The following is a 230,686-nucleotide window of genomic DNA, read 5'->3' on the forward strand; positions in this document are numbered from 1 at the left end:
AGTCGCTCCCGGCTGACTCGCCACCGGTCGTCGGCGGTCGTACCGCCGTCCGGGAGCGTGAACTCCGCGTCCGCGTCGGGCACCTCGTCGAGGTCAACGCGCTCGTTCGAGTCGACTCCCTGTGTGACGCTGTCGACGTAGACGATGAACCCGAGCGTCGCCAGCGGGATACCGAGGTAGACGATGACCCGAAGCAGCGGGAGCGTGTCCTCCAACACCAGCCCGATGACGACGAGGATGGTGATGAGAAACAGCGGTCCGGCGACGAGCGCGGTGACGTACGCCTCCGCGAACGTCGAGAGCAGTTCGAGGTACTGCTCCTGTTTGGCCTCCGCCTCCTCCTGATAGCGCTCGTACTGGTCCTCCAAGAACGCCGAGAGCGACTGCCCGGAGCCGAGCACGGATGCGAGGTTCTCGGCGAACTCCGAGAGGTCCTCGCTCGGCGTTCGCTGTGCGGTGCGCTGGAGCGCCGTCAGCGCGTCCGTCCCGAACGTGTTCATGTCGCGGACGGCGACGGAGAGCTCGGCGGCCGCCTCGCCATACACCTCCTGGTTCCGGGCGAGCGTGTTCATCACCTGGGGGAACGCCATTCCGGACCGCGAGAGGGCGTAGATGAACGCCACCGTCCGTGGAAGCGTGGTGTCGATGGCCGACGCCCGCGCGACCGAACGCTGGTTGAGCACTTCCCACCGGGCGTAGTAGGTGGCAAGCCCCAGGCCGGCGCCGACGGTTGCCGAGGAGAACGCGAGCAGAGCGAACAGCTCGGCGAATCCGACCTCCGAGAGCCGTGCCAGATTCGAGAGAAAGTTCAGCTGTGGGGGGAGGATGTTTGCGAGCGCCTCCGTGCTCACCGCCAACAGCGTCAGCACGCCCGCGGCCAGGTAGACGCCGACGATGCTGCCGACCACGCCGAGCACGCCGGCGTACAGCAGCGTTCGTGACGCGTACACTCGATGTGTGCCGCCGGTGTGGGCCGCCCGCATCAGGTCCCGCTGATCCTGCTTTCGCGGGCTCCGGTCCGCGACGTAGTCGCCGAAGAGCGCAAGCGCGACGCGCGAGACGAGCAGGTCGACGCGGCGGCTCACCGCGGGCGCGAGCAGGGCACCGACGAGCACGACGGCGCCGACAAACGGCAGGTACCGGATCATGACCCGGCGGCTTCGTCCTCCAGCCGGTCCATCACGCGGTCGGGATCAGCGTAGTACTCGTTGACGAGTGCAGTGAAGCGTCGGTAGCCGGTGACGCCGAGCTCGGAGAGGATCTCGAGGAACCGCTCGCGTTGTTGCATCTCCGAGAGCAGCGCCGACCGTTTCCAGCCGCGCTCCTCCTGGATCTCCGAGAGCAGCTCCGAGTCGTTCCGCTGGAAGGTGTCGCTCTCGGGGTCCCAGTTGAACGCCGAGGAGTAGTCGAGCTCGCCGGTTCGCTGGTCGATGCCGCCGATCTCGCCGATCACCTTCGCCCGGCGCACGCGCTGGTCGCCGAATCGGGAGAGCGTCTGGATCGAGAGCATGTCCAGCGACTGGACCATCGCACGGGGGACGTTGATCGGCTCGTTCTCCAGCCGGTTGATCACCGTCTCGATGGAGTCGGCGTGCATCGTCGAGAAGGTGGTGTGGCCCGTGTTCATCGCCTGGAACAGGGTGACGGCCTCCTCGCCGCGCACCTCCCCGACCACGATGTACTCGGGGCGGTGGCGGAGCGCCGAGCGCAGCAGGTCGTACATGTCGATGTCGGTGCCCTCGTGGAGCCGCTCGCGGGTGACCGAGGAGAGCCAGTTGTCGTGGTATAAGGAGAGCTCGCGGGTGTCCTCGATGGTGAGCACCTTCGCGCGCGGCGGGATGAACATCGACACCGCGTTCATCGACGTGGTCTTCCCGGACGCGGTCCCGCCGGCGAAGATGAGGCTCTTGTTGTGCTCGATACAGAGCCAGAAGTACGCCATCTGCTCGATGGAGAAGGTGCCGTAGTCGATCAGGTCGATGGGGGTGAACGGCTCGTCGGCGTACTGGCGGATGGTGAACGCGGACCCCCGCGGGGTGACCTCCTCGCCGAGCGCGAGCTCGGCGCGCGACCCGTCCGGCAGGGTGGTCTCGACGATGGGGTCGCCGACGGAGATGTGGCGGCCGGACTGCTGGGCCAGCCGGATGACGTAGTTGTCGAGCTCCTCCTGTTTGAACGAGACGTTGGTCTCGATGTCGGTGTACTCGTCGTGGTAGACGAAGATGGGGAGCTCGTAGCCGTCACACGAGACGTCCTCGATATGCCGGTCGTGAAGCAGGGGGTCGATCTTTCCGAACCCGCGGAAGTCGCGGTAGAGGTAGTAGAGCAGGGTGTGAAACGTGTCCATCCCGGCTTCGACGCCATACTGCTCCAAGAGGTTCTCAAGCTCGTCCCGGAGCGTCTCCTCGTCGGCGTGGCCGACGCCATCGCGGTAGAGCAACGGGTCGCGGATGTCGTTGACGATCCGGCGGAGCAGCGTCCGCTCGAAGTCGTCCAGGTCGGGCTCGACGGCGTAGTACTGGTGTTCGCTTGCCGCATCGTCGTAGGTGACGACGACGTACGCGTACGGGGCGTTCACCCAGTAGCGGTCCACCTCGCGCTCGCCGTCGGGCACGACGAACGACGAGAGGGCACCGTCCACTCCCGGGCGAAACGGCCGCACCTCGATGTCCGACCCCTGTAGCATCTCCCAGGTGCGCTTGAGGCGACGCCGAAGCTGGTCGACCCGACTCTCGGCGCCCGACTCCAATACGTCACCCGACATCCTCGAACTATCTTCGTTAAGGGGTCGTCGTCACTTAAAACCGCTTCCGTCGGGCGAGTTTCGCTATCAGACCCCACATCACCGAGGCGACCGTTATCAAGGTCGTGGGCGTTACTCGCTGGTCTCGCCGTTCTCGACGCTCTCGCCCGTCTCCTCGCCGACGCGCTCGGCGCCGAGGAGCACGCCGCCGAGCACGAGCAGGACCACGGTGCCGATCGGGATCGGGATTCCGGGGATGCCGCGCGTGACGACGAGGTAGGTGGCGACGAGGAAGGCGATGCCGGCGCCGACGAGCAACACGCCCATCGTCGTTACCGGGTCGACGGGGCCGTTCTCGACGCGCTCCTCGCGGAGGTAGTAGGCGACCGAGAGGAGGACGGCGGCGCCGACCAGCGCCGCGCCCGCGACCCACGCGAAGTAGGCGACCGCCACATCCTGTCCGAGCTGTTGGGAGACGGCCCGGTGGATCGAGAGGAGCTCGAAGCTCCGTCCACCGACCTCGACCCCCCGGAAGTAGACGAACTCGGCAAAGACGAACCTGACGTAGAGGAGTCCGCCCAGCCCTTCGCCGGTGGTGTACGTGACGTTCCAGGGGAGCAGCGCCGCCAGCCACGCCGAGACGACGGCGAGCTCGCCGGCGTACTCGGAGCGAACCCAGACCATACGCCATCCTCGGCGGGTGGGCTTAAAAGGACGGCGAGCGCCGGGGCGCGTCGCACCGTGCGTTAGGCGCCACCACCGTGCGTTACGTTCATACGCCCCCGCACCGAACTGTTAGCTAGCCAATGCGGCGCGACTACTTCGACCTGACCGTCGAGGGCGTCGGAGACGACGCCGACGAGCCGGCAAAGCCGCTGGTCCGGATCGACTTTCACGGGCCCGCGGGACTGCTCCGAGAGCGGTTGACGGGAGCCGACGGCGAGCTTCTCACGGACGAGGAGACCGACGTGGCGTTCCGGCTCCGGGAGCCGTTATCCGACGACGCCGCCGGCGTCGTCGGCGTCACCAACCGCGTCACCGGCGACTTCGTCCTGGAGCTGAACGAGACCGCCGACGACGTGTTACCCTTCATCCGCGCCGTCCGCGAGTACGGCGACGCCACCGACACGGACGCCCGGTACCGCGTCGAGATCGACGTGGACGGCGAGCGGCTCGTCAGCTACGAGAAGTCGACGTTTCTCGTGTACGACCACGAGGGGAACCTGCTGCGCGGCGAGAGTCTGATCCCCTCCGGCGTCGAGCTGTGAGTGTCGGCGCCGGCGAACGCCGTTGCGCGGGTCGTCATCTTGAAACCCTCCGCCCGTGACGGACGAGTATGGACGCCGAGCGCGAGGTACTCGACGTGTTGGCGCGCAACGCCCGCGAAGATGTGACGGATATCGCCGCCCAGACCGGCCTGGACGAAGCGGCAGTCGAGGAGGCGATCGCCGCGCTCGAACGCGACGGGGTGGTTCACGGCTATCAGGCGGTCGTCGACTGGGACGCCGTCGCGGACGATGAGGGGAAGATCCGCGCCATCGCCGAGATCAACGTCGAGCTCGACCGCGAGACGGGGTACGAGCAGGTGGCCGACCGGATCGCGAAGTTCCCGGCGGTGGACGCGCTCCATCTGGTCTCGGGCGACTACGACTTCGCCGTCGAGGTGCTCGGCGACTCGATGCACGACGTCTCCGCGTTCATCTCCGAGCAGGTCGCGCCCATGCCGGAGGTGACCCAGACGGTCACCCACTACATCATGGAGACGTACAAGGACGGCGGGATCCGCTTCGAGGACGACGGCGACGACGACCGGCTCTCCGTCTCTCCATGAAGCTCTCGGACCGTGCCCGCGAGCTCCCCGAGTCGGGGATCCGCAAGTTCTTCGAGCTGGCGGAGGCGCGCGACGACGTGATCTCGCTGGGGGTCGGCGAGCCGGACTTCTCGGCACCGTGGGCCGCGCGCACGGCCGCCATCGACTCGCTTGAGCGCGGGAAGACCTCCTACACGTCGAACCGCGGGATGGCAGAGCTTCGTGAGGCGATCGCCACCCACCACCACCGCTACGACCAGGAGTACGATCCCGAACGCGAGGTGCTCGTCACGACGGGGGCCAGCGAGGCGGTCGACCTCGCGCTCCGCGCGCTCGTGGACCCCGGCGACACCGTCGCCGTCCACGAGCCGACGTACATCTCCTACGGTCCCGGCATCGACCTCGCCGGCGGCGAGCAGCTTGCGGTTCCCACCCGGCCCGCCGACGACTTCGCGCTCACCCGCGAGCGACTCGAAGCCGCCGGCGCCGCGGACGCTGACCTTCTGGTTCTCTGTTATCCCAACAACCCCACGGGCGCGACGATGAGCGAGGAGCAACTGGCCGAGGTGGCCGCCTTCTGCCGGGAAAACGACCTCCGAGTGGTTGCCGACGAGATCTACGCCGCGCTCACTTACGGCGAGGACCACGCGTCGATCGCCACCCAGCCCGGGATGCGGTCCCGGACGGTCGTCATCAACGGCTTCTCGAAGGCGTACGCGATGACGGGGCTCCGACTCGGCTACGCGCTCGGTCCCGAGAAGGCAATCAACGCGATGAACCGCATCCACCAGTACACGATGCTGTCGGCGCCCACGACGGCCCAACACGCCGCGCTTGAGGCGCTGCAGTCGTGTGACGACGAGGTCGATGCGATGGTCGAGGAGTACAACCGCCGGCGGCAGCTCGTCGTCTCCCGGTTCAACGAGATGGGCCTCGACACGTTCGAGCCCCGCGGGGCGTTCTACGCGTTCCCCAACTGCGGCGGCGACGACGAGGCGTTCGCGGAGGAACTGCTGGAAGAACAGGGCGTCGCCGTCGTCCCGGGATCCGTCTTCGGCGCCGGCGGAGAGGGCCATCTCCGCGTCTCCTATGCCACCTCGATGCGAGAGTTGAAGGAGGCGACCGACCGGATCGCCGCGTTCGTCGCGGACCGGTAGCGGGAAACTTCCAACGCCTCAGCCGTTTCTTGCTGTCCCCGCCGACCCCGGCATCGGGCTCTGCATCTCCAGCGCCGGCTTCAGTGCGGAGGCGATCATGGAGTTCGGCACGGAAGACCAGAAGGAGCGGATCCTCCCCGACGTCACCGCCGGCGACGCCGTAATGGGGTCGGCCATCTCGGAGCCGCAGGCGGGCTCGGACGTGACCTCGGTGGCGACACGCGCGACCAAAGACGGCGACGAGTGGGTGATCAACGGCTCGAAGATGTGGATCACCAACGGGACGGTCGCCGACTACTTCGTGGTCGTCTGTGAGACGGACCCGGAGGTAGACGACCGGTATTCCGGCTACTCGCAGATCCTCGTCGAGGCCGACCGAGACGGCCTCACTCGGTAGAAGATCACCGGCAAGCTCGGCATCCGCGCGAGGGAAACCGTCGAGCTGGTGTTCGACGACGTGCGCGTCCCCGAGGAGAACCTCATCGGCCAGCGAGGGATGGGCTTTCTCCAGTTGATGCAGTTCTTCGACGAGACGCGCACGGCGGTCGCCGCCCAGGGCGTCGGGATCGCGCGCGGCGCCGCCGAGCGCGCGCTGGAGTACGCCGAGGAGCGCGAGCAGTTCGGCCGGCCCATCTCGGATTTCCAGGCGATCAAACACAAACTGGCGGAGATGCACACCAACGTCGAGGCCGCCCGGTGGCTCACCTACCGGTCGGCGTGGGCGGTCGACAACGAGGCCGGCGATCTCACCGCGCTCGCGTCGATGGCCAAGGAGTTCGCCTCCCGTGTCGCCGTCGAGAACGCCGACGAGGCCGTGCAGGTCCACGGCGGCGCCGGGTTCGTCAACGACCACGACGTGGAACGACTCTACCGTGACGCGAAGATCACCCAGATCTACGAGGGGACGACGGAGATACAAAAGAACATCATCGCCCGCGAGCTGCTTGACGAAGGGTTCTAATCCGGCCGCCCCGCACGCCCGAGCATGTCACTCGCAGCCGACACCCGCGAGGCGGTCCGCGAGCGCCTGTTCCTGCTCGATGCGATCCGGGCCGGCCTCGTCAACTACAGCGCCGCCGCCGCGTGGCTGGTCGACGACGCCGGCCTGTCCGGCGATCCCGAGGCGGTCGCCACCGCGCTCCGACGTTTTGCGGACGACCTCGATGATTGGGCCGTGAAATCCCGCCAGGCCAGCGTCTCGATGCGGAGCGGGGTCGGGGTCGTCGAGGACCCAGAGGTGGAAGATGGCGACGACCCACTTCTTCTTGTTGGCGGGGCCGCCGTCGTTCCGGACGGTCGGGAGACCGCCATTCTCGCGACGGGTGCGGTCAACGCCCGCGCGCTCGCCGCAGTGATCCGGCGGCTCACGACGGCTGACGTGTCGGTGGCGGCCGCCGGCGTGGCCGGCGAGTCGCTGGTCGTCGTCGTCCCTCGTCGGGAGGGAGCGACCGCCGTGCGAGAGGTGGAGGCCGCACTGGAGCGCGTGCCGGAGACCTAGGCTGCAGACGAAACTCGACAGTCGCCGCCCCGGCTCTGTTGAAATCCTCTTCTTCAAATACAAAATAGCGTGAAATAGCAGGTCGATGAGACTTGCTTGTTGATCGAGATCGGGAGTAGGTGGATCATGAGGTCGGGTGTGGCGTTTATAAGTGGTGCGTGGGTGGGGGTGTTAGTGGTTTATAAGTGGTTGATGCAGTGAGCACGACGGCCGACACCTCCAAAGCCCCAGCCGGCTCCGGTCGAGGGGCTCGCTGCGCTCCTCGCTCTCAGCACCGCCCGCTGCGGTGCTTGTGTCGCCCATCTTCCCGGAGCCGGCTGCCCCTTTGAGTCCCACCCCGCACAGCACCGCACAGCAGCCTCAGCCCTCCCCAGCCTCGGTCGAGGGCGGCCGCGGGACCGCTCCGCGGCCCCCCTCGACCTCCCTCGCGCGCGTTTCTCGCGCGCGCCGACCGCAACCTGGTTTATAAGATAGCAGCGAAACCGCTCACGACCATTTATAATCGATTCCCGATGCCGTCAGCTGCAATACCCACTCCCGGCATCGATCAACAAGTGCTCTGTACTAACCCGACTCCGGCCAGAATTTGTCTCCTGCTGAGGGTTTCAACAGAGCCCGCCGCCCCCAAACCCCGACCCTTATGAACGATCACGGAGAACCGGCCGAGCATGCCTGCCGTCACTATTGCCGATATCGAAGCCGCCGCCGAGCGGGCGGCGGACGCCGCCATCGTCCAGCGGACGCCCGTCGAGCGAAGTCGGTCGCTCTCGGAGCGCTGCGGCGCGGAGGTGATGCTGAAGATGGAGCACCTCCAGCGGACGGGGTCGTTCAAAACGCGCGGCGCGCACAACGCCGTCGCACGGATCGTCGAGGCGCGCGAGGACCCCGACCACGACGGACCGCCCGTCGAGCGCGTCGTCGCCGCGAGCGCCGGCAACCATGCGCAGGGCGTCGCGCTCGCCGCCTCCAACGCCGGCATTGCCTCGACGATCGTGATGCCCGAGTCCGCCCCGCAGGCGAAGATCGAGGCGACGCGCAACTACGGCGCTGACGTAGTCCTGCACGGCAACACCTTCCCGGAGGCGATGGCACACGCCCGGACGCTCGCGGACGACCCGACCACGCGCTTCATCCACGCCTTCGACGACCCGGACATCGTCGCCGGACAGGGAACGCTCGGGCTGGAACTCGTGGAGCAGGTTCCGGACCTCGACACCGTCATCGTCCCCGTCGGCGGCGGTGGGCTGATCGGCGGCGTCGCGACGGCGATCAAGGCTCGGCGTCCCGACGTGCGCATCGTGGGCGTGCAAACGGAGGGCGCCTCGACCATCGCTGACAGTCTCGCGAAGGGGGAGCCGGTGACGCTCGACGACCTCGACACCATCGCCGACGGGATCGCGACCGGCGGCGTGAGCGAGCTTACGTTCGGGCTGATCGAGGAACACGTCGACGAAGTGGCAGTCGTCTCCGACGACGACGTGGCCGCCGCGATCCTCCTCATTTTAGAGCGCGCAAAGCAGATGGTGGAGGGCGCCGGCGCCGTGGGCGCCGCCGCGCTCCTGAACGACGACGTGGTTGCGGAACTCGACATCGAAGGGGAGACCGTCGTTCCCCTGCTGTGTGGCGGCAACATCGACATCACGTCGCTCCAGGAGGTGTTGACCCACGCGCTCGTCGACCGCCACCAGCTGGTCGAGCTCGCCGTCCGGATCGACGACAAACCCGGGAAGATGGGCGAGATCTCGACGATCATCGGCGGCCAGCGCGCCAACATCCGCACGGTCCGCCACGAGCGGAGCCGGCCGGACCTCCCGGTGGGCGACGCCGACCTCGTCTTCGAGGTGGAGACCAACGGCCCGACGCACATGAACCGCGTCACCGACGCGCTCCGTGACGCCGGCTACGAGGTCGAGTGTACGACGGGGATCACTGGGTCCGGCGGAAACGGCGGGAACGGCGGGGGCGGCGAAAACGGCACACCTCGCTGAGCTCCGGGCTCTTTTAACTCGACTCCGCGCGCTCGACGAGCGAAGCGTCGTCGTGCGCCGGCGAGTTGACACGCGACGACACCGGGTACGCTTCCATCGCGGCGTCCGGATACGGGTCACAGAGCGCGACGGCCTCCTCGGGGTCGCCGTGGAGCCACGTCTCCTCCTCGTCGGGGTCGAGGATCACGGCCATTCGATGGTGGAGGTCCGCGATCAGGTCGTTTGGGTCGGACGTGAGGACCGTGAACGTTTCGACGACGCCGTCGTCGCCGGAACCGGCCCCGGAATCGCCGCCGCCCTCCGCCGCCCCGCCGCCGAACGCCCCGAGCCCCGTCTGCGTCGTTTCCGATTCGGGGGGTTCCCACCGTTCGTAGAGGCCGGCCATCGCGAACGGGCGGTCATCCTCGAAGGCGACCCGATAGGGGGTCTTGCCACCACTTCCGCCGGAACCGTCCTCCACCCACTCATAAAACCCGTCCGCGGGCACCAGACAGCGCCGGCGCTCGAACGCGTCCGCGAAGCTCCGCTTCTCGCGGACGGTCTCCGCGCGGGCGTTGATGAGGCCGAACTCCTCGTCGGCCCAACTCGGCGTCAGTCCCCACTCCATGCGGGTTGCGGCCGTCGGCTCCTCGCCAGGGATGACGGGGAGGTCCTGACCGGGCGCACAGTTGTAGCTGGGCTCGACGCCGGCGAAATTGGCGTCGAACCGCTCGGCAAGCTCGGCGCCGGGCGTAAAGAGGGTGTAGCGGCCGCACATCGTTGGTCGGTGTTGGCGTCGGGCGCACTTAAGCAGGGCGTGGATGGACGCGCCGCCCCCAACCCCGCTGGGTTTTTGCCTGCGCGTCGCCGGAGTCAGCGTATGCGCATCGAGAACAGCTTCATCCCCGTGGAGGGGGTGGGCGAGACGACGGAACGCCGCCTGTGGGAGCGCGGCGCCACGTCGTGGGACGAGTTCGACGCCGGGCTCGACGTGCGGGGCGTGGGGACGACGACCGCCGACCGCATCGAGACGTTCATCGCGGAGGCGGCAGAGCACCTCGACGACGGCGACTCGGCCTACTTCGACCGGACGTTCCCCAGCAACGAGCGCTGGCGCCTGTACGAGAACTTCCGCGAGGAGACCTGCTTTTTCGACATCGAGACGACCGGGCTGGACGAGCACCGCGACCAAGTGACCACGGTGAGCTTCCACCAGGGCGGGGAGACGACGACGCTCGTCGCCGGCGAGGACCTTACCGCGGAGGCGCTCCGCGAGCAGTTCCGCGACGCCAGCCTGCTGGCGACGTTCAACGGCGCGCGCTTCGACGTGCCGTTCCTGGAGACCTCCTTCGACGTGGACGTGACGACGCCGCATCTCGACTTGATGTACCCCTGCAAGCGACTCGGGCTCTCCGGCGGGCTGAAGCCGATCGAGAAACAGCTCGGCATCGAGCGCGACCGCCCCGACATCTCCGGACGCGACGCCGTCCGCCTGTGGCACGAGTACGAGCGCGGCGACGAGTCATCGCTGGAGACGCTCGTCTCGTACAACCGTGAGGACACGGTGAACCTGCAGGCGCTCGCGGACACGGTGGCCGGGAGCCTCCACGACGACGTGTTCGAGCCGGCGGTCGGCGGCCAGCGGTAAGCCCCGGAAAACCCTCTCCTTACTCCGCTTCGCTGTCGTCGGCCGACCGGACCAGCTTCATCTCGCCCCGAGCGCGGAGCGTGCCGTCGATCTCCGCGCCCTCGTGGACGACGAGGTCGCCGGCGGAGACGTTGCCGAGAATGCGCGCGCCGGCCTCGACGGTGACGGTGCCGCCGCGGGTCGTCACGTCGCCGTGGATCTTCGTGCCGGCGCCGACGGTGATCTCCTCGCGAGCGCGCAGCGAGCCGAACACGTTGTTGTTCTCGCCGACGACGACCGACTCCGCGCGGACGTTGCCGTGGATGCGACAGTCGTCACCGATCGTTGCGGGGGTGGAGACGCGCCACGCGTCGTCGGAGACGTCGGCGCCGCGCGGGATCAGCAGTGGGTCGCGCACGTCCTCGCCGTCCGCGAGGGCGGTCGCCAGCTCGTCCGCGGCGTCGGTCTCGCCGGCGCGGAGCAGCTGTGAGAGGATGATGAAGTAGAAGACGATGGTGGGGACGGGATTGCGGATCACGATCCAGCCGTTCGCCTCGAACCCCTCCTCGATCGTCACGTCGTCGCCGATGTCGAGGTCGCCGGACACCATCAGCCGGCCGTTGACGGTGACGCGCTCGCCGAGGTAGGCGTCCTCGCCGACGAGCACGTTGCCGTCGACGGTACACCAGGTATCGAGCCGGCAGTCGCCGTCCGCCTCGATGTCGTCGTCGACGGTGACGCGCTCGCCGAGCGCGACGTTGCGGCCGCGGATCCCGAACTCCACGTCGGACTGCCCGCCGACGAGCACGTCCCCGTCCGTGACGAGATCGTGCTCCTCGACGGTCGTTCCCGACGGAACCGAGAGCTCGTCGATCGGACCGCCACCGCTCAATGACACACTCACGAACACTCGCCGGGCGCCTATAAACCGTGCGGGGACGCATGACGGGCGTCACACGCCGGGGGAGAGAGGTACTCGAATTCACCGGAGTCCATGTGCCGGACTCCCGTAGCGCCGTTCGGCCACGACCCTTTTGAGTGCGGGCCGGAAACCTCATGTATGGGCTTCGGATCGTACGACGAGAGCGAGCAGAAGGACCAGGACGTGGACACCGACGACGACGCCGCCGTCAACGTCCACGAGAACGACCACGATGGCGACGTTTCCTTCGAGACGGAGATGTCCACCGACGACCTCGTCGGCCAGCTGCAGGAGATGAAAGACGACGAGGACGGGGACGAGGAGTAGGCCGCGGGTCCTCGCCGGCGCGGCTCCCGCTCCCGCGCCGTGCCACGCCCCTTTTAAGCAGTCACCGTCTATCCGGAGCCATGAGCACGGAACTCGACTTTCAGGAGGACGGCGTCGACGTGGTGTACCAGGGCACCGAGTTCTCCCTGGAGAAGGACCTGATCGAGGAGGCGACCGGCAAGGGGTACCGCGACGTGACCGACCACGAGGTGCTCCAGATCGTCGCGGAAGAGCCCGATCTGTCGGGCGAGCCGGTGCGGATCGGCGACGTGCTGTAGCGGCTGCGGAAGCCCTTTAAACGGAGCCGGCATCCGCCGGCGACCGCCGTCCATGCGCACCGACCACCGGCTCCGCACGACAACCGCCGCCGATGGCCCCGGACCGAAAGCGGCTTTTCCCGACGCTCTGAGGTGACGGTATGATCACGGTCGCGCTGGCGGGCAAGCCCAACGCCGGCAAGTCCACCTTTTATACTGCGTCGACGATGGCCGAAGTCGACGTGGCGAACTACCCGTTCACGACGATCGACGCCAACCGCGGCGTCACCCACGTCCGGACGGAGTGCCCCTGTCTCGCGCGCGACGAGCGCTGCGGCAACGAGAACTGCCACGACGGGAAGCGCTACGTCCCGATCGAACTGCTCGACGTGGCCGGTCTCGTCCCCGGCGCTCACGAGGGGAAGGGGCTCGGCAACCAGTTCCTCGACGAGTTGACGAACGCCGACGCCATCCTCAACGTCGTCGACGCCTCCGGCGGGACGAACGCCGAGGGCGAGCCCGTCGAGGTGGGGAGCCACGACCCCGTCGAGGACGTGAACTTCATCGAGGAGGAGATGGACCTCTGGCTGGCGGGCATCGTCGCGGACAACTTCGAGGCCGTCGAGCGCAAGTCCCGATCGCCCGACTTCGACCTCGACGAGGCGCTCGCCGACATGCTCACCGGGTTCGGCGCGACGGAGGCCGACGTGGCCGCCGTGCTCCGCGGGCTGGACTACCCCGAGGACCCCAAACGGTGGACCGACGAGCATCGCGAGGCCCTCGCGCGTGACCTTCGAGCACACACCCTCCCGCTCGTGGTCGTCGCGAACAAAGCCGACATCGCGCCCGACGAGAACCTCGCGCGGCTCCGCGAGGAGACGGACAAACCCGTCATTCCGGCCACCGCCGACGGCGAGCTCGCGCTCCGGCGCGCCGCGGAGGCCGGCGTCGTCGACTACGACCCCGGCGACGAGGCGTTCGCGATCCTCGGCAACCTCTCCGACCAGCAGGAGGCCGGGTTGGAGTCGATCCGCGACGTGATGGACGAGTTCGGTGGAACCGGCGTCCAGAGCGCGCTGAACCACGCCGTCTACGACCTGCTCGACCGGATCACGGTGTATCCCGTGCAGGACGCCTCGAAGTGGACCGACGGCACGGGGAACGTGCTTCCCGACGCCTTTCTGCTCCCCGCGGGCGCGACGCCGCCGGATCTCGCGTACGCCGTCCACACGGACATCGGCGAGGGGTACGTCCACGCGGTCGACGCGCGCTCCAGCCGCCGGATCGGCGAGAGCCACGAGTTGAGCGAAGGTGACGTGATCAAGATCGTCTCCACGGCCGGGCCCTGACTCCGGGACTGTCTCGATTTCGAAACCGAGTTTCACGCTCTCTGCGGGACGCTCGGTATAACCACCGGCAACAAGTTCTGGTATCGGGCACGGACGGATTTCATCGAAATTCGGACTCCATTTGGAGTGATATCCCCAATTCGTGTGTGATGGTCCCTCTACCGACGGATCACTCCCTGTTTCCAGTTCACATGGGCGTTGGTTTATTACCATAGGACATCATAGGCAGAGCTGAATATTCTTCCTAGCCATACCTGTTTAAGAGTGGGTGTGGTATGAACGAGTGAACAATGAAGCGACGACAGTTCCTGCGTGGAGCCGGCGCAGGGGTCGCCGGCGCCACGCTCGCCGGCTGTGTCGGTGACGACGTGCAGAGCCTGACGGTCGACTACGCCTACTACAACCCGGTGAGTCTCGTGATCCGCGAGCACGGCTGGCTGGAGGAGGCGTTCGAGGGGACGGACACCGAGGTCGAGTGGCTGTTGAGTCTCGGCAGCAACGAGGCGAACGAGTACTCCCAGACGGGCGACGCACACGTCGCCTCGACGGCGGGCGTCGCGGCGCTGATGGCGCGGTCGAACGGGGTCCCGATTCGGACGCCGTACATCTACTCCGAGCCGGAGTGGACCGCCCTCGTGACGCTTGAAGAGAACGGGATCAGCAGCGTCGAGGACCTCGAAGGGTCCCAGGTCGCGGCCACGCGCGGCACCGACCCCTACTTCTTCCTCCTGCAGGCGCTCGACGGGGTCGGCCTGAGCGAGGACGACGTGGAGGTCGTCGACCTCCAGCATCCGGAAGGCCAGTCCTCGCTCGTGCGGGGCGACGTGGACGCGTGGGCGGGACTCGACCCGCACATGGCTGAGCTCGAACTGGAGGAGGACGGCGCGGAGCTGTTCTTCCGTGAGACGAACTACAACACGTACGGCTTCCTCAACTTCCTCGAGGAGTTCCTCGAGGACCGTCCCGAGGACGCACGGACCGTCATCGAGACGTACGAGCGCGGCCGCGAGTGGGCCATCGACAACCCGGAGGAGACCGCCGGCATCCTCGCCGCGGAGTCGGACATGTCCGAGCCGGTCGCCGAGCGCGTGTTCACGCAGCGCAACGACCTCTCCCAGCCGGTTCCCGGCGACGACCACCGCGACCTGCTCGGTGACCTCGCGCCCATCCTGGAGCGCGAGGGACTCGTCGCGGGCGACGCGGATCCGCACGGCGCGGTCGACGAGCTGATCGACGACGGGTTCGCCTCCGAGGTGGTGTGACGTGGCGACGACGGGGGAATCGTACACGGTCGGCGGCGTCGGCCTCCCATCGGCCAACCGCTTCCGGTGGCTGCTCGGACTGGTCGTCCCCGCGCTCCTCGTGGTCGTCTGGCACCTGCTCGTGGCGACCGGCGTGTTCGCACCACACCAGCTTCCAGAGCCCGCCCGCGTCGTCGGCACCCTGTACGGGATGGCGGTCACCGGCGAGCTGTGGGGTCACATCGCGATCACGCTTCAGCGCGTGTTCCTCGGCGTGGTCGTCGGGGTCGCCGTCGGCATCGTCTTCGGCACGCTCGCGGGCTACTTCCGGCTGGCGAGCGACCTGGTCGACCCGCTGTTCCAGTCGATGAAGAACATCCCGTCGCTGGCGTGGGTGCCGCTGTTCCTGCTGTGGTTCGGCATCGGCGAGAGCGCGAAGGTGCTGTTGATCGCCGTCGGCGCGTTCTTCCCGGTCTACCTCAACCTCTCGACAGGCATCGCCGGCATCGATGAGGACCTGCTGGAGGTGGCTGAGGTGTACGACCTGAATCGGGTGGAGGAGCTCCGTCGCATCGTGCTTCCCGCCGCGCTCCCGAGTCTGCTCGTGGGAATCCGTGGCGGCGTCGGGCTGGCGTGGATGTTCGTGGTCGCCGCCGAGCTGATCGCCGCCAGCCAGGGGATCGGGTTCCTGATGAGCGACGGGCGCACGCTGGCGCGGCCGGACATCATCATCGGCTCGATCCTGCTGTTCGCGTTCCTCGGCAACCTGTCGGACCTCGCGGTCAAGGAGGTGGAGAGTCGTGTCGTCGGCTGGTGAGGGGACTGACGGCGGGGTCCACGACGGCGCCCCCGCGCTCTCCGTCTCGGGGCTGACGAAGCGCTACGGCGACACCGTGGCGCTGTCCGAGGTCGACCTCTCCGTGGCGGACGGCGAGTTCGTCACCGTGGTCGGTCCCTCCGGCTGCGGGAAGTCCACGCTGCTCCGCGTGGTGACCGGATTGGAGGAGACGTTCGAGGGACGCGCGGAGGTCGGCGGCGAGGACGTTCGCGATGCAGGGAGCGACGGCGTCGGCATGGTGTTTCAGGAGCCGCGGCTGCTCCCGTGGGCCGACGTGCGCGAGAACGTCGCCGTCGGACTCCCCGCGGGCGTCGACCGCGACGATCCCGACGCGGCCGAACGGATCGACGACCTGATCGAGACGGTCGGACTGGCGGGCTTCGAGGAGCACCGGCCCGGCGGGCTCTCGGGCGGGATGGCCCAGCGCGTCTCGCTGGCCCGCGGCCTCGCCTACGAGCCGGAGCTGCTCCTGCTCGACGAGCCGTTCTCCGCGCTCGACCAGCTCACGAAGTACGAACAGCAGGACAACTTACTCGACGTGTGGGACGCACAGGGCGCGACCGTGATGCTCGTCACCCACGACGTGGAGGAGGCGGCGTACCTCTCGGACCGCGTCGTGGTGCTCGGCGGCCAGCCCGGCACCGTTGCGGAAGTGATCGATGTTGATGTCGATCGTCCGCGTGAGCGCACCGACGAGGCGCTCGTCGAGATTCGCGAGCGGATCACGGACGCGCTCGGCGTCTGAGCGCGGGCGCGGGATCGTGCGGGAGCGACCCGGCCCGAACGACTTTTTAACAGCCGGGCAACGTGGAGGTATGGTCGAGATCCGAACGCGCGACGACGTCGAACTGGAGGCGCCGGTGCTCGTCGAGGGGCTGCCGGGCGTCGGGCTGGCGGGGAAGATCGCCGCCGACCACCTGATCGAGGAGCTGGAGATGGTCGAGTACGGCGAGATCGTCAACGAGGGACTGCCGCCCGTCACCGTCTTCGAGGACGACGACCGCGGGGTCAAATCGCCGATCCGGCTGTTCGCCGCGCCGGACGCGAACCTGCTCGTCCTTCAGAGCGCCGTGCCCATCGAGGCGATGGAGGCCACGCCCTTGGTCGAGACGTTCACGGAGTGGATCGCGGACCACGGCGTGACGCCCGTCTACCTCGCCGGTGTCGCCGAGGAGCGTGAGCCCGGCGTCGTCCCGGACGTGTATGGCATCGCCACCGGTGACGCCGGCGCGCGCCTCGACGAGGCCGAAATCCCGCCGCCGCACCTCACGGGGATGATACAGGGACCGGGCGGCGCGTTCCTCAACGAGGCGAAGGAGCGTGAGATCGACGCCGTCGGCCTCCTCGTGGAGTCGGATCCGCGCTTCCCGGACCCGCAGGGGGCCCGCCAGCTGATCGACGAGGGGATCGCCCCGCTCGCCGGCGTCGACGTGGACACGAGCCGGCTGGACGAGGAGGCCGAGGAGATCGTCGACCAGCGCGAGGAGCTGATGGCCCAGCTCCAGCGGGCCGCCGAGGAGGGCCAGCAGGTGTCCACCCGCGGGATGTTCCAGTAGGGGACGGAGAGGGGGCACGCCGGTGCGACGCCCCTTTAGGCGCGGCCGGCGGATGAGGAGTGTGGCCCCAACTCCCGAGGACGTACGCGCGGCGTGGGCGGACCGGTCCGGCGAGTACTCGCCGGCGTACTACGCCCACCGCGGTCCCGACGCAACCAGCGACGCGATCCGTCGCCGGTGTGAGCGCGTGGTCGGGACTGACGCGCGCGTGCTCGAACTGGGCTGTTCGTCCGGGCGACACCTCGCACACCTCCACAACGGGGGGTTTCGCCGCCTCGAAGGCGTCGAGGTGAACCCGGACGCCGTCGACGTGATGGGCGAGGTGTATCCGGCGCTCGCCGAGACGGCGATCATCCACGAGACGACGATGGAGGCAGCGCTTCCCGAGTTCGCGGACGACGCGTTCGACGCGGTGTACTCGGTCGAGACGCTCCAGCACGTCCATCCGGACACGGCGTGGGTGTTCGACGAGGTGGCGCGCGTGACCGACGACCTCCTCATCACGGCGGAGATAGAAAACGAGGGCGACGGCGCGCTCGGCGTGCCGCCGGAGGTGAACGCCGAGGAGGAGGCCGCCGGCATCGACCCCGACCCCGCCGTCGCGGACGCCGGCTCCGGCGTGAACCACGTCGCGGAGGACCTGCCGCTGTACTACCGGAACTGGAAGCAGGTGTTTGTCCCGCGCGGCTTCGAGCAGGTCGGCGTCGAGACGACACGCCGTGACACCGTCCGCGCGTTCCGGCCGACGGACCGCTGATTCTCACGCCGCAACCGGAACTCTCGGTGTCAAACGATGTAGGACGGGTCCTCGCCGTCACACGACTCCTCGTGTGACTCCGCCTCCTCGCGGTCGCTGAACAGGAGCCCGCAGACCTCACAGGCGAACCAGGTCATGTCGTCTCGCTGGGTCGTTTCCACCATGCGTACAAGTGACATCCACGCGCTCCGTGAAAACGGTTGCCGCCGCAGCGTCGGCGTTCCACGCCAGCCGCCGGTTTCGGAGGTGGACGGATCGGGCGATCCGACCGTGCCGGACAACCCTAAAGAGCCGCCGGCGAGAACGGGGGCGTATGAACGCCTCCACGGGCGTGACGCTCACGGTCCGCGCCGCCGAGAAGCGCGACGCCGGCCGGGGCATCGCCCGACTGCCAGAGGGAGCCCGACAGCGACTCGGCCTCCTCAGCGGCGACACCGTCCGAATCGAGGGCGACCGCGCGGCGGTCGCGAAAGTGTGGCCCGGCGGGGCCGACGCCAGCGAGGGCTCCGTGCTGATCGACGCCGACACGCGGGCGAACGCCGGCGTGAAAGTGGGTGACACGGTTCGGGTCTCACCCGTCGACGTGGCGGACGCCGACCGGGTCACGCTCGCGGCACCAGCCGAGCTCGCCACCGTCGACGTGAGCCAGGACGCCGTCGAGCGCGCGCTCGCCCGCGACCTCCGCGACCGGCCCCTCGCCGAGGGGGAGGCCGTCCACGTCGAGCGCCTGGGTGGGATCCGGTTCGTCGTCACCACCACGGAGCCGTCCGGAACCGTCCGCGTCACCGACGCCACCGACGTGGGGGTCGTCTATGGCGGGGGCGGGTCGAACGGCGACGCGACCGCCGTCGGGAACACGGTCGAGGACGCGGGGTCGGGGGGGAGAGACGGTCGAACCGGACCGAGGGAAAGTGGCGCCTCGGGCGGCCGGACCACTCCCGGAACCGACAGCCGGCCGAAATCCGCCGAGGACGGCGACCACCCCACGCCGCCGGAGGACCACGCCGCGGGCGCCACCTACGAGGACATCGGCGGGCTTGACGAGGAGCTCGAACTGGTGCGTGAGACGATCGAGCTCCCGCTCTCCGAGCCGGAGGTGTTCACCCGGCTCGGCATCGACCCGCCGAAGGGCGTCCTGCTGTACGGGCCGCCGGGAACCGGAAAGACGCTGATCGCGCGCGCCGTCGCCAACGAGGTGGACGCGACGTTCCTCACGGTCGATGGCCCGGAGATCATGTCGAAGTACAAAGGCGAGTCCGAAGAGCGGCTGCGCGAGGTGTTCGAGCGCGCGGCCGAGGAGTCACCGGCGATCATCTTCTTCGACGAGATCGACTCCATCGCGGGCAAGCGTGACGACGGCGGCGACGTGGAGAACCGCGTCGTCGGCCAGCTGCTCTCGCTGATGGACGGGCTCGACGCCCGCGGCGACGTGATCGTCATCGGCGCCACCAACCGCGTCGACTCGCTCGACCCGGCGCTCCGCCGTGGCGGGCGATTCGACCGCGAGATCGAGATCGGCGTCCCCGGCGAGGCGGGTCGTCGGCAGATCCTCGACGTGCACACCCGCCGGATGCCGCTGGCAGAGGACGTGGACTTGGACCGGATCGCGAGCCGGACCCACGGCTTCGTCGGCGCCGACATCGAGGGGCTCGCACAGGAGGCGGCGCTTACGGCGCTTCGGCGGGCCCGTGAGAGCGACGCCCGCGCGCTCGCCGACGTGACGGTGACGCGGGCGGACTTCGAGGCGGCCCACGCCGCCGTCGAGCCGAGCGCGATGCGCGAGTACGTCGCCGAGCAGCCGACCACCGATTACGACGACGTGGGCGGGCTCCCGGAGGCGAAGGAGAAGCTGGAGCGCGCCGTCACCTGGCCGCTGTCGTACGGCCCGCTGTTCGACGCCGCGGACGCGGACCCCCCGACTGGCGTGCTGTTGCACGGCCCCCCCGGGACCGGGAAGACGCTGCTGGCGCGCGCCATCGCCGGCGAGAGCGGCGTCAACTTCATCCAGGTGGCCGGCCCGGAGCTGCTCGACCGGTACGTCGGGGAGTCCGAGAAGGCTGTCAGAGAGTTGTTCGACCGCGCCCGACAGGCGGCGCCCGTCATCGTCTTCTTCGACGAGATCGACGCGGTCGCGACCGACCGGGACGCCGCGGGCGCGGGCGATTCCGGCGTCGGCGAACGGGTGGTCTCACAGCTGCTCACCGAGCTGGACCGTGCGAGCGACAACCCGAACCTGGTGGTGCTCGCGGCGACGAACCGGCGGGACGCGCTCGACCCCGCGCTCCTCCGTCCGGGCCGGCTGGAGACCCACGTCGAGGTGCCGGAGCCGGACCGCGACGCCCGACTGAAGATCCTCGAAGTCCACACCCGGGGCAAGCCGCTCACGGACGATGTGGACCTCGACGCGCTGGGCGACGAGACGGAGGGCTTCTCGGGGGCGGAGATCGCTGCCGTGACTCGGGAAGCCGCCCTCACCGCCATCGAACGGGTTGCCGACGAACACGGCGAGGCCGCCAACGACCACGCCGACGAGGTTGGGCTGTCCCACGCCGACTTCGAGGCCGCCGTCGAAACGGTGGCCAGCTCGAAGCGCTGAGGCGGTCGGGGCGTGGTGGGTGGATGCCCCTCGACGACGGGGAACCGGCCACATCGACTTTTAGGCGGGCGGACGTGACTCGTGGCAATGACCGAGCGGATCGTCATCATGGGCGCCGCGGGACGGGACTTCCACGACTTCAACGTCGCCTTCCGCGGACGGGACGACGTTCGGGTGGTCGCGTTCACCCGCGCCCCGGGCCAGAACCTCGGGGAGGCCGACGGCGAGGGGCTCCGGCGGTATCCCGCCGCGCTGGCGGGTGACGAGTATCCCGACGGGATCCCGATCGTGCCGGAGGTCGAGCTGGCGGCCGTGGTTCGCGGCGACCACGAGGCGGGCGGCGAGGCAGGTGGCGAGGCGGGCGCCGACCGCGTCGTCTTCTCGTACTCCGACGTGTCTCACGAACACGTCATGCACGCCGGATCCAGGGCAATGGCGGCCGGGGCGGATTTCGGCGTCATCGGCCCGGACCGGATGCAGCTCGCCGCGGACGTGCCGGTGGTGGCGGTCAACGCCGTCCGGACCGGCTGCGGGAAGTCGGCGCTCGCCCGCGATCTCGCGGACGCGCTCGGCGACCGCGGTTGCGACGTGGCGGTGATCCGCGAGCCGATGCCGTACGGTGACCTCGCCGAGAAACGCGTCCAGCGCTTCGCCACGATGGACGACATCGACGACGCGGATCTCACGCTGGAGGAACGCGAGGAGTTCGAGTGGCACGTCGAGGCGGGCCACGCGGTGTACGCCGGCGTGGACTACGCCGACGTGCTCGCGGCAGCCACCGAGAACGCCGATATCGTGGTGTGGGACGGTGGCAACAACGAGCTGGCGTTCGTGGAGCCGGACGTTCACCTCGTAATCGCCGATCCGACTCGACCGGGACACGAACACCGGTATCATCCCGGAGAAACCAACCTCCGGCGGGCTGACGCGGTGCGGCTAACGAAGGTCGACGCCGCCGACCCCGACGACGTGGCCGCCGTCCGCGAACGGGTCCACGAGCTCTCGCCGCCCGAGACGCCGGTCCACCGCGCCGCGGCCGTCGTCACGGTACCGGACCCGGAGGTCGTCGCCGGCAATCGGGTGCTCGCACTGGAGGACGGGCCCACCGTGACGCACGGCGGCGCCGACCACGGGGCGGCGACGGTCGCGGCACACCGCTACGGCGCTTCCGAGCGCGTCGACCCACGCCCCCACGCTGTCGGCTCCGTCGCGGAGACGCTTGCGGAACACGACCACCTCGACCGCGTGCTCCCGGCGATGGGGTACACGGACGAGCAGGTCGCCGAACTGGAGGCAACGATCACGGCCTGTGATCCGGACCTCGTACTCGCGGGGACGCCCTGTGACGTGTCGCGGGTGCTCGACGTGGACGTGCCCGTCGTGGACGTGCAGTACCGGTTCGAGCCGCTGGACTGGTCCGTCGAGGCGTTCCTCGACGACCATGCGGGAACGCTCGGCCTCGACTGACGTGGTGGCGGGCCGCCCCTGCGCCGTCGCCGAACCCGGCAGTGCACCGTCGCCGAACCCGGCAGTGCACCGTCGTCGCACGACCGGTTGACATGGAGTGTGACGTGGGCGCCCGCGTGCGCGTGCGTCGCCTTTTTAAGCGGTCACTGTGTACGGTCGGTAAGTTCTATGCCAGAGGAGAGTGAATACGGAGCAGGCCAGATCCAGGTTCTGGAGGGTCTGCAGGCCGTACGCAAACGCCCGGCGATGTACATCGGGTCCACGGACGACCGTGGGCTCCACCATCTCGTCTATGAAGTCGTCGACAACTCCATTGACGAGGCGCTCGCCGGCCACTGTTCGGCGATCGAGGTGCGTATCCACGACGACGGCTCCGTCTCCGTGAGCGACGACGGACGCGGCATCCCCGTCGACACCCACGAGGAGTACGACCGACCCGCCCTCGAAGTGATCATGACCGTCCTCCACGCGGGCGGCAAGTTCGATTCAAAGTCCTACCAGGTGTCGGGCGGACTCCACGGCGTCGGGGTCAGCGTCGTCAACGCCCTCTCGGAAACCCTGAAGGTCGAGGTCAAACGCGACGGCGGCGTCTACCGCCACCAGTTCGACCGCGGGGAGCCCGTCGAGGACGCCTTCGAGCGCGTCCGCGACATGGAGCCCGACGAGTCGACGGGCACCCACATTCGCTTTTGGCCCGACGAGGAGATCTTCGAGACCACCGACTTCGCCTTCTCGACGCTGGCGAACCGCCTGCGCGAGCTGGCGTTTCTCAACTCCGGGGTCAAAGTCGAGCTCGTCGACGAGCGCCCCGAGGAGAAGGAGTCCGAGACGTTCCGCTACGACGGCGGCATCAAGGAGTTCGTCGAGTACCTCAACGAGACGCGCACGCCGATCCACGACGAGGTCATCTACTTCGAGGACGAGCAGGACGACATCCACGTGGAGGTCGCCATGCAGGCGACCGAGGAGCTGCAGGGCTCCGTCCACGCGTTCGCCAACAATATCAACACCCGCGAGGGCGGCACGCACCTCACCGGGTTTAAAACGGCGCTGACCCGGACGGTCAACGACTACGCCAACTCACACGACCTGATCAGCGACCTCGACGCCAATCTTAAAGGCGAGGACGTGCGCGAGGGGCTGACGGCGGTCATCTCCGTCAAACACCCCGATCCGCAGTTCGAGGGGCAGACGAAGACGAAGCTCGGCAACTCGGAGGTGCGCGGCATCGTCGAGTCCGCCACCCACGAGAAGCTCGGCACGTTCTTCGAGGAGAACCCGGAGACGGCCCGGAAGGTCGTCCACAAGGCGGCCGAGGCCGCCCGCGCCCGCAAGGCGGCCAAGAAGGCCGAGGAGCTCACCCGCCGGAAGTCCGCGCTGGAGTCGACGGCGCTGCCCGGCAAGCTGGCCGACTGTCAGACGCGCGACCCTGACGAGGCGGAGCTGTTCGTGGTGGAGGGCGATTCCGCCGGCGGCTCCGCAAAGCAGGGCCGCGACCGACACAACCAGGCGATCCTCCCGCTCAAGGGGAAGATCCTCAACGTGGAGAAACACCGTCTGGACCGCATCCTCGAGAACGACGAGATCCGCGCGCTGATCACGGCGATCGGCGCCGGGATCGGCGAGGAGTTCGACATCGACGAGGTGCGCTACCACAAGATCATCCTGATGACCGATGCCGACGTGGACGGCGCACACATCCGGACCCTCCTGTTGACGCTCCTCTACCGCCACATGAAGCCGCTCATCGAGTCGGGCTACGTGTACGCGGCCCAGCCGCCGCTGTACCGCGTCCGCTACAAGGGCGAGACGTACGACGCGATGACGGAAGCGGAACGCGACCGCATCGTCGAGGAGAAGTGCGACGGCAATCCCGACCAGGTCCAGCGGTTCAAAGGACTTGGCGAGATGAACCCCGACCAGCTGTGGGAGACGACGATGGACCCGGAGAACCGCATTCTCAAGCAGATCACGATCGAGGACGCGGCGGCCGCCGACCGCATGTTCAACGTGCTGATGGGTGACGCCGTCGAGCCGCGCAAGCAGTTCATCAAAGAGCACGCGACCGAAGCCGAGTGGGTGGACATCTGATGAGCAGCGACCAACCGAATCCGAACGACGCACCGGCCGCACAGGTGAAGACCGCGCGCATCGAAGACGAGATGGAGCAGTCGTACATCGACTACGCGATGTCCGTCATCGCGGGTCGTGCGCTGCCCGACGTGCGCGACGGGCTCAAACCCGTCCACCGCCGGATCCTCTATGCGATGCAGGAGGCCGGCGTGACGAGCAACGCCAGCCACCGCAAGTCCTCCTCCATCGTGGGCGAGACGATGGGTGATTACCACCCGCACGGCGACAGCGCCATCTACGACGCCTTAGCGCGCATGTCCCAGGACTTCTCGATGCGCTACCCGCTCGTCGACGGGCAGGGGAACTTCGGCTCCGTCGACGGCGACCCGCCGGCGGCGATGCGGTACACGGAGGCGCGCATGGCGCCCATCGCCGAGGAGCTCATGGCCGACATCGAGCGCGACACGGTCGACTTCCAGTCCAACTACGACGACCGGCTCGAGGAGCCCGAGGTGCTGCCGTCGGCGTTCCCGAACCTGCTCGTCAACGGCTCGTCGGGGATCGCCGTCGGGATGTCGACGAACATCCCGCCGCACAACCTCGGCGAGGTGATCGACGCGACCGTCGAGCTGATCGAGAACCCGAACTGCGAGATCGCCGACCTGATGGAGCACGTCAAGGGGCCGGACTTCCCGACGGGCGCCAACATCGTCGGCCGCAACGCGGTCCACAAGGCGTACAAGACCGGCCGCGGTCGGGTCCGCGTCCGCGCGGAGTTCGAGGTCGACGAGGAGGAGGGCCGGATCGTCATCTCGGAGCTCCCCTACCAGCAGAACAAGTCTCGGCTCGTCGAGCGTATTGCCGACGACGTGAACGAGGGGAAGATCGAGGGGATTCGCGACCTCCGTGACGAGTCCGACCGCGACGGGATCCGCGTCGTCGTCGAGCTCAAACGCGACGCGATGGCGGAGGTCGTCAAGAACCAGCTGCTGGAGAGCCACTTGGAGCGCACCTTCGGCGTGATCAACCTCGCGCTCGTCGACGGCGCACCGCAGGTGCTCGACCTCAAGGAGACGCTCGAACACTACGTCGAGCACCGACGTGAGGTCGTGCGCCGGCGCTCGGAACACGAGCTCGGCGAGAAGGAGGACCGCGCGCACATCCTCGAAGGGCGCCTGAAGGCGCTCGAACAGGTGGACGACGTGGTCGAGACCATCCAGGACTCCGAGGACCGCGACGCCGCGCGCGCGGCGCTGCAGGCGGAGTACGAGTTCAGCGAGGCACAGGCCGAGCACATCGTCCGGATGCAGCTCGGGTCGCTCACCTCCCTGGAGACCCAGGAGATCGAGTCGGAGTACGAGTCGGTCACCGACCGCATCGAGCGGCTGGAGACGATTCTCGACGACACCGACGAGCTCGACGCCGTCATCGTCGAGGAGCTGCAAGAGATCAAAGCGGAGTACGGCGACGAGCGCCGTACCTCCTTCATCGAGGACACCGGAACCGTCACCCACGAGGACCTGATTCCGGAGGAGGAGTGTGTCGTCGTCATGAGCGAGGACGACTACATCAAGCGGATGTCGCTGGACACGTTCCGCGCACAGAACCGCGGCGGAAAGGGGATCATCGGGACGGATCTGAAGGAGGGCGACCGGGTGTCGTCGGTGTTCGCGGCGAACTCCCACGACTACCTGCTCGTGTTCACCAACGAGGGGCAGATCTACGAGCTGAAGACGTACGAGATCCCGGAGATGTCCCGGACGGCTCGCGGGAAGTCGGCCGTCAACCTGCTCGACCTGTCCGACGACGAGGAGATCGAGGCGGTCGTCAACACCGAGGATCTCGGCGACGACGCCTACCTCACGATGGTCACCCGCGACGGCTACATCAAGCGGACCGCCTTTGCGGAGTTCGGAAACATCATGTCGACCGGGATCCGCGCGATCCGCCTGAACGACGGCGACCAGCTCGTCGACGTGGAGGTGACCGACGGCGAGACGGAGATCGTCATCGGGAGCCGCGACGGGATGGCGATCCGGTTCGACGAGGACGAGGTGCGGCCGATGGGCCGGACCGCCCGCGGGGTCTACGGCATCGACCTGCGGGAGGGCGACGCGGTCGCCGGCGTGGCGGCCATCGACACGGACCGTCACAACTGGGTGCTCACCGTCACCGAGAACGGCTACGGGAAGCGCTCGGACCTCGACGAGTACCGGCCGCAGTCCCGCAACGGGATGGGGCTCGTCGACATCAAAACCGGCGACCGCAACAGCGAGGTCGTCGCCATCGAGGCGGTCACGCACGGCGACCACCTGCTGGCGATGAGCGCCGGCGGCCAGATCATGCGCACCCCCGTCGAGGGGATCTCGACGGTCGGGCGCAACACGATGGGCGTCATCGTGATGGACCTGGAGGGCCGCGACGAGGTCGCCTCCGTCGACATCGTGCCGGAGGCGGCCACGGGAGACGGTGAGGACGCGAGCGAGCTCGGCGAGGTCGCGGCCGAACGCGACGACGCACCCGGGACGAGCGACAACACAGCCGACGACGCGTCGGAGTAGCGGCTTCGGTCGACCGCGGGCGTCCGCCGGCGGCGCTCCGTCACCGACACGCCGGCGTCATCCCGGCGTCGGCGATTCCACCCTCGCCGAACGTTTCAGTATTCTTTTATTCTCTGCCAAACAGGTGGCGGAAACTTCTTTCACCGACACCATCGTCCCGTCCGACGAGATGGTATCCGATCGGATCACACGACGGCAGGCGCTGGCGGGAACCGGCGCGGTTCTCGGCGGCGGCGTGCTCGCGGCAGGTGTCACGGCCAGCTCGACCGACGCGCTGTCGTTCGGCGGCGACTGGCACGAGGCGGAGACGCCGACGACCGAGCAGCTTCACGACGTGGTACACGCCGAGGCGGGCGCAGTCGCCGCCGGCGAGGAGGGCGTCGTGCTCCGCCGTGAGGGCGGCGAGTGGCGGACCGTGACCGAGGAAGGCCCTTCGGGCGACGGCAACGACCTGTTCGCGGCCGGCGTCAGCGACGACGGCGAGCGCGTGTGGGTGGCCGGCGCCTCGGGAGCGGTCGGCGCCTACGACGGCTCCGGGGCTGGCGAGAACTACTCCGAGTTCGAGGACTACACTGGCAACGTCAACGCGGTCGCGGTGGCGGGTGACGCCGGCGCGGAGACGGTGCTGCTCGTCGACGACGCCGGCGTCGCCCACCGCAGCGAGGACGGCGGCGAGACGTGGTCGTCGACGACGCCCGGCTCGGGGTCGACGCTCCCGGCGGTCGACTTCCACGAGGGCACCGACGGTCACGCCGTCGACACCGACCAGACGGCCTTCGCGGTGCACGAGGGAACGTTCGAGACGATCGGGATCGAGGACGAGGACGACGCCTTCTACGGCGTCTCCTCGAACGCGCCCGACGACGCGTGGGTCGTCGGCGAGCGCGGCTTCGCGGGGCGGTACGACGGCGACAGCTGGACGGTCGACGACCTCGGCGATGTCGAACTCCGGGACGTGGATGCCGCCGACGAGGGGTACGCCGTCGGCTCGGGCGGCACCGTGTTCGCCTACGACGGAACGTGGCACGAGGGCGATTCGCCGACCGACGAGGACCTCTACGCGGTGGCGACCGGTGACGGTGGAGTGTTGGGAATCGGCGCGGACGCCGAGCTCGCCGTCGGGGACAGCGGGACCGTGATCGAGCGGGACTGACGGCGGAGCCTGCGAGGGCGGTGGGTGAGGGTGCGCGGCGTCCCGCGCGGATGACCGGCGAGCGACCGCCACCACTCTCCCACGATCGTTCGAGAAAGTTACTTACGGTCTCCGCCAAAATCCCCGGGCGAAATGGACGCACACGAGGGGATCGACGAGGTCGTCCACGAGCCGAGCCAGGCGTTCGTCGAGTCGACGAACGTCCGGCAGTTCATGGAGACGTACGGGATCGACGACTACGAGTCGCTGATCGAGCGCACGACGACCGAGCTGCCTGACGAGCCGGAATCGGGCGTCGACTGGTTCTGGGACGAGGTCGTCGACTACCTCGACATCGACTTCTACACCGACTACGACACCGTGCGCAACGACAGCGAGGGCCCCCAGTTCACCGACTGGTATCCGGGCGGCGAGCTCAACATCGCGCACAACGTGGTCGACCGCCACGCCGCCGTCGACTCGCCGAACCGCAATCGGGTGGCGCTGGTGTGGGAGGGCGAACCCGGCGACGTGCGCGAGCTCACCTACCACGAGCTCGCCCGCGAGAGCAACCGCGTCGCCAACTATCTGGAGTCCGCGGGAGTGGAGACGGGCGACACCGTCGGGCTCTACCTCCCGATGGTGCCCGAGGTCGTCCCGATCCTCTACGGCTGTCTGAAGGTCGGGGCGATCGCCGTCCCCATCTTCTCCGGATTCGGCACCGAGGCGACAGCAACGCGCATCGACGACGCGGAGTGCTCGGTGCTGTTCACGGGTGACGGCTTCTACCGCCGCGGCGGCGAGATCCGACTGAAAAGCGACGCCGACGACGCGATCGCCGAGGCGGGCCACGTCGAGGAGGTCGTCGTCTACGACCGGCTCGGGGCGACGCCCGATTCGGATCCCGACCCCGGCGAGGCGGTTCCGTGGGACGCCGAGCGCGACACGACGTACGCCTCGGCCGTCGGCACGCAGTCGCCCGACTATCGGACGAAGCGCGTGCCGGCCGACCAGGAGTCGATGCTGCTCTACTCCTCCGGGACGACCGGGAAGCCGAAGGGGATCGTCCACACCCACGCCGGCGTGCAGGTGCAGTGTGCCAAGGAGATCCACTTCGGCTTCGACCAGAAGCCCCACGACCGGTTCTTCTGGGTGTCCGACATCGGCTGGATGATGGGGCCGTGGACGCTCATCGGGAACCACACCTTCGGCGGCACCGTCTTCATGTACGAGGGCGCGCCCGACCACCCGGAGCCCGACCGCTTCTGGGAGATGATCGACCGCCACAACCTCACCGTCTTCGGCATCTCGCCGACGGCGATCCGCGCGCTCCGCAAGCACGGCGACGAGTGGCTGGAGGGGCACGACCTCTCCAGTCTCCGGATCCTGGGGTCGACGGGTGAGCCGTGGGATCCCAAATCCTGGCTGTGGTTCTACGAGCACGTCGGCGCCGGCGAGTGTCCCATCATCAACATCTCCGGCGGCACGGAGATCTGTGGCTGTTTCCTGATGCCGATGCCCTCGGAGCCGCTCAAACCCTGCACCCTCGGCGGCCCTGGGCTCGGGATGGACATCGACATCGTCGACGAGGCAGGGGACTCCGTGAAGGAGGCCGGCGAGCGCGGCTTCCTCGTCGCGCGCGACTCCTGCCCGTCGATGACCAAGAGCCTCTGGTCGGGCGACGAACGCTACCTGAACGAGTACTGGTCCACCTTCGAGGACCTGTGGGACCACGGCGACTTCGCCCAGAAGGACGACGACGGCTTCTGGTTCCTCCACGGCCGCGCGGACGACGCCTTAAATGTCGCCGGCCGGAAGGTCGGCCCGGCCGAGATCGAGGGCGTCCTCATCGACCACGACGCCGTCAACCAGGCGGCCGTCATCGGCGTCCCGGACGACACGACGGGGACCGCCGTCGTCGCCTACGTCGTGTTGGAGCCCGGCGTCGAGCCGAGCGACGAGCTCCGCGAGGAGCTCCGTGCGCTCGTCGGCGAGGAACACGGCAAGCCGTTCCGCCCCCGAGAGCTGCTGTTCGTCGAGGAGTTCCCGAAGACCCAGTCCGGGAAGATCATCCGGCGGGCGCTGGAGGCGGTGTATCAGGGCGAGGACCCCGGCGACCTCTCCTCGATGGAGAACCCCGAGGCGCTGGAGAAGCTGAAGAACGCCTCTTAAAAGGAGTGTAGTGGAGTGGGGCGTTGCGGTGGTGTCTCCGGCGCTCCTTTTTAAGGGGTTGGCGTCGTGAGCAGCCGGCGAACGCCTGCAAAGTCCCTGTCGGCTCCTTATAAGTGGTTAGTGGTGTGAGTGCGACGGCGACCACGGAGAACACGACCGCCAAAGCCCCAGCCGGCTCCGGTCGAGGGTTCCGGAAGACGATCCGGCTCGCTGCTCACGGCTTCGCCGTTCGCTATCGAGAGCTCCCTCCGGTCGCTCTCGCATTGCTCGCGGGCTGCGACTTCCGTCGTCCCGCTCGCAGGCTCGCGGGACGCTCGCTGTCGTCCGAAAATCGGAGATTTTCGTGATGACGAGAGAGCTGCGCTCTCTCGAACCACGCGCTCAAAAGGCCTCTCCACACCGCCCGGCTTTTTGAGTGCTTGCGTCGCCCGTCGTCCCGGACCACGGGCGAGACGGTCCGAGGGACCGACTCGCTGTTTCCCGCCTGCGGCGGGAACGGCTGCCCCTTTGAGTCCACCCCGCAGCGCACAGCGACCGTACCTCACGCCTCCCCAGCCTCGGCAGACAGGCGCCGGCGGGAAACCGCTCCGCCGGCGCCTGCTGCCTCCCTCGCGCGCCGACGAGCGCCCGCTGGGCGCTCGCCGGGCGCCTCGCGTCGGCTTCGCCGCCGCGGCCCGCCGGCGCGGGGCGCCGGCGACGCCACCGCAACCGCAATCTGTGTAAATCGCCGTATAAGGAGTTCTCACCGGCCCTCTCCACTTATAAGCCGTCACCCGTCACTCCACCAGTCGGCCGGCGAGCGCCACGCAGCCGGCGCCGGCGACGCCCGACAGGCCGAGTCCGAGGAACGCAAGGTCGTAGCTGCCGGCGGTCTCGAAGACGTAGCCCGCAAGGGGCGGCGAGAGGAGCCCGCTGACCGCGAAGGAGACGGACATCACGGCAAAGAGGGTGTTGAGGTGGGCGTCGCCGAACAGGTCCGCGACCTGCGGGCCAAGGAGGCCGCCGGACCCCCCGTATCCCACGCCGAAGACGACGGCGAGCGCGAGCAGCGCGGTGCCCCCGGGTACGGCGGGGATGCCGGCGACGGCGGCGCCCATCGCGACCGCGGAGACGACGAACGTCCGGGTGCGGCCGAGTCTGTCCGAGAGCGCGCCAATGCCGAGTCGGGACGCCGTGGTCGTGATCCCGACGACGGTGATGACCAGCACGCCCGTCGAGCGCCCGATCCCGGACTCCGCGGCGTGGACGACGATGTGGCTCATCAAGGCGTACATCGGCGCGAACGCCAACGTCCACCCCAGAAACACCAGCACGAACGGCAGCGACCGCACGATCTCGCGCGGCGAGCGTTCGGGAGCGGTCGTCGCGGGCTCGCCGTCGTCGGGCTGCGAGTCGCCATCCGCCTCGCTCTCCCCGCTCTCCTCGCGTTCCCCGAACTCCACCGACGTGTCGGCGCCCACGTCGCTCGGGTCGTCGGCGAACAACAGGGCCACCACCCCCGCGAGCAATCCGACGCCACCGGCGACCGCGAGCATCGCCGTGCGCCACCCCATCGCGTCGATCAGGAGGTCGGCGCCCGGCGGGACCACGACGAGCCCGACGCCGAGGCCGGCGGAGGCGAACCCGGCGGCGGTCCCGCGTCGTCGCTCGAACCAGAGCGGTACGGTGGCGTAGCCCACGACGTACAGCCCCGCCATGCCGAGTGCCGCCACCACGCCGAACGCGACGAGCAGTTCGGGAAACGAGCGCGCCGCCGCCGACCACGCCAACCCGCCCGCGAGCAGCACCGCCGAGAGAGCCGCCACGCGGCGTCCGCCGATCCGGTCGACGAGCCGGCCCGCGGCCACGCCGCCGAGGTAGATGAGCGCGGTCTGGAGGCCGAACGCCGTCGCGACGGCCGTGCGGCTCACCGCGAACTCGTCGATGAACGCGTCGTAGAACACGCCGAAGGCGTACGTCGTCCCGAACACCGCCATCGACGCCAGCAGGCAGGCGAACGCGACCACCCACCCGTAGTAGATGCGGTTGGCCAGCGCGCGACGAAGCACCATCGCCTACAGTGGGACCTCCGACGGCCGTAGCCGTTGGGGTTCCGGAACGCTGGCCGGGGTTCCCCCCTGCTCGCCGCGGTCGTCGACCACCGCGAGGTCGCCGCGCCTCTCGTCGTCGGGGTTGGGAGGCGCTGCCCCCGCGAGCACGCTGGCGCCGCCGACCGAAAGCGGGGCGACAACGCCCGCGACGACCGCCCGCGGATCGGCGAACGTCGTTCGGAGGACGACCCGGCTCTCGGGGCCGATATCGTACTCCGCCGCAACATTCCCGGCGGCGTCGAGAACCGCGCCGTGTGCGTGTTCGGTCCCGTCCGCTCCCACGAGCGCCGGGTCGTCCGGTGTGGTGCCCGCCGGCGGCATCCCGGGGTTCTCGCTCCACAGTTCCTGTTCCCAGTGGGTCGTCTCCGCCTGTTCGGGCGGTCCCCCAAAAACCGCGAGATTGGTGCCCGGCGGCGGGGAGAGCGCGGGCTCGTCGGCAACCGGTGCGACCACCAGTCGGTCGCCCGCCTCGATGCCCGTAGCGGGATCGAAGCGCACATGGGCGCCGAGTCCGGCCGCCCCTAAAAAGGCGAGAAGGGGATGTAAGCCGGGAACCGGCACCACGGCGACGGTCGCGCCCGCGCGCACCCCCAGATGCCGGCAGACGTTCGCGGCCTTGTAGGCGTTCGTGATCAGCTGGTGGTAGCTCCGCTCGCGACCGTCGGCAGTCTCGACGGCGATGTCGCGCGTCCGCCGATCGCGCGCGAGCAGGTCGCCCAGCACGTCCATGTCCGCCACTCCGGGCGAACGCGGCTTAAAAAGTCCGGAGTCGGTGAGTCCCGGACCGCGTCAGGGCGCGCCGACGGCGACCAGCAGCGAGTCGTCCGCCTCGAAGGAGAGTTCGCGGGAGTCCTCGGCGTCGACGCGCACGGCGTCGCCCGCCGACAGCGACAGCGTGTCGTCCTCGACGGTGAGCGTCGCCTCGCCGTCGATCAGGAGGTACACCTCCTCCTGGCCGTCCTCGGAGTGGTCGTGTTCGAGGCCGTCCCAGCCGGCGTCCGCCTCGATCACGGTGACGCCGGCGTTCTCGCAGTCGAGCGCGTCACGGAGGAAGTGCATGCCCGGCGCGCGCGGCTCTACGTCGGTGTAGGTGACCTCGTCGTAACCCATACGGGAACGGTGGACCGCCGGCCTCCTAAATCCGGTGGCGGCGAACCCGTCGGTGCGACGGGAGCGCCGGTGGTCGCTGAATCACCGATGCCACGGACGCGCTGCTAATTCGGGACGCGGGAGAATACCTCGCTGTGCCGGTAGCAGACCCGGAAAGCACTAAAACGAGCTCTTCAGCTTCTCGAAGAAGCCGCCGCCCACGTCGATCTCCTCGCCGCCGGCCTCCGCGAACGCCTCCAGCGCCTCCCGCTGTTCGTCGTTGAGCTTCTCGGGGACCACAACGGCCACCTGCACGTAGAGGTCACCGTGCCCGCGCCGCTGGAGCCGCGGCATCCCCTTGTCTTTCAGCCGGAACGTCTCGCCACTTTGGGTGCCGGCGGGCACGTCCATCTCGACGGTGCCGTCGAGCGTGTCGACCTCGATGGTGTCCCCGAAGACCGCCTGCGGGAAGGAGACGGCCTCGTTCACGTGGAGGTCGTCGCCGTCGCGCTCGAACCGGTCGCCGACGTCCACGTCGACCTCGATGAGGAGGTCGCCGTTGGGGCCGCCGTTCTCGCCGGGTGCGCCCTCGCCCCCCATCCGGAGGCTCTGTCCCGACCGGATGCCGGCGGGAACCTCCACGGAGAGCGTCGCCTCCTCGCGAACGGTGCCGTCGCCGCCACAGGACGCACAGTCCTCGCTGTACGTCTCGCCGGTGCCCTCACACCGCGGACACGTCGACGTCTGCTGGACCCGTCCGAGCGGCGTCTGCTGGACCTGGCGAACCTGTCCCTGCCCGTTACACTGCCGGCAGGTGTTCACGTCGGCGTCCGGCGGGTGCCCCGCGCCGTCACACTCCTCACAGGTCGTCGGCCGGGTAAGCGTCACCTCCTTGGTCGTCCCCTCGTACGCCTCCGAGAGGTCGACGCTGAGAGCCGTTCGGAGGTCGCGGCCCTTCTGTGGCCGGTTGCCCCCGCCCCGACCGCCGCCACCGCCGCCGAAGAACTGGTTGAAGATGTCCTCGAAGCCGCCGGCGCCCCCGGCGCCCCCGAAGGGGCCGCCCGCGCCGCCGGGTCCACCCCCGCCGGTGCCGCCGCGCTTGTCCGCCTCGGTGAAGCGGTCGTGACCCAGCTGGTCGTACTGCTGGCGCTTCTGCTCGTCGGTCAACACCGACTTCGCCTTCTGGATCTTCTTGAACTTCTCCTCGGCGTCGGGCTCGTCGCTGACGTCGGGGTGGTATTTGGCGGCCTTCTTGCGGTACGCCTGCTGTATTTCGTCCTCGTCGGCGTCCCGCGAAACCCCAAGGACATCGTAGAAGTCTTCGCTCATGCGTTACGTGCTGTTGTATCGTCGTTTGTCGGTCGATTCTTTAAAAAGTGGTCGGCGTCGACGGGTTACTTCTCGTCGCTTTCGCCGTCGCCGCCGTCGCCGCCGTCGCCGCCGTCCTCGACGTCCTCGAAGTCGGCGTCGACGTACTCCTCGTCGTCGCCGTCCGCGCCCGTGGCGCCTGCACCGGGACCGCCGGCGCCGCCCATACCGCCCATGCCACCGGGACCTGCACCACCGGGGCCTGCGCCGCCGGCACCGCCGGGACCGGCCTGTGCGGCCTGCTCCTGGTACATCTGCTTGCCGATCTCCTGCAGCTGCTCCGTGAGCGCCTCGGTGACGGACTCCAGCTCCTCGGTTTCGGCATCCTCGTCCTCAAGCGTCTCCTCGACGTCCTCGATGGCCGACTCGATGTCGGCAACGAGGTCGTCGTCAACGTTCTCCTCGTTCTCCTCAAGGAGGGTCTCGGCGCGCTGGATCGCCGTCTCGGCCTCGTTTCGGGCCTCGATCCGCTCGCGGCGTGCCTCGTCCTCCTCTTTGTGCTGTTCGGCCTCCTCCTGCATCTCCTCGATCTCCTCGTCGGAGAGGCCGACGCCACCCTCGATGGTGATCGACTCGGCGTTGCCCGAGCCCTGGTCCTCGGCCTCGACGTTGACGATGCCGTTCTCGTCGATGTTGAACGACACCTCGATCTGCGGGGTGCCCGCGGGCGCCGGCGGGATGCCGGTGAGCTGGAACGCGCCGAGCAGCTCGTTCTCCTCGGCAATCTCGCGTTCACCCTGGAAGACGCGAACGTTGACGGACGTCTGGTTGTCCGCCGCCGTCGTGAACACCTTCGACTCCTCCGTCGGAATCGTGGTGTTCTTGTCGATGAGCCGCTCGAACAGCCCACCCTTCACCTCGATACCGAGCGAGAGCGGGGTCACGTCGAGCAGCACGATGTCGTCGACGTCGCCGGAGAGCACGCCGCCCTGCACGGCCGCGCCGAGCGCGACCGCCTCGTCCGGGTTGACGTTCTTCTTCGGCTCCTGACCGACGAGATCCTCGACCTTCTCCTGAACCTGCGGCATCCGCGTGGAGCCGCCGACGAGGATGACCTCGTCGATGTCGGATTTCGCGTAGTCGGCGTCGTCGAGCGCCTGCTCGGTCGGCTCGACCGTCCGCTCGATAAGGTCCTTGGTGAGCTTTTCGAAGGTCGCTCGCGTGATCGACTGTTCGAGGTGGACCGGACCGGAGTCGGTCGCCGTAATAAACGGGAGGTTGACCGTGGTCTCCTTCTTGTTGGAGAGCTCGATCTTCGCCTCCTCGGCGGCGTCCTTCAGCCGCTGGAGCGCCTGCCGGTCCTCACGGAGGTCGATGCCGTGGTTGTTCTCGAACTCCTCGGCCAGGTGGTCGATGAGCGCCTCGTCCCAGTCGTCGCCGCCGAGGTCGTTGTCCCCGTTCGTGGCGACGACCTCGTAGACGCCGCCGCCCAGGTCGAGCACGCTCACGTCGAACGTGCCGCCACCGAGGTCGTAGACGAGCACCGTCTGGTTCGACTCGTCGTCGAGCCCGTACGCCATGGAGGCCGCCGTCGGCTCGTTGACGATGCGCTCGACCTCGAAGCCGGCGATCTCGCCGGCGTCCTTCGTCGCCTGTCGCTGTTTGTCGTTGAAGTAGGCGGGGACCGTGATGACCGCCTTCTCCACGTCGTCGCCGAGGTACTCCTCGGCGTCGCGTTTGATCTTCTGGAGGATCATCGCCGAGATCTGCTCGGGCGTGTACTCCTCGTCGTCGACCTCCACCGTGTAGCCGTCCTCACCCATGTGCCGCTTGATCGACTGGATCGTGCGGTCGGGGTTCTGGACGGCCTGGTTCTTCGCCGGCTTGCCAACGAGGCGCTCGCCGTCGTCGGAGAACGCGACGACGGAGGGCGTCGTCCGGTCGCCTTCGGCATTGGCGATGATCTCGGGCTCGTCGCCCTCCATCACCGCGAACGCGGAGTTGGTGGTACCGAGGTCGATACCGAGGATCTTGTTGCTCGCCATCTTACCCAAACGTACCGGCTTGTGTCGGTTAAAGGTTACTAGATAGGCCGTCACATGCCATCTGCTTATCGGGCCGCAGTCATGCGATTTTCTCGATCCTGAAAGGGGTGTCGGTCGGAGTATTTATACCGATCCGCTATCTCAGTCGGGAGCCGGCGTCTTGCGGATTGCGCCGGCGACCGGCTCAGTCCGCTTCCCCACCGACCACGGGCACGGCGACCGTCAGGGGGGGGTCCGTGTTCGCGGTCGAAAGACTGCAGGTCATTGAAACGGTCCGTCAAAAAACGAAGTCGGCGATACGGTCGCGGTTGCTCGCCAGCTACTCCAGGTCGAAGCGGTCGAGCCGCATGACCTTCGTCCAGGCGTCGACGAAGTCCTCGACGAACTTCTCCTCGCTCTCGTCGGCGCCGTACACTTCGGAGACGGCGCGGAGCCGCGAGTTCGAGCCGAACAGCAGGTCGAAGCGGGTCGCCTCGTACTCGACCTCGCCGGTGTCGCGGTCGACTCCCTCGAAGACGAGCTCGTCGTCCGAGACCGGCTCCCACTCGTGGTCCATCGTCAGCAGGTTGCTGAAGAAGTCGTTGGTGAGCGCGCCGGGCTCGTCCGTGAAGACGCCGCGGTCGGTGTCCTCGTAGGTGGCGCCGAGCGCGCGCATCCCGCCGACGAGCACCGTCATCTCGTCGACCGTCAGGCTCAGCAGCTCGGACTTGTCGACGAGCCGCTCCTCGGGGAGCATGTCGTCGTTTGCGGGGTCGCCGAGGTAGTTGCGGAAGCCGTCCGCCTTCGGCTCCAGCACCTCGAACGACTCCACGTCGGTCTGCTCCTGACTGGCGTCGGTGCGACCGGGCTCGAACGGCACGGTCACGTCGTAGCCGGCGTCCGCCGCCGCCTCCTCGATGGCGGCCGCGCCGCCGAGCACGATGAGGTCGGCAAGCGAGATCTGCACGTCGTCGTCACGCGAGTCGTTGAACTCGGCCTGGATCTCCTCCAGCGTGTCGAGGATCGCGGCGAGCTCCTCCGGCTCGTTCGCCTCCCACTCGCGGTGCGGGCGCAGTCGGATGCGGGCGCCGTTGGCGCCGCCGCGCTTGTCGCTGTCGCGGTACGTGGACGCGGACGCCCACGCGGTCTTCACGAGCTGGGCGCGGGAGAGCTCCGAGTCGAGCAGCTCCGACTTGAGCTCGGCGACCTCCGCGTCGCCGACGAACTCGTAGTCGGCGTCCGGGACCGGGTCCTGCCACTCCAGCTCCTCCTCGGGAACCTCGGGGCCGAGGAGTCGCTCCTTGGGGCCCATGTCGCGGTGGATCAGCTTGTACCAGGCACGCGCGAACGCCTCCTGGAACTCGTCGGGGTTCTCCTGGAAGTTCTCGATGATCGCCCGGAACTCGTCGTCTCGCTTGAGCGCGACGTCCGTGGTGAGCATCATGGGGTCGACGCGCTCGCTCGGGTCGTGGGCGTCCGGCACGGACTCCTGGATCTCCTCGTCGACCGGCGTCCACTGCCAGGCGCCGCCGGGCCCTTTCTCGGGCTCCCACTCGTACTCCAGCAGGTTGTCGAGGAAGGAGGTGTCCCACATCGTCGGCGTCTGCGTCCAGGGCCCCTCGATGCCGCTGGTGATCGCGTCGGGGCCCTTCCCCTCGCCGAACTCGTTCTCCCAGCCGAGGTCCTGCGCGTCGATCGGGGCCTCCGCCGGCGGCTTGCCGAGGTTGTCGCCGGAGTCGGCGCCGTGCGCCTTCCCGAACGTGTGGCCGCCGGCGATGAGCGCGGCGGTCTCCTCCTCGTCCATCGCCATCCGGCTGAACGTCTGTCGGATGCGGTCGGCCGACCACTCGGGGTCCGGCTCACCCTCGGGGCCTTCGGGGTTGACGTAGATGAGCCCCATCACGCTGGCGCCGAGCGGCTCGAACAGCTGGTCGTCCTCGTCGAAGCGGTCCCACGACTCCATCTCCGTCTCGGGACCCCAGTCGATCGCCTTGTCACGCGTGTAGCCGTCCACGCGACCGCCGCCGAACCCGTACGTCTCGAACCCCATCGACTCGAGCGCGACGTTGCCGGTGAGCACGAACAGGTCGCCCCACGAGAGCTTGTTGCCGTACTTCTCCTTGACGGGCCACAGCAGGCGTCGCGCCTTGTCGAGGTTGGCGTTGTCGGGCCAGCTGTTGGTCGGCGCCAGCCGCTGGGCGCCCTCGGAGGCGCCGCCGCGACCGTCGACCGTGCGGTAGGTGCCGGCGGCGTGCCACGCCATCCGGATGAACAGCGGACCGTAGTGGCCGTAGTCGGCGGGCCACCACTCCTTCGAGTCCGTCATCACGTCCTCGATGTCAGCCTTCACCTCGTCGAGGTCGAGCGTTTGGAACGCCGCCGCGTAATCAAACTCCTCGCCCATCGGGTCGTCAGGGCGGGCGTTATAGTCCAGGGCTTCCAGGTTGAGTTCGTCGGGCCAGAACTCGTAGTCGGAACCAGGCATCATCGAACGATTGTGTCGTTCGGATATTAAAATTGCCTACTTGAGGAAGGAACTCTCGCGGCATCCCAAGAAATCTGTCGTGGTCGTGAAACTCGACTTCTTCCCGGGACGGCTGCGACCGTCAGTACGGCGGGGCCACCCCGCTGACGTGGATCCCGTGGTCATCGACGCGGACGATCGGAACCGGGTTCGCTGGCGTCCGAGACGCGGCGGTCATCCGATCACCGACGCAGGTGACCGATAACACAAGCGTATTGGGAGAAGGGACGAACGTTCGACCAACTCGGTTTTCCGAGGACCACAATCATGACTCTCACCCCCTCCCGTTTCCACCGATGAAGGACGCGCTCGGCGTCAACCCGCAGGTGCTGGCGCTCGCACTCGCCCGCATGTCCGAGTCCGTCGGAAACTCGTTTCTGGTCGTCGTGCTCCCGCTGTTCATCGCCTCGGAGTTCGTCACTGGCGCGACGTTCGGGCTCACGGAGGTTTTCATCACCGGCGTCATCCTCTCGATCTTCGGCTTCGTCAACAGTCCGCTCCAGCCGTTCACGGGGCGGCTCTCCGACCGGACGGGGAAGCGTAAGGTGTTCGTGCTGTTCGGGCTGACGCTGATCGCGGCCGCCGGCGTCGGCTACGCGTTCGCCGCCACCTACTGGCACCTGATCGGGCTGCGCGTCCTGCAGGGGGTCGCCGGCGCGTTCATCATCCCGACCACCGTCGCGCTCGTCAACGACCTCGCCACCGACGAGAACCGCGGCGGCAACATGGGGACGTACAACACGTTCCGACTGGTCGGTTTCGGCGTCGGCCCCATCGCCGCGGGCGCCGTCGTCGCCGCGGGCCCCTTCTCGATCCCCCTCGGCGTGACGACCGTCGAGCTCACCGGCTTCGACGCCGCGTTCTACTTCGCGGCCAGCACCGCGGTGCTCGCGTTCCTGCTCGTCGTGACGCTGATCCGCGATCCGGACGTGGAGCCGACCGAGAACCGCCAGACGTTCCTCGAATCGCTGGCGGTGCGAGACCGCTCGGGGAAGCAGCTGCTCGACCCCGTGTTCGCGCTCGGCGTCGTCTCCTTTTTCATGGCGGTCGGACTCGCGGTGTTCGCCACGCTGGGCGACATCGTCAACACCGAGCTGGACCAGGGTGCCGACATGTTCGGGCTTCAGTTCGCTGCCTTCGTCCTCGCGCAGATCTTCCTGCAGGCCCCGATCGGCCGTGCAACCGACTTCTACGGCCGGAAGGTGTTTATCCTCGCCGGCACGATCCTGCTCGTTCCCACGACGCTCGTGCAGGGACTGATCCCGGACTACTCGCTGGCGTTCGGGTTGATCTCCGACCCCTGGCTAATGTTCCACGCCCGGTTCCTGCAGGGGGTCGCCGGCGCGATGGTGTTCGCCCCCGCGCTCGCGCTCGCCGGGGACGTGGCGCCCGACGGCGAGTCCGGCTCGACGCTCTCCGTGCTCACGATGGCGTTCGGCTTCGGGGTCGCCGCCGGGCCGCTGCTCTCCGGCTTCCTCGTGGCGTGGGGCTTCGTCGTCCCGTTCGCGCTCGCGGCGGCGCTCGCCGCGCTCGGCGTCGTGGTCGTCGCCACGCAGGTGTCGGAGGTCAACACGCCCAGACGGCCGGTACCGCTGCTCGGCTACGTGACGTGAGGGCGGACGCGAGCCCGTCACCCTGCCGCGCCAGGTGCTCCTCACCACCATTTTGATGTGCGTTCCCTATGACCCTCCGTCATGACCGTCGACCCGTTCAATCGATGGAAGCATCACGCGGCCGTCGTCGTGGGGAGCCTCCTGCTTGCGGGCCTCCTCTTGCTGGCCGGCTACGGACCCTCTCGAACGATCGCCGCCGTCCCGTGGTTCCTCCTGTTCGCCGTGATGCTCATCGGCCCGGCGACGAAGCTCAAGCCGTCGATCCGTGACTGGTATCCGGGGAACTTCCCGTTGAACTGGCGCTCCGAACTCGGGATCTGGTTCGTCGTCTGGGCGATCGCACACATCGTCTACGTGTTTCAGGCGTTCGGCTGGACGCTCGTCGGCTTCGTCACCGGCATGAGCCCGTGGGCGGCGGCCGCCACGGTCGGGACGATCATCGCGGTGATCCTCGCGATCACCTCAAACAACACGGCGTACCAGTTCTTCGGCCCGAAAGCGTGGAAGTGGCACCAGAGCCACGGCACGTACGTCATGTTCTGGCTGCTCTCCGTTCACGTGTACGACCAGACGTTCGTCCGCGGGGCGCCGTTTCAGGATCCGCTCCACTTCGCGTACGTCGCGACGATCGTCATCGTCGTCGGGCTCCACATCGCCGCGTTCCTCAAAGTGGTCTCACACTACCGCGAACACGGAAAGTACCCGGGCGGCGTATGACATCCTCCTCGCGCTTCACAGTAGTTGCCGAACCTAGCTGAGACTCTTCACGCTGGGCGACGTTGGTTGAAAGATGGTCCAGACAGCTGAGGCGAAACAAGCCTGTCGTGCCGCTTCGACGCTGCTGTATCCGCAATTAGCGTTCGGTGTCAAACCGTGCGGGAAGTACACGAGTGAGGATTTTGAGGGCAGCGACGAGGCGTTTACGAATGTCGCTCCGCCGAACGCGCCCGGTGTCGACCCACTGGCGTACTACCGGGTCGATCCCGCGGACACGGACGAGATCGAGGTGGAGGACGAGGAGCTGATTCCGGTGTGGGAGACGACCGTCACCGTCGAGGTCGACGTGGAGAACGTCGGCTCAACCGCCGGCGACGAGACGGTGACATTGCTGGCCGACAACGAGCCCGTAACTGAGTCCACGATCGATGCCGACCCCGGCGAGTCCGCGACTGTGACGGGAACAGTTGCGTTTGACAATCCGGGTGAGCACGCAGTGGTAGTTTCGGGTGACGCGGTGGTCGACAAGAACGCGCTGACGACTGTTGAGGTTGTCGAGGAGGGCGTGGCGTCCGGCTCGCCGGCGGAACGGGATTCCGACGCCGGTCGCGTGGAAATCGACGGAGAGTCACCAGTAGATGAGCTCGGAGGCACTACGATCGGGCAGATAATCGGCGGCTTCGCCCTCCTCGCTATCGTCCTCACGACACTGCTGCTCGCGTGGTGAATGCCCCGATAATATCCCAATCCAGCGGTGCGGTGCCGTAGGATTCCGTCGTCTTTAGGCGCGGGAGGATGTCAATCTTCGAGGTGCTGGAGCAATTGTATGCCGTACGGACTGTTTTCTCAGCTTCGATGAGAACTGATCGCAGTAATTAGCTTCCGAGCCTGTTTGTGAGTCATGTGCCCGCTGCGGTAGTCGCAGATGAGGCGGAGGGTTGGAACGATACGCGGTCCATCGAGCACGGCATGAATCAGCGGAAAGTTCATTCCACCGAACTCGTCGGTTAGAAAGCCGTCAACGGCGAGCGCGTTCGCGAGGAAGATCCCATCAGTTTCTCCATCATCAAGGCCAAACATGGGCCGTCCCTCGGGGGTGTCATCACGCATAATGGTTTCAGCACATGCACAGAGCTTGCACATCATCTCCTCAAAGCATCCGATCTCAAAGCAAGGTGGAAGCCGCCACTAGGACGGCGAACAGCACGATAACGATCCCGACGGCTGCTTCCTTTCTGGCACTCTGTCGGAGTTGCTCCGCCTTCTCTTCGAGATCTCCGATGGTGACGAGCATCGGAACTGCTTCAGTACCACGAAGCACCGGTTCGTCGCCCGATTCGTCAAGCTCGCCACGGACGAGCAACTCATCGCCGTCGCGGACGATCGTCGCCTGATACCGATCCGGACTCATCGTTTTTCGGCCGCTACTGATCGTGAACTCGAACCCACTGAGGATGCCGTCCTTGCCGGTGAGCCCCCATTTCCGTAGTCGTTTGTTGATCGGATCCAGCTCACCAAGCAAGACGTCTTCCCCCGGCTCGCCGAGATAACAGTTCGGTGCCTCGAATGGGTCAGCGTTACCACCAAGGACACCAACATCGGGATCAACAAACGTGTCGGCATCGACAACGATGTCTTCCCACTCTTGAGAGATCGAGAACTCACCAACTGCAAGCCCGCTGTCAGCTGTTCGCCATTTCGTACCGCTGCGATTGCCGCTACGTTTCACTTTCTCACGGACGCGCCACGCCCGGAGCGCGGGGTCACCGTCGTTTGTGTCGGCGTCCGCAGGCGGCGTGCGGTCGGGGAGTCCTGGTTTCGAGACGGAAACCGGTCCATGTACGGTCGTTCCCGCTCCGTCGTCATGAAGCCGATCGGCGTGACTCCAGACCTCTTCAGCGGTTCGTGCACGCTCGCGGGTGCTGCGCGCGTCGTTGACCGCCAGCATGCCGAACAAGGCAATGATGCCAGCGATGATCAGTGCTACTTCAGGCATATTTCGTGGATCTCTTCAGGCTGATTGGGAGAGGGCATTTGCGCATCAGATGGGGCTACGGGTACTTCAACTAGTTGTACTGCATAGCCCACTCGTTTGAACTGGGCTCGGAGACGCGAACGACTTTCACGTCGGCTCCGCGCCAGCGTTTGGGAACGATATCGTGGGCACTGTTGCCTGACGGTTTTACGGTTCCGTTGAGGGCTTCTGGTCTTTATTCTAAATACTTCTATTAATAACGCACATTCTATAGATCTACATAAAAATAGCGGTGGGCCTGTGGGTCGCGTTAAGTTAGAGAATGAGGCGGACGATGTCTGGCCGGTGTCGCTTTCCGTCATCGGTCGCGTTGATTCTCCCACGGCGTGTTCACGACGGCGCCGACGCCCTCACTGGGGTGGAACCGGAACGACGGCTTGAGACGAGCTTGGCCGACGACGGCGTCCGCCTCCACGAGCGGACGGCGGCGAGCGGGACCCTCGAACGGAGCAAACGTTTTCAATTCGGATGTGAAATGGGCTGACGGATGCCCTCCCCACAACCCGCTACGAACGGGAAGCTTCCGACGAGCATTGGCGTCGGCGCCGCCATCCTGAACGGCGTGATGTTCACCGTAATCGGCGTTATCGCTCTTGACGATGTCGTGTACGGCGGCGTCATGGGCGTGTTGACGGCGGTCGGCGCGTTCCTGTTTCTCCCGTGGTTTCTGGGAATCTCCGCGGCACAGGAGCAGTCGGACGGCGGGCTTTCGTTTCGGGAGGCCGCCGAGCGCGTCACGCCGAGCGTCGGTCGCGGAACCTTCGGGCTCGGCCTCGAAGCCGGCGCGATCGTGATGCTCGCGGTCGCCTTCTGGCAGAACGGCGCGCCGCTCGTCGCCGGGACAGCCGTCGCGCTCACCGTCGCGCTCGCCGTGTACCTGGTCGGGTCGGTGCTGCTGACCCGATGACCACGAACAGCGTCTGGACGATCCGCACGACCGACGGCACCTTGTACGTCGGTCCGAGTGAGCTTTGCATCCGCCGAACCGTCGGTGGATGGGTCGCCGGCGTCCGCTCCGCACTTCGCGGTGGCGAGTCACCTTTCGACTGGACCACGACGCTCTCCGGGGTGGGGATGTTCCTCCTGCTCGTTTTCGGGATGGTCCTTTCGGGACTCCCGTTCGGGAGCCTGCTGGCCGGAACGCTGATCGTTGCTGTAGGGGTGGTGAGCCTCTTCCAATCGCTCGGAGTGCGGTTCGGTCGGGACCGAACGGTGACCGTTCCTGCGACGGAGATCGACCACGTGGAGTTTCACGACGGGCGCCTCACCGTCTCCGGAACGGACGGCAACAGTTGGGACGTGACGCCGGCGACCGACGCGGAGCGAGCGGACGCCGCCGTCGCGCTCCGGCTCCGCGGGTTTGAGCTTCGCGGCGCCGAGGAAGACGATGCCGTTTCTCGAACCGTCATCGACGCGCCGCCGACCGAGCTCGTACGGTGACTGGCATCCCGTCGATCACGTTTTATCCCCTGGTAATTCAGTTTCTGCTGGAATCCTTTGTAGATGACAATTCTGACTACTTCTCGGTCTATACAGACTATACACTGACGGAACGTTCCGCTCAAATGCCGAGGCTATTTTTGATTGCCGAGTCGATTTTCGCCATATCTGATGACGGGACAGATCCACTGTTCTTTTTTACACGTTCGGCGATGTCGACAACACGGATTTGACTGAGATCTGCCACTGAATCGTGATCGAGGGCAGTATCCGAAGCCAGTACTTCCACCTCAAACGGATACGTGTCTCCAGACGTGTACTGCGTTGTGAACGGAGCGATGATGGTTGTTGGTGAGTACTGATTCCCAACATCGTTCTGGATGACAACACAGGGCCGGCCCTTTCCTTGCTGTTCACTCCCTTTCGTGGGATTCAGTTCAACGATGACAATGTCGCCACGGCGTACCTGCACACTTGACTCCAGAATTCACTCGCTCCAGCCGGGCGCGTCACCGAGATGCTCGGTTGCTTCTGCGGATACTTCTTCCATTTCTTCCGCCAACTCACGAGACCGCTCGGCTCTCTTTCGATATCCTTCAGCAAGCCGTTCCTCATCTGTCGGCGGTTTGAGTATGATCTCGTCATTCACTTCAACGAATTCAACTTCGTCACCTCCTTCGATGCCACGGCGGTCCCGCAGCTCCTTCGGAATCGTCACTTGCCCCCGCTCTCCGACTTTCCGTTTGTGTTCTGGCATACCTATTCATACTTTTTTCATACTAATATAGATGTCGGTGGTATGGTCACTCAATTCGCAGTGTTCATCGACCAGATACTTCGCTTGATGGTATATCTGAAGAATAAGGTTTCAGTAGGTTTATTTCCACAAATAAACACACTGATTATTGAGAGTGTTTGAGTGTAGAACATATGGCAGAACAGAGTACCGTAGGATTCCTCGAAAAATGGCAAACGGGGGCTTTTCTGGTCGTCTCCTCCGTTCTGGGTGGTGTGATCGCATTGTACGGGTTTGGTCACGTCGTCCCGATATCACTGATTACTGGCGTTGGTGTGTTCGTTCTCGGGACGATCGTCGCCTTCGTTGCGTTGTCATTTCTCATCTACGGTCGGTGAAATTCTCCATCGGACACTGGACCGTTCGCCAGCGTCTCCGGCGTCCGTCATCCCGACACCATCCGCACCGCACGATGAGCCGCTGAACACCCCCCGCACTCTCTCGACGGTGAGGCAGCGAAAGGTTCAGGTGTTCGTTGTGTGAGGTGTGGACAATGCCGTTACGTCGCGCGTTTTCCGAGTCGACCCCCGCTCGCGGCCGAACCGCGGCGCTCCGGTGGGCCGGAGAACGGTCGTCGGGCGTCCCACGCTCCGTGTTGTACCTCCAACCGCCGGCGGTGACCGACGAGACTGTCGTCGACGCGTGGGAGCCACACGGATCGCGCGTCGAGCTCCGCCTCGACGGGTTCCGGACGCTCGTCGACGACCTGTACGAGGCGGACACCTACGAGGGCTCGTCGACGTTCATCACGGATGCGGAGCGCCGGTGGATCGTTGAGGAAGCGCTCGCCCGCATCGACGACCCAGCACATCCGCTGTACAGTCCCGACGATCCGGCGGTTGGGCTCATCGAGCAGGCCGAGGAGCTGCTGTCGCTGCTGGAGTTCGCCGGCGCAATCACGTCGACTGAAGTCGAACGACGCCTCGCCGAGGAGGGGCTTCCAGATCTCGGTCGGGACCTGTCCCGGTTCGTCACACACGTACACGATGCACGGGCGGACGGGTTCACGGACACGGCGGAGGACGGGTTCGATGACCCGACGAAGACGTTCCGGAGCGAGCGGTTCCGACACGTGCTCGATGCGGGCCCGTCGCTCGTGAGCGCCGAGCTCGACGCGACGGACGCGGTCGTCGTCGGCTCGTTTCGCGTGCTCTCGCCGCTGGAGCGCGACGTGGTCGACCTCCTCGCGAACGCGTTCGACACCGGCGTCGTGCTGACGCGGGTGACCGATGGCGCCGCACTCGGGGACGACTCGCCGGCCGGCGAGCCGACCGAAGCCCTCGGCGGCGCCGACGACGCCATCCGCCGGATCCACGAGTGGTACGCCAAGCTGGGATTCACGCCGGCGCCTCAGTCGGGGTCGGCAGCTCGATCGGCCCGGGACGCTGCAGCGGCGTCCCTCTACCGGCAGACCAGCGGGATCGACGGTGCCGACGGCCCGCACACGCTCGGACCCGACGTGTCGGTGGAGAGGCACGCGACGGTCCACCGTGAGGTACGCGCGGTCGCGCGGGAGGTTCGGTCGCTGATCGGCGCCGGCGTGGACCCCGAGGCGGTCGCCGTCGCTCCCTTCGACGAGGGGACGTACGGCGAACGGCTCGCCGACGCGCTCCACGAGGCGGACGTGCCGGTGTCGTTCTCGTCGTCACGGCCGTTTTTCGCGACGACCACCGGGAAGCTGTTCGAGGCGGCGATCAACCTCGGGACGGGGCCGGACCGACAGGCGCCGCTCGTCCGTCTGCTGTCGAACCCGCTCGTGTATCCTGACCGGGAGGAAACGACGCGTGAGGTGCTCCGGATCGCGGAGCTGCTGGAGTCCACGCGCGCGTTCACGCTCGCCGACCACGTGGCGGGGACGGACGGCGGTGCGGGTACGGGCGACGGCTCGGACCCGGACGCCGACGTGCGCACGGACGACACGAATGACGCCGAGAGTCTGGTCCGCGGGGCCGTCACCGCGTGTGAGCGGTTCGTCAACGCCGTCGACCTCGACGCCGCCCGCCGGGAGCTGTTCGACGCGCTCGGCGTTCCCGTCGACGACGGAACCGGGGTCACGGACGCGGTCGGGTTCTCCCGGCTGGTTCGCGAACGCGAGCGCCGTGCGCTCCAGGACGCGGCCGAGGTGTGTGCGTCACTAACCGCGCTTCGGCCGTCGAGTCGAGGCCGGGTCGTCGACGAGGAGGGCGCCGGTACTGACGTCGAGGACCTGCGCCGCGCGCTCGAACAGGTCTCGGTCGACACCACGGTGGGGCGCGAGTCGGACAGCGTTCGGGTATGTTCGCCGGCGGAAGCGGCTGCGAACCCGGCCGATCACGTGTTCGTCCCGGGGTTGACGACAGAGCATACGCCGTCGCCGCCGCGGCGTCTGGCGTTCGCCCGTCCGCTCAACGAGGCGCATCCGGAGTTCAAGGCGGCGGATCCGGTGGCGGGGACGCGGTACGCGTTCGCGCAGCTGCTCGCTTCCGACGCAGCGGTGACGTTCTCGGCGCCCGAGCGGAATCCGAACGGCGACCCCTACGTGCTCGCCGACCCGTTGCTGGAACTTGAACGAGTTACGGGGATGTCGGTGACTGACAGTCCACCCGCTACACCGACCCCCGCGAGGGCGGGACCGGCGACGGTCACTGACGTGCACCGGTCGCTCGCCGCCGCCATCGACTCGGACGCCACCACGCCCGAGGAGGTCGCGGCGAACGCCGGCGCGTACGACGTGGACGTTCCGGGCGCAAACGCGCCGGCTCGTCTCGCGAGCGGCGTGCGGGTCGCCGCAGCCAGAGCAACCGACGAGGTCGGCGAGTACGACGGGCACGTGGAGCCCGCGGTCGTCGACGAGCTGCGTGACGACGACCACGCGTACAGCCCGAGTCGCTTAGAGGCCTACGCCGACTGCGGGTTCAAGTACTATCTCCAGAACCTCCTCGACATCGATCCGGATGAGGAGATCACTCTCGAGTTGAACGCGCTCGATGCCGGCACGTACGTCCACGACGTGCTCGAGCGCTTCTATCGGGAGTGGCACGAGGCGGGCCACAAGGGCGTCACTGAGGCGACGCTCGGTGAGGCTGAGACAGCACTGTACACGGTTGCAGACGAACGACTTGGGGAAGTGGACGCGCGCGAAACCGTGTTTCACGACACGTGGGTCGCCGCGCTGTTCGACGGGTTGGACGTTCCGAAAAACGCGTACGGAGATGCGGACGCTGCAGCCGGCCTGTTCAAGCGGTTCCTCCGTTCGGAGGTCGAGCTCGCACCGCGTAACGCGACGCCGACGTACTTCGAGGCACACGTCGGGGTCAGACCACACGAGTCCGAGACAGGTAACCCCGGTCCCGAGGTGATCGCCGACGACCCAGTCCCGGTCCCCGGAACGGACGTAACGCTCCGTGGGAAGATCGACCGGCTCGACATCACCGACGACGGCGGGCTCGTCGGTCTAGACTACAAGACTGGAAACACGCCGAGCGAGCGCGACACGATCGACGGGCACGCGTTCCAGCTGCCCGCGTACCTCCTGATGGCCGAGAACGCGCTCGGCGGCGAGCCGATCGGTGCGTCGTACTATCAGGTCAAGCCGACCAGCTCGATCTCCCCACACGCCGGCACGATCGGTGGCGACGAAGACGCTGCACACGCACGCTGGGGCACGGATGATCCGGAGCCGTTGCGACGGTACCGGTCGCTGGAGTTCGACACCCGCGCCGAATTCCGCGAGTTCCTCCACGACACCGTCCCCGACCGGATCGACCGGATCGCGACCGCCGTCGACGACGGGTCGTTCCATCCTACGGTGCTTGACCCCGGGACGGCCGGATGCGAATACTGCTCGTACCGCGACGCGTGTGACGTTCGTCATCACCGGAGACACGCCATTCATGGAGCGCTCACCGACGCGAACATCCCGCAGTATGCGCCCGGACTCGACACGGAGGGATCACGATGACCGACGACGAGCTCTCCCTCACCCGCGCTCAGCAACGCGCCGCCCGGACGATCGACCGGAACGTCACCGTGGAGGCGGGCGCCGGGACCGGCAAAACAACGACGCTCACCGAGCGGTACCTCACGATCCTCCGCGCCCACCTCGACGAACCGGAGTGTCTTGACGCCGGCGAGGACGAACCGCCCTATCAGGTCCCGGACGACATCGACCGGATCACCGATCCGGCTGCAGCCCGCCGGCTCCCCGAGCGCATCGTCGTGACGACGTTCACCGACCGCGCCGCGGAGGACCTGAAACGCTCCATCCGTGAGAAGATCCGCGAGCGACTGGCGGAGATCGACGATCCGGATCGGTGGGCCGTCTGGCGAGCCGCCGCCGACGGGGTCGAGGCGGGCTACATCGACACAACGCACGGGTTCTGTAGCCGCATCCTCGAGGAGTACGCCATCACGCACCCCGAGGTCGACCCCGACTTCGAGGTGATGGAAGACGACGACACCGCACGGGTCCGCCGGACGGTCGCCACCGAGCTCGTCGAATCCGAGCCGCCGGAGACGCGCGGGCTCGCCACTGTGTTCGACCGACGAAAGCTCGTGGACGTGCTCGTCGGGCTCATCTCGGAGGCCGACATGACCGAGGCGTGGATCGACGAGATCCGTGACCTAGAAGACCCGGACGCGTACGAGGCTCACCTCGTCGAGCTGCATCCACTGGATGCCGACCCGAAGCGGCTCCTTGACGACATTGCCGACGATCTCGACACGCTGCGCGAGCTGTACGGTGACGAGGCAGTGGCTGACAAACTGGGGGCGAACCCGATGAATCGCGTGGGCAATGACGTCCTCGCGCTCTACGAGGAGCTCACCGGCGTCGACATCGGGGCGGCGTCTCCCATCGAACGGCTTTCGCTGTGTCTTCGGCTCTGTGACGCGCTGACGAACAGCGACGGCGACCAGTACGGGGACGGCACCTACTACGGCAACAAGGCGTTCCGGGAGAGCGACGATCCGACGGCCACGCGTTTCCGCGCGGCGATGGACGGCGTCCTCGACGCCCTCGAACCCGAAACACGGCCGACGGACGCCTCACTCGACCCGGACCGCGATGCACACGAGCTGCTCGTCGCGCTCGCTGACCTCGCAGAGACGGCACTCGAGGAGTACGCCGACCGCAAACGCCAACGGGGCGTACTCGACTACAACGACCTCATCAGCCACACGCTCACGTTCCTCGCCGGCGAGAACGCTCTGACCGAACCGGACGAGTCCGAGCACGCCGGCACCAACGGGGACGCAGTCACCGAGCTTCGCGAGAACCTCCGGTACGTCATGGTCGACGAGTTCCAGGACACGAACACGCGCCAGTGGCAGCTCGTACAGGCGCTCACGAGCGGTGGAGACCCGTTCGACGCGGACAACGTGTGCGTGGTCGGCGACGTAAAACAGAGCATCTACCGCTTCCGCGACGCCGACGTCACCGTCTTCGGCGACGCCGCCGACACGATACACGCCGCGAACGCGGCAAACGACCTCGGCGAATGCGGCCCCGCGCTCGACACCAACTTCCGCACGCTCCCCGAGACGCTCCACGCGATCAACGGCTTGTTCGACCACGTACTCGGGTATGGCGACGACGAGCCGTACGAGGCCGTCAGCGGTCCTTTATCCGCCGGGCGCAACACCCCCGAGGGCCTCGATCCGGTCGTCGAGTATCTCCCTGTCCCGGTCGAGACCGACCTGCGCGAGCGGTATCTCGGTGCGGACCACGACCTCACCGCGCTTCCGGAGTCCGAACCGGCCGACATCGAGGCCGCCGTGATCGCCAACCGCATCGCCGGACTGCTCAACGCGGGGACGCCCGTCACCGGCCATTCGGATGCTGACGATTCGGAACCTGTCGACGCCGACCTCGATTCGGGCACCAATACTCGCACTCGCTCCGTCGAACCCGAGGATGTCGCCGTCCTCATCCGCTCTCGCAGCGACCTGAAGGATTACGAACGTGGGCTTCGCGCCGCGAACGTCCCGTACACCGTGATCAAGGGGGAGGGGTTCTTCGAGACCCCCGAGATCCGCGCGCTCGTCGCTCTCCTGAACGCGCTCGCCGATCCCACCGACGATATCGCGCTGTACGCCACCGCCCGCTCCCCGCTGTGCGGGCTCACCGACACGCAGCTTGCGGCGGCTGCGGCTGCTGCTGCTGGTCTGCACGACCGCGACGATTCGGCGGACGCTGCACCGCTCTGGAACGCGCTCCAAGCGAGCGACGACCCGGAGGTCGCCTCCGCCGTTGCGGACCTTCAACGGTGGCGAGAGTACGCCGGCGTCGCCGACGCGCCCGGTGTGAACGTCGATGGGTGGGTCGCGCTACTCGACCGGATCCTCGCCGAGACCGGATATCTCGCGGCGATCGCTGCTGACGAGCGCGGGATCGCGGCGCTCGCGAACGTCGACAAGCTCCGGGACAAACTCCGCGAGTTCGACACCAGCGGTGTTCCGAGCCTCGACCGCGTCACGGCCCGACTCACCGATCAGGCCGAGCAGGGCCGAAGCGAGGCGGAGGCCAACGACGCCGCCGACGCCAGCGGTGTGCGGATCATGACCGTTCACGAGGCGAAAGGCCAGGAGTACCCCGTCGTCGTCGTGCCCGGCCTCGGCAAGGGGTTCAACGACCGTGCCCGTCTCAGCAACGGCAGCATCGAGTACGAGCGCGTGCCGGTCGCGGGTGAGCGCCGTCCGCTGCTGGGACTGAACGTTCCCACGGCCGACCGTACGGACGCCGACGCGACGCTCATGCGCCACGTCGCCCGTGACCGCCGGCGAGCAGAGGAGCATGCCGAGGAGAAGCGCATCCTCTACGTCGCCGCCACCCGTGCCGAGGACCATCTCGTCCTCACCGGGCGGCACCCGGCCGACGACGACCACGAAACTGGCGTCGACCAGCCGGACCCGGAGGAGCCGTCCTCGTACCGGGACTGGCTCCAACCCGCACTGTTCGGAGCCGAGGAGGAAGCAGCCGCCGCGAACTGGGAGGCGCTCGAAGACGAGGGGTCGTTCACCGCTACGCTCCCGTATGCGCTCGACGGCGAGACGAAAACCGGAGCGGTGACCGTGAGGCTTCCTCCCGAAACCGAGCGCTACGACCACGATCCCGACCCCATTCCGGCGTCGACGACGCGGACGGCGTACGCGTACGACCAGCCTTGGGAGTTCCAACTCTCCGCCTCCGACCTCAGCCGCATTCCAGCGGGGAGTGCTGAGATTCGGGTCCACGACGACACCCGGCGGGTCACGGCCGGCGCCACGGAGTACGACGGCGAGGCACCTGGGGACGACCAGTACGAGGACGACTATCCGACCGCGGAGGACTACGCCACCTCCGAGGACGCTCCGACCGGTGACGACTCCCCTTCCACTGACGACTCCGCCACCGCCGGCAGCCGCGCCGGCGACATCCCGGCGGCCATCTACGGCCACGCCGTTCACCGGCTCTGTGAAACCCGGCCGCCGGCCGAGAAGCGTCGGCACGTGATCGACCAGGCGATCCGGGAGCAACACGACCGCAGGGTAGGCGGCTCCGACGCCACGTATCCGGATTCGGCGTACGACGCCATTGAGGCCGACTCGGACGCCGCCATCGCGTACCTTGACGAGTTACACGGGGAACTCGGCGTTCAGCACACTCACGACGAGTACTACATCGAACTGGACCTCGACGACGGCACCGTCAGCGGGTTCATCGACCACCTCGTCGTCACGCCGACGGTGTTCCACATCGTCGACTACAAAACCGACCGGAAATCTCCGGGACAGTCGACCGACGAGTTCCTGGCCGAGCAGGCCACACACCACCGCCCGCAGCTGGTGGCGTACGCCGCCGCGCTCGCCCAGCAGGATCCGACGCGTGGCGTGGCTGCGACGCTCTACTTCACGGACGTGGACGAGCCGTTCACGTGGGAACCGGCGGAGCTCGACGACCCGATACGAGACGCCACCGACCAACTCCGGTCGATCCTCGGCGACACGCCCGTTGGGGTTGGAGACGAGTAGCCGGCGGTCGCTCCCGCGTTGACGAGGGATTCGGAGCGCTTAGTGCTGACCCGACTCCGGGCTATACAGACTCCTTGTTGAGTGGTATCGGGAGTCAGTATTGCAATTCGTCATCGGCGGTAGAGTATACGCTCTTGTGTAGCACATTGTTGATGGAGAGCCCTCTTGCGATTCTGTTGTGAGCTGGACGGAGCAAGAACTGGCGCTGCAGCGGCTCTAACGGCCAGCTACTGAGTGGCGTCTGCAACGAGAGGGTGTATCAACAATCTCCTACGGAAGAGCGAGAGTATATAAACCGTCGAGAGTGGCGGTGACGCTCTCCTTATAAATGGGGTGCGGTGGCGCGCCCGGCGAGCGCCCGCGGGCGCTCGCCGGCGTGCGAGGGAGTCGTCGCCGCAGGCGACGACGAGGCTGGGGAGGCGTGAGGTGCGGTTGCTGTGCTGTGCGGGGCGGGACTCAAAGGGGCAGCCAGCTCCGGGACGACGGGCGACGTAAGCACCACAGCGGGCGGTGCTGAGAGCGAGGAGCGCAGCAAGCCCCTCGACCGGAGCCGGCTGGGGCTTTGCAGGCGGTCCTCACCGGCGAACTCCCGGCGACTCACCGATCATTCACGCCTTATAAACGAAGTACGACACCATCTACGACCTACTTATAAATACCGCACCCACTCACGTAATACACCCACTCCCGAAGTCGATCAGCAAGCAGTCGCCTTCGACCGGCTGTTTCAGTCACGATTGCGTCTGAAGGGGGGTTTCAACGGAGCCACAGAGCCGTATTCTCAGCGCTTTCGGATCGTCCGGAGGACGTGGTGGTTCCCGTGGTCCGCCTCGTCGGGCCAACGGGTCGGGGTGGGGTCTCCCGCCGGCGTCGGGGGGCGAGAGGCTAGGGCTGGCCGACGTCGCCGACGACGGTGCGGGTCTGCTGGCGCATGAACTGCTGGAGGTACCACGGACCGCCGGCGAACTTGCCGGTCGTTCCGGAGTACTTCCAGCCGCCGAACGGCTGCGCTTCGACGAGCGCTCCCGTCGTCGCGCTCTGCTCGCGGTTCACGTAGCACATCCCGGCCTCGATCCGGTCGAACCAGGCATCGACCTCCGCTTTGTCCTCGGTGAAGAGCCCGGCACAGAGCGCGTAGTCGCTGTCGTTGGACTTGGTGATCGCCTCGTCGAGGTCCGAGACGGGGTGGATGGTGACGAACGGGAGGAAGTGTTCGTCGGTCGCGAGCGCGTGGTCGTGTGAAAGGCCCGTGACGACGGTGGGCTCCACGTAGCGTCCCTCGGGGAGATCCGAGCGCTCGACGTGGCTTCCACCGCACTCGATCGTCCCATCGGCGGCGGCCGACTCACAGATGTCGTCGTATCGCTCGATGGCGCCCTCGTCGATCAGCGGCGAGACGACGGTCTCCTGGTTTTCGGGCTGGCCGACGGCGAGCGCTTTCGTCTCCTCGATCAGCTGCTCGGTGAACTCCTCGGCGACGTCCTCGTGAACGTACACGCGAGACGTTGCGGAGCACTTCTGTCCGCTGAACGAGAACGCGCCGTACTTCACGCCGGAGACGGCCTTCGAGACGTCCGCGCTGTCGGAGACGATGACGGGGTTCTTGCCGCCGAGCTCGGCGATGACGGGGCCGTGCTTGCCCATCTCGTCGAACGTCCGCTGGATCTCCATCCCGACCTTGCGGGATCCGGTGAACGCGAACCCGGCGACGTCCTCGTGTTCGATCATCGGCTGGCCGACGTCGCGACCGCCGCCGGTGACCAGGTTCGCGACGCCGTCCGGAATGCCGGCCTCCTCCAGGATCTCGAAGAACGTGTGCGCCACCAGCGGGGTGGTGCTCGCCGGCTTGACCACCGCCGTGTTGCCGGTGATCAGCGCGCCGGTGGTCATCCCGACGAGGATCGCGAACGGGAAGTTGAAGGGCGCGACGACGCCGATTACGCCGTACGGCTGGAGGTCGCTCACACAGCGCTGGCCGGGAGTTGGCTCCCGTTCCTCCGCGTTGTACCCCTCGTTCTTCTCGAGTTCGTGGCTATAGTATCGGAGGAAGTCGATCGCCTCGTCGACCTCGGCGATCGCCTCGTTACGGGTCTTCCCGTTCTCGTAGGCCATCAACGCCGTGACCTCGAACTTCCGGTCCTGGATGATGTCCGCGGCCTCGCGGAAGATCTTCGCTCGCTCCTCCCAGGAGGTCTCCTTCCACTCGTCGAACGCGGCGCTCGCCGCCGCGACGGCGTCGTCCACGTGCGTCTCGTCGCCGGCGGCAAACTCCCCGAGCACCTGGTCGGTGTCGCCGGGATTCGTGACGGTGAACGTCTCGTCGGTCTCGACGGCCTCCCCGTCGATCCGGAGCGGGTAGCTCGCGCCAAAGTCGACGCGAACGTCGTCGACGGCGGCCTCGTAGGCCGCGTGGAACTCGTCCATCGTCTCCGCCTCCGTGTGCTTTTGAACCGTGAGCTCGTTCTCGAACTGACTGGGTGCCATTACGTGGTGTTCACTCCTGCGCGGGGCTTGAATGTGCCGAACAGGTTCAGTGCCCGGTGATCTCGCGGCACCGTCCGGATCGGGTTGGCCATCGAGTCTGTTTTCCCCGAACGAGGCTGGATCCCGAAGAGTATCCTTCCGGCGTTACGAGGGGAGCTCGAAGGAGCCTACTGCAGCAGATATTTCGATGATCCCTCACTCCGCTGCAGCGAGGTCACGTCACGTATCGAGTTTCTTGAGTTCCTCCAATCCGCCGTTCGCCAACGTCACTACAGTGTAGGAACGTTTCTGCGTGTCCGAACACAGGTTACTCGATCGTCGGATCGAACCACTTGGAACTCGCCGTCGTGCTCCGCGGTGAGCCACTCTCACATTCAGCGCTCGTAGCGGACCCACTTAAAAGGGGAACCGTCGAGCCCGCCGGTGGCCCCTCGACAGTGTAGTGAACGGAGACATCGTCGGATCATACGCGAGGCCTACCCGATACAACCACGTCACAACCAGTCAAACCGGAGATCAACATATCAACACTGAATTCGTCACACGGAATGTCTGGGCGGTACGTTGGCCGGGATTCGGCGATGTCCCATTCGATGCTCACATTGTACACACGCCAAGGTCTATGTATCTTGGCTCACAATGTACACATATGAGTAGCGATAAAAAGCGTGTCCAGTTTCGGGCACCTCACCGCCTCATCGATCGCACCGATGCTCTCGCAGACGTGCTCGGAGAGGATCGGACGGACATCCTCGTCACGGCGCTCCGGGAATATCTTCAGGAGGCTGCTCACGATGATGCACTCATTCAGGAGATTGCCGCCGCGTACTACGACGATGAAATCACCTTTGAACAGCTTAAAGCGCTTGTCGGTGCAGAAGAAGCCGCAAATATTCGAGCGTTGAAACAGCAGTTGAACGAGGATTTCGTCGACGAGGTCGCCGACGTATAGATGTCGTGGCTCGTCGCGGACACCTCTGCTCTTGTTAGTCTCGGAACCGTCGCTGATGCCGACGCGAACCCACTCTCGATCTGTCTCGAACGTTACGAAGTGGTTCTTCCGACGGCGGTCGTTGAGGAACTCGAAGAGGTCGCGTCCTACGGTGACATCCACGGCCGGGCGGCGTCCGCCGTGCTCAACCGACGTGACGCGTTCGAGACCCGGTCCGTCGATCTCGACGCCGAATTTCCGCTGGATGACGGTGAAAACGCCGCGGTTACGCTGGCAAACGAACTCGACGTTGCACTCCTGTTATGTGACGAGTTCAACCAGCTCGGTTTGGTCCACGCGTCGCTCGCTGATACCCGGCTCGTCACGACGCCGACATTGCTGTCCGTACTCGTTCGAACAGAACAGCTCTCCGGTGCCGAAGCGCGAGAGATTCTCGACGGTATCAGCAACGCTCGCAGCTGGGACGCGAACAGCTACATCCTTCGGGCCCGATCGATGCTTGAGAAAAGCTGAATGCCTGTATCTCGAAGCCGCACCGCTTGAGCCCAAAGAGGTGGACGAACACTTTTGGTTGAAAGACCAGAACAATCGCCAATGACCGACTATCTGGAGCCGACCGAGGAGTACGACGGGCGAATACGAGTCACCCTCCTCGCCGACGGCTCCGGAAAACGAGTGCGTCCGTGTTCGTCCTACTCCCGTGCTATTGAACTCGTCAAACAGCACCAGCACGATGTCACGGTCGCAAAGATCGTCGACCGCGACGGCGACGTGGTGTTCACCTCCGCCGACATGGACATCGACGTCTGGGAGTCGGTCTGGGAGAACGAGAAGCGCCGGCAGTCGGTGAACGTTGGAGAACGCGACTGTCCGTACGACAGCATCTCCTGTTTCTTCGACGACCGCTGTGTGCAGTGTAAGATGGACAAGCTCCAAGGGCAGCGCTGATCGGTCTCCCCCTCATTCCACCTTCGACCCCAACACGCCAGCCTGCCGAGCGTTTAAGCCCACCCTTGCTGAACGATCGCCATGAACGAGGCGGCGGTGTTCGGGCACGTCGTCGACGAGCTCCGCGACCGCGACTACGACCCGCTCGTGCACGTACCCGACGCGCACAGCGAGACGTACCGTGACGTGTTGGACCGCTGTCGGTCCCACGAGATCACGATCCGGGGTCGGTACCCCGACGTACTCGGGTTCACGAACACGAACCGCGTGTTCGCCGTCGAGGTGAAAGGGTCGAGCAACGTCCTCCGCGGCATCGGGCAGGCGCTCACCTACCAGCAGGGCGCACACGTCTCGTATCTCGCCGGCCACGAGCCCACCGTCGCCTCACACACGTCGTTGCTTCAGTCCAAGGGTGTCGGCGTCATCGGCGTGCACGATGACGGCGTGGACACGTGGAGCGCGCCGCCGAGCGCCGAGTCGACCGCGGAGGTCGCCGACATCGAGGGCCAGCTCTCGCTTCGCCTCCGAGGCAACGAGTTCGGCGGCGACATCACGACGCTCAGTCTCGCACAGCCGCTGAACTACCTCGCGCCGGTCGTCGCCCTCGACCGGTACGGCCCCCTGGCGCGCGACGAACTCGTCGACGTGCTCGCCGACGAGTACAGCTTCGGCGCCGGCGACTCCGCGGCCACGAGCGCGCACACGCTCGGACTGCTCACCACTGGTACGACACACGAGTTAACCGACCAAGGCGAGCTGTCGGCGACCGTCCTCCGCGGCTACGGCGTCGAGGCGCTCGACGACCTCCGTCTGCTCAAGGAGGACGTTCGGGGAAGCACCGTCGTCGACACCCACCCGCCGCTCGCGACGCTGCTCCGCAACGCGTTCGCCAGCCACCCCGAGTTCGGTCTGCTTCTCGACGCCCTTCGCAAGGAGGGACCGCGCGTCCACTTTCTCGACCTCGTGGGGCGCCTCGTCCACGAGTACCCGAACGTGTTCCTGAGCGCGTTCTGCACCACCCGCGGGACGGGCCGCGCCCGCGAACTCATCGAGCGCGGCGAGACCGCCCGGCTCTACACCGACCGCTCCGTCTGGACGGACGTGGTTCGCAACAACGTGCTGTTCAACTTCGTCCAGCAGCTCAAACACGTCGGCATTCTCACCGCCGACACACGGAGTCACAGCGGCGCGATCAGCGAGTACGACCCCGACGAGAAGCCGTGGCTGGTGCGCAACGTGGCGTAGGCCCCCGTGGGTCGGAACGCCAGTTGGTGGGAAGGCGATTCCCGCTCTCACCGCTGTTCCACTCGTCACGTCTCCAACATCTTCATTACCGCTCCCGGTGTTCTCGGCGGCGTGTGCCTCCACACTCCCGACGAGGTCGACCGCGAGCGCGCCCACCACCAGGCCGTCATCCAGGGAGCGGACAACATCGACGCCAAGCGCGCCGGCAATCTCGGCGAACTCGCCTTCGAATCGTTCTGCCGGGAGTATCTGCCCGTCGAGCTCTGGGACTGGCTCAACGAGGAGGCGATCCGGCGGTGCAACCCCGAGAGCTTCTCCGGGCACGACTTCGAGGTGTTCGGCTACGAAGTCGACGTGAAAACCTCTCGTGACGTGTCCGCGTTTCGTCCGGCGACGCTTCTCGAGAACGACCCCGACGACGATATCGTCGTCATGGTCTGGCATCGCGACAAGGAGGACGCGCTCATCCTCCTCGGCTGGGAGCGCACGGAGACCCTTCGCTCGAAAGTCGAGTCCCAGGACGCCTACTCGGGAGACGAGCCGGCGAAACTGGCACACCTCGCGGCTCGCCCGATGAACGAGCTCCACGAGCTCGGCCCGAACACGGCGCACATGAACCAGACGCCGGACAACCCCTTTGCGCCCGGCGACCGCGTGCGCAAGGCGGACGACGCCGACGCGTCGGTCGCCGTCGTCGTCGAAGTCCTCCCGCCGGAGACGGACGTGAGCCTGTACGGGCAGCCCATGGACGGCGAAGCCGTCAGCGTCGCCTTCCCGAACGCGCTGGATGACGGGCCCGGCGACTGGCGGACCATTCATCCAGCCAAGCTCGCCTCCTACTGTGCCGACCAGGAGATCGGCCTGTACACCTACAAGCACACCAACCTCGAATATGCCGACAATCCGTTCGTCCCCGGCGACTACGTCATCAAGCCGGACTACGAGGACCCCGACCTCGCCGTCGTCACGGCCGTCGACGACGGCGAGGTCAGCGTCGCGTTCCGCAACCAGTTCGAGCCCGACGACGAGTACGTCCATCCCTCGGAGATAGCGGAGTACTGCGCGCGGAACGGGATTCAGGAGTACTCCTACACCCACGAGGCGCTGGAGCACTCGGCAGTAGACTGGTGATATCTGGTGTATCCCCGATCAATTCCAAAGAAACTCCGCGGTGATGTCTCAAAAGAGATACCAGCGGGAACGGGAATCCGGACGACATCGACGAGAGCGGTCGGTTCGGATCGACCGCGTCGCCCCGGACGCCGTTCGACGGCGTGCTCGCCGACACGTAGTCGTCTACAGCCGGATCGGCGAACGCTTGGCGCGTCGGTCGAGCGCGGCGAGCGACCCGTTGGCTGGAACCCGGCTCACCCCTCGACGGCGACCGGCTCGGCTTCGTCGTACTTGTCACGGAACTCGCCGATAAGCTGGCCCATCTGGGCGTACCAGTCGTTGAGCATCCGCTGCATGTCGTCGGCGATCTCGTCGGGGTCGGTCGGCTTGTACACGTGGTAGTAGCCGCCCTGTTCGTAGTTGATCTGCTCCTTCCGGATGAACCCGGTCTGGAGCAGTCGCTGGATCGAGCGGTACGCCGTCGAGCGCTCGCGGTCGACCGCCTCGGCGATCTCGTCGACCGTCAACGGCTCCTCGCTTTCGACGAGCACGCTGAAGCACTCCTTATCGAGCTCCGTGAGGCCGTGGAAACACTCCAGTAACCCCTCACACTCCATGTCCTCACGGAGCATCTCACTCATTGACCGGCTCATTATGCTTCCCAATAGGTCGTCCGCGAGTAAAAGTATTTGCAAGAATTGCACAATACCGCCCCGAGCGTGTCGCATCGACCGGCGAGGCTCCGAAAATGCGTGCAGTCTGGCGGTTGGTATGTACAACGGTGTCGTTGCCGTTGATCACGTGGCGAGGGGATGCGGTCTCGTCCCGACGGTGAGACGTGGGTCGCCGTCACGGAACGAGCCGGCCGCCGGGCGCTCCCCCGACAGATCAGTGACTCCCGTCCGGAAGCGGCTCGGCCCCGCCCGTGGTTCGCGTCGCGTGGAACGCCTTGTACAGGACCAGCAGCGCGACGACGAACGACGACCCGACGAGCAGGAGCACGCTGACGAGGTCGAGCGCTCCCGTTCCCAGCCAGTTTGCGAGTTCGCTGAGCGCGATGCCGACGCTCGCGAACACCATCAGCAGGCCGAAGGAGACGATCACGTCGTGCTCCTCGACCATCGTGGTCGCCGCGGAGCCGAGCCGCGCGCCGAGCGCGCTCCCTACGAGGAGGAGTCCGACGACCGTGAGGTCGACGCTCCCGGACATCCCGTAGGTGAACGTGCCGAAGGCTCCCGAAAAGAGCCCGGCGAAGAGACTGGTTCCGACGGCGGCGGTGAGCGGCGTGCCGATGACGTAGTGGATCGTCGGCATGCGGATGAACCCGCCACCGACGCCGATGAGCCCGGAGACGACGCCGACGATCCCGCCGGAGCCCCCGATCGTCCACAGGGAGGCACGCCCCCCCGAGGACAGCGAAATCATTGGGGGGACGTCGTGCGACTGAATCCGCTGTGCAACAGGGGGGATCTCCTCGTTGCCGACTTCCTCGTCCTCGACGCCCCTTCCTTCGCCGCCGGCGTCCGCATCGACAACGTCCTCGTCGGCACGGTTGTACGCGCGTCGCAGGAACAGCGCGCCGATCCCGCCGAGCAGGAGCACGTAGGCGACGCCGGTCACGAGCCCGGCGACGCCGAGCGCCTCCAGCCCGAACACGAGCCGGCTCCCGAGCTCAATCCCGATCGAGAGCACGACGAACAGAACGGCGCCGAGCTTGTAGTCAACCTCCCCGACGTCGGAGTGTTTCAACACGGCGATCACGGACGTGCCGAAGTAGAACGCCAGCCCGCTCCCGATCGCCACCGACGCGGGGTAGTCCAAGAGGAGCAACGTCGGTGTGACGAGAAACGACCCACCCATCCCGAAGAAGCCGAACAGCACACCCACCATGAAGCCGAAGCTGACGAACAGGACGAGCAGCCCGAGGCTCAGTCCCAACAGCTCCATCGATTACGCTTCCGTGACTGCTTCGATGACCGGCGTTATCGCACGTTCCAGGACCGCGTATCCGACGTACAGTGCGACTGCGATGGCGAGGATTGTACCGACGAACGTGGCCCCTTGAGTTGCGCCGGGCTGGACCACCGACTCGATCATCGCGCTTCCTCCACGGGAGAGTGTAGTAGTGTGTCCATCATGCGATTCTACGTAGCCACATCTACTCATGGGGTGTGTATAATGCTTATGGGCAGATAATACAATACTATTGAGCACTATCCGATGGAAAAGCAATGCGGATATACACATAACGTATAGAAATGCAACACATACTCACGGCGGTTTACACGACTGTGAGGCGATCGGCAGTACCCCGCTCGGAATGAATGGCTGGTCTCATGATATGCGGTCGACTGAAGACGAGGTTGTTCCAGAGTTTATATTGTTCTAATTACACAATATCATGTTGATGGCTCGGATGGTGGTTATGAAAGCCGTACTCGCCACGGACCTCTCGGCAGCCAGCGAGGCGACCATCGAAAACGAAACCCGTCTCGAGCGTCCGGGGCGCATCGGCGTCCCGTGTTGGGGAGGTGGCCGGGTTCGTGAAGGGACCATCGTGTCGAGAGACACGCCGATTCACGGAAGCGAACCGACGCGGTGGGGTGGTGGTGGATGGTCAGGCCCGGTGTCACTGCGGAGGCCAGTCAGCGTGGTGGGGAGAACGCTCTATGACTCGCTCACCGCGGCCACGTCGAACGTGACGCCGGCGAGCGCTTCGCTCAGCTCCCAGAGGCGCTCGGCAGCCTCGGGGTCGTGTGAAGCGTCGCTGGAGGACTGTTTCTCCGGCGCGCCACGAAGGCTCATGAGCCCGCCCGGGCCGTAGTAGGCGCCGCCTTCGAGGCCGGGAGCGGTCGCCGCGTACAACAGCGGGCGGGCGCCGGACTCGGCCGACTGCCCGAGGACGGCGTTCGCGACGCGCATGGCCGCGTAACCGAGCCGCGACCCGGTCTCGCGTGGCCCACGGAACTGGAGGTCTGTGTCGGCGTAGCCGGGGTGACAGGCGACGCTCAGCGTGTCCTCGACGCCGGCGGCGTCCAGCCGGCGCTGGAGCTCGTAGGCGAACAGGAGGTTCGCCAGCTTGCTTCGTCCGTAGGCGGACCACTTCCCGTACGACTCCGCGTCGTCGAGCGCGTCGAAATTCGGCTCGCCGGTTCGGTGCGCTTCGCTGGCGTGGGTGACGACCCGCGTCTCGCCGTCGGTCGCCACGATCCGGTCGAGCAGGTGTGCGGTCAGCGCGAAGTGGCCGAGATGGTTGACGCCGAACTGTTTTTCGACGCCGTCGTCGGTTTCCTGGTAGGGGATCGCCATCACGCCGGCGTTGTTGCAGAGCACGTGCAGCTCGTCGTACGCCTCACGGACGCCGTCGGCGAACGCCCGCACGGACTCAAGCGACGCGAGGTCACACTGGCGTACGTCGAGCGTCGCCCCCGTGCCGTCCGGGAGGCGGTCGCGTATCTCGCGGGCCGCCGTCGCGCCGCGGTCGAGACTCCGGCACGCCATCACGACCGTCGCCCCCTTCCGGGCGAACGCCGTCGTCGCCTCGTACCCGAGTCCGGCGTTCGCGCCCGTCACGACGACCGTCTTTCCCGAACAGTCCGGCATCCGCTCGGCCGTCCACGAGGTTCCCATCGTGTCAACCGTGGTGGCCCACCACCTTAGGGGCACCGTCGGGTTGGCACGCAAAAACGCGGTGCCGTTATCTCTGAAATCTGTTATAAATTCCAGACCCACAATATAATGATATTTCTGGATCTAGCCTTCTGAATCACGCCGTCAACACAAATTAGTAGCTATAAACAGCTTATAGGGAGTATATACAGAGAGATAGCCTATTGAATGACTGACGATACCCCGGTAAACGACAACCGGGGAATCGTCGATCGTTCTTCGTCTCTGTAATCAGAAATCACGAAACAGTTGCGCTATAGTGGCTGAAATCAGCTGATGGCTATTACTGTTGCATTGATTAGGTCACTGTATGATGAGTGTGACGCCGTCCAAACAGTTCAAATATGTACATATGTACGATATTTATCTATTGTCGGTTCATCCGCTAGCGACCCCCGATTATCTCGGGGGGTCCGCAGAGAGGGACGATCGAAAAATGGGGGAACCGTGCGCGGCTACTCGGCGTCGTTCGCCGCCTCGTCGAGCAGCATGATGGCGCCGCCGAGCAGCGCGGCGTTTTTGAGGAAGTTGATCTTGTTCGCGTGCCGCTCTTTCCCCTCCATGTTCCAGAAGTCGTGGATGCCCGGAGAGGTGCCGAGGAAGAACACGATGAGCGCGCCGGCGGACGCCCGCGGGAACTTCCAGAGCAGGATCCCGAGGTTTGCGACGAACAGCATCCCCGTGACGAACGGGACGAGTACGTCCGGCATCGGGACGCCCTTCTGCTCTGCAACCTCGACGCGCTTGTCGTTGTTCTTGAACCCGTCGACGGCCATGTACGCGAGGACGCCGCTGTACAGCAGGCGACCGAGTGCCGAGGGCGGCCCGCCGGAGTCGGAGTCCCCCATCAGACCACCTCGATCCGGCTGACGTTCGCGGATATCCGGCCGACGGTCTCGTACTCGCCGTCGTTCGTCCGGCGCATGATCCGGCCTTCCACGTCGTCGCGCTGCTCCGGCACGTCGAACAGTCCGGACCCGCAGATCACGTCGTCGTTGTACACCGCCCACGTCTCGATGATCTCGTGTGGCTCGCCGGGGAAGGGCACGCGCTCTAGGTCGCGACAGAAGTTGGTGGACTCGAACAGCGCCACCTCGTGGTCGTCGTTCACCCACGCCGGCGGCGCCTCCTCCCCGCCGCTGAAGAAGACGGTGCCGTCGTGGACGAACACCCGCCGGATGTACGAGAGGTCGTTCCCCTCGTCGACGCGGGTCCAGGAGTCGCCGGCGTCGGTCGTCCGCCAGAGCCCGCCCTCGCCGACCGCGTGCCCGAGCCCGAGGTTTTCGAGGTTGTGGTCGAGGTAGCCGGTCGTCGCGAGCCACACGTCCTCCGAGATGGGGAGGATCTGGTGAATGTCGTCGACGATGGTGTCGCGACGGTCGACCCACGTTTGGCCGCCGTCCTCGCTGAGGTGAATGCCGCCGGCCTCGACGCCGGCGATCAGCTGCTCCGGTCGCCCGGGGACGGTTTCGAGCGCGCGGAGGCGTGCGTAGTGCGGGTCGATGGGGGACTCCCAGTGACCGCGCGAGGGAAGGTCGCGAAAGCCCTTGCACTCGCTCCACGTTTCGCCGCCGTCGACGGAGCGGAAGATGTATGGGTCGTTCGTACCGGCGTACAGCGCGCCGTCGGCGGTCGCGAGAATCGACCACACCTCGCTCGTTCCTGCGTGCCAGAAGCGGTCGCCGAGCGGTACCTCGAGATCCTTCCAGGTGTGCCCGCCGTCGAGCGAGCGATACGCGCCCGACGTGGACGCCACGAACACGCCTTCCGTGTGGTCCCAGGACTTGACTGCCGTGACGACCTCACAGTCGAGCACCTGCTCCGGGTCGTCGCGCTCGAACGGCACCTCCTCGACACGGTACAGACCATCGTCTGTGCCGATCAACAGTGGCATATGGTGTGTGTCGTCGTGACGCATGATAAAACTTTACTACCCTGTACGGCGGACTCTCAAGACGACACCGGTGCCCGGATCCCCGACACTCCGACGCGAGGCGTTGGCGGAGGCGGAGCCGGCCCCACACATCACGATGACCTCACCACACCCAACGAAACGACCGACGGACGCGGCGTACATGGACGAGCCGGAGCCCGACTATCCGACGGAGCTGTTGAATCTCCCCTGGATCGACGCGCACAACCACGCGCACACGCTGTCGTGGGACGACCGCGAGCGCTACGCGCTCGCCGGCTGTCGCTCGATGGTGATGGTCGCGTCCGGCTACCACTGGACCCCCTATAAGCCCGTGCAGGCCGACGATGTCCGGTTCCTCTGGGACGACGCGATCAACCGGCGCGCGGCGATCGAGCGGAACCACTTTTTCGAAGCCAAGCTCGGCCTCGGCGTCCACACGGGCGTCCGGATCGAGAACCCCGACGAACTCCTTGAGGCGATGGAGGAGTACGTGGCACTTGACGAGGTCGTCGCCGTCGGCGAAACGGGCGTCACCCCGACCCAACACGCCGCAAGCTGGGAGCTCAAGGAGCAGCGGGCGGTCGTGGAGGCACAGATGGCGCTCGCGGACGATCACGACCTGCCGGTGATCCTCCACACGCCGAACCAGTCCGGCGGATCGGGTCGCTCCTACCGAGACGATGTCGGCATTCCGGGCTACGAGAAGAACACGGGGCTCGGACAGGATTCCGTCATCGACGCGGAGAATCCCGCGCTCGAAGCGGTCCGGATCGACGTTGAGGCCGCCAACGACGCCGGCCTCGACGAGGAGCGCGTCGTCGCCTCCCACGCTGACAGCAACAACACGGCGTACCTGATGGAGGAGACGGACTGCTATCTGAGCTACACCATCGGCCACTCGTGGCTGATCGGCGTCGACGCCGCCGACGTGGCTGACGCCATTGACGAGTACGGCGCCGACCGGATCCTCGTCGACACGGACTGTGCGAACGTGCTCCGAACCGACCCCTACGCGCTCAAGCGGGAGATCTTCGAGCTCTACCGCTACGGCATCGATGTCGACGATATCCGGACGGTCGTGTACGAGAACCCGAAGAAGATCTTCGGGCTGGCAGAATAGTTCGTCGACGGCGGACCGCCCGCCGTCGCTGTTTTATCTCCGGTTTCAGTCGTCGGAGTCGAACGCGAACTCGTTGGTGAGCTCGCCGACGCCCTCCACGCCGATCGTGACGCTGTCGCCGTCCTCCAGCAGCACGGGCGGCTCGCGGTAGACGCCGACTCCCGGCGGCGTGCCGGTGAACAGCAGGTCACCGGGGTTCAGCGTGAACGCCTGACTGCAGAAGGAGACCAGGTCGTCGATGCCGAAGATCAGGTTGTCGGTCGACGACTCCTGGAGTCGTTCACCGTTGATCTCCGCCCAGATCTCGAGGTCGTGAGGGTCGGGAACCTCGTCAGTCGTCACCAGCTCCGGTCCGGTTGGCGCGAACGAGTCGAGGCTCTTGCCTCGCACCCACTGACCGTCACCGTGCTGCAGGTCACGCGCCGACACGTCGTTCCCGACGGTGAAGCCGGCGACATGGTCCATCGCGTCCTCGGGATCCACCCGACGGGCCTCCTCGCCGATGACGGCGACCAGCTCCGCCTCGTAGTCCACTTTCTCCGTGAGATTCGGGTCCCACGAGACGGTGTCCTCCGGGCCGGCCACCGATGTGGGGAACTTCGAGAACAGCACCGGCTCGTCCGGGATCGGGTTGTCACCCTCCTCCGCGTGGTCGCGGTAGTTGAGCCCGACACAGACGACCTTCTGGGGGGTCGATACGGGGGCGTGTCGCTGCAAGTCGTCGGCGTCGCGGAGGCCGACGCCGGTCTCGGTCGCGTACTCGACGGCGAGCTCCGCCTTCCGGCGCCACTCCCAATCGTCGAGCAGGTCGACCGTGGACGGGCCAATATCGACGCCGGCGGCCTCGCCGGCGGTCGGCAGGTCGACCACGTCGCCGTTCTCGGTCCGGACGCCGCACCAGGCCGACTCCTCGTCGTCGCCGCTGAATTGTCCAATGCGCATGTGTGAGTTCGTGTGAAATTGTGTGTGGGTGTTGGTTAAAAGGGCTGGTTGCGGCAGCTAGAGCTCGATGCCGGATTCCTCGACCAGTCGCTCGCCGGACGCGACGAAGCGGTCGAACTCCTCGGTGACCTTGTCGGTGGTGAGCTCGCCGTCGCGCTTCTTCGGCTCGCCGTCGACGAGGACGGTGTCGATGTGCGAGGAGTCGGCCTGGAACACGACCGTCTGGATGGGCGAGTGGGAGGGGGCGGTCGTGAAGTGCGTGGCGTCGATGGTGATGATGTCGGCGCGCTTGCCGGGGGTGAGGGTGCCGATCTCGTCTTCCATGCCGAGCGCCTTCGCACCCTCGATCGTCGCCATCTCCAGCGTGTCGCGGGCGGTGATGCCGATATCCGTGACCTCCTCGTCGTTTTCGAGGATCCGCTGATTGTCGAACATCCGCTGGACCTGCAGGCCGATCCGCATCTGGCTGCGCATGTCGCCGCTGATGTCCGAACAGACGTCGACGCCCCACGCGGGGCGGCCGCCGGCCTCCAGCACCTTTCCGGTGACGGGAATGCCGTGGCCCATCTGCATCTCGACTTCCGGCGTCGACGAGAAGGAGACGCCCTGTTCGACGGCGTAGTCGACGTCCTCCTGGGAGAAGTGGTTCCCGTGAGCGACGTTGATGTCAGGACCGAGTTCGTCGCGGAGACAGCCGAATCCTTGGTACTCGTCACCGTACACTGACGAGGGCCACACCGTCGCGCCCATGTGGATGGTTGCGAGGGCGTCCATCTCTCGAGCCAGCTCCAGGTCGCTCAGGGCAGTCTCGTTGGTACAGAAATCCGGTCCCCGGAGGCCGATCGCCAGACTGAGCAGGTCGTCGTCGCTGATTTTCTCCTCGTGGAGTTCGCGGATGTTCGCTTCCGGGAGCCCGACATCGCTGTTGTACCACCACTTCGCCGAGTCGTCGCCCGGCGGGCCGTACGTGTACACGGCGCGCAGGCCGGCGTCCTGCAGCGCGTCGACGGCGCGCTCGCCGTGTTCGAGCGTGTTCGGGTACGACCAGTCCAGGGCGGTCGTCGTCCCCGTGTAGAGCTTTTCGAGGGCGCCGAAGAGCCCGCCGAGGTACATGTCCTCTGGCTGGTAGAGCCCGGTGATGTTGCCGAGCATGTGGTCGAAGTACTCGTTCATCAGCGACCAGTCCCCGGCGATCCCCCTGACCTGGGTCTGTGCGAGGTGGATGTGCGAATCGACGAAGCCAGGGAGGACGATCTGTCCTTCCGCGTCGATGACCTCCGCGTTCGATGCCGAGAGCCCGTGGCCAACTTCCAAGATTTCGCCGTCCTCGATCAGCACGTCGGCGTCCTCCAACGTCCCGATGTCGGGATCGAGGGAGATGACTGTCCCATTCTGGATGATCGTCCGTGTCATGTTCGTTGGTACCGTTCGGCTAAGAGGTTAAAAGTTTACTGCATGGTAAAGAGGTAATCCGTCCTATATGTAGGGATCGGCTTAAGGCGGTCGTGTACCCAGAACCAGTATGACCGGGTCCGACGAAACGGCCGACACGCGGGAGGTGATCATGGAGGCGACGTTCCGCGCGTTGAGCAAACAGGGCTACACGGACCTTCGACTGCGTGACATCGGCGAGGAGATGGACCTGACTCGACAGGTGATCCACTACCACTTCGACGGCAAGTACGACCTGATGTCCGCGTTCCTCGACCACGTCATCGACCAGTACGAGGGGAGCGTCGTCGTCGACGACGACGCCGGCCCGCGCGCCGAGCTCGACGCCAGAATCGACCAGTGTCTGTTCGGCCCCGAGTTCGAGGAGTTCGGGCACTGGGACCGGATGCGGGTGTACCACGAGCTGTACACGTACGCCGGCGCCGACGAGGACCACCGCGAGACGTTCAACGACCACTACGACCGCATCCGCGACGGGATCGTCCAGGTCGTCGAGCGGGGCATCGAGACCGGCGAGTTCCGCGAGGTCGACGCCGAGCGCTTCGGCCAGCTTGTCACCGACATCATCCACGCAGCTCGCGGGCGGCGACTCGCGCTCGGCCACGAGGACGCTCCCACCGAGGCCCGCCGCGCGATCGACGAGTTCGTCCTTGAATCGCTGTACGCGGACCCCGACGACGCGACAGTCGGCGAACCGGACTCCGACGGTGCGCTCGACGGCGCGCGCTAATGAGTGGCTACTCGTCGTCGGCAGGCACCAACCGCGGCGATGGCTGCCCGTCCGCGCGCAGCTGGTGGCTGCCCCCGAAGGTGACTCTGTCACCGACGGCCACTTCCTCATCACCTACCTGTCCGACCAGCGACACCTCCCCGAACCGCACAATCGCCAGCGGGTTCGGCGACCGCACGTCCGGTGGCGTCGTTCGGACGGTCGTCGTCGACACCACTTCGCCGCTGCCGAGTGCGTACGTCGTCGCGTCCGTCCCAGCACAGTCCGGGCAGTGATGTCGCGTGTAGTACCACTGCGCCTCACAGTCGTCGCAGGCGAAGGCGTGGTCGATCGGGACTTCCGACCTGCGGCCGGACGCCTCCGCAGCGTCTGCGGCGTCCGCGTCACCAGACGAATCCGTGTCGCTCATGCACGCAACACCGTACAGACGCCGTTGTTTCCGAACCCGGCCACGTTGATCGCGATGCCGGTCGAGGCGTTCTCGACCCGTCGCTTTGGCGGGGCATCCCCGCGAAGCTGCCAGACCAACTCGACGATCTGTGAGACGCCCGTGGCGGCAATCGGATGGCCTCGTGCCTTCAGTCCGCCGCCGGGGTTCACTGTGAGCGTGCCGTCGAGTTCGGTCTCGCCGTCGAGCGTCGCCTGCCACGCCGTCCCGCGGTCGTAGAAGCCGAGCTCCTCCAACTCGAGAAGCTCCAGCACGGTGAACGCGTCGTGGATGCAGGCCACATCGATGTCGTCGGGCGTCGTCGACGCGTCATCGAAGGCCCGCTCGCCGGCGAGCCGCACGCTTTTGAGGTCGAGCGGATCGTCCCTCGCGGCCACCGCGTGCGTGCCAGTCGCGCTCCCCGTTCCGGCAACCTGCACGCCGCCCTCCATGTTCTCCCGGGACAACACGATGGCGGCCGCACCGTCAGTCATCGGACAGCAGTCGTACAGCCGAAGCGGGTCCGCGACCGGCGGCGACGCAAGCGCTTCGTCGACGGTGACCTCTTTCCGAAACTGGGCGAACTCGTTTCGGGCGCCGTTCGCGTGGTTCTTGACGGCAACCGCCGCCAGCGCCTCCCGTGGCGCCTCGTATCGGTCGAGGTACGTGCTGGCGGCGAGCCCGCCGAACGCGGGCAGGGTCACGCCCTGTTCGTACTCGCGGTCGTGAACGAGCCGGCTGATCGCGTCCGTGACGGTGCGCGTGTCGGCAGCCGACATCTTCTCGACCCCGACGACGACTGCCACGTCGGAGTCACCGCTCGCCACCGCCTGGATGCCGCGATGACACGCGCTCGCACCGCTTGCACTCGTGTTCTCGATACGGTCGGTCGCGGCTCCCTCCACGCCGGCGGTCGATGCGAGGGCGTTCGCGATGCCCGTTCGACCGCCGAGCGCATCGCCGAGGGCGTTCGCCACGTGTAACGAGGTGACCGCCTCGCGCCCGTGTGGCGAGTCCGTGAGCGCGCGGTCGACGGCCGCCGTTGCGAGGTCGAGCACTGACCCGTCCGCTTCGCTCTCGAAGGGCGTCATCCCGACGCCAGAAATCTGAACCCCGGTCATCGGGTCAGACCTCGTCGTCGCCGAAGACGCCCAGCCGCTCCAGTTCGTCGATCTCCGACTCGGAGTAGCCGTGTTCACGGAACACGTCGCGATTGTGCTCGCCGAGCAGCGGCGGGGCCATCTCGAACCCGCTGTCCGCGTTCTCGAATTTCAGCGGGTGTTCGATGACGGGAACCGATCCGAGCTCCGGGTGGTCGATCTCCGAGATGGTGCCGCGGGCGTCGATCTGCGGGTTATCGAGCGCCTCGTCCACGTCGTACACGGGCCCCGCGGGCACGCCGGCGTCCTCGGCGATCACGGAGATCCACGTCTCCGTCGTCTCCTGCGTGAGCGTCGACTCGATCTCCGCTTCCAGTTCGTCGAGGTGGTCCACCCGGTTCGCGTTCTTGGCGAACCGCGGATCGTCGACCAGGTCCTCGCGGTCGATCGCCGTACACAGCTCTCCCCACAGCTTCTCGTTGAGGATGCAGACGTTGATGTAGCCGTCCTTGGTCTCGAACGTCTGATACGGGGCCAGTACGGGGTCTTTCGTCCCCATCCGCTTCGTCTCCTCGCCGGCGAACACCATCCCCGCCTGTTTGGTGAGCCACGGCAGGGTAGCCTCCAGCATGCCGAGGTCGATGTACTCGCCCTCACCGGTTTGTTCGCGGCGATACAGCGCCGTCGTGGCACCGAACGCTGCCCACATCGCGGTGATCAGGTCCGTCATCGGGAGCCCGACCTTCGCCGGCTGGCGCCCCTCTTCACCGGTGACGCTCATGATGCCGCTCATTCCCTGAATGAGCAGGTCGTACCCCGAGCGTTCCGCCCACGGCCCGGTCTGGCCGAACGCGGAGATGGCGAGGTAGATGAGGTCGTCGTTGTGCTCCGAAAGCGTCTCGTAGTCGACATCGAGGCGCTCGGCGGTGCCGGGCCGGAAGTTCTGGATGAAGATGTCCGTCTCCTCGACGAGCTCGTAGAGCGCCTCCTTGGCGTCCGGGTTCTTCAGATCGAGCTCTATGCTCTTCTTCCCGTAGTTGAGCGTCCAGTAGTACGGCGACTCTCCCTGAATGAACGGCGGGCCGGAGTGTCGGATCGCGTCCCCGTATCCCGGCTGTTCGATTTTGACGACCTCGGCTCCCTGATTCGCCAGCATCGCTGAACAGAATCCTCCCGTGACGAACGTCGAGAGATCGAGCACCGTCACGCCCTCAAGGATCTTGCCGCCCGTCTGCTCGGTTCCGTCCTCGTTCATGCAGCTCCCCCACCGTCCTGCGTCCATGCTGTGTCTTGGCGTATCATAGTTCGGTCGCGGCACGGCAAGTCAGCCGACTCTTCGGATGACTCGCTGTCCGCTGGCTTCCGTGCGAAAACGTGGTCGTGTCATGTAGTAAAACTACCGCCGGTCCGACCGTCCCGGTCCGGTGGCGTCGTCGGGCGTCGACGGGCGTCGACGAGCGCCGACGAGCGCCGCCGAGCGCCGCCGAGCGCCGGCGGCGTCGGTTGCGGACTGGGGACCCGTCCCCCCTTACGTGTGTTCGATGTGGAGCTCCAGCTCGTTGACGGCGGCGAGGACGGCGTCCGGAAGCTCGTCTTCCAGCCGGTCTCTGCGGAGTCTGGTCGCCGGCCCGGAGACGCTAAGCGCGCCGATCACCTCGTCATCGTGGCCGCGGATGCACGTGCCGATCGCGTGGACGCCCTTCGTCGACTCCTCGAGGTTCAACCCGTAGCCGCGCTCCCGGATGGCCGCCAGATCCTCCCGGAGCGCGCCGGCGTCGGTGACCGTGTTCGGCCCCATGGACTCGAACTCGAAGTCGTCGATGAGTGCGTCGAGCACGTCGTCATCGAGATGTGCGAGGATCGCCTTGCCCGCCGCGCTCGAATACAACGGCCCGCGGCGCCCCATGTGCGCACCCGTCTGGACGCGACTCTCTCCCGTCTCGGTGTACACGTACACCCGCTCGTCGCCCTCGCGGACGATGAACTGCGCACGCTCGCCGGTCTCCTCGGCGAGCTCGTCGGTCTTCGACTTGATCATCTGGTACGCAGGGATCGCGCGCTGGAGATTGCCGCCGATCGTGAGAAACTTGAGACTCAGCCCGTACCGCTCGCCGTCCTTGACGACGTAGCCGCGCTCCTGAAGCGTGAGCAGGTGGCGATGGGCGGTGCTGCGGGCTAACCCGAGTTTGGCCTGTACCGCTTCAGGAGGCATCGGGCCCTCCTCGAACAGGAGATCGACCACGTCGAGGCTCGTCTCCGTCGTCTTCACCGTCGAGGCCGGCGTGTCTGTCATGTGCTGTTTTATGACTCAATACTTATAAGCGTCTCGTATATTCGGATCTGAAACAATAATCAGCTGATAAGGACACGACGAGATCGCGTGTATTTGTGAAATTCATCCCGGATACGTAGAAATATCTCTATCCAAGGAGGACTATCAGAATAAAACGGGTTCAGGGGGTACCGAAAGTAGTCGCACGGCGGTCATGACTATTTGCCAATCTGTTACAAAACTACATACGTAATGAAACCCGTCGCGTAGCAGAATCACGCCCGTGACGTACCGTGACTGGGACGATCGAACCAGCGGTTGGCTCGATCGACGGCGGTCGCGGGATCGTCGATCCCGCTTACAGATCGCTATTCTAATATCTCCGAGTCCGGAAACTACTGGTAACATGTTATAAGGGGCTCGAAACTCTCGATCGAGATGAGTCCCACTATCTGGGATATCTTCAACGATCCGGCATGGCTCTCGCCTCGTAGCGGGAATCAGGAGGCTCGAACGCTGCCTTCCGAGACCTCCACGAGCGCTGTGCGCCAACCGGCGAGGAAAACGGAATGTAGGGGCGCAGAACGGGTACACCGGGATGGCCGGAAGGACTACCCCAACATGAACATTTATGTAGGTTCATTATTATTGGTTCACTATGTCACATCGTGGCAAGAGCAGTAGGCGGACCATCCTCAGACGGGCGGGAACTGGTGTATTGGGCGTGACCTCGGCATCCGTGCTGGCCGGCTGTGCGGACGACGAGAACGGCGATAACGGCACCAATGGTGGTGACGAGGGAAGCGGCGCCGACACCATCGGCGCCGATACGGACGACGACGCCGTCGGGATCGGGTTCCTCATCCCCCAGACGGGCGTGTTCGCGGCACAGGGCGAGGCGATGGAACGCGGCGCCGAAACGACCCTCCACCACATCAACGAGGAGCTCGGCGGCATTCTCGACCGGGATGTCGAGGGCTTCATCGCGGACACCGAGGGGGATCCGGGTCAAGGCCGCGACATGGCTCGCCGGCACGTCGAGACGAACGAGGTCGACGTGCTCATCGGCGCAGTGTCGGGTGCGGTCAACCTCTCCATCGCGGACTACGCGCACGACGCCGGCGTCCCGTACTTCGCGTACGGCGGCCCCGAGGAAGTCACCGGCTCCGAGTGCCGTCCGACGACGTTCCGCTACCAGTACTCCGACAGCCAGATCGCCCGCACCGGCGCACAGTGGGCGCTGGAGAATCTGGGTGAGAACGTGTGGATCCACATCGCGGACTACGCGTTCGGCCAGTCGATCAGCCGTGAGTGGCAGCAGGCCTTTGAGGACACCGAACTGGACTACAACATCGTCAACGAGACGCAGACGCCGCTCGGACACGACGACTTCTCCGCGACGCTCTCGGAGATCCAGACATCCGACGCCGATTGGGTGTTGCAGGGGTTCAGCGGGTCCGATGCCGTCAACTTCCTGAGTCAGGCGGAGCAGTTCGGGCTTGAGCAGGACATCATGAGTACGACGAACACCTACCAGCCGCTGCGGGAAGGTGCCGGCAACTCGGCGGTCGGGACGTACACGACCGTCCGGTACGAGCCGTCCTACGAGAGCGAGGAGAACGAGCGACTGATTTCGTTACACGAGGAGCTTCACGGGCGTCCGCCGACGGACTTCGGCCAGGTTATCTGGAGCAGCTTGAATCGGTACGCCGAAGCCGCGGAATCCGCCGGAGAGATCGACACGTCGTCGGTGATCGACGCGCTGGAGGGGCTCGAAAGCGAGGAGCCGATGGGGTCCGCAACCATGCGCGAATGCGACCACCAGGCGCTACGCGATGGGTACGTTGGCCGGATCACGGAGACTGACGAGCACGACTGGCCCGGCCAAGAAATCGTCGCCCAGCTCCCTGCAGCGGACGTGACGAGGGACTGTGCGGAAACCGGCTGTGAGATGCCTGACCGCTGATGGAGGCTGCCACGACGCTCGCGGGGATGGACCCAGTGCTCGCGTTCACCAGCGCCGAACAGCTGACGTTCCTGTTGTTGAACGGGCTGGCGCTCGGGATGTTGTACATCCTGATCGCCTCGGGGTTCGCCGTCATCTTCGGGATCACCGACGTGCTCAACTTCGCGCACGGGGCCTTCTACATGCTCGGCGCGTACCTGACGCTCGCGGCAGTCGATCTCACCGGCAGTTTCTTCGTTGCCCTGATCCTCGGTCCGCTGTTCGTCGCCGGTCTCGGCGTCGTCACTGAGCGGCTCACCCTGTCGAACATCTACGACCGGTCGCCGCTGTATCACGTCCTCATCACGTTCGGCGTGCTGCTCGTGTTGACCGAGCTCGTCGAGATCGTCTGGGGAACGGGGACGCAGTTCTTCGAGACCCCGGAGCTGCTCGCCGGCGCGACGCAGGTCGGGCCGGTGTTCTACCCGCAGTACCGGCTGTTCACGATCGTGGCGGGTGCCGCCATCGCGCTCATTACGTGGTTGTTGATCCGGTACACGACGTTCGGGTTGATCCTTCGTGCCGGCGCGCAGGACCAGCGGACGACCCGTTTAATGGGTGTGAACATCAAGACGTACTACACCGCCACCTTCGCGCTCGGCACGTTCCTCGCGGCGATCGCCGGCGGGCTGGCGGCCCCCTTCCTGAGCGTCAACCCCGAGATGGGCAACGGCGCGCTCATCATCGCGTTCGTCGTCGTGGCGATCGGCGGGCTCGGGAGCTTCGCCGGCGCGATCGTCGCCGGCCTCCTCGTCGGCTTCACGCAGGCGGCGGTGGACACGTTCATCCCCCAGCTGTCCGGGTTCGTGTTCTACCTCCTCCTACTGGGCGCGCTGCTGCTCAAACCGGAGGGAATCCTCGGCGACTACGAGATCCGCGAACACGCCGCGAAGCTGTCGTACGACGAGCGGATCCCGCCCGTGCCCCTCACCGACCGCCGCGTGCTCGCGCTGCTCGCCGGTCTCCTGTTATTGCCGGTCGTCGGGCTCAACACGTTCATGAGCTCGTACGGCATCGGGCTGGTCGCCCTGATGTTCGTCTGGGGCATCCTCGCTCTCAGTCTCGACACGGTCACTGGCTACACCGGGCTGATCTCGTTCGGCCACGCCGCGTTCTACGGCGTCGGCAGCTACGCGGTGGCGCTGACGACGCTACATGTCACCAACTCGTTCCTGCTCGCGACGGCGACGGCGATCGTCGTCGCGGGCGCCATCGCGTGGGTCGTCGGTGCCATCTCCGCGCGGCTCTCCGGGCTCTACTTCGCGGTCATCACGTTCGCCATCGGACAGCTCCTCTACGAGCTCTCGGTGACGTGGTCCGGGCTCACCGGCGGGAGCAACGGGCTCCCGATAGACCGTGTACAGCTGCTCGGCGTGGTGGACGTCTCCGAGACGGTGACGTTCTACTACGTCGCGCTGGTGATGCTCGTCGGCTCGTACTACGTCGCAAAGCGGGTGATGGACTCGCCGTTCGGTCTCCAGCTGCACGCGGTCCGGGAGAGCGAGCGGCGCGCGGCGTTCCTCGGCTACGACACGAACAAGGCGAAGCGACGGATCTTCGCGCTCTCCGGTGCGATCGCCGGCGTCGCCGGCGGGCTCTTCGTGACGCTCCAGACGTTCACGAGTCCCGAAACGCTGTACTGGGTCGTCTCCGGTGACGCGCTGTTCGCCATGATCCTCGGCGGCGTCGGCACGTTGTACGGACCGATCATCGGCGGTGCCGTGCTCGTCGGGCTCGACCAGGTGCTCACCATCCACTTCGACCACTGGCGGATGCTGCTCGGACTCGTGTTGATCCTCATCGTGCTGTTCGCCCCGCGCGGACTGGTGAGCTTCTACGGAATCGCTCGAGACCTCGTCGGCGATTCTGAGACGCCGCCGGGCTCGGAGGCGAGTGCATCCGGTGTGGACGACGAGGGAGGGAACTGACGATGTTGGAAACACGCAACCTCACGAAGAAGTTCGGCGAACTGACCGCGGTGAGCGATGTCAACTTGTCCATCGACCGCGAGGGAATCCACTCGATCATCGGCCCAAACGGCGCCGGCAAATCGACGCTGTTCCACCTGCTCACCGGCTATCTTGAGCCGACGACCGGGGACGTTCGCTTCCAGGGTGAGAACATCGAGGGACTTCCACCGCGGAAGGTCGTCAAGCGAGGAATCAGCCGGTCGTTCCAGATCTCGGACCTGTTTGACGGGCTCACCGTCACCGAGAATCTGCAGATAGCGACGCAAGCACTCGACGATGGGCGCAACTCTCCATGGCGGAACGCAAACTCGCTTCCGTCGACGGAGCGGGCAGACGAACTTCTTCGCGAGCTCGACTTGGCGTCGGTCGCCGACAACCGGGCCGACGCACTCAGCCACGGCGAACGCCGGAAGCTGGAGGTCGGCCTGGCGATCGCCGTCGAACCCGACCTCATGCTTCTGGACGAACCGACCGCGGGCATGGGGAAGGAGGGCTCGGTCCAAATGGTCGAGACCATCCAGCGGATCGCAACCGAACGTGATATCAAACTAATTATGATCGAACACGACATCGAGATCGTGATGGACATCTCCGACCGCATCACCGTCCTCAATCAAGGGGCCGTCCTCACCGAGGGCGTCCCCTCGGACATTCGGTCGAATGAGGCGGTCCAGGAGGCGTACATCGGCACGGGGGATGACGCATGACCGATGAGGCTCTCGGGGGTGGGGATCCGGTCCTCGCCGTCGACGGCGTGTACGCCTCGTACGGTTCGGGGTACGTGCTCCGGGACGTGTCGCTTGATGTTGGCGATGGCGAAGTCGTCGGTCTCCTCGGACGAAACGGCGCCGGCAAAACGACGACACTCAGAGCGATAACCGGGGTCAACCCTCCGAGTGACGGGTCGATCACGTTCAAGGGTGAAGAGATCTCAACTACTCCGGACTACGGGATCAGTCGACGTGGAATAAGCTACGTTCCCGAGAGCCGGGACGTGTTCCCCGATCTCACCGTGCTCGAAAACCTTCGGATGGGGGGCGTCTCCGATGGGGACGGGATCATGACCGTCGAGGAGGTGCTCGACTGGATGCCGAGACTCGAGGAGCGGGCGTCGCTCAAAGCCTCGAAGCTGAGCGGTGGTGAACAGCAGATGCTTGCCATCGCCCGCGCGCTCATGGGCCCAACCGAGCTCCTGCTGCTCGACGAGCCGACGGAGGGGCTCGCTCCCAAGATCATTCAGGACGTGGTCGACGTGATGGAGACGCTGAAAGAACGGGGGATCACGATTCTGCTGGTCGAGCAGAATCTCAACACCGTGCTCGAAGTGGTCGATCGCGTCTACGTTCTCGACCAGGGTCGCAACGTCTATGATGGCACCATCGAGGAGCTCGAAGCCGACGACCACGTGCAGCGCGAGTACCTCGGTGTCGGCTCGGATACCACAATGTGATGAGTGGACTGCCTCGGGGTCAAGCCCGAGGAAATCGCCTTGCTCATCTGTAGACCGAACGAGATATGGGTGTCTATCTCGATATATCTTTCGTTATGTCTGAAACCAATTACATCTTCTACCGCTTTTCACTGCGTCCATTGAGGGCTTGGTATGTCGTTCCGTTGATGCCAATTCGCGATAGGAGATAGATTTAACACCGAATCCCCCCGATCCACGGGTATGTCTACTGAGCAAGTCTCGCTGCCAAGTGCTACCGTGGACGTTCGGAACATTGGGGGGATCGACGAGGCGTCGGTTACCCTGCCGCCGGGCGTCTCCGTGCTGACCGGTCGGAATGCGACGAATCGGACATCGTTCCTGCAGGCGCTCATGGCCGGTCTCGGCAGCGAGCGAAGTTCTCTCAAGGGTGATGCCGACGAGGGTGAGGTGACGCTCGAACTCGACGGCGAGACGTACACGCGCACGCTGACGCGCAGCGGCGATTCGGTGATGTTCGGCGGCGACCCCTATCTCGATGACCCGACTCTCGCGGATCTGTTCGCGTTCCTGCTGGAAAACAACGAGGCGCGCCGTGCCGTCGCGCGCGGCGACGACCTTCGGGAGATCATCATGCGGCCCATCGACACCGAGCGCATCGAGTCCGAGATCGAGTCGTGCAAGCGGGAGCGTGACGAGCTCGAACAGCAGATCGAGAAGTTGGACGAACTCGAGCGTGAGCTTCCCGAGCTGGAGACGAAGCGTCGCGAGAAACAGGAGGAGTTGGAGGACGCCCGCGAGCGCCTTGAGGAGACGCGTGAAGCGCTCGACGAGCTCGATACGGGCGTCGAGGAGAGTCGCTCGAAAAAGCGCGAGCTGGAGGACGCCTTCGACAAGGTCAAAGAAGCCCGGTCGGAGCTGGAAGACCTCGAATTCGACCTCGAGACGGAGCGCTCGACGCTCGCCGAGCTCCGGTCGGAGCGGGAGGAACTGACGGAGACGCTCGAATCGACCGAGGAGGTGGACCGCGAACCCGACCGTCTGGCGGGGCGCGTCGACGAGCTGCGTCGACGCCGGCGCTCGCTCGACGAGACGATCAACGAGCTCGGGAGCGTGATCAACTTCAACGAGGAGATGCTTGAGGAGGAGGGGTTCGAGCTCGGCGAGAGCGAGGACCCCACCGACGCGCTCGTCTCCGACGAGCAGACGGTCTGTTGGACGTGCGGGTCCGAAGTCGACACCGACCAGATCGAGGACACGCTCGACCGGCTGCGGGAGCTCCGATCGGACAAGCTCGAGGAGCGCAACGAGGTGCGCTCGGAGATCGACGAGCTCTCCGCGGAGCAGTCGACGCTCAAGGAACGGCAACGGGAGCGCCAACGGACCGAGCGGCGTCTCGAGGATGTCGAATCGGAGATCGAGACTGCCGAGGGGCGGATCGAGGATCTGGTGTCGCAGATCGAAGACCAGGAAGAGCGGGTCGCCGAGCTCGAGGACGCGGCGGAGGAGGTCGACGTGGAGGGGCACGACGAGGCGCTGGAGCTCCACCGGGAGGCCAGTGGGATCGAACTCCGGATCGAGAGTCTGGAGTCCGACCTGGAGGACGTGAACGCGGAAATCGAGGAGTACGAGGAGCGGATCGAGGAGCGGGAAACGCTCCAAGACGAGCGTGAGGAGCTCGCCGACCGGCTCACGGAGCTTCGGACTCGCGTCGACCGCATCGAGCAGGAGGCCGTCGACGCGTTCAACGACCACATGGACACGGTCCTGGAGATCCTCGAATACGAGAACCTCGACCGGATCTGGATCGAACGCCGCGAAGCCGAGGTACGCGAGGGCCGCCGAAAGGTGACGCGCACTCGATTCGACCTTCACATCGTCCGCTCGGCAGCTGATGGAACCGCCTACGAGGACACGGTCGACCACCTCTCCGAGAGTGAGCGCGAGGTGACCGGACTCGTGTTCGCGCTCGCCGGCTACCTTGTCCACGACGTGGCGGAGACCGTCCCGTTCATCGTGCTGGACTCGCTGGAGGCGATCGACGCCGACCGCATCGCTCGCGTCGTCGACTACTTCCGGGAGCACGCCGACTTCCTCGTCGCCGCGCTCCTGCCGGAGGACGCTGCGGCGCTCTCCGACGAATACACGTACGTCCAGCAGATCGACTGATCGAGACTCCGTCTTCCGATTTCTTCTTTTTTGCTATCCCCTGCGTTACACCGTTAATTTTGTAATGCTTCGGTCGGTAGGAGTGGTATGCCCGGAGGTCGTCGAACGAAGGTGGCGCGTGTGATTGACGAGTACGAGCTGGACGGGCTCGGTGACCGACTGGAGGCACTCTGGACGGGAGAGCCCGGCGAGCGCACGAGCCTCCGCGATCTCGCCGACGAGTTCAACGAAGCGGTGTTGGAGGCGGCGATTCGGGAAGCCGGCGGGTCCCCTCTGGAGTTCGAGGTGTCGGGCACGTACGAGATGCTGTCGTCCGGCTCGGGACCGGATGCGACACGCGCTCGCCGTCGATTGGAGCGTGAGGGTATCGACGTGGACACGCTTGAGAGCGACTTCGTCACCCATCAAGCCGTCCACACGTACCTCACCAAGCATCGTGATGCGAGCCTCCCGGAAGACGACTCGAGTCGCGTCGAACGGAAGATCGAGACGATCGAGAAGCTGCAGGGCCGTGTAACCGCCGTTACGGAGTCCGCCGTCGAATCGCTCGCCGCGGGCGAGGAACTCGACCGTGGCGACTACGACGTGCTCGTCGACGTGCGTACTGTATGCCCAGCGTGTGGAGCCGACCGCCCCGTCGGTGAACTGCTGAGAATGGGAGGCTGTGACTGCACTGCGGAGTAAACATATCGGGATTTAGTATTGTAGAGAATTCTGATATAATGGGTGTGGCAGATACTGAGTAGTTCCCACCGACACGTGGCATACCGACATCTCGCGGTTCCAGTAACGTCATGTCGGTTCCGGGGTGACGCTTGTGCATGGACGAAGCGACGCATGGCGTCTCGCTGCATAACGTGGCCGAGACGATACCGGCGGAGTGGGTGGCTGGAGGCGAACGGCTGTGTCGCGTCCCGGCAACGGTGGGTGAACGGTTGAACAATCGAGCGACGGATCGAGTGCGCGATCCGACGGGATGTGAAGTCCGATTCGTGCCTGCGAGTGACGATGAGTCCGTAGAGGTCACTCTCTCAGCGGCGAGCGAGACGCGAGTACGCGCTTTCTGGGGAGTGTATCATCCGTGGGAGCCGACGGTCATCGGGCCGGAGCCCACGACGCTCTCGCTTCGCGTCCCGGAGCAGTTGCGTGAACTCCCTTCGGACGCCGCTTCCGACCGGTTCGACCAGCGCGTCTGTCGGCTGGTGTTTGAGCGATCTCCGGGCGTCGCGCTCCACGACGTGACGGGTGAGTGCCGGCCGCCGTCGTCCTCGGAGCTTCCGGAGCGACGCTATCTCGCGTACGGCACCTCGATCACGGAGGGTGCCGCCGCGTCGGCGCCGCATCTGAACTACGTGACGCACGTCGCCAGAAATCGCGGGTATGACGCTCTCAACCTCGGCTGTTCCGGGTCCGCCTACTGCGAGGCGGCGATGGCCGACCACATCGCGGGCCGCGATGACTGGGATGTTGCGACGCTGGCGATGTCGGTGAACATGGCGAACGCCGAGTTCTCGCCGGCGACCTTTCGCGAGCGTGCCGCGCGGTTCGTCGACGCCGTCGCGGGGGAGAACCCCGAGCGCCTCGTGGTGTGTGTCACGCTGTTCCCCTACTTTGCGGACGTGACGAACTCCGGGGATTCGGCGCGTGCGACGGCGTTCCGCGATGCGCTCCGGGAGGTCGTCGAGCGCTCGCCACACGGCAACCTCTCGCTCGTCGACGGGCGGGAGCTGCTCGACACCTCCGGATTGACTGCCGACCTCCTACACCCGTCGGACTACGGAATGGAGACGATCGGCGACCGGCTGGGTCAGCGTTTGGCGGAGATCGACGCGTAGAGCGCGCCGTCGGTCCGCTCGTTCTCCGATCCTGAACGTCGTTCTGCCGTTTCGGCAAGCCGGTCGCAATCGCTGCTACTCCAGGAGACCCTTGATGTAGCCGATGGCGAACAGACGCCCCATGTCGGTGTAGCCGGCCATCTCCGCCTCGCGGTCCTCCTCACCGGTCATGCGGGGCACGTGGTCGGGGCGGATCGGACCGTCGAATCCTGCCTCTTGATACGCCTTGATTGCGGCGTTCATGTCGGTCGGTCCCTCGTCGTGCCACGTCTCCACGAACTCGCGCTCGTCGCCGTCCACGTCCCGGAAGTGGACGAAGTAGATGCGGTCGCCGAACTCCCGAATCGCGTCGATCGTGTCGCCTTCCATGGCCGAAAAGTTCCCCTGACAGAACGTCACGCCGTGATTAGGCGAGTCGTGGAGATCGAGGATCCGCCGGTAGTCGTCGACGGACGTGACGATCCGTGGCACGCCGCGCACGGGGGATGTCGGTGGGTCGTCGGGGTGGAGGGCGAGGTTGACGCCGTACTCCTCGGCGACTGGGACGACTTCGTCGAGGAAGTACTCCAGATTTTCCCACAACTCCGCTTCGGTGATGTCGGCGGCCTCGTGGTCGGGGGCACGCTCGGTCCAGTCGTGGTTGTAGCCGATCAGCTCGGATCCGCCACGACCCGGCAGCGAATCCGACGTGCGAACCACGCCGACGGGATTCTCCGTCCACACCCAGCAGTAGGTGTCGATGCCCAGCCGGCCCATGTTCTCGATCAGCGTTTTGACCGTCTCGATCTCCTCGTCGCGACCCTCGGTGCCGAGAACGACGTTCTCCATTGGTGGACGGTCCTCCACCACGTCGAGCGAGAAGCCGTGGTCGGCAAACCGGGTTGTCGTCTGCTGGAGGGTGTCGTACTCCCACCACTCGTCGACGCCCCAAAAGCGCACGACTGCCGTGTCGAGACCGAGCTGTTTCGCGATGGTCCAGCGTCTGTCCGGTCGTGGGGGCAACATCACTGTCGGGTCCATGTGAATCGGGTTTCTACCGGACCAGTAAAATCGTTCCGGGGTCAGGCGTCCGCGTCGGCGGCCCACGCCACGCCGCGCGACAGGAGTGTGCGGACGGGCTCGGCGGTCAGCGCGGGCACGTCGTGCCCGAGCGAGCAGTAGAACACGCGACCCTCGTCGTAGGGCTTCACCCAGACGGCGGGGGTATCACCCTGCGTGGGGTGGTCCAGCCGAGCGAGCACGCGTGCGTCGTCTCCGAGGGAGATCCCGTACGGCTCGTCGAACACCTCGAACCGCGAGAGTCCGGCCGTCACGGGGTGATGTGTGTCGACGACTGCGACGCCGAACGTGGTTTGCTCCGGATGGCCGGTGAAGTGCCCGCCGATCAGGTCACGAAGCTGGGGCTCCGGATCGTCGCGTACGCCGTCGACGGTGGTGGTAAGGTCGCTTGCACAGTGGACGCCGGCGTAGCCGCCCCCTGCTGCCACGAACGAGCAGAGCCCGTCGCGCGCGGCGTCCGTCATCGTGCTGTCCGTGCGGTAGTCGAGCACGGCGTCGTAGTCGGCGTTGTCGAGGTCGGCGAGACGTCCGGCGTCCGTCGTGAGGGTCACGTCGGTGTGGGAGCCGGCGACGGCGTCCGCGATGACCGGACCGAGCTTCTCGAACCGGTGAAACGGAAACGCGTCGTCCCCGACAGCGAGTACGGAAGTGTGCATGCGACCGACCGTCGTCGCCCGGCCTCTTAACTCTCCTCCCGGCGCAAGGATTTATGGCGCTCCCGATGGTGGCGGTTGTATGGACCGTGGATTGGTTATCATCGACGAAACCGACGCTCATCGCGAGATACTCGCCGAAGCGGGACGATTTGCCCGCGGGTCGGACGCGGAACTGGTGTTGTTCTCGTATTTGACCGAGGCGGAATACGAGTCGAACCTCGAAACGATGGAACAGGTGGGCTCGACTGAACACAAACAGTACCGGCCCGACGTTGCCGTCCGACCGGCCGAACAGCTGGCGAAGGATATGGCGGACGAAGCGCTTGAGGACGCTGATGTTCCCTACGAGGTCGTGACTCACGTGATAGACGAGGGCGAACTCGCCCGGGAGATCCTCACCGTCGCCGACGAGGAGGCGTGTGACCACGTGTTTCTGGTCGGCAAACAGCGGTCGCCGACGGGGAAAGCCGTCTTCGGCGACGTGACCCAGCGGATAATTCTCGATTTCCCGGGTCGCGTCACCTCGGACCTCTCGTAATCAGCTCCCGGGGGTGTGTATATTACTCCAACCAACAGGTTGATTAGTGTCTCCCAGTAGCTCCAAAACGGGCCTGTCACCACTATCATCGATCATCGACCAACCATCGCGACGACCGTCTGACACGGTGTCGTCGCTTGCGACCGGCCGGGTGGCCCAGCGGCGTGTTCGCCTCGGTCCCATATCGTGGCGCGCGCCGCCGGCCGGTTGTCGAAACCGCAAAACCTGTATGGGTGGCTGCAGCACGTTTGGTTGTGACGACAGTCCATACCAACTACATTGGCGGAGAGTGGACCGAATCCGAATCGGGAGAGACGTTTGACACGGTGAACCCGGCGGATCCGTCCGAGACGGTTGCGACGTACCAGCAGTCGACCGAGGCGGACGCCGAGGACGCCGTCGAAGCCGCTACCGAAGCGGCGGACGAGTGGGCGGCGACGCCGGCGCCGGAGCGCGGAGCGATCCTCCGTCAGGCGGCGGCCAACCTCGAAGCTCGCAAGGAGGAGCTTACGGAGCTGCTCACGACCGAGGAGGGGAAGACGCACGCCGAGGCCGGCGGCGAGGTACAGCGCGCCATCGACATCTTCTACTACTACGCGGAGAAGACCCGCGACCTTGGCGGGACGGTCAAATCCTCGAGTGCGCAACGGTCGAACCTGTACACCGTCGAGGAGCCCGTCGGTGTCACGGGGCTCATCACGCCGTGGAACTACCCGATCGCCATCCCAGCATGGAAGATCGCGCCGGCGCTCGCCGCCGGCAACACCGTCGTGATCAAGCCGGCGTCGGTCGCCGCCGGAACCGCGCTCGCCATCTTCGAGGCGCTCGACGATGCGGGACTCCCCGACGGCGTCGGCAACATCGTCACCGGCCCCGGCAGTACCGTCGGAAACACCTTCGTCACCCACGACAAGGTGGATGCGGTGTCGTTCACCGGCAGCAGCCAGGTCGGGCAGATGGTGTACGACCAGGCCACGGATGACGGCAAGCGCGTGCAGGCGGAGATGGGCGGGAAGAACCCGACCGTCGTCACTGACAGTGCTGACGTGGACGAGGCGGCTGACATCGTGTCTGCCGGTGCGTTCGGCGTGACTGGACAGGCGTGTACTGCGTGTTCCCGCGCCATCGTGCACACCGACGTGTACGACGAGTTCGTCGAAGCGGTTGCCGAGCGCGCGGCGGCCATCGAGATCGGCCCGGGAGATGTGGCGGAGATGGGCCCACAGGTGACCGCCGACGAGCGCGACGGCACGCTGTCGTACATCGACACTGCCCGCGAAGAAGGTGGCAACCTCGTCGCCGGCGGCGGCGTTCCCGAGGACCTTGACGAGGGCTACTACGTGGAGCCGACCGTGTTCGTCGATGTCGACCCCGAGGACACCGTCGCCTGTGAGGAAGTGTTCGGCCCCGTGCTGGCCGTCATCGAAGTCGAGGACTTCGAGGAGGGGCTTCACGTGGCAAACGACGTGGAGTACGGCCTCTCGGCCAGCATCGTCACGGACGACCACACGGAGGCACAGCGGTTCGTCTCGGAGGTCGAGGCGGGCGTCGCCAAGGTGAACGACAAGACGACCGGACTCGAGCTGCACGTCCCGTTCGGCGGCTTCAAGGACTCCTCCACGGAGACCTGGAGAGAACAGGGAGACGCCGGGCTCGACTTCTACACCATCGAGAAGACGGTGTACGACAACTTCTAGTCCGGCTCGCTGCGTCGATTCTGTTTTTTAGTGGCTCTCAGACCACGCTCATTGGGTACCAGCGACTGTGTTCAATCGTTGGGGAACGACTGCGGAATCGGCGATGGTTGGGTCGGGCTCGACGCCACCTCGACCGTCTCCTCGCGCTCGGCGGACTCCCTCACGCCAGCCATCGTCTCCAGGACGTGCGCGCCGAGCGCGACGCTCGTTCGATGCTCCCAGTCACTTGAAATGGCCCGAGCGAGGTCGGCGACGCCTGCACCGCGTCCGCTGTCGTAGGTGTGGGATTTGGACACTGTCGACCGCTCATTGTCTCGAACCACGACCACCTCCCCGTCGAAGTGGTTCGGGTCCGGCACGCGAAGCGTCCCCTCGGTGCCGTAGATCTCGAACGCCGGCGCGGGCAGCGAGCTTCCCTGCACGTCGAAGCTCGCGGTAACGCTGGCGACGGCGCCGGATTCGAACGTGAGCGTCCCGGTCTCGTGAGTGGGGACGGACACGGGGATCGACTCGCCCTCTCGGGGGCCGTTTCCGATCGTTCGTTCGTCCTTCGCTTGCGTTACCGCTCCGGTCACGTTGTGAACCGGTCCGAGGAGGAACACGAGCGCAGTGAGGTAGTACGGTCCCACGTCGAACAGCGGGCCGCCGCCGCGTTCGTAGAACAGGTCCGGATTCGGGTGCCAGCTCTCGTGACCCGAGGACGTCCACACCACCGTCGCACCGTGGGGCGTCCCGATCCGTCCCTCATCGATGACGGTCCGGCACGTCTGGAGCGCGCGCCCGAGGAACGTGTCGGGTGCGACGCCGACCCGGAGCCCACGCTCGGCGGCGAGTTCCCGGATCTCCTCGGCGTCCGACACCGTCGTCGCAAGTGGCTTTTCGCTGTACACGTGGTTCCCTGCGCGCAGCGCCCGGCGTGTCACGGACGCGTGAACGGTCGGCGGCGTGAGGTTGACGACGGCGTCGATGCGGTCGTCGGTGAGTAGTTCATCGACGCCCAATGATTCGACATCGTGTGCGGCCGCCGCCCGCTCGGCGGTCTCCGCCGACCGGTCCGCACACGCCACGACCTCGAACGCGTCGTGCTGTGCGTCCGCGTCGAAATACGCTCCGCTGATGTTACCACAACCGATGATCCCGACTCGCAGTGGAGTCATACCCGAGCATGCGCAGGTTCCCACTTAACTCATCGGTCGGGACCGAACTGCAACGCCGCTTTGACCCAACCACCGTAATTTAATACGATGACCACGATACGCCGTATCATGCACGCTGACGATGTCCAGTCGTATCTCGGATCGTTTACACGACGCGACTGGCAGGACGCAGACGCCGATGACGGCCCGGTTCGGTTCGCCGTCGTCGGACTGGGATGGTGGACGCGTGATGAGGCGATCCCGGCGATCAACGACTCGACGTTCTGTGACGTGTCGGTCGTCGTCAGTGGAAGCGCCGAGAAAGCCGACTCGGTCGCCGAGACGCACGACACCGTCGACCGGGCGATCACGTACGAGGAGTTCCACGACGGCGCGGCGGCGGCGGCGTACGACGCCGTCTACGTCTGCACCCCGAACGCACGGCACCTCTCGTTCGTCGACAGCGCTGCTGCCCACGGCAAAGCCGTCCTCTGTGAGAAGCCGATGGAGGCGTCGGTCGAGCGCTCGGAGGCGATCGTTGACGCCTGTGCGGACGCCGACGTGACGGCGATGATCGCGTATCGGATGCACACCGAGCCCGTCGTTAGGCGGGCACGCGAACTGGTTGACGCCGGCGCCATCGGCGACCCGGTCCACGTTCACGGCAACATGTCACAGGGGATCATCGACTGGGGTTCCGACCAGTGGCGGCTCGATCCGGAGATGGCCGGCTACGGGGCGAGTGTGACCGACCTCGGCATCTACCCGATGAACACGACGCGGTTCATCCTTGACCGTGACCCGATTGCCGTTCAGTCGATGATGCACAGCGACCACGAGTACTTCTCCGACGTTCCCGACGAGGTGGCCGCGTTCACCGTCGAGTTTGCGGGCGGGGTCTACGCGACGTGTACGGCCTCCCAGAACGCCGCGTTGTCGAGTCACCTGGAAATCGTGGGAACCGAGGGATCGCTGCGGATCGAGCCGGCGTTCCACCTTGAGAGCGGATTGGAGATCACCGTCGGGGGGACCACCATCGAGGTTGACTGTGAACAGGTCGACCAGATGGAAGAGGAGTTCGACTACTTCGCGGACCGCGTGTTGACCGGTCGCGATCCCGTTGCGACGCCGGAACACGGGCTGGTCGACGTCCGAACGATCGCGGCGATTCACGAGGCCGCCGAGCGCGGAGAGACGGTCGACGTACCGGCTCCCTAGCGCGTCGAGTAGTTGTACTCGAGCTCGATGACGTTGGCCGTGCTCAACACGGTATCCGGCAGCTCCTCGTAGAAGCGCTCGTCGCTGATCCGGTGGACCGGACAGGAGACGCTTATCGCGCCAATGCTCCGGTCCTGGTCGTCGGTGATGGGGGCGGCGATACAGCAGAGCCCGGCGAGTCGCTCCTCGTGGTCGACGGCGTAGTTGTTCTCGCGGATCTGGTCCAGCTCGTCGAAGAACTCGTCACGGTCGGTGACGGTATGTTCGGTGATCTCGGGCATTCCGTGCTCGTCGAGGATCGCCTCCACTTCCTCGTTCGGACGGTGCGCGAGGATCGCCTTGCCGAGCCCGGTGGCGTGGAGGTACACTCGCTTTCCGGGGTAGGTGTCGAGCTGGACGGAGTTGTCCCCTTTCGCCTGATAGAGGTAGATCCCGCGACCGTTGCGCTCCACCATGAGGTTGACCAGGTCACCCGTCTCGTCGGCGAGCGCGTCGACCTCCGAGCGCGCAGTCTCGTAGATCTCCATCCGGTTGCGGGCGTACGCACCGAGCCCGAGGAACGGCAATCCGATGTGGTACTCGTCACCCTCCTTGTTGAGATACTCCATGTTCACCAGCGTGGTGAGGTGGTTGTGGACGGCGCTTTTTCCGATGTCGACGTGGTCGGCGATCTCGGAGACGCCGGCGCCGTTGAGATCCTGGATGATCTCGACGATCTCGATGGCGCGTTCGACCGTGCGGACCGGGTGTTTCGGTTCTGGCATACTGTTCAGTTAACGTCCGTGTACAAATAGCTTGTTCTGCTATGAACAACACCACTACCTCCGAGAAGAACGTCAATCTACTCTGAGCCTACTGTCGATCGGTCCCTTGGAACATCCAGTGGGTTGCGGTTTCGATGGCGATATCCAGTCGGGTAATTCGGGGACGGAAGCGAAGAAGGGGAAAGCGACCACAGTGCCGACGCTCACTGCGGCGACGCGGGACGACCGACGGCGACCGCAGATCCGCCGGCGGCGGACGCTGCTGCCGGTGGATGCGCGGTGGCAGTCATGACCGCCGGCGGGGACGGCGTCGGGGCTGTCGTTGCGGCGTGGATCAGACTGTTGTCACGGAGTTCGTGAGCGTCCCGATCTCCTCGACCGAGATGTCAACCACGTCGCCCTCCTTGAGCGTGAACCCCTCATCGGGGACGAGCGACGTTCCCGTGAGAAGCACGGAGAGTTCGGGGAGAGAGTTGTGTTTGTTGTAGTAGTCCGTGAGCTCCTCGACGGACCGGACCATCTTCCCGGTGTTCGTGGACTCCTCGTAGAGCACCTCGCCGTCCCGGGTGATCCGCATCTCCATTTCGAGGTCGTGGGGGTCGTCGAGCGAGTCGGCCGACCGAACACAGGGTCCGATCGAACAACAGCGGTCGTACACCTTCGCCTGCGGAAGGTACAACGGGTTCTCTCCCTCGATCGACCGACTGCTCATGTCGTTCCCGACGGTGTAGCCGACGATGTTCCCTCGATAGAGGATGATGCCGAGCTCGGGCTCGGGAACGTCCCATTCGGAGTCCCGCCGGATGCCGACGGGTTCGTGGGGACCGACGAGGCGATTCGGCGTCGCCTTGAAGAAGATCTCCGGACGTTCGTTGTTGTAGACGTCCATGTACATGTCCGGCATGCTACTTTCGGATTCGCGGGCCTCCTCACTGATCTGGTAGGTGACGCCGGCGGCCCACACCTCCTCGGGAACCAGCGGCAGCGACGCGGTTTCCGACTGGTGCCCGCCGTCGGCCGCCGGCGCCTCGTCGAACAGCCGCCGGGCGATATCGTCCATCGGCCGGTCCATGACCGTCGAAACCTGAAGCAGGTCGCCGAACGACTGCAGACCGGGTTTCACTGCGGTCAGGTCGTACCTCGCTCCCTCATGTTCGGCGAATAGCCGACGGTCTCCCTCAGCTGGGAGCTGATAGTAGCGCATAGCCACCAATTAGTCTAATCGCTCATATACCTTTTGTGCCTCCCAATCGGTTCCGGTTGTTGTCGACCAACGATTGACGGGTTCTCTGTATGTCAGTGTTGTTCACTCTTATTTCACTTTAGATAGCTAATTGTTCTGTGTTCTAGAACACAGATTGTGTTCTGGCAGACGATTATCCAGATCTTCTGGCCAATATAGGCTCTCTACATCCATGATTCCAAGGATAGGTGAGGGCATTACAAGCATACTCCTGTAATTTCTCCTCTCCTGAACAATATTCTTCATTAGAGAAATTTATTTCCTCATGAGTGCCATACCGTCTGGTCAAAGCGGGCCGGATACCTTCCCTACGTTGACACCGTCCTTCCGATCACAAGAACTAATCCCTGGACCGCCAACCGTTCTCACATGAGCAAACAAGCCAACAGCTACGTTAACGTGGGGAATCGGTCGGCGGTCGTGATCGGCGGAACGAGCGGGATCGGGCGGGCCATCGCACTCGCGTTCGCGGAGGACGGCGCCGACGTGGTCGCAACGAGCCGCGACGAGGATCGTGTCGCTGAGACCGCCGCCGAACTCCGCGAGTTGGGGGCGGCGACGACCGAAGTGACGTGTGACGTACGCGACGACGACTCCATCGAACGGCTGTATGACGCCGCCGAGGAGGCGATGGGTGAGGTGGACGTGCTCGTCAACTCCGCCGGTGCGGTCGCGCGGGCGGCAGTCAGCGAGATGTCGGACGAACAGTGGGAGACCGACATCGACGTCGGGCTCACCGGCGTCTTCCGTGCCTGCCGGGAATTCGGGCGGCGGATGGACGAGGGGGCGATCGTCAACATCTCCTCGATGTCCGCCGGGCAGGCCCGTGAGGACCGACCCGCCTACTGTGCCGCGAAGAGCGGCGTGAACGGTCTCACTCGCGCGGCGGCGGCCGACCTCGCCCCGGAAATCCGCGTGAACGCCATCGAGCCGGGGTTCGTCAAGACGCCGATGGCTGCCGGCGCATTCGACGAGGGGACCGAGATCCGAGAGAGTATCGACGAGCGAACGCCGATGGAGCGGGTGGCGACGCCGGACGAGATCGCCGGCGCAGCCGTCTACCTCGCCAGCGAGGCAGCCTCCTTCACGACGGGGGAGATGATCAAGGTCGACGGCGCCTACGACGACAGCGCCTTCTGACGCCCGGCGAAACGCTTGTAACCCTCGCGTCACAGGTAGAAACCATGACCGACCCAACACGGCAACACCGGTTCGCCAAGCGGGCGTGGCAAGCGACCGCGGTGATCGGCCTCGGGGCGCTCGCCTTTTTTGTCGCACGAGGTGAACCCGTTACCGGCGTTGTCCTTGGCGCGCTGCTCGCGGTGGGGGGATACTTCGAGTACCGTCGCCGGCTGACGGACCTCGAGATGATGAACGGTGACGAGGAGGAAGACCCGTTCGAGCGCCGGGAGCGGTACCGGTGATGCTGATGCACGGATTGCAGATTTGGGGGTGGACGTAACGTGAGCCGTCCACCGGCGAGCCAGAGCCACCAACTGTGGCTCATGCTGTTTGCGGGCTCAGTTGCGATGTTGGTCCTGCTCGGATGGTCGTTCCTCTATCTGGAACCGGGCACGGCCTCGTACGTGATCGGTCAAGTAAGCGCCGGCGTGCTGTTAGTGACGATCATCGGCTCCGCGACCGCATTGTTCTCCGGCTGGGAACCGTTCTAACCGGACCGCCGCGACCCTCGCTTTTTTGTGGGCAGGTGGCAATCTTCAGTCGATGACGGACGATTCACCAGCCACCACGCTCAGCGAGGTGGCCGACGATCGAGGATTCGACATTGGCGCGGCGGTCGCCGCCGATCCGCTCCGAAACGACCGCGGCTACCGCCGGCTGCTGATGGAGGAGTTCAACACGGTCACCGCGGAGAACGCGATGAAGATGGGGCCGATGCGACCGGAACCCGGCGTGTACGACTTCACCGACGCGGACGCCGTCGTCGAGTTCGCGGAAGCGCACGACAAGACGCTTCGCGGCCACACGCTCGTCTGGCACAACCAGACGCCGGAGTGGTTCGAGCCGTGGACCTACACCGATGCGGGGCTCCAGTCGTTCCTCGAAGACCACGTCCGCACGGTTGCCGGGCGATACAGCGGTCGCGTGGACGAGTGGGACGTGGTGAACGAGGCGGTCGACGACGACGGCACGATGCGTGAGACCGTCTGGTACGACGCCATGGGCGAGGAGTATCTCGACTTGGCGTTCGAGTGGGCGAACGCCGTCGCACCAGACGCGGACCTCTACTACAACGACTACGGTGCTGACGAGATCAACGTGAAGTCGGACGCGATCTACGACCTCGTCGAGCGCATGCTCGACCGTGGCGTTCCCATCGACGGCGTCGGACTCCAGCTGCACGCGCTCGGCGAGCACCCCGATCCGGACTCGATCGCGGAGAATATTCGCCGATTCCAGGAGCTCGGACTCGACGTGGCGATCACGGAGATGGACGTTGCGTTCCCGGTTGATGACGTGCCGGCCGACCCGCTTGAGGCGCAGGCCGACTACTACCGTGCGGTCGTGGAGACCTGCTTGGAAGTCGGCGTGGAGACGCTCGTCGTGTGGGGAGTGAACGACGCCACCTCGTGGATTCGGGCCTTCAAGGACTTCGGCGACCGCTACACGGGCGACCCGCTCCTGTTCGACGATCGCAACGGAAAGAAGCCGGCATATCACGCGGTACGGGACACGCTGGAGTCCGCGTAGCGCCGCCGTTCGATTCCACGCGGAGTTCCTTTCGCACCACCTTCGCCGCTATTTCAACTCACACTACTCGGTCTCGTCTCCCGCTACTCGGCCACATATCCCCCTACTCGGTCTCGTCACCCGACCGGCCGGCGAGCGCGTACGCCGCCGCACCGCCGAGCGCGGCAAGCCCCGGCAGGACGCCGAATCCTGGTGCGTCACCCTCCGTCTCCTCGTCTTCGGGGGTCTCATCGCCGTCGCCATCCGACGGGTCTTCGGGCTCCGTCTCCGTGGCCGGCGCTCCTGCGGCGTCCACGTTTAGCTCCAAGGTCGTCTCATCGGTCACTGCAACCGTCTCTGCGACCGTCTCGCCGTCCACGTCGACGCGTACCTCGTGGGTGCCGTGGAACGCCTGTACGGACGCCTCACCCGCGTCGTCCGCCTCGAGTTCCTCGTCGGTCCACCACTCGTCGAACACGAGGTCGGTGTACACCTCGTGTGAGGGTTTCGGCGTCCAGTCGTCCTCGAACAGCGGCGCGTCATCGCGCCAGTGGTCGGCGTCGCGGAAGCCCCACATCACGAAGTCGGTCGTCGCCGGATGGCTGTACACCTGCTTGAGGAACGCGTGGAAGAAGTCGGCTTTGTCCGCCTCATCCCACCCCTCATCGGCCATGTCGAACTCCGTGATCCGAATCTCGGCGTCGTACGCCGCGTACTGCTCAAGGCCCTCCCACACGTCCTCCGGCCCGAGCGCTTCGCCCTGACTGAAGTGGCACTGGAGGCCGATTCCGTCGAGATCCACGTCGTCGTGCTCGGTCAGGAACTCGGCCTGCTGCTCGTAGTCGCTCCGGACCGACCCGTACGGTCCCTCAAGCGTGTTGTAGTCGTTCATGTCCAGTTCGACGCCGTCGGGAGCCACCTCGCCGGCGTGCTCGTACCACTCCGCGAGCACGGGCGCCTCGACGGGCTCGTCGGCGTCGTCGCCGTCGATCGCCTCGATCAGCTCCGGCTCGTGGATCACCTCGTTTACCACGTCCCACTGGTCGATGACGCTGCCGTGGCCGCGGAAGTCGGCGTAGTGGCTGATGATCTCCTCGACGTGGTCGAACGAGCGCTCGCGGAGATACTCCGGATCGAGCTCGGGGTCGGTCGCGCCGCCGTCCTCCCACTCCTCGCCCATCGCCTCGACGACATCCGGCGGGACCGCCCAGGAGTCGACAGCGGCCCACAGACAGGCGTGTCCCCGCATCGAGAGCCCGTGGTCGACCAGCCACTCCGTGGCGTCGTCGGCCGTCTCCGGACTGTCCTCGTAGAACCGCCACTTGTGGTGGTTCTCCAACACGGCCGTGTTGAACAGGTCGGTGACGGTCTCGCGATACTCGTCATCGGCGTCCGCATCGAGCAGCGTCGGAGCGTCCACGGCCGTGCCGAACCCGTAGTCGTGTTCGGTCATCTCCACGTGGAGGTCGGCGCCCGGGAGCGGCTCGCCGTCGCCGTTGACGACCGTGATGTCGAGGGTGTCCGTCCGATGGTCGTCGATCCGCTCGTCGGCGGCCGCCTCCCACTCGCCGTCGTCAGTTTCGTCCTCCTCGTCCTCCGTGTCGCCCCACGATGGGAGCGTGTCGACGTCGGCGTCGGTCCCGAACGTCAGGAGAGCGAGCCCGCCGATCTCGACGGTTTGCTCGCCGTAGCCGAGCCAGAACTCCGTGCGCGGCGTCTCCGACTCGGGGTCTCCCTCGGCGGCGAACTCTATCGGGAAGTAGTAGCGCTCCCATTCGGCGCCAACACCTGGCTGGGGGTCTCTCACGTAGTTGCTGGCGTCATCCACCTCTTTGGCGACGTACTGGACGCTCGCCTCCTGTTCGTCTGGCGTCCGCATGTACGCCACGCCGAGGAGCACTTCGCCCTCCTCGACGATGTCGTCCGACAGGTTTCCGCGGAAGCCGGCTGCCCACGGGTCGTTCGCCTCGTCGGACACGGCAATTCTGATCGCCTCCAAGAACGGGAGATCGTCGTCGACGTCGAACGACTCTCCCTCGGCGCCGTCGCCGGCGACCTCGAACTGCTCGAAGGTGGCGGCCTCCTCGTCGGCGTATCGGAACGCACCGGCCGGAAGATCACGTTCGGAGAGGTCCTCGACTATCGTCTCGTAGTACGGGTCGTCCACGTCCGGCCACTCGTCCTCGCCGGCGACCGTGCCGGCGCCTGCCAGCCCGCTTGCTGCCCCGGCAGCCGCGCCGAGTGACAACAGGAACGGTCGACGGTGGAGACGCCTCTTGCTTCCGCTATCGGATGTCCCAGGTGTTCGCATGGGTCGGGTTGACACTATTGGTCAATCATTATATTCGTTCCGGTGGGTCGGAGTCGAAACTACTCGTTGGTATTCGGGAATATTCCTCGCATTGAACGACCGGGGGCGACGATGGGGTGGGCTGACGGTATGGGGCGACCGGCAGCATTTTGACACACCACGGTAACGCTTGGCGTATGCCTGTCACGGATTACGACGATTGCTGGTTGCGGTACGACCGCGTTCGGGACGACGATCGGCGCGCAGCGTATCGCCGGCTGTGTACGCACGTGTACGCCTCGGACCGCGCCCCCGAGCTCGGCGCCGCTCGCGAGGAGCTTCGCAACGGGCTCTCGGGGCTGCTCGACCGCGAACCACACCTCTGGCAGCACCCGCCCCGTTCCGTCGAGGGGTTCCTCGTGATGGGTCACCCCGACGAGCTTCGCGTCATCGACGAGACCGTCGACCGTGATCGCGTCGAGTCGCTTGACGACGACGGCTACCTGCTCAAAACAGCCACCTGGGAGGGCACGGACGTTCTCGTGGTGACGGCGCCGACCGACGCCGGCGTGCTCCGCGGCGTGTTCCACCTGCTCCGGCTGCTGTCGATGGAGCAGCCGATCACCGACCTCGACGTGGCCGAAGAGCCCGCGAACGCCGAGCGGGTGATCAACCACTGGGACAACCCGTTCCGCGGGTCGATCGAGCGGGGATACGGCGGCCGGTCGATCTTCGACTGGGAGCGGCTCCCGGACCTGCGTGAGCGCTACTTCGATTACGCCCGGCTACTCGCGTCCGTCGGCATCAACGGTATCGTGCTCAACAACGTGAACACCGGCATCCCCTCACGACCCGGGGAGAACGAGGCGACCGCCGGCCGCCACGGGTGGCAGCTGCTCGCCTCCGAGAACCTCTCGAAGGTGGAGGCGCTCGCGACGGTGTTCCGCCGATACGGGATCACGACGTATCTCTCGGTCAACTACGCCGCGCCGATGCGGCTCGGCGGGCTCGACACCGCCGACCCGCTCGATGAGGACGTGGAGCAATGGTGGGCCGAGAAGGCCGACGAGGTGTACGACGTGGTCCCCGACTTCGGCGGCTTCCTCGTGAAGGCGGACTCGGAGGGCCAACCCGGCCCCTACGACTACGACCGAAATCACGCGGAGGGAGCGAACGTCATTGCCCGCGCGCTGGCGCCACACGGCGGTCGCGTGTGGTGGCGGGCGTTCGTCTACGCCGACCACGACGACCGCGCCGTCGAGGCGTACGAGACGTTCGAGCCCCTCGACGGGGAGTTCGCGGAGAACGTCACCGTCCAGATCAAGAACGGTCCCATCGACTTCCAGCCGCGCGAGCCCGTCTCGACGCTGTTCGGCTCGATGGACGACACCGCCGTGGGCTGTGAGCTCCAGATCACCCAGGAGTACACGGGACAGGGCGTCTTCACCTGCTATCTCGTCCCGCAGTGGAAGGAGGTGCTGGAGTTCGACACCCACGCCGACGGCCCCGGAACGCCCGTCAAGGACGTGCTTGGCGACAGCCCCGGCGAGGGGATCGCCGGCGTCGGCGGTCCCGGAGAGGACCGCAACTGGACCGGCCACTACCTCTCACAGGCGAACCTCTACGGGTTCGGGCGGCTGGTGTGGAACCCGGACCTCGACACGGAGACGATCACCGACGAGTGGGTGCGGCTCACCTTCGGCACCGATCCCACGACGGTCGAGGCCGTCACCGACATCCTTCACGACTCCTGGGACGCGGTGATCGACTTCGAGACGGGTGGTATTGGGCTGATGCACATGATGTACAACGGCAACGACGTGCTGGAGAATCACTACGACCCGTCGCCGCGCGAGTGGCCCGAGTACACCGGCATTGCCGAGGACGGCATCGGCGTCGACCGCACCGCCACGGGCAGCGATTACGTGAGCCAGTACGCCGACCCGGTTGCTGAGCGCTACGCCGACCCGGACACCTGTCCTGAGGAGCTGCTGCTGTTCTTCCACCACCTTCCGTGGGACCACGAGCTGTCGGACGGGGCGACCGTCATCCAGCGGCTCTACGACCGGTGTTTCGCCGGCGTCGAGCAGAGCCGAGACCTTCGGGGTCGGTGGGCGGCGCTCGACGACCGGATCGACGAGGAGCGCCACCGTCACGTGGCCGAGCGGCTCGACGAACAGGTCGAACAGTCGAAGCGCTGGCGGGACACGCTGGTCGACTACTTCTACGAGTACGCGGGCATTCCCGACGAGAAGGGTCGCGTGCCGGCCGACGAGTAGTCGCAGGTGCCGACGCGGCGGTCGCCGTCACCTCGGCCGTCTCCGTTTCTGCTGGGACGTGCTAGACGCTGTACGCGTCCGACTCGGCGAGAATCTCCGACTCGGAGAGGTTCCACTCCTCCAGATACGACTCCTCGGCGGCGACCAGTTCGGCGAACAGCTCGCGGGCGTCCTCCGGGCTTAGCATGCGGATCTGCGGGTCGATGAAGAACCCCTCGTACGCGAGGTCCACATCGCCGTCACGTGAGGCCTCGATAACCGTCTCCTGCGTGTCGACGTGCCGCTGGACGAGACTCCGAACGGGGCGCGGGAAGCCGCCCGCGACCACCGGCTTCACCTCGCCGGCGCGCACGACCGCGTTCGTCTCGACGACGGCACCGTTCTCGATGTCGTCGATCTGTCCCGTGTTCGGGAGGTTGACGTTCGTCACGTACGGACCGTCACCGAGGAGGGCGCCGAGGATGTCGAGGAACGTCTCGTTCGATTCCGTGAGCTCAAACTCCCGGTCCCCGTTCATCCACGCCTCCACGTCCGTCGTCTGGTCGGAGTCCTCGGGGTTCCAGTGCTTGGAGCGGTAGTCGCTCCCCGTCCGCTTGACGCCCCAGCGGTTCAGCTCCGACTGTCCTCCCTGGATGAACCACGTGGCGTACTCGATCAGGTGACGGTCGCCGGCAGCTGGCAGGATCCCGAACCGCCGGTACAGCTCCCAGGTCACCTGCCAGTTGTCGTCGAACACGCTGGCGTCCTCGAGATCCTCGTAGGTGAACTCCTGATGGGCCAACTCGCGTTCGGAGAGGTCATCGATGAGCGGCCAGAGGTCGACTCCCTTACACCGCGCCTCGTCGACCCAGGTGAAGTGGTTGATCCCCTTGACGTTCACCGACACGTCGTCGCGCTCGGCGTCCATGTCGAGGTACTCCTCGGCGTAATGGGCCAGCCGGTGGCGGGTGCCGAGCACCTCGTGACAGAGCCCGAGCGCGTTGATCTCGGGATACTCGTCGTACATCGCCCGCGTAACGAACGTGACCGGGTTGGTGTAATTAAACACCCACGCGTCGGGACAGTTCTCGCGGATCTTCGCCGCAAACTGCCGATACAGCGGGATCGTCCGCATCGCCCGGAACACGCCGCCGGGGCCGATGGTCGCCGCGACGGCGCCGTAGATCCCGTACTCTTTCGGAATGTCGAGGTCGTGGACGAACGTTTCAGCGGGGTCGTACTGGGTCGACGTGATCACCACGTCGGCGCCGTCGAGCGCCTCGTCGAGATCGCCGGTCGCCGAGTAGGACCAGTCGGCGACCGCGCCCGACTGCTCTTGGACCCAGTTGCCGAAATCGGCGTTTCGCTCGGCGCTCTCCGGGTAGGCGTCGTACAGTCGGACTTCTCCGTCGATCTCCGACTGCGCGAGGTCCTGAATCAGGTTCGGCGCCCACTGACGACTGCCACCGCCGATGTAGGCGATGGTCAGGTCCGTGGCGTCGAGGCCGCTGGCGGTGCTGCTGTCCCCACTCGTGGCCGAGAGGCTCCGTGGCATTCGACAACACAGTTGTGAGGATCCGATAAATAGGTGTGGGTGGCGGTGTCTCACGGGGTAGTGCTGGTCACCCGTTCACGCGGGGTCGAGCGGTTCCTCGCCGTCGACGAGTCGCTCGGCGACCGCGGCCTCGTCTAATTGGACGCCGAGCCCCGGGGCGTCGGGCAGGACGATGTGCCCGTCCTCCAGCGGGGACTCCTCGATCAGCGACCCCCATTCGGGATCGTCACGTGCGTGGTACTCCAGCGCCAGAAAGTTCGAGACTGACGCGGCGACGTGCGCGCTTGCCATGGTCCCAAGCGGCGAGGCAACGTTGTGGAGCGCGACCGGCACCGCGTACGCCTTCGCGAGGTCGGCGACCTTCTTCGTCTCGTACATCCCGCCGGTTTTGGGCACGTCGGGATGGAACACGTCGACGCCGCCGTTCTCGATCAACCGGCGAGCGCCCTCGATCCGGTAGGCGTTCTCGCCGGCGGCGACCGTCACGTCGACATCCGTGGCCACGTCGATCTGGAGGTCGTGGTTCTCCGGCGGCACGGGGTCTTCCAGCCACCACACGTCGTAGTCGGCTATCGCTCTGGAGAGCCGGCGCACGGAGTCGCTCGTCCAGCTCCAGTGGCAGTCGAACGCCACGTCGGCGCGGTCGCCGACACGCTCGGTGACCGCCTCGACGATCTCGGCTTTGTGGTCGATCGCGTTCGCATTGAGATGCCGATTTCGCCGGTCACCGTCGTGAGGCGTCGGACCGTCGAGGTCGAACTTCACCGCATCGAACCCCTCCGCAATCACTTCCTCCGCAGCGTCGGCATACGCCGCCGGCGTGTAGTCGTCGTCCCCCTCGGCGTCGTACAGGTGGTCACCGGCGTGACAGTCACAGTAGACGCGAACTGCGTCGCGATGACTGCCACCAAGCAGTTGGTGTGCAGGGACGCCGAGCAGCTTCCCTGCGAGATCGTGGAGGGCGATGTCGATCGCCGACACCGCGGCGACGCCCACGCCGCTCATCGCGCCGACGTGCGCGTGCCCGTCGAACAAGCGGGTGAGGATGGCGTCGATCTGCAGCGGATTTTGTCCCACGAGACGGTCACGGAAATGCTCCACGTAGGCGGCCGCGCCCGGTGCGAGCACGGCCTCGCCGGTCCCCGCGACGCCGGCGTCGGTGTACACACGCACGAGCGTCCACTCGAACTCGGAATCGAGTCTGGCGGTCTGTACGTCAGTGATCGTCACGTCTCGGTCGGCGGGCTCCGTCGTCATGGACGGGTGTTCACAGTCGGATACAATAAGGTTACACCGCGAATGGAGGGAGGTCCGAAGCGAGGAATGGAGGGAAGTCGGAGTGTGATGACCCCGATGTGGTCAGGGTGACTCGTCGTCGCTAACGGACTTGGCGTGGCGCGCGCGGAGACGCGGATTGCTGATCCGGTCGAGCGCCTGTGCGAGCAGGATCAGGCCCATCGAGAGCGCGATGATGAATATCATCGGCGCGATGATGAAGTGGACCTCTCCGACCGCGAACAGCGCACCGGCCTCCTCCGCGTTACTGAGGACGACGCCCCAGTTCTGGGTACTCACCGGCAGGAACCCGAGGTAGTAGAGCGCCACGGAGGCGAAGATGATACCGCGGGCACGGTTGGCGAGATTGATCAGGACGTATGGCCAGATGTTCGGGAGGATGTCCTTCAGGATGATCGGCGCGGTGCCGACCCCCATCGCGCGGGAGGCTTCGACGTACTCCTGATTGCGGACTTTGAGGACTTCCGAGCGGATCGACCGTCCCAGTCCTCCCCACGCAGCAACCGAGAGCACGAGTCCGACGACCGCGGGGTGACGCGGCTCGAGGATCGCCGCGATGACGATGATCAACGGGAGTCCCGGGATCGACACGACGATGTCACAGATCGTCATCAGTATCTGGTCCGTTCGTCCGCCGCGGAACCCGGCGACTGTCCCGAGCCCGACCCCGGCGACGATGGTCGCGATGGCACCGGTGATGATCATGATCAGGACCGGCGTCGTTCCGTGAACCATCAACGAGAGGATGTCTATCCCGGTGTTGGTCGTTCCCAGCGGATGTAAGAGGACTCCGTCCAACGGCGAGATCCACGATTCGAACGTCCGCGTCGGGCTGTACACGAACCGTGGCCCGATGAACCCGATGACGAAGAACGACGCGACGACGGTCATCCCGAACGCGCCACGCCAGTCGCCGAGTACGATCCGCAGCGGCGCGATGAGTGACCGATCGAGTTTCCGTCTGAGTACCTCCCCTCGGCTCACCTCGCGTGACACCTCGGGAACCAGGAACTCCGAGTCGGCATCGCTACGGGGGTTTCCACCGTCGCTGACGGCGGCTCCACCCTCGTGACGACCCGTGAGGCGCTTCACGTACCGTTTGACCTGTGTCCGGAGCGGAACCCCCGTAGAGCTCCCGTACACCTGCGTGTTGCCGCCGCCGCCGGTCGCCCGCGGGTCGATCCGGCTGTAGGTGAGGTCGGCGATGAACATCGTGATGACGACCGTGATGACGATCACCATGAACCCACCCATCATCAGCGGGTAGTCACGGTTGTTCACGCCCTCGAACATGTACCATCCCATACCGCGGTACATGAAGATCTCCTCGAGGATGATCGACCCGCCGATCATGAACCCGATCGTGAGAAGCAGGCCAGTGTACAGCGGCAACAGCGCGTTCCGCATCACGTACCGTAGCGCGATCCGGGTCGGGGGCAGTCCGCGGAGCCGTGCTACGCGGATGTGATCGGCGCCGAGCACGCTGATCGAGTTCCCCCGCATTCCGAGTGACGCGGCAGCCCCCGTCACGATGAGCGAGATGATCGGTAGCGACGCGTGATGGAGCGCGCCGAGGATGAACTCGGGATTCATTCCCACGTCGACGCCGCCGGGATATCGTGCTCCGGTCGGGAACCAGCCGAGCTGGTAGGCGAAGACGAACGAGAGCAGCAGCGCGGCGACGTAGTACGGCGTCGAACTCTCGATGACGGCGACGGCGGTCATCACCGAGTCGAAGGACGACCCCTCGTAGTAGGCCATGATCGCTCCCAGACAGATACTGGTGACGAAGGTGACGACCATCGCGATCGACATATAAAACAGAGTCCACGGAACCGCCTGCGCGAGGACCGACGCGACGGGCTCGCTCTGCGACATGGAGTATCCGAGATCACCCTGAAAAAGCGCCGTCATATACTCGATGTACTGGACGTACAGGGGTTGCTCCGGGTTCATGTTCAGGTGGAGCTGGACGATCTGTCGAGCCGTCGCCGGATCGCCCGGATACTGTTCGAGCATCTGTGCCAACATCGCGTCGAAGGGGTTCCCCGGCATGAACCGGATCAAAGCGAATGTGAGGTGGAAGACGACGAATACGGTAAGCACCGCTTGCCCGATTCGCCTGACGAGCCAGTTAACCATGATAGTTCTGTATGATTTGGCCTTATTAAATATTATGTATGCGTCATCGCTGACAGGACGTTAGAAGGCGAGCCGAACGGCGAAACCGATCCCGACGGAACGCCGTTACGCCTCGGAGTCGCGGACGCGCCAGCGGTGTATCGCGTCCGTGCTGAATTTCATCGTGTAGAGTGCGAAGTATCCCAGCGAACAGATGATGAGTAGAACCGCCATGAACAGGCCGAAGAACCCGGCCACTAGGTCCGCTCCCTCGATCACTGTGACCATCCCAGCGACGAACAGTATCTCGACGAGCATCCCACAGACGAACAGGAGTCCCGCAAGGGGAACCAGCGACAACAGGTACGGATGCTCGAAACGCTCCATGTAGACATCTAGCATGATTCAGGGATGGCGGTCTTCCTATATTAATGATGTGGTTGAAAACCCGTCCACCGACTTCGTTAGTTGGACGGGTCTGCCGTCGGCGGCTCCGCGTCGAGGTCCTCGTCGTCGAGTTCCCGGCTGTTCCAGTACTCGTGTGTCTCGTTCTCCCGGTAACACTTGGTGAGGTGGGCGTCGTCGGGCGCGGTGGTGTAGAGCTCGGGCGTCTCCTCTCGACAGACCTCGCGCGCTTCGGGACACCGCGTGTGGAAACGGCACCCTGACGGGGGATTGGTCGCGTCGGGAATGTCGATCTTCCGAACGGGCGGTGACTCCCGCATCGCCTGTTGGGCACGATCCGGGTCGAGCTCCGGCGTCGCCCACTGGAGCACCTTCGTGTAGGGATGCTGTGGATCGTTGATGATCTCGTCCGCGGTGCCGATCTCGACGATCTCGCCCAGATACATCACGGCGATCCGCCCTCCGGATTTCCCGGCGAGATAGCGTGCGTTCGCGAGATCGTGACTGATGAACACGAACGACGTGTCGAAGAGGTCCTGCATCTCCAGGAACAGGTCCATGACGCCGATCCGCAACGAGACGTCGAGCGCGCTCACCGCCTCGTCCGCGAGGATGACGTCGGGTTCGACGAGCAGCGAGCGGATCAGTGCGACCCGCTGTTGTTCCCCCCCCGACAGCTGGTGAATGTACCGTTTCGAGTAGTCCTCCGGCGGGCTGATCCCGGTCCGCTCCAACATACCGAGGATCCGACTCCGCCGCTCCTCGTGGTTGAGCTGTGGTTGCCATCGCTTGAGGGGAACGGCGAGGTTCTCCAGCACCGTCCGGTACGGGTTCAGTGCCGCACCGGGGTCCTGATGAATGATCTGTAGCGCTCGACGGATCTCCTCGAACGTGATGTCAGCATCCGAGTTCCCTTCACGGACGTCCCACACGTCGTGGCCGCGGTACTTTATCGAGCCGCCCGTGGGTCGCTGGAGCCCGACCAGCGCCTTTCCGAGCGTCGTCTTCCCGCAGCCCGACTCACCGACGAGCGCAATCACGTCGTTCGAGCCGAGATCGAGATCGATGCCGTCGACCGCTCGAACCGGCGGATCGGCGGTGACGCCCAGACGCTTGCTGATCCACTCCGGGATCATCGAATCGGCGACCGAGCTGTCCTCGAAGTGTACCTCGAGGTCGGTTGCCGAGATGACCGGGTCGGAGCGCTTACTCATCGGAATCACCCCTGAACACGAGTTCGACGGCCTCGTCGGCGTCCTCCCAGTAGTGACATCGCACCGCGTGCTCGTCGGAGACGTCGTAGTAGTGCGGGTCCTTCTCCTCACAGACCTCGTCGCTGATCGGACAGCGAGGATGGTACGAACAGCCGGAGAGGTGGCTCACGGGATCGGGACTCTCTCCCTCGATGGCACGCATCTCGTCGAGCGGCGTGTCGAGGTTCGGCGTCGATTTCAACAGCGCCCGAGAATACGGGTGTGAGGCGTTACCAAGAAGCTCTCGGGCCGGACCGATCTCCGCGAACTCGAAGGCGTACATGACGGCGAGCCGGTCGGCGAACCCGGAGACGATCGGGAGGTCGTGGCTGATGAACACCAGCGTGAGGTCGTATTTGTCCTTGATATCGTACAGCAGGTTGAGGATCGACCGCTGCATCAGCAGATCGAGCGCCGCTGTCGGCTCGTCCATGACCAGTACCTCCGGTTCTAGGATCAGGCTGAGCGCGATGAGCGCCCGCTGTTTCTGCCCGCCGGAGAGCTCGTGTGGGTACGAATTCAGCATTCGCTCCGGTTCGAGATGGAGGTCCACGAAGAGCTCGTGTGCGCGTTCGAGTCCCTCCTCTTTGTCCCAGCCGTGCGCGTCCAGCGTTTCCTCGAAGTGTTCTCCGATGTCCATCGTCGGATTGAACGCGCTCATCGCGCCCTGGAACACCATCGAGATCTTCTCCCACCGGAGCTCGCGGAGCTCCCACGGTTTGAGATCCAGTACGTTCACCGGCTCGCCATCGGGGGGGTGATACGTGATCTCTCCCGAGAGGATCCCCGGGTCGACGACGGCGTCGAGCAGGGAGTCCGCGAACATCGACTTCCCGCTCCCGCTCTCGCCGACCACGCCGAGCGTCTCCCCGCGTTCGATCTCCACATTGAGGTCTTTGAGAACGTGAGAGGTACCCTTATCCATCTCGAAACGGACGTTCGCGTCCCGAACGGTTATCACCGGATCGCCGGAGCTGGCGCGGTCCGTGTGAGCGCTATCGCGTGAGTAACTGGACATGGAACTCACGTCCGGTCGGGTGCCGCCGAACAGTCGAGCGTCTCTGGACCGATCGGTCTCAATACACTTGCCATACACACCCAATATCGGTTTTTCATTATAAATGTTCTTCCATCGGAGCTCCTGACGCGCTCGCGTGCCACCTTGAGGGAGGCCCCTTTCGGCTCCGGTGTTCGTGGCGCCGGCAGAGGATGAGATGATGATCCGTACGCGCCAGCCCCGGATGACGGAAATAATATTAAAATAGTTACATTTCCCGGAGGATTTATCATGTATGATTCGCACATTAAGATGATGCCAGACAATACCGATCCGCAGAGGTACATTTCACGAAGACAGGCGATCGCACTGACCGGCGCGACCGGAGTCGGCTCCCTCGCGGGCTGTCTCGGCGATGACGGTGATGACGGCGTCCCTGACGCGCTCGAGGACGGAACGGCCGAGGTGGATGCCGACTATGCGGAGGACTACGAGGAGACGATGAATGAGCTCGTCCCCGGCGGGTCGGCCAATCCGTTCGGTGCCGAGTACATCTTCAACCCGTATCACACCCAGTGGAACGCGGGCGACCTCCAGGAGTTCAGCTTCGAGTACCTCGCCGTCTATCACACCGGCGAGGGGGAGTTCATTCCTCGCGTCGCCGACGACTGGGAAGTCAACCGGGACACCGGGATCACCCGGGTCGAGATCAGCGACGAGTACGGGTGGTCGGACGGGAGCGACATCACGGCCCAGGACTTCGTCACGACGATGAAGCTCAACAGCTACATGGGGCTGGGGCTTCAGGACTACGTCGACATCGAGACCGGGATCCGTACCGACGGGGAGTACGCGTTCGAGATCGAACTGGTCGACGAGCTTCAGGACCTCGAAGAGGACCTGTGGATGAACGCGTGGGCGGAGACGCTGCTTCACGTCAGCCACGAGCAGTACGGCGGGTTCGTCGAGCGGTTCGACGAGGCGGAGACCGATGACGAGATCGAGGCCGTCCAGCGCGACGTGGTTGACTTCGCGCCGGAGTGGAACGAAGTGCTCTACTCGGGACCGCTGATGTTCGCCGAGGCGAACGAGCAGTTCGCGGACCAGGTTCCGAACCAGAACCACCCGGCGGCGGCGGAGTGGGACTTCTACCTCCGTCACGGCGAGTACGAGGAAGAACCTGGGCTCCGGGCTGAAGAGGTAACGTGGCGGCACAACGACCCGACGCTTCAGGATCTCCCCGAAAGGTACGACGAGCCGCCGGTGTCGTTCTCCGGGCAGTCGTTCGCGATCCTCTTCGGAGCTGAGGACGAGTACATCCGCGACTACCCCGAGGTCCGGAAGGCAATCTCGTACGCCGTCGACTTCGAGAACATCGTCAACGTCACCGCGCCCGGGACGCCCGTGGACACGCTCTCGGCCGGCATCGACTTCGGCTACGCCGAGCACTTCATCCAGGACGACGTGATGGACGAGATGGCGAACTACGCGCCCCGGGACCTCGACCGCGCGACGGAACTGCTCGAGGACGCCGGGTTCACGCAGGAGGACGGCGAATGGCTCACCCCGGACGGGGACGAGTGGGAGCTCAACTTCCCGGTCGGCGACTGGTTCGCGGACCACTCGGAGATCGTCGCCAACAACCTCAACGAGTTCGGCATCACCGTCGAACACTACATCGACGAGATGCCGACCTGGCAGTCCGAGGTCGAAGCGGACAACGATTTCGACCTCACGGTCCAACTCAACTACGGGATGGCGCGTGACTACCACGCGTACTCGGATCTCGACGAGGAGCTCAACAATCCCGACCGCGGGATCCTCACCGAGCGTCCGCTGTTCGACTCCGTCGTCGAGGTGCCGGAGATCGGGAACCCCGACGGCAGCACCGTCGAGATCGACCTCGAGGAGGAACTCGCTGGGGTCCGGACCGCCGCGAACGACGAGGAGCTGGTCGAGCACTCGACCGCGCTGGCGTGGGCGCACAACCAACTGCTCCCCGGTGCGATGGTCTTCCCGTGGAGTGAGCACTACTGGGTCGACGCGGGCGGCTACGACTTCGACTTGGAGTCCGACGACTGGCTCACCTCGAACCGGATCGCCCACTACCTGATCGAGAACGGTCTCCAGCCCGAGTAACTCGGACCAGCAGACGCACCACGACCAGAACGACCGCAGTTCGAGCTGTCAGTCGTCGTCGTTGACGACTCCATCGTACCCGCCATTTTTGAACAGTACAACTGTACGACCGCGAGGGTTCCCGCTAGCAGTTGGACGGAAAAACGGAGTCGCGCCGCACCGGCTCGCAGCGAGCCGACGCTCGCCAGCGTTACTCGTCGACGGCGGTCGCGGTGTAGTACCGTCGGCCGGTTCGCGGCACCGGCTTCGTCTCGGAGACGGTCAGCGTCACGGCGTCCTCAATCCGGTCTGCAGCGCGGCCGACGCGGAGCTCGTAGTCGCCGTCCTCCACGACGAGGTCGACGTTGCGGTCGTGGAACGCGAGCTGGGTTGCGCTCACCTCAAACGTGACGGTGCGGCGCTCGCCGGCGTCAAGCGAGACGCGATCGAACCCCAGCAGTTCCTGTACTGGGCGCGCGAGACTCGGCGTTTCGGCATGTGAGTACAGCTGGACCACTTCGTCGACGGCTCGGTCGCCGGCGTTCGTCACGGGGACGGAGACGGTGACGGTGTCCATCGGGTCGATCGTCTCGGCACTGACCTCGACCTCACCGTACTCGACCGTCGAGTAGGTGAGGCCGTGGCCGAACGCGTACAGCGGGTTGGCGTCGGTGTAGACGTACTCCTTGGCCGCAGTGTTGGGCTTGCGGTTGTAGTACACCGGCAGTTGCCCGACGGATTTTGGCACGGAGACGGGAAGCCGGCCGCCCGGCGAGATGTCGCCAAACAGCGCGTCGACGATCGCCGGGCCACCCTGGTCGCCGGGGAGCCAGGCGTGGAGTATCGCCGGCGCTTTCTCGTCGATCGCCTCGATCGAGTGCGGTTTTCCGCTGACGATAACGACCACGACGGGCGTGTCCGTCTCGGTCAGCCGGAGGACGAGGTCCTCCTGGACGCCGGGAAGATCGAGGTCCGTCACGTCACAGCCTTCGCCGCTCGTCGGGACGCTGGAGCGCTCGCGTTTGGCGTCCTCGACTTCGGAGAAGTCGACGGCCGAGCGGGCGCCGACGAACGCGACCGCAACGTCGGCGTCGGCTGCTGCCGCCGTGGCTTCATCGAACTGGTCAGTCTCCGGGCCGGTCGTGGTACAGCCGGGTGCGTGCGTGATGTCGAGTCCCTCTTCCTCAGCGCGCTCGCTGAGTGCAGAAAGCGGCGTCACGGCGTCCGAGGCGTACTCCTCTTGGGGATAGTGGGCCGCGTAGGCGTAATCGCCGAGCAGCTCCATTTTGTCGTCGGCTTTCGGCCCGACGACGGCCACGGAGTCGGCGTCCGTTAGCGGCAACAGGTCGTCCTCGTTTTTCAGCAGGACGAGCGACTCCTCGGCCGCCGTTCTGGCGAGGTCGACGGAGGCGTCCGTCTGGAACGCGTCGGCGGCCGTCTCGGGATCGACGCTCCACTCGTCGACGACGCCCTTCTCGAACTTCATGCGGAGCACACGGCGGACCGACTCGTCGAGGGTTTCCTCGGCGAGTTCGCCGCGCTCGACCGCTTCAACGAGGTGGTCGCCGTAGCAGTCGGTGTACGGGAGCTCGACGTCTATCCCTGCCTCAAGTGCAGCGACGCCGGAGTCGCGATCGGTCGCCGTGACACCGTGCTCCTCACGGAGGAGATCAATGCTGTAGTAGTCCGACACGACGGTGCCGTCGAAGTCGAACTCTCCGCGAAGCACGTCCGTCAGGAGCCACTCGGAGCTCGCACAGGGGACGCCGTCGATGTCGTGGTACGCGTTCATCACGGATTCGGCGTCCGTGGCGTCGATGGTCGCCTCGTACGGGAACAGGTGGAGCTCGCGAAGCTCCCGTGGTCCGGTGGCGAGCGACGAGCGGTTCTTCCCGCCGTCGGTCGCGCCGTGGCCGGCGAAGTGTTTGAGCGTCGCGGAGATGCCGTCGTGGATGCCGTCGCCCTGTAGCCCGTCGACGTAGCTGCGAGCCATCTCGGCGACGAGGTAGGGGTCCTCGCCGAACGTCTCCTCGACGCGCCCCCACCGGAGATCGCGGGCGAGGTCAAGTACGGGAGAGAGCGCGTGTACCGTGCCGATCGCCTGAAGCTCGCCACGGATCGCCGTCGTAACGGACTCCAACAGGTCCGGATTCCAGGTGCTCGCCATCCCGATCATCTGCGGGAAGGTGGTCGCCTCCGGACCCATATACCCGCTCAGACACTCCTCGTGGGGAATGGCGGGGACGCCGAGTCGCGTCTCCTCGATGAGGTACTCCTGTAACTGCTCGGTGACGCGGGCGGCGGGTTCCGGATCGAGGCTCCCCTCGCCCCCGATCCGGGTGAGATGACCGATCCCGTCACCGAGATGGTCGTCGACCGCGTTCCAGTCGATCTCGCCGTCCTCGGTGAGGATCCGGTCCGCATTGACCGACCCGAGCTGGGCCGCCTTCTCGGCGACCGTCATCCGGTCGAGTAGGTCGTCGATGCGCGCGTCGGTCGGTGCGTCGTCGTCCAGATACGTGGGAGTGGCCGATTCGGTTGTCACGAGTGGTCACTCAGCATGATCCCTCTTAGTAGTTCGGTCTCGTGTTCCCCTCTGCGTGTTCGGGCAGCCGTTGGTGCCCCGGCGAGCCATCCCCTCCTCTCCATAGATTTAAGCGCGTGATGTCCAACATCCAGCCAAGCCATGGACTTTCTCGGTGAGGAGTATCTGCTGGAGACGGAGAGTGCGAAAACGCTGTACGACGCCATCCGCGACCGCCCGATCGTTGATCCACACAGCCACGCTGACGTGGCGGAGATCGCCGCCAATGAGGGGTGGAGCGACGTGTGGGAAGTCGAGGGAGCGACCGACCACTACGTGTGGGCCTTGATGCGGAACTTCGGCGTCTCGGAGGACCTGATCACGGGCGACGCCAGCAACCGCGAGAAGTGGAACGCGCTCGCCGAGGTGTTCCCGAAGATCGCCGGCAATCCGACCTACGAGTGGGTACATCTCGATCTCAAGCGTCGCTTCGGCATCGACGAGCGGATCTCGCCGGCGACCGCCGACGACATCTGGGTGGAGACGCGTGACCAACTGGCTCGCGACGAGATGCGCCCGCAGGAGCTGCTTCGCGAGATGAACGTCGAGGTCGTCTGCAGCACCGACGATCCGACGGATTCGCTCGGGGACCACGCCCACATCGCTGACGCCGTCGACGGCGTCGACGTTCGCCCTACATGGCGTGCCGACCGAGTGCTCGGCGTTGACGACCCCGAGTGGCCGACGGTCGCCGACGAACTGGCCGACACGACTGGCATCGGAACCGCCGACCTCGACGGGTACATCGCTGCACTGAAAACGACTCACGACCGCTTTGCAGAGCACGGCTGTCGGGCGTCGGACCTCGGCGTCCAGGCGCCGGTCTCGCGGCCGGTTACTGCGGATCGTGCCAAGGAGGTGTTCGATCGGCTTCGTGCTGGCGAGTCCGTGGATGAGGAGGCCGCCGGCGACCTGCAGGCGTACCTGCTCGAACGTCTCGGCGAGTGGAACGCCGAGAAGGGGTGGGTGACCCAGTTCCACCTCGGACCGGTGCGCAACTACCGGGAGGACCTCTACGAGTCGCTTGGGCCGGCGGCCGGCGGCGACGTTTCCACGCAGCACGTGGACATCGAGCAAAACCTCCGCCACTTCCTCAACGCCTTCGACGGCGAGCTCGACGTGGTGCTCTACTGTTTGGACCCGTCCCACTACCCGACGGTCGCGACGCTGGCGCGCGTGTTCCCGAACGTTAGCGTCGGCCCGGCCTGGTGGTTCAACGACAGCGCACACGGCATCGAAGAGCAGCTGGAGTACGTCGGCACCGTCGACACGCTGTGGACGCACGCCGGGATGGTCAGCGACTCCCGCAAGCTGCTCTCGTACGGCTCGCGGTTCGAGGTGTTCCGCCGGTCGCTGGCGAATGCCGTCGGGCGCGGCGTTGAACGGGGCCAGATCCCCATGGACCGTGCCCGCGAGTTGGTCGAGCACGTCGCGTACGACCGGCCGGTCGAGCTGTACGACTTCTGAGCGGGCTCGGCGGGCCGTCGTCCCCATTTTCGGGTCGGAGTTGGGGACGTAGGTGCGAAGAGTGTGCACATGGCAACTGTAATGTACCCGGACGATAATTGCGGATCGTATGCCCGACTATCGGAAGTTACACGACCCGAATGCGGAGTACACGATGCGCGACCTCTCCTCGGAGACGATGGACCTGACGGCGGACCGCGGCGCCGCGCGCGACGTCGAGATCACCGACGTACAGACCACGATGGTCGACGGGAACTACCCATGGATCCTCGTTCGCGTGTACACCGACGCCGGGCTCGTGGGGACGGGTGAAGCGTACTGGGGCGGCGGCGACGACGCCATCATCGAGCGGATGGCACCGTTCATCATCGGGGAGAACCCGCTCGACATCGACCGCCTCTACGAGCATCTCGTCCAGAAGATGTCCGGCGAAGGGTCGATCTCCGGCAAGGTGATCTCGGCCATCTCCGGCATCGAGATCGCGTTACATGACGTGGCCGGCAAGATCCTCGACGTGCCCGCCTACCAGCTGGTCGGCGGCAAGTACCGCGACGAGGTCCGCGTGTACTGTGACCTCCACACGGAGAACGAGGCCGACCCCGTCGCCTGTGCGGACGAGGGTGAACGCGTCGTCGAGGAGCTCGGTTACGACGCCATCAAGTTCGACCTGGACGTTCCCTCCGGCCACGAGAAGGACCGTGCGAACCGCCACCTGCGGAACCCCGAGATCGACCACAAAGTCGAGATCGTCGAGGCGGTCACCGAGCGCGTCGGCGACCGTGCCGACGTGGCGTTCGACTGCCACTGGTCGTTCACCGCCGGCTCGGCAAAGCGGCTCGCCAGCGAGCTCGAGGAGTACGACGTGTGGTGGTTGGAAGACCCCGTTCCGCCGGAGAACCACGACGTCCAACAGCAGGTGACGCAGTCGACGACGACGCCCATCGCGGTGGGCGAGAACGTCTACCGTCGCTTCGGCCAGCGCACGCTGCTGGAGCCGCAGGCCGTCGACATCGTCGCTCCCGACCTGCCGCGCGTCGGCGGGATGCGCGAGACGCGAAAGATCGCGGACATCGCCGAGATGTACTACATCCCGGTTGCGATGCACAACGTCTCCTCGCCCATCGGCACGATGGCGTCCGCGCAGGTCGCCGCCGCCATCCCCAACTCGCTTGCCGTCGAGTACCACTCCTACCAGCTCGACTGGTGGGAGGACCTCGTCGAGGAGGACAACCTCATCGAGGAGGGGCGCATGGAAGTGCCCGAAAAGCCCGGGCTCGGCCTGACGCTGAACCTCGACGCCGTCGAGGAGCATATGGTCGAGGGTGAGACGTTGTTCGACGAGGCGTAAGGCTCGTCGTGCTCGGCCGACGCAGTCGGCCGGCGTTCGATCCGGCGTAAGCCTCACCGAGCCGGCGCACGCCGGCACACCCTCTCATCACCCTTACTCGTCGGCGCGACGCCGGTCGCGTCGGCATGGCAATCTGCGGCCCGCGGGCGACCTCGTCAGTCGTCCGCCGACGCGGCTTCGCGATACTCGAAGCGCTCGAACGACGCCTCGTTTTCAGACTCCTCGCCGTGACCAGTCGCATAGACGCCGAGATACGCCCCGGTGAACCCGCCGGCGACCTCCGTCGCGAGGTACTTCGAGCGGGCGGTTCCGAGCGGTTCCGAGTCCGGTGATCCGACGCCGAAGCGGTAGCGTTCGGTCGACGCGTCGACCCACAGCGTAACGGGCCCATCCTCGATCGGCTGGCTCGTGACGACCTCACTGGCGTCACCGATTCGGAGACGGAGCTGGACCTGGCGGTCGCCGTCGACCTCCCGAACGCCGAGGTCGAAGTGGTGATCCTCGTCGTACAGTGCCGTGATCCCGGCTTCCGCGCCTGAACCGTCCGACGGATCGAACTGCATCCGTGCGTCGACACGACAGTCGAACGCTCGCTGGCGCACGCCGACGAACGTCGGGCGCCGGTCGTCGAGCGTTCGGGGACTGCCGGTCAGTGAGAGCGTTCCCGCATCGAAGGTGTAGCGTTCGGACTCCGGCTGAAACCGGTGATTCCACGCCGGCGGTAGCGTCTCCGCGTCGAGCAGGTCTCCCTCACGCGTTGGCGGGTCGTCAACGCGTTCGAGGTCGGTGTCCGGAACGTCCATCTCCGTGTCGACGGGCTCGCCGCCGTTGACCACGGGCCAACCGTCCTCCCACGTCACCGGTGCGAGGTACGTCTCGCGGCCGAGATGATGCCAGCCGGGGTGGCCGCCGTGCTGGCGGATGCCGAGAAACACCATCCACCAGGACCCGTCGTGCGCCTGCACGAGGTCGCCGTGGCCGGCAGCCTGAATCGGGTGGAACATCCCGCTCTCGTTGCGATGCGTGAGGATCGGGTTCGACGGACACGGTTCGAACGGGCCCGTGGGGGACTCCGCGCGGGCGACGGAGACCATGTGGCGCTTGTGGGTGCCGCCCTCCGCAACCACGAGATAGTACATGCCATCGACCTCATAGAGGTGCGGTGCCTCGGTGAACGGGCCTGCAAGGCGATTTACGAGTTCGCGTCGCTCCCCGAGCTCACCGGTGTCGAGGTCGATAGGTGCCTGGACGATCCCCTCCTCGCCGGCGCGATACGTGAAGTACGCCTGTCCGTCGTCCCAGAACAGGTCCGGGTCGATCCCCGGCGCGTCGATCCACGTCGGATCGGACCACTCGCCGGTCGCCTCGTCCGCCCAGATGTGGAAGTGCCCGCCGTCGGAGACGTTCGTCGTGACGATGTGGAACCGGCCGTCGTGGTGACGGATGGTTGGCGCGAAGATCCCCTTCGAGGACTCCGCGTTCTCCAACGGAAGCTGTTCGGGACGCGTGAGCGCGTGGCCGACGTGCTCCCAGTCGACCAAGTTCTCGCTCCGATACAGCGGAAGGCCGGGCACGTACTCGAACGAGCTCGTCACGAGATAGTACTCCTCTCCGACGCGACACACTGACGGATCCGGATCAAGTCCGGGACGGACCGGGTTCTCAAAACGCATATCGGCCCGTCTCACTGGAACATTAAGAACGTTCCCTTGGTGCCATCCGCGGAGCGTCAGAATGCACTATCCGCAAACCCGCCATCAACGGTGAGCACCTCGCCGGTCACGTACGAGGACGCGTCGCTCGCGAGGTAGATCGCTGCCCCGACGATCTCCTCACGGTCGGCGACTCGGCCGAGCAGGGCGCGGTCGTCGATGGCCGTCCGCTTTTCAGTCCCTTCGGCGTACGTCTCCTCGTTCTGTGGGGTGATGACGAACCCCGGCGCGATCGCGTTGACACGGATCTCGGGCGCGAGCTCCTTCGCCGCCGCGCGCGTGAACGCCTCCACGCCACCCTTCGCCGCGGTGTAGGCGGGCAGGTCGGCCATCGCGAGGCGAGCGGCGAGCGAGGAGATATTCACGATGGAGCCACCGTCGTCCATTGCGGGTGCCATCGTCTGCGTGATCCGTCGGACACCACCCAGGGCGACATCAGTGACGAAATCCCACTCTTCGTCACTGATCGACGTGACCGCTTCTCGGGAGATCGCCCCCTGTGACGCGACGACGATGTCGATCCCGCCGAAGGTGTCTTCCGCGGTTTCACGCACCGATTCCAGGGTTTCCGGCTCGGTCACGTCGCACGTGACGCGAGCGGTATTCGCTCCTCGTTTTTCGATCGCGCTCGCCGTCTCCTCGACAGCGCTTTCGGTCCGGCTGGTCGCAATCACGTCTGCTCCTTCAGCGGCGAATCCAAGCGCGATAGCCTGACCGATACCGCTCGTCCCACCGATGACGACCGCACGTTTTCCGCTGACTGTCACCGGCGTATGCTCATAGGCAACCATATCGCTACTGTCCGTCGTTGTCCGTATTATTGTTCTGGAACCACGCGGGGTGACCACTACCAGTTGGATTTAAACGGGCGGATGACGAGGCTCAGGTATGCGTGGATTAGCCAAGGTCAGCCCTGGCCACGGTGCAATGGAGCTCATCGACCGGTCAAAACCAACGATCGCGGCCAACGAGGCCCTTATCGAGGTGGACTATGCCGGGCTTTGCGGAAGCGACGCCGGCATCTACGAGTACGAGTCGGCGTTCGAGCGGATGGAACTCCCGACGGTCATCGGTCACGAGTACTCCGGACGCGTGGTCGAGGTTGGTGACGATGTCACGAAGTTCGAGATCGGAGATCGCGTCGTCGAGCGCCCCATTCGTGGGTGTGGAGACTGCTATCAGTGCGAGATCGGTGAGCCGAACGTCTGTCAAAACGCCGTTATCACCGGTGTCGACCACGACGGCGCCTACGAACCATACCTTGCCGTTCCCGAACATGCCCTGCATCCGGTTCCGGACAGCGTTGACCAACGTCATGCCGCGATGGTCGAGCCGACGAGCATCGGCACTCGGGCCGTTATCCACAACTCGCGGGTTCGTGCCGGCACACGCGTGCTCGTAGAGGGGCCGGGGCCGATCGGTCTGCTCACCGCACAGGTCGCTCGAGCGCAGGGTGGAGAGGTCGTCGTCTCCGGGGTTGGACAGGATTCGGCGTATCGTCTTCCCCTTGCTGAGGAGCTCGGATTCGAGACGATCAACGTGGCCGAAGCCGATGTCGACGCACGTAATGAGGAACTTACGGGCGGAGTGGGCTACGATGTCGTCTTCGATACAACTGGCCACCCGTCCGGACTCACGTCCGCTGTTGAACAGGTGCGAAAGGGCGGTCAGATCGTCCTTATCGGCCAGACCGGTGAGACGACGATGCCGTACTCTCCGCTGGTGCGTGCAGAAATCGACTTACAATGCTCGTACGCGTCGACGTACCGGGATTTCGAGAACGCACTGCGACTGATCGATTCTGGTGATGTCGACGCTGAGGCGTTCCTGGACGACCGGTTCTCCATCCTTGATGCGAACGAAGCGTTCGAGACGTTCGTCAGTGGAGGGACCTGTAAGCCGGTCTTTGACGTGTCCAAGCTTCGTGACTGACGAGTGACTCCATGCCGACGGAAATTCCGTTGGGCGAGATGACGCTGCTGCAAAACGGTTGAACAGCGATCCCCCGGACGCTTAAGTCGAACCCGGACGAGAGACATAGATATGGAACGTTACGAACCAGTCATCCGAAACGGTGTTCTCCACCTCGAAACGGAAACGGAGAGCGTCACGATCGGTGAGCTGGAATCCGTTGTCTCTGCCGTTGGTACGGAAACGTACACCGTGGAGTACGACGACCGCCAGCAAACGGTTGCCTGGCTCAACACGGATGAGGGCGGCCGTCTCTCGTTCGATGTCGCCGAGACGGTGACCGACATGACGTACGACGAAGAGTTCCTGGACAACTTGCGCTCCGTCGATGCGGACGCCGTCGATGAGGATGGTCGACCACTCCGTGCGTCGGTGTTCGCTGATATGCTCACGGCCATCTGGGACGCGAAGGGGGACCTCTAGTGGCACGGTGGGTCGGTAGCCTGGAGTGGTGAAACATGGGCCAACTATAGCACTTTCAAATTCTCCAGTAGGGAATTAGACTCAGATATAGAGAATAGTTTGGGCAATACGATCTGTATATCGAGTAGTATGTTCTCTATGAGTGGGCATAATAATCCAAAGGAGAATATAGTTCTCTGTAGAAGAATTTGTTGTCATTCCTCTGAATATTACGGATGTAGGTATGTAATGGAGTAGCGGGAGACCGTCTGCCCCCATGTCACCTTTTCGCTCCGGAATCGGTCTGCGTATCTCGTTTTTCTCTGTTGGGCTGTTCTCGGGAGGGGAACGGACAGGACCGTTTGTGGAACGCAGAGCCTGCCGCTTGAATGCTCCCGGACTTCCTCACGCGGGCGACGAAAACTGGCCGACGAGCTCGGCGGTCGCTTCCCGCCACGCCGTGATGAACGCGTCGTCGGGCGCGCTGTCCGCGGGCTCGACGCCATCGTGCCTGTCGATGTCGGCAACCGTCCGTCGGATCCCCTCCTCGAACCCGACCGTGTGCTCGAATCCGAGATCGCGGCGCGCCTTCGTGTTGTCGAACAGCGTCGAGTACTGGAAGTGCGCGTCCAGCATCTCCGTCCGCTCGGGAAACGCCTGCCGAAGCACGTCGGTCGGCACGTGGACCAGCTCCGGCTCCGGCGCATCGAGCGCGGCGGCGACCCCTCGATGGTAGTCGTTCCACGTCATCGTCTCCTCACTCGTGACGTGATACGCCTCGCCGTAGGCGTCCGTGTTCCCGACGGCGCCGACGAACGCGCCGGCAACGTCGTCTCGGTGGCACGGCCCCCATAGCGAAGTGCCGTCCCCATGGACGACGATCGGCAGCCCCGAGCGGATGCGGTCGATGTAGTAGCTCCCGGTGCCGAACGTGTGGAGCACCGGGCCGCCCTCGCCGTACGTGCTCCAGGGTCGGATGATCGTCGTCGCGAAGGCGTCGCCGTGCGCCTCCTGAAACACGTCCTCCGCGTCCGCTTTGTTTGCGGCGTACTCGCTTACTGGCGGCTCGTCCGTTTCCGACTCGCGGAGCGCGTCCTCGGTTGTCGGGAACGACGACACGGGTCGGCGGTACACGTCCACGGTCGAACAGAAGACGTACTGCTCGACGGCGCCCCCGAAGACGTCGATCGCCGTCCGCGCCTGCTCCGGCGTGAAACACACCATGTCGATGACGCAGTCGGGATCGGCCGTATCCCGAGCACGGCGCAACGCACTCTCGTCGTTCCGGTCGCCGTGGACGAACGACACTGCCTCCGGAACCGTCGCGTCCGTTTCACCACGAGTGAACGCGGTGACCTCGTGGCCGGCGGCGACCAAGCCGCGCGTGATCCCCGTGCTGATGACCCCCGTCCCGCCAAGTATGAGCGTGTCCATGCCGGGTTCTCACACGCGTCCATCGTAAACCCCTGCCCTCTGGACAGTTGTTCCCCTACCAGCGATGGTGAACGTGGTCGCGGACGTGCTCGTCGTACACCTCGCGCACGGCGTCGTGCGTCGATTCGGAAAGCGGCTCGGCGTCGCTGACGGCGGCGTTCGCCCGAATGTGGTCGGGCGTTGTCGACCCCGGAATCACCGTGGTCACTGCATCGTGGTCGAGGATCCAGCGCAGCGACAGCGACGCGAGGGTGTGCTCTGTCGGGACGTGTTCCGATAACGCGTCGACGGCGTCGAGCCCGGCCTCGAACGGGACGCCGGCGAACGTCTCCCCTCGATCGAACGCCTCCCCGTCGCGATTGTAGTTCCGGTGGTCCGAGTCGGGGAACTCCGTCTCACGGGAGATTGTGCCCGTCAGCAGCCCCGATGCGAGCGGCACGCGAACGATGACGCCCACGCCAGCATCGGCGGCAGCGTCGAGGAAGTACTCCGCCGGTCGCTGCCGAAACGGGTTGAAGATGATCTGGACGCTCTCGACGCCCGGGTACTCGATCGCCTTTCGCCCCTCCTCGACGCGCTCGACGCTCACACCGTAAGCGTCGATCAGACCGTCGTCGACGAGCTCGTCGAGCGCTTCGAACGTTGAGGGCTGGTAGTACACGTCCGTCGGCGGACAGTGAAGCTGGAGCAGATCGAGCGTCTCCATGCCCAGGTTCTCGCGTGAGCGGTTCACGAACCGGCGGAGCTGCTCCTCGTTGTATCCGTACGGTTCGTGTGGGTCGAGCCGTCGCCCAGCCTTGGTGGCGACGGTTACCTCGTCCGCGCGGATCGCGTCCGCGAGAGTGTCTCCGACTATCTGCTCGGAGCGGCCGTCCCCGTACACGTCAGCCGTGTCGAAGAAGTCGACGCCGGCGTCGTGTGCGGCCTCGACGGCGGCGACCGCCGTCGACTCGCTCACGTCTCCCCAGTCCCCGCCGATCTGCCATGCGCCATACCCGACCTCGCTCACTGATCCGACCGACCCGAGCGTGCGTGTGTCCATGATACGTGTCTCGTGGGCCGCATGCAAAACCGCACCGATGGCGGCGACGCCGAGGTGTTCGTGATGGCCCCGTCTACGCTTCCCAGCTACCGTGTGGGAAACTCATCTGTCCTATAATAAAATATTTGTAGTATATATCTATATCTGGTAGGAATATGTCTCTTTGAATTGAATTCCTCTGTCTCATGCTGTCGATTCTCTCATCTCTAATCAGGGAACGTACCGTTTCCCTCTGTTTTACGATATATTTACACTTTTAAAATTTGCACGTCGGTTATAAAAATCACCTTATTATTCAATCTATAATTGATGTTATAGGTGTTTTCTCACTTTTTACTGTAAGATATTAATTTCGATCCGTCTTTTTTGAGGGTATCTTGTGGCTTTCGTTACTTCAGGAATTCTCACGCGCCTTCCGCTCTCAAATATCAACATATTGCTCTATATGACATATTAAAATGGTATATTGTAGGCTAACTCTATTATATTTGATATATAGAGTGTGTGAATCACAGTGGTCGCTCCGTCTGTTTGTTGCTATACTATCCGAGATGAGTATCAGTTCCTCAGGGACGCACTTCATAAGATCCGATATTCACAGCTCCCGGACTCGGTGAACTTTTCACGATACGTGGTGCACGTCGGAACAATGTCCCTGCTTCGCCGGCGTCCGTACGCGGCCGCCATGGTCCTCCTCGTCGTCGGAATCACCTTCGCCTTGTCGTTCAACATGGTCGGCGCCTCCATGAGCTCGCAGTCGTACGTCGCCGAGGAAGTCGATCCCGGCGAGGATCTCGATGCGCTCGTTGTGTCATCCGACGTGGCTGAGTACCACGCGGCGTCACATCCGGATGCTCACGTGACTGCCGTCGAAACTGCTGTCGAGGAGGGGTCGTCCCGGGCGACGATCGACCAACGACCGGAGCAGTTTGTCGACGTGCCCTACGAGTATCTCGTCGTTGACGGAACGGTGTACGCGTACGAAGCGTCTCTGGATGGCGACGTTGTCGAGCTCTCGTTGACTCCCGCGGACCAGCGACAAGTTGCGGAAGACGTTGCGACACCCGTCGATGAGGCGCCACCGTTCGTCTCCGAGGCCGTTGCCACCGGTGAGGCCGAGGGTGAGTCGCCCGCCGGCGCCGATCTCGTCCGGGATGGGGACACGTACTATCAGATCCAACCCGCAAATCCCGGGGCGTTCGTCGCACAGCTCGTCATTGCGCCGATCAGCATCCTGCTCACGTCCGTCGGCGCTGCCTTTATCGCCGCCGGGGGCTGGCTCTTCGCCTCGCAGTACCGCGGTCGCCGGCGTGCGCTCACCCCAAAACGCGCTGGCCTTGTGGCGCTTGCTGCAGCGCCCGTCGCGCTGGTGGTGATTCTGCTGTTCCGGTCCGGAGGGAGCCCGTCGATGAGCGTCCTGACAGTTCTGCTGTCGGTGGCTGCTGGGTCACTCCTGCTCGTCGGTGTGCTCATCAGCCGAGAGTCGTACAGTCACCTCGCCGGCGTGCTCGCTGGGGCCCCCTTCCTCGTTCTCCTCGGGACCGTGCCGGAGATTCTGATCAGTGGTGGGGTCGGGTTCATTTTCACTGGCGTTCTTGCGCTCGTCGGGCTCCTGTTCGTGGGGGTCGTCGGATCGCCGCTCGTGGTGTACGGCTACCGGTTTGCCGCGCCCGTCGAGACGGGCGGCGACTGTGGAGCGGTCGACGGCTGACCGGCGGTCGTGGTCGCGTCGTTCACGAGCCGGACTCCGCACGCTGCTTCCCTCAAAAACGGCCGTGGGGTGAGTTCGCCGGCGGACTCGGTGGGCAGAACGACCTACGCCCCGGCCGTCGAGGACCACTGGTGCCCGTTTTAGCTCGCTGCGCACTCAAAAGGGCGTCTCCCCCGCGGTGGCCTCACCACGGCCAACTCCACCACTGTCCTTGTGCGTTCGCTCCCGCACAGCGCCACAATCCTGCCTCGCTCCTCCTCAACCTCGGTCGACGGCGGCCGCGGGACCGCACCGCCGCGGCCGCCGTCGCCCTCCCTCGCACTCCGTTCGCGCCTTATAAGGCGCGAACGGAGTGCGACAACTCACCAGCCCCTCCACCCACGACCTTGTCCGTGAGCCCCTCCACCCACGACCTTGTCCGTGAGCCCCTCCACCCACGACTTCGAGGGTGACCGTCGACCGGTGGAAACTGGCGTTCGAGGCCGGTTCGTCCGCACCTCACAGAAATCCCCGTCATTTGCCACGGGGCTCACATATTAACCCGGTGACCATCAGGTAGTAGTATGCGCGACGACTACGACAGGCGGACGTTTCTCACAGCGACTGGCGCGGCGACTGCAGTGGCGCTCGCCGGCTGTTCCGACGAGGACCCCGTCGGTGACGGGGAGCCCGGCGACGATTCGGGAGCGGACGAGGGTGGCGACGACGATGACGCCGGCGCCGACGAGGACCTCGACGACGACGTGCTCCAGATGATGCAGATCGCCCAGCAGACGCTGGACCCCATCGGGATCAACGGGCCGGGATCGGCGCGGGCGAACTGGCAGACGCACGAGCAGCTGTTCACCTACGAGGACGGGACCCCGCCGGCGACGGGCCAGCTGGCGACGGACTACGAGGTGTCGGAGGACTACCTCACGTACACCTTCTACCTGAAGGAGGGCGTGCAGTTCCACAACGGCGAGGAGCTGACCGCGGACGACGTGGTGTACTCCTGGCGCCGGCTTGCAGAATCGGAGAACAACCGCGGGCACGCCGACGTGATCGTCGGCGGCACGATGTCCATCGCACACGAGCGTGACGACGATGACGAGCTCGTTCCGGACTCGCTCGAGCTGGAGGCGGCCGACGACTATACGGTCGAGATGACGCTGGAATCGCCGTTCCACGGCACGCTCGGCACGCTCGCTGATCCCCGATTCTCCGTCATTCCCGAGGGGATCGTCGGTGACATCGAGGGCTACGACGGCGAGATGGAGTACGAGGAGTTCGCGGACGCCAACATTCCCGGGACCGGACCGTTCGAGTTCACGGAGTGGGACCGCGGGAACGCGATTCACGTCGAACGCTTCGACGACTACCACGGCGACGTGGCCGAGCTCGACGGGATCCGCTGGCAGATCATCGAGGACCCCAACGCGGAGTACAACCGAGCGATGAACCGGAACGCGGATCTGTTCGAGCTGCCGCGGTCGCAGTTCGATCCCGGACTGCTGGAGATCGACCGGGAACTTGAGGGCGACCGTCGGCTCGGCACGTACGGCCCGGTGTCGAACGACGAGACGCTCAACTACGGCGAGGCGACGCTGCTCCGGACGCAGTACCTCATCCTGAACACGCAGACGGTAGAGAAGCCAGCTCGACAGGCGATCGCGTACCTCATCAACCAGGACGACATCGCCGACCGGGCGGTACGAGGACAGGGCACGCCGGCGTACTTCATCACGCCGCCGGCCGCGTTCCCCGGTGGGGCCGAGGAGTACCACGAGATGGCGGAATCGGAGTACCCCTACGGCTACGGCACCTCGGACATCGAGAGCGCACGCGAGGTCATGGAGGAGGCGGGCTACGGCCCTGACAACATGTACGAGACGACGATGCAGCACCCCTCGGATTCGCAGGCGTCCGAGTGGGGGGAAATCGCAAGCGAGCTCCGTGACCGTGCCCAGAGCGCACACATCGACCTCTCGATCGAGGGCGCACCGGCGACGACGCTGACGAACCGCGCCATCGACGGCGACATCGACGTGTTCGGCACGTGGAACGCCCTGGAGTGGCCCGAGGCCGACGCCGTGCTCCAGTACGCACATCCGACGCCGTTCGCGTGGAGTAACTGGGGACAGGGTGACGGCGAAATGAGCGAGGCGGCCCAGGAGGCCGCCGACGCGTGGGCGCGGTACGAGCAGCACCGCACGCCCGACGAGGAGGCACAGTCCATCCGCAACGACGTCTACCGGACGCTGGAGCGCAAAAACTGGGAGGACATGACGATGCTCCCGCTGTACCACCCGATCGAGGAGCACTACTGGTACGACTGGGTGGAGAACTACGAGATCTACGGCTCGCAGTACAGCCACTCGTTCAACGAGGTCTCGCTCGGCGAGCGTCCCTGACTGACGCTCGGCGACCGACTTCGACGACTTCTCCGGCGGCCCGTTGCGGTGGAGTGTTCGACAGTAGAGCGTTCGCCGGCGCGGCTACGTTTGACGATCCGCGTTGACGCTTTCCGTCGACTCCGCCGACTCGGGATCGGCGTACGCCTCTCGATGCCGGTGACAGCGACTCACACTGCCCGCCTCCGTGGCGTGGAGCGATGGTGCCTCTTTCTCACAGACGCCGGCAAATACTGCTGAGAGCTCGGTTGTTGCGTCGGACGGGTTCCCCTCGGCGACCAGGTTCGTGGCGGTGTCGATCGTTGCAGCTGCGGACTCGGGAAGCTCCTCGTCGGCGAAGAGCTCGTCGGCCACCTCTTCGATGGGGGTGAACCGCGTCTCGAAGCCGAGTACCCCCTTGATCCGCTCGATGGGCGAGGGGTCGGTGGTTGCTCGGTCACGGACGACCTCGCGGAACTCGTCGACGCGCTCCCATGCCGCATCGTCGAGGTCTGGACCACCCTCGGGCCGGATCACGACCGGACATCGCGTCGAGAACACGCATCCCGAGGGAGGATTCCGCGGACTGGGCGGCGTCCCATGGAGCGAGACGCGTCCGTGGTCGGCGTCCGGATCGGGTTGGGGGATCGCCGAGAGGAGCGCCCGCGTGTAGGGGTTCTGCGGTGCTTTGAACAGCTGTGCAGTCGGCGCTTGTTCCATCACCTTCCCGAGGTACATCACCGCGACTCGGTCACAGACGTGCCGCACCACCGAGAGGTCGTGGGCGATGAGCAGGTACGTCAGGTCGTACTCGTTTTGCAGTCGCTTGAGGAGGTTGAGGATCTTCGCTTGCACGCTCACGTCGAGCGCGGAGACCGGTTCGTCGAGCACGATGAAGTCCGGCTCGAGCGCGAGCGCACGGGCGATCCCCACGCGCTGACGCTGGCCGCCGGAGAACTGGTGCGGGTAGCGGTAGTAGTGCTCCTCCTTCAGCCCGACCACGTCGAGGAGTTCGAGGACGTGCTCGCGTCGTTCGTCCGGCTCCAGCTTGTCGTGCGCGTCGAGCGGCTCCCGAATCACCTCGCCGACGGTCATCCGCTCGTTGATGCTGGACGTGGGGTTCTGGTAGACGATCTGTGCGTTCCGCCGCCAGTCTTTGAGTTCGGCGCGGTCGTACTCGGTGACGTCCTCGCCGGCGTAGGTGACTCGACCCTCCGTCACGTCCTCCAACTGGAGAATGCTGCGGGCGAGCGTCGTCTTGCCACAGCCCGATTCCCCGACGATGCCGAGCGTCTCGCCGCGCTCAATGGACAGGGAGACGCCGTCGACCGCCTTCACCGGGTCGCCGGCGAACAGCCCGGACGAGTAGTAGTAGGTGCGAAGGTCCTCGACTTCGACCAGCGGATCCGACGTGTCGTCGCTCATCGGTCGCTCACCTCCCGGTCCGCAGCCTGCTCCGATCTTTGCGATCCCGTGCGCCCGTCCGCTGCTCGGTGACGGTCCAAGCGACTCGACTCCGACTCGTCCTCAGGATAGAGGAGGCAGGCGACCTGATGGTCGTCGTTGTCGTGGTCGCTGAGGTCGTCGGCCGCCGTTTCCTCACCGCCTGCCGGGACAAGCGTCGGGTGGACCGCTTCACACGCGTCGAACGCCTTCGGACATCGGGGCGCATATCGGCAGTCAGTCGCCGGCTCCGTCGGCGTCGGCACCGACCCTTCGATCGTCGGCAGCCACTCGCCCTCGGCAGCGAGACCGGGGATGGAGCGAAGCAGTCCTTTGGTGTACGGGTGTTTCGGGTCGTTGAATAGTGGGCTCACTGGTGCGGACTCGACGAGCTCGCCGGCGTACATCACCGATACGGTGTCCGCGATCCGTGCAACGACGCCCATGTCGTGGGTGATGAAGACGACGGCAAGGTCCCGCTCGCGCTGGAGGTCCTCGAGCAGCTCGAGGATCTGCGCCTGGATCGTCACGTCGAGCGCCGTCGTCGGCTCGTCGCAAACGAGCACCTCCGGGTCACACGCGAGTGCGAGCGCGATCGTCGCCCGTTGTTGCATCCCCCCGCTGTACTGGTGGGGATACTCCCGCAGCCGCCGACGCGGATCGGGAATGCCGACGCTTTCCAACAGCTCGACTGCCGTTTCGGTCGCCTCGGATCCACTGAGTCCTCGGTGGGTGTTCAGCAGCTCCTTGATCTGATTGCCGACCGTGTACACCGGGTTGAGGCTGTCCATCGCATCCTGAAACACCATGGCGATCTCGCGACCGCGAATCGACCGACCCACTGCTTGCGGGGCAGTGACGAGGTCGACGTAGCCGCGCTCCACCTCCACGTCGCTTCCGCTGCCCGTCGCTTCCTGAAGCGTCACGAAGGCGTTCCCAGTTGCGCTGCCGTCGTGAGGGGCGTCCGCCTCACCACTCTCGTCGACGTAGCGTATCGCGTCCGGGTGGTTGCGAGCGACGGACTGGACGAACGCCGGATCGTGATACCGGATGCTGCTCTCCGCGTGTACGCGACCGGAGTCGTCGATGAGGCCGAGGATGGAACGGGCGGTGACGCTCTTGCCGGATCCGCTCTCGCCGACCACCGCGAGCGTTTCACGGCGTGCGACCTCGAAAGAGACGCCGTCGACCGCGCGTATCGTCTCCTTGTCCGTCTTGAAGGTCGTTCGCAGGTTTCGCACGGAGAGCAGCGGCTCGGAGACGCTGTCGGTCTCCGCCGGGATGTCGTCGCCATTTCCGTCGTTGGGTACGGTGTGGTCGGTCATACGCCACCACCTCGTGCGCTGGTTTCGGCCTCCGAAGTCGCGCCGTCGTCGGATTTGGGGTCCACTGCGTCTCGAAGGGCGTCGCCCATGGCGTTAAAGCCCATGACGACGAGCGTCACCATGATGCCGGGGATCAGTGAGATGTGCCACGATGTCGTCGCGACGTACTCCCGGCCGAGGTCGACGGCGCGGCCCCACTCCGGCGTTGGCGCGGTGATCCCGAGGCCGAGGAACGACAGTCCGGCGATGGCGAGGATGACGCCGCCGAGCACCATCGAACAGTAGATGAGCAGGTACCCGACCAGATACGGGAGCATGTGCAGCCGCATGATCCGCGAGGGTGACTGGCCGTAGCTGCGGGCGGCGTCCACCCACTCACGCTCTGAGATCTGCAGCATCGGCCCACGGAACGCTCGCCAGAGGTACGGCCAACCGGTCGCCGCGAGCACGACGGCGAGGAGCACGCCCCCGTTGTACAGCCCGCCGAGCCAGGTGTCGGCGAACAGCACCGTACAGAGGATGAGCAGGAGGAGCCGCGGAATCCCCATGATGGTGTCGCCGGTGATGACGAGCACGAGGTCGGCGATCCCGCGGTAGTACGCCGACACCAGCGCGAACACCGTCGCCAGCGTCGCGCCGATGGCGACGCTCAGTATCCCCACCGACAGCGAGACGCGGGCGCCGTGCGCGAGGAACGTGAACAGGTCCTTCCCGTCCGGAAGCGTGCCGAACGGATGGAAGCGGTCGTACTCGTCGTAGCTCATCGGCCCGACGTTCTCCGCCTCGTACCCCACCGACCGGGAGTCGAGGTTGGCGTCGCCGACGAGCACCGTCTCGGTGGATTCGGTGCCCCCGTCGTAGTACGTCAGCGAGTGCGAGAACGGCTCGTAGAGGTTCTGATCCGCCGGTGCCGTCCCCAGCGAGGAGGCGAACACCGCCAGCGTCAGGAACACGAACACGACGAGGAAGCCGAACTGGCCCCACCGATGATAGCGGAGCCGCCGAACCACGTCGTCGCGCGGCGTCCAGTCGGCCCGCCGGTAGTGGCGGCGGAACCAGCGATATCCCACGCCGACCCAGACAACCAACAGACCCGCGTACGCGAACACGACGGTCACACGAAGAGCCCACGCAACGGCGGGTGAGAGACCGAGGAACGTCCCGTGCCAGACGCCGTCGGGTGTCTGATACCCCTCGTTCGGGATCGTCTCCCGACCGGTGAGCGTGGGGAGGGAACTCGTCCGTTCCAGTCCCGCCCGCGTGACCTCGCCGAGGCCTCTGAGGAGGTCGAATGCTCCCGACCAGACGACTACGGCGCCGAGCGCGGCGACGACCACGGCGGCGGCGAGCACGTCGAGCGCGAACCGCGTGCGAACGGTCGCCCCGTCAGCGTAGCGGCCGATGAACGGACGTGCCGTGAGCACTGTCACGAGCCAGCCGGCACAGAGTGCGACCATGGCGAGCACGGCGTAGACGGCCGCCCGTGCTGCGCCGCCCTCGGCGAGCGCCTCGCCGGTCGCAGCGGCTACGCTGGCGCCGACGGACGCTGTCGCCGAGCCGATCTCCAGCAGTCCGGCCGCCAGCGATCCAAGCTCGACGGCGACGAGCAACAGTGCCCCGACCAACCACAGCGCCGCCGGTCGCGGCGTGTCGCGCACCCGTTCGGGGAGTGGTCTCGCGTCCATCCTACTGTCCCTCGTAGCCGACTCTGGGGTCGATGAGCACGTACAACAGGTCCTGTACCACGTTTATCGCCACCACTGCGAGGATGAAGACGAACACGAGCGCGGTGACGAGCGGCATGTCGCCGTTGAGCGCCGCCTGGAAGAAGAGCCACCCGATCCCCTGCACGCCGAAGACGACCTCGACGATGACCGCGCCGCCGATCAGCAGGAACGCCTCGTTGGTGATCGTCGGCACGAGCGGCACGAGCGCGTTCCGGAGGACGTGTTTCCACACCAGCGAGCGCTGGGTGACGCCGTTCGCCTTCGCCGTTTCGACGTATCCGGAGTTGATCGTCTCCAACACGGCGGTGCGCCCGATACGCAGCTCACTCCCCATCGAGGCCGACCCGAGCACGATCGCCGGCGGGAGGATCTGCTTGGTCGCCGCCAGGAACCCCTCGACCGAGAGGAGGTTCGAGAGGTCTGGCGACCCGGTGACTGGCGTCTCGACGATCCACCCGCTCCAGTCCACCCCGAGCAGCGACTGTGACTGGGCGAGCAGCGCCAGCAGGATCACGCCGAGCCAGAAGTTCGGCATCGCCCGCCAGACGATGCCGAATGCCGAAATCCCGTAATCGCGTTTCGTGTTGGCCCGAAGCCCGGCGTAGACGCCGAGCGGGATTCCGACGAACAGCGGGATGAGCACAGCCCAGAACGCGAGCCACGCCGTCCGCGGACCGTAGATCAGCAGGAGGTCGACGGTACCCGTCCCCGGCGCCAACACCCACGACTGGCCGAGGTCCAGCGTGAACAACCCCACCATGTACTCCACGTAGTGTGTCGTCACGGGTTGCGTCAACCCGAGCTGTTCGCGGACGTTCTCGTACTCGGCGAGCGACGCCTCCGTGGCGGCCTCGCCGACGATCGCCGCGGCCGGGTCTATCGGCCCGAATCGGAAGATAACGAACGTGAGCGTCCCGCCGAGAAAGACGACCGGTATCGACAACAGCAGCCGCCGGAGGAAGTACCCCCACCGGCTCATTCGGACCACCAACGGTCCGAACGCTCCGGCACTACCGACGGACTTACCGTCCGGTCACGAATCACACCCGCCTTACCTCGAACGCAGGTATAGACGTTCGGGAAGGGACAATTTGGGCCCCAATTCCGGACGGCGTGCTCCGAAAGTTCCCGTGGAGGCCCCTACGCTCGAACACGCCGGAGTGTCCGGATTTTTGCCGGGTTTCGCCGGCGAACCGCGACGGACCGCGGCGATCGACCCCGACGGCGCGTTCACCGTCTACGGCCAGTCGTGGGGCGGAATGCTGGCCCAGGAGTACGCCGTCGAGTACGGTGACCGCCTCGATTCGCTGGTCCTCGCGAACACGCTCGCGGACACACGGACGGCGTTCGAGTCGATGCGAAGTGCCCTCGACGAGCTCCCCGATGCGGACCGGGAGACGATCCGGGACCATGAAGCCGAGCGCGCGTACGACGCGCCGGGGTACGAGGCGGCGCTCGACGGCGCCTACTGCGAGCACGTCTGTCGAACCGACGAGTATCCCGGTCCGGTTCAGGCGGCGTTCGACGGCGTGAACGAGAACGTCTACGGACTGATGTGGGGGCCGAACGAGTTCGTCCTCCTCGAAACCGCACGCCTCCGCGACTGGGACGTGCGTGCGCAACTGGAAGGGGTGGAGACGCCGACGCTCGTCCTCTCGGGTGAGCACGACGAAATCTCGCCCGATATCGCCCGCGATATCGCCGATCGGATTCCTGGCGCGTCCCTGCACGTCTTCGAGGAGAGCAGTCACATGCCGTTCTGGGAACGGCCGGACGCCCACTTCGAGGTCGTCGAGTCGTTCCTGCAGGGGTAGGTGGATCGCCGGCGATCGCTGGCGGCGTCACTGCACCCCGACCGTCGACCCCCCGGGGTTTCGGGGGTTATTGAGGGTCGACGGAAACACTTGTGTGGGATCCGCTGGTAGATCGCCTATGGCACGGGTATCTGCCATCGTTTCAGACGAACCCTCGTGGGGTTGAAGCGCTGTGACGGAGCCGCCGATGAGCGACGGGTCCACGTTTCAGACGAACCCTCGTGGGGTTGAAGCGGCTTCTCTACTGCGGCTGCCGCCATCTTCGCGGCGGTTTCAGACGAACCCTCGTGGGGTTGAAGCGACCGATATCTCAACCGGCTCCGCACCGACTAGCGTTTCAGACGAACCCTCGTGGGGTTGAAGCGGTGGCTACGAACTGACGCAAGCGATCTGGACGATCGTTTCAGACGAACCCTCGTGGGGTTGAAGCGGTGTCGAACCCGCCGGCACGGACCTCTTCGGGAGTGTTTCAGACGAACCCTCGTGGGGTTGAAGCGCAGTTCGATAACAGCTCCAATGCGGGCAGCGGCGTTTCAGACGAACCCTCGTGGGGTTGAAGCCACCCACCTAAACCCACCGAAACCCACGCAGTCGTTTCAGACGAACCCTCGTGGGGTTGAAGCGACCGGCGCTCGGCGCGGGCGGTGTCGGTGGTCGTGGTTTCAGACGAACCCTCGTGGGGTTGAAGCGGTCATTCGCGTAGCACCGTCCCGAGTCCGCGCACTTGTTTCAGACGAACCCTCGTGGGGTTGAAGCAAAGAACATGGCTATGAGGAAAGTCCGAAAGTAGTGTTTCAGACGAACCCTCGTGGGGTTGAAGCGGCAGGGCCGCACGACGCACACGGTTCCACAGACGGTTTCAGACGAACCCTCGTGGGGTTGAAGCTGGAACTCCGGATGCCAGTCGAGGATGGGCCATGAGGTTTCAGACGAACCCTCGTGGGGTTGAAGCGAGGGAAGGGCTGTCAGGTGCTGAAGACGACGACGCGTTTCAGACGAACCCTCGTGGGGTTGAAGCTGCCCGATGGACGTCCGGGAGGCCATCGCCGCGAAGGTTTCAGACGAACCCTCGTGGGGTTGAAGCGACTACTCATCTTACCACGTACTCACGTAACCACGTGGTTTCAGACGAACCCTCGTGGGGTTGAAGCGCGCGGTCGGTCGCGTTGAAGGCTCGCCACTCGGGAGTTTCAGACGAACCCTCGTGGGGTTGAAGCAACAATGTAGGGACGATCGACGTCGTTGATGGCGGTTTCAGACGAACCCTCGTGGGGTTGAAGCACGCGATGCGGCGACGAACTCGACGGCCCCAACCCGGTTTCAGACGAACCCTCGTGGGGTTGAAGCGACGACGGCTCGCGGCGGCCGGGCGCGGCGCCGGCGTTTCAGACGAACCCTCGTGGGGTTGAAGCCACGAATCCCCACCCCCGTGTCACAAATCGGCCGTTTCAGACGAACCCTCGTGGGGTTGAAGCCGTCGCTGTGCCGTCGAGCGGTCGCCTTGAACTCCCGTTTCAGACGAACCCTCGTGGGGTTGAAGCGAGGACGTGACCACCTCCGTCTGCCGCCCGAGCCGGTGTTTCAGACGAACCCTCGTGGGGTTGAAGCCATCGGGTTATCCGGGTCCGGGTCCGATTTGAACTTGTTTCAGACGAACCCTCGTGGGGTTGAAGCTCCATCGACCGCTTGTCGAGAAAGCGGTCGCGGGCGTTTCAGACGAACCCTCGTGGGGTTGAAGCCTCGGAGACCTCGTCCGCCTCGCGCCGGCGATCGGGGTTTCAGACGAACCCTCGTGGGGTTGAAGCGGTCGTCATACGCCACCCCCACGTCGGAAGGCGAGCGTTTCAGACGAACCCTCGTGGGGTTGAAGCCAGGTCCTCACGAGTCCACCCCGACGCGTTGATCGCGTTTCAGACGAACCCTCGTGGGGTTGAAGCTTCGGCGACGCCGGCGGCGTCGAAAGTCGAACGACCGTTTCAGACGAACCCTCGTGGGGTTGAAGCCGCTGGGCGACGAGTATCGTTCCGCGCGGGTCGGGGGTTTCAGACGAACCCTCGTGGGGTTGAAGCCACGCTCTTGGGGGCGATGTCAGCCCCGCGCTTGAGCGTTTCAGACGAACCCTCGTGGGGTTGAAGCGAGTCCGAGCAGGAGCTCGACGGCACGGAGCAGGACGTTTCAGACGAACCCTCGTGGGGTTGAAGCAAACACGCGACGGCGACGATCAGAGCGCTGCGTCGCGTTTCAGACGAACCCTCGTGGGGTTGAAGCGCCGTTGTGGTGGTCGCCTCGGAGTCCGGAGAGGAGTGTTTCAGACGAACCCTCGTGGGGTTGAAGCGCCTGCGGCGTGCTCACGGTGAAGCGCGGCCCGTAGTTTCAGACGAACCCTCGTGGGGTTGAAGCGCCTGCGGCGTGCTCACGGTGAAGCGCGGCCCGTAGTTTCAGACGAACCCTCGTGGGGTCGAAGCGATAGTTACGGGCGGTGTTAACTTAAGCATAATCCAACCAGACGGCGTGGGCCTGCAACCACGGTTCCGCAGTCGATGGATCGACGTTGCTGAAACAGTCTGAAAACGAAGATGTTCGTCGTTGTGTCTCTTGAAAGACACGTTCAACGCGGTCTCCGTAGCCGTGGATCTCGACGCGGTAGTCGAGACCTTCTTTCCGGAGCGCGCCGGCGAGATCGGCTGCATCGTCGATTCGAAACACGGCGTCGCAGACATCGTGTTTCTCGAGGAGCTCAGTGAGGAACGCTCGCCCGATCGGGGTCGTACGTCGGAAATAGCCGCGCATGCAGGATCCTGTTCGTTGTCCGGATCGACCGGGCGAACAGCTATCCGTCTCTCACGGCAAACACACCGCATGACCGTTCCACCTGCCGACTCGTTCCCGCTCATGGAGGCGTCAATCGCCGGCATTCACGACGCCTTCTCGGAGGGCACCGTCACGGCCGAGACGCTCGTCGAGCGGTATCTGGCGCGCATCGACGCCCACGACGAGGAGCTGAACGCGATCCTCACCGTGAACGACGACGCCCGCGAGCGCGCCCGCCGTCTCGACGCGGCGTTCGCGGACGAGGGCTTCGTGGGGCCGCTCCACGGAGTACCCGTCATCGTCAAGGACAACCAGGACACACACGACATGCCGACGACGGCAGGGTCGGTCGCGCTCGCCGAGTCGCGGCCCCCGCGTGACGCGTTCGTCGTCGAGCGTCTGCGTGAGGCGGGGGCGATCGTCCTCGCGAAGGCCAACTTACAGGAGCTCTCGTTCGGCGTCGACACGGTCAGCTCGCTGGGCGGGGCGACGCGTAACGCGTACGACCTCGACCGTCGGCCGTCGGGCTCCAGCGGCGGCACGGCCGCGGCCATCGCGGCCAACTTCGGCACCGTGGGGACCGGCAGCGACACCTGTTCGTCGGTGCGGTCGCCGCCGGCGTTCAACGACGTAATCGGCGTCCGCCCGACGATGGGGCTCGTCAGCCGGACGGGGATCATCCCGCTGACCGCCACGCAGGACACGGCCGGGCCGATCACCCGGACCGTCGAAGATGCCGCGCGGATGCTGGAGGCGATGGCCGGCTACGACCCTGCGGACCCGATCACGGCGCTCGGCGCCGAGCGCGTTCCCGACGACGGCTACATGGCCCACCTCGACCCGGACGGACTCGACGGTGCCCGGATCGGGGTCGCCCGCCAGTTCTTCGGACTCCGGAACGAGGAGAGCGCCCCGGAGAGCGCGGCGACGGCGGTGACCGACGTGATCGAGGATGCGATCGCGGAGATGGAGGCCGCAGGTGCCACTGTCGTCGACGTGGCCGAGGTCGTCGACCAGTCGTTCCTCGAGAGCGCCCGGACTCTCGAGTACGAGTTCGCCCGCGACTTCGACGCGTATCTCGACGAGCTCGGCGACGCGGCACCGGTCGACTCGCTCGCCGACCTCGTCGCCTCGGACGAGCTCCATCCATCGGTCCAGGCACGCTTCGAGCCCACGTCGATCCTCGACGCCGACCCGGACGGGCTGGACTCGAACACGGGCTACCTCCGTCGACTCCGCCGGCGCGACCGCATCAAGCGGACGACGCTCGCCCGGATGGCGGACGACGACCTCGACGCGCTCCTCTACCCGCCGTCGCGAGTCCCGCCGGTCGAGATCCCCAAGAATCAGCCGTTCAAGGAGATGAACTGCGAATTGTCCGCTCACACGGGACTGCCTGCGGTCGTCGTACCGGCCGGCTTCACCGACCGCGGGTTCCCCGTTGGCTTCGAACTGCTCGGCCGGGAGTTCGGCGAGCCTCGCCTGTTCGAGCTGGCGTACGGCTTCGAGCAGGCGACCGACCACCGGCGACCGCCGGCGCGGTTCATCGAGTAGGGGTCTCGGCTGTGTGGGCCGGTTCAGCAATCGGGACTGACCGCCTCACTGTGCCGGTTTCGCATTCCAGAACAGCGATTCTTGACACAGTTGGCGACCGAAGAGTACGTTTGTGCCCTCCAAGACAGCTCGTTCGCCAGCAGCGAGAGCAGGAGCTGGAACGTCTGAACCGGGCGATAACGTCTCGGGGGTCCCCTGTTACCGGCCAGAACGGCACTCGCTCGACCGTATGGGGGCCGGCACGCCGCCTGCGAGGCTCAACCGGGAACGCCTTCGCGGGATCCCCCGTTCATCACCCGCCGGCGACACCTTTTCACCGTGGCCCGCCGTCGCCGAACACGACCATGCACGACTTCCCCGCCTACGAGACGGCCCGCCCACGAACCGGTGCGCTCGCCGGCGGTCACTGCTGGGTGGCGGAGTACGTCGACGGGAGCCCCCTCCGGTTCCGCGTTGCCGAATCCGGGCTCGTGGAGTTCGCGGACGCTGCCGGCGCGCTCGACGACGACGTGCCGCCACGATACCGGCACGCAGTCCGGACGGTTCGTGAACGCCTCGACCGCGAGGCCGTGCGAACCGCTCTCGACGACCCCACGACGGTGACGTTCGCTGGCGTCGCCACCCACCTCCGCAACACGGACTACGACTGGGACGTGATGCCCGGGTTTCTCGGGACGGCGGTCCACGACGCCGACCGCGAGCAGTTTCTGCCGCCGGATACGACCCAACAGGTGTTCGAGCACGTCGGTCTCGCCCCGGTTCGGGTCGTCGACCGCGAGGTGCGGTGTGTCGATGTCGACCCGGACACCTACTCCATGCCCGACTCCGCGTGGCGCGACGGCCCCGCGGCGGGCGTCGTGTTCACCAACAAGGCCGGCGGTCGGGCCGTGCTGCGCCGCTCGGGCGCCGAGTCGGAAGCTGGAGCCCAGTCGGACGACGCCGGCGACATCGGGTCGGTCGATCAGCTGTTCTCGGCGGTCGTCACCGACGCGTGGCTGGCCGAGGTCGCGGACGAGTTCGCCCCCGAATCCGGCGCCGTGGCCGTCGACGCCGTCGTCGAGCGCGCTGTCGAGCGGCTGGGCAGGGAAACACGCGTACTGGAGGTGGACGGGATCACGTCCGCATCCGAGATCAGAAGCGCGCTCGCCGAGCGCGCCGGGCAACTTCCGGCGACCCGAGCGTAGCACGCCCGACGCGGGGTTCGTCGAACCACTCGTGGGACGTGCACACGAGACGCCGCCATGGCGAACTCGCTTCACGTCGCTGGCGGCGGGCTGTATATCGGCTTTTTGTACCCAGTGATAATCCGCTGTCCGACTCCGTTCGACATCCGACTTCCCAATAAGCATAACTGTATTTGAAAGTGATAGTACTGCGAGGTGGCGACGAATACCCGTTTCAATGATCTCGCGGGGTATCCGCTCTCGATCCACGAATCCCAAGTCCATCCACCCTGTACAGCCGTCGAGGGAGCGTATCCGTAACTTACTACGACGGCGGATGACGGCGCAATACTGATTGTCTCTCGCCGTCACAACGCGCACGTCCCTGCATGAACTACGACATCGACGGCGGCAAGGTCTTGTACGCCCTCGGGGTCCTGTTTGCGCTCGGCGCCCTGACGTACTTCATCCGCGACGTGGTGTTCGGTCTCTCGATCACGGTGAAGAGCGTCCTGCTGTTCCTCGCGTTCGTCGGCTTCCTCGTCGCCGGCGTGACGACCGACCGGGACGCCTTGGATGTCGTCGCGTTCGCGCTCTCCGCGCTCGCGTACGCCGTCTTCCTCGGCTACGTCGTGAGCCGGTACACGCCCGACGAGACGGGAGTCTTCCTGTTGCTTGCGGCGTCCGCGGCGCTGTTCGTCGCGCTCGGCTACGTGGTCCGACAGGGGATGGTCTCCCCCGACCGGCGCACGGCCGGGTACGCCGCCGTCGCGCTCCTCGCTGTCGGTCTCGTGTTCGTCGGCGCGGACGTGGCCGGCGACGACGTGACATACACGGCCGAACTGGACGAGGAGTCTGTCGCGAGTATCGACGCCGACGCACAGGACCGCGACGCGGTCCAGACGAGGATGACGGTCGGGACGCTCACCGTGGCGAACCCCTCCCTGTTCACGCGCCCCGTGACGCTCCCGGAGGCGCACGGCTGTGTGGTCGGGACGGATGCCGTCGTCGAGGACGAGGTCCCCGTTCGCTATGATCCCGACGAGTACACCTCAGACGCCGCAATCGCAGGCGGCGCAGAGCGAACACACGACGTGACGACGCGTCTCGTGCTGTCGACCGACGGGCCGTCGGAGCTGACGCTCGATGTCGAGCGCGGCGACGACTGTGACATCTCCCGCGAGGAGCCGACCCTGATCGTCATCTTTGGAGACGATGTCCGGTCCGGGTGAGCAGCACTCTTATGAAATTCGGATTTATTTAGAGATACATGCCCTCCACTGATGACCGTCTTCGATCAAGTAAGCTACCAACGATTAATGCAAGCGAATTCCTCGGTGGAATCGATGAGACGGTGACGGATATCGAACTGTAGCGTATGCCTGGGACACCAGATCCAGTCCTTGGAAGCGATCCAGTCACCCTCGCGGTCGCAGCTATTCTCAGTGTCCTCGTCGTTAGTCTCTTCGCGTATCTCGTCTCCAGATCGGAGCTATCAGCTGTCCTCTTGGCGGGCGTCGGATCCGCGGGATACGGATTGTTCACAATTGGGGTGTGGGCTAGCGTCCGATGGGGATTCGAACACATCACGCTAGACCCGATGGCTGACCCATGGCCGTTTATTATGGTCATTGTTATCGCCGGGGGATTGCTGGCACTGCAGGCAGCGATCCCATTCTACTTGTTCGCTCGATTCTCCCTTGTCGCACCAATGTTCGGGTTCACGGGTATCAGCACGCTATTGCTGTTCGTATTCCTGCGCGTTGGCGGTGAGACAGATCCGCTGGCCCTGTTTGGTTTCGGGTTTGCGCCCGTCTTCATCGGTAGCCTTCTCGGCCTCGCTGCGCTTGAGACCGGTGTTAGACGGGTTCGTAGCTGAAGCGAATTGACAAGAATCCGGAGGCAGTGGCACCACAGTGTGTGCCGGCGGATACGTTGGATCTTCCGTGAGATGAGCCACATTCGGCCAGAAGGTACTCAATTGGCACCCCCTGCTTGAGTTTCTCCTCAGGATAGATAGTATATTTAAAAGCCTGTATAATTGCGATATATTGCTTTCAGGATAGGCACTAATCTTCATATGTAAGGTGAAAACGATGGCAACTCAACGGAAACCTGCAGAACGAACGCTCGAGACGGAACTGTTCGGTCAGGCAATCAGCTTCGACTACTCGGAGACATGGGTCGGATACTCGTTACTCTCACTCCGACTGGTGATAGGGTACGTAATCCTGTCAGCAGGCCTCGGGAAGTTAGCTGAAGGTGGCTGGACCAACGTTGGCGGGTTCAGTGCGGAGGGATTTCTCGTCCACGGCATCTCCGAGGCGAATCCACTACAAGGGCTGTTCCTGTTTTTCGCCGAGCACCTGTGGTTGATCGATCCGCTGGTGATGGGGACGCAGATCCTCATCGGACTTGCACTCGTAGTGGGCGTGTTCTTCCGGTTGGCAGCTCTCGGCGGGGCGATGCAGATGTTGCTGTTCTTGATGGGTGCGTGGGAAGGCGGACTCATGGCCGGTCTCCCAGTCGCCAACGGGTACGTCATCGATAGCTCGTTCGTGTACGCACTCTTGCTGTTCGGACTCGGCGCAGTCGGTGCTGGCCGAATTCTTGGTCTTGACGCCAAGCTCGAGGACACCAGCATCGTCAAGAACAATCCGGGGCTGCGCTACCTCCTCGGATAGTGGCTTCTCACCGACCGAGTAGATCACACTCACACTGTATTTCCGTTCAGCAAACCCATGTCAGAACCACAGATATCGAACTCGGGGGTGTATGCCACGTTTCGCCTCGCGAATCGGGGGCAAATCTCTGCATTGAGAACAGTGCTCGGAGACGAGAACCCGGTGAGTGTCGTTGCACTGTACGATCCCGAAGCGTCGGAAGCCGGTCCAATCATGATTGACTTAAGCTCTATCACTGACAAGCAATGGGAAGCACTCCACTACGCCGCGAAGCTGGGCCACTACAGCGGCACCAAGCGCAGTGGAAATCTCAGTAGAATCGCCGATGAACTTGACATCTCGAAATCTGCAGTCTCACAGCGGCTCCGAGCCGCTGAAGCAGCAATTATGTCACAGATAGTTGCGATCCGTGACTGTGAAACAGAATTTGACTGATCCATCGATCCGGCGTTTCCAGACTCACCTGAAACAGGCGAGGCTCGAAAAGATAACCGACGAGAATCCCACCAGTTCGACATCATATTCGGAGCGCCCTGCAAGATGTGGGGCGCGTATCTTGCACAGAGACATCAATGTGAACCGCCTCGGGGTCAAGCCCCGAGGCATTCGCCTTGCTCATCTGTAGGGTGCTTCGGGGTTGACCACCTGCAGATACAATACAGAACGCTCTTGTGTAGCACATTGTTGATGGAGAGCTGTCTTGCGATTCCGTGGTGGGTCGATCGGATCGAGAACGTACGACTCAGCGGCTCTGACGGCCGGCTACTGAATGAGATCTGTAACGAGTGATTGTATCAACAATCTCCTACGGAAGAGCGAAGACCAAATCGAAACAGAACTCGGCCACTCACTCAACTGAATCGAACCTGAAGAAACCTACAGCGGCAAGATGCGGAGCACGATTCAGCTCCGTACAGACGGGACGCTGGATGATCGAGAAATGTGGGACGAGCATATCGAGTGGTTCATGGAATACGGCGAACGGTTCCACGAAGTATTCGGAAAGCGTCTGCAGCAGCTGTAATCGAAGTTTAGGAAAAGCCGATTACAATTCTACAGACTAGGAACCATATAAAAGTCACACGAGATGCTAGAGAAATACTAAACCAGTGCCCTCGTGAGTGAAACCACCGAGTGCGACGCGTAGGTATCGGGAATCGTCGCTCGACTACAGTGGTCTCACTCAAACGAACATATCTACGTTCTCTTGGATATATCCGATTGGAGTGTAGTAGCGTCTATGCCAAACAAATCGGGCGTCGACGACGATTCAACCACACCCTCGATGACGCGAGGTGAGCGTGTTCGTGCAGCTGCACGAACGCTCCATACCCCTCGAACCGCATTGTGGGTGGCTGAGGAGACCGAAACAACGACGAAGACGGCCCAGAAATACCTTGAGCAACTCGTTGATGACGATATCTCACAGAAAATCGACCGCGGGAGCCAGACGCTCTACTGTGGCGATCAGCTGATGGCTGCCTATCGTGAGGTCGCGACCCTTCAACGCGAGTACGACCAAGAGGAACTTGCTGACTCCCTCGAGTCGATACAGACACAGATCGGAGAGTGGGAAACCGAGTACAACGTTGAGTCGCCAAGCGAGCTCCTAGCGAGTATCGCTGACATCGACGACCCTGATGAAGCCGACGTTCGGCGTGAAATCGCCAGCGAGTGGGACCATCTCGCTGATCGGCTGTCGGTGGTGAAGACAGCGCTGAAAGAGTACGATTGGGCGACCGATCGAGACGGGATCCCAGTGTGACACGCGGGATTTTCGTGGAAGACACTGAACGCCTCAAAGCCGCCGCAGAGCCGGTTCGTGAAGTGTTCGGTCGCTACGCCGACCGAAAGGAGTGAACTACCTCTCTCCATCCTTCGCCTGACTAGTGTCGTGAAAATTCGAGTATCTCCGGAGCTTGCTAGACAACACTCCGTAGACCGGGGACTTCGCGAAACACCACGCTGGGAGATGCCCTCTTTCGCCACCCACTTGCGGCGGCCGTCATCGGTCACGGCCGAGACGCCGGCGAGCTCGCGAACGTCGGCGATCCGTCGGTCGTAGCTGCTCGGTGAGATACCCGCTTCGTCCAGCAACTCGGTCCGGCCGAGCGGCTCCTCCGTACGGAGAAGCGCCGCATACAGCTTCGTCGCCGTCGGCGGCAGGTCAGGCCGGAACCGGCCGGGTGGCAGGGTGGCCGCCGCCCGCTCAATGTCTCCGACGGACAAGGCTGGACCGTTGTTTTGGAGAGCCGTCTGGAGGCTCTCTCGCACGTCGTACGGGCATGCTCCATCTTCCTTGTCCGATGGCCCGAACGATGCCAGACACAGCCGTACGAGGCGCTGGCGCTCGCTGGCAGCCCACTCCACGTCGTGGCTCGCTGCAAACTCGTCGATGAGCCGTCGAATGGCGGGATAAGTGGTGCCGTCAACGACGGGGATCGAGAGTGCTGGCGCAGTTTCGTCGCCGTCAGCGATCGCGTCGCGAACGTCGTCCGCCGTCGACGAAAGCGCGGCGTCGATCCGGTCGTGGAGCGCCGTCATTGTGGGGCCGGCAAGCACCCAGGAGGTCGTGAGGTCCATCTGGGAGCCCTCCTCGACCTCATACGAGAGGCGACGGCGCAGCTTCTCGGGACGCTTCTCGAAGAGCATGCGGTAGCCCGAGTGGATGCCGTACACGGACTGCTTGGGAACAGTGTGACGGAGGAAGTCGAGAAAGTCGCGGAGTCGTCGGTCGCTCCGAGCGAGCATCTCGGTGTCCGGCACGCGGAGCGTTGTCGTGAGATCAATGCCCGCAGCGTGATAGAGGTGGGTGGCCGACGCAACCAGCCCGTGAAGGTCCTCGAACAGCTCGGCACGGGCGGCCGTGTCGTCGCTGTCGACTAGGTCGGCAACACGGGCGAGGTGTCGGTCGCGAACGCCGGCGATACGCGACCGCCACTCCGCGTACTCCTCTTCAGCTTCGCTGTACCAGCCGACCTGTCCGCCCCGGCGCAGGACGTGGCCTGGTTCGGACAGGTCGCCGCCGTGGACGCCGGTGAACTCGCGACCGAACCGTGACGGCGTCAGGATCTTGCTCAGCGCCTTTTCGCTGAGTAAGGCTGACGCGAGGCGTCCCAGTGTGGCCAGCGGCCCGCCCCACTGCAAGATGACTCCCGCCTCCCCACCTTCGTGGGACAGGTATGCGACGCGACCGTCGTCGAACGCTTGCAGCCGGTCGTCAACGAGGGTGACGCCGTCGTCGCGAGCGACGGCGGCGAACCGGTCGTGGCACGTTCCTACATTGTTCGAACTATCGAGCCACTGGACGTACTCACCGGTCTCCTCGGGGGTGCCCGTATCAGCGAGCCACTCCTCAGTTGACGGTGTCTTGGCTGCCCCCTGGGTGGGGCGGCGGGGGGACACTGTACTTGTTGTAGCGTGAGGGGTGCCAGTAAGACTCGCGTCGAGGCGCTGTTGATCCGGGTGGAGAAGCTCGAATTCGGGCGTGAGAAAGCGGTCGACGGCGGTCTCGCCCATCGAGGTGAGCTGAACCGTGTTGTGTGTGCGATGGCGATTGACGGTGACGAGTCCGCGAGCTTCGAGATCCAGCACGTACCGGCTCACCGTCCCCGCCTCAACGGCGATCGCGTGATCCTCAGCAAGGTCGCGATACGTGCGCTCGCGTTCCGTCGCGAGGTTGCCGAGCAAGCGACGCTTGCCCGGCGTGCGCTCCAGGCCGTCGAGTGCGTCCCACGCCGGATGCGTGTCGGGAGTCTCACGTGGAGTACAATCGGGGTGTCGCAGTGTGTGGGACCCGTCCCGGCCGCCAGTAAGACCGAGATGCGTCTCGCTCCACCGCGGGTAGCGTCGGACGAGGTGGTCCTGCAGTGCAGGCGATGCGACCACCCGCACGTCGAAGCCCGCGGCGAGCACCGCAATGGTGGCGAGCGCTCGTACGCCGGTCCGTCGGTCCCCAAGCTCCGTCCAGGCGGTGCCGTCCAGCAGGAGGGTCACGGTCGTCGGGCGCTCGTCGAGTTCGCGGTGAAGCGCAACCGGTCCCTTGGCGAGCGCACCAAGTCCAGCGTTTACTGCACCTCGTCCGGTGCCGACGGCCTCCACCGTATCGCGCAGGGTTTCGAGTCGCCGATCGTGATACTCCGAGCGGGTGTCGCTGGTCGACTCCGGATATTTGAGGGCGAGCTCGGCGACCGCCTGCGTGTACGCGACTGCCTCGGCTACGTCGTCACGCCACGTCGTCTCCGTTGTATGTCGATCCGGAAGTGTCCGGTCGAGCAGGCGTTCGGCGACGTGCCACGGACGGGTCCCTGTTTCGGCGTGTGCGCGAACGGCACGCTCGGTATGGGGCCGGAGCTTCGTGAGCAGCTCCGGCAGCCACTCCGTGAACCGTGGGGAGACCGACGAGAGAACGATCCCGTCAGGTGACGCCGGCGAGGTGCCGGTCACGAGACGGACGCGTCGCTCGCGGGCCGCAGGCGGATGCGTCGCCATCGGCAGTTACTGGGGTCGGAGGTGAACGACCATCAGTCGGACTCCTCTCGGGGGAGGTCTCCGACTAATCGCTGGAGTGCATGCCGCACGTGATAGCGAGCTTCCGGAGACGTGGGACTGACGGCGCGTGCACTCCGGACATCGTCGAGTGCGTGTGTGGGCCCGTGGACGGCAAGCACGCCGGCGGCCGCGCCGAGCGCGTCGGTCGCCAACCGGGCGTGGCCGTCGCTGCTAAACTGCACTGCATGACGCAGATGTGCGATCGCCGACGATGTGGGATCGTCGTGGGTATGTCCGTCGTCGAGCGTGTCCTCAGGTCGGTCGGGGCGTTTATGCCCCGGGATGTCGTCTGTGTTCATGGGTGCGGCCCACCTGTCGGCCGGCGCTGATTCCGCCGGCCCCATTTCATGTACTCGCTAGGCAGGCCTGTACTTCGCTTATAGATGCAATACCATATAGTTTTTCACCTGTAGACACAGATTGTGTTTACAAGATGCAACAGAGTGCTAGTAAGGACCAATATGAAGATTCCGATAAGAATACCCACGTTGGTTCTAAATGGGAGTTCATGCCAGCTGAGGAGCGTGAGGACGAAGTCCTCCTCTTTTTATACGAACATGGAATTGCGCTCCCACCTAAAGCGATATTTCGCGGCCTGAAAGTGGAGCGAGACATCACCTTCAGCTATCGAACTATTCAAAATATTCTCAGCCGTCTCAATGATTCTGGCCACGTGATGAGATGCGACAAAGAAGCCCTAGATCAGGGCGAAATTCAGCCGCTCTCAGAAGATCAGAGTGGGCGGCGGACATACTATTACATTACAGAGTCTGGGATAGAACGTATAGGCGAATAATTGCACCTATAAGCGAAGTTTTTATGTGCTCCCATAGCAATATCTCTAGTAGAGACCCAGTCTAAGGTACCGACAAAGGGACCCACGTGCTGGCACACGTGGGCTGGGTTTCTCTGAGAGACCCATGTACAAACACAGACCGCGGACGCAAGAACGTTCGCACAGCAATCGACACGCAGCGACCACACCAAACAGTCCTCCTACAGGTGTACGGCAATGAGCGGCCGCCGAGCAGTCCAACTCTACGGCCGCCAATGTGAGATCTGCGGCAGCATCATTGCCGCAGCTCGTGACCAGCGTGAGTGCCTCGACTGCGCTCCACAGACGCGACAGCCGCCCCAGGAGGCCGTTGATGAGTGAGCCCACGCACGTCACGTACACGGTCGCCGCCGGCGAGCGCCGGCGCGTCCGCTACGAGCCCCGAACGGATGCTCCCGGCCAGTGGCGCATCGAGCAAGTCTGGACCGGCTGCACGTGGCGAACCGTCGGGCGCGAACACGTACAGATGTTCGAGATCGTGCAGCCATGACGGCGGCTACACACAGTTCTGGAACGGCACCGAGTACGAAACACCACAAACAGCTGATCAACCACACCCCAACACAATGACCGGCACGACAGAAGACGAAGTCGACGGCCCAGAGCACCTCAGAATACGCGATTTCAGAACGGAAACGGAATACCGGAAACACCTGATCAAGGTGCTTCGGCATTCCGGCTGGGATGTCGAGTCCGAAGTGTGGGCCGATGGCCGAATCGGCCGTGTCGACATCATTGCCTCACATCCGTCGATCGGAACCGTCGGAATTGAGGTGAAAAGACTGACGACAACTATGGCTCGCCCATCGGAGAGGGGATCAACCAACTGCTCCGCTATCGGAACGCGACGTACGACGGGGAGTCCCACGATTATTGGGCACTCGCACCCGGGTTTACGAGGTACACCCTCCCAGGGCGTATCACTGACGACACTGCCCGGTGGATGCGCATGACGATCCGAGCTATCTTGAGCAACCTCGGATTCGCGATGATAACCCGAAACAGAGAGATCATCTCGCTCGGTGAGCGGACCTACCTCAAGATCCCGATCCGCAACCCGGAGGAAGTGCCTCCCGAGCGATTGAAGAAAATAGACAACCGGATTGCTCAAAAGAATTGGGAGGGACTGCTGTGAGGGAAGTTCGGGAAGTAGCCTCGACGGTGATTGACGGATCCTCGATGGCGTGCTCAGAGCTTGCTCACCGAACTGAGAGAGAAGACAGCAGCGTACGACGAACGACCTCTGTGGAGTGCGGGTTCTACCATGACTGACGCAGACACCGATTCGACTGACGAGACGCACAACGACGAAATCACCGTGCACGACTTACTCGCATTCCAGCGCGACCTTCTCTTGGTCGCCATCGAGTTCGATGGCGAGAAAGTACCGAAGGGAATGGCCCTGAAACGGCGGGTTGAAGACCGGTACACGGAACCGATCAACCACGGACGCCTCTACACCAACCTGAACGAGCTCAAAGCCGCAGGCTTGATCAAGACTGAGAGTGTCGACGGACGAACGAACGCCTACCACCCAACAGACCAGGCTTACAAGATTCTCGAAGCGTATCACGAATCGCTCTCTGAGACGCTGGAGGGTGCGTATGACGGGTGACGCTTCCCATGGCGAATTTGAGACGCTCACGAATGGCCGTCACACCCATCCAAGGGGTGGCGACCGCATTGACCGAGACGAGAAAGCGCTCGATGCCGGCGACAGCGACGAAGACCACGTCTGCGAGAGAGCGCCGGCGGTCGCTTCTGACACAGCTCTTCGGGTTTCGGGGCGCTTAGTGTCCAAAGGATCGGAAATCAAGCTTCCAACAAGTTTCGAGCCGCAAATGTCGGCCAGAACCACTGACAACAACGATGAAAGACACAACGACGCAAACGGACGAGAAGGATCCGCTGTCAGTCTGGTACGAGCTCCTGAGGGTGCAGCGCGACTTGCTAGTGGTCGGCGCCAGCGTCACACTCCTCGACGTAGATGACGAGCTCGGCGTCACGCCCGTCCAGACTTTGCTCATCCACCAGGTGCTCGGCGGCGACGGGACTGCCTACTGGGTGGACGCCTCCGGCGCCGCCGACCCGTCTTCGAGAGCTTGTCCCGCATCAGCGTGTGCTTGAGCGGATCCACATCGCCGTCAGGTTCACACCCTACCAACACACGTCGCTCGTCAATCGGCTGAACAGCAAGCTCGACGATGCGTCCGTCGTGGTTGCGACCGGCGCCGACCGGCAGTATCGCGACGGCGACATGCCCGAGAAGCAGGCCGAGACAATGCAGGTCGGGCGCTTGCAGCCCTCGCACGCGTTGCTCGCGTTAACGAGGTCCCGTGGTCGTCACTTGAGTTCATGAAGACGACTTTTCAGCACAGCTCGTGAACACGGCGTCGACGCACCTCCGATGCCGAAACCCCTTTTGTCCGCGGTTCGATAATGACATCGTCGAGACGGAGACGCTCGCCTACTGGCGCGAAATCTTGGAGCAATGCGCCCGGATGCACAACGCGTCGACGGCCAAGCGCGCGGCGGGCACCGTTGGGGTGCAATACTGTGACGCACGAATCCGACGTACCGCGACTTGCTGCGGAGCGAAGAAGAGCAATGGGACGACTATCGGCGTGTCCTTCGGCTGGAGGATCAGCAGCATTTCGAGCGCTTGTTCGTCCACGAGAGAAACCACGCCGACGCCGGGGGGGTGCCTAACCACGAGGATCGACTCGTGCCGATCATCATGTCAAGTTACTTTGAGAAAGAGAAGCGAATTGCTGAGCTGGAGGAAAAATAGGAGATGATAGATGATTGGCAATGAGTTCATTTTTCATTGTTTAATACCCCTATTTTTGGTGTTGTGAAAGAATTTAGCGGATGATCTGAGTGTCCACAAACCCGTGCCCAAGAAATTCTAGTAGTGTACCATCTGTTTCAATGTTTAAGAACGGGCATCAATTCCAACGTGTATGGGTAGATTATACAATCTTAGTCATACAAATTCGATGGATATCCTTAATAACGAAGGGCCTCTTCTACACGCCTTTTGTGATATTCCATTTCTTCCTCATTGCTATCATGATCTCGGAATTCGTCATTAACAGTATCAAGTTGTACGAGCTTCTTAAGTTCAATGATTAGAGATGATTTTCGATCTACCACTTTCTTCCAATTCCATTTTTTATTAAATTCTGTAACAATCAGATCATCAGCTGTGTCAGTGCTCTCAATATCATCGTCATCACCATCTGAGTCAGATTCTTCCCTAGTAGTTTCATCATATTTGGATGCGATTTTTGAAATGATAGACTCAATAGAATCATTGATGAACATCTTTATTTTGACTTCCTCGTTATCATCAGTTTCATGAACGAGCTTTGCATCATTGATTTCATACAGGTCATATCTATTTCGTAAGTCACTGTGAGTTCCCCCATCGAGATCGAATTCTTCGTAAAATTTAGATAATTCGTCAAATTCGTCACTGAATTCAGATGGAGTTATTCTTGGTTCTTGGGAAATAGTAACGTCCGTAGTCCAACTATTGATATTGTCAATGCTTACAGTTTCGAATACTCCTACAGTCACTTTCAACAAGAGTTTGATTTCACCATCATTCAGTGCTGAACCGAATTCGCAAACTAGTTTGACAAAGTCTTCAACTTCGATATCAAGATTATCATAATCTCCAAGATATTCTCCAAAATCAGTTAAGTCTCGGTAACAGCGTAGGTAATACCATATTATTTTGATTGAAAAGAGCCGGTTACTTACCTTATTATTCAGGTCGTCTTGCAGAATAATGCTGTTGCCAATATCTTCTAAATATGCCTCAGAAAGGTCATTAAGTCGATCCTGAATGCGTTCCTCGTCGGTATCATCGTCGACTGCAGACTCATATACTGCTCTTAGTTCTTCACTAGGAGCATCGTCTTCGTCAATTTTAAAGAAGTGCTGATACCACGCATATTCGTTCTCTTTACTTAATTGAGTAGGATTTTGTGGAAAAATGTGCTCACGTTCAATTGATGCAAAGTCGATTTTCCTTGGACCAATCGGACCACTACGACCTAATCCAGATGATGAAAGAGCGTTCTTTCGCCCAATTTTTTTCAGGATGTTCTTTGGGTTTGACCATGAAGGGCTGTGCATATTCCGCACGATCTCACCACCAGATAGTTTGCCCCAAGAGGACTCATTTATAAAATGAGCTTCCATAATCTGACGCGTATTAGAACTGAATTCTTCAGTAGCTTCAATCCAATCGTCGTCCTCATCATAAACTGAAATATCCCCGAAATCTGGCACATTTGCATTGTTGAAGTGATAGCACCCTGCAATAAACACCTGGTCGATAGCGGTAGCTTTACTCCTCGAAAATGAGCTGCGGATCATAAATATTTCAGTTAACTCTAGCATATCCCTGAAAAATTGCTCATTAACGATAGTAGAGTCTTCAGCTAGCTTTACATACATACGAAACACGAACGGCCTCCACTGATCGCCATTTAAATCTTGTAGTATGCTTTCGCACTCATATTGAATAGTGTCATCATCAAAATAGGAACTATCCAAGCTAAACTTCTCTTCGGAGCCAGCACTTTTTAAATCACGGTACTTATCGGCATGTTTCTCTATTGATTTAATGAACTCTTCAGGAGAGTCATCATCATCATCTTCCTCTACAAGCCGCGAAGGTATCGGTCGCATCGAGGACTTACGGGTCGCAAAAGCCTGAAGTAGGTTATCATTTATAGTTCCCTTTTTGTATATTGTTTCAGACTCTACCGAAAGAAGATAATCTACCAGATATTCTTTGATGCGTCCGCTATCTTCTCCGAAGTACTCAACTAGACTATCGAAAGTTGTCGCCGGATCTGAATTGATACCGAATTTCGCTACAACTCTAGCGCGAATCTTGTCATGTAGATCTAGGCTACTTCCAGTCTCATTCAATGACTTGAATACATCAATTTTCAATGTGTCATCAACAGGTGACGTAAATCGACACCTCACAATACGGAAAGCAGACAATAAGATTACTGATAGATTGATTAAGGCAATTGATCTCTTTCGTAGCTCGTTGTCACCCAGGTCGAGCTCTTCGTCTAATAAGAGATCTATGTATTCACCATATTGTTTGTTTGCGGATATAAGCTTCTCATGGGAACCTGCTTTGTATTTTGACTGATCTAACACTTCATCTAGTGAATCATAGCTTTCATCAAGATTCAGATCCTCAAGTTCCAGGTCTTCGAGTTCTCCAGCTCTTTCAAGATCATCTTCAATAGTCCCCCTAATCAAACGCCAATCTGGAAAGCTTCCGTCTTTCATTCCCTCAAGATATTCAGCAACCCGAGAAATTTTTTCATCGAATAAAGATTTGAAATATGGGTCATCATGAGCAGTCATATTCAATCGTAGAGAATTCCCATTTCCATCGTTCATGATATTGGTATATAATAATTTTCTCACCATTGCCCCTCTGAAAAATTTTATTCCTTCATGTGTATTCGAAGAATACTCCGCAGAATCGTCAACCGCGACTTCATAAGACTTCAGCCGCTTATTTATTTGGTTGAATACTATGAATAAGGTGGCCAAGCGCTGCTGGCCGTCAATGACCTCGTAGATCTCGTCACCTGTTTCGCCATCAGTTTCTTCTGCAAGATATATTGTTCCGAAGTAAAACTCCTCAAGCCTATCTTCTGAACCCGCGGGTTTGAGATCAAGCTTTCCACTCTCTAACTCTTTGCTATGTAGACTAGTGAAAAGGTCCATAACAGAGGCCCAGAATTGATCGTGGTTCTCATCTTCCCACGAATATCTTCGTTGAAAGGTTGGAACATAAAGTTCTCTACCTGAGTTTAGAATTTCACCCAAGAATTCATTCTTTGGCTCAAGAGTATCACCAATATCTTTAAATATGTCTCTATACTCACTAGTAGAGACATCTAAGTCGTCTGCCCCATCTTTTGCATCAAAATCCAGTTGTGAACCTACTGAGTCGGATCCACCAATGATAGTTTTAAGAAGTGCACCTTCAGAACCATTATTTCTCATATTCATATCTCCAAGCCATCACATATCAATGTAACGTATTATAAATCTGTCATAACTTCAGCATAGGTGCTATATTATAGTTACCATCCATAACTTGACATAGTCAAAATATCAAAATGGGAGATTTAGTTCACAATTTCTGAATTGACTGTATGGAAGTACAGAACACCAGTGTCATAGAACCACTTACTTTCCCCCGCGCTCGCTGATGAGTTGTCGACGTAGAGGTAGAGTCAGCCAGGGGGCGAACGTGCAGTACAAGGTCACCGTTCCAAAAGGGATAGGCGATGCGATGGAGTTGGAGGGTAATCGCCTCGATTGGAAGGTCAAATACGAAAGCATGCTCGAGGTGACGGTTGTCAATGAGTAGAGCGGGTTGGGTACGTCCGACTTTCACAAGACAGGATGTCGCTTGCTCGGCAGCAACGAGACGTTGAGGACTACGCCAGCGGCAAGTACGCTCGCCAGCTCCGCACGTACGCATGGCTGCGGAACGGACGTATGACGTCGAGGTTGGTGAAACTCACGCTACTGTACGTCGACGTGGGCGAGACGAGCGGTGATGTCGATATTACACCCATGACGGTCGAGCGAGAACGGGATGAGGACGAGTACGCGGCGTCCCTCCGGAACGACCTTCGCTCCGTAGACCTTGCATCCCAGAAGGACTCTCCGCACGCCCGACGGAAGAGCGGTGTCGAACCTATCCGTACGCGGCGCCCTGGGGAGGGCCATGCGAGCACGGAGACTGATCCTGCGGGCCAGCGGGAACACTGATCCAGTTTCGATTCCCTACAGTTCGAGTTCCTCGTCGAGGTACGTCCCAACGTCCTCGTACTCGTTCTCGAGGACCTTGCAGAGCTCCAGGTTCGTCAGCAATCCTCCACGCGTGATGTTCGCGGAGCCGACGTAAACGTACGTCTCCGTGATCACTGCCTTGGCGTGGAGGTCGTGAACCTTAGTGACGGAAACGTTCTCGATGCCGGCGAGTCGGGACAGCGCGTACTCGTTGGCTTCCTCGTCGGGGCGGACGTACACGTCGACGTCAGTATCGACGTCGCGGAGGGCGGCGGCGAGTTTCGTTCGCCGATCGTCGACCCCGGGCGCAAGAGGGAGACGGACGTCGACATCGCTGAGCCACGGAGAGCAGATCGCGACGTGGTCGCCGTAGACGAGCGCGTGTCCGAGGAGGTATCGAAGCCCGCTAGAGGGTAAGGAAAACGCTCGTCCCATCGTACTCACCTCCTGGCAGGACTTCACGCTTGAACAGTTCGTCACCCAGTTCCTCATTCGGTACTCGCCGGATCAGCTCCTCGCGGAGTTCCTCAAGGAGCACGTAGCTCAGCGTGTCGGACTGGTCGTGTCCGGAGGTACACTCAGCCAGCTGGAGGTTCTCGACGCAGCCGTCGATATCGGGCGAGAAGAAAAGGGTCTCGACGCGCCCGTGGCCGTCAAAGTTCGGCAAGACCTGGTTCACCTCGCTTTCGGGGTAAGTGTCCTGCCCACCGATACGAGCCGAGGCGACGACGTGCTTGACACGGTACGCCAGGCGGGCGGAGAGGCCTTCCTCCCGGGCGAACTGGTTGGCCCTGTCAATAGACGACTGTACTTCCTCGACCACTTGCTCCACGACGTGGTCGAACACCGGTACCTCATCCGAAGCGCGGACCGCGCCTTCGATGGCGTCCCGGTCGACGTCCGCAAAGGGAAGGTCGTCGACAAACGCCTCCTCGGACCACAACCGCTCGCAGATCACCTGCGGATCGTACGTGATCCGCGTTACGGATTCCAGTGCGTTCCCTGGATCTTCTCGAAGGTCGTCGAACACGAGGTCAACGAGCCCCTGGCCGCCCTGCGACCGCTCGAAGACGTACACGACCTTTTCCTCGAGGTCGACTCCATAGAACAGGGAACCAGGCGTCACACCGGCCACGTCGGCGACGAGCTGCGTGAAGAAGTGGGCTGCCGTGTGGGCGCCCATCTCGCGCAATTCGACCGTCGAGCGGTCCTTGTACCTGTCGAGGCGCTCGACGACGTTCGGATCATCGATCCGGTCGAGGAACTCGGAAATGTCGAATGTCAGTCCGCGCGTGTCGAGCTCGAATCCGAGCGTCTGTTCAGGGGTCTCGATGTGGCGCTCGATGCGATCACCACCGGTGAAAATGTACTCGTCACGGGACCGTGCGTAAGTCGCAGGGGTGATCTCCAGCGAGACTCCCCGAAGCTTGACTTCCCCGGAAACGTCTGATAACGTCGCGATCCCACGCGAGTCGGCGTCCTCGCCGAGTTCGACCGCCGTTTCGACATCGGCGCTTGCGTGGATCTTCCCATACGCACGGTCGTTGTGCCGGAGACAGCTGTCATGCTCAAGGATCTGCAGACACTCCGGACAGTACCTGACGATGTTGAGCGCCTTCGAACCGCTGAGGTCGGCGATGTCCTCGAGGCGGATGGAGTCGGGGATGATAAGGTCGTCCCGCCGCTCTCCCGGAATGTCGTCGAACACGAACTGAACCGTGCCGTCCCGAGTGACCGTTTCCGGCACAAAGGCCTGTAGGCTCCCGGCCTCTTGCTTGTACTCGCTTCTGAAGGGTGTATAGGAGTGGACGAGGTTGTCGATTGACTGGTCGCTCCCTTCGTTGTCGTCGGCGCCGTAGAAGACAGTGATGTACTGTCCCGCGTCGTCGAAGTAGTTCTCGGGGACGTACCAGACCTCATCGGCGAGCGAATCGCCGGCGGCCCGCAGGAACCGGTCGTAGTAGTACCCGCCCCGGAGGAGGTGTTTCACGTAGTAGAGACTCAGGAAGTTCGACGGGATGGACTGATAGCTGTGCAGTTCCCCGAGCGCCTGCTTGAGGTAGTAAATCCGTTTTCGTTCGCGGACAAGCGCAGACGCCCGTTCGTCGTCAAGAGCCTCAGCGATACGGTCGACTGCATCCTCGAGATCGCCGACGTCGTGCGAGAGCCGCGGGAGGTCGACGTCCGCGCGTTTGGCTGCGTTCGTAAGCCGTAGCACACTCGCTTTTACGCCGTAAAGCAGTGGGAGTACGTCCCGGAAGTGTTCTAGATCATCACTCGGGTCGGCGCCCGGTTCCGCGATCATCGTCCGTACTTCTTCGAGCTGGGATTCGAGATCGTCGATCAACGTTTCGTCGACGAGCCGTTCCTCGTGCTCACGGCACTCCTCGACGAGATCCAGCCGTTCTCGAACGTATCCGAGTACGTCTTTACGAACGCCCTCGACCATCTCCCGCTCGGTGTTCGTAGTTGCCGTATCGTCGTTGAGACCGAGGTCGTCGAGTTTCCGTTCGATTTCATCTTCGCGGTCTTCGAGCCTCGCTAACACCCGCTTGATGGGTTCCTGACCGGTCAGTGGCTCGAATGAACTCTCTATCCCGAGTTCCTGATACAGCACCGTCTCGGGATCGGTCAGCAGTTCGTGATACGCATCCCATCCAAGTTCGTCGATCAGATACTCCTCGTGGAACTCCTGTTTCTCGACCTGCGTAGAGTAATGCTGGCGGTCCTGAATCCTCGACGAAACGTCGTAGAACTCCTTATAACGATTGTGGATCCACTCGATGACGTCGTTGTCAGGCTTCAGCGGAGTACGGATCTCGGAGCCGAGGAAGCGATCGGCCCGATAGAACATGTTCGCGTCGCTCGTGAGATCGGACAGGAAGACGAAAACGTATGAGTCGGTTCCTGGTTCCCGCGCGGCACGCCCGACGCGCTGGACGAACGACGAGAGGTTCCAAGGGGTTCGATACTGAGTGACGATTGAGATGTCCCCAACGTCGATCCCTACCTCAAGGAAGTTCGTCGATAGGAGCACGTCACTCTGGATGACGGAGGCATCGAAACCGACGTCCGAGAAGACGGACGAGAACTCCAGTGGTTCTCCGATGAACTCTCGGTCCATCCCTTCGGCGACGTCTCGCCAGTCTCCGGGACCGTCCAGTTCGGTGTGGTACTGCCAGAGTTCCCGCTGGCTGTCGGCATCCTCTAGCTGGGTCCGTTTCTGATTGACCTGGCTAATGCTGTCGATGAACGACAACAGCTTACCGCGAGGTCCGTCCTCCTGCTGGAGCATCGCGTGTCCCAGCAGGAGGATTTGCTGGATGAACATCGAGGACACGCCCGGACCGTCCTCTGTCGCCTTCAGGAAGAAGTAGTGTTCCTTGTCATCGTGGTTGGTGGCGAAGTCCGCGTCCGGTGGGTCGACAGCTTCGATCCGACCGTCCGGTATCGGGAAGATCTTCGCCGCGAACTGTTCCGCGTTGTCCACCGTCGCACTGGCACCGAGCCAGAGCATGGACTGGTCAGTGATCTCTTCGAGGTTGTCAACGACGTTCGCCGTGTGTGCACCCCGAATTCCGGTATAGAGGTGGATCTCGTCGAAGACGATTGCGTCGACTTCGTCGATGAGGTCGTAGTTCGGCTTGAGCCCGAACAGTTCCAGTGATTCGAGCGTGGTCATTACGATCTCCGGACCACCGGACCGACGGATATCCTCACGGTTCAAGACGACTTCTTCGTCACTGAACCGGTGGCCGTCGTCGTGTTCGCAGACAAGGTCATAATGGGATCCTCCTCCCTCGTATCGGAACGCGTGCGGATCGTGAGGTTCACCACACCAGCAGTTCGCGAGCCTGAACCGCTTGTCGCGGCCGACTCCCTCAAACAGGGCTTCGGCCGTCGAGACATCCTCGGGCTGATACGCGGTGTCTCCTGACCAGACGCCAACCGAGAGCTGATCCTCGCTGGTGGTCTTGATTGCATGCAAGTGGCGAAGCACGCGGCTCAACTGATCCTGTAAAAGCGCCTTACTCGGATAGACAAGGGCGATACGATCTAGTTCCTCGTTCCGGAGTAGCTGGTAGAGGGGACCGAGGAACGCTTCCGTTTTTCCGAATCCCGTCGGTGCTGAGAATATCGCACCACGTGAATTACCGTCCCGTCGATCCCGGTTCAAGTTCCGAACGAGTTCCCAGCTGGTCCGCTGAAATTCCAGTGGATCGAACCCGAAGATGTCGATGATGCTCTCGATGAAGGGATCGTCACCGTCGTATTTTCCAGGATTCCGCCGTTTCTGAGGCTCTTGCGTGTACTTGAGTGCCGAGGTTACACGAGGAGGATCTTCAGTCTCCGGTCCGAAAATCTGTGTGTTCTCCAGGAGCCCCTGCACGAGCGGTGCTACGTCCCGATCGACGCGTGAACGATCCGAATTCGGGTCAAAATACTTCATCGATTGAGATATCTCGTGTGGTTCCGATACTCCATTTAATCTTGCGGCGGCGGCCGGGCGTTCTCGTATCGTGCCACGCGAGGATGGATCGACCACATAAAATGGCATTATCCGATCAGTTTCTGGTGTGGTTCATGTTTGTACTTGGAGATGAGAGCGTGTTTCATGGAGAATCGAAGATGTACGTATAAGGAGATTGTCAATATTACAGATATATTTCGACGTCACTCCAAGAATTGCGCTGGACGCCCCTTGGATGTGATATCAAACATTCCGCCGCTCACTTACGGCTTGGATCTATTTCACCGATAACACTTTCTGATATGCCCCTATATTCCAGATTAACCACGTTGAGAAGACAATTGCCAAATATCTAATCACAGGTCTCTGTTTGAATTGAAATCTAGTCAATACAATATAGTAACACGAATTATATTTTTTACTGGGTGGCAGACTTCTAATAAAGTATATGACACTATCGAGGTGATTGAGGAGACAGAACTTGATATTACTCGAATTAGGTCCAATAACATCAGAATTCCAGAGGTGCGGTAATTTTTTGTTCTCTTGCAATCAGGTCAGACTCATACAATCACGGCCATATCCAGAGGCCACGAGGCCGCGATAGTAAGAACAGCGGTAGGTTACAACTCTAGCAGCAGCTGTAGCAAACGGAGAAGCATCAGTGAGCGGTCCTACCGCGAATGCGCCCCATAATCGGATACACAAGATGGATTCACCACAAGCGAGACTCGACGCAGCGACGGGACGGGCAGCAGAGATTACCTGGTGGAACCGTGCGATGACCAATCTCAACGAGATAGACGGTGTCGAGGGTGCCCAGTCATTCGTTACTGACCACACGATCGAACGGAAGGGTCCCTTCGTGGAGTTCGTCGACGCCCCGGCGTTCCACAGCGAGACGGCAGCTGAGTTCCTCGGCGCCCTCGACTACGACGACGCGATCGTCGACGCCATTCGGCATGAACTGTTCGGCGGCGATCCGGACGGGAAACTGTATCAACACCAGGCCGAGACGATCGAGGCGATAGAGACTAAGCCAGGAGACAACGTACTCGCGGTCCCGACTGCGTCCGGGAAGACTGAGGCGTTCTTCCTGCCGATCCTCAACTCCTGTCTCTCCACCGATGAGCAGGGCCTGAAAGCGGCTATCCTCTATCCGATGAAAACGCTGGGGTCGGACCAGTTCAACCGGTTCATCACGTACCTCGATCGGATCAACCGAAACCGACCGCCCGAAGACCGGATCACCATCGGCATCTGGGACTCTGACACTCCCGCTCGCGTCGGCACTCGGGACTTCGAGATCGAGGAGGGAACGTACGTTCGTGGGCTGATCGATCCGCGGAACCCCGACAAGAAACTCCGGATTCTGAACGACTCCGCCGTCGGAACGTCGGACAATACGTACTCGTGGATCAAAGTGACGCGTGACGCCATTCGGCAGGGGGTCGACATACTGCTCACGAACCCCGAGGCCCTCGACTACATGTTCGTCAACGACAAGGCGGAGACACGGGGAATTCTTGGCAATCAGCCCGGCGAGCAACCACTCGAACACATCGTCTTCGACGAAGCACACGTTTGGAGCGGTATTCAGGGGGCGGCAATCTCACTGCTGTCGCAGCGTCTCAAAACGTTCTACGCGGACAACGACCCGCAGGTCACAATGGTGTCCGCGACGGTCGACAATCCGACAGAGCTGGCCGCGTCCCTCACCGGCAGTGAAGAAGCATCGATCAACAGCGTCGAATTCACAGGGCGTCAGTTCAGGGTTCGAGATACACCGGACTTCGACCGGTTTGCGCCGACTACGCTCAACGACATCGTCATCGCACTGGCCATCGCTCGCTTCGATGTCGCGCACCCCGAAGAGTACGTCGCGGAACACGAACTCGAAAACGCAGTCGAGACTCTCAGAGAGGTCGGGTTACTCGATCGCACTGCCATCGCTCCTGCAGCACACGCGTCGGAGTGGGTGTTCGACCCGATTGACGACGCAGCGAGCAAATTCCTCGAATCCGGGGAAGCGACCGACATCAACGAACTCTTGCAGACTGACGAGGGGCGAGACGCCCTCGTCGCGGCCGCCATCGAGGCCGGAGGATTCGCCAGCGGGTGGTACGAGTTCGTTCTCGAGGAGATTCCGGAGGTCGCGGCGTTCACCGAATGGTTCGATCGAGACACGACCGGCGAAGTCGGGTTCCGATCGTACGGCGACCTTGTCTCGGAAGCGGAGCAGGAAGGCGTCTCGGATCCGGAGGGGCTGCTCGACACGATAATGGCGTTCGGTCGGCTCGCCGGCATTGTCACCGAGAAATACCACGTCTTCCTCAAGCCACCGCACCGCGTTCACTGGTGTCGAGCTTGTGGTACGCTCTCGCGGGACAACAAGTGCTGGGAATGCGGGGAAGCGCCCATCCCGGAAGTCCAGTTCTGTCGGAAGGGGACTTGTCACGAACCTCACGTCGCGATCGATGACAGTGAGGAGGGCAAGGAATTCGCCCCGGTCCGTGGCAGCGCTGACGATGACTGTCCGGGATGTGGCGGATCGCCCCGGCTAACAGACATCGGCGTTCCCACCTCCTCGCTACTGTCCTACATGCTCTCCGAGGTGTGCCGGGTTTCCCCATCGAACAAGACCCTCGTGTTCTCCGACTCTCACAGCGCTGCCGAGAGCGTGGGAGAGGGGATCATCAACACCGAGTACGGGTTGATGGCCCAGACCATCTACCTTCAGGAGTTGATGGAGACGGGCGGGAAGGCCGACCAGTACGAGCTGTTCAAGTCGGTCTCCAATACCCTTCGGGAGGAGTACTGGGAACCACTCGTGCAGGACAACCTCGACGAAGACGCAGAAGCGTACAACTTTCTCGTGCCGCTCCGGGAGGATATCGAGGCACACGCCTACCTCTCGAACTGTGAGGCCCTGTTAGACAGTGCGCTCGTTACCGCCGATGCCGTCCGGTCGTTCGACGACCCCGTCGACATCACGATTGCACACGCGCTCTACAAGCGGTTCGTCCTCGGGGATGCGTCCTTCCAGTACGCCGGCGTCGAAATCGACGGGCTCACGCGAGAGAAGATCCTCGATCGGCTCGGCTCGGATCTGGAGATTGACCGCGTCCGGGTTGACGAAGTACTCGACGAGATCATCCTTCGATTCCTCGACGTGGGGATCATCACCATCGCTACACACGAGTCGCTCAAGCGGGCCGTCGATCAAGCAAACATCACTGACGACGAGAAGCGCGCCAAGGTCGGGAACTTTTTCGACGAGGCTCGCGACGAACTCGAACGGAGCGGACTGGTCGAACCTCCGGCCGACAGTGGGGTCTTCACGCGGAACGTCCGTGAAGACGACTCGAACCTCGTCCTCCTCGCCGAAGCGGCGTTCTGTGCGGAGTGTTACGCGTCGTTCCCGACGAACGGCGACGGCGAAGCCGTCGATACGTGTCGGGAGTGCGGCGCGTCCGTCGAGACGTACCGTCGGTTCACCGAGACCGAAGATGGGGGATTCGTCGCCGATCCCGGCTACGCCGATGTCGACTCGGGATGGGACTACGCCGTCGACCACTGGGCGCACGACGTGACTGAGCCGATCCGTGGCGGCTCGGACGCTGAGTTCGTCACCGTCGGGATCCACAAGGGGAACATCTCCCCGGCCATCCGGGGCGCAATCGAGGAAGGGTTCCGAAAGGATCCGCCCGAGGTGAATGTCGTCAGTTCGACGCCGACGATGGAGCTCGGCGTGGACATCGGGAGCCTCGACACGGTCGCACAGGTGGGCGTCCCCCCGACGCTCACGAACTATGTCCAGCGATCTGGCCGGACAGGACGGACGCGCGGGAGCTCGTCGCTCGTCATGACCGTTATCCGTGGCCAGCATCCGGTTGACGGCCACTACTACGCCAATCTTGACAGCTATCTCGGGGAGTTCGAGCCGGTTCGTATCCCGGACCCGGAGGACTTCGACGAGGTGCTCGCCGGACACGTCGTCACGGAGGTGTTCGCCTACCTCGCTCGCAACCCGCACGAGGACAAGGTGTTCGAGCTCACGTACCGACTCTTAGAGCCTGAGCTGGAGAACCTCGAGAAGTTCGTCTCCTCGGTCGAGGAGAAGCTGTTCATCCTCCAGGAGTTCATCCAAGAGGAGATGGACGATGTCCTCCGAGACTACGTCCGTGGCATCTTCGGCGACCAGGGTGTCGAGGTGTACGAGGAGGTGTTCTTTGGCGACGGACCGCTATCGCTGTCACGGCGGGTCGACCAGACGTTCTCACGACTCCGCGGAATGTCGACCGGCGCGGCGACGAACAAAGACCTCACGAGTAATACGTCCCGCCTTGACCAGTGGTTGAGTAAGCTCGGGTACCTCGCCAATTACCGTAGCTTTGGGCAAAACTTCCCAGTTAAGTTTAGCGGGAAGCAAGAGAAGATCTCCTTCGAGGGGAGCGGCCGCCTGTACGACATGTATCCCGGGGAGGAGAACGACCTCGGCGGAATGGTGTCGCTCCACGGGACTGACTATATCGTCGAGGACGTTCGCGGGACGCCGACACCGCTGACCGATGTCGCCGTCTGTGACAATGAAGAATGCGACCGCCGGTTCCGGAGCTTCGACCCCGACGAAGTCACTTGTCCCCACTGTGATTCCGATCTCGTCATTACACAGATCCACGGAATCTCCTCAGTCGAATGCTCTGCGGCGCTGGGCGGGCGTCGTGGGTATCGGACGTACTCGCAGATGTCCACCTACATTCGCCCAACCGACGCCGAACGCGCGCAAGAGGAGACAACGCTGTTCGGGCTCCGTTGTGAGGTCGAATACGGACAATTCGAGCTGACCGACTTCGTGTACGCGTTCGAGAGGGGACACTCGATGAGCGCCTCGACCGAGATTCTGCGGTCTGAAGCCCTCATCGAGAAGGACGAGGACGGTGGGTCGACCGCCGGCATGTCATGGCGCGAACGTCTGGAGAAATCCCAGGAAGAGACGTATCGGCCGATCGGGCAGCAACACCACACGCAGGGACTCCGGCTCCGGTTCGACCGCGACGCCATCACGGACCGGTTCGGACAGGTGACGCACCCGACGGCGTCGTGGCCGCAACTGCTGACGAGTCTGGAGCAATCGTTCGACCGGGCGATCCCCGTCGTCGTCAAGTGTGACCGGTCGGATTACCGTGTCAAGGCGTCGATTACGGAGGACGCCGTCGAGGTGAACATCGTCGACGGCCGGCAGGGTGGCAACGGGATCAGCTGGCACGTCCACGAGAGCCTCGCCGAAGTTGCCGACCACGTCGTCGACGTCGCCGACTGTGACCGCTGCGTCGACTACTGTGACGAGTGTCTCCTGCTCTCGCGCACGCCGAGCCACTACCTCGAGAACGACCTGCTTGACCACCGGACGCTGGCCGCCGTCGTCGGTGGGGAGGAACGGTGAGTCTGGAGGCGATCAGGCGTCGGATCGAGGACGCCGACGTCGCGTTCATCCACGACCCGGACGGAAACGTCCACTACTGGAAGCTCCGTGCAATCCCGGCGCTCACGTACCTTGGTGTGGAGCACGCAACGTATCCGACATCGTGGCGCCAGCTCAAGCACACGTGGCAGTACGAACGCGGAGGCCGACAGTACTCGTTCCCGGGATACGACTACCACGTCATCGGCGGGATTGACCTCCCACCCACCGAGGACCTTTGCGTGGTCACGACGAGCTACTACGAGAAACAGACACGGTTCACGATTAACGACATCGTCGACCGGTATGCCCGTGCCGACGGAACGCTCGTCGTCGTCGCCGACGAGCGCCGATTCCAGCCGGCAGGAGGGCTCCGTCCGCTGTATCAGGAGCCGTTCTGCCAGCGAATCGGGCGATACGATCGCGTGTACGACGCCTTCGCTGAGCACTACGAGGATGCCGGCTGGGAATTCCCCCTCCGAGACACCAAAAACCTGTTCCTGCAGGACAACGCGAACCTGTACGAACTCGTCGAGGACGAATCCGTGGACACGACGACGGAACTGTTCAAGGAACTCACCGAGGCACCATACCTGCCGCTGTACGGGACCTTCTCCGAAATCTTCGCTCGACGGGGCGAACTTGGCGTCTCTCCGCTGGCGAGCGACGACATGATCGAGGCGTTCGGTGGGTGGCTCCGCCGACGGATCGAGTGGGACAAGGGGACGGCGTCGGATGTCGCCCACGACCTGAATCGGTCGGTTTCACTGGAAGGCACAACTTTTGACCCCTCCTACGCCAAGCGAAGCCCGAAAATGCGGGAGGCCCGAGAGGCGGCAGATGTTCTCGACCCGGACGCGAACGAGATTGAAGCACGGTACCACGACTGGTTGACGAATCCACTATGAGCGAAACAGCACCATACATTCTGAACGCGGTACAGACACCCGCGCCGCTACGGACCGTTTATCGATCCATCCAGCGGGGCAACACAACAAAAGAAGAACTTGAGGATGACACGTCGCTCGATAGCGACCTCCTGAACCAGGGGATCAGCGGGCTGCGAGCCGTCGGCCTCGTCGGTCGACAGGAGCCCGACTACTACACGGTCGATCTTCCGTGGCAAACCGGCGAGGACGAACTCGACTTCCGCCTCGGCGTTCTCCACAATCTCGCAGCCGAGGCCGCCGAATCAGACTGGGGACGACAGTCAGTCGTGTTGTTGAACTACCAGTATCTGCTCCAGGAGGAGATCCAAGCGTTCGAGTCCAACGACGGGGCGCTGTACGAGACTATCAACCGTTGGCACCGCGACCGTGGGTACGTTCCCCGTTCTCAGCAGGGGGAGATTGACCTGAACGAACACAAGTTCGTCAACTGGTCGCGACTCGTCGTCTATCTCGGGCTCGTCCACAAAGCGAACGGTCGAACACACACGGTGTATCCCGATCCCGACGTGATCAACGAGTCGATAAAGCTCGCAGTAGACGAAGTCGGGTCCGGAAACCGTGTGACGATCACCGACTACGTCGACTGGTTGTGGGAGAACCTTCTCCTCGTCGAACTCACGAGCGACGGGAACGTTCCGTCGCCGCTGTCGAGAGTGCTCTTCAACCTCGTCCGAAAGGAGAAGATCCGAATCGTCGAGTCTGGGGACGCCGCCGTCGTTGACCTGAATGGCGTCCCACGACGGAAGGGGATCGACAAAGATGCGAACTCGATTGAGGTGACCCAATGAACGACATCGTCAAACCCTACGCAGAGGAAACGGCCCGTTGCCCACACTTTGAGAAGGTCGATGAGGAGACGCTCCGCCGTCTTTTCAGTAAGGTCGCAGCGGTTCGGTCCGAGGATCACGACCTCTTCGACTTCACGCACCGCCCAATGGAGGTATACCGCGGAACGTCCGCTGGTGGCGAAACCTGGACCGAAGATCGGATCTATCAGGAGTTCTCCGAGAACCGGGTCGGGAACTTCGCCGTCGTCATCGAGGGCGAGGTCGGGACCGGCAAATCCGAGCTTTGCGCATATCTCTCCCACCAGCTTCGACTGGAGGGGCGCCCGATGCTCCACATCGACAAGGACGACGACCTGATGTCAATCCTCTCGGAACGGATCCCGGAGTTCTATGAGGAGCAATTTGGGGAGGAACTTCCCGGTGCATCCGACTTCAAGAACCTCCGTGACGACATCGTCGAAGTTCCGCAAGTGGTAGCTGATACTGTCACCGGTAGCGCCATCCTCCGCCTGCGGAGACAGAATTTCGACGTTGCACCTGGAGCAAACCAGGGGAATGAAGTCCGGGATTACGTCGCGGAGAAACTGGAGCGGCTCGTCGAACGCGGCGAGTACGCACAGAAGATCCAGTTCGTCGGCGAGAACGATTACAAGCAGCGGGAGGAACTCCAGATATTCGACGAGAGTGTGGACGTCGAAACGTCGGTGAATGCGTTCAACGACGCCCTCTGGCAGGTCATTCGTGACCAATACAACACCGCCTCTCTCGACGATGTCTTGGAGCAGGTAGGGGACCGGTTCGAGGATACGCGTCCGGTCATCGTGTTCGAGGACTTCTCGATTGCGGCGATGGAGGCCGAGCGCCTGCGGAAATACATGGAGCGGGACAAGTCGTCCGACAACTGGGACTTCATCATCGCCGGGACCCGTGACTCGACCGATGTCCTCCACACGCGAACGGCCGAAGACCGCTTCGAGTTCTTCCAAACGAACGAGCAAGACTCGAACACGGTCTTGTTCCTTGACGAGGAGTCCGCCGTCGACTTCGTCCGCCCATATCTGGGATATATCAAGTCTCACGACGACAGCGTTCGCTACGACCGCGACACCGAAGACGGGGCCTTCGACCTCAAGGAAGCCCCCAGCGGGTCGATATGTGCAGAGTGCGGGTTCTGTGAAGAAAACTTTCGAGACCTGTTCCCGTTCAACCAGCCGTTCCTGCGGCGCATCTACGCCGGGTTAGACGAGAGTCAGCAGTCGCCCCGCGAGTACATCATGACCGTCTTCGAGGTCCTGCAGGACTTTCACGAAGGGTTCGTTGAAGCACCATCGTCTTCGGACGCGCTCAGGCCGCTCCGCAACACCGTTTCCGTCGCCGACGAAGTGTACGAAGACGCCGAAACGTACGCCGATCTGGCGAAGTGGTACGGACGGGAACGTGGAAATTCAGTCGTGATAAGCCGGAAGTTCGTCGATGCGTTCGGATTCGATACGGATGGCCTCCCCGACGTAATCGAGGTCGGAGACGGTGAGGTGGTTATCTCGTCTACCGCCGACGCTAGCCAGACCATATCAGGGAACGGTGAGGGTTCCGGTGGTAGTGGAGGTGGCGGTGGAAGTGGCGGTAGTGGTAGAGATAACGGAAAATCACCCACCGAACGCGAAATCGAGGAGCAGAAGGTCCAGATCGATTCGTGGATCGAGGACCCGGAGAAGTACATCGACACGGACGAGTACATCAAGCGGGCGTTGCGAGACCTGCTGGAGGAGATCACTGATGATTTCCGGCTGATCGAAGGCACCTCGCTGCGCTACATGCTCAGTAGTCAGAAATCGCCGTTCGTCTACCCCGATTCGAACGAGGCGCCGGACGAGGACCAGATAGTCCTCGACCGTGGTGACTTCCGTCGGTCAGATCTCCGACGGCTCGTCGAGTTCGGGGTCCGCCGCGATATGTCGCCCCGCTCCGCCGATTACGACGCGCAGCTCGAGGCCGCCGGCACGCAGCTCACCGGCTACGCCGAGGAATGGCGGGACCGGATCTTCGAGACGCAGCTGGAGACCGACGAGGTATTCTACAAGCGACACGCCCAATACGATTTCACCGATTTCATCCTCGCTACGTACGCGACCCTCACGGTTCTCGACGACCCGTGGCACGAGGTGGACGCGAAGCGTCTGAACGAGCGGTACAAGTCAGACGACGAGTTCTCGATTGACCAGCAGCTACTTACCGGGCTGCAGGACATCCTCAGTCACGAGGAGCTGCAGGCAATCGAAGACACGATGGACGACGCAAAGTACGTCGAGGACGTCCTCGGCTCCCTACTGGGGGTGTCTGCGAGTACACTCGACGTTCCCGCGGTCCGGGACCGGTTGGATCGCCACCCTCCGTATCAGGTATTGAAGATGCTCGGTCGGCAGTACATCGGCAACATCGCAGCACGCGTTCGCTTTGCGTCGGGACACAACGTGAGGGATATCGCGAACGCGATGTACGACGTCCGCAAGGCGCTCAGCGACGCTACCGATCACGGGTATCAGCGGGAGACAGTCGAGTACGTCACGGATATGCTGACCGGGACGGACGTACACCGAATCAAAGACCGGTACAAGAAGCTCAAGACGTACGATAGCGTCGACCCCGATCTGACGGAGCGACTCGGTCAAGCCTGTACCCACAGCCAATCCGAGGTGAACGATACCGTCGGGGCCGCGAAGCTCGCTAATCGCCTGTACGGGAACGACCAGTTCTCGACGATTACGGCGACTCTGGCCAGCCTCAAGCTGGATAACGACCGCACAGTCGAGGACTTCCGATCGGTCCCGCTAACGGGAACCAGCGGTTCTGCCGAACTCGGGGACGAATTCACGGAGGTGAGTGCACACTATGTCGACTGAACAACAATCAGCAGACCACGACCGGAACTTCGAGGAGAGTATCGAAGAGATCTACCAGCAGTACCGCCATCGCCAACTCGCATCCAGGCTCGAGGACATCGCCGAAACGATGGAAGAGACGATTTTGCAGCGGATCCTCGCTGAGAGGTTCCTGCAGGCCGATCTAGAAATCGACGACGACGCGAAACGGTCAGTGTCCGAAGCTCGAGACCTGCTGGATGCCGGAGATTTCGAGGCTCTCGGCGATCGCATCGACGATCTCGAGAAAGATGTAGAAGACCAGAAGCGACGGATCAGCAACGAAATCCACGAAGCTCGGATCACGATGCGGAGCCGAGTCGACGGAATGCAGAGGCTCAACGCGCGCGTCGGACGAGTGAGCGAAGTAAAGCTCCAGGCAGTCCACGAACTTCTCTCTGACTGGGACTGGAAGGGGCAGGTGTATCGCGATCAGGACTGGGACTTCGAGACGCTCAAGCAACGTGCCGCGGAGTACGGTGAAGACATGCGTCGATATTTCGACGAGTGTCGCGAGGAGATCTTCGGCCCGTACGAAGGGACGACGTTAGAGCCGATCGTCGATGGACTGCTGTCGGATGACCAACTCTACCTGGACGAGCTCACAGACGAACAGATCGAACAGCTCCGGGATTCAGACCTCGTTGGTCACGTCGAACTGGCGCTATCCTAAGTTAGGCGACCACGCTATCCAAACTCTGCTTTCATCCGCAGGGCGGTCCCATCGTCAAGCCCGGAGATTGATCGGAGTTCTTCGAGTGAGGCTGCCTTCAGATCGTCCGTCGTCAGATATCCTGCGTCGACGAGCGCTTCCGCGTCGCTCTTCGTCGCACCACCGATACCGACGAGCCGTTGTGCTGCATCTTCCCCCGATTCATTCGCTCCAGCTTCCGGCTCCGATTCAGAGTCGGCATACGGCAGATCCCCATCCACGAGGGTGACCGAGAGGTCCTTCGTACTGCTCAGTTCGTGATCGTATCCGTCGTCCGTCTCCCAGCGTTTGAGACGAACTTCGTCGAGTCGTATTGTGTCACCAGTCCCGAAGTCGAAGTCGACATCGTGCTTCTTCCAGATGGTGAAGTTGAGACGATCGGCAGCGGCAGTCTCCACCCTCAGAAGGGCGTCACGCTTGCTCCCGGGGGGGTTCTGTTCCTGAACGATGCCAGCGATGACGTCTGAGAGACGCCCCTCTGGAACGTCAACAAGATTACCTGCGAGTGGATCGGCTATCGATTCGCCCCACTCGAAATCCGTATCAGAGGGTGCTTCTGGCTCCGACTTAGCCTCATTGGGAGCTTCTCGCTCCCCCGTGACCTCGTTCTTCTCGCGGTCTACTTCCTCCGTGACCTCGTTCTTCTCGCGGTCTACTTCCTCCGTGACCTCGTTCTTCTCGCGGTCTACTTCCTCCGTGACCTCGTTCTTCTCGCGGTCTACTTCCTCCGTGACCTCGTTCTTCTCGCGGTCTACTTCCTCCGTGACCTCGTTCTTCTCGCGGTCTACTTCCTCCGTGACCTCGTTCTTCTCGCGGTCTACTTCCTCCGTGACCTCATTCTCGCCGGCGAGTACGTCATGCGCGTCGAGAGCTGCAGAGACTGCATCATCCCACGTGTCGAAGTAGCGGTAAGCCGGAGAAGGAGACATCTCACCGTATTTCTGCATTTCCATGGTATTCGGGCGTTCATCGAGGTGATCAATGGCGTCCGCGATTGCATTGAGGACCTGTTTTTTCGTGTAGGCCTCCTGCTGGCTCCGTCCGGTGGAGGTTCCTTCGTTGCTTTCCTCTTCATCGAATTTCACCTCCTCAAGTGCGTCGGACCACGATCCAAATTCGTCCTCGTAATCTTCCGGTTCGAACTTGCCGTCCGTTCGCATTCGTCCTCTCGTTACTCTTCGGGAATTTCTCTCGTCCAACTCAACCAACTCTTTCAGAAGGTTCTCACGAGTTTGTTCCGTGTCGTTCGAACCGGCGTTGGCGGATGACTCCTTGTCACTGCTCGGCGATGAGCTGTCGGAACTCTCTCCTCCTCCGTCGTCAATGTGTTCCAGAGCGACATCGATCACCGCTCCGTTGGTTACTTCGACTTCCGCCTCTGTTGGACGATAGTCTGGATGGTCGATGGTCATGTCCACTGTGCCGGAGCTCACGGGTAACGTGACACTACACCGACCGGCCTGTGACGTGCTTGCATCGACATCGAACACTGATCCTGCTAGTTCGACAGACGCCCCGGAGATGGGTTGCTCATTTGCGTCAGAAACGAGGACTTCGATGGTTGATTCCGACTTAGCGGGTGATTCCGGGGACCCATTGTCACTTACAGCTCCGGTTTCCCGAACGGGGGTGCGGTCTCCTTCGTCTCCGGTATCCTCATCGACCGGATTGTCGTCTACACCTCCATTAGTCGTTTCTCGATCAGCTTCGTGACTTTCTGAGTCCGGCGTATCCTCGGGAGTCGTTTCGATGGATGCAGAAGCTGCCGATTCTTTCCGTTTCTCACGTCGATTAGCGTCTGATTCGGTAGTTTGTGACGCAGACGCCGAACCGTTATTTATATAATCTGCGACGGTTTCGACGTCCGTTCCTTTCTGGACGTACATGTCGTACGTGTTCGAGGTGGTATGAACCGTGATTCGATTCTTGAGTATCCCCGTCGAGATCTCCACATCATAGCAATCCTCGAGAGGGACGGAGAACGTTACGTCACCCCCGTCTTTACCCACGACGAACAGCAGCCGAACGTCCGTAACGAGGAGGGCGGTTCGAAAGCTCGTATCGGGGCTGACCGTTTCTTTTGTATTCTCATCACCGATGACAAACCCTTTAGTGAGGTTCTGTAGTGCGTACTCAACTTGTTCGGTCGAATCGAGATGGTCAACTAGCGGGCCATCGGCAAAATATCCAGCCGTCAACACGCCACCAGTTCCAGTGCCTTCAAGCAGTTTCTGGTCTACGTCTCCCTTCGCTCGTTCCACGATCTTCTTTGCATTCATCGAGTTTCGCACACCCCTGATCGACGACTAATCCGGTGCTTGATCACCTATTTCTAATTCATCCGACACCGAAAACGTGACGGTGTGATACCGCCGCTCTCCCGCAGTGAGGTGAGCAGACACCTCTACGCAAGAGTATATATCCTAGAGAGGACACTAATAGAGATACTTGGGAACAAATGGCACCCGATCCATTTCGGAAGATCGTCGACGAGCGCACGAACTATTCGGACGTCTCGGACCAGTTCTACGACGAGCGGCTCGATCGTGACGATCTCTCCACTGCCGACTGGCCGAGTCAGATAGACCGCGCAGCGGTCGATCTACTGTATGGTGTGGCACTCGGTCAGACTGATAGTAAGTCCGATCACGGGGGCACGATCGGGAGGATGGATTTCGGCCGCGCTACTGGAGAATACTACGTTGAGGGTCTGACCGATCTCGCGGGTGAAAATTCTGCACTCCCCTCGCTCATCCGTGACCACAGTCGGACCGCCATCGGAAATCTCGCGTTCGCACTCTCAAAACTCCGGTACGAGCTCGCCAACGAGAAGTCGACCGATATTCAGGACATCGATCGTGCAATCGAGGCGATCGTCGAGAAACTCGTGACTCAGGGGATCACGCCAAGTAGTGGCCGTCAGCCACTCCACGACCCGGAGGCAGTCGTTGATGTCGTTCATCAGCTCTTCTCAGATCCAGCCGCGAGCGAATATGCCGACGGACTCATCGACTCGCTCGACAAGATCCGAACGAAGGGCGGAGACGTTGATCTGCTGAAGTTCCTCGACCGGCCGCAGATGGTGACTCCTCTTTGGGACCATCAGCAAGAGGCGCTCGCCAACTGGTGTGACGCCGACTACAACGGCTACGTGAATATGGCGACTGCAACGGGAAAGACGGTTCTCGGACTTGGCGCCATCGCACATCTTTTCGGTGAGCTGCATCCACGCGATGAAGAACAACTCCCCTCCCGTGGCGATTCGCCGTCCGACGCAAAAGTACTGGTCGTCGCTGGACAGGAACTCCTCCTCGAACAGTGGCAGAGCGAATTCGACGAGCATCTCAATATTCCTCGCGATAGAACGGTGACCGGCGGTGACCGGACGATCTCGCTGTCCTGGGGATCGATCGAGTTCCGTACGGCGCAGGACCTGCTGAGCACCGACGTGATCAGTGGGTACGACCTCGTGATCCTTGACGAAGCGCATCGATACCGAAATCGCGGGAGCGGTGGTCGAAGCTGGCAGAACCTATTCGACACACTGAGCGAACGATCCGAGGCCATTCTCGCGATGTCAGGGTCGATCGACCAGGAGTGGATCGGCGACGACTCCGCACGTGAAGCCCTCGAGGAATACCTCACCGAGTGTGCGACGTTCACCATACCGGACGCACGAGAGGCGAACGTCATCGCGGACTTCAGCTGGGAAGTATTGTACGCTGCGAGCGCCATCGATGATACTCTCTCCGGTGTGTCCGAATCGACCGAACCGCTCAGCGAGGTGTACGACCGAAGCAACCACAAGTTCCCAACGGCAGACCTCGACAGCGTTCCCGACTACGTTCCCGAGACGTTCGAGACGCTGCGCGACCTTCGGTCGTATGCACAGTCGAACGACGGGTCGAAGGCACGCGACCGATCTGCACCGTTCGACAGGCTCGCCACGGCGGCTTTCTCCCGGCGTCCACGCCGGTGGCAACTCCGGCCACCACGATTGACCATACGTAACCTCGTTCTGCGCCACGTCGACGACTCGAAGTGTATCGTGCTCGTACAAAGTTACGAGCAGGCGGAGTACCTCGGTGACATGCTTCGCTCCGATCTCGGAGACGAAGTCGTCGAGGTCGCCAACAGTGAAACGGCATCACAAGCAGAGCAGATAGATCGGTTCAGATCCCGTGACAATGGAGTCATCATCGGTCCAGGTGATGTCATCGGTGTGGGCGTCGATATCCCGGATGCGGATGTCGCGATTAACCTCGCGAAGGGAGGGGTCAACGCCTCACTCATCCAGCGGATCGGTCGTGTGCTTCGGAATCCCACTGGCGATGGAAGGGCCCACTTCTACCAGATTGTCACCCTCCCCGCCACCGCGAAAGGGCGTCTCGCCGGCGAAGATGGTCGACGGTTGCTGCGGCGCGCCGCGGAGTTTCGGGCGCTCGGTTCGCGCTTCCGAGAGCTACCCGGATTCTCGACCGCAGACGGTGACACGGCCTCGATACTAGCGGAGTTAGAGGTAGCGGGCTCGCTCGCGACGAGTGCGGACCACCGTACCGTTGAGGAGATCACAGAAGACGACGTCGCACAGGAGTGGCTTTACGAGCTACTGGACGCGATCGACGAACGCAATCAAGCAACGGATCCCGTCCTTCCCATCGTCTGGGTTGGCGAGACGGTCGACCCTACCGTCGAGCCAATCAAAGCCGCGATCCGGTCGCGAAAGCGTGACCGTAAACCGCAATCGAGTCCCGGGACCGGCCAGTCCTCAACAGATACTGAGAGTAAACCGAAGGAACGCGTCGCCATCACTGTTGCTGACGAAAACGATGATGCCGTTCCGGACGCGACCGTCGAGTTCTCCGCCAGCGATGTGACGGATACGGAAACCACGTCCTCAGAGGGAAGAATCGAATTTATGGTCCCCGACTATGCTCGACGCATCGACGCCATTGTGGATGCAGATGGCTACGAACCGACCGAAGTGACATCCCTTCTTCACGGGCGCAGTGGTCCATACGACGTCCAGACGACGGTGTCGAAGGCGTCGTCATCGGGGGAGACCGAGAGCGCGTCCACAGCTTCTGAAGTTGCGCCGTCAGAGCTGACGGAGTTGTACGAAGCGTTCCTGTCACTCCGTCGTGCAGTTGATGCCGTCGTGACAGCGGCTGGGGTCGAAGAAGGTCCGATGGTCGAGTGGCGGGTCACTCTGACAACGTTCCTCGAGTCTGGGCTCAAGGGCTGGGAAGAAGGATACGGGCCACAGCAGCAGAACCGGTCTCCAATTACGGCGAGCGAGTATCGCGTACAGTTCGGTGACGGGGACAAGGTGACCTCGTTTGAGGCGGCTCAAGTGTCCGACCCCGAGCCGGCGATTGGGGCACTCTGTAGAGAGGTCGGGGGCGTCGAATCGGTCGTGCTCCCCGTATCACCTTCGTCCTCGACGCCGCTACCGATAGTCGTCGAAAATGAGTCTGAACTGACGGAGGCACGTGAGCTACTGCCAGAATTCCCCGCCAATCCCGATGTGGGAGACCAGCCGTCCTCAGCGTCGGCAGAGACGGACCTGACGACCGTGAGTGGGGTGACCGAAGCCGACGCTGAAGTCCTCAACGCTGCAGGGTTCGAGACCGTCTCAGATCTCCGGGATGCCCCTTACGAGAAAATTGCGGAGATATCCGAAATCCCAGATCATCTGGTTCTTCGTATCAAGGCAGACCTAGAGTGAACTAGTCCAACGATCAACTGTCTGTCACGGGGTTGTGTCCCCGGTTGATTCGTCTCTAGAGAACATCTCAACGGTTCTATTGGAATATGTTCTTTTTGTCGTGTTTTATTCTAAACTACACGCCCAATAGAAAGTCCTTATTGATCGCTGAAAATCCCAGTTTGAGATACTGTTTGAATCGTCGTGCAAGATGCAGGGCGCGAATGCAGCACCGCTCTGTATTATATTATGGTTCGATTGAATCTACTTAGGGTAGTATATGAATGACTCTTTTTAGTATGCTTCATACTCCTCACACACTTCATCAATATTCTCTTCAACCAGATGTAAAGTGAGAAGTCCGAATAAGGGTATGAGCGCTAATTCCCCACCTGCTGCACCGGTTATCAATATGAGTGTTCCATCTCGAACGATGTTCTTGTCCGATCTCGTTGCTTGGGTGAGCGACTGAAGACTATTTTCACCACAAATTAGCGGATGATACTGTCTTACCAGAACCTCTACAAAATCATCGCCGGGATGCATGAGCCATTCATGATCAAGAATGGGATCATTTAGATCAATTATTTTAGCAACACCACTTGAGGCTGACTGTGAAAATCCATCGGGTAAGTTGTTAGATTGTAATTTTTTCAGTACCCACTCCGGCTGATTGTCTTGAACGTTGTTTATTGCGGAGTTGAGCTCAGGATAATTTTGCTGGAGGTCAATATCCGGGTTATTCTGTAGGTCTAGCGCTGTGACGAAGATCGCTTCTGAAATCCATCCGTTTTGGTAATTCTGCTTTGTCAAACTGTCTGCAATTTCACCTGCTAGATCCTCAGTCCGGGGATCTACGTTGGCCATATTCATTCCATGAGTGATCATGTGATATACTCTTGGATGAAATTCAAATCGAATTATTAACATAAAAATCAGCCAGTTCTCATGTTCTCCTAGGTAATTCAGTTTGTAGAGTGAATAGACGAGCTGAGTGTGCAAGATTCACCCACTGTATCTTGCACAGGTGTCTTACCAACTGGGGGATATATCGGTGTGTCTCGTGTTGGCTCATTTGTCTGTATAGACCACAGCCGAGGTAGAATACGTTACAAAATGGAGAGTTCAACAGAGGCATCTCGTCCCGAATTTAGTGAGGGTCGGAGTTCGGAGGTGACCAACAAGAGCTGACGTCCGGAACGTGAGTGTCATCACGACAATCACTCCACGGTCGGAGATAGACTCCTGCACTGACTTTGTTTTGGAATTGGTACCTGTGTATTAGGTGATTCCAGCGCTCTTCGATGGTCTCTCCTGGCTCTTCTTGAAGCAATTGAGGAAGTCTATCTGTGATTTTATACAGTCTATTGTCGAATTCTGGGTGGCGAAGCCCCTCGTAGTCCGGATGTGAGGCAAACCGTCTCACGAGCGTAGTGATTTGACTACAACGGTGATGGGATACTCCAAACTCGTCTTGTAGTCGTTCATTCATCTCCCAAGCCCAGTCCGAAGCTCCCATCAGGAAGAGAGTGGGTTTGACTGCATATAATCATATCTCGGGGCGATACACCGTTGCAGACTGGGTTGAGAGCGAAACGGATCACCCGTATGTCTCCGGGAAGTCCACCCGGAGCAGTTCGTAGATAGATACACTCGCAGGGACACACTTTTGGCTCTACACGATCGATACGGTTGCAATGTCGTCGCTCCTCGTGCAATCATGTTCAGACACTAAAAACGAGTTGTCTGAACCAATTCCAGCCCTCGAACTCTACGATGGGTACTTTTTCAGAATCATCAAAAAGGCGAGAAGAGAGGATGCCCTTCGCTCAGACCTCGATATTCGAATTCTGTCCGCAAAGCACGGCATAGTTGACGTCCACGAGGAAATCGAATACTACGACCAGCGGATGACCGCCGATCGGGCTGACGAGTTACGGCCCAAGGTCATTGATGACCTCCGTCGAATCATCTCCGAAAACGAGTATGACAGAGTCATCCTGAATATGGGGAAAGTCTACAAGCGCGCTCTCACCGGTTTCGAGCGTCAGATTAATATTCCCGTTCACGAGGTGGAGGGAAGTGGAATAGGTGACAAGGGGAAGACATTGAAAGAGTATGTCCGTGGAGACGCAGAGCAAGAGGTGGTTCAGTAATGCCGACCCCGTCGAGCCGTCTCAGTAGTTCAGTGTTCGATGTTACGCACGAGGCGGGCAGTGCTCGAAGAGGCGTACTGAGGATAAACGATACCGAGCTGCAAACGCCGAATCTCCTCCCGGTCGTGAATTTCTACGCCGGAGGCAAAGCGTCCAGCCTTTACGGAGGTGGGATTCACCGCACGATGAAGGAGTTCATGAACGGAGATGAGGCCATCAACGGTGGCGATTACAGCCACTATTTCGATGGAGTAATGACCTCCGTTGCCTCGCTGACTGATTACGGTATTACGAGAGAGCGGTTCGAGGACTATGTCGACAAGCCGATAAAAGAACGTGAGCTGTTCGATTTCGACGGAACGCTATTCATCGACTCTGGCGGATTCAAGTTCCTCGGAGATCGTAAACTCGATGGCAGTGACTTCGAGATGGAGGTCGACCAGAAGGCGATTATCGATATTCAGCGCGACCTCGGTGCGGACATCGTCGTCAATCTTGACCGGCCGATTGCCCCCGACGATGACTACGAAACACGCCTCAAGAAAGCGCGATTGACTGCCGAGAACGTCGACGAGTTCCTCGAATTGACTGACAGTCGAACACAGATCCGCTATCTGACGCTCCACGGATACAACTACTCGATGCTCGACACGTTCCTCACTGAGATTGAGAAAGTGATCGGGCGTAATCGAGTACACCGGGAGTTCGACGGCGTCGCACTCGGCAGCCTTGTTCCTCTCAAGGACAACAAAGGCAAACTCATCACCGCTGTGAGCGACTGTCGTGAAGTGCTGAACGACTGGGGGTTCGAAGACCTCCCGCTCCACGTACTCGGTATCTCCTCGAGCGCGATTCCACTGTTAGCAGCGGTCGGCGCAGACACGTTCGACTCGTCATCGTACCTTCACGCAGCTATCAACGGGAAGTATCACACCTCCCTGTACAACAGCGAACCGGTCGACGATGTCGACTTCACCGAGTGCGATTGTCCCGTCTGTAGCGACGATGCCTTGGTTAGTCGTATGGAAGGTGACGCAGAGTATCAGAAAGACAAGCTTGGCGCCGTCTCGATGCATAATTTGATTGTCCAAAAGGAAGAGATTAGGCGGATCAGGGAGGCGATTAGCAGCCCCGGAGAAGACGCACTGATTGAGTACATCGAGCAGTCGTTGGGCCGGCAGAAATCGATGCAGCAGCACGCCCACCGTGTCGTCAACGAATCACTTGGAGGATACTTCTAATGTCAACGACAAAAACACCGAAAGTTAACGAGGTTAACGAATTTCTGGAGATCGCTAGCGACTTCGAGGATCCCCTTGAGGTGATCCGCGAATCACTTTCGAACAGCTACGACGCCGGTGCGACCGAAGTCGAAATCACGATTCGCGATCGGCCAATCGGATCGGAGATCGTCATCGAAGATAACGGCGAAGGAATGGATTACACCGACCTTGAATCGTTCTTCGACCTCGGAAATTCGACGAAGCGTGATCGTAGTGATGGCTCTATCGGATACAAGGGTCATGGGACGAAGATTTTCTACAAGAGCGAGGAAGTCCTCGTTAACACTGCGAAGGAGGGCACCAATCTTCGGGCACGGATGGAACAGCCCTGGAAGAAGCTCAATAACCGGATCATGCCGGAGTACGAAGTCAGCGAGAGCTCCGTCAAGGGAGGGAACACAGGGACGCATATCCGAATAACCGGATTCAAATCCGGGCACGGATTCTCGCCGGCCTCATTGACATACAACAAAATCGAGCATTATCTGAAGTGGAAGACGCTCGCGGGGTCGACAGCTCACTTCTTCACCGATGAGTTCCACGAGATGGAGATTACCATTGTCCTCGGGGACGAAATCGATGACACGCGGGATGAACTCGTGATGGACAACAAGCTTGAGTTCCCCGATGAACAGCTGGAACCCGGTGAGGGTCGATTCCCCGAATCTCGGATGTGTAAACACTACGCCCCCCGTGAACTCACGGTCGAGACCGTGGAGGGCGCCACGACGACGGTCGAAATCGTCGGTATGGTTGGAGGAAAAGAAGCTCGCAACGAGCTCCCGACCTACGGTAAGCACTCCGCACAGTTCGGGATCTGGCTCGCGAAGGACCACATCAAGGTAGAGCGCCTCAACGAAGCGATCTCACACGACAACGAGTTCCTACACTTCTTCTTCATCGCGAACTGCCAAGATATCGAACTATCTGCAAATCGAGAGAAGATTCGGAACAAATCGAGCCCAGTGTATCAGGCGATTGAGGAGGAACTGAGCCACTACCTGTCCAAGGTAGCGTCCGATCCGTGGTTCAAAAATTACCTCGATGAGCGACGGAAAGCGAAGCTCTCACGCCGCGCCAAATCACAACAATCCTCCGTCGAAGAGCGCGAACAACGTGTCAGGAGCCGAGAGAGTTTCATCCCCTCGAACGACGCGGAAGTCGTGGTTGGCCTCGAACGCTCAAATCGTGAGGGGGCTCTCCCAGAGATCTCTGTCGAAGACTACGATCCGAACGCGGAGGTCAACGCGCTCGTCAAGCAGGATGATTCCCTCTACGCAAGCTCGGTCCATCGGAGATTAACGGACCACTTCGAGGCTGACAAGCCGCTCGAGAGCGTCGATAAAATCATTTGCTGGTCCTACGGTGATCGGGATCAACTGAGCGAAATCGAGCGCCACGGATACCATGGCGGCGAGATTACCTTCGACTTCGACACCGGCCGTCTCGTCTATCAGAACGGCCGGAAGCACAATATCCACGTCGTCACCGTTCGCGACCGGTACTGACTCACGCTGCCATTGCGTCTCTCAACGACCGACTTTATCACACCCCATCGCCAAACAGGGGCAGAGAATGGCATCGTTCGAGACTGAGTCTTCTGACGACATCGGCGACGCTCGACGTGGGACGCTCCACACACCACACGGAGACGTGGACACACCTGCGTTCTTCCCGGTCGTCGACTTCATCGGTGGCCCGGACGAGAAGTCCGGGGGTATCTGGAGCCGCCTCCGGAATCATCTCTTCGGTGAACCCGAGTTTCAAGGGGCGATGTTCCAGGCGATGAGTTTCCTCGATTTCAATATCTCTCCTGATTCCCTCGAGAACTGGCGGTCGAAGCCTCTCCACGAGCACTTCAGCGGTCACGATCCAGTCAAGCCACATCATGATCAACCGGACGACTTCACAAAACCACTGTTCGTCGACTCCGGGGGATTCAAGCTGCTCAATTCGGATACCTTCGGTGATCCGCCGGAGGAGGGTGGAGACGACAACGACTGGTCAATCTACACGAACCCGGAGAGTATCCTCGAACTTCAGCTTGACTACGGCGCAGACATCATCGCGACCCTCGATTATCCAATTCCACCGAACCTGAACGACGAGGAGACGACCCAGCGGATGGAAGACAGCATCGATAGCGCCATTCGCTGTCTCGAGTTGCTCGAAGAAGAGGAAGATCCTCCGGCAGTCTATGTCGCTATCCACGGCCACGACTACGAGACGATTAACTGGTATGTCGGGACGTTCCTCGACCGAGCAGAGCACTTGGACAAATCCTTCGAGGGCTTTGCCGTCGGTTCGCTGGTTCCGCTCAGGACGAACGTCGAAACACTCGTCGATATCGTTCAGGGAGCAAAAGACGCAATCCCCGAGGACCGTGTCGACGATCTCGGCCTGCACCTGTTCGGGATTAGCGGAAAGTTCACCGCCCTGCTCGCTCTTCTCGGCGCCGACTCGTTTGACTCCTCGAGTTACATCCGAGCTGCTCAGTTCAAGAAGTTCATCAACCGTGAAATCGGCGTCGACGACGCGGAGGCCGTTCGGCAGCCGAATGCAGAAGGCTGTGATCTGAGCGACTTCGGCATCGAGGTTGAGCGTACGGCTGAAGCACGGTGGGCCGCCGACTGGTCGAAGTTCACGGCCGATCAACTTCCCAACGACTGGGGATGTCAGTGCCCTGCCTGCGACCGACTCCGTGAAATCGGCTTCGAGCAGATGCACGCGACGCTGTTCGACAGTGAATCGTACGACCAAAGTGGCGAGTTCATGAAGAGCGACTTCTACGCACTCATGGGCTACCACAACTTCCACGTGTATCAGGACGAGATGAACCACGTCCGTGGCCTGATCGAAGAGGGAGACGGTGCTCTACTCGAGTACGTCGCGAAGATGGCTCGAAACGATGTCGGAAACCTCAAGCAAGCGTTGAAACGCGCGACCGTACGTGACACGGAGCTCGCAGCGAACCTCCAAGAACGTGGCTACAGTCGTCTCGTGGCGGAACGCGACGACGCCGAACAGGAACGCCTCGACGTCGACCTACCTGTCGAGCGTCACGAGATCTCGCTCGAGTACACGCCCGAGGATTTCAACGTGCTTGAGCGGAGGGACTACGAACCCGGAGACGAGCGTGTCCTCCTTGTTATCCCTTGCAGTCAGACCAAGCCGTACTCGAACTCGCGAACCCATCGCGTCGTCGCAAATGCGACCGCCGAGTGGAACGACGACATCCACAAGGTGACGGTCTCCGGGATGTACGGTCCGGTTCCCGAGGAGTTCGAAAATATTCCACCGATCAAGTCCTACGAATACGTCCTGACCGATGTCGAGAAAGATCGGCAGCAGCTCATCGTCGACCGACTCGTCACTTACCTGAACCGGTACGGTGACGGGTTCGACACGATCGTCGGCTACGCTACGAGCAAGACGTACCGAACGGTCATCGAACGAGCCTTCGAGGAATACGGGGAGGGGGTCGTACTCCCCAATAACCCGGAAATGCGGGCGCTCACAGAGCACTTCAGAGCCACAAACTTGCAGGAGCTGAGTGACCACCTTGACGAGGAGTTAGCAGCGAAGAATCGAAGTTAGCAACCCGATTTAGACTGGATGTTCCAGTTGCCAGTTACTCTCCTCGGGAATCAGCTGGTTCGTATCGGCTCCCGTTTCAGCGACAATCCCGGTGTGATAGAGCATCTGCTTGTACTGATACACTGTTACGGACCGGTAGACAGAGGGGTCGTACAGCTCGGACGGTACGAGCTCGCCGTCTTTCGTTAACACGGACGAACGTGCATCGTCGATGTCTCGGATGAAGAACTCGATAGCCAGTGTCGGCGACGTCTCGAACAGCTCGCTTACGACAGCGGGGAGGATTGGATCATCCCCTCTGTTCTGGATGGCCTGTATGTGTTCGATGAGGGACTGCGTGATCGGGTAGGAGAACACGACCCACCGACCGAGCGATGACCAGTCGGGGGCTAGCTCTGTGAATCGCTTCCGTCTTCCCTTCCAGGACTCGAACTGTTCCAGAATCGATGTGAGAGAGCGATCGTACTTCCGAAACCCAAACCGGAGTACTTCCTCACCAAGAGGCGTTAGCACATCTCCTCCGTCACCTCGTTTTTCTACTAATCCGAGAAATGCGGCACCGTTCCTCGCCCCACGGACGTCTCCGACGACGTATCGCCTCATTACTTCATCGGTAGGATCGGAGTGGTAGACTGCAAATGGATAACCGAGATAATTCTTCGGACGGTTGAGGTAGAACGATTGCTTCGCTACACTGTGGGGACCCGCCTGTAGACGAATCGCCGCGGCATCTTTTCCAATCTGGGATCCGACTATGCGTGGGCGCTCCAGGATTTCGACCTTATTCTCCGACGAAACGCCGATGATACCGACGTTCAGCTCACGTCCAAGAGATAACGTATCTTCGGTTATCGCGTTCGACGGTGCGGTTACGAATGCTACGTTCGCTTCCGCGAGTCGGTTATGTGCCTGCACGACACCTTCTTCGGGATCGACAGATTCGTCGGCTGAATGCCCCTTTGCCTCGAGGACCACTAACGGAGACGATTGGACATCGTGACGTGACCCCCGATACAGATCACTCGGGATTTTACCCGCACCGACGAGGTCGGGATACCCGGTTCCGACCTTCACACGATTGTACGGTGATAGCTCATCAGTGACCTCAGACGGGATTGCTTCACCGTCAAGCCACTCGTCAGTGGAGAACTGAGTATCGGTAACCGCGAAACCTTCTGCGGCAGAAGTATCGGAGAAGATTCGCCTCTTGGTGAAGGCGAGGACTTCTGGCTCTGATAACGTTGAGGCAGCCATGACGGTGAAGAGAGGGGCCTGTGATAAATATCTCTGGCAGTCTTGGACGGAGCAACAAGAGATTCTCGGCTCTGTTGATATCCTCAGGAGGTGACAAATCCTGAACCGGAGCCGGTCTGTACAGAGTCTTCGGTGAGCAATCTCGGGAGTAGGTGTTGTACGAGGTTGGATGAGGAGTTTATGAGTGGGGCGTTGGGGATGTTGTGAATATTTTATAAGCGGTTGCTGAGGTGAGCGCGACGACGAACGCCTACAAAGGGGCAGCCGGCTCCGGGAAGACGGGCGATGTAAGCACTCAAAAGGGCGAGCCGTGCGAGCTCTTTTGAGCGCGCAGCGAGCCCCTCGACCGGAGCCGGCTGCCCCTTTGAGTCCCACTCCGAACCGCACCGCGACCGCACCTCACGCCTCCCCAGCCTCGTCGTCGCCGGAGGCGACGTACTCCCTCGCGCGCCGGCTCGCACCCGCTGGGCGCTCGCCGGGCGCGCCACCGCACTGCCGTCCGTTTGTAAGAAAGGTACCACTGCAACTATCAGTCGTTTATACACCACCTCGCCGGCGACGATCTGAAACACCCACGAACCAAGACAACAGGCGACTGAGGGCCTACGAAAATTCAGTCTCAAGGAGCGACCTAGCAGTATCCACGTTAAACTCCTCAGACCCGTAGAAGGCTGCGAGAGGCAACTCTCGATCGTCAGCAGCGAATTCCTCTTGCCACAATTCAGCGAGTGCCTTCAGATCAGCTGCACGAACAAGACGGATATCTACCCCAATTTGCATCTCTAATTGCTCCGCGTTTGCGGCCGCTTGGTCTGTGAAATCCGGTGCGATAATGAGGAACCACTCGACATCGTGCTGTTTGCTCTTCGTGTCGATGTAGCTCTTGATTTTGCTCCGAGCATCACTCCCAAGCCGGAACTGCTGGCGCCGCCGCTTGTTGTCCCAAAGTAACCACCGACCGTCTTGCTCAATCTCTCCGTCTGCGACCATCCCAGTCGCCTTTTGTCCGAGCTGATTCGTTCCCTCAAGGTTGAACGCCTCTCGGAAGATCTCCCCCGTCGCTTCCTCAAATAGAATATCCATTTTCTCCTCGGGATTGTCGGCATCAACGAGGTCCTGAAGCTGCGGTGGAATAGCGGTGACAGAGCCATCCGCAATCTCTTCGAACGTATCGATATACAAGTCAACCGCCGGCTCACTGTCGTCAACAGACTTCTGTGACTGTTCGAAGTACTCAATGATCGCGGAAACCATCTGGTCGGTTTTTTGTTTGTGAGCGTCCAATCCGTACTGGTCGACGATTGCCTTCAGGTCCTCCTTGTCGACCACTGTCTTCAGAAGTTCACTTGGATAGACGCCTGCGGCAACGATGTTCTCACGCCGTTTCTGGTTTTGGCCATAGTTCTTCCCCTCAATCCCAAACTGATCCCGGGCCTCAACGAGGACTGACTGACGGTCAAAAGGCTCGAGCGTCTCGAGCATCTGGAGATAGTTTTCGTCCGACATCTCGTAATAGAGCCAGTCCCGAATAACCTCGATGTAGTCTTCGGGAATCCCGACGAGCTCGTGGTGATCCTCGTCGTTGACTTCGTAGACGAGCGCTTGTTCCTGGAGCGACCACAATCCTTTCTCGATCGTGTCGCGAGCATGCTCAGGGCTGTCCGACCGGGACACCTTGGGGAAGCGGCCGATAGCGGAGAGACGCTGGAAGAAATCAAGCCACGTATAACAATCGTGCTTGCTGTCGTACGATCGGTTGTGGAGCTCGAAGTAGCTGTAGATCATATGAATCTCAGAATCGTCAATCTGATTCTGATAATCCACGGCAGCATGGGCGAGATGGAGTAAATCGTCCGTGTCGGCAAACGAGTCTTCATCGTAGTCCTCAATGAGTGCCCGTTGCCAGTTCTGCACCGCATCTAGGAGCTCCCCCTTTTCCATACTGTATCCCGGCTGCTGGATCAGTTGTCGGAGAATCCCGTATCGGATGACGAGGGCCTGATACGGAGAATCGTTTATCGAACTGATTCGCGGTGGAGTGAAGTCATTGAGTTCAGCCCGAACACGCCCTGGTTCGGCTAGCGCAGGAACATACGTTTCAAGGTATGCCTCGCGATCGTCGAATCCATCGTGTTTGAATGCCTCTGGATCGAAATTATCAGTCGCAGTCTTCGTGTCACCTTTCAAAAATCTACTTTTTTCGTAGCTATTCCAGTCTTTGTCGATGAGATCTCGCAGTTCCATATGTTGGGGGAATATTATTTCCATTGTACTTGAATCTGTGTGAAGTTAGCATAGTTCACAGTCTTCTCAGGTCAATCCCCACCGCCAACTCCTTTCAGAACCTTTGTTTCCAAATTCTACAACCAGTTATCTGCCGACATCATAGCAACAAATATGATAAATAAAGCCTGTGATGAGTAGGATATGCAAAATCAACATTGCTACCCACCCGGAACTTTCTCGGGCCCTCCGATTACTGCGAGGTATGCCAAATGAAACAGAAAGGTGGTTCGCCTCGTAATCGGCCGACAGATGAACAGTGTCCATGCTGTCGCGTCTGCAATCTCCAACATGAAGGAAAGGCAACCACAGCCTCAGAACCCACCGACAGCCATGAGGGCGAGGAAGGACACACCGGCCATGGCCACCACGAGGATCACGACGTTGACCACGGAGATCAGAAGGCTGATCACGAGCACGATGCGCACGACGATCACGGAGCAACACACGACCACAGCGGTCACGAGCGGATGTTTCGACGGCGATTCTGGGTCTGCCTTGTCCTCTCCGTTCCGGTCGTCGTCTACAGCGAGTTCGTTCAGGGGCTGCTTGGGTACACGCCGCCGCCGCTTCCGGGATCGGACCTGATCGCTGCCGGGCTTGCCGTCGTCGTGTTCGCGTACGGGGGCGTGCCGTTCCTCAAGATGGCGCGAACGGAGCTCGCGAATCGGGAGCCGGGGATGATGACGCTGATCTCGATGGCGATCACTGTTGCGTTCGTCTACAGCCTCGCGACGATGGCAATTCCGGAGGCGATGGGCTTTTTCTGGGAACTCGTGACGCTCATCGTCATCATGTTGCTCGGTCACTGGATCGAGATGCGAAGCGTCCGACGGGCGTCGGGTGCGCTCGACGAACTGGCTGGGTTGATGCCCGATACCGCCGAGCGGATCACCGACGACGGCGACGTCGAGGAGGTTACGCTCGACGAGCTCCGCGAGGACGACCTCGTTCTCGTTCGTCCTGGGGCGAACGTCCCTGCGGACGGCGTCGTCGAGGAGGGCGACTCAAGCGTTGACGAATCGATGATCACCGGTGAATCGAAACCGGTCTCAAAGGAGCCAGGCGCCAAAGTCGTCGGTGGGACAATAAACGGTGACGGGAGCCTTCGAGTCCGGATCACGGCGACCGGTGATGAGACTGCGCTCGCCGGCATCATGCGACTCGTCGAGGAAGCACAGCAAAGCAAGTCGCGGACGCAGGTGCTCGCCGACAGGGCGGCAGGGTGGTTGTTCTACGTCGCGCTCGCCGTCGCAGCGATAACTGCGGTTGCGTGGACGATCGCCGTCGGCTTCGGCCTCACAGTGGTCGAGCGTGTCGTCACCGTGCTCGTCATCGCGTGTCCGCACGCACTCGGGCTCGCCGTCCCGCTCGTCGTCGCCATCAACACGACGACCGCCGCGAAAAACGGCATCCTCATCCGGGACCGTATCGCGATGGAGGAGGCGAGAAACCTCGATACTGTCGTGTTCGACAAGACGGGGACGCTCACGAAAGGGGAACAGGGGGTCGTCGACATCGCGACCAAGGATATCGACGACGTGGACGCGCTTTCGCTGATGGCCGCCGTCGAAGGCGACTCGGAGCACATGATCGCTCGGGCGATTCGAGATGAGGCGACGGCACGCGGAGTGGACGTTCCGGATGCGAGCGGGTTCGAGGCGCTGAAAGGGCGGGGCGTGCGGGCGACGGTCGACGGCGACACGCTTCACGTCGGAGGACCGAACCTCCTGACCCACCTCGACACTGACGTTCCCGACTCCCTCACTACGTTCGCGGACGACGCCGGGGAGCGGGGACAGACCGTCGTCTACCTCGTTCGCGACGACCGAGTAGTGGCAGCCGTCGCCCTCGCGGACGTCATCCGCGAACAGAGCGCCGGTGCGGTCGACTCCCTACACCAGATGGGAATCGAGGTCGCGATTCTCACTGGAGACAGTAGGGATGTCGCTGAAGCGGTCGCTGACCAGCTTGGCGTCGATACCGTGTTCGCCGAGGTACTGCCCGAAGACAAAGACGAAAAGATCGTCGAACTACAGGACGCGGGGAAGTCGGTCGCGATGGTCGGTGACGGTGTCAACGACGCGCCGGCGCTCACGCGTGCCGATGTCGGCATCGCCATCGGGTCGGGGACGGATGTCGCCGTGGAGGCAGGTGACATTGTCCTCGTGGACAGTGACCCAGTCGACGTGGTACGGCTGATCCGACTGAGCAAGAAGAGCTACCGGAAGATGCAGGAGAACCTCGTGTGGGCGACCGGGTACAACGTGTTCGCACTTCCGCTCGCCGCGGGGATCCTCGCGCCGATAGGGGTCCTCTTGTCGCCCGCTGTCGGGGCCGTGCTCATGTCCGCGAGTACGGTAATCGTCGCGATCAACGCACAGCGACTTCGGCGGACGGATCTCGAATAGCGAGCCAGCAGGGTGAACTTCGAGGATTGCACAACCACGACAGTTTCTCACCCGCAACCGGACGCGCTCGCGAGGTGAGGCCGACCGATCCCAGTCGAGTACTCCCACCGGGTACAATGAACTGATCAATTAATGTCTCACCAACCGTAGTAGGTACTATGATACGTGGATTTATCGGCGTCCTCGGCGTCCTCACAGCACTGTTTCCGAACAGGATGATAGACGTCTTCGAGGAGCTTGCCATCGAAAACTCCGACGAGTGTGCGACGAAACCGTGGATCGGCTCTGGAATACGAGCAGAAGGTGTTGTTGTGGTTGCGGCCAGCCTGCTCGGAGGACGGGCGTATGCATGGATGATGAATCTCACCGGAACGTTCGGTGCTGTGCTCCTCCTGTTCCCCCAGCTGTACCAGAGAATCGCCACTACCCTCCTCTACGAGCATCCAAATCAGGTTGAGTGGAACGATCAGTTCACAAAGGGGGTACGGATCATCGGAGTAGTGTATCTCCTCTTAGCAATCAGATCACTCAGACAACGGCTGTAGTTGCGAATGCCAACATCTGAGTACGAGCTTCGCTCGCCCCGCAAGGCAGCCACCGGGGCGAGACCCACGGACACCGATAGGGCAGGCCGACCTATTTCCTGCCGCATCCGGAACCACGACGTATGACGACAGATTCCGACGACGGTGTTCGCGTGTGGCTCGTCGAGCGGACGTACTCCGACGACGAGCAAAACCTGATCATCCTCACGTACACCACCACCGACGGTGAGCGGTACTTCCGCAAGGAGCGGGCACTCACCTCCTTCACCGACGTTCGCGACACGACAGCCGCCGTCACCGCCGATCCCGACAACCTCGGCACCGTCGACGGCCAAGACCTGAGAGAGCAGTACGCCGCCGAAGCCCAACGTATGTCAGAAGTCCACGATCCAGACGACATCAACGCCTTACTCCGTTATCTCGAGACGCACGGCGAGGTCAACGACGACCAGCTCCCGGAGTGGGACGAGTTCCAAGAGATCGCGGCTGACTACGAGGTGCCACTACCACAATAAGACCAACATTCGGACGCGAGTACATCGAGAATGAATTCCAGCGCATTGGGGATGGCCTCTCAGCCCCGCTCACCATCTTCCTGATTGGTGGTGGCGCAATGTCGCTGCGAGACCTCAAAGGGGCGACGAAATATATTGACCTGGTCGTCCCCGGCACTCGACGAACCAATGACCGCCGAAGACTTGGCCGCCGAGCTGGAACTGGACACAGACGAGGCTCTCGACCGAATCGTGTATCTCCCGAAATTCGACCGTGTGCAACGAGATGGTGACACAGTCCGCCCCGTGGACTAGTCCGGTCACGACGACGGGGGGAGAAGGAGACCGTCTGGTCGGGGACCGCAGCCTCGTTTGATCTCGTGATCGGCGCGCCGTCGATGCTTGCAGCGTCAATGCGGAGCAACGGACGCGGATCCGTGCGGAACGTCTGTCGGTGTTGCTCGACGCCGAGCGAGACGACCTACGGCTCTTCGAACTTGTGGATGTCGTCGACGCGCTTCGAGAGTAGGCGTTGGCGCCGCGGTCACTCCAGCGCGTAGCCCCACTCGCGCAGCACGCCGATCACGTCGTCAGTCTGCTGGAGCCCGACGAGCAGCGCCGCCTCCCGTAAACATCCGTCAGTACCTCCTCGACACGCTCTTGTTCCACGCGTTTCTTTTTCGTCAACACCGACCGAATCTCCATAAGATTGAGAATCGACGTACAGAATTCGTAACTTCCGTTCAGGAGTTCGGTCGCTACGTCGCCCCGACCCGGTTCGTCCGTGAGGCTGGCGACGAAAACGTTCGTGTCGACGAACACCTTCATCGACGTTCTCGTGTTTCGCGTACCGCCGCGACGGAGTCGATATCGATATCAGCCAGTCGTCCCGACAGTAGGTCGCCGAGCTTGTCCCCTGACTCGTCGTCTCCGTCGGTCTGTCTCGACCAATCCGGCGGCGTCGCGTAGCTTCCCATACCGACGAGTAGAGGAGATGATTATAAATCAGTTTGGCCGGTCGCACGCTGTCCCCGATTCGACCGCACTCTTGGGCGTTCGAGGGTGTTGCGTCCTACCGATTCTCCCGCTGCTCCACTTTGTTCAGCTCGATCAGCAGTCGGAAGATCGCCTTCACGAGGTTGGCGTCGACGTCGAACTGCTCGGCGTTCTCGCCGGCGCGGTCCATCACGCGTTGCTCCTGTGACTCGTCGGTCGTGGGGAGGTCGCGTTCGTCTTTCACCTGCGCGACGGTGTCGGCGACGTACGTCCGGCGGGCGATCAGTTCGACGATCTCGCGGTCGATGTCCTCGATCTCCTGTCGGAGTTCGTCGAGGGTCATCTCCTCGGGGTTGGGTGTGTTAGTGCTCATGGTGTCACTCTGAAAGGGTTCGGGCGCCGTCGTTGCGCGTCGTCGTCCGCCGGAGGGTTCCCGGGCGGTCGCTCCACGCGTCGGCGACGGCGTCGAGGTCGGCGTCGGGGTCGGACGGGTCGGCGACGGCGACCACGCTCGGGCCGGTGCCCGACAGGGAGACGCCGGTCGCGTGCGGCATGGCGTCGACGGCGGGGTCGTCGTCGAAGCCCAGCGCGGCGGAGAAGGCGAGGCCGTTGACGGTCATCGCCTCCGCGTAGCGCTCCTCCCCGGCGAGGTCGGCGACCAGGTCGGCCATCGGCGCAACGTTCTCACAGCGTGCGGCGTCCGCGTCGGCGCTGTAGGCGCGCTCGGGCGGCGTCCACACGAGCACGTCCCAGTCGACCGCTTCGCGCGACCGAAGTACGTCCTCGGTGTTGTCCGTCAGACAGACGCCGCCGAGCATCGACGCGGTCGCGTCGTCGAACGCGCCGGTGACGGTGACGCCCGTCTCGCGGGCCGCCCGCACGCCGAGTCGGCAGGCTTCGAGACGGGTTACGTCGGGGTCAGGGGATCCGGTGGATCCGGTGGTGCCGTCGCCGTCGTCGCTCGAACCGTCACCGACCGTCAGCCCGAGCGCGTCACATGTCGCGAGCACGGTCGCATTGGCGGCCGCGCTGGAGCTTTTGAGCCCGGCGGCAAGCGGCACGTCGCTGTCGGTGCGGACCGTGCCGCCCTCACCGTCGCCCCAGCGCTCGGTGGCGAGCGAGACGCACCGCTCGATGAGCGCGGTGTCGGCGTCGGGGTCCTCGGCGATCTCGCCGACGACCGCGCCGTCGGGTTCGAGAGTCACCGTCGCGCGCGTCTCGACGTCGATGCCGAACGCCGCTCCCGTGCCGGTCGCGAGCGCGTTCAACACCGTGCCGGCGCCGAGCGCGGCTGCCCGTCCGTCCATGTGAGCACGCCGAGGAGAGCGGGCAAAGGCTTGGCGGTTACGGCGAGGCTGGCGGCGGGTGGGAGCTGCTGATCCGGGCCGGGTTTCCTCCACTACTCGGGATCCGCCCGGCGTACGGCGGCGTCGACGCGGAAGCGATCGGGGTCGGTGGCGGAGGAGTCGACGTCCACCTCGACGTCCTCGAACGTCCGTGTTCCGGACGAGAACCCGGAGATTTCGGCATACTCGTGGCCGACTGCCTCCTCCGCCGAGCGACCGGGTGACGAGTAGTAGGCGTCCACCCGGAGTTCGATGTGGCTGTAGGTGTATTCGCCGACGTTCTCGACGGTGATGTCGGCTTCAATCGTCCCGTCATCCCGCACCGTGTGGTCCGTCTCGACGACTCGAAGCCCCGATTCGGCGGGGTCGGCCGGCTCCGGAGTGGGGTCGGGTGTGTCGGTCTCCTCGTCACCGGTCTCGTCGTCCGCTCCGTCTGCGTCGGGCTCCACGTCGCCCTCGTCGTCCTCGTCGGGACCACTATCGTCACCCCCGTCACCGGCGACCCCGTCCCCGGCAGTCGGATCGTCGACCTCCTCGAAACAGCCCGCGAGCGCGCCGGTGGAGAGGGCGGTCGCCGCGGCGAGCAGCCGGCGACGAGTGGAGGAGGAGTCCGCCATCGGTCGCGGTTCGCCCCCGTCGGAGTTAAAACTGGTCACGAGGCTCCCGCCCCCAGCGCGCCCGTACCTGCACCAACCAGCCCGGCGGCGACCGCCGTCGCCACCACCGGCCACAGCGCCTCGGACGCGTCGTAGGACTGCGAGGCCGCCTCGCCCCCTGACAGAACGACGAGCGCGACGACGACGAGCCCGTACAGCAGCGCGCCGACACCGGCGCCCACTCCCGAAACCAGGGCGCCCTCCCCGGCATCGAACGACCGTGACCCGACGAGAACGCCGAGCACGGCGGCGAGCAGCGGTGCGCCAACGAGCGCCGCAGTCGTGATCGCGAGGGTGAGCTGGGCGACGAAGATCGGGCCGAACCGTTCGGCGTCGCCGGTCGCCTCGGTCGCGAAGGCGGCCTCCGCCCACCCCGTGGTCACCCACCCGACGATGCCGACGCCGACGCCGGCGATGAGGAACGCGCCCGCGGGAAGGGCGGCGGCCGAGAGACGCGTTGGTGGCGTCACTGCAGCGCCCACGCGTCGATGAGCGGCCCGCGCCAGCCGGTGCGTTCCTCCCACGCGTCACCCGAAAAGCCGGTCGCGAACAGGAACTCCTCGGCACGGACGACGTAGCCGTACTGGACGCCCTCGTGCTCGTCGAACGCCTCGCGGCCACCGGGGGCGTGGTCGTGGTACAGTCGGTGCCAGCGCACGTCCTCGTCGACGCCGATCGGCTCGCGGTCGGCGGTTGTCGCCGCGGCAGTGATCCGGTCGAGGCGCTCGGCGGCCGTCTCCGCATTCGGGTAGCGCTGTACGTAAAGGGGAACGCCATCCAGATCCCGGGGCCATCCCTCAAATCCCTCGTCACGGTCCGGGCGAATTGCCACGTCGACGAGCAGGCCGGCCTCGCGGTCTTCGTGCTGGACAACCGGACCGAGCTGGTCGAGGAAACGGTCGACTGCGGCGTCGTCCATTCCATTGCCGTACAGCGAAACCGGGCGTTCACCGTCCTCCTCGACGGAGGGATCGTAGGCGAACGTCTCCAGCGCATCATCGTCGAAGCGCAGTGAGACGAACCGGTCGTCGGGCGCACGCGGAACGAGTCGCCGGAGGAGGCGGTGGTTGTGGATCGGGTTCCGCGAAAAGCGACGGTCCGTGTACATGGCCGTGCCCACGCTCGCGAAGCTCGACCGGGTTCGCCGCAGCTCCTCAAGAAAGCGGTCGGCGTCGTCGCGCGCAACGAACCGGTCTAACACCGTCACGTGGTCGTTCACCAGATATCGGAGCCGCGACCGGTTGTCGAAGTGTGGGACGAGCACGTCGTTCACCGTCTCGATGGCCGCCTCGCCGGCGGCTTCGATCGCCGCAACCTGATCGTCGGTTGGCTCACCGGTCTCCTCGACGGTTTCGTGGGCGTCCGCAGCCGCGCTAGCGACGGCACCGACCGCCTCGCGGTAGTCGCTAACCGCCGCATTGTACGACTCGGCGAACCACCGCAAGTCGGCGAACACCTCGCGCGTCGCCGCCGCGAGATCGGGATTGTGCGGGTCGTCAGCGGCGTCGAACGCGTCCGCGTCTTCCGGCTCATCACCGTCAGTAGCGCTCACGGCCGACGATTCGGCCGGCGTGTCGGCATCGGAGTACTCGACTCCGCTGATGTCCAGACAGCCCCCCAGCCCGGCGGCGATCCCGGCGCCCGCACCGAGGAGCCCGCGGCGCGTCCGTTTCATGTCACACTTTCCCCGCCGGTCGGCCTTAAACGTGGCCCAGACGACACGAGCCGTGTCAACCTTAGAGTCGGGTGATTTCACAGTAATACGACCGAGACGGGAATCTATGCCGCCAGATGGATACACCAAACAGTCACAATCTCGGATAAAACAGCCGCCAAGCTTGCCGAACTCGTGGTAACTCAAGACCTCGAGAGCGTCGTTGAAGCGATCGACTTTGCAGCTGACGTTCCCCGTAATCCGAAAACTCTCTCAGAAGCCGAGTTAGCTTGCCTTCTTCACCGAAAACTCGCAGATTGACGCGTTTCACAGTAACTTCACCGTAATCCTCTCAGCTAAAGTTGACACCCTTCCTTCCACGAGGGGCATCATTAAGGACGTTCGAGCGCAATTCCCGCCGATGACCGTACAGCTTGCGAGCACTGTTCCGGAAGCCACGGGCGGACGAACGCTCTCCGACGAGCACCGAATCCGACGGGAGGTCCGCAGCCGAGCGGGTCGTGGGGTGGCGACGTGAATCTGGAGTTCCCGGACGCCGAGGCGCTGCGAGGGGCGAACAATTACACCGCGTCGGACCTCCCCGAATTCGCGGTTGCACGACGCCGTAGTGACCCGCTGGCGGTCGACGATCTGACAGGTTCCGCCCGGGCCGCCGTCGGTTCGATCGACGCGTTTGGCGACGCCCCCGACACGCTCCCCGAAGGTTCCGAGATCGGGATCACGGTCGGCAGCCGGGGAATCCACGACATGCCGACCGTGATCCGGGCGGTCGTCGCCGAACTCGACGAACGTGGATACGAGCCGTTCATCATCCCGGCAATGGGGAGCCATGGGGGCGCCACCGCGGAGGGACAGGTCGAGACGCTGGAGGCGCTCGGCTACGGCGAGCCGGAGATGGGCTGTCCGATTCGGTCGTCGATGGACGTAGAGGTAGTCGGCACGGACGACCTTGGCCGGCCGGTGTACGCGGCCGTCGACGCGCTGGAGGCGGACGCCGTGTTGCTGGCAAACCGGGTCAAGCTCCACACCGACTTCCGCGGAGACGTGGAGAGCGGACTCTCGAAGATAGCTGTCGTCGGGCTCGGAAAGCACCGTGGTGCTGAGTCACTGCACAACGCGGCAATCGCGACGGACTTCGCGGACGTGATCGTCGATCGGATGGACGTGCTGCTTGAGGAGACCCCGATCGTCGGCGGTGTCGCGCTCATCGAGAACGCGAACGACCGCGCCGCCCACATCGAGGGTGTGAACGCCGAGGCGATCCCCAAGCGGGAGCCGAAGCTGCTCGAGCTCGCCGACGAGGAGTTCGCCGACCTCCCGATCGACGAGCTCGACATGCTCGTCGTCGACGCGGCCGGGAAGGACAAGTCCGGAACCGGAATGGACACGAACGTACTCGGCCGCTACCACTTTCACGGGGAGTCGGAGCCCGAGACGCCGAACGTTACTCGGGTGTACGCGCGCTCGCTGACGGAGCCGTCCCACGGGAATGCCCTCGGCGTCGGGCTCGCCGACTTCGTCCACAGGGAGTTCGTCGAGGCTATCGATTTCACGGACACGTACGTCAACATCGTCACCAGCGGCGAGACGAATCGAGCGAAGATCCCGTTCGTCGTCCCGGACGATGAGACGGCGCTGCTGCTCGCCTGCTCGACGACCGGCGTCGTCTCCCCGAAGGATCTCCGCGTCGCCCGGATACGGTCGACGATGGAGCCGAACCGGCTCGTCGTTTCCGAGCCTGTCGCCGCCGAGCTCCGGGAGCGAAACGACTTCGAAGTCGGCCCCTCGCAGCCGCTCGTGTTTGAGGACGGGAGCCTTCCCGCGGATCCGTACTGAGTTCGCGCTCGGGGGCGATCAAAAAGTAGTCTGGGTGGGCCGCTCCCTTACGTCATCGGAACCAGGAGCTGGAGCACCCACACCAGCACCAGTCCGGAGATCGACATCACGGTACACACCGCGGAGTACGTCTTGAACGTCTCCATCTGGGTGATACCGGCGACCTCGCTGACGACCCAGAACCCACTGTCGTTGTACCACGGGGCGATCATGCCGCCGAAGCCGATCGCCATCATCAGGTAGACGGGATTCGCACCGAAGTCTCCGGCGAGTGGTGCCATGATCGCTGCGCCGGTGAGGATCGCGACGGTTCCGGACCCCTGTGCGACGCGGATGACGGCGGCAATGGCCCAGCCGGCAAACAGGAGGCCAAGGCCCAGCTCCTGGAGCCCGCCGGCGATCCAGTCGCCGACTCCCGCGATGGCGAGCATACCGCCGAAGGTGGCACCGGCGGCGGTGATGGCGATGATGTTCCCCCCGCTTTTGATCGCGTCGGTGATCTCGTCGTTGAACAGGTCGCGGTTACCCGACATCTCCATCCGGTAGAGGGTGAACGCCGCCAGCAGAGCGGCGACGGTGAGCGCGAAGTTGGGGTCGCCGAGGAACGATGTGGCGACGACGATCCCGCCCTCCTCCGGGATGGTACCGGCGTCCACGAGGAAGCCGGCGATGGTGCTTGAGGCGATAAGCGCGACCGGGACGGCGATGGGGAGCGAGGACTCCAGTAACCCCGGCAGCTCCGAGATGGGCCGCTCGGTCTTCTCCTTGAGGTCCTCGGGCGAGGACCCCATCGCCTCACGGAGGGGGAACTCCTCCCGTTTGTTGAGGAACCGGCCGTAGCCGATGCCGGCCAGCAGCGAGGTTGGGAGCGCGACGGCGGCACCAACGACGATCGCAAGTCCAAGATCAACGTCGAGTTCGGCTGCCATCGCGAGCGGGCCGGGAGTCGGCGGAACCAGCATGTGCGTCGCGAGCGCGCCTGACGCGAGCACGGAGATGTACAGTGAGAATTTCACGCCGGTCCGGGCCTTCATCGAGCGGCCAAGCGGGGCGAGCAGGTAGAACACGTTGTCGAAGAAAACCGGAACCGATAGTACGTAGCTGCTTCCCAGCAGCGCGTACTCCGAGCGGTCCTCCCCGGTGATCGAGAGGAACCCCCGAACGATCCGGTCGGCGGCGCCACTGTCCATCAGCGCCTTACCGATGATGGCCGCCATCAGGATCGGGATCCCGATGTCGACCATGACACCCCCGAACTCTTCGGCGACCTGTGCCGGTACTTCACCGGTCCCCAGCTCCGGCGTCGTGAGCCCGATCGCCATCGCGGCGATGACGAGCCCGACGAACGCCGGAAGTTTCAGCCACACAAGAAGTGCGACGACCGATACGAGCCCGACCAGGAACGGAATTATGGGGCTTTCTAACACCATATACTCCAATGGGTGATCCATCATTATTATTAATTCTTCATGTCAAAGCAGAGCCATCCCCTATGACAGAGTATTTATAAAATGAACGAAAATTATCTATCCATGTCAATCGTTGTTGCTATCGACGAGGGGGACCACGCTGCCCGGAACGTCGAGGAGGGGGCCGATCTCGCACGCGCCTACGACGAGCCGTTACACGTGATATTCGTCTACGAACAGTCCGAACACCGTCGTCTTGCAAACCAGTACATCGAGATGACCGAGGACGTTACCACGGAGCAGGCTCAGGAGCTCGCCGAGCGGGTGATCTCGGAAGCCACTGATGGCATCACGGACGAGTACGTTGCGGTGGGTCGAGTCGGGGAACCCGCAGCCGAGATCCTCGAGTACGCGGAGGAGGTCGATGCCCGATACCTCGTCGTGGGTGGTCGTTCTCGGTCGCCCGTCGGAAAGGCACTGTTCGGCAGCGTCACCCAGTCACTGCTCCTCGAAGCCAATCGACCGGTCCTCGCCGTGATGACCGAGGAGTGAGCGACTCGCCACGTGCGCTCGTCGTCGCTGACGACCTCACCGGGACGCTCGATTCAGCACATGGATTTGCTACCCGTGGTCGTGGGGTGTCGGTCCGCCTGCTCGCCGGGGGCGTACTCGGTCCGGCGCAAAATCCTCCGGTTGACGACGTGGTCGCGGTCGACGCCGATAGCCGTAACTGCGACAAGCACGAGGCAGCACGGCGCGTCCGCGGCGTGGTGGCGGGCGTCGACGCGGGGGTGACGTACAAGAAGGTTGACTCGACGCTACGGGGCAACGTGGTCGCGGAGGTCGACGCCGCGCTCGGAGCCAGCGAGGCGGATATCGCCGTCGTCGCGCCGGCGTTCCCCTCGACGGGCCGAACGACCCACGAGGGCACCCACTACGTCGATGGGGTCCCACTCGCGGACGCCGGCTACGGGGTCGACCGTTCCGCTCTGACCGCCGTGTTTGGCGGCTCGCACTACTCCGTCGAGGAGCTTCCGCTATCGACCGTCGAAGCGGGAGCCGACGCGGTCGCCGACTCGCTCGCTGCAGTGGTCAGTGCCGCGGAAAGGCCGGTACTGCTGGTCTGTGACGCGACGACAGCGGACCATCTCGCAGCGGTCGCCACCGGAACGGCCGACGCGCCGGTCAACCCGTTATACGTCGGCAGCGGGGGGCTGGCCCAGCACATCGCCGTCCCCGGCGACCCGACCCCCCGGTTCCCACCGCCACGAACCGGCGATGGAGTTATCGGCGTCGTCGGGTCCGTCAACCCGCGGACGTTCGACGCGCTCGACGCGCTAGAGGAAAGGAGCGTCGTCCGTCTCGACCCCGCGGCGGCCGTCCGGGACCCGGACGCCGTGGCGGAAGCCGTGGCCCCAACCCTCGCCGACCGGGTTCACGGGAACGGTCGAGCCGTGGTCACGGCGGCCGTTGAGGCGGACGACGTGGACCGGGCGGCGGCGGCCGCCAAGCGGCTCGGAAGCGGTCGAGAGGGGTCGAATGAGGGCGGCGTCGACCCGGGGGACCGTATCGCCCGTGCGCTGGCCGGGACGGCCCGAGCCGCGGTCACCGACGGGCCGACCGGGGACGTCCCCAACCCGGTGGATCCGACCGGACTGTTCCTCACCGGAGGCGACGTGGCCCGCGAGACGATCGACGCGCTCGACTGTACCGCGCTTGGAGTCACCGGCAGTGAAGGGGCTGCCGGCGTCCCGGAAGGATGGATCGAGGACGGTGCCGTTGCGGGCACCCGAGTGATGACAAAAGCCGGGGGGTTCGGTGACCGGGGAGTCATCGTTAATTGTCTCGACTTGTTAGAGACCCCTAATGAGTGATTGCTCCCGTCCCGTCGTCGGCGTGACGATGGGAGACCCGGCAGGGATAGGCAGCGAAGTTATCGTCGCCGCGTATCAGACGCTGCTGGAGGTGGCTCGACCGCTCGTTGTCGGTGACGCAGACGTAGTGCGCGACGCGGTCGACGTATGCGGATCGGAGCTCGACGTGCGGGCGATCGGCCGGGTCGCGGACGCCGCGTTCGAGACGGACGTGATCCCCGTACTTGATCTTGACAACGTCGACGCCCTCGAGTACGGGGTCGTCCGTGAGGCGTACGGCGCGGCGAGTCTCGAGTACGTCGAGCGTGCCATCGAGCTCGCGAGCGGAGGGGTGATCGACGCCATCGTCACAGCGCCGATCAACAAGCAGTCGACCGGGCTCGCGGGAAGCGAGTACGCCGGACACACGGGGATGCTTGCCGACTACACCGGAACGGAGAACTACTCGATGATGCTCGTCGAGGACGAGCTCCGGGTTACTCACGTGAGCACGCACGTCCCGCTGCGGGAGGCGTGTGATCTCGTCACCACGGAGAACGTCCTCGACACGATCGAGGTGACCGACGAGGCGCTCCGGGATATGGGCGTCGAGGACCCCTCGATCGCGGTTGCGGGGCTGAACCCGCACGCGAGCGATGGCGGGCTTTTGGGTGACGAGGAAGACACGGAGATCCAGCCGGCTATCGAGCGCGCTCGCAAGCAGGGGATCGACGCGACTGGTCCCGAATCACCCGACACGGTCTACGTGCAGGCGGCGAGCGGCGCGTACGACTGCGTCGTCTCGATGTATCACGACCAGGGTCACATCCCGATCAAGATGCTCGGATTCTCAAGCGGCGACGCCGTTTCGGGAGTCAACGTCACGATCGGCCTCCCCATCATCCGGACGAGCGTCGACCACGGCACCGCCTTCGACATCGCAGGCGAGGGGATTGCCTCGGAGGCAAGCCTCGTCGACGCCGTCGAACTCGCCGCTGACATCGCCCGGCGGCGTCAGGACGCGAACTGAGGAACCCGGTCACGCCATCGGCCGGTCGCTGCCAGTCTACTCCACTCCGCCACCGTCGCTCGATGGCACGACCATCACTCGAAGGTCGTTAACGTTCGTTCCCGTCGGACCCGTCTCGATGAGGGCGCCTGCATCCTCGAGGACGGGTAACGCATCGTTCCGGTCGAGGGCGTCCCAAGCGTCCGTCTTCGCGACCGTCGCCGCGTCGACGACCGCCCCGGCGACTGCGGTCGCGCCGTCGATACCATCGGTGTCGACGCTCCCGACCACGACGCCCTCCGTCGAGAGCGCTGCGGCCGCGCTCAGCGCGAACTCCTGGTTTGGTCCGCCCTCGCCGGGGTTCTCGGCGAGCGTCACGGTCGTCTCCCCGCCCGACAGCAGGACGGCGGGCGGCTCGGCCGGGGAGCTGCTCTCGACGCACTCCTCGGCGATGGCGACGTGGGTCCGGGCGGACTCCCGCGCCTCGCCAGTCACGCCGGACGCGAGCAGGACGGGATCGTACCCCGCCTCCCGCGCGGTCTCGGCGGCCGCGTCGAGCGCGTTCCTCCCGAATCCGATCAGGTGAGTGTACGCGCGGTCGAACGCCGGATCCTCCGGCCCGGGCGTCTCGGGGGTCTCGCCACTTACACCCGCACGGAGGTGATCGCGAACGGCGCCGGGGACGTCGAGGTCGTAGCGGTCGAGAACGGCGGTCGCGTCGGCATACGTGGAGGCGTCCGGCACCGTTGGACCGCTCCCGATCACGTCGAACCGGTCGCCGACCACGTCGCTCACGAGGAGGGTCACGACCGTCGCGGGCGACGCAACGCGGGCGAGTCGGCCACCCTTCACTGCTGAGCAGTGTTTCCGGACGGCGTTGATCTCGTCGATGGACGCGCCGGAGGCCAGCAGTGCGTCCGTCGTCTCGCGCAGGTCCTGAAGGCTGATCCCTGGCGCCGGTCCCGCCGGCGGAACCGGCGCGGCCAGGAGGGCGCTCGCGCCACCCGTCACGAGGACGACCACGAGGTCGTTCTCGCCCGCGTCGGCGGCAACGTCGAGGAGCCGCCGCGTGTGGTCGACGCCGCGCTCGCTCGGCACGGGATGGTCGCCCGGCAGCACCTCGACCGACGGCACCTCCCGCGGGCTGTCGGTGACGACCACCCCGTCGTCGAGCTGGGCGCCCAGTCGCTCGGCGACCGCCGCGGCGAGAGTCCCCGCGGCGTTCCCGCCGCCGAGTAGCACCACGCGGTCGTAGTCGTCGAGGTTGTAGGCGGCGGACTCGCCGTCGACTGGCCTCACCGTGAGGACGCCGTCGTCGACCACGAGCGTCTCGTCCGCCAGCCGCTCCGGGTGGGCGGCGGCTATCCCGTCGAGCAGACAGTCGAGAGCGAGATCGTGGGCCCGCGTCCGGGCGGGACGGTCGGGGGGTGTGGGCTTGAAGTCGGGCATATACGCAGCACCGTCGTCGCGACGCTTGAACTTGCGGGTGGTCCCGGATCCTCAGCGACCCATACCCTGCAACGCTCTTGTGGCGTAGATTGTTGGTGACTGCTGTGAGGAGTCTGTCGGAGCAAGGGATGCCCCCGTTCAAGCCGTTACACGGCCATTCTGCTGAGACAGGTCACCAATCCCGGAGACAATACAATCGCCAGACAGCGCTCCACCAACAATGGTCTACACAAGAGCGTAGACCTCTCTTCTGCAGGAGATTGTTGATACAACTTCCCGTTGCAGACACCACTCAGTAGTTGGCCGTCAGAACCGCTGTAGCCCACGTTCTTGACCTGTCCCGCTCACAACAGAATCGCAAGAGAGCTCTCCATCAACAATGTGCTACACAAGAGCGTTGGTTCATTGTTGTCGGATTTATCCTGCGGCTTCAGCCGCAGGTATTCTCCTTGCTCTTGGTAATCGGAGGGAGCGGGTGTCGACTCAACGGGTCCAGTTGATCCGGCCGATACACCCGACCCGCTTTTCGCAATACTTACGATCCGTCCGCCGGCAGGGTCGGGTATGCGCGAACTAGCAGACATCTCGACGGTCGGCGTCGTCGGCGCCGGCACGATGGGCAACGGCATCGCACAGGTCGCGGCGACCGCGGGCTACGATGTGGTGATGCGCGACATCGAGACTGAGTACGTCGAAAACGGCCTCGACAGCATCGAGTCGAGCCTCGACCGCCTTACGGCGAAAGACCGGATCGACGAGTCGCCGGACGCCGTGCTCGACCGGATCACGGGCACCACCGCGCTCGACGACCTCGCGGACGCCGACCTCGTCGTCGAGGCCGCCGTCGAGGAGATGGAGATCAAGCGGTCGATCTTCGCGGATCTCGACGAGGTGACCGACGACGACGTGGTGCTCGCGACGAACACCTCCACGCTCTCGGTGACGACCATCGCGAGCGCCACCGGTCGCGCGAGCGAGGTTGTCGGACTCCACTTCATGAACCCTGTTCCCGTGATGCAGGGGGTCGAGGTCGTCGTCGGCGAGCGAACCGACCCCGCCGTCGTCGACTTCGCGCACGCCTTCGCCGAGGACCTCGGCAAGGAGACCTGGGAGTCCGACGACAAGCCCGGCTTCGTCACCAACCGGATCCTGATGCCGTGGATCAACGAGGGCGTCCGCGCGTACGACGAGGGCGTCGCCACCAAGGAGGACATCGACCGCGGGATGAAACTCGGCACGAACGTCCCGATGGGGCCGCTCGAACTCGCCGACCACATCGGGCTCGACATCGTGCTCGACGCCAGCGAGACGCTCCACGAGGAGCTCGGCGACCGCTACAAACCCGCGTACCTCGTCAAGCGGAAGGTCGCCGCCGGCGACCTCGGCAAGAAGACCGGGTCGGGATTTTACGACTACGAGGGCTGAGCGTCGTTCTCCTCCGAGTCGGCCCCGGGTTCCGCGTCGGCGGACTCCGCCTCCACGGGTCCGTCCGGCGGATCGGTGTCGATGACGAACTGCGCACCGCCGGTCTCCGTCCCCTCGTCCGCCCCCACCGTCCAGCCGTGCGCGTTCGCCACCTCCGCCACGATGGAGAGCCCGTACCCGGTCCCCTCCTCCTCGGTCGTGAACCCGGCGTCGAACAGCTTGTCGACGGCGCCCGCCTCGAACCCCTCGCCGTCGTCCTCGACGACCAGCGTCCCGTCCTCCCGGCGCACCCACACCGTCTCGATCGTCTCGTTGTGCTCGATCGCGTTCGCGTAGAGGTTCTCGAACAGCTGGCGAAGTCGGCCGGGGTCCGCTTGCACCGCCCCGACATCGTCGCCGACGACCAGCTCGACGTCGCCGGTGTCGACGCCGGTCCATGCCTGTCGGGCGACCATCGCCACGTCGACGCGCTCGACGTCGCCGATCGACTCGCCCTGTTTCACGAGCGTCAGCAGGTCGTCGACGATCTCCTCGGCCCGGTCGAGCGCGTCGGCGGCGGGCTCCAGATGCGAGGTGTCTCCGGTCTCGGCCGCGAGCTCCACGCGCCCGGACGCCACCGTCAGCGGCGACCGGAGGTCGTGTGACACCGTCGCGACGAACCGGTCGAGCGTCTCGTTGCGCTCGGTGAGCGTGCGCTCCCGTTGGCGGAGTAGCTCCGTTCGCTCGGAGCGCTCGATGGCGGCAGCGGCCGTCGACGCGAGGGTCTGGGAGAACGTCTCGTCGAACGGCGTGAACTCCGCGGGGTCGTTCGAGGAGACGATGAGCACGCCGTGGTCGCCGATCGGGACGATCAGCTCGCTCCGGATCTCGGTCTCCGGGTTTTCGAGGGTGTCCCCGTTCCGCACGTCCGCAAACCGGCGGACCTCACCAGCCTGAAACGCCTCCCACGCCAGCGTTCCGGGGCCCAGCGACGGCACGTCCTCGCCGAGCGCGGCTCGTCCCGTCTCGCTCACCGCCACCGGGCGCAACGTCGCGCTTGACTCGTCGAGCAGGTGGACGCCCGATTGGGGGCGGCCGAGGACGTCGCTCGCCGCCGCCACCGTGCGCTCGGCCACTTCGGTGACGGTCTCGGCTGCCATCAGATCGCGGCTCGCCCGCTGGAGACCGTGGAGCACCTGTTCGCGCCGGCGACGAACGGAGACGTCGCGGGCGACGCCGCAGGCGGCGACGCCGCCATCCGACCGCTCCAGACAGACGCCGATGAACTCGTGGGGGATCACGCCGTCCGCCGGGTCGTCGAACTCCACCACGACGCCGACGGTGTCCCCGGGCGCTATCCCCTCGACGGCCTGGCGAAATCGGCCGGCCTCGGGTGACGCGAGCATCCCGTCGAGTCCGTCCGCGTCGAGCCGCTCGGGGTCGTCGGCGAAGTGCTCGGCTGCGGCGTTCCACTCGACCAAGTCGCCGCGCGCCGATACCGCGAGGAAGGGGTCGGGGATCGCCTCGACGGTCGCGATGCCGGTCGCGGCGACGCTCGGCTCCGGGACGGGGTCCGTCCGTTCCGGGTCGCCTCGTCCGGTGGATTCCTCGGCGAGCACGTCGGCGATTCGGTCGGCGGCCGCCCGTGGGTCGTCGTCGCTCGGGACGTACGCGTCGACGTCCGCACGAAACGCCTGGACGGCAGTTCGGTCCGTCGCGCCGTCGCCGCCGACCACCACGACCGGGAGCGGCGGCGCGCGGTGGCGAACGTCGTCGACCAGCGTGAACGCGTCAGCCTCGTGGTCGGCGACCACGACGACGAGGCAGTCAACTGGACGGTCGACGAGGGTGGTCCGTGCGTCCTCCACCACGGTCGTCACGTGCGTTTCGGCGTCGGGAAGCCGCTCGGCGACCGCGGACGCCAGCGGCGCTCCTGTCGAGCCGTCGTCGGCAACGACGAGCAGCCGCGGTCCGCCATTCATACCCCTATCACGTCGTCGTCTATCCTTAATGCTTCGACCTCGGCGGGCACTGCGGACGACGGTATGAACCACCGGACCACCGGTCGTTCTCCGAGGGTGACGCCGCTACGATTCCTCGTCGTCGTCGCTCGCCGTCCAGCGGCGAGCGCCGGGGAGCACGCCGACGAGCGTCGTCACGTAGCCGAATTTGAACAGGCCGAACTGCGAGAGGACGCCGAGCGCGAACACCGCGAGGAACGCTGGCGCGAGCGGGTCAAAGAGGAGCGGGTCGAACGCGAACTGCTCGCCGGCGGCCTCGAACGCCTCCAGCGTGAGCTCGCGGGAGGCGAAGGCGCCGCCGATGAAGGCGGTCGAGAGCACGAGCGTCGTCCGCGAGATGACGAACCCGCAGAGCGCGCCCGCGGCCATCCCGACGAGCGTCGCGCCGACGAGGATGGCCGTTCCCTCCAGCCCGGCGGCGTCGGCGGCGTACAGCGGGCCGACGGCGAACCGGCCGAGGAACGCGCCGACGACCGCGCCGATGCCCAGCACCGCGAACTTGAGTCCGGCGTACGCGAGGAAGCCGCCGGCCAGCGCGCCGGCGCCGACGGCGCCGCCGGTGAGCAGCATGCCGTCGACGGCGATGAGCCCGACGAGGTTCGGCGCGAGGACGTACCCCGCGCCGGCGCCGATGAGCAGTCCCGAGAGCGTGACCGCGTAAACGGAGACGGCCGCGCCGACGAACGCGAGCAGCAGTCCCGCGACGACGAGCCCGGCGTCGACTGGTGTGACCATACGAGGTGGTGCGCCGGCTTCGCCCTTAAAAGGTCGCGCTTCGGCGGATGGCGGTTTCGGGCGCGGTCGGCGTTCGTTGCGGGGCCCCTCAGTCGTCCGCGATGTCGGGCGGGCCGTCGGCGGGCTCGTCACCCGGCTCGTCGCCCCCGGTGGGCCCGGTCACCGTCTCGGCCACGTCCGCGTCCGGCTTCCCCAGGTCGATCTGGTGGCGGGTGTGGCGGGCGTGGGTGCGGGCGAACCGGCGTGCCGGTCGCTCCGCGAGGAAGCGGTCGGCGGCCGGACACTGCCGGCAGTCGACGGTCCACGGGGTGACGCCGTCGGGATAGTGGCCGGTGTGGCGCTCGTGGTCCATCGCGAACTGTTCGAGCGCGCGGTTGCCCGCCGACAGCTCGTCGAGCTCGTAGGCGAGGTCCCACTCGCGGTCACACCGCGTACAGGAGACGGTCGGGAGGTCGTCGACCGCGTCGGGGTCCTTGAACCTCCCGCCGGAGGGGTCGGCGGGGTCGCGGCTCGGCGGCACGTCGGGAACGTCGGCGTCGTCGGCCGGAAACGCGGGGAGATCGCCGGCCCCCTCGGGGTCGCCGCCGTCCCCGGAATCGTCGGCGTCACGGTCGGAGGGGTCGTAGTCGTCGGTCACTGCCGCATATTCGGGGAGCGGGCGGGGAAAGCGTTGGGGCTCGCCTATCGTGCGCGACGCTCCGCCTGCCGGTCGATGTAGCGGGTGTACCCGCCGACGGCGAGGCCGATGCCGACGACGATGAGGGTGTAGCCGACCAGCCGGATCGTCCCGCGGGTCATGAACCCGAGGATGATCCCGAAGACGAAACAGAAGACGCCGAGCGCGACGACCGTCGCGTCGATCAGCGGGGAGGGCTGAACCGACTTGCAGTGGGGGCAGATCCGCGCATCCGAGGGGATCGGCTCCCGACAGTCGACACAGCGGACGCGGTCGCGTGGCACGACCGACGGTTCGCGCCTCCGGGACTTATAAACGGCGTTCGCGACTCGACGCGTCGTGCCCCGCCGCACTCAGTGCTCGACGAACTCGACGAGCACGCCGCCGGTCGAGCCGGGGTGGAGGAACGCCACGTCGTGGCCCCACGCGCCGGGTCGCGGCTCCTCGTCGACGAGGCCGACGCCGTGCTCGCGGGCGGTGTCGAGGGCGGCCTCGATGTCGTCGGTGCGGAAGGCGACGTGGTGCATCCCCGGGCCTTCCCGGTCGAGGAACCGGGAGATGGTGCCGCCCTCGGTCGGTTCCAGTAGTTCCAGGTAGCTCCCGTCGTCGAGTTCGAGGAAGACGACGTGCATCCCGTCGAATCGCTCCTCGTGGGCGACGGGCGCCGCCAGCAGGTCGTCGAACAGCGACGCGAGGTCGGTAACGTCGCGCGTGGCGACGCCGACGTGGTCGAGCTCCATGTCGGTGCGCACCCGCGCCGGCGACTTAAAAGGGGACGACGCGGGGGACGAAGACGCGCGGGTGACGACGGCGAGGGCGGGCCCACGAAGCCGAGCTACACGAACGGGAGGTCGTCGACCGACCGCGTGTTCACCACGTCGTCGGCCTCCAGCCAGCCGCGTCGGGCCTGCGAGACGGCGAGATCGAGGTAGTCGAGGGCGTTGACCCGATGGGCGTCCGAGGAGAGCGCGAACTCGACGTCCTCGCGGTAGCGTTTCACCTCCCCCCAGTCGAGATCAAGCCGCTTCGGCTGGCCATTGATCTCGATGGCGACATCCTCCGCGGCGGCGACCTCGACGACACGGTCGAGGTCGAGGTTCAGCGGCTCCCGCTCGTGGATCTGACGGTTCAATGGGTGGGCGAGCACGTCGACGGGACACGCCTCCATTGCCTCGACGAGGCAGCCCGTCGGGTCGTCCGGCTGGAGGTGCATCCCGGCGACGAGAACGTCGACGTCGTCACACCAGTCGTCGGGGACATCGAGGCCGTCCGCGGTCACCTCCGCCTCCAGCCCGTGGAGGAGCGTCACGTCGAGCTCGGGGTCGTCGTTGACGGCGTCGATGGCCGCACGCTGGTCGAGCAGTTCCTCGCGGTCCTGCACCCCCGCCACCACGTCGAGCTCGGGGCCGTGGTCGGTGATCGTGAGGTACTCCAGCCCGCGCTCGGCGGCCCGATCGGCCATCTCACGGACGGTGTGCTCGCCGTCGCTGTACGTGGTGTGCGACTGGAAGTCGCCGCGGATGTCGTCGACCGTGACGAGATCGGGGAGTTCGCCGGCGGCCGCAGCGCCGACCTCCCCCGTGTTTTCGCGGAGCTCGGGTGGGGTCCACGCCATGTCGAGCGCGTCGTAGACGCCCGCCTCGGTCTCGCCGGCGAGCTTCTCGCCGACTCGCTGACCGGACTCCCCCTCGGGCACGTCCGAAACGTCGTAGAGGCCGTACTCGTTGAGCTTCCAATCGCGGTCCGTCGCCCGGTCCCGGACGACGATGTTGTGGTCCTTCGAGCCGGTGAAGTAGAGGAGGGCGCTCCCCCACGACGCCTCGTCGACGATCCGGAGGTCGACCTGGAGTTCGCCGCCGATCTTCACCGAGGTCTTGGTCTCGCCGGTGGCGATCACCTCCTCGATATCGTCGAACGACGTGACGGCGTCCATCGCGGCCGAGGCGTCGCTCGCAGTGGCGAGCACGTCCACGTCGCCGATCGTGGGTCGGCGCCGGCGGAACGAGCCGACGATCTGCACCCGGTCGACGTGCTCGACATCGGCGATGCGGTCGCGGATCCCGCGGGCGCGGTCGAAGGCGTGGCCGATGAGGGTGCGCTCCTCGCCCGCCAGCGCCACGTCGATGTGGTCGAGGACGTTCTGCTGGCTCGTCTCACCGAAGCCCTCGATCTCGGCGACGCGCCCCTCGCGGGCGGCCCGCTCCAGCTCCTCCAGCGTCGAGACGCCCAGCGCCTCGTAGAGCCGCTGGGCCTGCTTCGGGCCGATTCCCTCGACCCGCGTCAGCGCCTCGATGTCGTCCGGGTGATCGCGGGCGAGCTCCTGGTGGTACTCGATCTGTCCCGTCTCGACGTACTCGGCGACCTTCTCCGCGATCGACGCGCCGACGCGGTCGATCTCCTGGAGCTCGCCGCGCTCGTGCACCTCTTCGACCGGTTCGGAGAGCGCCTCGATGTTGCTCGCGGCGGCCCGGTACGCCCGCGGCTTGAACTCGACACCCTCGATCTCGAGGTAGTCCGCGATCTCGTGGAGGACCTCCGCGACCTCCTCGTTCTTCATATCTGGCGTTGCGCTCGGCTTCCCGATATGTCTGCTGGCGGGGACGGCCACACGATTTACCCGGCGACCCGTCGAACCTCCCTATCGAACCCGATGACCCGAGAACTCGTCCGGCACACCCGCAAGGGGGCCGACTTCGATTCCGACGACGACGCGGAGGCGACCGTCCGCGCGACGCTGGAGGCGCTGGGCGCGAGCCTCCGTCCCGGTGAAGCGCGCGACCTCGCATCGTTCCTCCGGGCGACGTTCGCGGAGGACGTCACCGACTCCGACCTCAAGCCGCTGGCACAGCCGCTGGAGTACGACGAGTTTCTCGACCACGTTGCCGAGGAGACCGGCGTCGACGCCGAGGAGACGGAACTCCGCGTTCGTGCCGTGATGGCCGCAGTCTCCCGGATCGCCGGCGAACCCGAGCTCGGCGACGTGCTCGCGGAGCTCCCGCCGGAGTACGACCGTGCGTTCCAGACCGGTGGGGCTCTCCTCGCCGAGTCGTTCCCCGAGGCGGTCGCCGACGCAACCGACCTGCCGGAAGACGAAGCCGAGATCGCCGCCCGCGTGACTCTCCGCACGCTCGGCGAGCGTCTCTCCGCCGGCGAGGTCGAGGACGTGGTCCACTTCCTCCCCGAGCCCGCCGGCGAGTGGATGGTCGACGTGTCGGTCGACGAGTCCGGGGCGTTCGGCCGAGAGGAGTTCCTCGCTCGCGTCGCCGAGCGCGCCGATGTCGACGAGGAGCGCGCCGCGGCGTACGCCGACGCCGTCAGCGACGTGGTCGCCGGGATGGTGCCCAACCGCGAGCTCGACCGCATGGCCGACCAGCTCCCCGACGACTTCGCCGGGGTCCTCGACCCGATCGTCGGCCGGTAGCGGGGTCACTGGCCGATGGCGGGTCCGCCGTCCGTCGCGAGTCCGTCGACTCGCGCCCCGCAGCCTACTTTTAAGCACCCACGCGACCAGAGGAGCCCATGGAGCTCTCCAACACGGACACGGTTGCAGGGACGGAAGTCGTCGAGACGCTCGGCGTCGTGCGCGGGAACACGGTCCGCGCCCGGAACGTCGGCCGCGACATCACGCAGGGACTTCGCAATCTCGCGGGCGGCGAGCTGAAGGGGTACACGGAGCTGATGACGGACGCCCGGAATCAGGCGCAGGGGCGGATGGTTGAGGAGGCGGAGGCGCTCGGCGCCGACGGCGTCGTCAACGTCCGCTTTACGACCTCGTCGATCGCCGACAGCGGCGCCGAGATCCTGGCGTACGGGACGGCGGTGAAGCTGCGGTAGGGTCGGCGTCTCTGGGCGCCTCTATGGCGCCCTCCTCACTCCTCGTCCATCCGAAGCGCCCGCTCGTAGAGCTCGTCGGAGATCCAGAACCCCGCTTCACGGAGCGCGTCCAGTTCAGAACGGAGGTCCACAGCGTCTTGGCTCGATGCACGAAGAAGAATGCCGACGACGCCCGTAACGGGGATGTCGTGTCGCGTCGCCGCCGCACGCCCCTCACGTTCGTCCAATAGCACGCGATCCGCGTCGATGTCCACTGCATGTGCGAGTGCCGCCGCTTCTCCACGGTCGAGTTCCCTGTTGAACTCCGTCAGAAGGTCGGTCGAGTTGGCCGAAACGACACTGATACCGCCGGCGTCTCGAAACTCCTCGAGACTGTCGACTCCGTGAGAACCGTCCAGTAACTCGTCCCACACCTCTCTCGGAACGACCACGTGATCGAACTGCGACTCGATCAGTGGTAACCGATCGATCAACGCAAGATTGAGCAGCGGAGAGGTGTTCGAGACGACCGTCATTTCCTAGCGTACTCGGCATCGAGCGCGAGATCAGCCTCGGTGTAGTGTCGATCGACGTTTCGGTCACCGAGCAGTCGGTGGAATTCGCCCTTGGAGAGCCCCGCGAGTTCCCGAGCCTTTCCGAACGACAGATACCCCTCCCGATAGAGCGAGACCGCCAGCTCTTGACGAACGATGGGCTCCCGTTCCTCCGGCGGGGCCGCGATCGCGTCGAGCACGTCGGGCGGAACGTCGATACTGCTCATACGCCCACTTACGCCGGCATCCTACTTAACGAATCACCCACGATGGAGTCCGGGCTCTTCGGCACACCTACCCGCTCGGCTTGTACTCCCCGAACTCCTCACGGAACACGTCACACACCTCCTGGACCGTCGCGTACGCCTTCACGGCGTCGACCACGTACGGCATCACGTTCTCGTCGCCGGCGGCCGCCTCGCGGAGCGCGGCGAGCGCGTCCTCGACGGCCTCGGTGTCACGGTCGGCTTTCACCGCTTCCAGACTGCGCTTCTGGGCCGCCTCCTGTTCGGGATCGACCTCTTCGAGGTCCATTGCCGGCTCCTCGTCCACCTCGAACTCGTTGACGCCGACGATGACGCGCTCGCCCTGCTCGATCTCCCGCTGGCGCTCGAAGGCGACATCCTGGATCTGGCGCTGCACCCACTGGCTCTTGACGGCTTCGAGCATCCCGTCCCGGCGCTTGATCTCGTCGAGGATGTCGAAGGCGTCCTCCTCGACCTCGTCGGTGAGGCTCTCGACGTAGTAGGAGCCCGCAAGCGGGTCGATCGTGTCGGCGGCGCCGGACTCGTGCGCGAGGATCTGCTGGGTGCGGAGCGCGGTCCGGACGGACTTCTCGGTGGGGAGCGCCAGCGCCTCGTCTTTCCCGTTGGTGTGGAGGCTCTGGGTGCCGCCGAGCACGGCGGCGAGCGCCTGATAGGAGACCCGGACGACGTTGTTCTCGATCTGCTGGGCCGTCAGCGTGGAGCCGCCGGTCTGCGTGTGGAACTTCAGCTGTTTCGACTTGGGGTTCTCGGCGCCGAACCGCTCCTCCATGATCTGCGCCCACATCCGGCGGGCGGCGCGGAACTTCGCGGCCTCCTCGAAGATGTTGTTGTGCGCGTTGAAGAAGAAGGAGAGCTGCGGGGCGAAGTCGTCCACGTCGAGCCCCGCGTCGACGGCGGCCTGCACGTACTCGACGCCGTTCGCGAGGGTAAACGCGACCTCCTGGGCCGCCGTCGAGCCCGCCTCGCGGATGTGGTACCCCGAGATGGAGATCGTGTTGAAGTTCGGCGTCTCCTCGGCACAGAACGCGAAGATGTCCGTGATGAGCCGCATCGACTGCTCGGGCGGGTAGATGTAGAGGTTCCGCGCGATGTACTCCTTCATGATGTCGTTCTGGATGGTCCCCCGGAGCTGTTCGCGCGGGACGCCCTGCTCGTCGCCCATCGCGACGTACATCGCAAGGAGCACACTGGCGGGCGCGTTGATCGTCATCGAGGTGGACACCTCGTCCAGCGGGATCCCGTCGAACACCGTCTCGAAGTCGTCGAGGGTGTCGATGGCGACGCCCGAGCGCCCGACCTCCCCTTCGGCCATCGCGGCGTCGGAGTCGTACCCCATCTGCGTGGGAAGGTCGAACGCCATCGAGAGCCCGGAGGAGCCCTGGTCGAGCAGGTAGTTGAACCGCTCGTTGGTCTCCTCGGCGGTGCCCATCCCGGCGTACTGCCGCATCGTCCACGTCCGCCCGCGGTGCATCGTCGAGTAGACGCCGCGGGTGTACGGCTCCTCGCCGGGGAAGCCGGCGTCCTCCCGGTAGTCGTGGTCGTCGATGTCCGCCGGGGTGTACAGCGGGTCGACCTCCGTCCCGCCGGTGTCGGTGGTGAACTCCTCTTTGCGCTCCCCGAACCGCTCGACGGTGGGGCCGTAGGTCTCCGCCTCCCACGACTCCTTCGCCTCGCGGATCTCCGCCAATTCGTCGGGGTCGAACATTATCGAAACGGTCGGCCGACCGTGACTTAACTGTTTGAGGTCCGGAGTCGCTTCTCCCACCGCGGTCCCGCCCGATGCGCCAACAGCGCGCCGGCGAGCCCGACGAGCGCACAGCCCGCGAGCGCCACGGCGACGGTTGTCGCGTTCGCGAGCCCCACGGCCGGCAGGAACGACCCGATGACGGCGGGGCCGAGCACGACGCCGACCCCCACTCCGAACAGGCCGAATCGGACGGGGTCGAACAGGAACTCGTTGGGGTCGAACCCGGCGAGGTAGACGGTGAGTCCGAAGTAGTAGCCGGACGCCGACAGCAGCAGTGCGAACCCGACGAGTGCGTCGACGGGATGCGGCGGAAACGCGACGAGCGCGACCAGGTACGCCGCGGTCGCGACCGGGAGGCCGACGACCGCGAACCCGCGACGCTTCGCGGTGAACACCGCAGCAATCCGCACCGGGAGGATCCGGTAGTCGTCGAGGGAGTCCGTGGTGGTGAGCCAGTTGTAGGTGGTGAACGCCGACAACGCGAGCACGCCGCCGAAGAACGTGCCGGGCGCCGGCGCGACGCCCGCGATCGTCTCGACCAGCAGTGCGAGCCCCGCGGCGACGGCGAGCAGGAGCCCGGCGGAGACGACCGGTTTGGCGACCCCGCCCGAGGAGCGTGCCAGCCCGAGCAGGCTCTTCGCGAGGAGCCCGTCGTCGTCACCGGGGAGCCACCCCGAGAGCCGGTCGATCCGCGCGGTCGCCGTCCGCGAGGGCGAGGCGTACGCCGGGTCGTAGCCGGCGACCGCGGCACCGCCGAGGAGGCCGGCGGCCGGGAGGAGCACCAGTCCGGCCCCGCCCGTCGGCGCGACCAGCATTGCGGCGGCCGCGCCGGTCGTCCACATGGCGAGTGCGACGACGCCACCCCCCGCGAGGAGTGCGGCGCGGGAGACGCCTCGCGTGCTCGCGGCGACGAGCGACACCGTGACTGCCATCCCGAACGCGAACAGCGCCGCGGTCTCGGCCCACAGGAGGCCGACGGCGAGCGCGGTGGCGGTCGGCGTGGCAGTCGACGCAGCCGCCAGCGGTGCGAACCCGACCGCCATCGGCGCGAGGAAGACGACGGCGTAGAAGGCGGCGTCCTTCACGAGAAAGAGTCCGAGCATCCGCCGGCGCGAGAGCGGGAGAATGTCCGCCGTCGCGAGCACGAGGGACACGTCGCCGAGCAGGTCTCTGACGGCGTCGGTGCCGACGAACCCCGCGGTGCCGGCGTACAGGCCGAACAGCAGTGCAAGCGCTCGGAGTCCCGTCTCGACCGTCGCGGGTTCGACGCCGACGGTCGCGAGTCCGAGTCCCGCGCCGGCGGTGAGCAGGAGGACGATTAGCGGGAAGGTGAGGAAGCGCCCGCCGCCGAACAGCTCCGCGTGGAGCCGCCACTCCTCGCGCCACATCGTCGCGAGGAGGTCGCGGTTGGTGGCCGACATCAGGTGTCCTCCCGGTGAGGCGTCCCGTCACCGGTGGACCGTTCCCGGCGAGGCGTCCCGTCGCCGGTGGTCCGTTCCCGGCGAGGCGTGTCCCGCGCCCCCGCCGCATCAACCGCCGCGAGGAAGGCGTCGAGCAGCGGCTCGTCGAGGTCCGCCACGTCGATCTCCGAGACGACGCGACCGTCGGCGACGATGCCGACCCGGGTGCACAGCTCCTCGGCCACGTCGATGTCGTGCGTGGAGACGAAGATCGTGTTGTTGCCGGCGTAGTCGGTGAGATACCGCTTCAGCCGCTCCTGAACGATCGGGTCGAGATTTGCGAGCGGCTCGTCGATGAACACGAGGTCGGGCTCGTGGAGGAACGCGGCGGCGACCATCGCCTTCTGAGCCTGTCCTCGCGAGAGGTCGGTCGCGAGCGTGTCGAGCTTGCCGGCGAACCCGAGCCGGTCGGCCCACGCGTCGGTGCGCTCGGCGACGACTGACTCGTCCATCCCCCGCACGCGCCCGACGAACTGGAGGTACTCGCGGGGCGTGAGAAAGCTCGGCGGCGATCCCTGCTCCGGAAGGATGCCGACCCGACGGCGCACCTCCACGGGGTCGGTCGCCGGGTTGACGCCGAGCACCTCCGCGGAGCCCGAATCGGGAACGAGCTGGCCGGTGAGCACCCGGAGCGTCGTGGTCTTGCCGGCCCCGTTCGGGCCGAGAAAGCCGTACAGCTCGCCGTGGGGAACCTCGACGTTCAGGCCGTCGAGGGCGGCCACGTCGCCGTAGCGCTTGCGGAGGTCGTCGGCACGAATCGCGGGCATTGGCCGTCGTTCGGCGGCGGCGCTTAAAAGGGTGGGCGGCCGGAGGATTTCAAATTCCGTTCCCGGCGCCCACCTTCAAGTGCTCCGACGGTGAGCCGGCAGACATGGACGTCCTTCCCGACCACACGCAACGCTTCCTCGCGGCGACGGCGCCCGAGCACACCCCGGTGCAGACGGAGATGGCCGAGCTCGCCGCGGAGTCCGGCTTCCCGAACATCGGCCCGGAGGCCGGCGGCGTCCTCCGACTGCTGGCGCGGCTGACGGACGCCGAGCGCGTGTTCGAGTTCGGCTCCGGCTTCGGCTACTCCGCAACGTGGTTCCTCCGTGGCGGCGCGGACCACGTCGTCTGCACGGAATTCGACGCCGACGAGGCCGAGCAGGGCGAGGCGTTCGCGGCGGAGTACGGCTACGCCGACGCGGTCACCTTCGAGGTCGGCGACGCGATGGAGACCGTCGAGCGCTACGACGGCCCCTTCGACGTGGTGCTGATCGACCACCAGAAACACCGCTACGCAGACGCCTACGAGGCGATCAAGCCGAAGCTGGCCGACGGGGCGGTGGTGGTCGCTGACAACATCACCGCCGGCCCCATCGACTTCGGCGACCTGCTGGCGTACTTCGAGTCCGGCGTCGAGCTCCCGCCGGACGACACGGAGACGCGGGGGATCGCCAAGTACGTGGATGTCGTGCGGGAGGACGACGACCTCGACACGTCGATCCTGCCCGTTGGGTCGGGGATCGCGGTGTCGGTGAAACGCGAATAGGGCGGGTTGGTCGTTGAGCACTTATAAGGGGTTGCTGGTGTGTGGGCGACGGCAAGAGCGGCAAACACGACCGTCAAAGTCCCAGTCGACGCTTTGTAAGGTGTCTGTGCGGTGAGCACGCTGGCGAACACCCCCAAAGCCCCAGCAGGTGCCTTATAAGCGGGCGCCGAGGTGAGTGCGATGACAAACATCTCCAAAGCCCCAGCAGGCTCCGGTCGAGGGCCTCGCTGCGCGCTTCACTCGCTCCGCTCGTTCAGTGCTTGCGTCGGCCGTCTTCCCGGAGCCTGCTGCCCCTTTGAGTCCCGCCCCGCACGGCACCGCCCCACACAGCACCTCACGCCTCCCCAGCCTCGGTCGACGGCGGCCGCAGGACCGCAACGCCGCGGCCGCCGCCGACCTCCCTCGCGTTCCGGCTCGCGCCCTTAAGAGGGCGCTCGCCGGGCGCGCCACGTGGTGATTCCGGATACTGGCATATGGTCTTAAAAATCGAACGCGCCTTCAGCGCCGGCTGCCGGGCTGCGGGTCGACGTGCGGCTCCGGCATGAGGTCGTCGAACGCCTGCGCGTCCAGCCACTCAAGCAGCTGGACGAGCTGGTCAGCAGCGGCCTCGAACAGCTTTTCGGCCTTTTCAGGGGTCACGTCGGTCGGGTCGCCAAAGCCGCCGTTCCCGGAGTTCTCGGCGGCGTCGTAGTAGGTTCGCGCGCCGTGGACGATCGTCTCGGCGTCGCGGAGGTCGACGAGTCCGCCGTCACGCGCGTCCCCGAGCCGGTCGTTCTTCACGAGCTCCGGCGCGATGTGCGTGATCATCGCCGTCTCCTTCGGGCCGGCGTGGGGACCGTTGCGCTCGAAGAGGTCGTCGACGAGTTCGGGGATCGACTCGTCCCACATCCACTCGATGGCGTACATCGTCTCGTCCTCGTGGAGCCGGCGGCCCACCTCACGGAGGTGCTGGACGTTGCCGCCGTGGGCGTTGACGAAAACGACGCGGTCGATGCCATGATACGCGAGGTTGCGCGTGAAGCTCTCGACGTAGTCGCGGAACGCCGGCGGGTCCACCCACATCGTCCCGTGGAACTGGCGGTGATGCGGGCTGACGCCGACGTTTATCGTCGGCGTGCGGAGGAATCCGGTGCGGTCGGCGGCCGCGTCCGCGAGCGCTTCCGCGATCAGGTGGTCGGTGGCAAGCGGAAGGTGCGGTCCGTGCTGTTCGGTCGAGCCCAGGGGGACGATCGCGACTGACTCCTCGGCGACGTAGTCGGCGAGCTCCGGCCACGTCCGGTCGGCAACGTACATACGCTGACGTTCGCGGGACGCACAATGAAGCCGGCGGGTCGGCTTCGCGGGCTTCCGGCGGCGCCCGACGAGCCGAGCGCCCTTCGCCACCCTTTTTGTATCGCGCATGCGAACTCGCGACCATGTTTGGAGGCGGCGGGATGAACCCGCGCAAGATGAAGCAGATGATGAAGCAGATGGGCATCGACGTCGAGGAGCTCGACGCCGACCGAGTCGTCATCGAGACGGGTGACGGCGACCTCGTCTTCGAGGCCCCGCAAGTCACGCAGATGGACGCACAGGGCCAGCAGACCTACCAGATCGTCGGTGAGCCCGAGAAGGTCGCGGATGCGGGCGCCGGCGGTGCGGCGGCGGCCGTCGAGGGTGGCGAGGGCGGCGACGCTGGCGACACCGGCATCCCCGACGACGACGTGGCGATCGTGGCCGAGCGCGCCGGCGTGCCGGAGTCGGCCGCCCGCGAAGCGCTCGAAGCGACCGACGGCGACCTCGCGGCCGCCATCGAGCGGCTGGAGTAGCGAGTGACCGACGCCGCGTATCTGCTGATTCACCCTGAAGAGGGCCGCGAGTTCCTGCTGGAGCCGGGCGAGGAGTTCGGCACGGACCTCGGCGTGTTGGAGGTTCCCGAGGACGTGGCGGCCGGCGACACGGTCGAGACCCACCTCGACGAGACGTTCGAGGTCCGCGAGCTTCGCGGCCCCAACCTGTTTGACCATCTGGAGCGCACGGGGGCGCCGATGATGCCCCGCGACGTGGGGCTCGTGATGGGCCACACCGGTGCCTCCGGCGGCGACCGCGTGCTCGACGCCGGCACGGGAACGGGGATCCTCTCGGCGTACCTCGGGCGAGCCGGCGCCGACGTGACCAGCTACGAGATCGACGAGGAGTTCGCCGAAGTTGCCCGCTCGAACATGGAGACCGCGGGGGTCGCCGATCACGTCGACGTGCGCGCCGGCGACCTCGTCGAGGAGCTCGACGACCTCATCGCCGGCAAGTCCTTTGACGTGCTCACGCTCGATACGGGTGACGCGCCCGAAGTCGTCGCCCGGGCCGACGAGCTGCTCATCCCCGGCGGTTATCTGGCCGTCTACTCCCCGTTCATCGAAGGGACTCGCGAGGCCGTCGAGGCCGCCCGCGAGGCCGGATTGGAGGGTATCGAGACGCTGGAGACGATCTCCCGAGAGATGGACTTCTCCGAGCGCGGCTCGCGTCCCTCCACTGCGGGCGTCGGCCACACCGGCTACCTGGTCTTCGCGCGCGCTCCCTGACGAGCCCGCCACCAATTGGTCCCGATTATCCGCCCGATCGACTCGGGCGGAACGTTCAATGCGCACCCGTGACACCCACAGGTATGACCGCCGAGGTCGGTCTCGCCGACGCGCTTCAGGGTCGCGAGCGGCTCGTCGCATCCGGCGTGACCGTCGAGCGGCTCTCCGCGCTCCTCGATGCCCGCGCGGCGACCGACGGCGGATGTTGGCGGCTGCTCTGTCCCCCGTCGACCGTCGAGGCGCTCTCCACGCGATTCGTGCTCGGGACGGCTGTCGCGGAGGCCGTCGCAAACGACTCCCTCGCCGTGCGAACCACGGAGGAGCCTGCCGGCGAGCGCTCCGTATTCGCCGGGACGGAGTGGACTGGGACGCTTGCAGGACCGCCCGACGACCGAACGCTGCTCCACCAGGAGACGCCCGAGCGAGCCGCCGGCATCCACACGGCGGCGGCGACGTGGTTCGACCAGGGGACGCCCGCGGACGTGAAGATGCCGTCGCGCACGGCACTGCTGTCGGCAGCCGAAACGGCGCTCTCCGAACGGTTCGCGGACGACCTCGCCGTGATACTCGAGAAGGCGGACGCCGACGACCTCCTGCGTGACGACCAGATCTCGGACCTGACGGTGCTGGTCGCGCTAACGGCGCGACACGACCACCTGTTTCGAGACCTTCGAGCGTGGGCGGACGAGGTCGGTGTCGTGGCGCCACAGTCGTTCACGGACGTGCGTCGTGACCTCGCCGACCGCGGGCTCGTCGAGACGATCAGGGTGCCGATGGGGCTCGGTCAACCGAAGTATCGGCTCCGGGCGCTCGACGACGAGTTCGCAGCCGTGGACCCGGAGGGGTTCCCCCAGCACCTTCGCGAGCGCTTCGCTGTGACGGATCCCGAGTCGGGAGCCGAGGCGAACACCGGCTCCACGGCGGCGGACTCTGACGGCCCGGTGTGGGATCGGAACGGTCGCTGAACAGCGGGGAGGGTGGGCACCCCCGCGGAGACGCTGCTACTCGGCGCGCACGCTGCGGATCTGCTGGAGGAGTCGCCGGCGGCCGGCTTCGGGATCGTCGGCTTCGCCGGCGGGCACCGCGCCGCCGGCAAGGAGGTACTCGTCCGTCGCGTGCGTCGTCCACGTTGCGAGGAGCGCGAGCACTGGCACCGGCTGCGCCACAGCGTCGCCGGCGCTTTCGGTGGTTCCAGCATCGGGTCGGAGAACCCCGTGAAACGTCGTGAGCGTCGCCTCGCTCGCCTCGGGGTCGTCGATCCGAAGCGTCTGGCGGTCTCCGCGGGAGAGGTCGTCGATGCCGCGGTCGGCGAGCGTCGAGCGGAATCCCTCGCGGGCGCCGCGCTCGACGAGCCGCGTGAGGGCACCGTTGGGCCGCGTACGTGGGGTGATCGCCAGCCGACTCGCGAAGAAAAAGGGACGCGGCGCCGGCGTATCCGTGGGCTCGTACCGTCGAGTATGAGCAACCACCGATATCGGCCCGACTGAAAAGGGCGTCTCCGTCGTCTCGGCGACGACTGCCCACCCGTCGAGCGCGTCGTCGGGAACGACCGGCGGGTTCATGTTGCCGCGTTGGTGCGAGACGACCTTAAAAGGAGGCGCGCGCCGTCGTCAGTGGTCGTCCTCGCGCCACTTGTGCTCGCAGTCGGTGCAGACGAAAAAGCGCGTCTCGGACTCGTCGGCCGACCGGATCTGCTGCATGTACCAGTACGCTTGGTCGTTGCCACACTCGGGACAGTGGGCCGTGGTCTTCGGCAGCCCCTTGTCCTCGGCATCGCTGATGTCGATGATCTCCGACTCCTCCTGGGACTCCGTGATCCACGCATCCCCCTCGTCGTCCTCGCGGCCCTCCTCGTAGCCACAGGAGTCGCAGACCCAGTGGTCTTCGCCCTCGCCGGACTTCATCATCGAACCGCACTCGTCGCAGAACTTCATGCCGGAACCAACCGCGGACCGCATTTAAACGCCGGGGTTCCGGGCGCAGACGTGGCGGTCGGGGCGGTCGAGGCGGTCGCCGATCGCTGCCGGCTCACGCATCGCCCTCGCCGCCGATCGCTGCCGGCTCACGCATCGCCATCCGACTGTCCCGGCTCCCCAACCGCCTCGACGGGCAACACGTTCTGGAGTGCGGAGACGAGGTCGCCGGCGTCCACGAACGTCTCCTGGTCGATCTCGGCGATCAGGTCGCCGAGATCGGCCTCGCCGTCGGCGAACAGCAGTGTCGTTCCCGCAAGTCGCTCGACGAGCGCCTCGCGCTCGGCAGGGTACGTCTGCTCATCGAGTCGTGCGTCGAGCCGAGAGAGTTTGACCTCGTTGCTCATACCACGAGAGTGGTCGTCAAGCGTCGTAAAGCCACCCCCGGACGGACAGTGTATCACGCGCTTTCAGGGCTGATACCGCGGCGATACCGCTTTACACCCAGCGGCCCGATTACCCTTATGAGCGACAGGATCGACGTGCTTCACGTCGACGATGACCCTGCCGTGCTCGATCTTACGGCGGCATTTCTCGACCGCGAGCTCGACGACGTCAGGGTGACGAGCATCGATGACCCCGACGACGCCCTCGACGTGCTCGACGGGGCGACGGCAGAGCATACTGACGAAGAGAAAACACCGACACGGTTCGACTGTGTCGTGAGCGACTACGACATGCCGGCCATGAACGGCCTGGCGTTTTTCGAGCAGCTGCGGGCGATCGACTCCGCCGTGCCGTTCGTGCTGTACACGGGGAAGGGGAGCGAGGAGATCGCCAGCCAGGCGCTCAATGCGGGCGTCACCGGCTACTTCCAGAAGGGCGGTCCGGACCAACAGCGCCGGCTTGCCAATCGAGTGCGACAGGCCGTCGAGGAGCGCCGGACCCGAGACGTTGCCGACCGCTACTCCACCGTGCTTCGCGCGCTCGGGTACCCGGTGTACGTCGTCGACGAGACTGGCGTCTTCCAGTTTGTGAACGAGGAGTTCGCGGAGATGGTGGGCTACGACCGCGAGAAGATCATCGGGAGCAGACCGGGGTTGATGAAGGACGAGGAAACGGTCGCGGAGGCCGAAACCCGGCTTGGCGATGTCCTCTCCCACGAGGGTTCGGACGTTGCTCGCTTCGATATGGAGGTGGTGACCGCCGACGGCGACCGCGTCCCCTGTCGGGACCACATGGCGGCGCTCCCGTACGAGGGCGACTCGTTCCGCGGGAGCGTCGGCATCCTTCGGAACATTACCGACGAGCAGCGCCAACGGGCGGAGTTGGAGACCAAACGCAAGGCGATGGACGAAGCGCCCGTGGGGATCACCCTCACCGATCCGTCGCAGCCTGACAACCCGATGGTGTACGTCAACGACCGGTTCGTCGAGATGACGGGCTACGGTCGCGAGGAGGCCGTCGGCGAGAACTGCCGATTCCTCCAGGGCCGCGACACCGACCCGGAAGCGGTCGCCGAGCTCCGCACCGCCATTGAGGAGGGGCGACCGGGCACTACCGTGCTGCGGAACTACCGCAAGGACGGATCGGAGTTCTGGAACCGGGTGAGCGTCGCCCCGCTGCGGGACGAGGACGGGACGATCACCAACTGGGTGGGCTTTCAGGAGGACGTCTCGAAGTCGAAGCTCCGCGAAGCGGTCCTCGAACGGCAGAACGACCGGCTCGACGAGTTCGCGGGCATCGTCAGCCACGACCTACGAAACCCGCTGAACGTCGCGACGGGGCGACTCGACCTCGTTGCGGAGGCGCTCGCGGACGACCATTCCGCGACCGAGCACCTTCAGCCGGCGCTCGACGCGCTCGGTCGGATGGAGACGATCATCGACGACACTCTCACGCTGGCACGTGAGGGGGAAAGCGTGGGTGAGGCCGAGCCGGTTCGCCTGACGGAGATCGCCACCGAGAGCTGGGAGGGCGTCGAGACGGCCGATGCGGGTCTCGAAACCGTCGGCGACCGCACGCTACAGGCCGATCCCGACCGCCTGCGCAACCTCTTCGAGAACCTGTTCCGGAACGCGATCGAGCACGCAGGCCCCGAAACGACCGTCATCGTGGAGTCCACGGAGCGTGGCTTCGCCGTGAGCGACGACGGACCCGGTATCCTCCCGGAAAAACGTGAAACGGTGTTTCAGCCCGGACACAGTGGGAGCGAGGGCGGAACGGGGTTCGGGCTTGCGATCGTTCGAGAGGTCGCGGAGGCGCACGGCTGGTCGGTCGCCGTCGACTCCTCCGCGGCCGGCGGTGCGCGCTTCGAGGTGACCGGCGTGGACTCCACCGACGGTGTGGCCGACGGGCCGCGGACCACCGAGTCGGGCGCCGAATAGCAGCGTCCCTCCCACACAGGCGATCCGTCACCTCGGGGAAGCGAGCGCCCGCCAACCCGCATGGAAAACGGTTTACAACCTGCCGCAAATCTTGCGCGCATGAAGGTACACGTCGGCGCGGCGGCGACGCCCGAGGAAGCCGAAGCGATCGCGCGGTCGCTGGCGGAACATCTCGGCGTCGACGTCGACGTCCACGTCGGGGAGGACGATGAGCCCGCGGCGAGCGCGTCACCACCAGAAGTCGACTATCCGCTGGACGACGACCTCGGCCCGACCGACCGCGAGCGCGAGCTCCAGGCGGAGATCGACGACATCCTGGAGGGCGGACCCGAGAAGTACAAGCAGCGACTCCCCGACCAGGGGAAGCTGTTCGTCCGTGACCGGCTTGACCGCTGGTTCGGCGGCGAGGGCGGCACGCGGGGTGCGGGCGATGCCGACGCGGCCGGCGGCGACCCCGCTGGGCTCCACTTCGAGGACGGGAAGTTCGCGGCGTTCGACGACTGGCACCCGAACGCGCCCGACGGCGACGAGTACGACGACGGCGACCGGATTCCGGGCGACGGCCTGCTCACGGGCGCCGCCGAGTTCGAGGGGCGGGACCTCCACTTCATGGCGAACGACTTCACCGTGAAGGCGGGGTCGATGGCCGCCACGGGCGTCGAGAAGTTCCTCCGGATGCAACAGCGCGCCCTGAAAACTGGCAAGCCGGTGCTCTACTTGATGGACTCTTCCGGGGGCCGGATCGACCAACAGAGCGGCTTCTTCGCCAATCGCGAGGGGATCGGGAAGTACTACTACAACCACTCGATGCTCTCGGGTGCGGTCCCGCAGATCTGCGTGCTGTACGGTCCCTGTATCGCCGGCGCGGCCTACACCCCCGTCTTCGCCGACTTCACCGTGATGGTGGAGGGGATGTCGTCGATGGCGATCGCCTCCCCGCGGATGGTGAAAATGGTCACCGGCGAGGAGATCGACTTGGAGGAGCTCGGCGGCCCGGCGGTCCACGCGGAGCACTCCGGCTCCGCCGACCTCGTCGCGCGCGACGAGGAGCATGCCCGCGAACTCGTTGCCGACCTCATCACGTATCTGCCCGACCAGGCCGGCGAGAAACCGCCGAAATCGGAGCCGAAACCCCCGAAATTCTCGCCCGACGGGATCGACGAGCTGATCCCCGAGTCGCCGAACCGCCCGTACGACGTGCACGACCTGCTCGACCGGATCGCGGACGCCGAGAGCGTCTTCGAGGTGAAGGAGGGCTACGGCAAGGAGATCGTCACCGCCTTCTGCCGGATCGACGGCCGCCCGGTCGGCGTCGTCGCTAACCAGCCGACGGAGCGCTCGGGGGCGATCTTCCCGGACGCCGCCGAAAAGGCGGCCGAGTTCATCTGGACGTGTGACGCCTACGAGATTCCACTCCTCTACCTCTGTGACACGCCCGGCTTCATGGCCGGCTCACAGGTCGAGAAGGACGCCATTCTGGAGAAGGGGAAGAAGATGATCTACGCCACCTCCTCGGCGACGGTCCCCAAACAGACGGTCGTCGTTCGGAAGGCGTACGGCGCCGGCATCTACGCGATGGGCGGCCCCGCCTACGACCCCGAAAGCGTCATCGGGCTCCCTTCGGGCGAAATCGCGATCATGGGACCGGAAGCCGCCATCAACGCCGTCTACGCCCGCAAGCTCGCGGAGATCGACGACCCCGAGGAGCGCGCCGAGCGCGAGGCGGAGCTCCGCGAGGAGTACCGCCGCGACATCGACGTCCACCGCATGGCGAGCGAGGTCGTCATCGACGAGATCGTCGCCCCCTCCTCATTGCGCGCGGAGCTCGCCGCGCGCTTCGCGTTCTACGAGGACGTCGAAAAGGACCTACCGGACAAAAAACACGGAACGATCCTCTGATCGGAAACCGGAGGCCGCACCCTCACAGTTCCATCAGGGCGACCGCCGCGCCCTCCAGCCCCAGGGCGACGCCGACGAGCGCGCCGGCGTAGACGGTGGTGCCGACGAGCGAGGCGGCGACGAACCGCGTGCTCGTCACGTCGGCGGTCGCTGTCGGGAGTGCGAGCCAGCCACGCGTACCAGGGAGGGCGTTACTGACGGCGACTGCGGGAAGGCCCCACCGGTCGAACCAGCGGTCGGCGCCCGCCAGCCGCTCCTCGTCGACGGGCACCCCACGCAGATCGGTGGGGTCCACGTCGAAATGGCGCACGCCGACGAACACCAGCCCCTGGCCGATCGTCGCGCCGACGACGGCGGCCGCGAAGACGGGGAGGAACGCGAACGCGTCGGAGCCGGCAGTCACCACGACCGCCACGAACAGGGTTCGCGTGGGGATCAGCTTCCCCACCAGCGCGCCCTCCAGGATGAACACGCAGAGGAGGACGACGACCCCGTAGGTGGCGACGAGGTCGAGCACCGCGGCAGCAGCTGCCTGAAACATGGCCGATCTACGTCGTCGCGTCATATAGCTCTTGTAGTGGGCCAGCCGCTCACATGGCGCGGGGTCGCCGGCTTCACGATACGGCGTGTGAGGCGTTGCCGATACGACGCTTTTTGAGGGCGCCGAGCACAGATGCGGGCATGATAGAAACGGGCGTCAAGGCCCCCGACTTCATTTCGCCGGCGGTCTCCGAGGGGACGGCCGTCGAACTGGAGCTGTACCGGCTCATCGACAATCACCACGCCGTAGTGCTCTGTTTCGCTCCTGCGAACTTCGTGCCGACCTGTACGGCCGAGTTTGCGGCGATCCGGGATTCGGGGTGGGCGGCGGAGCGCGACCTCGCGGTCGTCGCGCTCACCGGCGACTCGCTGTTCGCGGGGTTCGCGTACGCCGACCGGTTCGACTTCCCGTTCCCCATCGTCTCGGACTTCCACGGCGGCGTCGCAGACTCCTACGACCTGCGCGCGGAGTCGTGGGAGGGCCACTCCGAGATCCCCCGGCGCGCGACGGTCGTGATCGACAACGACTGGACGGTCCGCTTCGCGGAGGCGACCACCGATGCGCTCGACCGGGCGGTGCCTTCGCCGGCCCAGAACGCGACCGCCACGCTTCGCGAGATCGGCGTTGACGTGGAGCGGCCGCGGGTGAACTACGACGGTCCCTGGTGAGGGAACGCGGCAGTTCTCGGAACCGGCTCAGAGCCGCCCGCGGTCCACGTCGTCCACGAGCTTGGAGGCCGCCGCGCGCCAGTCGTCCTCGGCGGCGCGGAACACCGTTTCAGCCCGCTCGTTCGCTTCCGCCACGACCTCGTCGACATCGACGCCGACGACGCTCCCGGCGGAGACGAGCTGGACGCCGTCCACGAACACGTCTCTGACCTCCCCGCCTGCGGCTCCGTAGACGAGGTTCGGGATCGCCGTGTGGAACGGCTCCGTCACGGTCGGCGCGACGCCGAGCGACCCGAGATCGCAGACGACCACGTCGGCACGCTTCCCGTGTGAGAGCGACCCCACGCGGTCCTCGATGCCGAGCGCGCGAGCGCCGCCCACCGTGAGCAGCTCCAGCGCATCCGCCGCGCCGAGCGCGGTCGGGTCGCCGGCGTCCGCCTTCGCCAGCATCGCCGCCGTCCGCGCCTCCCGAAGCGCGTTGTGGCCGCCAGGGCCAGGCGCTTGGTCGGTGCCGAGGCCGACGACGCCGTCGTACCCCCGGTACTCCACGATCGGCGGCACGATCCCGTCGATGGCGGTGATCGAGGAGGGGCAACCGACCATCCGGACGCCGTTGTCCGCGAGCGTCTCGCGCTCGTCGGACGTCGCTCCGTGGAGGTGGGCGGCCAGCAGATGGTCGCCGAGGAGGTGCTCCTCGTCGAGAACGCCGACAGTGGTCTCGCCGTCACCGTAGCGCGCGGCGATCTGCCGGCGCTCGCGCTCGCCCTGTGCGACGTGCATGTGGACGTTCCGGCCCTCCTCGCGGGCGCGTTCGGTGATCTCCCGAAGGAGGCCGAGCGACACCATGTCGAGCGCCTGCGGCCCATACGCCGGCTCCACGAGGGCGTCGTCCGCGAACTCGTCGAACAGCGACTCCGCGCGCTCCAGCGCCTCCTCGCCCTGCGCGCGGTTGAACGGGTACGGCTCGTCGGGACCGACCTCAGCGCGGTCGTCGGGCACCTCGTTTATCGTCTCCGTGGCGACGACGCGCACGCCGAGCGGGCGGTACACTTCCTCGACCAGTTCGCCGACCGCGCCGGCGTACTCGCAGACCGTCGTTGCGCCCGACGCCAGCGCCTCCAAGGCGGTGAGCCGGGCGCCGACGATGCCGTCCTCGGCGTCAACGTGGTTCGAGATCGGGCCGAGCGCGCGGTTCATCCACTCGATCTCGGGGACGTCCTGGGCCGCGCCGCGCACGATCGAGTGTCGACCGTGGACGTGGGCGTTGACGAACCCCGGCAGCGTGACGCAGCCGTCGCCGTCGACGGTGCGGTCGGCGGCCGCGGGGTCGACGGCGTCCGCCGGCCCGACGTAGGTGATCTCACCGTCGGTCCAGCCGACCGCGCCGTCGTCGACGACGCCGAGATCGCCGGTCGCGTCCGGCGTCCCCGGGTCCATCGTGATCAGGAGGGTGTCGGTGACGAGCGTGTCCATGTGTGCTCCTCGGCGGCGACTCAAAAGGGTGTACCGGTGGTTGGGGCTCGGTGAGGGTCGCCGTTGGGATCGAGCAGGATCGGAGTTCGCTTCTGGGTCGACGTGCCCTTTTAAACTCCGTTTTCAGATAGCCAGTCGGGTGACACAGCCGAGTGAGGGAACAAGCATGTTGAGCGAGATCGGGAGTGAGTATTGCAACTTGGAACCGAAGGGGTGGTATATAAATGATCGAGAGTAGGTGTGACGCCTGACTTATAAACGGGCGTGCGGTGCGGTGGCGCGCCCGGCGAGCGCCCCGCGGGCGCTCGTCGGCGCGCGAGGGAGTCGTCGCCGGAGGCGACGGCGAGGCTGGGGAGGCGTGAGGTGCGGTGTTGTGCTGTGCGGGGCGGGACTCAAAGGGGCAGCCGGCTCCGGGACGACGGGCGACGTAAGCACTCAAAAGGGCGAGCCGTGCGAGCCCTTTTGAGCGCGCAGCGAGCCCCTCGACCGGAGCCGGCTGGGGCTTTGCAGGCGGTCACCGCAGTATCGTCGGGCGCTTATAAACAGCTGTCAGCAACACTGCTCACTCACTTATAAACAACCACACAACTGATTTGATACACCTACTCCCGACATCATTCATCGAGGGTTCAGTATCGACCGCAGTTGGATCGAACTACATCGTCTCCCGAGTCAATCGGCCGGCTTGACAAGAACTAACTCGCGGCGGGCCCCTCCCTCACTCATGACAGGCTTTGCCGACCGAGTCGAGCGGATCAAGGTGAGCGGGATCCGTGAGGTGTTCGAGGCCGCCGGCGACGACGCGATCAACCTCGGGCTGGGACAGCCCGACTTCCCGACCCCTGACCATGCGCGAGAGGCCGCCGTCGAGGCGATCCGCGCGGGGCAGGCGGACGCCTACACGGGTAACAAGGGGATCGAACCGCTCCGGGAGGCGATCGCCGCCAAACACCGGCGGGACCAGGGCGTCGAGCTCGACCCTGCGAACGTGATCGCGACCGCCGGCGGGAGCGAGGCGCTCCACCTCGCCATCGAGGCGCACGTCAACTCCGGCGAGGAGGTGATCATCCCGGATCCCGGCTTCGTCTCCTACGACGCGCTCACGAAGATCGCCGACGGCGAACCGGTCCCCGTCGAGCTCCGTGACGACCTCACCATCGACCCGGCGGCGATCGAGGAGGCGATCACGGAGGATACGGCGGCGTTCATCGTCAACTCCCCCGGCAATCCGACCGGCGCGGTGTCGCCGCCGGAGGACGTCCGCGAGTTCGCGCGCATCGCGGACGAACACGACGTGCTCTGCATCTCCGATGAGGTGTACGAGTACACCGTCTTCGACGGCGAGCACCGGTCGCCCATCGAGTTTGCGGAGACGGACAACGTCGTCGTCGTCAACTCCGCCTCGAAGCTCTACTCGATGACGGGCTGGCGGCTCGGCTGGGTGTACGGCTCGGCTGACCGCGTGGACCGGATGGTGCGCGTCCACCAGTACGTCCAGGCGTGTGCGTCCGCGCCGGCGCAGTACGCCGCGGAGGCCGCGCTCACGGGCGACCGGAGCATCGTCGCGGAGATGACGGAGTCGTTCGAGCGCCGGCGCGACCTGCTGTTGTCCGGCCTGGAGGCCGCCGGCATCGAGTGTCCCACGCCGGGCGGCGCCTTCTACGCCATGCCGAAGGTGCCCGACGGCTTCGTGGAGGAGTGTCTCGACCGCGGCGTCGTCGTGGTGCCGGGCGACGCCTTCGGCGAGCACGGCGAGGGGTACGCCCGCATCTCGTACGCGACCGGCGAGGACGAGCTCCGCGAGGCGATCGCGATCATGCAGGACGCCTACGAGGCCGTGCGGTGAGGGAAAAGGCCTAACTCCCCGTCGCCACGATACCGCACGATGACCGACGACCCCGCCACCCGCTCGCTCCGGGTCGCCGCCCTCCTCTGGATCGGGCTGTACCTCGGCGTCTCCGCGGGGCTGTACCTCCTCTTTTGGACGGTTGAGGCCTTTCCGGTCCAGACGGGGCTGCCGACGCTCTCGCTGGGGCTCGGTGCCGTTATCACCGGCATCGCGCTCGTGGCGGTCGTCGCCGACCGCCTGTTGTTCGAGCGGGAGCCCGCCGACGTGCTCACCCGACAGTCGCTGTGGGTGCTCGTGCTCGTCGTCTCGACGGCGGCCGCGACCGCCGTCTTCCTCGTGGAGACCACGCTACTTCCCGGGACCGCCGTGATCCTTGGCGTCAGCGTCGCCGTCCCGAGCGTGATGTGTCTGTTCGCCGTCGTCAACCTGCTCCGGCACCGGTCGTTGGAGCACGGCGGCGACCGGGAGTGAGAATCGAGCCGGACCTTTAGGGTCCACGGCACCGTACCACACACCGATGGACCTCCTGCCGGTCGCCATCATCGTCGGCGTGCCGCTCGCCTGGCTGGTCGCGTTCGCGGCGTACGTCTACCGGGACGCACAGCGTCACGGGATGAACCACCGGAAGTGGGCGGCTATCGCCTTTTTCGTCCCCTTCTTCGGCTTCTTCGCGTACCTCTTCGAGCGCGGCGAGCTCGACTACGACCCCTCGGAGGACCCCTACGCCCGGCGCGAGGACGTCGAGGCGGGCTTCGCCGTCCACGAGTCACGTCGCGGCGAGAAGCCGACCGGGCCGGCGGGGACGACGGCCGACGAGGTGGGTGATGGCGGGACTGATGACGGGAAGAACGATGGCAACGAGTGGGAGGATCCGGCGGATGTCACGGTGCGGGACCGTGACGAGGAGGAGCGGAGTACGCGGGAATAGCGGGCTGTGCCGGAGCCGGTGGGCAGGGCAGGTAGGGCGCGACGGTTAGCCGTCGTCCGTCTGCTCGGCCAATATCCGCTCGGCGTGCTCGGCCGACTCGGCGAGCTCCCAGCGCACCTGCTCCGCGTCGCCGTACGCGAGCACTTCCTTCAGCTCGTCGCGGAGGACGCCGGCGCCGAATCCGACCGAGTTCCCGTCACCGTCCCCAAGCTCGTAGCAGGCGTAGCGGTTCGGGGCACCCCCGACTGTCCGGCGATCCAGATCGCGCCAGGGTTTGCGGAAGCTCACGACGCGACCCTCAGCGGTAGTCGTCGAGCCCGTCTTCGGGAGGGGCGACGATCTCGAAGCCGTGCTCGTTCCAGTTATCCTCCACGAAGACGAACACGCGGCCGCCGGCGACCTCCGGGTCGGCGACGATCGCGTTGCGATTTCCGCGGCGCTCGACGACGACGCCGGGGAACACTTCCTCGCGCTCGCCGTCGGCGAGGACGACGCGGCCGACGCCGGAGTCGCGGAGGATCTCGTCGTCGGTCTTCACGTCGTTGATGTACGTCATCACGCCCTCCGTCTCGGTGGGGTCGGTGACGAGGACGTGCGTCTCCTTGCCGGGGCCGGTGGTGAGCTCGCCCTCCACGGCCTCCGGCGGGTCGCGGTACAGCGTCGTCCGGCCGTCGAGATACTCGACGACCACGCCCTCCTCGACGAGGTCGATCCCGATGGAGGTCGGCGGCACGTCGCTGCGTGAAGGTGCGGACATGGCCGAGCGTACACCCGCCGGCCTCAAAAGGGGCGCGTTCGGATACCCGCCGGGACGGTCGAATTGAGACGCCGTGCGCCGCCGCCGACCGACCACGTGTCGGGAGGGTGTCAACTTTAGCTGAGAGATTACGGTAGAGTTACTGTAAACCGCTTCAGTCTGCGAGTTTTTGATGAAGAAGTCGAGCCAACTCGGCTTCTGAGAGAGTTTCCGGATCACGGGCAACGTCAGCTGCAAAGTCGATTGCCTCCGCAACACTCTCTAGGTCATGAGTGACCACGAGTTCGGCCAGCTTAGCGGCTGTTTCATCCGAGATCATGACCGTCGTATCCATCTGGCGGCGTAGATCGCTGTCTCAGTTGTATTACCGTATGCTGAGGTTGACACCCTTGGAGAGAAACGGTGAGATCCAGGTCAGGGGACCCTTTTAACTGGAATTAGGTGCCTAAGTCCCCTTCCTCAAGGAGCAACGCAGGGAGCGAAGCGACCGAGTAGTGCAGTAGGGAGGGGATACAGCGTTCACAAGAGCGGAGCTCTTGTGCGCGAACGAGACGCACAGCGTCTCGTCAACGCCGCACGGTTCTCAAACACGCCGTCAAAGCCACTCTCTGAAATCAACAATGTGCTACACAAGAGCGAACATATTTTGTGGTTCTTTCAGCCATTATATTCACATCTGAATATGCTATGGGGCGAATTGAAGCGGAGCAGTTCCGTTCACCTGTGAACGTCGAAGTCTCGGGGGTTGACCCGAGGCAGTTCACGATGCGACCAAAATACTCAGGGCCTTGGTCTAGTGTTCGTGGAACGGCTGCTGGGCGACCTCCCTCCGGAGGTCGGTCAACGCATCCCGGTTAGCGTCACTCGCAGCCGACATAACGGACAGGACTTCCTCGCGAGTAATCTTCACGTCGGTACTCGTAAGGGCGTCTTGTGGATTCTCGCTGAGCTCTCGGAGCGTCCCCACGGCCAGAAGGTACGGAACGGACCACGCCTCGATCGTGTTGCCATGTGAGAGTGGCATCGCTTCGAGATACGCCTGCCCGTGATCGAGGAAGGACCGAGCGTGATCTGCCGTCCGGCTCACCACACGAGCGGCTGGTTCCCGGTTCTCCGGCTCGATCGCTTCGTCCTGGTCCACGCCCTCGCTCTCAAACCACTCAGCGGGCAGGTAGACGTTGTTCTCCTCCGTGTAGTCGTCATGGACGTCCTTCGTCACGTTCACCAGCTGGAGCAGCTTGCCGAACTCCTCGTCGTTCTCATGGAGCCGGCGTTCGCGACCGTCCTCGATCTCGTTACGGGCAAGGAGGTTCGTGATCAGGTTACCAACTGTACCCGCAACGTAGTAGCAGTATTTTTCAAGCTCGTCCGGGTTCTCGATCCGGAGTCCGCCGGCGTCGGCATACCGGTCGATGAACATCTCCATCCCGTCGACCATCTCGAGGACTGGCGGCACGATCGCCGACCGCGCACCGGCGTCCAGCTCGTCGAACGTCGCGACGACAGTCGGCGAGCGGGCGACCACGTCCCAATCATCGTTCCGGTCGGCGGGGATCCACTCGTCGACGTCGGTGCGGAACGTCGCGATGTCCGTTTCCGTGTCCGGGTCGATCGCCCGACCGTACGTGTCGAGAAGGGTCGTCTGTGCTTCGGGTGGAATATGCCCAGCGTCTTCGACGGTATCGGCGATCCGGCAAAGGAGGTATCCGAGGCAGATGTGCGACGACATCGGCTCCTCTAGCAGATCAACCGTGAGCGCGAACGTTCTAGACACATCTTGGAGGGCATCGTGACACCACTCGGAATCGGGCTCTGGAGAGAAAGTACGTTGACTAGCCATACAATACCTCTAGTAAGAGGGGCTGGAGTGAAAAACCTCTGGGAAGGAAGATGACTCTCGGGAGTCCGTGCCAGTTCCCAGACACCGGCCGTGGCTGGTGTCTCCCCTCACGTCCGTAGCCGGTCCGACGGAATCCCGCTATCGCAGGACAGTGGCTGCTCGTCTTCTTGTGTCTCATAGTGATCACTGCGAATAGTTTCATGGACGGTGTCGAAAGACGCCGGTTCAGCAGCTCTCATCACCGACACGGATCGTCACGGCGGTGAACTACCCCACCCTACTCGCTCACGGCTGACGCCGTTCGCTCCCTGAGGGTGGGGCTTCCTGTTTCTACGACGCGCTTTGCAGACACTGAATGGGTGTCCGTAGCGAGCGCAGTCTCCACAGGCGTCTCTTCGGGCCATCCCAGCCCTAGCTCAGAAAAGCCTCTTTGCAAGACGTTCATCGCCGCATTCGCATCACGGTCACACTCAAATCCACACGATGGGCACGAATGCTCCCTGACCCAGATGGGTTTCGCCGTCTCTACACCGCACGACGCGCATTCTTTCGTCGTTCCTGCCGCTTCGACCTGAACGACGTGACAGCCGTACAACTCGGCTTTGTACTCAAGGAGCGTGATGAACTGTCGCCACGCCGCGTCCTGCTTGTTGCGAGCGTTGTGCGACTGTTCGAGCATTCCCTTCACGTTCAAGTCCTCAATGAACACTGCGTCGTACTCTTTGACGAGCCATGTCGTGAGTTTGTGCTGGTAGTCCAGCACCGTCCGCCGGATATGACGCTTGATTTTCGCCACTTCCCGGCGTTGTTTCTCGTAGTTGTTCGACTCGCGTTCTTTCCGTGAGAGCTTGC

189 protein-coding genes, 8 pseudogenes and 1 CRISPR repeat array (2 of these 198 only partly in view) are annotated in these 230,686 nt (G+C 64.1%); of the genes and pseudogenes, 106 read left to right on the top strand and 91 right to left on the bottom strand.

What is annotated here, in order from left to right:
- From ACYQ07_RS01915 to ACYQ07_RS01925, 3 genes are all read right to left on the bottom strand, one after another.
- Positions 1 to 1,148, bottom strand: the 5' portion of a protein-coding gene (locus tag ACYQ07_RS01915; RefSeq protein ID WP_459876605.1) for a type II secretion system F family protein. 934 nt of this gene lie to the left of the window's left edge; only the first 1,148 of its 2,082 coding nucleotides appear in the window; its start codon is at positions 1,146 to 1,148; its stop codon lies off the left edge, out of view.
- A complete protein-coding gene (locus tag ACYQ07_RS01920) occupies positions 1,145 to 2,764 on the bottom strand; it encodes a type II/IV secretion system ATPase subunit (protein ID WP_459876608.1) in 1,620 nt (539 codons plus the stop codon). Before ACYQ07_RS01920 ends, ACYQ07_RS01915 begins: the two co-directional genes overlap by 4 nt.
- Before the next feature lie 111 nt (positions 2,765 to 2,875).
- Complete coding sequence (locus ACYQ07_RS01925; RefSeq protein ID WP_459876611.1) at positions 2,876 to 3,427, bottom strand: DUF7549 family protein; 552 nt, start codon at positions 3,425 to 3,427, stop codon at positions 2,876 to 2,878.
- Between the two features lie 122 nt (positions 3,428 to 3,549).
- Between ACYQ07_RS01925 and ACYQ07_RS01930 the strand changes: the two genes are divergently transcribed.
- The 6 genes and pseudogenes from ACYQ07_RS01930 to ilvA all read left to right on the top strand — a co-directional run bounded on the left by ACYQ07_RS01930 (position 3,550) and on the right by ilvA (position 9,196).
- Positions 3,550 to 4,011 (top strand): DUF5793 family protein, encoded by a 462-nt coding sequence (locus ACYQ07_RS01930; protein ID WP_459876614.1) that lies wholly within the window; start codon positions 3,550 to 3,552, stop codon positions 4,009 to 4,011.
- A 68-nt stretch (positions 4,012 to 4,079) separates the two neighbouring features.
- Complete coding sequence (locus ACYQ07_RS01935; protein ID WP_459876616.1) at positions 4,080 to 4,574, top strand: Lrp/AsnC family transcriptional regulator; 495 nt, start codon at positions 4,080 to 4,082, stop codon at positions 4,572 to 4,574.
- A complete protein-coding gene (locus tag ACYQ07_RS01940; RefSeq protein ID WP_459876619.1) occupies positions 4,571 to 5,710 on the top strand; it encodes a pyridoxal phosphate-dependent aminotransferase in 1,140 nt (379 codons plus the stop codon). Before ACYQ07_RS01935 ends, ACYQ07_RS01940 begins: the two co-directional genes overlap by 4 nt.
- 40 nt (positions 5,711 to 5,750) lie before the next feature.
- Positions 5,751 to 6,671: pseudogene (locus ACYQ07_RS01945) on the top strand (acyl-CoA dehydrogenase family protein); the annotation flags it as partial.
- A 24-nt stretch (positions 6,672 to 6,695) separates the two neighbouring features.
- Positions 6,696 to 7,208, top strand: a complete 513-nt coding sequence (locus ACYQ07_RS01950; RefSeq protein ID WP_459876623.1) for a DUF7523 family protein — start codon at positions 6,696 to 6,698, stop codon at positions 7,206 to 7,208.
- Positions 7,209 to 7,876: 668 nt separating this feature from the next.
- Positions 7,877 to 9,196 carry a threonine ammonia-lyase gene (gene ilvA, locus ACYQ07_RS01955; RefSeq protein WP_459876627.1) on the top strand — a complete coding sequence of 440 codons (1,320 nt, stop codon included), beginning with the start codon at positions 7,877 to 7,879 and terminating at the stop codon, positions 9,194 to 9,196.
- A gap of 13 nt (positions 9,197 to 9,209) precedes the next feature.
- On the opposite strand, the gene ACYQ07_RS01960 is transcribed toward ilvA, so the two are convergent.
- On the bottom strand, positions 9,210 to 9,953 hold the full coding sequence (locus ACYQ07_RS01960; protein ID WP_459876630.1) for an SOS response-associated peptidase: 744 nt from the start codon (positions 9,951 to 9,953) through the stop codon (positions 9,210 to 9,212).
- Between the two features lie 102 nt (positions 9,954 to 10,055).
- On the opposite strand from ACYQ07_RS01960, the gene ACYQ07_RS01965 reads away from it, so the two are divergent.
- A complete protein-coding gene (locus ACYQ07_RS01965; RefSeq protein ID WP_459876633.1) occupies positions 10,056 to 10,823 on the top strand; it encodes a ribonuclease H-like domain-containing protein in 768 nt (255 codons plus the stop codon).
- A 28-nt stretch (positions 10,824 to 10,851) separates the two neighbouring features.
- Here the strand turns inward: ACYQ07_RS01965 and ACYQ07_RS01970 are convergent.
- Positions 10,852 to 11,700, bottom strand: a pseudogene (locus tag ACYQ07_RS01970) (polymer-forming cytoskeletal protein); the annotation flags it as partial.
- A 162-nt stretch (positions 11,701 to 11,862) separates the two neighbouring features.
- On the opposite strand from ACYQ07_RS01970, the gene ACYQ07_RS01975 reads away from it, so the two are divergent.
- From ACYQ07_RS01975 to ACYQ07_RS02010, 8 genes are all read left to right on the top strand, one after another.
- Positions 11,863 to 12,051 (top strand): DUF5786 family protein, encoded by a 189-nt coding sequence (locus ACYQ07_RS01975; protein WP_459876635.1) that lies wholly within the window; start codon positions 11,863 to 11,865, stop codon positions 12,049 to 12,051.
- 80 nt (positions 12,052 to 12,131) lie between these two features.
- The gene (locus ACYQ07_RS01980; RefSeq protein ID WP_459876638.1) at positions 12,132 to 12,329 is read left to right on the top strand and encodes a DUF5800 family protein; all 198 of its coding nucleotides are present in this window, start codon (positions 12,132 to 12,134) and stop codon (positions 12,327 to 12,329) included.
- A 140-nt stretch (positions 12,330 to 12,469) separates the two neighbouring features.
- Positions 12,470 to 13,657: a redox-regulated ATPase YchF gene (locus ACYQ07_RS01985; protein ID WP_459876642.1), complete on the top strand. Its 1,188-nt coding sequence runs from the start codon at positions 12,470 to 12,472 to the stop codon at positions 13,655 to 13,657.
- 290 nt (positions 13,658 to 13,947) lie between these two features.
- Positions 13,948 to 14,919: an aliphatic sulfonate ABC transporter substrate-binding protein gene (locus ACYQ07_RS01990; protein WP_459876644.1), complete on the top strand. Its 972-nt coding sequence runs from the start codon at positions 13,948 to 13,950 to the stop codon at positions 14,917 to 14,919.
- A 1-nt stretch (position 14,920) separates the two neighbouring features.
- Complete coding sequence (locus ACYQ07_RS01995) at positions 14,921 to 15,715, top strand: ABC transporter permease (RefSeq protein WP_459876647.1); 795 nt, start codon at positions 14,921 to 14,923, stop codon at positions 15,713 to 15,715.
- Positions 15,699 to 16,481, top strand: coding sequence for an ABC transporter ATP-binding protein (locus ACYQ07_RS02000; RefSeq protein WP_459876650.1), 783 nt, complete (start codon positions 15,699 to 15,701; stop codon positions 16,479 to 16,481). The genes ACYQ07_RS01995 and ACYQ07_RS02000 overlap by 17 nt, the downstream gene beginning before the upstream one ends.
- A gap of 70 nt (positions 16,482 to 16,551) precedes the next feature.
- A complete protein-coding gene (locus tag ACYQ07_RS02005) occupies positions 16,552 to 17,292 on the top strand; it encodes a proteasome assembly chaperone family protein (RefSeq protein ID WP_459876653.1) in 741 nt (246 codons plus the stop codon).
- A 52-nt stretch (positions 17,293 to 17,344) separates the two neighbouring features.
- Positions 17,345 to 18,049, top strand: coding sequence for a class I SAM-dependent methyltransferase (locus tag ACYQ07_RS02010; RefSeq protein WP_459876656.1), 705 nt, complete (start codon positions 17,345 to 17,347; stop codon positions 18,047 to 18,049).
- A 29-nt stretch (positions 18,050 to 18,078) separates the two neighbouring features.
- Here ACYQ07_RS02010 and ACYQ07_RS02015 read toward each other — a convergent pair whose 3' ends face one another.
- The gene (locus ACYQ07_RS02015; protein WP_459876659.1) at positions 18,079 to 18,213 is read right to left on the bottom strand and encodes a DUF7128 family protein; all 135 of its coding nucleotides are present in this window, start codon (positions 18,211 to 18,213) and stop codon (positions 18,079 to 18,081) included.
- A 149-nt stretch (positions 18,214 to 18,362) separates the two neighbouring features.
- On the opposite strand from ACYQ07_RS02015, the gene ACYQ07_RS02020 reads away from it, so the two are divergent.
- From ACYQ07_RS02020 to ACYQ07_RS02045, 6 genes are all read left to right on the top strand, one after another.
- A complete protein-coding gene (locus ACYQ07_RS02020) occupies positions 18,363 to 20,645 on the top strand; it encodes an AAA family ATPase (RefSeq protein ID WP_459876662.1) in 2,283 nt (760 codons plus the stop codon).
- A gap of 87 nt (positions 20,646 to 20,732) precedes the next feature.
- Positions 20,733 to 22,112 (top strand): GTPase, encoded by a 1,380-nt coding sequence (locus tag ACYQ07_RS02025; RefSeq protein ID WP_459876665.1) that lies wholly within the window; start codon positions 20,733 to 20,735, stop codon positions 22,110 to 22,112.
- A gap of 168 nt (positions 22,113 to 22,280) precedes the next feature.
- The gene (gyrB, locus tag ACYQ07_RS02030; RefSeq protein WP_459876667.1) at positions 22,281 to 24,203 is read left to right on the top strand and encodes a DNA topoisomerase (ATP-hydrolyzing) subunit B; all 1,923 of its coding nucleotides are present in this window, start codon (positions 22,281 to 22,283) and stop codon (positions 24,201 to 24,203) included.
- The gene (gene gyrA, locus ACYQ07_RS02035) at positions 24,203 to 26,746 is read left to right on the top strand and encodes a DNA gyrase subunit A (RefSeq protein WP_459876670.1); all 2,544 of its coding nucleotides are present in this window, start codon (positions 24,203 to 24,205) and stop codon (positions 26,744 to 26,746) included. Before gyrB ends, gyrA begins: the two co-directional genes overlap by 1 nt.
- A gap of 124 nt (positions 26,747 to 26,870) precedes the next feature.
- Positions 26,871 to 27,899 (top strand): beta propeller repeat protein, encoded by a 1,029-nt coding sequence (locus ACYQ07_RS02040; protein WP_459876673.1) that lies wholly within the window; start codon positions 26,871 to 26,873, stop codon positions 27,897 to 27,899.
- Between the two features lie 132 nt (positions 27,900 to 28,031).
- Positions 28,032 to 30,050, top strand: coding sequence for an AMP-binding protein (locus ACYQ07_RS02045; RefSeq protein WP_459876677.1), 2,019 nt, complete (start codon positions 28,032 to 28,034; stop codon positions 30,048 to 30,050).
- Between the two features lie 776 nt (positions 30,051 to 30,826).
- Here ACYQ07_RS02045 and ACYQ07_RS02050 read toward each other — a convergent pair.
- The 6 genes from ACYQ07_RS02050 to katG all read right to left on the bottom strand — a co-directional run bounded on the left by ACYQ07_RS02050 (position 30,827) and on the right by katG (position 39,046).
- Positions 30,827 to 32,101 (bottom strand): MFS transporter, encoded by a 1,275-nt coding sequence (locus ACYQ07_RS02050; RefSeq protein WP_459876680.1) that lies wholly within the window; start codon positions 32,099 to 32,101, stop codon positions 30,827 to 30,829.
- 3 nt (positions 32,102 to 32,104) lie between these two features.
- A complete protein-coding gene (locus tag ACYQ07_RS02055) occupies positions 32,105 to 32,869 on the bottom strand; it encodes an acyl-CoA synthetase family protein (protein ID WP_459876683.1) in 765 nt (254 codons plus the stop codon).
- A 60-nt stretch (positions 32,870 to 32,929) separates the two neighbouring features.
- On the bottom strand, positions 32,930 to 33,250 hold the full coding sequence (locus tag ACYQ07_RS02060) for a cupin domain-containing protein (protein ID WP_459876686.1): 321 nt from the start codon (positions 33,248 to 33,250) through the stop codon (positions 32,930 to 32,932).
- Positions 33,251 to 33,409: 159 nt separating this feature from the next.
- Positions 33,410 to 34,558 (bottom strand): molecular chaperone DnaJ, encoded by a 1,149-nt coding sequence (gene dnaJ, locus ACYQ07_RS02065; protein ID WP_459876689.1) that lies wholly within the window; start codon positions 34,556 to 34,558, stop codon positions 33,410 to 33,412.
- A 65-nt stretch (positions 34,559 to 34,623) separates the two neighbouring features.
- Complete coding sequence (gene dnaK, locus ACYQ07_RS02070) at positions 34,624 to 36,582, bottom strand: molecular chaperone DnaK (RefSeq protein ID WP_459876691.1); 1,959 nt, start codon at positions 36,580 to 36,582, stop codon at positions 34,624 to 34,626.
- A 319-nt stretch (positions 36,583 to 36,901) separates the two neighbouring features.
- Positions 36,902 to 39,046: a catalase/peroxidase HPI gene (gene katG, locus ACYQ07_RS02075; RefSeq protein WP_459876694.1), complete on the bottom strand. Its 2,145-nt coding sequence runs from the start codon at positions 39,044 to 39,046 to the stop codon at positions 36,902 to 36,904.
- Between the two features lie 335 nt (positions 39,047 to 39,381).
- Between katG and ACYQ07_RS02080 the strand changes: the two genes are divergently transcribed.
- The 3 genes from ACYQ07_RS02080 (at position 39,382) to ACYQ07_RS02090 (ending at position 42,142) form a co-directional block, all read left to right on the top strand.
- The gene (locus ACYQ07_RS02080) at positions 39,382 to 40,698 is read left to right on the top strand and encodes an MFS transporter (protein ID WP_459876696.1); all 1,317 of its coding nucleotides are present in this window, start codon (positions 39,382 to 39,384) and stop codon (positions 40,696 to 40,698) included.
- 81 nt (positions 40,699 to 40,779) lie between these two features.
- Positions 40,780 to 41,415 carry a hypothetical protein gene (locus ACYQ07_RS02085; RefSeq protein WP_459876699.1) on the top strand — a complete coding sequence of 212 codons (636 nt, stop codon included), beginning with the start codon at positions 40,780 to 40,782 and terminating at the stop codon, positions 41,413 to 41,415.
- A 73-nt stretch (positions 41,416 to 41,488) separates the two neighbouring features.
- Complete coding sequence (locus tag ACYQ07_RS02090) at positions 41,489 to 42,142, top strand: hypothetical protein (protein WP_459876702.1); 654 nt, start codon at positions 41,489 to 41,491, stop codon at positions 42,140 to 42,142.
- A gap of 119 nt (positions 42,143 to 42,261) precedes the next feature.
- Here ACYQ07_RS02090 and ACYQ07_RS02095 read toward each other — a convergent pair.
- From ACYQ07_RS02095 to ACYQ07_RS02105, 3 genes and pseudogenes are all read right to left on the bottom strand, one after another.
- Positions 42,262 to 42,522 (bottom strand): annotated as a pseudogene (locus ACYQ07_RS02095) (hypothetical protein); the annotation flags it as partial.
- Positions 42,523 to 42,580: 58 nt separating this feature from the next.
- A complete protein-coding gene (locus tag ACYQ07_RS02100) occupies positions 42,581 to 43,411 on the bottom strand; it encodes a hypothetical protein (RefSeq protein ID WP_459876705.1) in 831 nt (276 codons plus the stop codon).
- A gap of 70 nt (positions 43,412 to 43,481) precedes the next feature.
- Positions 43,482 to 43,619, bottom strand: a pseudogene (locus ACYQ07_RS02105) (DUF2080 family transposase-associated protein); the annotation flags it as partial.
- 318 nt (positions 43,620 to 43,937) lie between these two features.
- Here ACYQ07_RS02105 and ACYQ07_RS02110 point away from each other — a divergent pair.
- On the top strand, positions 43,938 to 44,357 hold the full coding sequence (locus ACYQ07_RS02110) for a hypothetical protein (protein ID WP_459876707.1): 420 nt from the start codon (positions 43,938 to 43,940) through the stop codon (positions 44,355 to 44,357).
- Positions 44,354 to 44,890 (top strand): hypothetical protein, encoded by a 537-nt coding sequence (locus ACYQ07_RS02115; protein ID WP_459876710.1) that lies wholly within the window; start codon positions 44,354 to 44,356, stop codon positions 44,888 to 44,890. Before ACYQ07_RS02110 ends, ACYQ07_RS02115 begins: the two co-directional genes overlap by 4 nt.
- Before the next feature lie 121 nt (positions 44,891 to 45,011).
- On the opposite strand, the gene ACYQ07_RS02120 is transcribed toward ACYQ07_RS02115, so the two are convergent.
- Together ACYQ07_RS02120 and ACYQ07_RS02125 are read right to left on the bottom strand one after the other, a co-directional pair.
- Positions 45,012 to 45,362, bottom strand: coding sequence for a type II toxin-antitoxin system PemK/MazF family toxin (locus ACYQ07_RS02120; RefSeq protein WP_459876713.1), 351 nt, complete (start codon positions 45,360 to 45,362; stop codon positions 45,012 to 45,014).
- Positions 45,363 to 45,377: 15 nt separating this feature from the next.
- Positions 45,378 to 45,647 carry an AbrB/MazE/SpoVT family DNA-binding domain-containing protein gene (locus tag ACYQ07_RS02125; RefSeq protein WP_459876716.1) on the bottom strand — a complete coding sequence of 90 codons (270 nt, stop codon included), beginning with the start codon at positions 45,645 to 45,647 and terminating at the stop codon, positions 45,378 to 45,380.
- Between the two features lie 173 nt (positions 45,648 to 45,820).
- Between ACYQ07_RS02125 and ACYQ07_RS02130 the strand changes: the two genes are divergently transcribed.
- The 3 genes from ACYQ07_RS02130 to ACYQ07_RS02140 all read left to right on the top strand — a co-directional run bounded on the left by ACYQ07_RS02130 (position 45,821) and on the right by ACYQ07_RS02140 (position 53,675).
- A complete protein-coding gene (locus ACYQ07_RS02130) occupies positions 45,821 to 46,024 on the top strand; it encodes a DUF8144 family membrane protein (RefSeq protein WP_459876719.1) in 204 nt (67 codons plus the stop codon).
- Between the two features lie 155 nt (positions 46,025 to 46,179).
- Positions 46,180 to 49,626, top strand: a complete 3,447-nt coding sequence (locus ACYQ07_RS02135) for a PD-(D/E)XK nuclease family protein (protein ID WP_459876721.1) — start codon at positions 46,180 to 46,182, stop codon at positions 49,624 to 49,626.
- Entirely contained in the window at positions 49,623 to 53,675 is a 4,053-nt protein-coding gene (locus tag ACYQ07_RS02140; protein ID WP_459876724.1) for a UvrD-helicase domain-containing protein, read from the top strand. The genes ACYQ07_RS02135 and ACYQ07_RS02140 overlap by 4 nt, the downstream gene beginning before the upstream one ends.
- An 885-nt stretch (positions 53,676 to 54,560) precedes the next feature.
- Here ACYQ07_RS02140 and ACYQ07_RS02145 read toward each other — a convergent pair.
- Positions 54,561 to 56,159 carry an aldehyde dehydrogenase family protein gene (locus tag ACYQ07_RS02145; protein WP_459876727.1) on the bottom strand — a complete coding sequence of 533 codons (1,599 nt, stop codon included), beginning with the start codon at positions 56,157 to 56,159 and terminating at the stop codon, positions 54,561 to 54,563.
- A 649-nt stretch (positions 56,160 to 56,808) separates the two neighbouring features.
- On the opposite strand from ACYQ07_RS02145, the gene ACYQ07_RS02150 reads away from it, so the two are divergent.
- From ACYQ07_RS02150 to ACYQ07_RS02170, 5 genes are all read left to right on the top strand, one after another.
- Entirely contained in the window at positions 56,809 to 57,111 is a 303-nt protein-coding gene (locus ACYQ07_RS02150; RefSeq protein WP_459876730.1) for a hypothetical protein, read from the top strand.
- The gene (locus tag ACYQ07_RS02155) at positions 57,112 to 57,624 is read left to right on the top strand and encodes a PIN domain-containing protein (RefSeq protein WP_459876733.1); all 513 of its coding nucleotides are present in this window, start codon (positions 57,112 to 57,114) and stop codon (positions 57,622 to 57,624) included.
- 81 nt (positions 57,625 to 57,705) lie between these two features.
- Positions 57,706 to 58,059, top strand: a complete 354-nt coding sequence (locus ACYQ07_RS02160) for a hypothetical protein (protein ID WP_459876736.1) — start codon at positions 57,706 to 57,708, stop codon at positions 58,057 to 58,059.
- 81 nt (positions 58,060 to 58,140) lie between these two features.
- Positions 58,141 to 59,304: a hypothetical protein gene (locus ACYQ07_RS02165; protein ID WP_459876739.1), complete on the top strand. Its 1,164-nt coding sequence runs from the start codon at positions 58,141 to 58,143 to the stop codon at positions 59,302 to 59,304.
- A 111-nt stretch (positions 59,305 to 59,415) separates the two neighbouring features.
- Positions 59,416 to 60,435 (top strand): DUF7961 domain-containing protein, encoded by a 1,020-nt coding sequence (locus tag ACYQ07_RS02170; protein WP_459876742.1) that lies wholly within the window; start codon positions 59,416 to 59,418, stop codon positions 60,433 to 60,435.
- 236 nt (positions 60,436 to 60,671) lie between these two features.
- On the opposite strand, the gene ACYQ07_RS02175 is transcribed toward ACYQ07_RS02170, so the two are convergent.
- The 3 genes from ACYQ07_RS02175 to ACYQ07_RS02185 form a co-directional block, all read right to left on the bottom strand.
- Positions 60,672 to 61,070 carry a helix-turn-helix domain-containing protein gene (locus ACYQ07_RS02175; RefSeq protein WP_459876745.1) on the bottom strand — a complete coding sequence of 133 codons (399 nt, stop codon included), beginning with the start codon at positions 61,068 to 61,070 and terminating at the stop codon, positions 60,672 to 60,674.
- 235 nt (positions 61,071 to 61,305) lie between these two features.
- Positions 61,306 to 62,364: a sulfite exporter TauE/SafE family protein gene (locus ACYQ07_RS02180; protein ID WP_459876748.1), complete on the bottom strand. Its 1,059-nt coding sequence runs from the start codon at positions 62,362 to 62,364 to the stop codon at positions 61,306 to 61,308.
- A gap of 3 nt (positions 62,365 to 62,367) precedes the next feature.
- On the bottom strand, positions 62,368 to 62,514 hold the full coding sequence (locus ACYQ07_RS02185; protein WP_459876750.1) for a DUF7512 family protein: 147 nt from the start codon (positions 62,512 to 62,514) through the stop codon (positions 62,368 to 62,370).
- A 328-nt stretch (positions 62,515 to 62,842) separates the two neighbouring features.
- Between ACYQ07_RS02185 and ACYQ07_RS02190 the strand changes: the two are divergent.
- Positions 62,843 to 62,935: pseudogene (locus ACYQ07_RS02190) on the top strand (universal stress protein); the annotation flags it as partial.
- A 149-nt stretch (positions 62,936 to 63,084) separates the two neighbouring features.
- Here ACYQ07_RS02190 and ACYQ07_RS02195 read toward each other — a convergent pair.
- From ACYQ07_RS02195 to ACYQ07_RS02205, 3 genes are all read right to left on the bottom strand, one after another.
- Positions 63,085 to 64,047 (bottom strand): oxidoreductase, encoded by a 963-nt coding sequence (locus ACYQ07_RS02195; protein WP_459876753.1) that lies wholly within the window; start codon positions 64,045 to 64,047, stop codon positions 63,085 to 63,087.
- A 494-nt stretch (positions 64,048 to 64,541) separates the two neighbouring features.
- Entirely contained in the window at positions 64,542 to 64,934 is a 393-nt protein-coding gene (locus tag ACYQ07_RS02200; protein ID WP_459876756.1) for a DoxX family protein, read from the bottom strand.
- Entirely contained in the window at positions 64,934 to 65,980 is a 1,047-nt protein-coding gene (locus tag ACYQ07_RS02205; RefSeq protein ID WP_459876759.1) for a WD40/YVTN/BNR-like repeat-containing protein, read from the bottom strand. Before ACYQ07_RS02205 ends, ACYQ07_RS02200 begins: the two co-directional genes overlap by 1 nt.
- Positions 65,981 to 66,116: 136 nt before the next feature.
- Here ACYQ07_RS02205 and ACYQ07_RS02210 point away from each other — a divergent pair, with 136 nt between their 5' ends.
- The gene (locus tag ACYQ07_RS02210; protein ID WP_459880192.1) at positions 66,117 to 67,121 is read left to right on the top strand and encodes a TatD family hydrolase; all 1,005 of its coding nucleotides are present in this window, start codon (positions 66,117 to 66,119) and stop codon (positions 67,119 to 67,121) included.
- 45 nt (positions 67,122 to 67,166) lie between these two features.
- Here ACYQ07_RS02210 and ACYQ07_RS02215 read toward each other — a convergent pair whose 3' ends face one another.
- Positions 67,167 to 68,063, bottom strand: coding sequence for a fumarylacetoacetate hydrolase family protein (locus tag ACYQ07_RS02215; protein ID WP_459876762.1), 897 nt, complete (start codon positions 68,061 to 68,063; stop codon positions 67,167 to 67,169).
- Between the two features lie 57 nt (positions 68,064 to 68,120).
- Positions 68,121 to 69,476: an amidohydrolase family protein gene (locus ACYQ07_RS02220; RefSeq protein WP_459876765.1), complete on the bottom strand. Its 1,356-nt coding sequence runs from the start codon at positions 69,474 to 69,476 to the stop codon at positions 68,121 to 68,123.
- Between the two features lie 109 nt (positions 69,477 to 69,585).
- Here ACYQ07_RS02220 and ACYQ07_RS02225 point away from each other — a divergent pair, with 109 nt between their 5' ends.
- Positions 69,586 to 70,245: a TetR/AcrR family transcriptional regulator gene (locus ACYQ07_RS02225; protein WP_459876768.1), complete on the top strand. Its 660-nt coding sequence runs from the start codon at positions 69,586 to 69,588 to the stop codon at positions 70,243 to 70,245.
- A 7-nt stretch (positions 70,246 to 70,252) separates the two neighbouring features.
- On the opposite strand, the gene ACYQ07_RS02230 is transcribed toward ACYQ07_RS02225, so the two are convergent.
- The 4 genes from ACYQ07_RS02230 to ACYQ07_RS02245 form a co-directional block, all read right to left on the bottom strand.
- Positions 70,253 to 70,654: an OB-fold domain-containing protein gene (locus ACYQ07_RS02230; protein WP_459876772.1), complete on the bottom strand. Its 402-nt coding sequence runs from the start codon at positions 70,652 to 70,654 to the stop codon at positions 70,253 to 70,255.
- Entirely contained in the window at positions 70,651 to 71,793 is a 1,143-nt protein-coding gene (locus tag ACYQ07_RS02235; RefSeq protein WP_459876775.1) for a thiolase family protein, read from the bottom strand. The genes ACYQ07_RS02230 and ACYQ07_RS02235 overlap by 4 nt, the downstream gene beginning before the upstream one ends.
- A 4-nt stretch (positions 71,794 to 71,797) precedes the next feature.
- The gene (locus ACYQ07_RS02240) at positions 71,798 to 73,027 is read right to left on the bottom strand and encodes a CaiB/BaiF CoA transferase family protein (protein WP_459876778.1); all 1,230 of its coding nucleotides are present in this window, start codon (positions 73,025 to 73,027) and stop codon (positions 71,798 to 71,800) included.
- Between the two features lie 273 nt (positions 73,028 to 73,300).
- On the bottom strand, positions 73,301 to 74,065 hold the full coding sequence (locus ACYQ07_RS02245) for an IclR family transcriptional regulator (RefSeq protein ID WP_459876780.1): 765 nt from the start codon (positions 74,063 to 74,065) through the stop codon (positions 73,301 to 73,303).
- 703 nt (positions 74,066 to 74,768) lie between these two features.
- On the opposite strand from ACYQ07_RS02245, the gene ACYQ07_RS02250 reads away from it, so the two are divergent.
- From ACYQ07_RS02250 to ACYQ07_RS02280, 7 genes are all read left to right on the top strand, one after another.
- Positions 74,769 to 76,010, top strand: a complete 1,242-nt coding sequence (locus tag ACYQ07_RS02250) for an ABC transporter substrate-binding protein (RefSeq protein WP_459876783.1) — start codon at positions 74,769 to 74,771, stop codon at positions 76,008 to 76,010.
- A complete protein-coding gene (locus ACYQ07_RS02255; RefSeq protein WP_459876786.1) occupies positions 76,010 to 77,977 on the top strand; it encodes an ABC transporter permease in 1,968 nt (655 codons plus the stop codon). Before ACYQ07_RS02250 ends, ACYQ07_RS02255 begins: the two co-directional genes overlap by 1 nt.
- Positions 77,978 to 77,979: 2 nt before the next feature.
- Positions 77,980 to 78,726, top strand: a complete 747-nt coding sequence (locus tag ACYQ07_RS02260) for an ABC transporter ATP-binding protein (RefSeq protein WP_459876789.1) — start codon at positions 77,980 to 77,982, stop codon at positions 78,724 to 78,726.
- Positions 78,723 to 79,469 carry an ABC transporter ATP-binding protein gene (locus tag ACYQ07_RS02265; RefSeq protein WP_459876792.1) on the top strand — a complete coding sequence of 249 codons (747 nt, stop codon included), beginning with the start codon at positions 78,723 to 78,725 and terminating at the stop codon, positions 79,467 to 79,469. The genes ACYQ07_RS02260 and ACYQ07_RS02265 overlap by 4 nt, the downstream gene beginning before the upstream one ends.
- Positions 79,470 to 79,691: 222 nt before the next feature.
- Positions 79,692 to 81,617, top strand: coding sequence for an archaea-specific SMC-related protein (locus ACYQ07_RS02270; RefSeq protein ID WP_459876795.1), 1,926 nt, complete (start codon positions 79,692 to 79,694; stop codon positions 81,615 to 81,617).
- An 87-nt stretch (positions 81,618 to 81,704) separates the two neighbouring features.
- Complete coding sequence (gene rdfA / locus ACYQ07_RS02275; RefSeq protein WP_459876797.1) at positions 81,705 to 82,301, top strand: rod-determining factor RdfA; 597 nt, start codon at positions 81,705 to 81,707, stop codon at positions 82,299 to 82,301.
- A 386-nt stretch (positions 82,302 to 82,687) separates the two neighbouring features.
- Positions 82,688 to 83,452 (top strand): SGNH/GDSL hydrolase family protein, encoded by a 765-nt coding sequence (locus ACYQ07_RS02280; RefSeq protein WP_459876800.1) that lies wholly within the window; start codon positions 82,688 to 82,690, stop codon positions 83,450 to 83,452.
- A 75-nt stretch (positions 83,453 to 83,527) separates the two neighbouring features.
- On the opposite strand, the gene ACYQ07_RS02285 is transcribed toward ACYQ07_RS02280, so the two are convergent.
- A complete protein-coding gene (locus ACYQ07_RS02285; protein ID WP_459876803.1) occupies positions 83,528 to 84,472 on the bottom strand; it encodes a mannonate dehydratase in 945 nt (314 codons plus the stop codon).
- A 41-nt stretch (positions 84,473 to 84,513) separates the two neighbouring features.
- On the bottom strand, positions 84,514 to 85,167 hold the full coding sequence (locus ACYQ07_RS02290) for a ThuA domain-containing protein (RefSeq protein WP_459876806.1): 654 nt from the start codon (positions 85,165 to 85,167) through the stop codon (positions 84,514 to 84,516).
- 79 nt (positions 85,168 to 85,246) lie between these two features.
- On the opposite strand from ACYQ07_RS02290, the gene ACYQ07_RS02295 reads away from it, so the two are divergent.
- Positions 85,247 to 85,705: a universal stress protein gene (locus tag ACYQ07_RS02295; RefSeq protein WP_459876809.1), complete on the top strand. Its 459-nt coding sequence runs from the start codon at positions 85,247 to 85,249 to the stop codon at positions 85,703 to 85,705.
- A 254-nt stretch (positions 85,706 to 85,959) separates the two neighbouring features.
- Positions 85,960 to 87,402 carry a 2,5-dioxovalerate dehydrogenase gene (gene xacF / locus ACYQ07_RS02300; RefSeq protein WP_459876812.1) on the top strand — a complete coding sequence of 481 codons (1,443 nt, stop codon included), beginning with the start codon at positions 85,960 to 85,962 and terminating at the stop codon, positions 87,400 to 87,402.
- A 71-nt stretch (positions 87,403 to 87,473) separates the two neighbouring features.
- On the opposite strand, the gene ACYQ07_RS02305 is transcribed toward xacF, so the two are convergent.
- Positions 87,474 to 88,559, bottom strand: coding sequence for a Gfo/Idh/MocA family protein (locus ACYQ07_RS02305; RefSeq protein ID WP_459876815.1), 1,086 nt, complete (start codon positions 88,557 to 88,559; stop codon positions 87,474 to 87,476).
- An 87-nt stretch (positions 88,560 to 88,646) separates the two neighbouring features.
- Here ACYQ07_RS02305 and gfo6 point away from each other — a divergent pair, with 87 nt between their 5' ends.
- Positions 88,647 to 89,756 (top strand): D-xylose 1-dehydrogenase Gfo6, encoded by a 1,110-nt coding sequence (gene gfo6 / locus ACYQ07_RS02310; RefSeq protein WP_459876818.1) that lies wholly within the window; start codon positions 88,647 to 88,649, stop codon positions 89,754 to 89,756.
- On the opposite strand, the gene ACYQ07_RS02315 is transcribed toward gfo6, so the two are convergent.
- Positions 89,753 to 90,520 (bottom strand): IclR family transcriptional regulator, encoded by a 768-nt coding sequence (locus tag ACYQ07_RS02315; protein ID WP_459876821.1) that lies wholly within the window; start codon positions 90,518 to 90,520, stop codon positions 89,753 to 89,755. The two genes, gfo6 and ACYQ07_RS02315, sit on opposite strands and share 4 nt — an antisense overlap.
- A gap of 334 nt (positions 90,521 to 90,854) precedes the next feature.
- Positions 90,855 to 91,724, bottom strand: a complete 870-nt coding sequence (locus tag ACYQ07_RS02320; RefSeq protein WP_459876824.1) for a fumarylacetoacetate hydrolase family protein — start codon at positions 91,722 to 91,724, stop codon at positions 90,855 to 90,857.
- A gap of 408 nt (positions 91,725 to 92,132) precedes the next feature.
- Between ACYQ07_RS02320 and ACYQ07_RS02325 the strand changes: the two genes are divergently transcribed.
- Genes ACYQ07_RS02325 through ACYQ07_RS02340 form a run of 4 tightly spaced genes read left to right on the top strand, consistent with a single transcriptional unit; the run spans position 92,133 to position 94,475 of the window.
- A complete protein-coding gene (locus ACYQ07_RS02325; protein ID WP_459876827.1) occupies positions 92,133 to 92,903 on the top strand; it encodes an SDR family NAD(P)-dependent oxidoreductase in 771 nt (256 codons plus the stop codon).
- Positions 92,904 to 92,947: 44 nt separating this feature from the next.
- Positions 92,948 to 93,187 (top strand): hypothetical protein, encoded by a 240-nt coding sequence (locus ACYQ07_RS02330; protein WP_459876829.1) that lies wholly within the window; start codon positions 92,948 to 92,950, stop codon positions 93,185 to 93,187.
- Positions 93,188 to 93,226: 39 nt separating this feature from the next.
- Positions 93,227 to 93,436 (top strand): hypothetical protein, encoded by a 210-nt coding sequence (locus ACYQ07_RS02335; protein WP_459876832.1) that lies wholly within the window; start codon positions 93,227 to 93,229, stop codon positions 93,434 to 93,436.
- Between the two features lie 52 nt (positions 93,437 to 93,488).
- Positions 93,489 to 94,475, top strand: coding sequence for an endo-1,4-beta-xylanase (locus tag ACYQ07_RS02340; RefSeq protein WP_459876835.1), 987 nt, complete (start codon positions 93,489 to 93,491; stop codon positions 94,473 to 94,475).
- 103 nt (positions 94,476 to 94,578) lie between these two features.
- Here the strand turns inward: ACYQ07_RS02340 and ACYQ07_RS02345 are convergent, their stop codons facing one another.
- Complete coding sequence (locus ACYQ07_RS02345; RefSeq protein WP_459876840.1) at positions 94,579 to 96,702, bottom strand: endo-1,4-beta-xylanase; 2,124 nt, start codon at positions 96,700 to 96,702, stop codon at positions 94,579 to 94,581.
- 239 nt (positions 96,703 to 96,941) lie between these two features.
- Between ACYQ07_RS02345 and ACYQ07_RS02350 the strand changes: the two genes are divergently transcribed.
- Positions 96,942 to 99,023: an alpha-glucuronidase family glycosyl hydrolase gene (locus ACYQ07_RS02350; RefSeq protein WP_459876843.1), complete on the top strand. Its 2,082-nt coding sequence runs from the start codon at positions 96,942 to 96,944 to the stop codon at positions 99,021 to 99,023.
- Positions 99,024 to 99,084: 61 nt separating this feature from the next.
- On the opposite strand, the gene ACYQ07_RS02355 is transcribed toward ACYQ07_RS02350, so the two are convergent.
- From ACYQ07_RS02355 to ACYQ07_RS02380, 6 genes are all read right to left on the bottom strand, one after another.
- Positions 99,085 to 100,557 (bottom strand): family 4 glycosyl hydrolase, encoded by a 1,473-nt coding sequence (locus ACYQ07_RS02355; RefSeq protein ID WP_459876845.1) that lies wholly within the window; start codon positions 100,555 to 100,557, stop codon positions 99,085 to 99,087.
- A 75-nt stretch (positions 100,558 to 100,632) separates the two neighbouring features.
- Positions 100,633 to 101,814 carry a mandelate racemase/muconate lactonizing enzyme family protein gene (locus ACYQ07_RS02360; protein ID WP_459876848.1) on the bottom strand — a complete coding sequence of 394 codons (1,182 nt, stop codon included), beginning with the start codon at positions 101,812 to 101,814 and terminating at the stop codon, positions 100,633 to 100,635.
- A gap of 102 nt (positions 101,815 to 101,916) precedes the next feature.
- Positions 101,917 to 103,995 carry an ABC transporter permease subunit gene (locus ACYQ07_RS02365; protein WP_459876850.1) on the bottom strand — a complete coding sequence of 693 codons (2,079 nt, stop codon included), beginning with the start codon at positions 103,993 to 103,995 and terminating at the stop codon, positions 101,917 to 101,919.
- 105 nt (positions 103,996 to 104,100) lie between these two features.
- Positions 104,101 to 104,376: a hypothetical protein gene (locus ACYQ07_RS02370; protein ID WP_459876853.1), complete on the bottom strand. Its 276-nt coding sequence runs from the start codon at positions 104,374 to 104,376 to the stop codon at positions 104,101 to 104,103.
- 62 nt (positions 104,377 to 104,438) lie between these two features.
- Positions 104,439 to 105,593 carry an ABC transporter ATP-binding protein gene (locus ACYQ07_RS02375; RefSeq protein ID WP_459876856.1) on the bottom strand — a complete coding sequence of 385 codons (1,155 nt, stop codon included), beginning with the start codon at positions 105,591 to 105,593 and terminating at the stop codon, positions 104,439 to 104,441.
- A complete protein-coding gene (locus ACYQ07_RS02380; RefSeq protein ID WP_459876859.1) occupies positions 105,586 to 106,650 on the bottom strand; it encodes an ABC transporter ATP-binding protein in 1,065 nt (354 codons plus the stop codon). The genes ACYQ07_RS02375 and ACYQ07_RS02380 overlap by 8 nt, the downstream gene beginning before the upstream one ends.
- A 294-nt stretch (positions 106,651 to 106,944) precedes the next feature.
- On the opposite strand from ACYQ07_RS02380, the gene ACYQ07_RS02385 reads away from it, so the two are divergent.
- The gene (locus ACYQ07_RS02385) at positions 106,945 to 108,768 is read left to right on the top strand and encodes an ABC transporter substrate-binding protein (RefSeq protein ID WP_459876862.1); all 1,824 of its coding nucleotides are present in this window, start codon (positions 106,945 to 106,947) and stop codon (positions 108,766 to 108,768) included.
- Positions 108,769 to 108,958: 190 nt separating this feature from the next.
- Here the strand turns inward: ACYQ07_RS02385 and ACYQ07_RS02390 are convergent, their stop codons facing one another.
- On the bottom strand, positions 108,959 to 111,211 hold the full coding sequence (locus ACYQ07_RS02390) for a glycoside hydrolase family 3 N-terminal domain-containing protein (protein WP_459880194.1): 2,253 nt from the start codon (positions 111,209 to 111,211) through the stop codon (positions 108,959 to 108,961).
- 222 nt (positions 111,212 to 111,433) lie between these two features.
- Between ACYQ07_RS02390 and uxaC the strand changes: the two genes are divergently transcribed.
- Together uxaC and ACYQ07_RS02400 are read left to right on the top strand one after the other, a co-directional pair.
- On the top strand, positions 111,434 to 112,798 hold the full coding sequence (gene uxaC, locus ACYQ07_RS02395; RefSeq protein WP_459876865.1) for a glucuronate isomerase: 1,365 nt from the start codon (positions 111,434 to 111,436) through the stop codon (positions 112,796 to 112,798).
- A gap of 109 nt (positions 112,799 to 112,907) precedes the next feature.
- Positions 112,908 to 114,146, top strand: a complete 1,239-nt coding sequence (locus ACYQ07_RS02400; RefSeq protein WP_459876867.1) for a mandelate racemase/muconate lactonizing enzyme family protein — start codon at positions 112,908 to 112,910, stop codon at positions 114,144 to 114,146.
- 155 nt (positions 114,147 to 114,301) lie between these two features.
- Here the strand turns inward: ACYQ07_RS02400 and ACYQ07_RS02405 are convergent, their stop codons facing one another.
- Together ACYQ07_RS02405 and ACYQ07_RS02410 are read right to left on the bottom strand one after the other, a co-directional pair.
- Positions 114,302 to 115,819: a glycoside hydrolase family 43 protein gene (locus tag ACYQ07_RS02405; RefSeq protein ID WP_459876870.1), complete on the bottom strand. Its 1,518-nt coding sequence runs from the start codon at positions 115,817 to 115,819 to the stop codon at positions 114,302 to 114,304.
- 56 nt (positions 115,820 to 115,875) lie between these two features.
- Positions 115,876 to 116,649, bottom strand: coding sequence for an SDR family NAD(P)-dependent oxidoreductase (locus tag ACYQ07_RS02410; RefSeq protein ID WP_459876874.1), 774 nt, complete (start codon positions 116,647 to 116,649; stop codon positions 115,876 to 115,878).
- 97 nt (positions 116,650 to 116,746) lie between these two features.
- On the opposite strand from ACYQ07_RS02410, the gene ACYQ07_RS02415 reads away from it, so the two are divergent.
- Together ACYQ07_RS02415 and ACYQ07_RS02420 are read left to right on the top strand one after the other, a co-directional pair.
- Positions 116,747 to 117,790: a zinc-dependent alcohol dehydrogenase gene (locus ACYQ07_RS02415; RefSeq protein ID WP_459876877.1), complete on the top strand. Its 1,044-nt coding sequence runs from the start codon at positions 116,747 to 116,749 to the stop codon at positions 117,788 to 117,790.
- Between the two features lie 111 nt (positions 117,791 to 117,901).
- Positions 117,902 to 118,252, top strand: a complete 351-nt coding sequence (locus ACYQ07_RS02420) for a hypothetical protein (protein ID WP_459876880.1) — start codon at positions 117,902 to 117,904, stop codon at positions 118,250 to 118,252.
- A gap of 384 nt (positions 118,253 to 118,636) precedes the next feature.
- On the opposite strand, the gene ACYQ07_RS02425 is transcribed toward ACYQ07_RS02420, so the two are convergent.
- Positions 118,637 to 119,665 carry an NAD-dependent epimerase/dehydratase family protein gene (locus ACYQ07_RS02425; RefSeq protein WP_459876883.1) on the bottom strand — a complete coding sequence of 343 codons (1,029 nt, stop codon included), beginning with the start codon at positions 119,663 to 119,665 and terminating at the stop codon, positions 118,637 to 118,639.
- 55 nt (positions 119,666 to 119,720) lie between these two features.
- Positions 119,721 to 120,707 carry an aldo/keto reductase gene (locus ACYQ07_RS02430; protein ID WP_459876886.1) on the bottom strand — a complete coding sequence of 329 codons (987 nt, stop codon included), beginning with the start codon at positions 120,705 to 120,707 and terminating at the stop codon, positions 119,721 to 119,723.
- Positions 120,708 to 121,356: 649 nt separating this feature from the next.
- On the opposite strand from ACYQ07_RS02430, the gene ACYQ07_RS02435 reads away from it, so the two are divergent.
- Both ACYQ07_RS02435 and ACYQ07_RS02440 read left to right on the top strand, forming a co-directional pair.
- Complete coding sequence (locus ACYQ07_RS02435; protein ID WP_459876889.1) at positions 121,357 to 122,418, top strand: DUF8127 domain-containing protein; 1,062 nt, start codon at positions 121,357 to 121,359, stop codon at positions 122,416 to 122,418.
- 563 nt (positions 122,419 to 122,981) lie between these two features.
- Positions 122,982 to 124,811: an ABC transporter substrate-binding protein gene (locus ACYQ07_RS02440; protein ID WP_459876892.1), complete on the top strand. Its 1,830-nt coding sequence runs from the start codon at positions 122,982 to 122,984 to the stop codon at positions 124,809 to 124,811.
- A gap of 84 nt (positions 124,812 to 124,895) precedes the next feature.
- On the opposite strand, the gene ACYQ07_RS02445 is transcribed toward ACYQ07_RS02440, so the two are convergent.
- From ACYQ07_RS02445 to ACYQ07_RS02460, 4 genes are read right to left on the bottom strand one after another with little or no spacing between them, the layout of a single operon-like run.
- Positions 124,896 to 126,215: an ABC transporter ATP-binding protein gene (locus ACYQ07_RS02445; protein ID WP_459876895.1), complete on the bottom strand. Its 1,320-nt coding sequence runs from the start codon at positions 126,213 to 126,215 to the stop codon at positions 124,896 to 124,898.
- Complete coding sequence (locus ACYQ07_RS02450; RefSeq protein WP_459876897.1) at positions 126,212 to 127,558, bottom strand: ABC transporter ATP-binding protein; 1,347 nt, start codon at positions 127,556 to 127,558, stop codon at positions 126,212 to 126,214. The genes ACYQ07_RS02445 and ACYQ07_RS02450 overlap by 4 nt, the downstream gene beginning before the upstream one ends.
- A complete protein-coding gene (locus tag ACYQ07_RS02455; protein ID WP_459876899.1) occupies positions 127,555 to 129,243 on the bottom strand; it encodes an ABC transporter permease in 1,689 nt (562 codons plus the stop codon). The genes ACYQ07_RS02450 and ACYQ07_RS02455 overlap by 4 nt, the downstream gene beginning before the upstream one ends.
- A 1-nt stretch (position 129,244) precedes the next feature.
- Positions 129,245 to 130,264, bottom strand: a complete 1,020-nt coding sequence (locus ACYQ07_RS02460) for an ABC transporter permease (RefSeq protein ID WP_459876902.1) — start codon at positions 130,262 to 130,264, stop codon at positions 129,245 to 129,247.
- A gap of 181 nt (positions 130,265 to 130,445) precedes the next feature.
- Here ACYQ07_RS02460 and ACYQ07_RS02465 point away from each other — a divergent pair, with 181 nt between their 5' ends.
- Positions 130,446 to 131,099 (top strand): proline iminopeptidase-family hydrolase, encoded by a 654-nt coding sequence (locus ACYQ07_RS02465; protein WP_487247240.1) that lies wholly within the window; start codon positions 130,446 to 130,448, stop codon positions 131,097 to 131,099.
- A gap of 139 nt (positions 131,100 to 131,238) precedes the next feature.
- A CRISPR array of direct repeats spans positions 131,239 to 133,564; the repeat unit is 30 nt; unit sequence GTTTCAGACGAACCCTCGTGGGGTTGAAGC.
- A gap of 22 nt (positions 133,565 to 133,586) precedes the next feature.
- Here ACYQ07_RS02465 and ACYQ07_RS02470 read toward each other — a convergent pair.
- Positions 133,587 to 133,905: pseudogene (locus ACYQ07_RS02470) on the bottom strand (IS6 family transposase); the annotation flags it as partial.
- A 53-nt stretch (positions 133,906 to 133,958) separates the two neighbouring features.
- On the opposite strand from ACYQ07_RS02470, the gene ACYQ07_RS02475 reads away from it, so the two are divergent.
- From ACYQ07_RS02475 to ACYQ07_RS02505, 7 genes are all read left to right on the top strand, one after another.
- Positions 133,959 to 135,464 carry an amidase family protein gene (locus ACYQ07_RS02475; RefSeq protein WP_459876908.1) on the top strand — a complete coding sequence of 502 codons (1,506 nt, stop codon included), beginning with the start codon at positions 133,959 to 133,961 and terminating at the stop codon, positions 135,462 to 135,464.
- Between the two features lie 344 nt (positions 135,465 to 135,808).
- Positions 135,809 to 136,648, top strand: coding sequence for a hypothetical protein (locus ACYQ07_RS02480; protein WP_459876911.1), 840 nt, complete (start codon positions 135,809 to 135,811; stop codon positions 136,646 to 136,648).
- A gap of 368 nt (positions 136,649 to 137,016) precedes the next feature.
- Entirely contained in the window at positions 137,017 to 137,859 is an 843-nt protein-coding gene (locus ACYQ07_RS02485; RefSeq protein WP_459876913.1) for a hypothetical protein, read from the top strand.
- Positions 137,860 to 138,005: 146 nt separating this feature from the next.
- Positions 138,006 to 138,506 carry a hypothetical protein gene (locus ACYQ07_RS02490; protein WP_459876916.1) on the top strand — a complete coding sequence of 167 codons (501 nt, stop codon included), beginning with the start codon at positions 138,006 to 138,008 and terminating at the stop codon, positions 138,504 to 138,506.
- A 217-nt stretch (positions 138,507 to 138,723) separates the two neighbouring features.
- On the top strand, positions 138,724 to 139,311 hold the full coding sequence (locus tag ACYQ07_RS02495; protein WP_459876918.1) for a DoxX family protein: 588 nt from the start codon (positions 138,724 to 138,726) through the stop codon (positions 139,309 to 139,311).
- A 57-nt stretch (positions 139,312 to 139,368) separates the two neighbouring features.
- Entirely contained in the window at positions 139,369 to 139,746 is a 378-nt protein-coding gene (locus ACYQ07_RS02500; protein WP_459876922.1) for a helix-turn-helix domain-containing protein, read from the top strand.
- An 850-nt stretch (positions 139,747 to 140,596) separates the two neighbouring features.
- Positions 140,597 to 141,076, top strand: coding sequence for a DUF7342 family protein (locus ACYQ07_RS02505; RefSeq protein WP_459880197.1), 480 nt, complete (start codon positions 140,597 to 140,599; stop codon positions 141,074 to 141,076).
- A gap of 2,758 nt (positions 141,077 to 143,834) precedes the next feature.
- Here ACYQ07_RS02505 and ACYQ07_RS02510 read toward each other — a convergent pair.
- Complete coding sequence (locus tag ACYQ07_RS02510) at positions 143,835 to 144,161, bottom strand: hypothetical protein (RefSeq protein WP_459876924.1); 327 nt, start codon at positions 144,159 to 144,161, stop codon at positions 143,835 to 143,837.
- 134 nt (positions 144,162 to 144,295) lie between these two features.
- On the opposite strand from ACYQ07_RS02510, the gene ACYQ07_RS02515 reads away from it, so the two are divergent.
- From ACYQ07_RS02515 to ACYQ07_RS15475, 7 genes and pseudogenes are all read left to right on the top strand, one after another.
- Positions 144,296 to 144,658 carry a hypothetical protein gene (locus tag ACYQ07_RS02515; RefSeq protein WP_459876926.1) on the top strand — a complete coding sequence of 121 codons (363 nt, stop codon included), beginning with the start codon at positions 144,296 to 144,298 and terminating at the stop codon, positions 144,656 to 144,658.
- Between the two features lie 352 nt (positions 144,659 to 145,010).
- Positions 145,011 to 145,187 (top strand): hypothetical protein, encoded by a 177-nt coding sequence (locus ACYQ07_RS02520; RefSeq protein WP_459876929.1) that lies wholly within the window; start codon positions 145,011 to 145,013, stop codon positions 145,185 to 145,187.
- Positions 145,188 to 145,646: 459 nt separating this feature from the next.
- Positions 145,647 to 145,832, top strand: a complete 186-nt coding sequence (locus ACYQ07_RS02525) for a hypothetical protein (RefSeq protein ID WP_459876932.1) — start codon at positions 145,647 to 145,649, stop codon at positions 145,830 to 145,832.
- Between the two features lie 129 nt (positions 145,833 to 145,961).
- A complete protein-coding gene (locus tag ACYQ07_RS02530) occupies positions 145,962 to 146,312 on the top strand; it encodes a helix-turn-helix transcriptional regulator (protein WP_459876935.1) in 351 nt (116 codons plus the stop codon).
- A 254-nt stretch (positions 146,313 to 146,566) separates the two neighbouring features.
- Positions 146,567 to 146,824 carry a hypothetical protein gene (locus tag ACYQ07_RS02535; RefSeq protein ID WP_459876938.1) on the top strand — a complete coding sequence of 86 codons (258 nt, stop codon included), beginning with the start codon at positions 146,567 to 146,569 and terminating at the stop codon, positions 146,822 to 146,824.
- Positions 146,817 to 147,056, top strand: a complete 240-nt coding sequence (locus ACYQ07_RS02540) for a hypothetical protein (protein WP_459876941.1) — start codon at positions 146,817 to 146,819, stop codon at positions 147,054 to 147,056. The genes ACYQ07_RS02535 and ACYQ07_RS02540 overlap by 8 nt, the downstream gene beginning before the upstream one ends.
- 213 nt (positions 147,057 to 147,269) lie before the next feature.
- A pseudogene (locus tag ACYQ07_RS15475) lies at positions 147,270 to 147,488 on the top strand (DUF8156 family protein); the annotation flags it as partial.
- A 218-nt stretch (positions 147,489 to 147,706) separates the two neighbouring features.
- Here ACYQ07_RS15475 and ACYQ07_RS02545 read toward each other — a convergent pair.
- Positions 147,707 to 150,754, bottom strand: coding sequence for a DUF262 domain-containing protein (locus ACYQ07_RS02545; protein ID WP_459876944.1), 3,048 nt, complete (start codon positions 150,752 to 150,754; stop codon positions 147,707 to 147,709).
- Between the two features lie 501 nt (positions 150,755 to 151,255).
- Between ACYQ07_RS02545 and ACYQ07_RS02550 the strand changes: the two genes are divergently transcribed.
- On the top strand, positions 151,256 to 151,531 hold the full coding sequence (locus ACYQ07_RS02550) for a hypothetical protein (RefSeq protein ID WP_459876947.1): 276 nt from the start codon (positions 151,256 to 151,258) through the stop codon (positions 151,529 to 151,531).
- A 15-nt stretch (positions 151,532 to 151,546) separates the two neighbouring features.
- On the opposite strand, the gene ACYQ07_RS02555 is transcribed toward ACYQ07_RS02550, so the two are convergent.
- Complete coding sequence (locus tag ACYQ07_RS02555; protein ID WP_459876950.1) at positions 151,547 to 151,987, bottom strand: phospholipase D-like domain-containing protein; 441 nt, start codon at positions 151,985 to 151,987, stop codon at positions 151,547 to 151,549.
- Positions 151,959 to 156,002, bottom strand: a complete 4,044-nt coding sequence (locus tag ACYQ07_RS02560) for a DEAD/DEAH box helicase (protein ID WP_459876953.1) — start codon at positions 156,000 to 156,002, stop codon at positions 151,959 to 151,961. Before ACYQ07_RS02560 ends, ACYQ07_RS02555 begins: the two co-directional genes overlap by 29 nt.
- Positions 156,003 to 156,804: 802 nt before the next feature.
- On the opposite strand from ACYQ07_RS02560, the gene ACYQ07_RS02565 reads away from it, so the two are divergent.
- From ACYQ07_RS02565 to ACYQ07_RS02585, 5 genes are read left to right on the top strand one after another with little or no spacing between them, the layout of a single operon-like run.
- Positions 156,805 to 161,469, top strand: coding sequence for a DEAD/DEAH box helicase (locus ACYQ07_RS02565; protein ID WP_459876956.1), 4,665 nt, complete (start codon positions 156,805 to 156,807; stop codon positions 161,467 to 161,469).
- Positions 161,466 to 162,395, top strand: coding sequence for a hypothetical protein (locus tag ACYQ07_RS02570; RefSeq protein ID WP_459876959.1), 930 nt, complete (start codon positions 161,466 to 161,468; stop codon positions 162,393 to 162,395). The genes ACYQ07_RS02565 and ACYQ07_RS02570 overlap by 4 nt, the downstream gene beginning before the upstream one ends.
- Positions 162,392 to 163,225, top strand: a complete 834-nt coding sequence (locus ACYQ07_RS02575; RefSeq protein ID WP_459876961.1) for a hypothetical protein — start codon at positions 162,392 to 162,394, stop codon at positions 163,223 to 163,225. The genes ACYQ07_RS02570 and ACYQ07_RS02575 overlap by 4 nt, the downstream gene beginning before the upstream one ends.
- Positions 163,222 to 166,125: a P-loop NTPase family protein gene (locus tag ACYQ07_RS02580; protein ID WP_459876964.1), complete on the top strand. Its 2,904-nt coding sequence runs from the start codon at positions 163,222 to 163,224 to the stop codon at positions 166,123 to 166,125. The genes ACYQ07_RS02575 and ACYQ07_RS02580 overlap by 4 nt, the downstream gene beginning before the upstream one ends.
- Positions 166,115 to 166,816, top strand: a complete 702-nt coding sequence (locus tag ACYQ07_RS02585; protein ID WP_459876967.1) for a hypothetical protein — start codon at positions 166,115 to 166,117, stop codon at positions 166,814 to 166,816. Before ACYQ07_RS02580 ends, ACYQ07_RS02585 begins: the two co-directional genes overlap by 11 nt.
- Positions 166,817 to 166,830: 14 nt before the next feature.
- On the opposite strand, the gene ACYQ07_RS02590 is transcribed toward ACYQ07_RS02585, so the two are convergent.
- Positions 166,831 to 169,134, bottom strand: a complete 2,304-nt coding sequence (locus ACYQ07_RS02590; protein ID WP_459876970.1) for a homing endonuclease associated repeat-containing protein — start codon at positions 169,132 to 169,134, stop codon at positions 166,831 to 166,833.
- A gap of 179 nt (positions 169,135 to 169,313) precedes the next feature.
- Here ACYQ07_RS02590 and ACYQ07_RS02595 point away from each other — a divergent pair, with 179 nt between their 5' ends.
- Complete coding sequence (locus ACYQ07_RS02595) at positions 169,314 to 172,583, top strand: DEAD/DEAH box helicase (RefSeq protein ID WP_459876973.1); 3,270 nt, start codon at positions 169,314 to 169,316, stop codon at positions 172,581 to 172,583.
- A gap of 273 nt (positions 172,584 to 172,856) precedes the next feature.
- On the opposite strand, the gene ACYQ07_RS02600 is transcribed toward ACYQ07_RS02595, so the two are convergent.
- Positions 172,857 to 173,429 carry a hypothetical protein gene (locus ACYQ07_RS02600; protein ID WP_459876976.1) on the bottom strand — a complete coding sequence of 191 codons (573 nt, stop codon included), beginning with the start codon at positions 173,427 to 173,429 and terminating at the stop codon, positions 172,857 to 172,859.
- Between the two features lie 830 nt (positions 173,430 to 174,259).
- Here ACYQ07_RS02600 and ACYQ07_RS02605 point away from each other — a divergent pair.
- The 4 genes from ACYQ07_RS02605 (at position 174,260) to ACYQ07_RS02620 (ending at position 179,598) form a co-directional block, all read left to right on the top strand.
- The gene (locus ACYQ07_RS02605; RefSeq protein WP_459876979.1) at positions 174,260 to 174,718 is read left to right on the top strand and encodes a DUF6884 domain-containing protein; all 459 of its coding nucleotides are present in this window, start codon (positions 174,260 to 174,262) and stop codon (positions 174,716 to 174,718) included.
- Positions 174,718 to 175,959 (top strand): tRNA-guanine transglycosylase, encoded by a 1,242-nt coding sequence (locus ACYQ07_RS02610; RefSeq protein ID WP_459876982.1) that lies wholly within the window; start codon positions 174,718 to 174,720, stop codon positions 175,957 to 175,959. The genes ACYQ07_RS02605 and ACYQ07_RS02610 overlap by 1 nt, the downstream gene beginning before the upstream one ends.
- Positions 175,959 to 177,509, top strand: coding sequence for an ATP-binding protein (locus tag ACYQ07_RS02615; RefSeq protein ID WP_459876985.1), 1,551 nt, complete (start codon positions 175,959 to 175,961; stop codon positions 177,507 to 177,509). The genes ACYQ07_RS02610 and ACYQ07_RS02615 overlap by 1 nt, the downstream gene beginning before the upstream one ends.
- Positions 177,510 to 177,576: 67 nt before the next feature.
- Positions 177,577 to 179,598 (top strand): tRNA-guanine transglycosylase, encoded by a 2,022-nt coding sequence (locus ACYQ07_RS02620; protein WP_459876988.1) that lies wholly within the window; start codon positions 177,577 to 177,579, stop codon positions 179,596 to 179,598.
- A 9-nt stretch (positions 179,599 to 179,607) separates the two neighbouring features.
- On the opposite strand, the gene ACYQ07_RS02625 is transcribed toward ACYQ07_RS02620, so the two are convergent.
- The gene (locus ACYQ07_RS02625) at positions 179,608 to 180,852 is read right to left on the bottom strand and encodes a response regulator (RefSeq protein ID WP_459876991.1); all 1,245 of its coding nucleotides are present in this window, start codon (positions 180,850 to 180,852) and stop codon (positions 179,608 to 179,610) included.
- A gap of 603 nt (positions 180,853 to 181,455) precedes the next feature.
- Positions 181,456 to 183,096: a restriction endonuclease FokI C-terminal domain-containing protein gene (locus ACYQ07_RS02630; RefSeq protein WP_459876994.1), complete on the bottom strand. Its 1,641-nt coding sequence runs from the start codon at positions 183,094 to 183,096 to the stop codon at positions 181,456 to 181,458.
- 251 nt (positions 183,097 to 183,347) lie between these two features.
- Here ACYQ07_RS02630 and ACYQ07_RS02635 point away from each other — a divergent pair, with 251 nt between their 5' ends.
- The 4 genes and pseudogenes from ACYQ07_RS02635 (at position 183,348) to ACYQ07_RS02650 (ending at position 186,900) form a co-directional block, all read left to right on the top strand.
- Positions 183,348 to 185,546: a copper-translocating P-type ATPase gene (locus ACYQ07_RS02635; protein WP_459876997.1), complete on the top strand. Its 2,199-nt coding sequence runs from the start codon at positions 183,348 to 183,350 to the stop codon at positions 185,544 to 185,546.
- A 158-nt stretch (positions 185,547 to 185,704) separates the two neighbouring features.
- The gene (locus ACYQ07_RS02640) at positions 185,705 to 186,091 is read left to right on the top strand and encodes a hypothetical protein (protein ID WP_459877000.1); all 387 of its coding nucleotides are present in this window, start codon (positions 185,705 to 185,707) and stop codon (positions 186,089 to 186,091) included.
- Between the two features lie 122 nt (positions 186,092 to 186,213).
- A pseudogene (locus tag ACYQ07_RS02645) lies at positions 186,214 to 186,492 on the top strand (DUF7967 family protein); the annotation flags it as partial.
- 282 nt (positions 186,493 to 186,774) lie between these two features.
- Positions 186,775 to 186,900, top strand: a complete 126-nt coding sequence (locus ACYQ07_RS02650; protein WP_459877003.1) for a hypothetical protein — start codon at positions 186,775 to 186,777, stop codon at positions 186,898 to 186,900.
- 267 nt (positions 186,901 to 187,167) lie between these two features.
- Here the strand turns inward: ACYQ07_RS02650 and ACYQ07_RS02655 are convergent, their stop codons facing one another.
- From ACYQ07_RS02655 to ACYQ07_RS02685, 7 genes are all read right to left on the bottom strand, one after another.
- Positions 187,168 to 187,413 (bottom strand): type II toxin-antitoxin system VapC family toxin, encoded by a 246-nt coding sequence (locus tag ACYQ07_RS02655; RefSeq protein WP_459877006.1) that lies wholly within the window; start codon positions 187,411 to 187,413, stop codon positions 187,168 to 187,170.
- Positions 187,410 to 187,562 carry a hypothetical protein gene (locus tag ACYQ07_RS02660; protein WP_459877009.1) on the bottom strand — a complete coding sequence of 51 codons (153 nt, stop codon included), beginning with the start codon at positions 187,560 to 187,562 and terminating at the stop codon, positions 187,410 to 187,412. Before ACYQ07_RS02660 ends, ACYQ07_RS02655 begins: the two co-directional genes overlap by 4 nt.
- A 95-nt stretch (positions 187,563 to 187,657) precedes the next feature.
- On the bottom strand, positions 187,658 to 187,954 hold the full coding sequence (locus ACYQ07_RS02665; protein ID WP_459877012.1) for a chorismate mutase: 297 nt from the start codon (positions 187,952 to 187,954) through the stop codon (positions 187,658 to 187,660).
- A gap of 4 nt (positions 187,955 to 187,958) precedes the next feature.
- Complete coding sequence (locus ACYQ07_RS02670) at positions 187,959 to 188,888, bottom strand: shikimate kinase (RefSeq protein ID WP_459877015.1); 930 nt, start codon at positions 188,886 to 188,888, stop codon at positions 187,959 to 187,961.
- 92 nt (positions 188,889 to 188,980) lie between these two features.
- Entirely contained in the window at positions 188,981 to 189,544 is a 564-nt protein-coding gene (locus tag ACYQ07_RS02675) for a hypothetical protein (RefSeq protein ID WP_459877017.1), read from the bottom strand.
- Positions 189,545 to 189,579: 35 nt separating this feature from the next.
- Positions 189,580 to 190,053: a hypothetical protein gene (locus ACYQ07_RS02680; protein WP_459877019.1), complete on the bottom strand. Its 474-nt coding sequence runs from the start codon at positions 190,051 to 190,053 to the stop codon at positions 189,580 to 189,582.
- Positions 190,050 to 191,258, bottom strand: a complete 1,209-nt coding sequence (locus tag ACYQ07_RS02685) for a hypothetical protein (protein WP_459877022.1) — start codon at positions 191,256 to 191,258, stop codon at positions 190,050 to 190,052. The genes ACYQ07_RS02680 and ACYQ07_RS02685 overlap by 4 nt, the downstream gene beginning before the upstream one ends.
- Positions 191,259 to 191,771: 513 nt before the next feature.
- Here ACYQ07_RS02685 and ACYQ07_RS02690 point away from each other — a divergent pair.
- The gene (locus ACYQ07_RS02690) at positions 191,772 to 193,094 is read left to right on the top strand and encodes a nickel pincer cofactor-dependent isomerase, group 22 (protein WP_459877024.1); all 1,323 of its coding nucleotides are present in this window, start codon (positions 191,772 to 191,774) and stop codon (positions 193,092 to 193,094) included.
- 47 nt (positions 193,095 to 193,141) lie between these two features.
- Here the strand turns inward: ACYQ07_RS02690 and ACYQ07_RS02695 are convergent, their stop codons facing one another.
- Entirely contained in the window at positions 193,142 to 194,524 is a 1,383-nt protein-coding gene (locus ACYQ07_RS02695) for a GntP family permease (RefSeq protein ID WP_459880200.1), read from the bottom strand.
- Between the two features lie 102 nt (positions 194,525 to 194,626).
- On the opposite strand from ACYQ07_RS02695, the gene ACYQ07_RS02700 reads away from it, so the two are divergent.
- Genes ACYQ07_RS02700 through pdxA form a run of 3 tightly spaced genes read left to right on the top strand, consistent with a single transcriptional unit; the run spans position 194,627 to position 197,386 of the window.
- The gene (locus tag ACYQ07_RS02700; protein WP_459877026.1) at positions 194,627 to 195,055 is read left to right on the top strand and encodes a universal stress protein; all 429 of its coding nucleotides are present in this window, start codon (positions 194,627 to 194,629) and stop codon (positions 195,053 to 195,055) included.
- Complete coding sequence (locus ACYQ07_RS02705; RefSeq protein ID WP_459877029.1) at positions 195,052 to 196,377, top strand: four-carbon acid sugar kinase family protein; 1,326 nt, start codon at positions 195,052 to 195,054, stop codon at positions 196,375 to 196,377. Before ACYQ07_RS02700 ends, ACYQ07_RS02705 begins: the two co-directional genes overlap by 4 nt.
- Complete coding sequence (gene pdxA, locus ACYQ07_RS02710; RefSeq protein ID WP_459877031.1) at positions 196,370 to 197,386, top strand: 4-hydroxythreonine-4-phosphate dehydrogenase PdxA; 1,017 nt, start codon at positions 196,370 to 196,372, stop codon at positions 197,384 to 197,386. The genes ACYQ07_RS02705 and pdxA overlap by 8 nt, the downstream gene beginning before the upstream one ends.
- Positions 197,387 to 197,422: 36 nt before the next feature.
- On the opposite strand, the gene ACYQ07_RS02715 is transcribed toward pdxA, so the two are convergent.
- Positions 197,423 to 198,814 (bottom strand): glycerate kinase type-2 family protein, encoded by a 1,392-nt coding sequence (locus ACYQ07_RS02715; RefSeq protein WP_459877034.1) that lies wholly within the window; start codon positions 198,812 to 198,814, stop codon positions 197,423 to 197,425.
- A gap of 564 nt (positions 198,815 to 199,378) precedes the next feature.
- On the opposite strand from ACYQ07_RS02715, the gene ACYQ07_RS02720 reads away from it, so the two are divergent.
- A complete protein-coding gene (locus ACYQ07_RS02720) occupies positions 199,379 to 200,239 on the top strand; it encodes a 3-hydroxyacyl-CoA dehydrogenase family protein (protein WP_459877037.1) in 861 nt (286 codons plus the stop codon).
- Here ACYQ07_RS02720 and ACYQ07_RS02725 read toward each other — a convergent pair.
- The 6 genes from ACYQ07_RS02725 to ACYQ07_RS02750 all read right to left on the bottom strand — a co-directional run bounded on the left by ACYQ07_RS02725 (position 200,227) and on the right by ACYQ07_RS02750 (position 206,207).
- Positions 200,227 to 202,200: an ATP-binding protein gene (locus tag ACYQ07_RS02725; RefSeq protein ID WP_459877040.1), complete on the bottom strand. Its 1,974-nt coding sequence runs from the start codon at positions 202,198 to 202,200 to the stop codon at positions 200,227 to 200,229. The genes ACYQ07_RS02720 and ACYQ07_RS02725 overlap by 13 nt on opposite strands.
- Before the next feature lie 105 nt (positions 202,201 to 202,305).
- Positions 202,306 to 202,974 carry a phosphate ABC transporter permease gene (locus ACYQ07_RS02730; RefSeq protein WP_459877043.1) on the bottom strand — a complete coding sequence of 223 codons (669 nt, stop codon included), beginning with the start codon at positions 202,972 to 202,974 and terminating at the stop codon, positions 202,306 to 202,308.
- A gap of 88 nt (positions 202,975 to 203,062) precedes the next feature.
- Entirely contained in the window at positions 203,063 to 203,494 is a 432-nt protein-coding gene (locus ACYQ07_RS02735) for a DUF8062 family protein (protein WP_459880203.1), read from the bottom strand.
- A gap of 161 nt (positions 203,495 to 203,655) precedes the next feature.
- Entirely contained in the window at positions 203,656 to 203,934 is a 279-nt protein-coding gene (locus ACYQ07_RS02740) for a zinc ribbon domain-containing protein (protein ID WP_459877046.1), read from the bottom strand.
- Positions 203,935 to 204,003: 69 nt separating this feature from the next.
- On the bottom strand, positions 204,004 to 204,390 hold the full coding sequence (gene mce / locus ACYQ07_RS02745; RefSeq protein ID WP_459877049.1) for a methylmalonyl-CoA epimerase: 387 nt from the start codon (positions 204,388 to 204,390) through the stop codon (positions 204,004 to 204,006).
- 95 nt (positions 204,391 to 204,485) lie between these two features.
- Positions 204,486 to 206,207 (bottom strand): DNA polymerase/3'-5' exonuclease PolX, encoded by a 1,722-nt coding sequence (locus ACYQ07_RS02750; RefSeq protein WP_459877052.1) that lies wholly within the window; start codon positions 206,205 to 206,207, stop codon positions 204,486 to 204,488.
- 27 nt (positions 206,208 to 206,234) lie between these two features.
- Between ACYQ07_RS02750 and ACYQ07_RS02755 the strand changes: the two genes are divergently transcribed.
- Positions 206,235 to 207,071 carry a DUF2267 domain-containing protein gene (locus ACYQ07_RS02755; protein ID WP_459877054.1) on the top strand — a complete coding sequence of 279 codons (837 nt, stop codon included), beginning with the start codon at positions 206,235 to 206,237 and terminating at the stop codon, positions 207,069 to 207,071.
- 98 nt (positions 207,072 to 207,169) lie between these two features.
- Complete coding sequence (locus ACYQ07_RS02760) at positions 207,170 to 207,484, top strand: YbjQ family protein (protein WP_459877056.1); 315 nt, start codon at positions 207,170 to 207,172, stop codon at positions 207,482 to 207,484.
- Positions 207,485 to 207,519: 35 nt separating this feature from the next.
- Here the strand turns inward: ACYQ07_RS02760 and ACYQ07_RS02765 are convergent, their stop codons facing one another.
- From ACYQ07_RS02765 to ACYQ07_RS02785, 5 genes are all read right to left on the bottom strand, one after another.
- Complete coding sequence (locus tag ACYQ07_RS02765; protein WP_459877059.1) at positions 207,520 to 207,999, bottom strand: PIN domain-containing protein; 480 nt, start codon at positions 207,997 to 207,999, stop codon at positions 207,520 to 207,522.
- On the bottom strand, positions 207,996 to 208,244 hold the full coding sequence (locus tag ACYQ07_RS02770; protein ID WP_459877062.1) for a UPF0175 family protein: 249 nt from the start codon (positions 208,242 to 208,244) through the stop codon (positions 207,996 to 207,998). Before ACYQ07_RS02770 ends, ACYQ07_RS02765 begins: the two co-directional genes overlap by 4 nt.
- A 67-nt stretch (positions 208,245 to 208,311) precedes the next feature.
- The gene (locus tag ACYQ07_RS02775) at positions 208,312 to 209,988 is read right to left on the bottom strand and encodes an acyl-CoA mutase large subunit family protein (RefSeq protein WP_459877065.1); all 1,677 of its coding nucleotides are present in this window, start codon (positions 209,986 to 209,988) and stop codon (positions 208,312 to 208,314) included.
- Between the two features lie 26 nt (positions 209,989 to 210,014).
- Complete coding sequence (locus ACYQ07_RS02780) at positions 210,015 to 211,451, bottom strand: hypothetical protein (protein ID WP_459877068.1); 1,437 nt, start codon at positions 211,449 to 211,451, stop codon at positions 210,015 to 210,017.
- Positions 211,451 to 212,257: an ABC transporter ATP-binding protein gene (locus ACYQ07_RS02785; RefSeq protein WP_459877071.1), complete on the bottom strand. Its 807-nt coding sequence runs from the start codon at positions 212,255 to 212,257 to the stop codon at positions 211,451 to 211,453. The genes ACYQ07_RS02780 and ACYQ07_RS02785 overlap by 1 nt, the downstream gene beginning before the upstream one ends.
- 104 nt (positions 212,258 to 212,361) lie before the next feature.
- Here ACYQ07_RS02785 and ACYQ07_RS02790 point away from each other — a divergent pair, with 104 nt between their 5' ends.
- Positions 212,362 to 213,021 carry an O-methyltransferase gene (locus ACYQ07_RS02790; RefSeq protein WP_459877074.1) on the top strand — a complete coding sequence of 220 codons (660 nt, stop codon included), beginning with the start codon at positions 212,362 to 212,364 and terminating at the stop codon, positions 213,019 to 213,021.
- A gap of 498 nt (positions 213,022 to 213,519) precedes the next feature.
- Here ACYQ07_RS02790 and ACYQ07_RS02795 read toward each other — a convergent pair whose 3' ends face one another.
- Positions 213,520 to 214,314, bottom strand: a complete 795-nt coding sequence (locus ACYQ07_RS02795; protein ID WP_459877077.1) for a creatininase family protein — start codon at positions 214,312 to 214,314, stop codon at positions 213,520 to 213,522.
- A gap of 122 nt (positions 214,315 to 214,436) precedes the next feature.
- On the opposite strand from ACYQ07_RS02795, the gene ACYQ07_RS02800 reads away from it, so the two are divergent.
- The 3 genes from ACYQ07_RS02800 (at position 214,437) to ACYQ07_RS02810 (ending at position 216,544) form a co-directional block, all read left to right on the top strand.
- Positions 214,437 to 214,829, top strand: a complete 393-nt coding sequence (locus ACYQ07_RS02800; RefSeq protein WP_459877080.1) for a nascent polypeptide-associated complex protein — start codon at positions 214,437 to 214,439, stop codon at positions 214,827 to 214,829.
- A 3-nt stretch (positions 214,830 to 214,832) separates the two neighbouring features.
- Positions 214,833 to 215,579, top strand: a complete 747-nt coding sequence (locus tag ACYQ07_RS02805) for a methyltransferase domain-containing protein (protein ID WP_459877083.1) — start codon at positions 214,833 to 214,835, stop codon at positions 215,577 to 215,579.
- Between the two features lie 83 nt (positions 215,580 to 215,662).
- Positions 215,663 to 216,544 carry a transcriptional regulator TbsP domain-containing protein gene (locus ACYQ07_RS02810; RefSeq protein WP_459877085.1) on the top strand — a complete coding sequence of 294 codons (882 nt, stop codon included), beginning with the start codon at positions 215,663 to 215,665 and terminating at the stop codon, positions 216,542 to 216,544.
- Positions 216,545 to 216,580: 36 nt separating this feature from the next.
- Here ACYQ07_RS02810 and ACYQ07_RS02815 read toward each other — a convergent pair whose 3' ends face one another.
- The 3 genes from ACYQ07_RS02815 to ACYQ07_RS02825 form a co-directional block, all read right to left on the bottom strand.
- Entirely contained in the window at positions 216,581 to 217,141 is a 561-nt protein-coding gene (locus ACYQ07_RS02815) for a DUF6517 family protein (RefSeq protein WP_459877088.1), read from the bottom strand.
- Positions 217,142 to 217,189: 48 nt separating this feature from the next.
- On the bottom strand, positions 217,190 to 217,513 hold the full coding sequence (locus ACYQ07_RS02820) for a transcription factor S (RefSeq protein ID WP_459877091.1): 324 nt from the start codon (positions 217,511 to 217,513) through the stop codon (positions 217,190 to 217,192).
- Positions 217,514 to 217,641: 128 nt separating this feature from the next.
- A complete protein-coding gene (locus tag ACYQ07_RS02825; RefSeq protein ID WP_459877094.1) occupies positions 217,642 to 217,899 on the bottom strand; it encodes a DUF5789 family protein in 258 nt (85 codons plus the stop codon).
- Between the two features lie 117 nt (positions 217,900 to 218,016).
- Between ACYQ07_RS02825 and ACYQ07_RS02830 the strand changes: the two genes are divergently transcribed.
- Both ACYQ07_RS02830 and ACYQ07_RS02835 read left to right on the top strand, forming a co-directional pair.
- The gene (locus tag ACYQ07_RS02830; protein ID WP_459877097.1) at positions 218,017 to 219,879 is read left to right on the top strand and encodes a PAS domain S-box protein; all 1,863 of its coding nucleotides are present in this window, start codon (positions 218,017 to 218,019) and stop codon (positions 219,877 to 219,879) included.
- A 99-nt stretch (positions 219,880 to 219,978) separates the two neighbouring features.
- Positions 219,979 to 221,778, top strand: coding sequence for an acyl-CoA carboxylase subunit beta (locus ACYQ07_RS02835; RefSeq protein ID WP_459877099.1), 1,800 nt, complete (start codon positions 219,979 to 219,981; stop codon positions 221,776 to 221,778).
- 22 nt (positions 221,779 to 221,800) lie between these two features.
- On the opposite strand, the gene ACYQ07_RS02840 is transcribed toward ACYQ07_RS02835, so the two are convergent.
- On the bottom strand, positions 221,801 to 222,319 hold the full coding sequence (locus ACYQ07_RS02840) for a DedA family protein (RefSeq protein WP_459877102.1): 519 nt from the start codon (positions 222,317 to 222,319) through the stop codon (positions 221,801 to 221,803).
- Positions 222,320 to 222,459: 140 nt separating this feature from the next.
- On the opposite strand from ACYQ07_RS02840, the gene ACYQ07_RS02845 reads away from it, so the two are divergent.
- On the top strand, positions 222,460 to 222,987 hold the full coding sequence (locus tag ACYQ07_RS02845; protein ID WP_459877105.1) for a redoxin domain-containing protein: 528 nt from the start codon (positions 222,460 to 222,462) through the stop codon (positions 222,985 to 222,987).
- Between the two features lie 27 nt (positions 222,988 to 223,014).
- Here ACYQ07_RS02845 and ACYQ07_RS02850 read toward each other — a convergent pair whose 3' ends face one another.
- Complete coding sequence (locus ACYQ07_RS02850) at positions 223,015 to 224,460, bottom strand: amidohydrolase family protein (RefSeq protein WP_459877108.1); 1,446 nt, start codon at positions 224,458 to 224,460, stop codon at positions 223,015 to 223,017.
- A 724-nt stretch (positions 224,461 to 225,184) separates the two neighbouring features.
- Between ACYQ07_RS02850 and ACYQ07_RS02855 the strand changes: the two genes are divergently transcribed.
- The 3 genes from ACYQ07_RS02855 to ACYQ07_RS02865 are packed head-to-tail and all read left to right on the top strand — an operon-like array spanning position 225,185 to position 227,237.
- On the top strand, positions 225,185 to 226,306 hold the full coding sequence (locus ACYQ07_RS02855; RefSeq protein WP_459877111.1) for a pyridoxal phosphate-dependent aminotransferase: 1,122 nt from the start codon (positions 225,185 to 225,187) through the stop codon (positions 226,304 to 226,306).
- Between the two features lie 39 nt (positions 226,307 to 226,345).
- A complete protein-coding gene (locus ACYQ07_RS02860) occupies positions 226,346 to 226,780 on the top strand; it encodes a hypothetical protein (protein ID WP_459877114.1) in 435 nt (144 codons plus the stop codon).
- Between the two features lie 46 nt (positions 226,781 to 226,826).
- Positions 226,827 to 227,237, top strand: a complete 411-nt coding sequence (locus tag ACYQ07_RS02865) for a hypothetical protein (protein ID WP_459877117.1) — start codon at positions 226,827 to 226,829, stop codon at positions 227,235 to 227,237.
- 45 nt (positions 227,238 to 227,282) lie between these two features.
- Here ACYQ07_RS02865 and ACYQ07_RS02870 read toward each other — a convergent pair whose 3' ends face one another.
- From ACYQ07_RS02870 to ACYQ07_RS02890, 5 genes are all read right to left on the bottom strand, one after another.
- Complete coding sequence (locus ACYQ07_RS02870; protein WP_459877120.1) at positions 227,283 to 227,525, bottom strand: DUF7508 domain-containing protein; 243 nt, start codon at positions 227,523 to 227,525, stop codon at positions 227,283 to 227,285.
- Positions 227,526 to 227,535: 10 nt separating this feature from the next.
- A complete protein-coding gene (locus ACYQ07_RS02875; protein ID WP_459877123.1) occupies positions 227,536 to 227,994 on the bottom strand; it encodes a DUF5796 family protein in 459 nt (152 codons plus the stop codon).
- Between the two features lie 154 nt (positions 227,995 to 228,148).
- Positions 228,149 to 228,313, bottom strand: a complete 165-nt coding sequence (locus tag ACYQ07_RS02880; protein WP_459877125.1) for a hypothetical protein — start codon at positions 228,311 to 228,313, stop codon at positions 228,149 to 228,151.
- 474 nt (positions 228,314 to 228,787) lie between these two features.
- The gene (locus ACYQ07_RS02885) at positions 228,788 to 229,834 is read right to left on the bottom strand and encodes a phytoene/squalene synthase family protein (RefSeq protein WP_459877127.1); all 1,047 of its coding nucleotides are present in this window, start codon (positions 229,832 to 229,834) and stop codon (positions 228,788 to 228,790) included.
- Between the two features lie 277 nt (positions 229,835 to 230,111).
- Positions 230,112 to 230,686 carry the final stretch of an RNA-guided endonuclease InsQ/TnpB family protein gene (locus tag ACYQ07_RS02890; protein ID WP_459880205.1) on the bottom strand. It continues 685 nt past the right edge of the window, so 575 of the gene's 1,260 nt are visible here — the last part of the coding sequence; the start codon falls outside the window, past its right edge — the gene reads right to left on this strand; it ends in the stop codon at positions 230,112 to 230,114.

It is taken from the genome of Halorubrum gandharaense (genome assembly GCF_054654575.1).

Bases quoted from the DNA above. Each gene is read 5' to 3' on its own strand.
- ACYQ07_RS01920 (WP_459876608.1), bottom strand. From the start codon at position 2,764: ATGTCGGGTGACGTATTGGAGTCGGGCGCCGAGAGTCGGGTCGACCAG.
- ACYQ07_RS01925 (WP_459876611.1), bottom strand. From the start codon at position 3,427: ATGGTCTGGGTTCGCTCCGAGTACGCCGGCGAGCTCGCCGTCGTCTCG.
- ACYQ07_RS01930 (WP_459876614.1), top strand. From the start codon at position 3,550: ATGCGGCGCGACTACTTCGACCTGACCGTCGAGGGCGTCGGAGACGAC.
- ACYQ07_RS01935 (WP_459876616.1), top strand. From the start codon at position 4,080: ATGGACGCCGAGCGCGAGGTACTCGACGTGTTGGCGCGCAACGCCCGC.
- ACYQ07_RS01940 (WP_459876619.1), top strand. From the start codon at position 4,571: ATGAAGCTCTCGGACCGTGCCCGCGAGCTCCCCGAGTCGGGGATCCGC.
- ACYQ07_RS01950 (WP_459876623.1), top strand. From the start codon at position 6,696: ATGTCACTCGCAGCCGACACCCGCGAGGCGGTCCGCGAGCGCCTGTTC.
- ilvA (WP_459876627.1), top strand. From the start codon at position 7,877: ATGCCTGCCGTCACTATTGCCGATATCGAAGCCGCCGCCGAGCGGGCG.
- ACYQ07_RS01960 (WP_459876630.1), bottom strand. From the start codon at position 9,953: ATGTGCGGCCGCTACACCCTCTTTACGCCCGGCGCCGAGCTTGCCGAG.
- ACYQ07_RS01965 (WP_459876633.1), top strand. From the start codon at position 10,056: ATGCGCATCGAGAACAGCTTCATCCCCGTGGAGGGGGTGGGCGAGACG.
- ACYQ07_RS01975 (WP_459876635.1), top strand. From the start codon at position 11,863: ATGGGCTTCGGATCGTACGACGAGAGCGAGCAGAAGGACCAGGACGTG.
- ACYQ07_RS01980 (WP_459876638.1), top strand. From the start codon at position 12,132: ATGAGCACGGAACTCGACTTTCAGGAGGACGGCGTCGACGTGGTGTAC.
- ACYQ07_RS01985 (WP_459876642.1), top strand. From the start codon at position 12,470: ATGATCACGGTCGCGCTGGCGGGCAAGCCCAACGCCGGCAAGTCCACC.
- ACYQ07_RS01990 (WP_459876644.1), top strand. From the start codon at position 13,948: ATGAAGCGACGACAGTTCCTGCGTGGAGCCGGCGCAGGGGTCGCCGGC.
- ACYQ07_RS02005 (WP_459876653.1), top strand. From the start codon at position 16,552: ATGGTCGAGATCCGAACGCGCGACGACGTCGAACTGGAGGCGCCGGTG.
- ACYQ07_RS02010 (WP_459876656.1), top strand. From the start codon at position 17,345: ATGAGGAGTGTGGCCCCAACTCCCGAGGACGTACGCGCGGCGTGGGCG.
- ACYQ07_RS02015 (WP_459876659.1), bottom strand. From the start codon at position 18,213: ATGGTGGAAACGACCCAGCGAGACGACATGACCTGGTTCGCCTGTGAG.
- ACYQ07_RS02020 (WP_459876662.1), top strand. From the start codon at position 18,363: ATGAACGCCTCCACGGGCGTGACGCTCACGGTCCGCGCCGCCGAGAAG.
- ACYQ07_RS02025 (WP_459876665.1), top strand. From the start codon at position 20,733: ATGACCGAGCGGATCGTCATCATGGGCGCCGCGGGACGGGACTTCCAC.
- gyrB (WP_459876667.1), top strand. From the start codon at position 22,281: ATGCCAGAGGAGAGTGAATACGGAGCAGGCCAGATCCAGGTTCTGGAG.
- gyrA (WP_459876670.1), top strand. From the start codon at position 24,203: ATGAGCAGCGACCAACCGAATCCGAACGACGCACCGGCCGCACAGGTG.
- ACYQ07_RS02045 (WP_459876677.1), top strand. From the start codon at position 28,032: ATGGACGCACACGAGGGGATCGACGAGGTCGTCCACGAGCCGAGCCAG.
- ACYQ07_RS02050 (WP_459876680.1), bottom strand. From the start codon at position 32,101: ATGGTGCTTCGTCGCGCGCTGGCCAACCGCATCTACTACGGGTGGGTG.
- ACYQ07_RS02055 (WP_459876683.1), bottom strand. From the start codon at position 32,869: ATGGACGTGCTGGGCGACCTGCTCGCGCGCGATCGGCGGACGCGCGAC.
- ACYQ07_RS02060 (WP_459876686.1), bottom strand. From the start codon at position 33,250: ATGGGTTACGACGAGGTCACCTACACCGACGTAGAGCCGCGCGCGCCG.
- dnaJ (WP_459876689.1), bottom strand. From the start codon at position 34,558: ATGAGCGAAGACTTCTACGATGTCCTTGGGGTTTCGCGGGACGCCGAC.
- dnaK (WP_459876691.1), bottom strand. From the start codon at position 36,582: ATGGCGAGCAACAAGATCCTCGGTATCGACCTCGGTACCACCAACTCC.
- katG (WP_459876694.1), bottom strand. From the start codon at position 39,046: ATGCCTGGTTCCGACTACGAGTTCTGGCCCGACGAACTCAACCTGGAA.
- ACYQ07_RS02080 (WP_459876696.1), top strand. From the start codon at position 39,382: ATGAAGGACGCGCTCGGCGTCAACCCGCAGGTGCTGGCGCTCGCACTC.
- ACYQ07_RS02085 (WP_459876699.1), top strand. From the start codon at position 40,780: ATGACCGTCGACCCGTTCAATCGATGGAAGCATCACGCGGCCGTCGTC.
- ACYQ07_RS02090 (WP_459876702.1), top strand. From the start codon at position 41,489: ATGGTCCAGACAGCTGAGGCGAAACAAGCCTGTCGTGCCGCTTCGACG.
- ACYQ07_RS02100 (WP_459876705.1), bottom strand. From the start codon at position 43,411: ATGCCTGAAGTAGCACTGATCATCGCTGGCATCATTGCCTTGTTCGGC.
- ACYQ07_RS02110 (WP_459876707.1), top strand. From the start codon at position 43,938: ATGCCCTCCCCACAACCCGCTACGAACGGGAAGCTTCCGACGAGCATT.
- ACYQ07_RS02115 (WP_459876710.1), top strand. From the start codon at position 44,354: ATGACCACGAACAGCGTCTGGACGATCCGCACGACCGACGGCACCTTG.
- ACYQ07_RS02125 (WP_459876716.1), bottom strand. From the start codon at position 45,647: ATGCCAGAACACAAACGGAAAGTCGGAGAGCGGGGGCAAGTGACGATT.
- ACYQ07_RS02130 (WP_459876719.1), top strand. From the start codon at position 45,821: ATGGCAGAACAGAGTACCGTAGGATTCCTCGAAAAATGGCAAACGGGG.
- ACYQ07_RS02135 (WP_459876721.1), top strand. From the start codon at position 46,180: ATGCCGTTACGTCGCGCGTTTTCCGAGTCGACCCCCGCTCGCGGCCGA.
- ACYQ07_RS02140 (WP_459876724.1), top strand. From the start codon at position 49,623: ATGACCGACGACGAGCTCTCCCTCACCCGCGCTCAGCAACGCGCCGCC.
- ACYQ07_RS02145 (WP_459876727.1), bottom strand. From the start codon at position 56,159: ATGGCACCCAGTCAGTTCGAGAACGAGCTCACGGTTCAAAAGCACACG.
- ACYQ07_RS02150 (WP_459876730.1), top strand. From the start codon at position 56,809: ATGAGTAGCGATAAAAAGCGTGTCCAGTTTCGGGCACCTCACCGCCTC.
- ACYQ07_RS02155 (WP_459876733.1), top strand. From the start codon at position 57,112: ATGTCGTGGCTCGTCGCGGACACCTCTGCTCTTGTTAGTCTCGGAACC.
- ACYQ07_RS02160 (WP_459876736.1), top strand. From the start codon at position 57,706: ATGACCGACTATCTGGAGCCGACCGAGGAGTACGACGGGCGAATACGA.
- ACYQ07_RS02165 (WP_459876739.1), top strand. From the start codon at position 58,141: ATGAACGAGGCGGCGGTGTTCGGGCACGTCGTCGACGAGCTCCGCGAC.
- ACYQ07_RS02175 (WP_459876745.1), bottom strand. From the start codon at position 61,070: ATGAGCCGGTCAATGAGTGAGATGCTCCGTGAGGACATGGAGTGTGAG.
- ACYQ07_RS02180 (WP_459876748.1), bottom strand. From the start codon at position 62,364: ATGGAGCTGTTGGGACTGAGCCTCGGGCTGCTCGTCCTGTTCGTCAGC.
- ACYQ07_RS02185 (WP_459876750.1), bottom strand. From the start codon at position 62,514: ATGATCGAGTCGGTGGTCCAGCCCGGCGCAACTCAAGGGGCCACGTTC.
- ACYQ07_RS02195 (WP_459876753.1), bottom strand. From the start codon at position 64,047: ATGGGAACCTCGTGGACGGCCGAGCGGATGCCGGACTGTTCGGGAAAG.
- ACYQ07_RS02200 (WP_459876756.1), bottom strand. From the start codon at position 64,934: ATGGGGGACTCCGACTCCGGCGGGCCGCCCTCGGCACTCGGTCGCCTG.
- ACYQ07_RS02205 (WP_459876759.1), bottom strand. From the start codon at position 65,980: ATGCCACTGTTGATCGGCACAGACGATGGTCTGTACCGTGTCGAGGAG.
- ACYQ07_RS02210 (WP_459880192.1), top strand. From the start codon at position 66,117: ATGACCTCACCACACCCAACGAAACGACCGACGGACGCGGCGTACATG.
- ACYQ07_RS02215 (WP_459876762.1), bottom strand. From the start codon at position 68,063: ATGCGCATTGGACAATTCAGCGGCGACGACGAGGAGTCGGCCTGGTGC.
- ACYQ07_RS02220 (WP_459876765.1), bottom strand. From the start codon at position 69,476: ATGACACGGACGATCATCCAGAATGGGACAGTCATCTCCCTCGATCCC.
- ACYQ07_RS02225 (WP_459876768.1), top strand. From the start codon at position 69,586: ATGACCGGGTCCGACGAAACGGCCGACACGCGGGAGGTGATCATGGAG.
- ACYQ07_RS02230 (WP_459876772.1), bottom strand. From the start codon at position 70,654: ATGAGCGACACGGATTCGTCTGGTGACGCGGACGCCGCAGACGCTGCG.
- ACYQ07_RS02235 (WP_459876775.1), bottom strand. From the start codon at position 71,793: ATGACCGGGGTTCAGATTTCTGGCGTCGGGATGACGCCCTTCGAGAGC.
- ACYQ07_RS02240 (WP_459876778.1), bottom strand. From the start codon at position 73,027: ATGAACGAGGACGGAACCGAGCAGACGGGCGGCAAGATCCTTGAGGGC.
- ACYQ07_RS02245 (WP_459876780.1), bottom strand. From the start codon at position 74,065: ATGACAGACACGCCGGCCTCGACGGTGAAGACGACGGAGACGAGCCTC.
- ACYQ07_RS02255 (WP_459876786.1), top strand. From the start codon at position 76,010: ATGGAGGCTGCCACGACGCTCGCGGGGATGGACCCAGTGCTCGCGTTC.
- ACYQ07_RS02260 (WP_459876789.1), top strand. From the start codon at position 77,980: ATGTTGGAAACACGCAACCTCACGAAGAAGTTCGGCGAACTGACCGCG.
- ACYQ07_RS02265 (WP_459876792.1), top strand. From the start codon at position 78,723: ATGACCGATGAGGCTCTCGGGGGTGGGGATCCGGTCCTCGCCGTCGAC.
- ACYQ07_RS02270 (WP_459876795.1), top strand. From the start codon at position 79,692: ATGTCTACTGAGCAAGTCTCGCTGCCAAGTGCTACCGTGGACGTTCGG.
- rdfA (WP_459876797.1), top strand. From the start codon at position 81,705: ATGCCCGGAGGTCGTCGAACGAAGGTGGCGCGTGTGATTGACGAGTAC.
- ACYQ07_RS02285 (WP_459876803.1), bottom strand. From the start codon at position 84,472: ATGGACCCGACAGTGATGTTGCCCCCACGACCGGACAGACGCTGGACC.
- ACYQ07_RS02290 (WP_459876806.1), bottom strand. From the start codon at position 85,167: ATGCACACTTCCGTACTCGCTGTCGGGGACGACGCGTTTCCGTTTCAC.
- ACYQ07_RS02295 (WP_459876809.1), top strand. From the start codon at position 85,247: ATGGACCGTGGATTGGTTATCATCGACGAAACCGACGCTCATCGCGAG.
- ACYQ07_RS02305 (WP_459876815.1), bottom strand. From the start codon at position 88,559: ATGACTCCACTGCGAGTCGGGATCATCGGTTGTGGTAACATCAGCGGA.
- gfo6 (WP_459876818.1), top strand. From the start codon at position 88,647: ATGACCACGATACGCCGTATCATGCACGCTGACGATGTCCAGTCGTAT.
- ACYQ07_RS02315 (WP_459876821.1), bottom strand. From the start codon at position 90,520: ATGCCAGAACCGAAACACCCGGTCCGCACGGTCGAACGCGCCATCGAG.
- ACYQ07_RS02320 (WP_459876824.1), bottom strand. From the start codon at position 91,724: ATGCGCTACTATCAGCTCCCAGCTGAGGGAGACCGTCGGCTATTCGCC.
- ACYQ07_RS02325 (WP_459876827.1), top strand. From the start codon at position 92,133: ATGAGCAAACAAGCCAACAGCTACGTTAACGTGGGGAATCGGTCGGCG.
- ACYQ07_RS02330 (WP_459876829.1), top strand. From the start codon at position 92,948: ATGACCGACCCAACACGGCAACACCGGTTCGCCAAGCGGGCGTGGCAA.
- ACYQ07_RS02340 (WP_459876835.1), top strand. From the start codon at position 93,489: ATGACGGACGATTCACCAGCCACCACGCTCAGCGAGGTGGCCGACGAT.
- ACYQ07_RS02350 (WP_459876843.1), top strand. From the start codon at position 96,942: ATGCCTGTCACGGATTACGACGATTGCTGGTTGCGGTACGACCGCGTT.
- ACYQ07_RS02355 (WP_459876845.1), bottom strand. From the start codon at position 100,557: ATGCCACGGAGCCTCTCGGCCACGAGTGGGGACAGCAGCACCGCCAGC.
- ACYQ07_RS02360 (WP_459876848.1), bottom strand. From the start codon at position 101,814: ATGACGACGGAGCCCGCCGACCGAGACGTGACGATCACTGACGTACAG.
- ACYQ07_RS02365 (WP_459876850.1), bottom strand. From the start codon at position 103,995: ATGGTTAACTGGCTCGTCAGGCGAATCGGGCAAGCGGTGCTTACCGTA.
- ACYQ07_RS02370 (WP_459876853.1), bottom strand. From the start codon at position 104,376: ATGCTAGATGTCTACATGGAGCGTTTCGAGCATCCGTACCTGTTGTCG.
- ACYQ07_RS02375 (WP_459876856.1), bottom strand. From the start codon at position 105,593: ATGAGTAAGCGCTCCGACCCGGTCATCTCGGCAACCGACCTCGAGGTA.
- ACYQ07_RS02380 (WP_459876859.1), bottom strand. From the start codon at position 106,650: ATGTCCAGTTACTCACGCGATAGCGCTCACACGGACCGCGCCAGCTCC.
- ACYQ07_RS02385 (WP_459876862.1), top strand. From the start codon at position 106,945: ATGCCAGACAATACCGATCCGCAGAGGTACATTTCACGAAGACAGGCG.
- ACYQ07_RS02390 (WP_459880194.1), bottom strand. From the start codon at position 111,211: ATGACGGTCGCCGAGAAGGCGGCCCAGCTCGGGTCGGTCAATGCGGAC.
- uxaC (WP_459876865.1), top strand. From the start codon at position 111,434: ATGGACTTTCTCGGTGAGGAGTATCTGCTGGAGACGGAGAGTGCGAAA.
- ACYQ07_RS02400 (WP_459876867.1), top strand. From the start codon at position 112,908: ATGCCCGACTATCGGAAGTTACACGACCCGAATGCGGAGTACACGATG.
- ACYQ07_RS02405 (WP_459876870.1), bottom strand. From the start codon at position 115,819: ATGCGTTTTGAGAACCCGGTCCGTCCCGGACTTGATCCGGATCCGTCA.
- ACYQ07_RS02410 (WP_459876874.1), bottom strand. From the start codon at position 116,649: ATGGTTGCCTATGAGCATACGCCGGTGACAGTCAGCGGAAAACGTGCG.
- ACYQ07_RS02415 (WP_459876877.1), top strand. From the start codon at position 116,747: ATGCGTGGATTAGCCAAGGTCAGCCCTGGCCACGGTGCAATGGAGCTC.
- ACYQ07_RS02420 (WP_459876880.1), top strand. From the start codon at position 117,902: ATGGAACGTTACGAACCAGTCATCCGAAACGGTGTTCTCCACCTCGAA.
- ACYQ07_RS02425 (WP_459876883.1), bottom strand. From the start codon at position 119,665: ATGGACACGCTCATACTTGGCGGGACGGGGGTCATCAGCACGGGGATC.
- ACYQ07_RS02430 (WP_459876886.1), bottom strand. From the start codon at position 120,707: ATGGACACACGCACGCTCGGGTCGGTCGGATCAGTGAGCGAGGTCGGG.
- ACYQ07_RS02435 (WP_459876889.1), top strand. From the start codon at position 121,357: ATGTCCCTGCTTCGCCGGCGTCCGTACGCGGCCGCCATGGTCCTCCTC.
- ACYQ07_RS02440 (WP_459876892.1), top strand. From the start codon at position 122,982: ATGCGCGACGACTACGACAGGCGGACGTTTCTCACAGCGACTGGCGCG.
- ACYQ07_RS02445 (WP_459876895.1), bottom strand. From the start codon at position 126,215: ATGAGCGACGACACGTCGGATCCGCTGGTCGAAGTCGAGGACCTTCGC.
- ACYQ07_RS02450 (WP_459876897.1), bottom strand. From the start codon at position 127,558: ATGACCGACCACACCGTACCCAACGACGGAAATGGCGACGACATCCCG.
- ACYQ07_RS02455 (WP_459876899.1), bottom strand. From the start codon at position 129,243: ATGGACGCGAGACCACTCCCCGAACGGGTGCGCGACACGCCGCGACCG.
- ACYQ07_RS02460 (WP_459876902.1), bottom strand. From the start codon at position 130,264: ATGAGCCGGTGGGGGTACTTCCTCCGGCGGCTGCTGTTGTCGATACCG.
- ACYQ07_RS02475 (WP_459876908.1), top strand. From the start codon at position 133,959: ATGACCGTTCCACCTGCCGACTCGTTCCCGCTCATGGAGGCGTCAATC.
- ACYQ07_RS02480 (WP_459876911.1), top strand. From the start codon at position 135,809: ATGCACGACTTCCCCGCCTACGAGACGGCCCGCCCACGAACCGGTGCG.
- ACYQ07_RS02485 (WP_459876913.1), top strand. From the start codon at position 137,017: ATGAACTACGACATCGACGGCGGCAAGGTCTTGTACGCCCTCGGGGTC.
- ACYQ07_RS02490 (WP_459876916.1), top strand. From the start codon at position 138,006: ATGCCTGGGACACCAGATCCAGTCCTTGGAAGCGATCCAGTCACCCTC.
- ACYQ07_RS02495 (WP_459876918.1), top strand. From the start codon at position 138,724: ATGGCAACTCAACGGAAACCTGCAGAACGAACGCTCGAGACGGAACTG.
- ACYQ07_RS02500 (WP_459876922.1), top strand. From the start codon at position 139,369: ATGTCAGAACCACAGATATCGAACTCGGGGGTGTATGCCACGTTTCGC.
- ACYQ07_RS02505 (WP_459880197.1), top strand. From the start codon at position 140,597: ATGACGCGAGGTGAGCGTGTTCGTGCAGCTGCACGAACGCTCCATACC.
- ACYQ07_RS02510 (WP_459876924.1), bottom strand. From the start codon at position 144,161: ATGAACACAGACGACATCCCGGGGCATAAACGCCCCGACCGACCTGAG.
- ACYQ07_RS02515 (WP_459876926.1), top strand. From the start codon at position 144,296: ATGCAACAGAGTGCTAGTAAGGACCAATATGAAGATTCCGATAAGAAT.
- ACYQ07_RS02520 (WP_459876929.1), top strand. From the start codon at position 145,011: ATGAGTGAGCCCACGCACGTCACGTACACGGTCGCCGCCGGCGAGCGC.
- ACYQ07_RS02525 (WP_459876932.1), top strand. From the start codon at position 145,647: ATGACGATCCGAGCTATCTTGAGCAACCTCGGATTCGCGATGATAACC.
- ACYQ07_RS02530 (WP_459876935.1), top strand. From the start codon at position 145,962: ATGACTGACGCAGACACCGATTCGACTGACGAGACGCACAACGACGAA.
- ACYQ07_RS02535 (WP_459876938.1), top strand. From the start codon at position 146,567: ATGAAAGACACAACGACGCAAACGGACGAGAAGGATCCGCTGTCAGTC.
- ACYQ07_RS02545 (WP_459876944.1), bottom strand. From the start codon at position 150,754: ATGAGAAATAATGGTTCTGAAGGTGCACTTCTTAAAACTATCATTGGT.
- ACYQ07_RS02550 (WP_459876947.1), top strand. From the start codon at position 151,256: ATGACGTCGAGGTTGGTGAAACTCACGCTACTGTACGTCGACGTGGGC.
- ACYQ07_RS02555 (WP_459876950.1), bottom strand. From the start codon at position 151,987: ATGGGACGAGCGTTTTCCTTACCCTCTAGCGGGCTTCGATACCTCCTC.
- ACYQ07_RS02560 (WP_459876953.1), bottom strand. From the start codon at position 156,002: ATGAAGTATTTTGACCCGAATTCGGATCGTTCACGCGTCGATCGGGAC.
- ACYQ07_RS02565 (WP_459876956.1), top strand. From the start codon at position 156,805: ATGACCAATCTCAACGAGATAGACGGTGTCGAGGGTGCCCAGTCATTC.
- ACYQ07_RS02575 (WP_459876961.1), top strand. From the start codon at position 162,392: ATGAGCGAAACAGCACCATACATTCTGAACGCGGTACAGACACCCGCG.
- ACYQ07_RS02580 (WP_459876964.1), top strand. From the start codon at position 163,222: ATGAACGACATCGTCAAACCCTACGCAGAGGAAACGGCCCGTTGCCCA.
- ACYQ07_RS02585 (WP_459876967.1), top strand. From the start codon at position 166,115: ATGTCGACTGAACAACAATCAGCAGACCACGACCGGAACTTCGAGGAG.
- ACYQ07_RS02590 (WP_459876970.1), bottom strand. From the start codon at position 169,134: ATGAATGCAAAGAAGATCGTGGAACGAGCGAAGGGAGACGTAGACCAG.
- ACYQ07_RS02595 (WP_459876973.1), top strand. From the start codon at position 169,314: ATGGCACCCGATCCATTTCGGAAGATCGTCGACGAGCGCACGAACTAT.
- ACYQ07_RS02600 (WP_459876976.1), bottom strand. From the start codon at position 173,429: ATGGCCAACGTAGATCCCCGGACTGAGGATCTAGCAGGTGAAATTGCA.
- ACYQ07_RS02605 (WP_459876979.1), top strand. From the start codon at position 174,260: ATGTCGTCGCTCCTCGTGCAATCATGTTCAGACACTAAAAACGAGTTG.
- ACYQ07_RS02610 (WP_459876982.1), top strand. From the start codon at position 174,718: ATGCCGACCCCGTCGAGCCGTCTCAGTAGTTCAGTGTTCGATGTTACG.
- ACYQ07_RS02615 (WP_459876985.1), top strand. From the start codon at position 175,959: ATGTCAACGACAAAAACACCGAAAGTTAACGAGGTTAACGAATTTCTG.
- ACYQ07_RS02620 (WP_459876988.1), top strand. From the start codon at position 177,577: ATGGCATCGTTCGAGACTGAGTCTTCTGACGACATCGGCGACGCTCGA.
- ACYQ07_RS02625 (WP_459876991.1), bottom strand. From the start codon at position 180,852: ATGGCTGCCTCAACGTTATCAGAGCCAGAAGTCCTCGCCTTCACCAAG.
- ACYQ07_RS02630 (WP_459876994.1), bottom strand. From the start codon at position 183,096: ATGGAACTGCGAGATCTCATCGACAAAGACTGGAATAGCTACGAAAAA.
- ACYQ07_RS02635 (WP_459876997.1), top strand. From the start codon at position 183,348: ATGAAACAGAAAGGTGGTTCGCCTCGTAATCGGCCGACAGATGAACAG.
- ACYQ07_RS02640 (WP_459877000.1), top strand. From the start codon at position 185,705: ATGATACGTGGATTTATCGGCGTCCTCGGCGTCCTCACAGCACTGTTT.
- ACYQ07_RS02650 (WP_459877003.1), top strand. From the start codon at position 186,775: ATGACCGCCGAAGACTTGGCCGCCGAGCTGGAACTGGACACAGACGAG.
- ACYQ07_RS02655 (WP_459877006.1), bottom strand. From the start codon at position 187,413: ATGAAGGTGTTCGTCGACACGAACGTTTTCGTCGCCAGCCTCACGGAC.
- ACYQ07_RS02660 (WP_459877009.1), bottom strand. From the start codon at position 187,562: ATGGGAAGCTACGCGACGCCGCCGGATTGGTCGAGACAGACCGACGGA.
- ACYQ07_RS02665 (WP_459877012.1), bottom strand. From the start codon at position 187,954: ATGAGCACTAACACACCCAACCCCGAGGAGATGACCCTCGACGAACTC.
- ACYQ07_RS02670 (WP_459877015.1), bottom strand. From the start codon at position 188,888: ATGGACGGACGGGCAGCCGCGCTCGGCGCCGGCACGGTGTTGAACGCG.
- ACYQ07_RS02675 (WP_459877017.1), bottom strand. From the start codon at position 189,544: ATGGCGGACTCCTCCTCCACTCGTCGCCGGCTGCTCGCCGCGGCGACC.
- ACYQ07_RS02685 (WP_459877022.1), bottom strand. From the start codon at position 191,258: ATGAAACGGACGCGCCGCGGGCTCCTCGGTGCGGGCGCCGGGATCGCC.
- ACYQ07_RS02695 (WP_459880200.1), bottom strand. From the start codon at position 194,524: ATGGTGTTAGAAAGCCCCATAATTCCGTTCCTGGTCGGGCTCGTATCG.
- ACYQ07_RS02700 (WP_459877026.1), top strand. From the start codon at position 194,627: ATGTCAATCGTTGTTGCTATCGACGAGGGGGACCACGCTGCCCGGAAC.
- pdxA (WP_459877031.1), top strand. From the start codon at position 196,370: ATGAGTGATTGCTCCCGTCCCGTCGTCGGCGTGACGATGGGAGACCCG.
- ACYQ07_RS02715 (WP_459877034.1), bottom strand. From the start codon at position 198,814: ATGCCCGACTTCAAGCCCACACCCCCCGACCGTCCCGCCCGGACGCGG.
- ACYQ07_RS02720 (WP_459877037.1), top strand. From the start codon at position 199,379: ATGCGCGAACTAGCAGACATCTCGACGGTCGGCGTCGTCGGCGCCGGC.
- ACYQ07_RS02725 (WP_459877040.1), bottom strand. From the start codon at position 202,200: ATGAATGGCGGACCGCGGCTGCTCGTCGTTGCCGACGACGGCTCGACA.
- ACYQ07_RS02730 (WP_459877043.1), bottom strand. From the start codon at position 202,974: ATGGTCACACCAGTCGACGCCGGGCTCGTCGTCGCGGGACTGCTGCTC.
- mce (WP_459877049.1), bottom strand. From the start codon at position 204,390: ATGGAGCTCGACCACGTCGGCGTCGCCACGCGCGACGTTACCGACCTC.
- ACYQ07_RS02750 (WP_459877052.1), bottom strand. From the start codon at position 206,207: ATGAAGAACGAGGAGGTCGCGGAGGTCCTCCACGAGATCGCGGACTAC.
- ACYQ07_RS02755 (WP_459877054.1), top strand. From the start codon at position 206,235: ATGTCTGCTGGCGGGGACGGCCACACGATTTACCCGGCGACCCGTCGA.
- ACYQ07_RS02760 (WP_459877056.1), top strand. From the start codon at position 207,170: ATGGAGCTCTCCAACACGGACACGGTTGCAGGGACGGAAGTCGTCGAG.
- ACYQ07_RS02765 (WP_459877059.1), bottom strand. From the start codon at position 207,999: ATGACGGTCGTCTCGAACACCTCTCCGCTGCTCAATCTTGCGTTGATC.
- ACYQ07_RS02770 (WP_459877062.1), bottom strand. From the start codon at position 208,244: ATGAGCAGTATCGACGTTCCGCCCGACGTGCTCGACGCGATCGCGGCC.
- ACYQ07_RS02775 (WP_459877065.1), bottom strand. From the start codon at position 209,988: ATGTTCGACCCCGACGAATTGGCGGAGATCCGCGAGGCGAAGGAGTCG.
- ACYQ07_RS02780 (WP_459877068.1), bottom strand. From the start codon at position 211,451: ATGTCGGCCACCAACCGCGACCTCCTCGCGACGATGTGGCGCGAGGAG.
- ACYQ07_RS02785 (WP_459877071.1), bottom strand. From the start codon at position 212,257: ATGCCCGCGATTCGTGCCGACGACCTCCGCAAGCGCTACGGCGACGTG.
- ACYQ07_RS02790 (WP_459877074.1), top strand. From the start codon at position 212,362: ATGGACGTCCTTCCCGACCACACGCAACGCTTCCTCGCGGCGACGGCG.
- ACYQ07_RS02795 (WP_459877077.1), bottom strand. From the start codon at position 214,314: ATGTACGTTGCCGACCGGACGTGGCCGGAGCTCGCCGACTACGTCGCC.
- ACYQ07_RS02800 (WP_459877080.1), top strand. From the start codon at position 214,437: ATGTTTGGAGGCGGCGGGATGAACCCGCGCAAGATGAAGCAGATGATG.
- ACYQ07_RS02810 (WP_459877085.1), top strand. From the start codon at position 215,663: ATGACCGCCGAGGTCGGTCTCGCCGACGCGCTTCAGGGTCGCGAGCGG.
- ACYQ07_RS02815 (WP_459877088.1), bottom strand. From the start codon at position 217,141: ATGAACCCGCCGGTCGTTCCCGACGACGCGCTCGACGGGTGGGCAGTC.
- ACYQ07_RS02820 (WP_459877091.1), bottom strand. From the start codon at position 217,513: ATGAAGTTCTGCGACGAGTGCGGTTCGATGATGAAGTCCGGCGAGGGC.
- ACYQ07_RS02825 (WP_459877094.1), bottom strand. From the start codon at position 217,899: ATGAGCAACGAGGTCAAACTCTCTCGGCTCGACGCACGACTCGATGAG.
- ACYQ07_RS02830 (WP_459877097.1), top strand. From the start codon at position 218,017: ATGAGCGACAGGATCGACGTGCTTCACGTCGACGATGACCCTGCCGTG.
- ACYQ07_RS02835 (WP_459877099.1), top strand. From the start codon at position 219,979: ATGAAGGTACACGTCGGCGCGGCGGCGACGCCCGAGGAAGCCGAAGCG.
- ACYQ07_RS02840 (WP_459877102.1), bottom strand. From the start codon at position 222,319: ATGTTTCAGGCAGCTGCTGCCGCGGTGCTCGACCTCGTCGCCACCTAC.
- ACYQ07_RS02845 (WP_459877105.1), top strand. From the start codon at position 222,460: ATGATAGAAACGGGCGTCAAGGCCCCCGACTTCATTTCGCCGGCGGTC.
- ACYQ07_RS02850 (WP_459877108.1), bottom strand. From the start codon at position 224,460: ATGGACACGCTCGTCACCGACACCCTCCTGATCACGATGGACCCGGGG.
- ACYQ07_RS02855 (WP_459877111.1), top strand. From the start codon at position 225,185: ATGACAGGCTTTGCCGACCGAGTCGAGCGGATCAAGGTGAGCGGGATC.
- ACYQ07_RS02860 (WP_459877114.1), top strand. From the start codon at position 226,346: ATGACCGACGACCCCGCCACCCGCTCGCTCCGGGTCGCCGCCCTCCTC.
- ACYQ07_RS02865 (WP_459877117.1), top strand. From the start codon at position 226,827: ATGGACCTCCTGCCGGTCGCCATCATCGTCGGCGTGCCGCTCGCCTGG.
- ACYQ07_RS02875 (WP_459877123.1), bottom strand. From the start codon at position 227,994: ATGTCCGCACCTTCACGCAGCGACGTGCCGCCGACCTCCATCGGGATC.
- ACYQ07_RS02880 (WP_459877125.1), bottom strand. From the start codon at position 228,313: ATGATCTCGGATGAAACAGCCGCTAAGCTGGCCGAACTCGTGGTCACT.
- ACYQ07_RS02885 (WP_459877127.1), bottom strand. From the start codon at position 229,834: ATGGCTAGTCAACGTACTTTCTCTCCAGAGCCCGATTCCGAGTGGTGT.